This is a genomic window from Sphingopyxis sp. GW821-FHT10B01, from assembly GCF_059415685.1.
Genome location: NZ_JBWKNS010000002.1, coordinates 450,911 through 673,760, shown reverse-complemented (window position 1 = coordinate 673,760; position 222,850 = coordinate 450,911). Strand labels below are relative to the sequence as shown.

General features: G+C 65.0%; 221 protein-coding genes and 1 tRNA gene (2 of these 222 cut by a window edge). 103 read left to right on the top strand and 119 right to left on the bottom strand.

Going from position 1 to position 222,850, the window contains the following annotated elements; all coding sequences use genetic code 11:
• Window positions 1–1,204, bottom strand: partial view of a thiamine pyrophosphate-dependent enzyme gene (locus AC07NV_RS07725; protein ID WP_495165738.1) — the 5' portion only. Its footprint begins 998 nt before the window's first position; only the first 1,204 of its 2,202 coding nucleotides appear in the window; its start codon is at window positions 1,202–1,204; the stop codon falls past the left edge of the window.
• Between the two features lie 166 nt (window positions 1,205–1,370).
• Between AC07NV_RS07725 and AC07NV_RS07720 the strand changes: the two genes are divergently transcribed.
• From AC07NV_RS07720 to AC07NV_RS07685, 8 genes are read left to right on the top strand one after another with little or no spacing between them, the layout of a single operon-like run.
• Window positions 1,371–2,069 (top strand): DUF4129 domain-containing protein, encoded by a 699-nt coding sequence (locus tag AC07NV_RS07720; protein ID WP_495165737.1) that lies wholly within the window; start codon window positions 1,371–1,373, stop codon window positions 2,067–2,069.
• Complete coding sequence (locus AC07NV_RS07715; RefSeq protein ID WP_495165736.1) at window positions 2,066–3,301, top strand: DUF4350 domain-containing protein; 1,236 nt, start codon at window positions 2,066–2,068, stop codon at window positions 3,299–3,301. Before AC07NV_RS07720 ends, AC07NV_RS07715 begins: the two co-directional genes overlap by 4 nt.
• Window positions 3,291–4,256, top strand: a complete 966-nt coding sequence (locus AC07NV_RS07710) for an AAA family ATPase (protein WP_495165735.1) — start codon at window positions 3,291–3,293, stop codon at window positions 4,254–4,256. Before AC07NV_RS07715 ends, AC07NV_RS07710 begins: the two co-directional genes overlap by 11 nt.
• Window positions 4,253–5,569 (top strand): DUF58 domain-containing protein, encoded by a 1,317-nt coding sequence (locus AC07NV_RS07705; RefSeq protein ID WP_495165734.1) that lies wholly within the window; start codon window positions 4,253–4,255, stop codon window positions 5,567–5,569. Before AC07NV_RS07710 ends, AC07NV_RS07705 begins: the two co-directional genes overlap by 4 nt.
• A complete protein-coding gene (locus AC07NV_RS07700) occupies window positions 5,566–6,606 on the top strand; it encodes a stage II sporulation protein M (RefSeq protein WP_495165733.1) in 1,041 nt (346 codons plus the stop codon). The genes AC07NV_RS07705 and AC07NV_RS07700 overlap by 4 nt, the downstream gene beginning before the upstream one ends.
• The gene (locus AC07NV_RS07695) at window positions 6,603–7,472 is read left to right on the top strand and encodes an RDD family protein (RefSeq protein ID WP_495165732.1); all 870 of its coding nucleotides are present in this window, start codon (window positions 6,603–6,605) and stop codon (window positions 7,470–7,472) included. Before AC07NV_RS07700 ends, AC07NV_RS07695 begins: the two co-directional genes overlap by 4 nt.
• On the top strand, window positions 7,459–8,160 hold the full coding sequence (locus tag AC07NV_RS07690; RefSeq protein WP_495165731.1) for a nitroreductase: 702 nt from the start codon (window positions 7,459–7,461) through the stop codon (window positions 8,158–8,160). Before AC07NV_RS07695 ends, AC07NV_RS07690 begins: the two co-directional genes overlap by 14 nt.
• Window positions 8,161–8,670 carry a hypothetical protein gene (locus AC07NV_RS07685; RefSeq protein ID WP_495165730.1) on the top strand — a complete coding sequence of 170 codons (510 nt, stop codon included), beginning with the start codon at window positions 8,161–8,163 and terminating at the stop codon, window positions 8,668–8,670.
• 10 nt (window positions 8,671–8,680) lie between these two features.
• Here AC07NV_RS07685 and AC07NV_RS07680 read toward each other — a convergent pair whose 3' ends face one another.
• On the bottom strand, window positions 8,681–9,115 hold the full coding sequence (locus AC07NV_RS07680) for a hypothetical protein (RefSeq protein ID WP_495165729.1): 435 nt from the start codon (window positions 9,113–9,115) through the stop codon (window positions 8,681–8,683).
• Window positions 9,116–9,221: 106 nt separating this feature from the next.
• Here AC07NV_RS07680 and gyrB point away from each other — a divergent pair, with 106 nt between their 5' ends.
• A complete protein-coding gene (gene gyrB / locus AC07NV_RS07675; RefSeq protein ID WP_495165728.1) occupies window positions 9,222–11,798 on the top strand; it encodes a DNA topoisomerase (ATP-hydrolyzing) subunit B in 2,577 nt (858 codons plus the stop codon).
• A 152-nt stretch (window positions 11,799–11,950) separates the two neighbouring features.
• Complete coding sequence (locus AC07NV_RS07670) at window positions 11,951–12,337, top strand: septal ring lytic transglycosylase RlpA family protein (protein ID WP_495165727.1); 387 nt, start codon at window positions 11,951–11,953, stop codon at window positions 12,335–12,337.
• A gap of 27 nt (window positions 12,338–12,364) precedes the next feature.
• Here AC07NV_RS07670 and AC07NV_RS07665 read toward each other — a convergent pair whose 3' ends face one another.
• Window positions 12,365–13,294, bottom strand: coding sequence for a glutaminase (locus tag AC07NV_RS07665; RefSeq protein ID WP_495165726.1), 930 nt, complete (start codon window positions 13,292–13,294; stop codon window positions 12,365–12,367).
• A gap of 102 nt (window positions 13,295–13,396) precedes the next feature.
• Here AC07NV_RS07665 and AC07NV_RS07660 point away from each other — a divergent pair, with 102 nt between their 5' ends.
• From AC07NV_RS07660 to AC07NV_RS07630, 7 genes are all read left to right on the top strand, one after another.
• Window positions 13,397–13,870 carry a VOC family protein gene (locus AC07NV_RS07660; protein ID WP_495165725.1) on the top strand — a complete coding sequence of 158 codons (474 nt, stop codon included), beginning with the start codon at window positions 13,397–13,399 and terminating at the stop codon, window positions 13,868–13,870.
• Window positions 13,867–14,193: an ArsR/SmtB family transcription factor gene (locus AC07NV_RS07655; protein ID WP_495165724.1), complete on the top strand. Its 327-nt coding sequence runs from the start codon at window positions 13,867–13,869 to the stop codon at window positions 14,191–14,193. Before AC07NV_RS07660 ends, AC07NV_RS07655 begins: the two co-directional genes overlap by 4 nt.
• On the top strand, window positions 14,190–14,657 hold the full coding sequence (locus tag AC07NV_RS07650) for an SRPBCC domain-containing protein (RefSeq protein ID WP_495165723.1): 468 nt from the start codon (window positions 14,190–14,192) through the stop codon (window positions 14,655–14,657). The genes AC07NV_RS07655 and AC07NV_RS07650 overlap by 4 nt, the downstream gene beginning before the upstream one ends.
• Before the next feature lie 56 nt (window positions 14,658–14,713).
• Window positions 14,714–17,152, top strand: coding sequence for a ligase-associated DNA damage response DEXH box helicase (locus AC07NV_RS07645; RefSeq protein WP_495165722.1), 2,439 nt, complete (start codon window positions 14,714–14,716; stop codon window positions 17,150–17,152).
• A gap of 85 nt (window positions 17,153–17,237) precedes the next feature.
• A complete protein-coding gene (locus AC07NV_RS07640) occupies window positions 17,238–18,275 on the top strand; it encodes a retroviral-like aspartic protease family protein (protein ID WP_495165721.1) in 1,038 nt (345 codons plus the stop codon).
• Window positions 18,276–18,291: 16 nt separating this feature from the next.
• The gene (gene pdeM, locus AC07NV_RS07635) at window positions 18,292–19,032 is read left to right on the top strand and encodes a ligase-associated DNA damage response endonuclease PdeM (RefSeq protein ID WP_495165720.1); all 741 of its coding nucleotides are present in this window, start codon (window positions 18,292–18,294) and stop codon (window positions 19,030–19,032) included.
• Between the two features lie 159 nt (window positions 19,033–19,191).
• Window positions 19,192–22,017 (top strand): TonB-dependent receptor, encoded by a 2,826-nt coding sequence (locus AC07NV_RS07630; protein WP_495165719.1) that lies wholly within the window; start codon window positions 19,192–19,194, stop codon window positions 22,015–22,017.
• A gap of 108 nt (window positions 22,018–22,125) precedes the next feature.
• Here the strand turns inward: AC07NV_RS07630 and holA are convergent, their stop codons facing one another.
• Genes holA through AC07NV_RS07610 form a run of 4 tightly spaced genes read right to left on the bottom strand, consistent with a single transcriptional unit; the run spans window position 22,126 to window position 26,786 of the window.
• On the bottom strand, window positions 22,126–23,157 hold the full coding sequence (gene holA, locus AC07NV_RS07625; RefSeq protein WP_495165718.1) for a DNA polymerase III subunit delta: 1,032 nt from the start codon (window positions 23,155–23,157) through the stop codon (window positions 22,126–22,128).
• A 5-nt stretch (window positions 23,158–23,162) separates the two neighbouring features.
• Window positions 23,163–23,708 carry an LPS assembly lipoprotein LptE gene (lptE, locus tag AC07NV_RS07620; RefSeq protein ID WP_495165717.1) on the bottom strand — a complete coding sequence of 182 codons (546 nt, stop codon included), beginning with the start codon at window positions 23,706–23,708 and terminating at the stop codon, window positions 23,163–23,165.
• Window positions 23,708–26,272, bottom strand: a complete 2,565-nt coding sequence (leuS, locus tag AC07NV_RS07615; RefSeq protein ID WP_495165716.1) for a leucine--tRNA ligase — start codon at window positions 26,270–26,272, stop codon at window positions 23,708–23,710. The genes lptE and leuS overlap by 1 nt, the downstream gene beginning before the upstream one ends.
• Before the next feature lie 52 nt (window positions 26,273–26,324).
• Window positions 26,325–26,786: a DUF3576 domain-containing protein gene (locus AC07NV_RS07610; RefSeq protein ID WP_495165715.1), complete on the bottom strand. Its 462-nt coding sequence runs from the start codon at window positions 26,784–26,786 to the stop codon at window positions 26,325–26,327.
• Between the two features lie 291 nt (window positions 26,787–27,077).
• Between AC07NV_RS07610 and AC07NV_RS07605 the strand changes: the two genes are divergently transcribed.
• A complete protein-coding gene (locus AC07NV_RS07605) occupies window positions 27,078–27,791 on the top strand; it encodes a hypothetical protein (protein WP_495165714.1) in 714 nt (237 codons plus the stop codon).
• Here AC07NV_RS07605 and AC07NV_RS07600 read toward each other — a convergent pair.
• Window positions 27,764–28,390, bottom strand: coding sequence for a thiamine phosphate synthase (locus AC07NV_RS07600; RefSeq protein WP_495165713.1), 627 nt, complete (start codon window positions 28,388–28,390; stop codon window positions 27,764–27,766). The genes AC07NV_RS07605 and AC07NV_RS07600 overlap by 28 nt on opposite strands.
• A gap of 56 nt (window positions 28,391–28,446) precedes the next feature.
• Between AC07NV_RS07600 and AC07NV_RS07595 the strand changes: the two genes are divergently transcribed.
• The 3 genes from AC07NV_RS07595 to AC07NV_RS07585 all read left to right on the top strand — a co-directional run bounded on the left by AC07NV_RS07595 (window position 28,447) and on the right by AC07NV_RS07585 (window position 30,650).
• The gene (locus AC07NV_RS07595) at window positions 28,447–29,106 is read left to right on the top strand and encodes a YggS family pyridoxal phosphate-dependent enzyme (RefSeq protein ID WP_495166006.1); all 660 of its coding nucleotides are present in this window, start codon (window positions 28,447–28,449) and stop codon (window positions 29,104–29,106) included.
• Window positions 29,107–29,443: 337 nt separating this feature from the next.
• On the top strand, window positions 29,444–29,929 hold the full coding sequence (locus AC07NV_RS07590; protein WP_495165712.1) for an Lrp/AsnC family transcriptional regulator: 486 nt from the start codon (window positions 29,444–29,446) through the stop codon (window positions 29,927–29,929).
• A gap of 70 nt (window positions 29,930–29,999) precedes the next feature.
• Window positions 30,000–30,650 carry a glutathione S-transferase family protein gene (locus AC07NV_RS07585; RefSeq protein WP_495165711.1) on the top strand — a complete coding sequence of 217 codons (651 nt, stop codon included), beginning with the start codon at window positions 30,000–30,002 and terminating at the stop codon, window positions 30,648–30,650.
• Window positions 30,651–30,782: 132 nt separating this feature from the next.
• Here the strand turns inward: AC07NV_RS07585 and rpmG are convergent, their stop codons facing one another.
• The 6 genes from rpmG to AC07NV_RS07555 all read right to left on the bottom strand — a co-directional run bounded on the left by rpmG (window position 30,783) and on the right by AC07NV_RS07555 (window position 35,954).
• Entirely contained in the window at window positions 30,783–30,950 is a 168-nt protein-coding gene (gene rpmG, locus AC07NV_RS07580; protein ID WP_037515700.1) for a 50S ribosomal protein L33, read from the bottom strand.
• A 218-nt stretch (window positions 30,951–31,168) separates the two neighbouring features.
• Complete coding sequence (locus tag AC07NV_RS07575; protein ID WP_495165710.1) at window positions 31,169–31,897, bottom strand: energy transducer TonB; 729 nt, start codon at window positions 31,895–31,897, stop codon at window positions 31,169–31,171.
• Window positions 31,898–32,042: 145 nt separating this feature from the next.
• Window positions 32,043–33,353 (bottom strand): glutamate--tRNA ligase, encoded by a 1,311-nt coding sequence (gene gltX / locus AC07NV_RS07570; protein WP_495165709.1) that lies wholly within the window; start codon window positions 33,351–33,353, stop codon window positions 32,043–32,045.
• Window positions 33,350–33,766, bottom strand: coding sequence for a hypothetical protein (locus tag AC07NV_RS07565; RefSeq protein WP_495165708.1), 417 nt, complete (start codon window positions 33,764–33,766; stop codon window positions 33,350–33,352). The genes gltX and AC07NV_RS07565 overlap by 4 nt, the downstream gene beginning before the upstream one ends.
• Window positions 33,763–35,421 (bottom strand): NAD+ synthase, encoded by a 1,659-nt coding sequence (locus AC07NV_RS07560; protein ID WP_495165707.1) that lies wholly within the window; start codon window positions 35,419–35,421, stop codon window positions 33,763–33,765. Before AC07NV_RS07560 ends, AC07NV_RS07565 begins: the two co-directional genes overlap by 4 nt.
• Window positions 35,422–35,453: 32 nt before the next feature.
• A complete protein-coding gene (locus tag AC07NV_RS07555; protein ID WP_495165706.1) occupies window positions 35,454–35,954 on the bottom strand; it encodes a DUF2306 domain-containing protein in 501 nt (166 codons plus the stop codon).
• A 151-nt stretch (window positions 35,955–36,105) separates the two neighbouring features.
• Here AC07NV_RS07555 and AC07NV_RS07550 point away from each other — a divergent pair, with 151 nt between their 5' ends.
• Window positions 36,106–36,867 carry a LytTR family DNA-binding domain-containing protein gene (locus AC07NV_RS07550; RefSeq protein ID WP_495165705.1) on the top strand — a complete coding sequence of 254 codons (762 nt, stop codon included), beginning with the start codon at window positions 36,106–36,108 and terminating at the stop codon, window positions 36,865–36,867.
• 73 nt (window positions 36,868–36,940) lie between these two features.
• Window positions 36,941–37,876, top strand: coding sequence for a ribose-phosphate pyrophosphokinase (locus AC07NV_RS07545; protein WP_495165704.1), 936 nt, complete (start codon window positions 36,941–36,943; stop codon window positions 37,874–37,876).
• Window positions 37,877–37,882: 6 nt separating this feature from the next.
• On the opposite strand, the gene AC07NV_RS07540 is transcribed toward AC07NV_RS07545, so the two are convergent.
• Window positions 37,883–38,425 (bottom strand): TetR/AcrR family transcriptional regulator, encoded by a 543-nt coding sequence (locus tag AC07NV_RS07540; RefSeq protein ID WP_495165703.1) that lies wholly within the window; start codon window positions 38,423–38,425, stop codon window positions 37,883–37,885.
• A gap of 115 nt (window positions 38,426–38,540) precedes the next feature.
• Here AC07NV_RS07540 and AC07NV_RS07535 point away from each other — a divergent pair, with 115 nt between their 5' ends.
• From AC07NV_RS07535 to rplT, 4 genes are all read left to right on the top strand, one after another.
• On the top strand, window positions 38,541–39,332 hold the full coding sequence (locus AC07NV_RS07535) for an inositol monophosphatase family protein (protein WP_495165702.1): 792 nt from the start codon (window positions 38,541–38,543) through the stop codon (window positions 39,330–39,332).
• A gap of 4 nt (window positions 39,333–39,336) precedes the next feature.
• Window positions 39,337–39,762 (top strand): ribosomal maturation YjgA family protein, encoded by a 426-nt coding sequence (locus AC07NV_RS07530; RefSeq protein ID WP_495165701.1) that lies wholly within the window; start codon window positions 39,337–39,339, stop codon window positions 39,760–39,762.
• Between the two features lie 118 nt (window positions 39,763–39,880).
• Complete coding sequence (gene rpmI, locus AC07NV_RS07525; protein ID WP_088439780.1) at window positions 39,881–40,084, top strand: 50S ribosomal protein L35; 204 nt, start codon at window positions 39,881–39,883, stop codon at window positions 40,082–40,084.
• A gap of 13 nt (window positions 40,085–40,097) precedes the next feature.
• Window positions 40,098–40,463, top strand: a complete 366-nt coding sequence (gene rplT / locus AC07NV_RS07520) for a 50S ribosomal protein L20 (RefSeq protein WP_495165700.1) — start codon at window positions 40,098–40,100, stop codon at window positions 40,461–40,463.
• Between the two features lie 117 nt (window positions 40,464–40,580).
• Here rplT and AC07NV_RS07515 read toward each other — a convergent pair whose 3' ends face one another.
• Entirely contained in the window at window positions 40,581–41,093 is a 513-nt protein-coding gene (locus tag AC07NV_RS07515) for a DUF4402 domain-containing protein (protein WP_495165699.1), read from the bottom strand.
• 86 nt (window positions 41,094–41,179) lie between these two features.
• Between AC07NV_RS07515 and AC07NV_RS07510 the strand changes: the two genes are divergently transcribed.
• From AC07NV_RS07510 to AC07NV_RS07490, 5 genes are all read left to right on the top strand, one after another.
• Complete coding sequence (locus AC07NV_RS07510; protein ID WP_495165698.1) at window positions 41,180–42,262, top strand: type III polyketide synthase; 1,083 nt, start codon at window positions 41,180–41,182, stop codon at window positions 42,260–42,262.
• Window positions 42,259–42,972: a methyltransferase domain-containing protein gene (locus AC07NV_RS07505; RefSeq protein ID WP_495165697.1), complete on the top strand. Its 714-nt coding sequence runs from the start codon at window positions 42,259–42,261 to the stop codon at window positions 42,970–42,972. Before AC07NV_RS07510 ends, AC07NV_RS07505 begins: the two co-directional genes overlap by 4 nt.
• Window positions 42,969–44,072: an NAD(P)/FAD-dependent oxidoreductase gene (locus AC07NV_RS07500; RefSeq protein WP_495165696.1), complete on the top strand. Its 1,104-nt coding sequence runs from the start codon at window positions 42,969–42,971 to the stop codon at window positions 44,070–44,072. The genes AC07NV_RS07505 and AC07NV_RS07500 overlap by 4 nt, the downstream gene beginning before the upstream one ends.
• Window positions 44,073–44,167: 95 nt before the next feature.
• Window positions 44,168–44,575 carry a peptide-methionine (R)-S-oxide reductase MsrB gene (gene msrB, locus AC07NV_RS07495; RefSeq protein ID WP_495165695.1) on the top strand — a complete coding sequence of 136 codons (408 nt, stop codon included), beginning with the start codon at window positions 44,168–44,170 and terminating at the stop codon, window positions 44,573–44,575.
• A gap of 55 nt (window positions 44,576–44,630) precedes the next feature.
• Window positions 44,631–46,808 carry a transglycosylase domain-containing protein gene (locus tag AC07NV_RS07490; protein WP_495165694.1) on the top strand — a complete coding sequence of 726 codons (2,178 nt, stop codon included), beginning with the start codon at window positions 44,631–44,633 and terminating at the stop codon, window positions 46,806–46,808.
• 7 nt (window positions 46,809–46,815) lie between these two features.
• Here AC07NV_RS07490 and AC07NV_RS07485 read toward each other — a convergent pair whose 3' ends face one another.
• From AC07NV_RS07485 to AC07NV_RS07475, 3 genes are read right to left on the bottom strand one after another with little or no spacing between them, the layout of a single operon-like run.
• Entirely contained in the window at window positions 46,816–47,547 is a 732-nt protein-coding gene (locus AC07NV_RS07485) for a M48 family metallopeptidase (protein ID WP_495165693.1), read from the bottom strand.
• Window positions 47,528–47,971, bottom strand: a complete 444-nt coding sequence (locus tag AC07NV_RS07480; protein WP_495165692.1) for a YcgN family cysteine cluster protein — start codon at window positions 47,969–47,971, stop codon at window positions 47,528–47,530. Before AC07NV_RS07480 ends, AC07NV_RS07485 begins: the two co-directional genes overlap by 20 nt.
• Window positions 47,968–48,612: an SCO family protein gene (locus AC07NV_RS07475; RefSeq protein WP_495165691.1), complete on the bottom strand. Its 645-nt coding sequence runs from the start codon at window positions 48,610–48,612 to the stop codon at window positions 47,968–47,970. Before AC07NV_RS07475 ends, AC07NV_RS07480 begins: the two co-directional genes overlap by 4 nt.
• A gap of 86 nt (window positions 48,613–48,698) precedes the next feature.
• On the opposite strand from AC07NV_RS07475, the gene AC07NV_RS07470 reads away from it, so the two are divergent.
• Genes AC07NV_RS07470 through AC07NV_RS07455 form a run of 4 tightly spaced genes read left to right on the top strand, consistent with a single transcriptional unit; the run spans window position 48,699 to window position 51,743 of the window.
• The gene (locus AC07NV_RS07470; RefSeq protein WP_495165690.1) at window positions 48,699–49,319 is read left to right on the top strand and encodes an ankyrin repeat domain-containing protein; all 621 of its coding nucleotides are present in this window, start codon (window positions 48,699–48,701) and stop codon (window positions 49,317–49,319) included.
• Window positions 49,320–49,376: 57 nt separating this feature from the next.
• Window positions 49,377–50,654, top strand: a complete 1,278-nt coding sequence (gene ribB / locus AC07NV_RS07465; protein WP_495165689.1) for a 3,4-dihydroxy-2-butanone-4-phosphate synthase — start codon at window positions 49,377–49,379, stop codon at window positions 50,652–50,654.
• Window positions 50,654–51,079, top strand: a complete 426-nt coding sequence (gene ribH, locus AC07NV_RS07460; RefSeq protein WP_495165688.1) for a 6,7-dimethyl-8-ribityllumazine synthase — start codon at window positions 50,654–50,656, stop codon at window positions 51,077–51,079. The genes ribB and ribH overlap by 1 nt, the downstream gene beginning before the upstream one ends.
• Complete coding sequence (locus tag AC07NV_RS07455; protein ID WP_495165687.1) at window positions 51,072–51,743, top strand: hypothetical protein; 672 nt, start codon at window positions 51,072–51,074, stop codon at window positions 51,741–51,743. The genes ribH and AC07NV_RS07455 overlap by 8 nt, the downstream gene beginning before the upstream one ends.
• A 33-nt stretch (window positions 51,744–51,776) precedes the next feature.
• On the opposite strand, the gene AC07NV_RS07450 is transcribed toward AC07NV_RS07455, so the two are convergent.
• Window positions 51,777–52,862, bottom strand: a complete 1,086-nt coding sequence (locus AC07NV_RS07450; RefSeq protein ID WP_495165686.1) for an alkene reductase — start codon at window positions 52,860–52,862, stop codon at window positions 51,777–51,779.
• Between the two features lie 113 nt (window positions 52,863–52,975).
• Between AC07NV_RS07450 and AC07NV_RS07445 the strand changes: the two genes are divergently transcribed.
• Genes AC07NV_RS07445 through AC07NV_RS07420 form a run of 6 tightly spaced genes read left to right on the top strand, consistent with a single transcriptional unit; the run spans window position 52,976 to window position 57,807 of the window.
• On the top strand, window positions 52,976–53,887 hold the full coding sequence (locus AC07NV_RS07445) for a DMT family transporter (protein WP_495165685.1): 912 nt from the start codon (window positions 52,976–52,978) through the stop codon (window positions 53,885–53,887).
• A gap of 5 nt (window positions 53,888–53,892) precedes the next feature.
• Window positions 53,893–54,558, top strand: a complete 666-nt coding sequence (locus AC07NV_RS07440) for a COQ9 family protein (RefSeq protein WP_495165684.1) — start codon at window positions 53,893–53,895, stop codon at window positions 54,556–54,558.
• Between the two features lie 57 nt (window positions 54,559–54,615).
• Window positions 54,616–54,876 carry a FeoA family protein gene (locus AC07NV_RS07435; RefSeq protein WP_495165683.1) on the top strand — a complete coding sequence of 87 codons (261 nt, stop codon included), beginning with the start codon at window positions 54,616–54,618 and terminating at the stop codon, window positions 54,874–54,876.
• Window positions 54,873–56,735 (top strand): ferrous iron transporter B, encoded by a 1,863-nt coding sequence (gene feoB / locus AC07NV_RS07430; protein ID WP_495165682.1) that lies wholly within the window; start codon window positions 54,873–54,875, stop codon window positions 56,733–56,735. The genes AC07NV_RS07435 and feoB overlap by 4 nt, the downstream gene beginning before the upstream one ends.
• A 31-nt stretch (window positions 56,736–56,766) precedes the next feature.
• Complete coding sequence (gene ssb, locus AC07NV_RS07425) at window positions 56,767–57,321, top strand: single-stranded DNA-binding protein (protein ID WP_495165681.1); 555 nt, start codon at window positions 56,767–56,769, stop codon at window positions 57,319–57,321.
• 15 nt (window positions 57,322–57,336) lie between these two features.
• Window positions 57,337–57,807: an MmcB family DNA repair protein gene (locus tag AC07NV_RS07420; protein ID WP_495165680.1), complete on the top strand. Its 471-nt coding sequence runs from the start codon at window positions 57,337–57,339 to the stop codon at window positions 57,805–57,807.
• Window positions 57,808–57,813: 6 nt separating this feature from the next.
• Here the strand turns inward: AC07NV_RS07420 and AC07NV_RS07415 are convergent, their stop codons facing one another.
• The 6 genes from AC07NV_RS07415 to AC07NV_RS07390 form a co-directional block, all read right to left on the bottom strand.
• The gene (locus AC07NV_RS07415; protein WP_495165679.1) at window positions 57,814–58,173 is read right to left on the bottom strand and encodes a hypothetical protein; all 360 of its coding nucleotides are present in this window, start codon (window positions 58,171–58,173) and stop codon (window positions 57,814–57,816) included.
• A complete protein-coding gene (locus AC07NV_RS07410) occupies window positions 58,170–58,796 on the bottom strand; it encodes a riboflavin synthase (protein ID WP_495165678.1) in 627 nt (208 codons plus the stop codon). Before AC07NV_RS07410 ends, AC07NV_RS07415 begins: the two co-directional genes overlap by 4 nt.
• A gap of 8 nt (window positions 58,797–58,804) precedes the next feature.
• A complete protein-coding gene (ribD, locus tag AC07NV_RS07405) occupies window positions 58,805–59,749 on the bottom strand; it encodes a bifunctional diaminohydroxyphosphoribosylaminopyrimidine deaminase/5-amino-6-(5-phosphoribosylamino)uracil reductase RibD (RefSeq protein ID WP_495166005.1) in 945 nt (314 codons plus the stop codon).
• A 36-nt stretch (window positions 59,750–59,785) separates the two neighbouring features.
• Complete coding sequence (locus tag AC07NV_RS07400) at window positions 59,786–60,259, bottom strand: hypothetical protein (RefSeq protein WP_495165677.1); 474 nt, start codon at window positions 60,257–60,259, stop codon at window positions 59,786–59,788.
• A 275-nt stretch (window positions 60,260–60,534) separates the two neighbouring features.
• The gene (locus AC07NV_RS07395; protein ID WP_495165676.1) at window positions 60,535–60,996 is read right to left on the bottom strand and encodes an acyl-CoA thioesterase; all 462 of its coding nucleotides are present in this window, start codon (window positions 60,994–60,996) and stop codon (window positions 60,535–60,537) included.
• 6 nt (window positions 60,997–61,002) lie between these two features.
• Window positions 61,003–62,829 carry an aminopeptidase P family protein gene (locus AC07NV_RS07390; protein ID WP_495165675.1) on the bottom strand — a complete coding sequence of 609 codons (1,827 nt, stop codon included), beginning with the start codon at window positions 62,827–62,829 and terminating at the stop codon, window positions 61,003–61,005.
• Window positions 62,830–62,911: 82 nt separating this feature from the next.
• Here AC07NV_RS07390 and AC07NV_RS07385 point away from each other — a divergent pair, with 82 nt between their 5' ends.
• Entirely contained in the window at window positions 62,912–65,062 is a 2,151-nt protein-coding gene (locus tag AC07NV_RS07385) for a S9 family peptidase (protein WP_495166004.1), read from the top strand.
• Window positions 65,063–65,088: 26 nt separating this feature from the next.
• On the opposite strand, the gene AC07NV_RS07380 is transcribed toward AC07NV_RS07385, so the two are convergent.
• The 7 genes from AC07NV_RS07380 to AC07NV_RS07350 all read right to left on the bottom strand — a co-directional run bounded on the left by AC07NV_RS07380 (window position 65,089) and on the right by AC07NV_RS07350 (window position 71,116).
• A complete protein-coding gene (locus tag AC07NV_RS07380) occupies window positions 65,089–65,427 on the bottom strand; it encodes a hypothetical protein (protein ID WP_495165674.1) in 339 nt (112 codons plus the stop codon).
• Window positions 65,424–66,038: an HAD family hydrolase gene (locus tag AC07NV_RS07375; protein ID WP_495165673.1), complete on the bottom strand. Its 615-nt coding sequence runs from the start codon at window positions 66,036–66,038 to the stop codon at window positions 65,424–65,426. The genes AC07NV_RS07380 and AC07NV_RS07375 overlap by 4 nt, the downstream gene beginning before the upstream one ends.
• 97 nt (window positions 66,039–66,135) lie before the next feature.
• Window positions 66,136–66,261: a type B 50S ribosomal protein L36 gene (gene ykgO / locus AC07NV_RS07370; RefSeq protein ID WP_003046794.1), complete on the bottom strand. Its 126-nt coding sequence runs from the start codon at window positions 66,259–66,261 to the stop codon at window positions 66,136–66,138.
• Window positions 66,262–66,350: 89 nt separating this feature from the next.
• Window positions 66,351–67,820 (bottom strand): RNA polymerase factor sigma-54, encoded by a 1,470-nt coding sequence (gene rpoN / locus AC07NV_RS07365; protein ID WP_495165672.1) that lies wholly within the window; start codon window positions 67,818–67,820, stop codon window positions 66,351–66,353.
• Window positions 67,821–67,959: 139 nt separating this feature from the next.
• A complete protein-coding gene (gene lptB, locus AC07NV_RS07360; RefSeq protein WP_495165671.1) occupies window positions 67,960–68,778 on the bottom strand; it encodes an LPS export ABC transporter ATP-binding protein in 819 nt (272 codons plus the stop codon).
• A gap of 108 nt (window positions 68,779–68,886) precedes the next feature.
• Window positions 68,887–70,281: a phosphoglucomutase/phosphomannomutase PgmG gene (gene pgmG, locus AC07NV_RS07355; RefSeq protein ID WP_495165670.1), complete on the bottom strand. Its 1,395-nt coding sequence runs from the start codon at window positions 70,279–70,281 to the stop codon at window positions 68,887–68,889.
• A 25-nt stretch (window positions 70,282–70,306) separates the two neighbouring features.
• Window positions 70,307–71,116: a division plane positioning ATPase MipZ gene (locus AC07NV_RS07350; protein ID WP_495165669.1), complete on the bottom strand. Its 810-nt coding sequence runs from the start codon at window positions 71,114–71,116 to the stop codon at window positions 70,307–70,309.
• A gap of 86 nt (window positions 71,117–71,202) precedes the next feature.
• Here AC07NV_RS07350 and panC point away from each other — a divergent pair, with 86 nt between their 5' ends.
• Entirely contained in the window at window positions 71,203–72,042 is an 840-nt protein-coding gene (gene panC, locus AC07NV_RS07345) for a pantoate--beta-alanine ligase (protein ID WP_495165668.1), read from the top strand.
• A 140-nt stretch (window positions 72,043–72,182) separates the two neighbouring features.
• Complete coding sequence (locus tag AC07NV_RS07340; protein ID WP_495165667.1) at window positions 72,183–72,497, top strand: hypothetical protein; 315 nt, start codon at window positions 72,183–72,185, stop codon at window positions 72,495–72,497.
• On the opposite strand, the gene AC07NV_RS07335 is transcribed toward AC07NV_RS07340, so the two are convergent.
• From AC07NV_RS07335 to AC07NV_RS07320, 4 genes are read right to left on the bottom strand one after another with little or no spacing between them, the layout of a single operon-like run.
• The gene (locus tag AC07NV_RS07335) at window positions 72,494–73,645 is read right to left on the bottom strand and encodes a GNAT family N-acetyltransferase (RefSeq protein ID WP_495165666.1); all 1,152 of its coding nucleotides are present in this window, start codon (window positions 73,643–73,645) and stop codon (window positions 72,494–72,496) included. The two genes, AC07NV_RS07340 and AC07NV_RS07335, sit on opposite strands and share 4 nt — an antisense overlap.
• Window positions 73,646–73,648: 3 nt before the next feature.
• Entirely contained in the window at window positions 73,649–74,113 is a 465-nt protein-coding gene (locus AC07NV_RS07330) for a RidA family protein (protein WP_495165665.1), read from the bottom strand.
• A 14-nt stretch (window positions 74,114–74,127) separates the two neighbouring features.
• Window positions 74,128–74,769, bottom strand: coding sequence for an HAD family hydrolase (locus AC07NV_RS07325; RefSeq protein WP_495165664.1), 642 nt, complete (start codon window positions 74,767–74,769; stop codon window positions 74,128–74,130).
• Complete coding sequence (locus AC07NV_RS07320) at window positions 74,766–75,029, bottom strand: DUF3572 family protein (RefSeq protein ID WP_495165663.1); 264 nt, start codon at window positions 75,027–75,029, stop codon at window positions 74,766–74,768. Before AC07NV_RS07320 ends, AC07NV_RS07325 begins: the two co-directional genes overlap by 4 nt.
• 89 nt (window positions 75,030–75,118) lie before the next feature.
• Here AC07NV_RS07320 and AC07NV_RS07315 point away from each other — a divergent pair, with 89 nt between their 5' ends.
• From AC07NV_RS07315 to AC07NV_RS07295, 5 genes are all read left to right on the top strand, one after another.
• Window positions 75,119–75,481 (top strand): response regulator, encoded by a 363-nt coding sequence (locus AC07NV_RS07315; protein ID WP_495165662.1) that lies wholly within the window; start codon window positions 75,119–75,121, stop codon window positions 75,479–75,481.
• A gap of 542 nt (window positions 75,482–76,023) precedes the next feature.
• On the top strand, window positions 76,024–76,926 hold the full coding sequence (locus AC07NV_RS07310) for a helix-turn-helix domain-containing protein (RefSeq protein WP_495165661.1): 903 nt from the start codon (window positions 76,024–76,026) through the stop codon (window positions 76,924–76,926).
• Between the two features lie 144 nt (window positions 76,927–77,070).
• Window positions 77,071–78,168: a phenylalanine--tRNA ligase subunit alpha gene (gene pheS, locus AC07NV_RS07305; RefSeq protein ID WP_495165660.1), complete on the top strand. Its 1,098-nt coding sequence runs from the start codon at window positions 77,071–77,073 to the stop codon at window positions 78,166–78,168.
• Window positions 78,165–80,564 carry a phenylalanine--tRNA ligase subunit beta gene (gene pheT, locus AC07NV_RS07300; protein WP_495165659.1) on the top strand — a complete coding sequence of 800 codons (2,400 nt, stop codon included), beginning with the start codon at window positions 78,165–78,167 and terminating at the stop codon, window positions 80,562–80,564. The genes pheS and pheT overlap by 4 nt, the downstream gene beginning before the upstream one ends.
• Before the next feature lie 40 nt (window positions 80,565–80,604).
• Window positions 80,605–81,564 (top strand): alpha/beta hydrolase, encoded by a 960-nt coding sequence (locus AC07NV_RS07295; protein WP_495165658.1) that lies wholly within the window; start codon window positions 80,605–80,607, stop codon window positions 81,562–81,564.
• Window positions 81,565–81,764: 200 nt separating this feature from the next.
• Here AC07NV_RS07295 and AC07NV_RS07290 read toward each other — a convergent pair whose 3' ends face one another.
• The 3 genes from AC07NV_RS07290 to mutS all read right to left on the bottom strand — a co-directional run bounded on the left by AC07NV_RS07290 (window position 81,765) and on the right by mutS (window position 88,140).
• Window positions 81,765–82,388 carry a hypothetical protein gene (locus tag AC07NV_RS07290; RefSeq protein ID WP_495165657.1) on the bottom strand — a complete coding sequence of 208 codons (624 nt, stop codon included), beginning with the start codon at window positions 82,386–82,388 and terminating at the stop codon, window positions 81,765–81,767.
• Between the two features lie 304 nt (window positions 82,389–82,692).
• The gene (locus AC07NV_RS07285; protein WP_495165656.1) at window positions 82,693–85,452 is read right to left on the bottom strand and encodes a [protein-PII] uridylyltransferase; all 2,760 of its coding nucleotides are present in this window, start codon (window positions 85,450–85,452) and stop codon (window positions 82,693–82,695) included.
• 15 nt (window positions 85,453–85,467) lie between these two features.
• On the bottom strand, window positions 85,468–88,140 hold the full coding sequence (gene mutS / locus AC07NV_RS07280) for a DNA mismatch repair protein MutS (RefSeq protein WP_495165655.1): 2,673 nt from the start codon (window positions 88,138–88,140) through the stop codon (window positions 85,468–85,470).
• 736 nt (window positions 88,141–88,876) lie between these two features.
• Between mutS and AC07NV_RS07275 the strand changes: the two genes are divergently transcribed.
• Entirely contained in the window at window positions 88,877–91,141 is a 2,265-nt protein-coding gene (locus AC07NV_RS07275) for an NADP-dependent malic enzyme (protein ID WP_495166003.1), read from the top strand.
• A gap of 60 nt (window positions 91,142–91,201) precedes the next feature.
• On the opposite strand, the gene AC07NV_RS07270 is transcribed toward AC07NV_RS07275, so the two are convergent.
• Complete coding sequence (locus tag AC07NV_RS07270; RefSeq protein ID WP_495165654.1) at window positions 91,202–91,687, bottom strand: outer membrane protein assembly factor BamE; 486 nt, start codon at window positions 91,685–91,687, stop codon at window positions 91,202–91,204.
• A 181-nt stretch (window positions 91,688–91,868) separates the two neighbouring features.
• Between AC07NV_RS07270 and AC07NV_RS07265 the strand changes: the two genes are divergently transcribed.
• Together AC07NV_RS07265 and AC07NV_RS07260 are read left to right on the top strand one after the other, a co-directional pair.
• The gene (locus AC07NV_RS07265; RefSeq protein WP_495165653.1) at window positions 91,869–92,399 is read left to right on the top strand and encodes a ubiquinol-cytochrome C chaperone family protein; all 531 of its coding nucleotides are present in this window, start codon (window positions 91,869–91,871) and stop codon (window positions 92,397–92,399) included.
• Window positions 92,396–92,929 (top strand): YceD family protein, encoded by a 534-nt coding sequence (locus AC07NV_RS07260; protein WP_495165652.1) that lies wholly within the window; start codon window positions 92,396–92,398, stop codon window positions 92,927–92,929. Before AC07NV_RS07265 ends, AC07NV_RS07260 begins: the two co-directional genes overlap by 4 nt.
• Here the strand turns inward: AC07NV_RS07260 and AC07NV_RS07255 are convergent.
• The 28 genes from AC07NV_RS07255 to rpsL all read right to left on the bottom strand — a co-directional run bounded on the left by AC07NV_RS07255 (window position 92,926) and on the right by rpsL (window position 110,566).
• Entirely contained in the window at window positions 92,926–93,576 is a 651-nt protein-coding gene (locus AC07NV_RS07255; RefSeq protein ID WP_495165651.1) for a hypothetical protein, read from the bottom strand. The genes AC07NV_RS07260 and AC07NV_RS07255 overlap by 4 nt on opposite strands.
• Window positions 93,577–93,656: 80 nt before the next feature.
• A complete protein-coding gene (locus AC07NV_RS07250; RefSeq protein ID WP_495166002.1) occupies window positions 93,657–94,310 on the bottom strand; it encodes an adenylate kinase in 654 nt (217 codons plus the stop codon).
• Between the two features lie 68 nt (window positions 94,311–94,378).
• A complete protein-coding gene (gene secY / locus AC07NV_RS07245) occupies window positions 94,379–95,752 on the bottom strand; it encodes a preprotein translocase subunit SecY (RefSeq protein ID WP_495165650.1) in 1,374 nt (457 codons plus the stop codon).
• A 267-nt stretch (window positions 95,753–96,019) separates the two neighbouring features.
• Window positions 96,020–96,547 carry a 50S ribosomal protein L15 gene (gene rplO / locus AC07NV_RS07240; protein WP_495165649.1) on the bottom strand — a complete coding sequence of 176 codons (528 nt, stop codon included), beginning with the start codon at window positions 96,545–96,547 and terminating at the stop codon, window positions 96,020–96,022.
• Between the two features lie 61 nt (window positions 96,548–96,608).
• Window positions 96,609–96,794, bottom strand: coding sequence for a 50S ribosomal protein L30 (gene rpmD / locus AC07NV_RS07235; protein ID WP_054589700.1), 186 nt, complete (start codon window positions 96,792–96,794; stop codon window positions 96,609–96,611).
• Between the two features lie 4 nt (window positions 96,795–96,798).
• A complete protein-coding gene (gene rpsE / locus AC07NV_RS07230; protein WP_495165648.1) occupies window positions 96,799–97,506 on the bottom strand; it encodes a 30S ribosomal protein S5 in 708 nt (235 codons plus the stop codon).
• Window positions 97,507–97,508: 2 nt separating this feature from the next.
• Window positions 97,509–97,862: a 50S ribosomal protein L18 gene (rplR, locus tag AC07NV_RS07225; RefSeq protein ID WP_037515664.1), complete on the bottom strand. Its 354-nt coding sequence runs from the start codon at window positions 97,860–97,862 to the stop codon at window positions 97,509–97,511.
• Between the two features lie 3 nt (window positions 97,863–97,865).
• On the bottom strand, window positions 97,866–98,399 hold the full coding sequence (rplF, locus tag AC07NV_RS07220; RefSeq protein ID WP_037515662.1) for a 50S ribosomal protein L6: 534 nt from the start codon (window positions 98,397–98,399) through the stop codon (window positions 97,866–97,868).
• Entirely contained in the window at window positions 98,399–98,803 is a 405-nt protein-coding gene (rpsH, locus tag AC07NV_RS07215; protein ID WP_039578294.1) for a 30S ribosomal protein S8, read from the bottom strand. Before rpsH ends, rplF begins: the two co-directional genes overlap by 1 nt.
• A gap of 12 nt (window positions 98,804–98,815) precedes the next feature.
• Entirely contained in the window at window positions 98,816–99,121 is a 306-nt protein-coding gene (gene rpsN, locus AC07NV_RS07210) for a 30S ribosomal protein S14 (RefSeq protein ID WP_039578292.1), read from the bottom strand.
• Window positions 99,122–99,172: 51 nt separating this feature from the next.
• The gene (gene rplE, locus AC07NV_RS07205; protein ID WP_495165647.1) at window positions 99,173–99,751 is read right to left on the bottom strand and encodes a 50S ribosomal protein L5; all 579 of its coding nucleotides are present in this window, start codon (window positions 99,749–99,751) and stop codon (window positions 99,173–99,175) included.
• Window positions 99,744–100,064, bottom strand: coding sequence for a 50S ribosomal protein L24 (gene rplX, locus AC07NV_RS07200; RefSeq protein ID WP_495165646.1), 321 nt, complete (start codon window positions 100,062–100,064; stop codon window positions 99,744–99,746). The genes rplE and rplX overlap by 8 nt, the downstream gene beginning before the upstream one ends.
• Before the next feature lie 2 nt (window positions 100,065–100,066).
• Window positions 100,067–100,435 carry a 50S ribosomal protein L14 gene (gene rplN, locus AC07NV_RS07195; RefSeq protein ID WP_431561318.1) on the bottom strand — a complete coding sequence of 123 codons (369 nt, stop codon included), beginning with the start codon at window positions 100,433–100,435 and terminating at the stop codon, window positions 100,067–100,069.
• 58 nt (window positions 100,436–100,493) lie between these two features.
• Window positions 100,494–100,784, bottom strand: a complete 291-nt coding sequence (gene rpsQ, locus AC07NV_RS07190; RefSeq protein WP_495165645.1) for a 30S ribosomal protein S17 — start codon at window positions 100,782–100,784, stop codon at window positions 100,494–100,496.
• An 11-nt stretch (window positions 100,785–100,795) separates the two neighbouring features.
• Window positions 100,796–100,999 carry a 50S ribosomal protein L29 gene (gene rpmC / locus AC07NV_RS07185; RefSeq protein WP_088439832.1) on the bottom strand — a complete coding sequence of 68 codons (204 nt, stop codon included), beginning with the start codon at window positions 100,997–100,999 and terminating at the stop codon, window positions 100,796–100,798.
• Between the two features lie 5 nt (window positions 101,000–101,004).
• Window positions 101,005–101,436, bottom strand: coding sequence for a 50S ribosomal protein L16 (rplP, locus tag AC07NV_RS07180; protein ID WP_495165644.1), 432 nt, complete (start codon window positions 101,434–101,436; stop codon window positions 101,005–101,007).
• Window positions 101,437–101,447: 11 nt separating this feature from the next.
• Window positions 101,448–102,155, bottom strand: coding sequence for a 30S ribosomal protein S3 (gene rpsC, locus AC07NV_RS07175; protein ID WP_037515652.1), 708 nt, complete (start codon window positions 102,153–102,155; stop codon window positions 101,448–101,450).
• Window position 102,156: 1 nt separating this feature from the next.
• Window positions 102,157–102,537: a 50S ribosomal protein L22 gene (gene rplV, locus AC07NV_RS07170; protein ID WP_428631620.1), complete on the bottom strand. Its 381-nt coding sequence runs from the start codon at window positions 102,535–102,537 to the stop codon at window positions 102,157–102,159.
• Window positions 102,537–102,812 carry a 30S ribosomal protein S19 gene (rpsS, locus tag AC07NV_RS07165; protein ID WP_037556370.1) on the bottom strand — a complete coding sequence of 92 codons (276 nt, stop codon included), beginning with the start codon at window positions 102,810–102,812 and terminating at the stop codon, window positions 102,537–102,539. The genes rplV and rpsS overlap by 1 nt, the downstream gene beginning before the upstream one ends.
• A 3-nt stretch (window positions 102,813–102,815) precedes the next feature.
• The gene (gene rplB, locus AC07NV_RS07160; protein WP_487792117.1) at window positions 102,816–103,667 is read right to left on the bottom strand and encodes a 50S ribosomal protein L2; all 852 of its coding nucleotides are present in this window, start codon (window positions 103,665–103,667) and stop codon (window positions 102,816–102,818) included.
• A 21-nt stretch (window positions 103,668–103,688) separates the two neighbouring features.
• Window positions 103,689–103,997, bottom strand: coding sequence for a 50S ribosomal protein L23 (locus AC07NV_RS07155; protein WP_037515644.1), 309 nt, complete (start codon window positions 103,995–103,997; stop codon window positions 103,689–103,691).
• Entirely contained in the window at window positions 103,990–104,616 is a 627-nt protein-coding gene (rplD, locus tag AC07NV_RS07150) for a 50S ribosomal protein L4 (RefSeq protein ID WP_447932679.1), read from the bottom strand. The genes AC07NV_RS07155 and rplD overlap by 8 nt, the downstream gene beginning before the upstream one ends.
• 2 nt (window positions 104,617–104,618) lie before the next feature.
• The gene (rplC, locus tag AC07NV_RS07145; protein ID WP_056373713.1) at window positions 104,619–105,395 is read right to left on the bottom strand and encodes a 50S ribosomal protein L3; all 777 of its coding nucleotides are present in this window, start codon (window positions 105,393–105,395) and stop codon (window positions 104,619–104,621) included.
• 301 nt (window positions 105,396–105,696) lie between these two features.
• On the bottom strand, window positions 105,697–106,008 hold the full coding sequence (gene rpsJ, locus AC07NV_RS07140) for a 30S ribosomal protein S10 (RefSeq protein ID WP_003042199.1): 312 nt from the start codon (window positions 106,006–106,008) through the stop codon (window positions 105,697–105,699).
• Window positions 106,009–106,156: 148 nt separating this feature from the next.
• Window positions 106,157–107,347 (bottom strand): elongation factor Tu, encoded by a 1,191-nt coding sequence (gene tuf, locus AC07NV_RS07135; protein ID WP_495165643.1) that lies wholly within the window; start codon window positions 107,345–107,347, stop codon window positions 106,157–106,159.
• Window positions 107,348–107,463: 116 nt separating this feature from the next.
• The gene (fusA, locus tag AC07NV_RS07130; RefSeq protein ID WP_495165642.1) at window positions 107,464–109,557 is read right to left on the bottom strand and encodes an elongation factor G; all 2,094 of its coding nucleotides are present in this window, start codon (window positions 109,555–109,557) and stop codon (window positions 107,464–107,466) included.
• 93 nt (window positions 109,558–109,650) lie between these two features.
• Window positions 109,651–110,121 carry a 30S ribosomal protein S7 gene (rpsG, locus tag AC07NV_RS07125; RefSeq protein WP_495165641.1) on the bottom strand — a complete coding sequence of 157 codons (471 nt, stop codon included), beginning with the start codon at window positions 110,119–110,121 and terminating at the stop codon, window positions 109,651–109,653.
• A 73-nt stretch (window positions 110,122–110,194) separates the two neighbouring features.
• Window positions 110,195–110,566 carry a 30S ribosomal protein S12 gene (gene rpsL / locus AC07NV_RS07120; RefSeq protein ID WP_037515637.1) on the bottom strand — a complete coding sequence of 124 codons (372 nt, stop codon included), beginning with the start codon at window positions 110,564–110,566 and terminating at the stop codon, window positions 110,195–110,197.
• A gap of 305 nt (window positions 110,567–110,871) precedes the next feature.
• On the opposite strand from rpsL, the gene AC07NV_RS07115 reads away from it, so the two are divergent.
• Window positions 110,872–111,366 (top strand): DNA-deoxyinosine glycosylase, encoded by a 495-nt coding sequence (locus AC07NV_RS07115; RefSeq protein ID WP_495165640.1) that lies wholly within the window; start codon window positions 110,872–110,874, stop codon window positions 111,364–111,366.
• A 1-nt stretch (window position 111,367) separates the two neighbouring features.
• Here AC07NV_RS07115 and AC07NV_RS07110 read toward each other — a convergent pair whose 3' ends face one another.
• Both AC07NV_RS07110 and AC07NV_RS07105 read right to left on the bottom strand, forming a co-directional pair.
• The gene (locus tag AC07NV_RS07110; RefSeq protein WP_495165639.1) at window positions 111,368–112,669 is read right to left on the bottom strand and encodes a metal-dependent hydrolase family protein; all 1,302 of its coding nucleotides are present in this window, start codon (window positions 112,667–112,669) and stop codon (window positions 111,368–111,370) included.
• A 43-nt stretch (window positions 112,670–112,712) separates the two neighbouring features.
• Window positions 112,713–114,866, bottom strand: a complete 2,154-nt coding sequence (locus AC07NV_RS07105; protein ID WP_495165638.1) for a S8 family peptidase — start codon at window positions 114,864–114,866, stop codon at window positions 112,713–112,715.
• A gap of 503 nt (window positions 114,867–115,369) precedes the next feature.
• Here AC07NV_RS07105 and AC07NV_RS07100 point away from each other — a divergent pair.
• Window positions 115,370–116,047: a pyrimidine 5'-nucleotidase gene (locus AC07NV_RS07100; protein ID WP_495165637.1), complete on the top strand. Its 678-nt coding sequence runs from the start codon at window positions 115,370–115,372 to the stop codon at window positions 116,045–116,047.
• A complete protein-coding gene (gene dapD, locus AC07NV_RS07095; RefSeq protein WP_495165636.1) occupies window positions 116,044–116,886 on the top strand; it encodes a 2,3,4,5-tetrahydropyridine-2,6-dicarboxylate N-succinyltransferase in 843 nt (280 codons plus the stop codon). Before AC07NV_RS07100 ends, dapD begins: the two co-directional genes overlap by 4 nt.
• 21 nt (window positions 116,887–116,907) lie before the next feature.
• Here the strand turns inward: dapD and AC07NV_RS07090 are convergent, their stop codons facing one another.
• Complete coding sequence (locus AC07NV_RS07090) at window positions 116,908–118,944, bottom strand: DUF3857 domain-containing protein (protein WP_495165635.1); 2,037 nt, start codon at window positions 118,942–118,944, stop codon at window positions 116,908–116,910.
• Between the two features lie 177 nt (window positions 118,945–119,121).
• On the opposite strand from AC07NV_RS07090, the gene AC07NV_RS07085 reads away from it, so the two are divergent.
• Entirely contained in the window at window positions 119,122–121,209 is a 2,088-nt protein-coding gene (locus tag AC07NV_RS07085; RefSeq protein WP_495165634.1) for a TonB-dependent receptor, read from the top strand.
• A gap of 83 nt (window positions 121,210–121,292) precedes the next feature.
• On the opposite strand, the gene gpmA is transcribed toward AC07NV_RS07085, so the two are convergent.
• On the bottom strand, window positions 121,293–121,979 hold the full coding sequence (gene gpmA, locus AC07NV_RS07080; RefSeq protein WP_495165633.1) for a 2,3-diphosphoglycerate-dependent phosphoglycerate mutase: 687 nt from the start codon (window positions 121,977–121,979) through the stop codon (window positions 121,293–121,295).
• Window positions 121,980–122,168: 189 nt separating this feature from the next.
• On the opposite strand from gpmA, the gene AC07NV_RS07075 reads away from it, so the two are divergent.
• A complete protein-coding gene (locus AC07NV_RS07075; protein WP_495165632.1) occupies window positions 122,169–122,624 on the top strand; it encodes an Hsp20 family protein in 456 nt (151 codons plus the stop codon).
• 73 nt (window positions 122,625–122,697) lie between these two features.
• Here the strand turns inward: AC07NV_RS07075 and AC07NV_RS07070 are convergent, their stop codons facing one another.
• The 12 genes from AC07NV_RS07070 to AC07NV_RS07015 all read right to left on the bottom strand — a co-directional run bounded on the left by AC07NV_RS07070 (window position 122,698) and on the right by AC07NV_RS07015 (window position 131,080).
• The gene (locus AC07NV_RS07070; RefSeq protein ID WP_495165631.1) at window positions 122,698–123,177 is read right to left on the bottom strand and encodes a GNAT family N-acetyltransferase; all 480 of its coding nucleotides are present in this window, start codon (window positions 123,175–123,177) and stop codon (window positions 122,698–122,700) included.
• Entirely contained in the window at window positions 123,174–124,283 is a 1,110-nt protein-coding gene (locus tag AC07NV_RS07065; RefSeq protein ID WP_495165630.1) for a M14 family metallopeptidase, read from the bottom strand. Before AC07NV_RS07065 ends, AC07NV_RS07070 begins: the two co-directional genes overlap by 4 nt.
• Window positions 124,280–124,900 carry a DUF4136 domain-containing protein gene (locus tag AC07NV_RS07060; RefSeq protein WP_495165629.1) on the bottom strand — a complete coding sequence of 207 codons (621 nt, stop codon included), beginning with the start codon at window positions 124,898–124,900 and terminating at the stop codon, window positions 124,280–124,282. Before AC07NV_RS07060 ends, AC07NV_RS07065 begins: the two co-directional genes overlap by 4 nt.
• A 165-nt stretch (window positions 124,901–125,065) precedes the next feature.
• Complete coding sequence (locus AC07NV_RS07055) at window positions 125,066–125,731, bottom strand: cell wall hydrolase (RefSeq protein WP_495165628.1); 666 nt, start codon at window positions 125,729–125,731, stop codon at window positions 125,066–125,068.
• 194 nt (window positions 125,732–125,925) lie between these two features.
• Entirely contained in the window at window positions 125,926–126,261 is a 336-nt protein-coding gene (locus AC07NV_RS07050) for a DUF1491 family protein (protein WP_495165627.1), read from the bottom strand.
• A gap of 24 nt (window positions 126,262–126,285) precedes the next feature.
• A complete protein-coding gene (locus AC07NV_RS07045) occupies window positions 126,286–126,750 on the bottom strand; it encodes a PTS sugar transporter subunit IIA (protein WP_495165626.1) in 465 nt (154 codons plus the stop codon).
• Window positions 126,751–126,901: 151 nt separating this feature from the next.
• On the bottom strand, window positions 126,902–127,474 hold the full coding sequence (gene hpf, locus AC07NV_RS07040; protein WP_325541605.1) for a ribosome hibernation-promoting factor, HPF/YfiA family: 573 nt from the start codon (window positions 127,472–127,474) through the stop codon (window positions 126,902–126,904).
• 47 nt (window positions 127,475–127,521) lie between these two features.
• On the bottom strand, window positions 127,522–128,223 hold the full coding sequence (gene dnaQ / locus AC07NV_RS07035; RefSeq protein WP_495165625.1) for a DNA polymerase III subunit epsilon: 702 nt from the start codon (window positions 128,221–128,223) through the stop codon (window positions 127,522–127,524).
• A 19-nt stretch (window positions 128,224–128,242) separates the two neighbouring features.
• A complete protein-coding gene (coaE, locus tag AC07NV_RS07030) occupies window positions 128,243–128,866 on the bottom strand; it encodes a dephospho-CoA kinase (RefSeq protein WP_495165624.1) in 624 nt (207 codons plus the stop codon).
• The gene (aroE, locus tag AC07NV_RS07025) at window positions 128,863–129,678 is read right to left on the bottom strand and encodes a shikimate dehydrogenase (RefSeq protein ID WP_495165623.1); all 816 of its coding nucleotides are present in this window, start codon (window positions 129,676–129,678) and stop codon (window positions 128,863–128,865) included. The genes coaE and aroE overlap by 4 nt, the downstream gene beginning before the upstream one ends.
• Window positions 129,675–130,271 carry a Maf family protein gene (locus AC07NV_RS07020; protein ID WP_495165622.1) on the bottom strand — a complete coding sequence of 199 codons (597 nt, stop codon included), beginning with the start codon at window positions 130,269–130,271 and terminating at the stop codon, window positions 129,675–129,677. The genes aroE and AC07NV_RS07020 overlap by 4 nt, the downstream gene beginning before the upstream one ends.
• A complete protein-coding gene (locus AC07NV_RS07015) occupies window positions 130,268–131,080 on the bottom strand; it encodes a pyruvate, water dikinase regulatory protein (protein WP_495165621.1) in 813 nt (270 codons plus the stop codon). Before AC07NV_RS07015 ends, AC07NV_RS07020 begins: the two co-directional genes overlap by 4 nt.
• A gap of 347 nt (window positions 131,081–131,427) precedes the next feature.
• Between AC07NV_RS07015 and hemE the strand changes: the two genes are divergently transcribed.
• The 6 genes from hemE to AC07NV_RS06985 all read left to right on the top strand — a co-directional run bounded on the left by hemE (window position 131,428) and on the right by AC07NV_RS06985 (window position 135,932).
• Window positions 131,428–132,456 (top strand): uroporphyrinogen decarboxylase, encoded by a 1,029-nt coding sequence (gene hemE, locus AC07NV_RS07010; RefSeq protein WP_495165620.1) that lies wholly within the window; start codon window positions 131,428–131,430, stop codon window positions 132,454–132,456.
• A 36-nt stretch (window positions 132,457–132,492) separates the two neighbouring features.
• Complete coding sequence (locus tag AC07NV_RS07005; RefSeq protein WP_495165619.1) at window positions 132,493–132,909, top strand: CopD family protein; 417 nt, start codon at window positions 132,493–132,495, stop codon at window positions 132,907–132,909.
• A gap of 196 nt (window positions 132,910–133,105) precedes the next feature.
• Window positions 133,106–134,362, top strand: a complete 1,257-nt coding sequence (rho, locus tag AC07NV_RS07000; protein ID WP_058539276.1) for a transcription termination factor Rho — start codon at window positions 133,106–133,108, stop codon at window positions 134,360–134,362.
• A gap of 12 nt (window positions 134,363–134,374) precedes the next feature.
• On the top strand, window positions 134,375–134,668 hold the full coding sequence (locus AC07NV_RS06995; protein ID WP_495165618.1) for an antibiotic biosynthesis monooxygenase family protein: 294 nt from the start codon (window positions 134,375–134,377) through the stop codon (window positions 134,666–134,668).
• On the top strand, window positions 134,665–135,390 hold the full coding sequence (locus tag AC07NV_RS06990) for a TerC family protein (protein ID WP_495165617.1): 726 nt from the start codon (window positions 134,665–134,667) through the stop codon (window positions 135,388–135,390). Before AC07NV_RS06995 ends, AC07NV_RS06990 begins: the two co-directional genes overlap by 4 nt.
• Window positions 135,391–135,530: 140 nt before the next feature.
• A complete protein-coding gene (locus tag AC07NV_RS06985; protein WP_495165616.1) occupies window positions 135,531–135,932 on the top strand; it encodes a DUF1489 family protein in 402 nt (133 codons plus the stop codon).
• Here the strand turns inward: AC07NV_RS06985 and AC07NV_RS06980 are convergent.
• From AC07NV_RS06980 to AC07NV_RS06970, 3 genes are read right to left on the bottom strand one after another with little or no spacing between them, the layout of a single operon-like run.
• Entirely contained in the window at window positions 135,929–137,506 is a 1,578-nt protein-coding gene (locus AC07NV_RS06980; RefSeq protein ID WP_495165615.1) for an FMN-binding glutamate synthase family protein, read from the bottom strand. The genes AC07NV_RS06985 and AC07NV_RS06980 overlap by 4 nt on opposite strands.
• 3 nt (window positions 137,507–137,509) lie before the next feature.
• Window positions 137,510–137,908 carry a nuclear transport factor 2 family protein gene (locus tag AC07NV_RS06975; RefSeq protein WP_495165614.1) on the bottom strand — a complete coding sequence of 133 codons (399 nt, stop codon included), beginning with the start codon at window positions 137,906–137,908 and terminating at the stop codon, window positions 137,510–137,512.
• Window positions 137,905–138,603, bottom strand: coding sequence for a dienelactone hydrolase family protein (locus AC07NV_RS06970; RefSeq protein WP_495165613.1), 699 nt, complete (start codon window positions 138,601–138,603; stop codon window positions 137,905–137,907). Before AC07NV_RS06970 ends, AC07NV_RS06975 begins: the two co-directional genes overlap by 4 nt.
• Window positions 138,604–138,709: 106 nt before the next feature.
• Between AC07NV_RS06970 and AC07NV_RS06965 the strand changes: the two genes are divergently transcribed.
• From AC07NV_RS06965 to AC07NV_RS06925, 9 genes are all read left to right on the top strand, one after another.
• Window positions 138,710–139,018, top strand: coding sequence for a DUF6489 family protein (locus AC07NV_RS06965; RefSeq protein WP_495166001.1), 309 nt, complete (start codon window positions 138,710–138,712; stop codon window positions 139,016–139,018).
• A gap of 23 nt (window positions 139,019–139,041) precedes the next feature.
• Window positions 139,042–140,346 (top strand): tRNA uridine-5-carboxymethylaminomethyl(34) synthesis GTPase MnmE, encoded by a 1,305-nt coding sequence (mnmE, locus tag AC07NV_RS06960; protein ID WP_495166000.1) that lies wholly within the window; start codon window positions 139,042–139,044, stop codon window positions 140,344–140,346.
• 75 nt (window positions 140,347–140,421) lie between these two features.
• Window positions 140,422–142,284: a tRNA uridine-5-carboxymethylaminomethyl(34) synthesis enzyme MnmG gene (mnmG, locus tag AC07NV_RS06955; protein WP_495165612.1), complete on the top strand. Its 1,863-nt coding sequence runs from the start codon at window positions 140,422–140,424 to the stop codon at window positions 142,282–142,284.
• Window positions 142,285–142,418: 134 nt separating this feature from the next.
• Window positions 142,419–143,078 (top strand): 16S rRNA (guanine(527)-N(7))-methyltransferase RsmG, encoded by a 660-nt coding sequence (rsmG, locus tag AC07NV_RS06950; RefSeq protein WP_495165999.1) that lies wholly within the window; start codon window positions 142,419–142,421, stop codon window positions 143,076–143,078.
• A complete protein-coding gene (locus tag AC07NV_RS06945; RefSeq protein ID WP_062186227.1) occupies window positions 143,075–143,857 on the top strand; it encodes a ParA family protein in 783 nt (260 codons plus the stop codon). Before rsmG ends, AC07NV_RS06945 begins: the two co-directional genes overlap by 4 nt.
• Entirely contained in the window at window positions 143,858–144,823 is a 966-nt protein-coding gene (locus AC07NV_RS06940) for a ParB/RepB/Spo0J family partition protein (RefSeq protein ID WP_495165611.1), read from the top strand.
• A 301-nt stretch (window positions 144,824–145,124) separates the two neighbouring features.
• Complete coding sequence (locus tag AC07NV_RS06935; RefSeq protein WP_495165610.1) at window positions 145,125–145,607, top strand: DUF4402 domain-containing protein; 483 nt, start codon at window positions 145,125–145,127, stop codon at window positions 145,605–145,607.
• Window positions 145,608–145,791: 184 nt separating this feature from the next.
• Window positions 145,792–146,622, top strand: coding sequence for a fimbrial biogenesis chaperone (locus AC07NV_RS06930; RefSeq protein ID WP_495165609.1), 831 nt, complete (start codon window positions 145,792–145,794; stop codon window positions 146,620–146,622).
• Between the two features lie 31 nt (window positions 146,623–146,653).
• On the top strand, window positions 146,654–149,425 hold the full coding sequence (locus tag AC07NV_RS06925; RefSeq protein ID WP_495165608.1) for an MSCRAMM family protein: 2,772 nt from the start codon (window positions 146,654–146,656) through the stop codon (window positions 149,423–149,425).
• 266 nt (window positions 149,426–149,691) lie between these two features.
• Here the strand turns inward: AC07NV_RS06925 and AC07NV_RS06920 are convergent, their stop codons facing one another.
• Window positions 149,692–150,654: a patatin-like phospholipase family protein gene (locus AC07NV_RS06920; protein ID WP_495165607.1), complete on the bottom strand. Its 963-nt coding sequence runs from the start codon at window positions 150,652–150,654 to the stop codon at window positions 149,692–149,694.
• Between the two features lie 161 nt (window positions 150,655–150,815).
• Between AC07NV_RS06920 and AC07NV_RS06915 the strand changes: the two genes are divergently transcribed.
• From AC07NV_RS06915 to AC07NV_RS06905, 3 genes are read left to right on the top strand one after another with little or no spacing between them, the layout of a single operon-like run.
• Window positions 150,816–152,351 (top strand): NAD(P)/FAD-dependent oxidoreductase, encoded by a 1,536-nt coding sequence (locus tag AC07NV_RS06915; protein WP_495165606.1) that lies wholly within the window; start codon window positions 150,816–150,818, stop codon window positions 152,349–152,351.
• Between the two features lie 25 nt (window positions 152,352–152,376).
• The gene (locus tag AC07NV_RS06910) at window positions 152,377–152,808 is read left to right on the top strand and encodes a GtrA family protein (RefSeq protein ID WP_495165605.1); all 432 of its coding nucleotides are present in this window, start codon (window positions 152,377–152,379) and stop codon (window positions 152,806–152,808) included.
• Window positions 152,805–154,673, top strand: a complete 1,869-nt coding sequence (locus AC07NV_RS06905) for a hypothetical protein (RefSeq protein WP_495165604.1) — start codon at window positions 152,805–152,807, stop codon at window positions 154,671–154,673. Before AC07NV_RS06910 ends, AC07NV_RS06905 begins: the two co-directional genes overlap by 4 nt.
• Before the next feature lie 10 nt (window positions 154,674–154,683).
• Here the strand turns inward: AC07NV_RS06905 and msrB (AC07NV_RS06900) are convergent, their stop codons facing one another.
• The 4 genes from msrB (AC07NV_RS06900) to AC07NV_RS06885 form a co-directional block, all read right to left on the bottom strand.
• A complete protein-coding gene (gene msrB, locus AC07NV_RS06900) occupies window positions 154,684–155,169 on the bottom strand; it encodes a peptide-methionine (R)-S-oxide reductase MsrB (protein WP_495165603.1) in 486 nt (161 codons plus the stop codon).
• 55 nt (window positions 155,170–155,224) lie between these two features.
• A complete protein-coding gene (locus AC07NV_RS06895; RefSeq protein WP_495165602.1) occupies window positions 155,225–156,481 on the bottom strand; it encodes a cytochrome P450 in 1,257 nt (418 codons plus the stop codon).
• A gap of 69 nt (window positions 156,482–156,550) precedes the next feature.
• The gene (locus tag AC07NV_RS06890) at window positions 156,551–157,846 is read right to left on the bottom strand and encodes an ABC transporter permease (protein ID WP_495165601.1); all 1,296 of its coding nucleotides are present in this window, start codon (window positions 157,844–157,846) and stop codon (window positions 156,551–156,553) included.
• A complete protein-coding gene (locus tag AC07NV_RS06885; RefSeq protein WP_495165600.1) occupies window positions 157,843–158,799 on the bottom strand; it encodes an ABC transporter ATP-binding protein in 957 nt (318 codons plus the stop codon). The genes AC07NV_RS06890 and AC07NV_RS06885 overlap by 4 nt, the downstream gene beginning before the upstream one ends.
• Before the next feature lie 67 nt (window positions 158,800–158,866).
• Here AC07NV_RS06885 and queG point away from each other — a divergent pair, with 67 nt between their 5' ends.
• Complete coding sequence (gene queG / locus AC07NV_RS06880; protein ID WP_495165599.1) at window positions 158,867–159,931, top strand: tRNA epoxyqueuosine(34) reductase QueG; 1,065 nt, start codon at window positions 158,867–158,869, stop codon at window positions 159,929–159,931.
• A 20-nt stretch (window positions 159,932–159,951) separates the two neighbouring features.
• Here queG and AC07NV_RS06875 read toward each other — a convergent pair whose 3' ends face one another.
• Together AC07NV_RS06875 and AC07NV_RS06870 are read right to left on the bottom strand one after the other, a co-directional pair.
• Window positions 159,952–160,329 (bottom strand): hypothetical protein, encoded by a 378-nt coding sequence (locus AC07NV_RS06875; RefSeq protein ID WP_495165598.1) that lies wholly within the window; start codon window positions 160,327–160,329, stop codon window positions 159,952–159,954.
• On the bottom strand, window positions 160,326–161,009 hold the full coding sequence (locus tag AC07NV_RS06870) for an EI24 domain-containing protein (protein ID WP_495165597.1): 684 nt from the start codon (window positions 161,007–161,009) through the stop codon (window positions 160,326–160,328). Before AC07NV_RS06870 ends, AC07NV_RS06875 begins: the two co-directional genes overlap by 4 nt.
• Window positions 161,010–161,233: 224 nt before the next feature.
• Between AC07NV_RS06870 and AC07NV_RS06865 the strand changes: the two genes are divergently transcribed.
• Window positions 161,234–162,232, top strand: coding sequence for an adenosine kinase (locus AC07NV_RS06865; RefSeq protein WP_495165596.1), 999 nt, complete (start codon window positions 161,234–161,236; stop codon window positions 162,230–162,232).
• On the opposite strand, the gene AC07NV_RS06860 is transcribed toward AC07NV_RS06865, so the two are convergent.
• The 3 genes from AC07NV_RS06860 to tsaD form a co-directional block, all read right to left on the bottom strand.
• Window positions 162,229–163,761, bottom strand: a complete 1,533-nt coding sequence (locus tag AC07NV_RS06860; protein ID WP_495165595.1) for a lipopolysaccharide biosynthesis protein — start codon at window positions 163,759–163,761, stop codon at window positions 162,229–162,231. The genes AC07NV_RS06865 and AC07NV_RS06860 overlap by 4 nt on opposite strands.
• 76 nt (window positions 163,762–163,837) lie before the next feature.
• Entirely contained in the window at window positions 163,838–164,833 is a 996-nt protein-coding gene (locus AC07NV_RS06855; RefSeq protein WP_495165998.1) for an NAD(P)H-dependent glycerol-3-phosphate dehydrogenase, read from the bottom strand.
• 11 nt (window positions 164,834–164,844) lie between these two features.
• Window positions 164,845–165,879, bottom strand: coding sequence for a tRNA (adenosine(37)-N6)-threonylcarbamoyltransferase complex transferase subunit TsaD (gene tsaD, locus AC07NV_RS06850; RefSeq protein WP_495165594.1), 1,035 nt, complete (start codon window positions 165,877–165,879; stop codon window positions 164,845–164,847).
• Between the two features lie 64 nt (window positions 165,880–165,943).
• Here tsaD and hemC point away from each other — a divergent pair, with 64 nt between their 5' ends.
• From hemC to AC07NV_RS06825, 5 genes are read left to right on the top strand one after another with little or no spacing between them, the layout of a single operon-like run.
• Window positions 165,944–166,888: a hydroxymethylbilane synthase gene (gene hemC, locus AC07NV_RS06845; RefSeq protein ID WP_495165593.1), complete on the top strand. Its 945-nt coding sequence runs from the start codon at window positions 165,944–165,946 to the stop codon at window positions 166,886–166,888.
• Window positions 166,888–167,571 carry a uroporphyrinogen-III synthase gene (locus tag AC07NV_RS06840; protein ID WP_495165592.1) on the top strand — a complete coding sequence of 228 codons (684 nt, stop codon included), beginning with the start codon at window positions 166,888–166,890 and terminating at the stop codon, window positions 167,569–167,571. Before hemC ends, AC07NV_RS06840 begins: the two co-directional genes overlap by 1 nt.
• 19 nt (window positions 167,572–167,590) lie before the next feature.
• Window positions 167,591–168,499, top strand: coding sequence for a mitofilin family membrane protein (locus tag AC07NV_RS06835; protein WP_495165591.1), 909 nt, complete (start codon window positions 167,591–167,593; stop codon window positions 168,497–168,499).
• Between the two features lie 45 nt (window positions 168,500–168,544).
• Complete coding sequence (locus AC07NV_RS06830; RefSeq protein WP_495165590.1) at window positions 168,545–169,747, top strand: acyl-CoA dehydrogenase; 1,203 nt, start codon at window positions 168,545–168,547, stop codon at window positions 169,745–169,747.
• A complete protein-coding gene (locus AC07NV_RS06825) occupies window positions 169,740–170,861 on the top strand; it encodes a CaiB/BaiF CoA transferase family protein (protein ID WP_495165589.1) in 1,122 nt (373 codons plus the stop codon). The genes AC07NV_RS06830 and AC07NV_RS06825 overlap by 8 nt, the downstream gene beginning before the upstream one ends.
• A gap of 48 nt (window positions 170,862–170,909) precedes the next feature.
• Here the strand turns inward: AC07NV_RS06825 and AC07NV_RS06820 are convergent, their stop codons facing one another.
• Window positions 170,910–173,198, bottom strand: a complete 2,289-nt coding sequence (locus tag AC07NV_RS06820) for a TonB-dependent receptor (protein ID WP_495165997.1) — start codon at window positions 173,196–173,198, stop codon at window positions 170,910–170,912.
• A gap of 250 nt (window positions 173,199–173,448) precedes the next feature.
• Between AC07NV_RS06820 and AC07NV_RS06815 the strand changes: the two genes are divergently transcribed.
• The gene (locus AC07NV_RS06815; RefSeq protein ID WP_495165588.1) at window positions 173,449–174,084 is read left to right on the top strand and encodes a TetR/AcrR family transcriptional regulator; all 636 of its coding nucleotides are present in this window, start codon (window positions 173,449–173,451) and stop codon (window positions 174,082–174,084) included.
• 36 nt (window positions 174,085–174,120) lie between these two features.
• On the opposite strand, the gene metW is transcribed toward AC07NV_RS06815, so the two are convergent.
• Both metW and metX read right to left on the bottom strand, forming a co-directional pair.
• Entirely contained in the window at window positions 174,121–174,717 is a 597-nt protein-coding gene (gene metW / locus AC07NV_RS06810; protein ID WP_495165587.1) for a methionine biosynthesis protein MetW, read from the bottom strand.
• Entirely contained in the window at window positions 174,714–175,832 is a 1,119-nt protein-coding gene (metX, locus tag AC07NV_RS06805) for a homoserine O-acetyltransferase MetX (protein ID WP_495165586.1), read from the bottom strand. Before metX ends, metW begins: the two co-directional genes overlap by 4 nt.
• A gap of 90 nt (window positions 175,833–175,922) precedes the next feature.
• On the opposite strand from metX, the gene hisC reads away from it, so the two are divergent.
• Complete coding sequence (gene hisC, locus AC07NV_RS06800; RefSeq protein ID WP_495165585.1) at window positions 175,923–177,029, top strand: histidinol-phosphate transaminase; 1,107 nt, start codon at window positions 175,923–175,925, stop codon at window positions 177,027–177,029.
• A gap of 4 nt (window positions 177,030–177,033) precedes the next feature.
• Window positions 177,034–177,942 (top strand): prephenate/arogenate dehydrogenase family protein, encoded by a 909-nt coding sequence (locus AC07NV_RS06795; protein WP_495165584.1) that lies wholly within the window; start codon window positions 177,034–177,036, stop codon window positions 177,940–177,942.
• Window positions 177,943–178,038: 96 nt separating this feature from the next.
• Here the strand turns inward: AC07NV_RS06795 and AC07NV_RS06790 are convergent, their stop codons facing one another.
• Genes AC07NV_RS06790 through ftsE form a run of 4 tightly spaced genes read right to left on the bottom strand, consistent with a single transcriptional unit; the run spans window position 178,039 to window position 180,899 of the window.
• Complete coding sequence (locus tag AC07NV_RS06790) at window positions 178,039–178,767, bottom strand: lysophospholipid acyltransferase family protein (RefSeq protein WP_495165583.1); 729 nt, start codon at window positions 178,765–178,767, stop codon at window positions 178,039–178,041.
• The gene (locus AC07NV_RS06785) at window positions 178,764–179,294 is read right to left on the bottom strand and encodes a YdcF family protein (RefSeq protein WP_495165582.1); all 531 of its coding nucleotides are present in this window, start codon (window positions 179,292–179,294) and stop codon (window positions 178,764–178,766) included. Before AC07NV_RS06785 ends, AC07NV_RS06790 begins: the two co-directional genes overlap by 4 nt.
• Window positions 179,291–180,196 (bottom strand): cell division protein FtsX, encoded by a 906-nt coding sequence (locus tag AC07NV_RS06780; RefSeq protein WP_495165581.1) that lies wholly within the window; start codon window positions 180,194–180,196, stop codon window positions 179,291–179,293. The genes AC07NV_RS06785 and AC07NV_RS06780 overlap by 4 nt, the downstream gene beginning before the upstream one ends.
• Window positions 180,197–180,203: 7 nt before the next feature.
• Window positions 180,204–180,899 (bottom strand): cell division ATP-binding protein FtsE, encoded by a 696-nt coding sequence (ftsE, locus tag AC07NV_RS06775; protein ID WP_495165580.1) that lies wholly within the window; start codon window positions 180,897–180,899, stop codon window positions 180,204–180,206.
• A gap of 207 nt (window positions 180,900–181,106) precedes the next feature.
• Here ftsE and AC07NV_RS06770 point away from each other — a divergent pair, with 207 nt between their 5' ends.
• Window positions 181,107–181,880 (top strand): zinc-ribbon domain-containing protein, encoded by a 774-nt coding sequence (locus tag AC07NV_RS06770; protein ID WP_495165579.1) that lies wholly within the window; start codon window positions 181,107–181,109, stop codon window positions 181,878–181,880.
• 140 nt (window positions 181,881–182,020) lie between these two features.
• Here the strand turns inward: AC07NV_RS06770 and AC07NV_RS06765 are convergent, their stop codons facing one another.
• Window positions 182,021–183,082 carry a YeiH family protein gene (locus tag AC07NV_RS06765; protein ID WP_495165578.1) on the bottom strand — a complete coding sequence of 354 codons (1,062 nt, stop codon included), beginning with the start codon at window positions 183,080–183,082 and terminating at the stop codon, window positions 182,021–182,023.
• A gap of 119 nt (window positions 183,083–183,201) precedes the next feature.
• Between AC07NV_RS06765 and AC07NV_RS06760 the strand changes: the two genes are divergently transcribed.
• Window positions 183,202–183,278: transfer RNA gene (locus tag AC07NV_RS06760), tRNA-Arg, on the top strand.
• 171 nt (window positions 183,279–183,449) lie between these two features.
• Here AC07NV_RS06760 and rhaT read toward each other — a convergent pair.
• The 3 genes from rhaT to AC07NV_RS06745 are packed head-to-tail and all read right to left on the bottom strand — an operon-like array spanning window position 183,450 to window position 187,102.
• Window positions 183,450–184,511 carry an L-rhamnose/proton symporter RhaT gene (rhaT, locus tag AC07NV_RS06755; RefSeq protein ID WP_495165577.1) on the bottom strand — a complete coding sequence of 354 codons (1,062 nt, stop codon included), beginning with the start codon at window positions 184,509–184,511 and terminating at the stop codon, window positions 183,450–183,452.
• Between the two features lie 33 nt (window positions 184,512–184,544).
• Entirely contained in the window at window positions 184,545–185,687 is a 1,143-nt protein-coding gene (gene lldD / locus AC07NV_RS06750; protein ID WP_495165576.1) for an FMN-dependent L-lactate dehydrogenase LldD, read from the bottom strand.
• Window positions 185,684–187,102, bottom strand: coding sequence for an FGGY-family carbohydrate kinase (locus AC07NV_RS06745; RefSeq protein ID WP_495165575.1), 1,419 nt, complete (start codon window positions 187,100–187,102; stop codon window positions 185,684–185,686). Before AC07NV_RS06745 ends, lldD begins: the two co-directional genes overlap by 4 nt.
• 116 nt (window positions 187,103–187,218) lie before the next feature.
• On the opposite strand from AC07NV_RS06745, the gene AC07NV_RS06740 reads away from it, so the two are divergent.
• From AC07NV_RS06740 to AC07NV_RS06675, 14 genes are all read left to right on the top strand, one after another.
• Complete coding sequence (locus AC07NV_RS06740) at window positions 187,219–189,333, top strand: bifunctional rhamnulose-1-phosphate aldolase/short-chain dehydrogenase (protein WP_495165574.1); 2,115 nt, start codon at window positions 187,219–187,221, stop codon at window positions 189,331–189,333.
• A gap of 22 nt (window positions 189,334–189,355) precedes the next feature.
• Window positions 189,356–190,651, top strand: coding sequence for an L-rhamnose catabolism isomerase (rhaI, locus tag AC07NV_RS06735; protein WP_495165573.1), 1,296 nt, complete (start codon window positions 189,356–189,358; stop codon window positions 190,649–190,651).
• An 84-nt stretch (window positions 190,652–190,735) separates the two neighbouring features.
• A complete protein-coding gene (locus tag AC07NV_RS06730) occupies window positions 190,736–191,497 on the top strand; it encodes a DeoR/GlpR family DNA-binding transcription regulator (RefSeq protein ID WP_495165572.1) in 762 nt (253 codons plus the stop codon).
• Window positions 191,498–191,705: 208 nt separating this feature from the next.
• Window positions 191,706–194,390: a TonB-dependent receptor domain-containing protein gene (locus AC07NV_RS06725; RefSeq protein ID WP_495165571.1), complete on the top strand. Its 2,685-nt coding sequence runs from the start codon at window positions 191,706–191,708 to the stop codon at window positions 194,388–194,390.
• Between the two features lie 73 nt (window positions 194,391–194,463).
• On the top strand, window positions 194,464–197,685 hold the full coding sequence (locus AC07NV_RS06720) for a family 78 glycoside hydrolase catalytic domain (protein WP_495165570.1): 3,222 nt from the start codon (window positions 194,464–194,466) through the stop codon (window positions 197,683–197,685).
• Window positions 197,682–199,154, top strand: coding sequence for a carboxylesterase/lipase family protein (locus AC07NV_RS06715; protein ID WP_495165569.1), 1,473 nt, complete (start codon window positions 197,682–197,684; stop codon window positions 199,152–199,154). Before AC07NV_RS06720 ends, AC07NV_RS06715 begins: the two co-directional genes overlap by 4 nt.
• A gap of 11 nt (window positions 199,155–199,165) precedes the next feature.
• Window positions 199,166–200,020, top strand: a complete 855-nt coding sequence (locus AC07NV_RS06710) for an alpha/beta hydrolase (RefSeq protein WP_495165568.1) — start codon at window positions 199,166–199,168, stop codon at window positions 200,018–200,020.
• Window positions 200,017–201,615, top strand: coding sequence for a tannase/feruloyl esterase family alpha/beta hydrolase (locus AC07NV_RS06705; protein ID WP_495165567.1), 1,599 nt, complete (start codon window positions 200,017–200,019; stop codon window positions 201,613–201,615). Before AC07NV_RS06710 ends, AC07NV_RS06705 begins: the two co-directional genes overlap by 4 nt.
• On the top strand, window positions 201,612–203,297 hold the full coding sequence (locus AC07NV_RS06700; RefSeq protein WP_495165566.1) for an AMP-binding protein: 1,686 nt from the start codon (window positions 201,612–201,614) through the stop codon (window positions 203,295–203,297). Before AC07NV_RS06705 ends, AC07NV_RS06700 begins: the two co-directional genes overlap by 4 nt.
• The gene (locus AC07NV_RS06695; RefSeq protein ID WP_495165565.1) at window positions 203,294–203,620 is read left to right on the top strand and encodes a hypothetical protein; all 327 of its coding nucleotides are present in this window, start codon (window positions 203,294–203,296) and stop codon (window positions 203,618–203,620) included. The genes AC07NV_RS06700 and AC07NV_RS06695 overlap by 4 nt, the downstream gene beginning before the upstream one ends.
• The gene (locus AC07NV_RS06690; RefSeq protein ID WP_495165564.1) at window positions 203,620–206,148 is read left to right on the top strand and encodes a beta-glucosidase; all 2,529 of its coding nucleotides are present in this window, start codon (window positions 203,620–203,622) and stop codon (window positions 206,146–206,148) included. The genes AC07NV_RS06695 and AC07NV_RS06690 overlap by 1 nt, the downstream gene beginning before the upstream one ends.
• Window positions 206,149–206,320: 172 nt before the next feature.
• Window positions 206,321–207,094 (top strand): DeoR/GlpR family DNA-binding transcription regulator, encoded by a 774-nt coding sequence (locus tag AC07NV_RS06685; protein ID WP_495165563.1) that lies wholly within the window; start codon window positions 206,321–206,323, stop codon window positions 207,092–207,094.
• Between the two features lie 20 nt (window positions 207,095–207,114).
• Entirely contained in the window at window positions 207,115–208,251 is a 1,137-nt protein-coding gene (locus AC07NV_RS06680; protein ID WP_495165562.1) for an MFS transporter, read from the top strand.
• 71 nt (window positions 208,252–208,322) lie between these two features.
• On the top strand, window positions 208,323–208,772 hold the full coding sequence (locus tag AC07NV_RS06675) for a hypothetical protein (RefSeq protein ID WP_495165561.1): 450 nt from the start codon (window positions 208,323–208,325) through the stop codon (window positions 208,770–208,772).
• Here AC07NV_RS06675 and AC07NV_RS06670 read toward each other — a convergent pair.
• The 5 genes from AC07NV_RS06670 to AC07NV_RS06650 are packed head-to-tail and all read right to left on the bottom strand — an operon-like array spanning window position 208,769 to window position 214,645.
• On the bottom strand, window positions 208,769–210,154 hold the full coding sequence (locus AC07NV_RS06670) for a sensor histidine kinase (RefSeq protein ID WP_495165560.1): 1,386 nt from the start codon (window positions 210,152–210,154) through the stop codon (window positions 208,769–208,771). The genes AC07NV_RS06675 and AC07NV_RS06670 overlap by 4 nt on opposite strands.
• A 6-nt stretch (window positions 210,155–210,160) precedes the next feature.
• Window positions 210,161–210,847: a winged helix-turn-helix domain-containing protein gene (locus tag AC07NV_RS06665; protein WP_495165559.1), complete on the bottom strand. Its 687-nt coding sequence runs from the start codon at window positions 210,845–210,847 to the stop codon at window positions 210,161–210,163.
• Window positions 210,848–210,906: 59 nt separating this feature from the next.
• On the bottom strand, window positions 210,907–213,537 hold the full coding sequence (gene mprF, locus AC07NV_RS06660) for a bifunctional lysylphosphatidylglycerol flippase/synthetase MprF (RefSeq protein WP_495165558.1): 2,631 nt from the start codon (window positions 213,535–213,537) through the stop codon (window positions 210,907–210,909).
• Window positions 213,534–213,929 carry a DUF2147 domain-containing protein gene (locus tag AC07NV_RS06655; protein ID WP_495165557.1) on the bottom strand — a complete coding sequence of 132 codons (396 nt, stop codon included), beginning with the start codon at window positions 213,927–213,929 and terminating at the stop codon, window positions 213,534–213,536. Before AC07NV_RS06655 ends, mprF begins: the two co-directional genes overlap by 4 nt.
• Entirely contained in the window at window positions 213,926–214,645 is a 720-nt protein-coding gene (locus tag AC07NV_RS06650) for an AcvB/VirJ family lysyl-phosphatidylglycerol hydrolase (protein WP_495165556.1), read from the bottom strand. Before AC07NV_RS06650 ends, AC07NV_RS06655 begins: the two co-directional genes overlap by 4 nt.
• Before the next feature lie 257 nt (window positions 214,646–214,902).
• Here AC07NV_RS06650 and AC07NV_RS06645 point away from each other — a divergent pair, with 257 nt between their 5' ends.
• Entirely contained in the window at window positions 214,903–215,196 is a 294-nt protein-coding gene (locus AC07NV_RS06645; RefSeq protein ID WP_495165555.1) for a hypothetical protein, read from the top strand.
• A gap of 227 nt (window positions 215,197–215,423) precedes the next feature.
• Here AC07NV_RS06645 and AC07NV_RS06640 read toward each other — a convergent pair whose 3' ends face one another.
• The 5 genes from AC07NV_RS06640 to AC07NV_RS06620 form a co-directional block, all read right to left on the bottom strand.
• Window positions 215,424–216,590, bottom strand: coding sequence for an alginate lyase family protein (locus AC07NV_RS06640; protein WP_495165554.1), 1,167 nt, complete (start codon window positions 216,588–216,590; stop codon window positions 215,424–215,426).
• A gap of 9 nt (window positions 216,591–216,599) precedes the next feature.
• Entirely contained in the window at window positions 216,600–217,832 is a 1,233-nt protein-coding gene (locus tag AC07NV_RS06635; protein WP_495165553.1) for an alginate lyase family protein, read from the bottom strand.
• Window positions 217,832–220,705: a TonB-dependent receptor gene (locus AC07NV_RS06630; RefSeq protein WP_495165552.1), complete on the bottom strand. Its 2,874-nt coding sequence runs from the start codon at window positions 220,703–220,705 to the stop codon at window positions 217,832–217,834. Before AC07NV_RS06630 ends, AC07NV_RS06635 begins: the two co-directional genes overlap by 1 nt.
• Window positions 220,706–220,885: 180 nt before the next feature.
• Entirely contained in the window at window positions 220,886–222,040 is a 1,155-nt protein-coding gene (locus AC07NV_RS06625) for a glycoside hydrolase family 88/105 protein (RefSeq protein WP_495165551.1), read from the bottom strand.
• Window positions 222,031–222,850, bottom strand: the final stretch of a protein-coding gene (locus AC07NV_RS06620; RefSeq protein ID WP_495165550.1) for a glycoside hydrolase family 3 protein. 1,643 nt of this gene lie beyond the right edge of the window; the window shows 820 of its 2,463 coding nt (coding positions 1,644–2,463); the start codon falls outside the window, past its right edge; its stop codon occupies window positions 222,031–222,033. The genes AC07NV_RS06625 and AC07NV_RS06620 overlap by 10 nt, the downstream gene beginning before the upstream one ends.

The following is a 222,850-nucleotide window of genomic DNA, read 5'->3' as shown; positions in this document are numbered from 1 at the left end:
GCGCCATATGCTGCGGCTTGTCCATCGCGCCCGCGTCGCTGCCGAACATCGCCTTGCGATCCTCTGTCGACGGCGTGTTGGGTCGTGTGACTTCGCGCTTCGGCGGAACGACGCTTTGCATCACATGGGCGGGCGTCGTGATCTTGGGCCGCAGGATCGCCGCCTCGGCCTGCCGCGCCAGCGTCGTGCCGATCTCTTCATAGGCATCGGCGATCTCGGCGGGCGACATCCAGCCCTGCCCCGCCATCAGCGCCGCGCCGGCGAGCAACGGGTCGCGCGCCTCGTCGGCCTCGATCAGCGCCTTCGGCAGATAGGCGCCCTGCACGTCGGAGCCAGCGTGGCCATAGAGCCGCACGGTCGCCATATGGAGGAACACCGGCTTTCTGTATCGGCGCGCGTAATCGGCAGCCTCGGCCGCACCGGCATAGGCCGAGACGAGGTCGGTCCCGTCGCATTGAATATAGTGTAGCCCGGCGCGGTGGCGGAACTGCGCCTCGATCCATCCCGTCGGGGTGCGCGTCGAAATGCCGATGCCATTATCCTCGCACAGGAAGATCAGCGGCATTGGCGACCCCTGGAACGCCGCCCAGCCCGCGGTGTTGAAGGCGCCCTGCGCGGTCGAATGATTCGCCGAAGCGTCGCCGAAGCTTGTCAGCACCACCGCATCGTCGGGAAGCGGCAACCCGGTCATGCCGAGGCGGCGCGCGATGCCGATCGAAAAGGCCGCGCCGACCGCCTTGGGCAGGTGCGAGGCGATCGTCGAGGTTTGCGGCGGGATATTGAGTGGCTTCGACCCGATCACCTTGTGCCGCCCACCCGAAATCGGGTCGTCCGACGAGGCCGCGAAGCTCAGCAACATGTCCCATGTCGGCGTCAGACCGGGCACCGACCGCGCACGATGCAGCTGGAAGGCGTTCGAGCGATAATGGAGGAACGCCATATCGGTGACACGCAGCGCTGCGGCGACCGCGGCGTTGCCTTCGTGCCCCGACGATCCGATCGTGTAAAAACCCTCGCCGCGCGCCTGCAAATGACGCGAAAGGCGGTCCATCTGGCGGCTGGTCAGCTGCGACAGGAAAATGTCGGTCGCCTCCGCCCGCGACAGGCCGACCAAAGCGGGGTCGGGGGCGTCGGCGCGATCGGGCAATTTCCCCTCCGCCAGCGCCGCGAGGAATTTTTCATGTACCGCTTGCGCCGCGTCCACCTGTCTCTCCTGTCGCGCGGCCCCTGGTTACGAGCGTAACAAACCGGCCGATTTTGCCGCGCGCTAGAACGGGGCCGTCCGGCGCGCAAGCATCTCTTGCCTTGCCTCACTCGCTCGCGCTACCACCATATACGATGAACGACCGGGGCGAGGCCACAATTTCAACATGATATCCCTGTGGATCGCCCAGTCCTCGGCTGCCGTCGACTCATCCAGCCAAGGGTGGCTGATCGATCCCGAGCTTGTCGATCCGGGCTATAGCCAGACGATTGCAGGCGGCGAGATCCAGACCGCCTTTCCGCCTCCGCCACCCCCGCCACCGCCAACACCCGAATGGCTGAAATCGCTGTTCGATGCGATCGGCAGCTTTTTCCAGTGGAGCGCCCCCGCCGCAAAACCGTTGCTGTGGATTGCGATCGCGGTGATCGTGCTCTTCCTCCTCTATCATTTTGTTCCCGCCTTTGCGCGCTGGGTCGACAATCTGCCGTTCCGGCGCAAGCCCGGCGGCGGCGATGAGGCCGACAGCATCGGCCTCGCCGAAGCCGGCGCCGCGCGCGCGCTGCTCGCCGAAGCCGACGCGCTTGCGGCCGAGGGGCGCTACGCCGAGGCCGTACATCTGCTCCTCTATCGCAGCGTCGAGGATATCGAGGGCCGCCGCCCGGGGCTGGTCAAACCCGCGATGACGTCGCGCGACCTCGCCGAAGCGCGCGACCTGCCCATGATCGCGCGCGATGCGTTCAGCCGCATTGCGCGCGCCGTCGAGATCAGCCTGTTCGGCGGGCGATCGATCGACGCCGGCGCGTGGCAAACGTGTCGCAGCGCCTATGCCGAGCTGACAGTGCCGAAGAATTGGGCGCGCGGATGAGCGGCGCGGCGGCAACGAACGACGGCTTCAACCCGCGCCTGATCGCCGGCGTGATCGTGATCGGGGTGATCGCCTTCATCGCGCTCTGGGCACTGATCGCGCTCGGCCCACAGATCAGCAGCGGCAACGACGGCGGCGGCCATGCACTGTCAAAGGCGGTGCCGGGCTACGCCGGCATCGTCGACCTCGTCGAGCGCGCCGGCGCCGATGTCGAATTGCGACGGAAGGTCGATACGACACGTTATGACGACCACAAGCCCTTGCTGGTGCTGACGCCGACCCATCGCACCCGCCCGGAAGAGATGACCGAGTTGCTCGACGCGCAGGGTGGGCACCCTATATTGATCGTCCTGCCCAAATGGCAGGCGGGTGCGATACCCGGGCAAGCTCCGAAGCCGGGCTGGGTCAGCGCGGGATTTGCCGATACGCCGCCCGCGAGGCTGCTCCCCGAAGCGAAGTTCGGCAAAGTGAAGATCGAGGCCCGCGCCAGCAAGGCGCAATCCGTTCCCGTCAACATCGCCGGAAGGACATTTACGGCCTACCTCCCCGACAATGCGCAGACGGTCGAAAGCGACGAACTCGACGTGCTGATTGCCGGCCCCGGCGGCGGGTCGGTCCTCGCGCAGCTGCGCGGCCGCGACGTCTATGTCCTCGCCGACCCCGATCTCATCAACAATTTCGCCTTTGCCTCGCGCGACCGGGCGCGCGCCGGCGCGATGCTGATCGACGCGCTGGCCGAATATGCCGACGCCGATGCGCTCGCCTTCGACGTGACGCTCAACGGTTTCGGCGGTCAGCGCTCGTTGCTGCGCTTTGCCTTTGTCCCGCCGTTCATCGGTATCACACTGTGCCTGATCGCCGCCGGACTGCTCGCATTGTGGCAGGCGTGGATGCGCTTTGGTCCGGCGCTGAGACCCGGGCGCGCGATTCCGGTATCGAAGTCGGCGCTGATCGCGAACAGCGCCGACCTGATCCGGCAGGCGCGCCGCGAACTCGACGGCGCCGACGCCTATGTCCGCAGCCAGCGCAGCGCGATCGCGCGGCGCCTCCACGCGCCCGGCGGGCTCGACGATGCGGAGACCGACCGCTGGATCGACCGGCATCTGCGTGCAGGCAGCGACCTGTTTTCTTCGCTCGCGCGGCGCCTGCCGCTCGCGCGTAACACCCACGAGTTTCTCAGCGACGCGCAAGCGCTGCACGACATCAGGAAGGATTTACTCCGTGACAGCTAACCCCGTCGAAAGCGTCCAGGCGCTCGGTGCAGCGATCGAAAGCGAAGTCGCCAAGGTCGTGTTCGGGCAGGGGCCGCTCACCCGCATGGTAACGATCGCGCTGCTCGCGGGCGGCCATGTGCTGCTCGAAGGTCCGCCGGGGACCGCCAAGACCTTGCTCGCGCAGGCGTTCGCGCGCGCGACGGGCCTCGCGTTCGGGCGCATCCAGTTCACCCCCGACCTGATGCCCGGCGACATATTGGGGTCGAACCTGTTCAACTTCCAGACGTCGAGCTTCACCCTCACCAAGGGACCGATCTTTACCGAACTGCTGCTCGCCGACGAAATCAACCGCACCCCGCCCAAGACGCAGGCCGCGCTGCTCGAAGCGATGCAGGAACGGCGGGTGACGATCAACGGCGAGGCGCATGTGATGAGCCCGCGCTTCACCGTGCTGGCGACGCAAAACCCGATCGAGCAGCAGGGCGTCTATCCGCTGCCCGAGGCGCAGCTCGACCGCTTCCTGTTCAAGCTGGTCGTCGATTATCCCGCCGCCGACGAGGAACGACGCATCGTCGCCGATCATGGCGGGCGGTTCAAAAGCCCTGCGGTCGCCGATTTCGGGGTGACCGAAGTCGCCAACGCCAAGACGATCGAAGCCGCGATCGACACGATCGCGACCGTGCGGCTTGCCGACGAAATCGTCGACTATATCGTCCGGCTCGTCCGCGCGACGCGCGAAAGCGCCGACCTCGAATGCGGCGCCAGCCCGCGCGCCGCGACCCTGCTCGCACGCGCCGCCTGTGCCGCCGCGGCGCTCGACGGGCGCGATTATGTGATCCCCGACGATATCCAGCGCCTCGCCGCCGGGGTGCTGCGCCACCGCGTGATCCTGTCGGCGGCCGCCGAGATCGAAGGGCGCAATGTCGAACAGGTCGTCGCCGCGCTGCTCGACCGCGAGGAAGTCCCGCGGTGATCTATCCGACGCGGCGAGCGATCTACTTGCTGCTACTGGGCGCCCCGATGGCGCTCGCGCTCGGGCTTGTCCGGCCCGAGCTATGGCTCGTCGCGCCCGGATGGATCGGTGTCATCCTTGCCTGCCTGATCCTCGATTGCGTTGCCGGCGCCAATCCGCGTCACCTGCGCCTCGATGCCCGCTTTCCGCATCAGGTCGGCGTTGGCGACCCATTCGACCTTTCGCTCGCTGCGAGCGGTCCTGCGGTGCCGCCGCGCGCCGAACTCGCGCTCGCGCTCGACGAACGGCTCGCCGAGGGCGGGCGCCTCGCGGGCGACATGCGCCGGGCGAGCACGGGCGAAACCCTTGTCCGCACGCTCTCGCTCACCGCCTCGCGGCGCGGGCAGGCGCTGGTCGAGGCGCTATGGGTCCGCTGGGCGGGGCCATTGGGGCTCGTCTGGAAACAGCGCAAATTTCCGATCGACGGCGCGATCAACATCGTCCCCAGCCTGCGCGCCGTGACCGACGAGGGCAGCCGGCTGTTCCAGCGCAACAGCTGGTTCGGCCTCCGCCAGCAACGCTTCCGCGGCGAAGGCACCGAATTTGAGGCGCTCGCCGAATATCAGCCGGGGATGGACCGCCGCGCGATCGACTGGAATGCGTCGGCGCGCCACGTCAAACTGCTCGCCAAGGAATATCGCGTCGAACGCGACAATCGCGTTGTCCTCGCAATCGACAGCGGGCGGACGATGGCCGAGCCCGTCGGCGGCATGCCGCGCGTCGACCGCGCCGTGTCGGCGGCGCTGCTGCTCGCCTATGTCGGCCTCAAACTCAACGACCGGATCAGCTTCTTCTCCTTCGCCGCCAAGCCGCATACGCTGACCCCCGCCTATATGCACACGCAGGATTTCCCGGCACTGCAGCGCGCCGCAAGCCTGATCGACTATGCCCATGTCGAAAGCAATTTTACCCTCGCGCTGACGACGCTGAGCGCGCAGCTCAATCGCCGCTCGCTGATCATATTGTTCACCGAATTCACCGACGCGACGAGCGCCGACCTGATGATCCGCGCCGCGGGGCGGCTGTTGAAGAAACATCGGCTGCTGTTCGTCGTGATCAAAGACGAGGAGGTCGAAAGCGAAGAGCGCCGCCGACCCGAAAGCGCCGCCGACGTCACGCGCTCGAACGTCGCCGCGGCGATGCTGCGCGACCGGCAACTGGTGATCGCGCGGCTCCAGCGCCTCGGTGCCGATGTCATTGAAGTGCCCGCCGACGCGATGGGCGCGAGCGCAGTCGAGGCCTATCTCGGCATCAAAAGGGCGGGCAGCCTGTGATCCCGCCCCCTGCGCCCGCCCGCGCGCTCGACGCGCCGAGCTTTTCGACCGGCCGTTTTCGCGCCGAACGCGAGGCCGACTGGATCGCCTTCGATTTGCTGCTGACCCGGCTCGAAAAGAAGGGCGCGGCGGCGCTGACCAGCGACGAGTTGCTGCAACTGCCGCTGCTCTATCGCGCGACGCTGTCGTCGCTGTCGATCGCGCGCGCGACCAGCCTCGACAAGGCCTTGCTCGATCATCTCGAGGCGCTGTCGATCCGTGGCTATTTTCTCATCTATGGCGTGCGCGAGAGCCGGCTCAATCGCCTGCGCCGCTTCTTTCTCTACGACTGGCCCGCCGCGGTGCGGTCTGTGTGGAAGGAGACGGTGATCATCGCGCTGATCATCCTGCTCGGCGCGCTGACGAGCTATTCGCTCGTCGCGAGCAACCCCGAATGGTATTTCAATTTCGTCGATGAAGAGATGTCGGGCGGGCGCGACCCGCGCGCAACGGTCGAATTCCTCCAATCGACGCTGGGTCATGGCAAAGCGGCGGCGGGCGAGGCCGAAAGCGGGCTCCACATCTTCGCGACCTATTTGTTCACCCACAACAGCCAGGTCTCGATCCTGTCCTTTGCACTCGGCTTCGCGTTCGGTGTGCCGACGATGATGCTCGAATATTATCAGGGCATCGGCCTCGGCGCGATGATGGCAGTCTTTACCGGCAAGGGCCTCGGCTATGATTTCGGCGGCTGGCTGTTCATTCACGGCACCACCGAATTGTTCGCCGCCGCGCTATCCGGTGCGGCGGGGCTCCGGATCGGTACCGCGGTCGTCTTTCCCGGCGCGCGCGGGCGACTGCAGGCCGCGTCGGAAGCCGGGCGCACTGCGGGCAAGGTGATGGTCGGCGTGATCATCATGCTTTTTGCCGCAGGATTGCTCGAAGGCTTCGGGCGTCAGCTGATCACCGACACGATGCTGCGCTATGCCATCGGTTCGCTGATGCTGCTGTTCTGGATCGCCTATTATTACATCCCGCGCCGCGAGGATGTCACATGACCGCTGCTGCCGCCAACGCCAGATCGCGCGACGCACGGGCGAAGAAGATTCGCCAGTTCATCACCCCCGAGGGCGTCGATCTGGAACTGAAGATCGCGAGTTCGGGGCTGCGGTTTGGCGCATTGCTGGTCGACCTGATCCTGATTCAACTCGCGCTGCTCCTCTTTTTCCTGCTGATAGTCTGGGCCGGGCTCGCGTCGAAATCCGATGTCGTGGTCGCCATCTGGCTGCTCGGCGCCTTCCTGCTGCGGACCTTCTGGTTCATCGGCTTCGAGCTCGGTTCGCGCGCGGCAACGCCGGGCAAAAGACTGATGGGTATCCGCGTCGTCGCACGCGACGGCGGACGGCTGACCGCCGATGCGGTGGTCGCGCGCAACCTGATCCGCGAGCTCGAGCTGTTCCTGCCGTTGATGATGCTCGGCGTCGGCGCGGCAGAGGACATGGTGTCGGGATGGATCGTGCTCGCGGGCGTTGCCTGGTCGCTGACCCTCAGCCTGTTCCTGCTGTTCAACCGCGACCGGATGCGGATGGGCGATCTGATCGCGGGCACATGGGTGGTGATGGCGCAGCGCGCAAAGCTCGACGCCGATATCGCAACCGACACGGCGGGCGACGCGATGGCCTTCAGCGAGGCGGAACTCGCCGTCTACGGCATTTTCGAGTTGCAGGAGCTCGAACGCGTTCTACGCGGCCGCGATCCGCGCGCGATGCGCGACGTCGCCGACGCGATCCGCGCCAAGATCGGGCGTCCTGTCGCCGAAGAGGATGACGTCTTCCTGCTCAGCTATTATCGCCATTTGAAAGCCCGGCTCGAGCGCAAACTGCTGTTCGGCAAGCGGCGAGAGGATAAATATGCCAGTGACTGACACCCCTGCTACTGAGAATGGCGTGACCCAGGCGCTGCACCAGCGTCGTTCGGTACGCGCCTTTACCGACCGCGCGGTCGATCCCGCGCTGCTGAAGGATATTTTCGCCGCGGCGCAGCGCGCGCCATCGGGCGGCAACCTCCAGCCTTGGCAGGCGACCGTGCTGACCGGCGCGCCCTGGCAAGCGGTGAAGGACGCCGTCGCGGCCCGCGTCGCGATGGGACGCGCGGGATATGAGCCCGAATATGACATCTATCCCAAGGGGCTGACCGAGCCGTGGGAAGCGCGCCGCTTCGGCGTCGGCGAGGGGCTGTATGCCGCACTGGGCATCCCGCGCGACGACAAGGCGGGGCGGCTCGCTCAGTTCGTGGAGAATTACCGGGGTTTCGGCGCACCGGTGATGCTTTTCCTACATTGTTCGCGCATCATGGGACCGCCGCAATGGTCGGACATGGGCATGTGGCTGCAATCGGTGATGCTGCTGCTCGTCGAGGCCGGTCTCGCCAGTTGTCCGCAGGAATGCTGGGCGATGTACGGCGCGACGATCCGGCGCGTGCTGCCGCTAGACGAGGGACAGATTTTGTTCACCGGGCTTGCGATCGGCTATGCCGACACCGATGCGGCGGTGAACCAGTGGACGGTGCCGCGTGCACCGCTCGAAGATGTGATCGATTGGCAGGGATTTTAGATGATGATCAGCAAACACCCAGGTTTTCGCTATGGCGCCCTGGGCGCGCTGATGCTGGTCGTCGCGGGCTGTACTGCGATCCCCAAACCCGAAGCGCCGCCACCGGCGCCGCGTCCGGTCGCCCCCGCGCCGACCCCGGCCCCGCTGCCGACGCCCTCGAAATCATGGGAAGACCGCGCGGTCGACGCCGGTGCATGGCGCTATGACGCGAGCAGCCGGATCGCATCGTTCGTGCCCACGGGCAGCGCAAACCCGCTGCTCACGATGGCGTGCAGCGGCAGCGCCATTCGCCTGACCTCGGCGCTCGCGGGCAATGTCAGCCTGCGCACCAGCGCCGGGACCGACCAGATCCGCTTCGACGGCGGCAGCGCGAGCCTCGCGAACCGCGACCCGCGGCTCGACCGCATCGCCTTCAGCCGGGGCCGCTTCGCGCTCGAAACCCCCGGCGGCGGCGCGCTGACGCTGCCGGTCCAGTCCGAAATCGGCCGCGTGATCGAGGATTGCCGATAACTGGTGGGGACTATCCCCCCAATTGGACCGTTCCGCCCTTGATCCAGCCCCAGCGGCACGGCCCCTGATATTCGCGCGCATTGGCCACCGACTTGCCGACCCCGCACATATCGGGATCGGTGCCGGGCGCGGCGAAGATGACGCCGAACCAGGCATCATTGTCAGCCGCTTCGCACAGCGACACATTCGCGCCGCCGGCGAGTTTCGCCTTGATCGCGCGCGTTTCGCCGGGCGCCCAATAGACGTCGGTGCCGCCCGGCTTGACTCGGCTGACGCTCGAACAGGCAGGCAAGCTCGGCCCTTCGGTGCCGATCATCACCGCGCGCGTCGCCAGCGGCTCGCCTGCAACCGCGGGCGCATTGTCGGCGGGCGGCGCAGGCTGGCTGCACGCGGCGAGCGAGAGGATGAAGGCGGCGGCGAGCGGATGCGCGAGACGGTGTTTCATGCTTTGAAACTAGCCGCCGCGAGGCGCGCGCGCAACGCTCGTCGCCACAGCAGCGAGAGCCGCATTTTCGCTTGGGTTTTCGGCCCCGCGACCCTATATAATCGATATGACGGACACCCCTGAAAATGCGGCGCAGAGCGCCAATGCCAACCTGCCCAATTCCAACGCCTATGGCGCCGATTCGATCAAGGTTCTCAAAGGCCTCGACGCGGTGCGCAAACGGCCGGGCATGTATATCGGCGACACCGACGACGGGTCGGGCCTGCATCACATGGTGTTCGAGGTTTCGGACAACGCGATCGACGAAGCGCTCGCGGGGCATTGCGACCTTGTCCTGATTACACTGAACAGCGACGGATCGGTCAGCGTCGAGGACAATGGTCGCGGCATTCCGACCGGCATTCACGCCGAGGAGGGCATTTCGGCGGCCGAGGTCATCATGACCCAGCTCCACGCCGGCGGTAAGTTCGAAAACACCAGCGACGACAATGCGTACAAGGTGTCGGGCGGCCTGCACGGCGTCGGCGTCAGCGTCGTCAACGCGCTCAGCGAGTGGCTCGAACTCACCATCTGGCGCGACGGCCAGGAGCATTGGATGCGCTTCGAACATGGCGATTCGGTGGGCCCGCTCAAGGTCAACGGCCCCGCCCCCGCCGGCAAGAAGGGGACGCGCGTCACTTTCTCGGCCTCGACCGACACGTTCAAGAATGTCCTCGAATTCGATTTCGAAAAGCTCGAGCATCGCTACCGCGAACTCGCCTTCCTGAACTCGGGCGTCCGCATCAAGCTGGTCGACGCGCGCCATGCCGAGCATGTCAGCCACGACCTGTTCTACGAAGGCGGCATCGGCGCGTTCGTCCGCTATCTCGATCGCAACAAGACCGCGCTGCTGCCCGATCCGATCGCGATCAGCAGCGAGCGCGACGGCATCGGCATCGATGTCGCGCTCGAATGGAACGACAGCTATTATGAAAATGTGCTGTGCTTCACGAACAATATCCCGCAGCGCGACGGCGGCACCCACCTTGCGGCGTTCCGCGCCGCGCTGACGCGCACGCTCAACGGCTATGGCGACAAATCGGGCATCCTGAAGAAGGAAAAGGTCTCGCTGACCGGCGAGGATATGCGCGAAGGCCTGACCGCGATCGTCTCGGTCAAGCTGCCCGATCCCAAATTCTCGTCGCAGACCAAGGACAAGCTCGTTTCGTCCGAAGTCCGCCAGCCGCTCGAAAGCCTGATGGCCGACCGGATGACCGAATGGCTCGAGGAAAATCCTGCTTATGCCAAGGCGGTGATCCAGAAAGTCATCGACGCCGCCGCGGCGCGCGAAGCCGCGAAGAAGGCCCGCGAACTGACGCGGCGCAAGGGCGCGATGGATATCGCCTCGCTGCCCGGCAAGCTCGCCGACTGTCAGGAACGCGATCCCAGCAAATGCGAACTCTTCCTCGTCGAGGGTGACTCGGCAGGCGGATCGGCCAAGCAGGGCCGCGACCGCAAGGTGCAGGCGATCCTGCCCTTGAAGGGAAAGATTTTGAACGTCGAGCGCGCGCGCTTCGACCGGATCATTTCGTCGAAGGAAGTCGGTACGCTGATCCAGGCGCTCGGCACCGGGATCCGCGACGAGTTCAACCTCGAGAAGCTGCGCTATCACAAGATCGTGATCATGACCGACGCCGACGTCGACGGCGCGCATATCCGTACGCTTTTGCTCACCTTCTTCTATCGCCAGATGCCCGAGATCATCGAGGGCGGCCATCTCTACATCGCCCAGCCGCCGCTCTACAAAGTGGCGAAGGGGCGGAGCGAGGTCTATCTCAAGGACGATAGCGCGCTCGAAAACTACCTCGTCGACGGCGGGATCGATGCGCTGATGCTGGAAACGAGCGGCGGTGCGCGCTCGGGCAACGACCTCCGCGACCTGATCGAGCATGGCCGCCGCCTGCGCGCGCTGATGCGTTATGTGCCGCGCGGCCATAATTACGAGCTGGTCGAGGCCCTGGCGCTGAATGGCGCGCTCGATCCCGAACTCGACGATGCGGGACGTACCGCAGCGGGAATCCGCGCCGCGGAATGGCTCAACATGGCCGAAAGCGCGCTCACCGGCGGTATCGAAGCCAAATGGACGATCGTTGTGGTCGACGGCGGCTACACGCTCGAAAAAAGGTGGCGTGGGGTCAGCGACCATCACGCCATCGACGCAGCCTTCCTCGCCAGTCAGGAAGCGCGCCGGCTGCACAAGCTCGCTGCCGAACAAGCCGACACCTATGCCCGCCCGGCGCGTCTGGTGAAGGGCAGCAGTGCCGCCGCGCAAGCCGCCGATGCCGCTGCTCTTGCGGCGGCCACCGAAGCCGAGAATGACGCCGACGCCAATGACGGCGACCTGCCTGCTGCAAGCACCGGCAAGGTCACCCCGATCACCCGGCCGTCCGAACTGCTCGAGGCAATTTTCGCCCACAGCCGCAAGGGACTGGCAATCAGCCGCTACAAGGGGCTGGGCGAAATGAATGCCGAGCAATTGTGGGAAACAACGCTCGATCCCGCCAATCGTTCGCTGCTGCGCGTCGAGGCCGATCAGGCCGATGTCGCGCACGAAATCTTCGAACGGTTGATGGGCGACGAGGTCGAACCGCGGCGCGATTTTATTCAGACAAACGCGCTGTCGGTGGCGAATCTCGACGTATAGTTTTCAGTTACTTCCGTTAAAAAACGGTCCAGATCGAACACCCGACCGCAAATAGGGTTCAGTTTAACGCGCGGCGGCTTGCCTTGGCAGGCCGCCGCTGCTTTTGGCGCAGCCTCTGACAAGGGGATGATGCCATGCGGGTCTTTTCAGCCATGCTGATACCGCTTCTGCTTACGGTTTCGGCCGCAGCGCAGGATGCCGAAATCACCAACGACACGGCCGTCGCGATCGATGACGAAACCGAAATCGGCGGTGGAATGGCAAGCTATTACGGCGACGAACTTGCCGGCAACCGCACCGCGAGCGGCGAGCGATTCGATCCCGACGAGCTCACCGCTGCGCATCGGTCGCTTCCCTTCGGCAGCATGGTGCGCGTCACCAACACCTCCAACGGCGACAGCGTGATCGTCCGTATCAACGATCGCGGTCCCTTTTCGCATGGTCGGGTGATCGATGTCAGCCACGCTGCAGCGCGCGAAATCGGTATGCACCGCAGCGGTACGGCACGCGTGAAGCTGGCGCTTCTCGACAACGACTGAGCGTGCGCCCTGGGGGCGCCCCCATACCTAATCGAAGACCGACCAGCCCGCCGCATAAGCAAAATGTTCAAGCGCCACGGCGCCCGCAAGCGACGTCCCCGCCTCGTTCAATCCCGGTGACCAGACCGCGATCGAGCCTTGCCCGGGCGCAATGCACAATATCCCGCCGCCGACCCCGCTCTTGCCCGGCAAGCCGACGCGGAACGCGAACTCGCCGCTATTGTCGTAATGGCCGCAGAGCATCATGATCGCGTTGATCCGCCGCGCGCGGTGCGGGTCGAGGAGCTGCTCGCCGGTCAGCGGGTCGCGCCCCTCCATCGCAAGGAACAGCCCGGCGCGCGCCAGCTGGCGGCAAGACATGGCAATTGCGCATTGGCGAAAATAGACCCCGACCACGGTTTCAACGGGATGCTTCAGATTGCCGAACGAGTCCATGAAGTGCGACAGGCTGCGGTTGCGCGCGCCGGTCTCGGATTCGGAGAAGGCAACCTCGAAATCGATTCCAACGCTGTCGTCGCCCGCGCGGGCACGCATGAAATCGACGATCTCGTCAGCGACCGCATCGCCGCTGCGGCCGTCGATCAGCCGGTCGGTGGTCGCGATCGCGCCCGCATTGATGAGCGGGTTGCGCGGGATGCCATGTTCGCTTTCGAGCTGGACGATCGAGTTGAAGGCCGATCCCGACGGTTCGCGTCCGACGCTGTCCCACAGCGAGCTGCCGACACGGCGCAAGGCAAGCGCCAGCGTGAATATTTTCGACACCGACTGGATCGAGAAGGGTTCGTCGGCGTCGCCCGAGGCGTGGACGGTCCCATCGGGCAGCGCGAGCGCGAAACCCAGCTTGTGCGGATCGACCTTTGCCAGCGCCGGAATATAATCGGCGACCCGGCCTTGGCCCAGATGCCCCGCGGCCAGCGTCATCGCCTCGTCGATATGGTTACGAAGATCGTCGGTCATCCCGTCCGCCTACCATAATCGTCGCGCAAAGCATGTATTTTCATTTTTGAAGAAATATTCTATACATCCGAAATCAAGTGCAGCGAATCGGGAGAATGGGACATGGTCGATCATCCACGAGGCAAGGGCCTTTCCAGCGCCGTCAGCTATCAGGACAGCAAGGCGGCATTCCGCTGGCTCGAAGATGCCTTCGGGTTCGAGCCGCTGTTCGTGCTGCTCGACGCCGACGGCAATCTTGCCCATTCGGAAATGGGCTATGGCGATTCGGCGGTGATGATCGGCAATGAATGGTCCGACGATCACAAGAGCCCGAAGTCGATCGGCGGCAAGAATAGCCAATCGGTGCACGTTCAACTTGGCGTCGGTGAGGATATCGACGCGCATTGCGAACGCGCCCGCGCCGCAGGGGCCGACATCATCGCCGAACCCGAAACGCAATTCTACGGCGACCGCAGCTACCGCGCCAAGGATCTGGAGGGCCATATCTGGACCTTTGGCGTAACCGTCGAGGAAAAGACGGCCGAGCAATGGGACGCCGAGGGCGGTTTCACGACGAAGACGCGGCTCGACGATTGAGCACCGCGATCGACCGCACGCTCGCCGCGCTCGCCGATCCGCATCGGCGGCGCGCGGTCGAACTGCTCGGCCAGCGTCCGCGCAGTGCGGGCGAACTCGCAGGCGAACTCGGCCTCGCAGCGCCCGCGATGAGCCGCCATCTGCGCGCGCTCAAAGCTGGCGGACTCGTCGAGGACAGTCACCCCGCCTTCGACGCGCGCGTGCGCATCTATTCGCTGAAGGACGGGGCAACGGCGGACTTGAAGCAGTGGCTCGCCGAGACCGAGGCACTGTGGACGCACCAGCTCGCGGCGTTCAAGGCGCATGTCGAGACCGGCGCATGAACGCTGCGGTGATCGTAGCGCTCCGCGTCGGCGTGTCGCCGGACATCGCCTTCACCGCTTTCACACGCGACATCGGCCGCTGGTGGAAGAGCCATCCCTTGTTCCAGCTTTCGCGCGCAGGCGACGGCGCGCTACGCTTCGATCCCGAGGGGCCGGACGGCCGCCTCATGACCCGCTTCGATGATGGCCGGGAGTGGGAGATCGGGGCGGTGCATCACTGGCTTCCGGGCGAACGTCTCGCCTTCGGATGGCGGCTGCCGAACTTTACGGCCGATCAGGCGACCGAGGTCGATGTACGCTTCGAGGCCGTGGGCGACGAGACTCGCGTGACGGTCGAGCATCGCGGGTGGGACAGCATCCCGCAGAAACATGCCGCGCGCCACGGGTTCGAACTCATGCTGTTCCAGCGGCGGTTGGGAGAGCATTGGCGCGGGTTGTTGGAGCATTTCGGAGAGCGGCTTTAGTCACTGGACGGCAGAAAAGCTTGCCCCGCACGATGCGCCGCCCCACCTTCCCACCGATGGACCTCCCCGCCCCTTTCACCGACTGGTTCGCCGCGCGCGGGTGGCGGCTGCGGCGGCATCAGGCCGATATGCTCGCGGCGGGAACGCGTGGCGAGAGCGCGCTCCTCGTCGCTGCAACCGGCGCGGGCAAGACGTTGTCGGGGTTCCTCCCAACCCTCGTCGACCTCACGCAGCACCCGACCGACCGGCTGCATACGCTCTACGTCTCGCCGCTGAAGGCGCTTGCCGCCGATGTCGAGCGCAATTTGCTCGGCCCGATTGCCGACATGGGTCTCGACATCAGCGTCGAAAGCCGCAGCGGCGATACCTCGTCGGACAAGAAAGCGCGCCAGCGCAGCCGGCCACCGAACATTCTGCTGACGACCCCCGAGTCGCTATCGTTGCTGTTGTCCTACCCCGACAGTTTCACCATGTTCGCCGATCTGAAGACGGTGGTGATCGACGAGATCCACGCCTTTGCCCCCGGCAAGCGCGGCGATCTGCTGAGCCTTGCACTCGCACGGCTCCAGCAGATCGCGCCCGGCCTGCGCCGCGTCGGGCTGTCGGCGACGATCGCCGACACCACCGCCTATCGCGGCTGGCTGGCGCCGAATGGCGAGGCCGAAACGGTCACGCTGGTCGAGGGCGAAGCAGGCGCCGACCCCGATATCCAGATATTGCTGCCCGAAGGCGCGGTGCCTTGGGCGGGGCATTCGGGCCGCTGGGCGGTGCATCAGGTAATGGAAGAGGTCGCGAAGAACCGCACGACGATCATTTTCTGCAACACCCGCGGGCTCGCCGAGCTGACCTTTCAGGAACTGTGGAAGGTCAACGACCTCAGCCTGCCGATCGCGATCCACCACGGCAGCCTCGATCGCGAAGCGCGGCTGCGCGCGGAGGCGGCGATGGCCGAGGGGCGATTGCGCGCGCTCGTCGCGACCTCCAGCCTCGACCTCGGGCTCGACTGGGGCAATGTCGACTGCGTGATCCAGATGGGCGCCCCCAAGGGATCTTCGCGCCTGCTCCAGCGCATCGGACGCGCCAACCACCGGCTCGACGAGCCGAGCCGCGCGTTGATCGTGCCCGGTAACCGCTTCGAATATCTCGAAGCGCGCGCCGCGCTCGACGCCGTCGAGGCGGGCGAGCGCGATGCCGACCGCTTCCGCCCCGGCACGCTCGACGTGCTCGCGCAGCATGTGATGGCGCTCGCGTGCGCCGCGCCCTTCAAGGAGGCCGATCTGCTCGCGGAAATCCGGTCCGCGACGCCCTACCATTGGATCGACGCCGGGATATTTACCCGCCTCCTCGGCTTCGTGTGCGACGGCGGCTATGCGCTCAAAAGCTACGACCGCTTTCGCCGGCTCGCCCCCGACGGGCAGGGCGGCTGGCGCATCGCCCACCCAAGGCTCGCGGCGCAGCACCGGCTCAACGCCGGGATCATCGTCGATGCCCCGACGCTCGACGTGCGGTTCAAAAACGGGCGCCGCCTCGGCAGCGTCGAGGAATATTTCGCGAGCACGCTGACAGCGGGCGACACCTTTGCCTTCGCCGGGCTCAGCCTCGAGGTCGAATCGATCCGCGACACCGATCTCTATGTCCGCGCGACGACGCGGCCCGCACGAATCCCGAGCTATATGGGCGCGCGTATGGCGCTGTCGACGCGGCTCGCCGACCGGGTTCGTGGCTTCCTCGCCGATCCGTCGAGCTGGCAGCGCTTCCCCGAGGATGTGCGTTTCTGGCTCGAAATGCAGGCGTTGCGCTCGGTTCTCCCGCGCCCCGGCGAACTGCTCGTCGAGACATTTCCCCACGAGGGGGTGCACTATATGGTGATTTACCCCTTCGAGGGCTGGAACGCCCACCAGTCGCTCGGCATGTTGATCACCAAACGGATGGACCGCGCGGGGCTGCAGCCGCTCGGCTTCGTCGCGTCGGATTATGCACTCGCCATCTGGTCGCTGCGGCCGGTCACCGACCCCGCCGCATTGTTCGATCCCGCGATCCTCGAAGACGAATTCGTCGAATGGGTGGAAAGTTCGCACCTACTGAAACGCGCGTTTCGCGAGGTTGCCGTGATCGGCGGGCTGATCGAACGGCAACATCCGGGCAAGCGCAAGACGGGCAAGCAGGTGACGTTTTCGACCGACCTGATCTTCGATGTCCTGCGCAAATATGAACCCGACCATCTGCTGCTCGAAGCCGCTTGGGCCGACGCGCGCGAGCGGCTGACCGATGTGGCGCGTCTGGGCGATCTGCTCGACCGTGCGGCAGGGACGATGCTCCACCAGCCGCTGCCGCGCGTGAGCCCGCTCGCAATCCCGATTCTGGTGCTGATCGGGCGCGAGAATGTCCCGGCGGCCGATATCGACGATGCCCTGCTCGGCGAGCTGGCGGACAGCCTCGCGGAGAAGGCGATGGGATCCATTTCGGCTGCAAATCAGCCAATATCATCGTCATAGCCGCCGCGACCTGTATCCGGCGTTTTGCTTGCTGCCGGGCCCGATGAGGCGTAGATTGCATCAAAATATACAGAGGATGCCAGCGATGACCCAAGCTTTCCAGCGGTCCGTCCTATTGGCGCTGCTGCTCGCCACCCCCGCGCTGCTCGGTGCAACCCCGGCGCCCGCCGTTCCGTCACCCCTTCCGGTCGCTGCGCCCTCGCCAACCGGCGAAGCCGTTACGCCGCCAGTGGTCGTCGTCCCCTTCATCGAGCCCTTCGACCTCGATGCCTCGCGGCGCATGTCGGTGCAGGTCATGGTCGGAGGCAAAGGCCCCTTCGCCTTCCTTGTCGACACCGGCGCCGAGCGGACAGTCATCGCGCGCGAACTCGCCGAGCGGCTGGGGCTGGCCGAGGGCGCCAAGTTGCGGCTCGCGACGATCGGCGGGTCGACCACGGTGCCGAGCTATCGCGTCGCGGCGCTCCAGATGGCGAAACTGCATCTCGCCTCGGTCGAGGCCCCCGCCTTTTTCGGCCGGCATCTCGGCGCCGCGGGGTTGATCGGCGTCGACATGCTCGAAGAGCGGCGCATTCTGATCGATTTCCGTAAGGAAACCATGCAGATCCTCGAAACGCGCCGGCGAGCTCAACCGATCATACGCGACGACGACGCGATCGTCGTCACCGCGCGCAATTCGGCGGGACGCCTGATTCTCTCCGACGCGCGGCTGAACGGAAAACGCATCGACGTGATTGTCGACACCGGCGCCCAGACGAGCGTCGGCAATATGGCGCTGCAAAAGCTGGTCGCGAGCACGCGCGCCAACCGCTATCCCTTTACCTCGACGATCCTCGATGCGGTGACCGGCGAAGCGGTGCCCGCGACGCAGACCGCGATCAAACGGATCGTGATCAACGGAATGGACGTCAACAATCTCCCCATCAGCTTTGCCGACGGCCAGGCGTTTCGCGCGCTGGGATTGAACGACCGGCCCGCGCTGCTGCTCGGGATGGACAGCCTGTCGCTGTTCGACCGTGTCGAGATCGATTTCCCGAACAAGCGCGTCGTCTTCGATCTGCCCGACGGGGCGAGCCGCGAGGCGGGCCAACGCTTTGCCGCAAACACGGCCCAGCGCGGCACCTAGAACGCTTGCAGGCCGCATGCGGCGCCTGCATAGCGGCGCCATGTCCGCCGCGCCGACCTTTGCCTTCGCCGGCCAGCTGTTCCAGATGCTGGCCGACCGGGCGCTGTTCTGGCCGCGCCATCGTGCACTGATCGTCGCCGACCTGCACCTCGAAAAGGCAAGCTGGTACGCCGCGCTCGGCCAGCATTTGCCGCCCTATGACAGCCATGACACGCTCGACCGGCTCGCCGCGCTTGCGGCCGAAACGCGAGCGCGTGCAATCTGGTGCCTCGGCGACAGCTTCCACGATCGAGACGCCGTCGATCGCATCGCTCCCGCCGTTGCCGATCGGCTGCTCGCGCAGTCGGCGTCGGCAAAACTGCTGTGGATCGCGGGCAATCATGACGGACTCACCGGCGGCGCATGGGGCGGCGAGGTCGCCGACGAACTGGTCGTCGACGGCATCGTCTTTCGTCACCAAAGCCAAAGCCGTGAAACACGGCCGGAGATCTCGGGCCATTTTCACCCGAAACTACGCTTCAACATTCGCGGCCGCCATGTGGCGCGGCCCTGTTTTGCGGGCGATGAGCGGCGTTTGATTCTACCTGCTTTTGGTAGCCTGACCGGCGGGCTTGCGGCCGAAGATCCCGTGATCGCAGAAAATTTTGACGGTCCTTACGAGGCCATGCTTGTCGCGCGGGGCCGCAGGCTCTGCTTCCCCTGTCCCGGCCGCACGCCCGATGACGCTACGGCAAGCCGCGCAGTCGCTGCGGACTAGCGCCCAACCCGCACCGAACAGGCGCTTTTCTGCCTGTGACCCAAAAGCATCACCGCGCCAAAAACGACGCAAATACGTGGCCCACGCTAGATTGGTCGCGCAATTGAGTTATGTTCCGCGGGCAACAAAAATAATGAAATATTGAGAGGAGTGCCCGATATGAAATCATCTTCCCTTCGTGCTGCCCGTTTTCTTCGAACGAGCGCGCTTGGCGTCTCGATCGCCATGGCGGCGGTCTCCGCTCCCGCCTTTGCACAGGATGCCCCGGCCGACACCGCGACCGATGACAGCGGCAACACGCCCATCATCGTGACCGCGCAGGGCCGCGCCCAGGTCCTGTCCGACGTGCCGGTCGCTATCTCGGCCGTCAGCGCCGAAACGCTGCAGAACAGCGGCGCGAACGACATTCGCCAGCTGAACCAGCTCGCCCCGTCGCTGCTTGTCTCGTCGACCGGATCGGAAGCCAATGGCTCGGCGCGTATCCGCGGTATCGGCACCGTCGGCGACAATCCCGGCCTCGAAAGCTCGGTCCCCGTGTTCATCGACGGCGTCTATCGCTCGCGGTCGGGTATCGGCCTCAACGAACTGGGCGAAATCGATCGCATCGAAGTGCAGCGCGGCCCGCAAGGGACGCTCGGCGGCCGCAACTCGTCGGCCGGCCTGATCAGCATCTATTCGAAAAAGCCCGATTTCCAGTTCGGCGCCACGGGTGAGCTCACCTATGGCAATTACGACTATTGGCGCCTCGGCGGCAGCGTCACCGGACCGATTAGCGACACGCTCGCCGCGCGCATCGACGGCGTCTGGGTAAAGCGCGACGGCTTCCTGCGCGATACGAACAACAAGCGCGACATCAACAATCGCGACCGCTATTTCGTGCGCGGCCAGTTGCTGTTCGAGCCGACCGACGCCCTGTCGGTGCGCCTGATCGCGGACTATACGTCGCGCGACGAGGAGTGCTGCGGCGCGACCTATGTCAGCCCGACGGTCAATCCCACGATCGGCAATCTCAACACGCCGAGCAGCCCGGGCGCGGGGGCGACCGCGACGAGCAACAACATCATCAATGTGCTGCGCGACCTCGGCCAGCCGCTCGCGGCATTCAACCAGGGCTATAGCCGTGACATTTCGGTGACTCCCGGCCGCAGCTTTGCCGGCAAGACCAAGGATTACGGCTTCTCGGGCCAGATCGACTATGATCTGGGCAGCGCCAAGCTGACTTCGATCACCGGCTACCGCGAATATCGGTCGAGCCAGGCCGGCGACGTGGACTATGGCACGGTCGATATCCTCTATCGCGCCGACAGCAAGGATGCCTATCGCCAGTTCCACACCTTTACGCAGGAACTGCGACTGCAGGGCGAGGCCTTTGACGGCAAGCTCGACTGGCTGGTCGGCGGTTTCTACGCTAACGAAAAGCTGACCGTCCGCGACAATCTGCGCTTCGGCAAGCAATATGGCCGCTTCGCGGCGTGTCGCCTGATTACCGGCACGGCGCTCGCGGGCCTCTATTCGCCGACCAACCCGTCGTGTGTCATTCCCGGCGTGGGTCAGGCGACGCTCGCGGGCGCGACCGGCGCGTCGGGCCCGGACATCGTCGCAGCCCTAACCGCGCTCGACGGTATCAGCGACAAGGGCAGCATCAACGACCGCTATTTCCAGAAAGATACCAACTGGGCGCTGTTCACCCACAATATCTTCCACATCACCGACAAGCTCGATTTCACCTTTGGCGTCCGTTACACCAACGACAAGAAGAAGTTCTCGGCCACCTTCACCAACGACAACACGGCCTGCACGACCGTTCAGGGCCTTGTTCTCAACGACCTGACGACCACGACTGCCGGTACGCCGACCCAGAACGCCACCGCGCGCGCGCTGGCCGGTGCCCTCATCGGGCTTGCCTGTCAGGGCAATTCGACCGCCGAGTTGAACAATGTGTCGATCAAAGACAAGCGCAGCGAGGATGAATTTACCGGCACCGCGATTCTGTCGTACAAGCCGCTCGACGACCTGATGGTCTATGCGAGCTATTCGCGCGGGTACAAGGCGGGCGGCTTCAACCTCGACCGCTCGGCGCTGAAATCGCCGATCCTGCCGTTTGCGGCAACCGCGGGCGGCGCGCAGGGGCTGGTCGGCAACCTGCAGTTTGATCCCGAAACCGTGCAGAGTTATGAACTGGGTGCCAAATATTCGAATGGTCCGTTCAGCGCCGGCCTGACCTTCTTCCGGTCGGATTTTTCGAGCTTCCAGCTGAACACGTTCAACGGCACCGTCTTCCTGGTGCAGAATGTCAACGGGTGCGACAGCAGCCTGAGTGGCGGCGACCGCGACCAGAGCAAGTTTACCGGCGTGCCCAATTACAACGCGGCGGCGGCAACCACGGGAGCGTGCGCAAAGGACGATGTCAGCTATGGCGTACGGACCGAAGGTTTCGAACTCGAAGCCTCGCTGGTTCCGGCGCGCAGCTTCCGCATGACCGCGGGGCTGACCTATGCGAAAACGAAATATCGTAACAATCTGGTCGGCAATGATTCGGGCGCCCCGCTCGATCAGGCGCTTCGTCTGCTGCCGGGCAACAATCTGTCGAACGCGCCCGAACTGGTCGCAACCGGCAGCGTCGCCTGGACCCCCGACATCGGCAGCAGCGGACTGACCGGCCTCGTCTATATCGATGGCCGCATGACCAGCGATTACAACACCGGTTCGGACCTGTTCCCGCAAAAGGCGCAGGACGGTTATGCGCTGTTCAACGCCCGCATCGGCATTCGCGGTCCCGACGAGAAATGGGGTATCGAATTCTGGGGCCAGAATATCTTCAACAAGCAATATGCCCAGGTTGCCTTCAACTCGCCGTTCCAGGAAGGCGCGACGTCGACGACCACCGCCTTTGCCGACCCGCAATATCCGGGCGGCCGCCAGATCTTCTCGCAGTTCCTTGCCGAACCGCGGACCTATGGCGTGACCCTGCGCGGCAAGTTCTGATCGCGTAAGAAATGATGGGAACCGCCCGCTCGCTTCGGTGAGCGGGCGGTTTCTTTTTGTCTCTGACGACGGAGCCGGCTGGTGCCGCGCCCACGTCAGTGAACCGGGTTAACGCGCCCGCGCTGCCTGATGCGCAATGTCGGTGATGAGCTTGCGGAACAGCACGCCGCCCGCCGTGCCCGACGATTTGAGCGCGCGCTCGCAATCGAGCAGACGGCTCATCAGCCGCGCGATCCGCACCGAATCCCAGATATGGAGCTGCGCCGTCACCGCATCGCGCTCCTTCCAGAAAATGCCGCTGGTGCGCGCCGACACCACGGTTGCGGGGTGGGCGCCGCCGTCGACCTCGGCGCGCAGACGCGCGAGCGCCATCGCGCGGATCGCGAGCGCACGGATGATCCGGATTTCGGCGACACCGACCGCCGCCGCCTTGGCCAGCATCGCGGGAAGATCGCGCACTTTGCCGCCGAGCGCGACATTGATGCACTCGCTGACATCTTCCTCATGCGTCGCGGCGCCAAGCGCGGCGATATCAGCGGCGGTCACTTGCCGCTGGCGATCCGGACCGGCGTCGAGATAGAGCGCCATCTTCTCGATCTCGCGCCGCATCAGCGCCTGATCGCCCGACACAAGGTCGACAAGCAACTGGGCATCGGCGTTGGCGAACCGCAGCCCTTGCTCCTCGGCTGCCGACATCGCGATGCCGACCAGTGCGCGCCGGTCGGGCTGGTAGCAAATTGCAGCGACGGCATGATCGGAGCCTTCGACCAGCTTGACGAGTTTCGATTTGGCGGTGACCGACGCGCCGGTCGCGACCACCGGATTGATCGCGGTTTCGGCGGCGAGCAAGGCCTCTACCGCGGCGAGGCTGTCATCGCCGCTGCCGGCAAGTTCGAGCCGGATCACCCGCGCGGACGAAAAGAGCGACATCGATGCGGCTTCGGCCGCGAGCAGCGACGGGTCTTGCGAAAGCTGGGACCCCGTCAGGTCGAGCCGTTCGGCATCCTTGCCGGCGAGGCGGGTCAGATGGCTCGCAACGGCCTCCATCGTCGCCTCGTCGGGGCCGGTGAGGAGCGTGAAACGAACCGCAGGGTCGAGGCGCGAGAGGCGTTCGAGGTCGGCGGGCTTGACCGTTTTCATCGCCGCTATGGTGTTGGGGCGGGTGTCGCCGGCGCAGGCAGCTGACCGCCGCCACGGTCGGCATAGACCGCGAGCCGCGAGACGATCTGGTCGGCGACCGCAGAGGCGAGCCGTTCGAGCGCCGAGCTTTCGGCGGCGATCGTCGCATATTCGCTGCCCACAACGTCGATCCCGGCGTCCGAAAAGGCCGTCGCATCGAGCACCACTTCGCCGCTCGCGGCATCGACAAGCTGGTAGCGCGCGCGCAAGGTGCGCCGCTCGCGCGTCACCGCATCATCGGCGCGGACGCCAAAACCGGTGATCGAATCCTCGAGCCGGACGTCGAGGCGAAGCCGCTTGCCTGCGCCATGTCCGCCCTGTGTCGCCTGAAGCCGGTCGCGCAGCGCATTGCGGACGAGCCAGCCCGAATGCCCCTCGATCGGCGCGACATCGACGTCGGCGAGTATCTGCGCCACCGCCCCCTTGCTGCCATTTGCGTACAAGGGACGCAGTCCGCAGCCGCCGAGCATCAGCGAAGCGGCGACAAGCGAGGAGGTCAGGACAATACGCATCAGGGAACGATATTCACCAAACGGTCGGGGACCACAATCACCTTCTTTGGCGCGGCGCCGCCGAGCAGCTCGACGATCCGCGGGCGCGCGAGCGCCGCGGCTTCCACTGTTTCCTTGTCGAGGCCTTTGGCGAGCGTCATCGTATCGCGCAGCTTACCCGCCATCTGGATGGCGATTGTCACTTCGTCATCGACGAGCAGTGCCGGATCGGCGGCGGGCCACGCCGCATCGGCGATCATCGCGGTGGTACGCTGGCTCGCCGGAAGTGCAGTCCAGGCTTCCTCGGCGAGATGCGGCATCATCGGCGCGACGAGGAGGATGAGCGTGCGACACGCCTCGGCACGCGTGGCCGAGGCTTTCGCTTTCTCGATCTCGTTCGCGAGGGCGTGAATCTTCGCAACCGCTTTGTTGAAACCCAGCGCCTCGACATCGATCGCCACGCCGACGATCGTCTGGTGCAGCTTGCGCGCGAGTGCTTTGTCTTCGGCCCCGTCACCGACATTTTCGGTGTCGCCGAACAGGCGCCACAGGCGCTGGACGAAGCGCCACGCGCCCTCGATGCCCGCCTCGCTCCACGGCAGATCGCGCTCGGGAGGACTGTCGGACAGCATGAACCAGCGCACCGCGTCGGCGCCATATTGGTCGAGGATGGCGTCGGGATCGACGACATTCTTCTTCGACTTCGACATCTTGATCACGCGGCCGACATCGACCGGCGCCCCGTCGGACGTCAGCGTCGCCCCGTCGGCCGTCCGCACAATTTCGTCGGGGGTGAAGAAAAGCGATGCATGGCCTTCACCCTGCGAGCGGCTGTAGGTTTCGTGCGTCACCATCCCCTGCGTGAACAGGCTCGCAAAGGGCTCGGCGATGTCGATCATGCCCATATGCTTGAGCGCGCGCGTCCAGAAGCGCGCGTAGAGCAGATGGAGAATCGCATGCTCGATGCCGCCGATATATTGATCGACGGGCAGCCAGCGGCGGATCACTTCGGGATCGAAGGGCTTGTCCGACGGCGAACTCGCGAAACGCAGGAAATACCACGACGAATCGACGAAGGTATCGAGCGTGTCGGTCTCGCGCACCGCTTCGCCACCGCACGACGGACAACGCACATGTTTCCACGTCGGATGGCGATCGAGCGGATTGCCGGGAACCGAGAAGTCGACATCCTCGGGCAGGACGACCGGGAGCTGGCTCTTGGGAACCGGCACCGTGCCGCACGCGTCGCAATGGATGAAGGGGATCGGCGTGCCCCAATAGCGCTGGCGCGAGACGCCCCAGTCGCGCAGGCGCCACACGGTGGTGCCCTTGCCCCAGCCTTCATGCTCGGCGCGCGTGATCACCGCAGCCTTCGCTTCGTCGATTGTCATACCATCGAGGAAATGGCTGTTCACCAGCTTGCCGGCGCCGGTATAGGCCTCGTCGCCGGTGAAATGCTGTGCGATGTGGTCGCCGTCGGCGATCACGCGGTGGACGGGCAGTTCGTATTTGCGCGCGAAATCAAGGTCGCGCTGATCGTGCGCAGGACAGCCGAAAATCGCGCCGGTACCATAGTCCATCAGCACATAATTCACGACCCAGACGGGCATATGCCAGTCGGGATCGAGCGGATGCTCGACCGACAGACCGGTATCGAAGCCCAGCTTTTCGGCCGTTTCGAGCTGCTCTGCCGACGTCCCCTGCCGACGGCATTCGGCGATGAACGCGGTCAGCTCGGGGGAATCCTTCGCCAGCCGCTCGGCGAGCGGATGGTCGGGCGAGATCGCCGCAAAGCTTGCGCCGAACAAGGTGTCGGGGCGCGTCGTGAACACGTCGAAACCGACCGCGCCGCCCGCGAGCTTGAATGAAAATTCCAGCCCCTGCGACTTGCCGATCCAGTTTTCCTGCATCAACCGGACCTTGTCGGGCCAGCTCTCGAGGCTGCCGAGTCCTTCGAGCAGTTCCTCGGCGAAGTCGGTGATCTTGAGGAACCACTGCGACAGCTTTTTCTTCTCGACGAGCGCGCCCGAGCGCCAGCCGCGGCCGTCGATCACCTGCTCGTTGGCGAGCACGGTCATGTCGACGGGGTCCCAATTGACGTAGCTGTGCTTGCGCGTGACAAGCCCTGCAGCAAACAGGTCGAGGAACAGTGCCTGTTCCTGCCCGTAATAATCGGGTTCGCAGGTCGCGAGTTCGCGGCTCCAGTCGATCGCAAGGCCGAGCCGCTTCAGCTGGCCGCGCATCGACGCAATATTGTCGCGCGTCCAACCGCCCGGGTGGACGCCCTTTTCCATCGCGGCATTTTCGGCAGGCATACCGAACGCATCCCAACCCATGGGGTGGAGAACGTCGTGCCCCGTCATCCGCTTGAAGCGCGCGAGCACGTCGCCCATCGCATAGTTGCGGACATGTCCCATATGGATGCGCCCCGAGGGATAGGGGAACATCTCGAGGATATAGGCCTTGGGCCGGTCAGGTTCGTCAGCGCCGCCCGTCTCGTTGGTGGCAAAGCTGTTCGCCGCCTCCCACGCCGCTTGCCAGCGGGCGTCGGCGGCGAGGGCGCCAAAGCGCGGTTCGCGGGTCATTCTTGGTTACCCCGTTTGTCTGTCGGCCGGCGCGAACCCGCGCCGCCCTATATTAGTCCTTGAAGGCGCTGCGGCGCAGGTCGCGGGCGCGGGTGAGGATGATTTCCTCCAGCTTCTGCACCGTCGCCGCCTGAACCGGCGCATCGACCCAGGCGCCGCCCTGCGAAACCTGGCGCGAAGCCGCCACACGAAGCGCATCGGCGCGCAGATCCTGATCGAGGATCGACACGGTTACCTTCATCCGCTCGCCCGGATTACCCGGGTTGGCATACCAGTCGGTGATGACGACACCGCCCGCCGAATCGGCCTGCAACAGCGGCATGAACGACAAGGCGTCGAGCGAGGCGCGCCACAAATAGCTGTTCACGCCGATCGTCGTCACCTGGCTTGCGGCGAGGTCGGCGCGCGGACGCTCCTTGCTGGCGCACGCCGAAAGGCCGAGCGCCGTAAGTCCGAGCAGCGCGAGCGTGGCCGGACGACGGCCGAGCGTGGCAAGGACGGAAAGCTGGGACATGCCGATAACACCTTATCTTTTGGGCGCCACCGGAAGCAGAAACCGGGCCGCGCATAACAGAATTGTCAGCGTCTCTATCGCCCTTGCCGCCGTCGGGCAAGCGCGGCAATTGCGGCCTCGGCGCGGTTCAGATTCTGGTCAGACTCAAAGTCGCGGACAAAGCCGACTGTGCTGATCGTGCAACAATTTCGAGGAAAAGCCCGACGGGTGCGATAATTTGACGGGATTCACTGGCAATGCCCCGCCAAGAGTCCTATTTAGCGAGTCGATTGGGGTTGGAGTCGTAAAGCCATGCCGCGGAAACCGCGACATTTTTGGAAATTCGGTCTCACCGCTTTGGCGGTGGTTTCGGTTGCGTTGCCGCCGGCGCTTGCCGCGATGTCGCGCACCGACCGCATTCGCGACACCGTGCTTTCGGAAACCCTGCTTGGCCAATTCACCCCGGCATCGGGCGATACGCGGTTGATCGCGCGCTACAACAAGATGTCGGACGAGGCGCGCCGCAGTTTCAGTTTCACCCCTGCCCTGACCGACGAGAGCCGCAAGAACCGTGCGATCACCGTTGTGATTCGCGCCCGCGACGACGCATCGAGCGCGACGCGGACGTCGGCCCTCGCTGCCGGCCGCACCGCACCGATCGCCATTGCCCCGGTCAAATATAATCTGGGCGCATCGGTCGGCTTCGAGAAATTCGTCACCCCCTCGCTGCCGCGCGGCACCGACCTTCGCAACCTGCCGGTCGCGAAGGCTCCCGAGCAGGACGAGAAAAAGTCGCGCTTCGCCACGCGTATGGTCAACCGCAGCAGCGACCCCAGCGGCGCGACCGACCGCGTCACGGCTCCCGGCGAAGTGCCCGCGCTCGATGTGGTCAGCAGCTATCGCCTGACCAAGAATCTCGATGTGACCGCGGGCGTCCGCTATCGCGTCGACGACCGCGTCGAGCCGCTGACCGATTCGCGGCGCGACAGCCAGGCTGTCTATGTCGGGACGGCCTTCCGCTTCTGACGCGCTCGGCGCTTCGTCGCCTTTTCTTCCCACGCATCGATCGCCGCCCAGCCGGATTGCTTTCCGTGCGCGCGGCTTAGCGCGCGCGCGCGCGCTGCGGTCATCCCGCCCAGTGCGACCGCTTGTACGCCCGACAACCGGGAGAGTCGCAGCCACGCCGCCAAACCGAGTGCAGGAGCGCCTGCGTGCGAGCGCGTCGTGTGAAGCGGCGAAATGAAGACGCCATCGGGACCGGCCCGGCGCGCGCGGCGCGCCTCGCGCGTGCCATGGACGGGGATCGTCACCCGCAGGCCCAGCCGACGCGCTTGCGCGGCGCGGCCGGCATCATGCTGGCGAAGATGGACACCGTCGGCGCCCCAGCGCCGCGCGATGTCCGGCCGCCCTGCAAGCAGCACGGTTAACCCCCGCGCCCGCGCGATGTGCATCAGCCGTCGCAGAAGGCGCCACCGCGCGCCCTGCGCAAGCCTGTCGTGGCGCAGGACAATGCCGCTGCCCGGCGGCAGCAGCGCCGCCAGCCTTGCCATCCCGATCGTCAGCCGCTCGTCGCTGAAAAGCCATCGGTGGGGCAATTGGGGTGGCAGGGGGTGGCGTCGGACCATCGCCCTTCCTATAGGCGCGTCGCGGGCGCACGCAACGCGCCGAAGAGGACAAGATGATGACCGAAGCAGCAGAGCGACTGGCTGGAGTACAGGCAAATATCGCGGCCGCAGCGCAGCGCGCGCAGCGGCGCGCGGGCGATATAAGCCTGATAGCGGTGTCGAAGACCCACGAGGCGCAAGCCATCCGCCCGCTGATCGCCGCGGGGCAGCGCCATTTCGGCGAGAATCGCGTGCAGGAAGCGGCCGCGAAATGGCCCGGCCTGCGCGCCGAAACGCCCGACGTCGTGCTCCACCTGATCGGCCAGCTGCAATCGAACAAGGCGGAGGAAGCCGTCGCGCTGTTCGACGCGATCCATTCGCTCGACCGCAGCTCGCTGGTGACCGCGCTCGCGCGCGCCTGCGAGAAGGCGGGCCAGCAACCGCAGTTGTTCGTCCAGGTCAATATCGGCGACGAAGAGCAAAAGGGCGGCTGCGCCGTGGCCGACCTCCCCGCACTGCTCGCCGAAGCAAAGGACGCGGGGCTGACCGTCGGAGGGCTGATGGCGATCCCACCCGCCGATGTCGAACCCGCGCCCTATTTTGCGCTACTTGACGAGCTCGCCGAACGCCACGCGCTGCCGTTCCGTTCGATGGGGATGAGCGCCGATTACGAGACTGCGGTGACGCTGGGCGCGACGCACGTCCGCGTCGGGACCGCATTATTCGGTTCGAGATGACGTTGTAATCGCACGAGCGCCTTCTCCCTGTTGCATCGCGGCAGGGGAGAACCCCCTCGTTCGATGCAATTGTCAGGCCGGCGGGCGCTTCCACGGCGCAGCATAATGGATCGCCACCGCAGTGGCGGAGGCTTCAATCACCGCACGCCACCAACGGCTGATCAGTTTCGTTTCGCTGGACTGAACCATTGTTCTTCTCCTTCAAGTGGGCCGCCGCAGGGAGGGGAGCGGGCCTGACGGCCCCGGCGGCTACCGGCTCCTTTTACTTCCGGCCTGGTGGTGATTGGCGCCCAAATTGACCGTAGCATCGACCAATTTTCGCACTATATCGGTCATCATGCGAAAAATGGCCGATCTCGACGATTTTGACCGGCGGCTGCTCGACCTCGTTCGCCAGAACAACCTCGAACCCGCGCGGATATTGGCCGAGAAGGTCGGCCTCTCCCTGTCGGCGGTGCTCCGCCGCTTGCGGCGGCTACGCGACGAAAAGATCATCGTCGCCGATATCGCCGTGGTGAACCCGGCGCTGACCGGGTCGGCGCTCACCATGCATGTCCTTGTGCGGATGGAGCAGGCGGGGCCACAGACCATGGACAATTTCGCGCGCCAGATTGTCCACCATCCCGAAATCACCGGTGCCTGGGATGTGACCGGCGACGATGATTTCCTGTTGAAGGTTCAGGTCGGCTCGATGGAGGATTATGACGTCTTCACCCGTCGCGCGCTCGGCGAGGACAAGGGCGTCCATTCGTTCAAGACGCTGATCACGATCCGTAACGTCATCGAAAATGATATCGCACGGCGTCCACTGCGCGAGCGATGAGGCTCGCGCCGGTTGTGCCCCGATTTGCCATCATCACCAACCTCGCCCAGAAGGGCGCGCGGAGGTGTGTATGGCGACCGCGGTTCATCTTCATGGGTACCGATACAGTGTCTATAACCGGATCGCCCGGTTGGCCCTGCTATCGAAAAGGGTCGCGCACGAGACGGTTGAGGTCAATCCGTTCGCCGAACTCGCGGAAGCCCATTGGATGTTGCACCCGTTCGGCCGGGTTCCCGTACTGGTCCACGGGGCGTTCGAGCTGTTCGAAACGGGTGCGATCACACGCTATGTCGATCGGGCATTCCATGGCCCGCCGCTGCAGCCGGAGCGTGACGCCGCCCTGGCCCGAATGGACCAGGTCATCGCGGTCATCGACGCCTATGCGTATTGGCCCATGGTCAGGCAAGTGTCGTCACACGCCTTTTTCCGCCCGTATTTTGGCGAGCCGTCCAGTCGAGCGGAAGTCGATCTGGGCCTTGAGGCCTCCCGTAAAATCCTGTCGTTTCTGGACCGCGTCGCCAGAGAAGGCGACGTCCTGACCGGGCGCGACATCACCCTTGCCGACTGCCATCTTGCGCCGGTGATCGACTATTTTGTGCGCGCGCAGGAAGGAAGCGATGCCCTGTCCTTGCAAGAATGGTGGGAGCAGATGTCCGTTCTGGACGTTCTGAAGGCCACCGATCCATTTGCGGCCGACAATTCTGCTCGTGAACAAGCGTAATGTTCAACGATGCGACCCACTCCCGGGGACAGCCGGCATCCAGGCACGAAAAAGGGCGGCGCAAATGGCCGCCCTCTGGATCTGTGCTGATGCAGCGCCATTCCGTTCAGCGTTGCCGAACGGATCGATGCATCACTTGATCTTGGCTTCCTTGAACTCGACATGCTTGCGCACGCGCGGGTCATATTTCCGCACCGACATCTTTTCGGTCATCGTGCGCGGGTTCTTTTTCGTGACATAGAAAAAGCCCGTGTCAGCGGTGCTCACCAGCTTGATCTTGACGGTCGTCGGCTTGGCCATGGCCCTGTTCCTCGAAAAATCTGCACATCCGCCGGAGGTCCGACCGATGCGGCGGGACTAGGGGCCCCGACGTTGGTGTGAAAAAACATGGAGGGCCGCGCACAAGGCGCCGCTTCCAATATCCGCGCGCCTCTGACCGGATTCGGCGCTTCTGTCAAGCAAAAGGAGCGGGCGGGCGGCACAGGGCCGCCCGCCCGGGAGGGGTCCGGTTCCCGATATCAGGCGTTCTTGATCTCGAAGCGAACGCGCATTTCCTTCCAGCTTTCCTCGGGCACGCCGCCGCGCGTCGCAGCCTTGAAGCGCCACTTGGTGAGCGCACGCCGTTTCGTCGCCTCGAAAAACGCCGGATCGTCGGTGCTGACCAGCTCGACTGCCTTAACCCGTCCGTCGGTGCCGATCAGCACGCGGACCACCGCAACGCCCTCGATCCCTTCGCGCTGCGCGCGCGCCGGATAGTCGGGCTGAAAAAGACCCGCATAGCGCTGATCGAGCTGTGCGAGCACCAGCTTTGGTGGAGATGGCAGGTCGATGATTTCGGGCACCACGGGCCCGGTTCCGGTTCCCGCCGGCAATTCATAGCCCTTTTCGGGCCCGGCGAAGGGCGGATCCTGCGCCAGCGGTTTGAACGGCGTTTCGACCGTCGTGGGGGTGCTTTTCACCGCTTTCTCTTGTGCCCGGGCCTCGGGCTGCGGTTCGGGCGGCTTCGACAAGATGACCGACTTCCACCGCGACGGAGAGGTTTCCGGCTCGTGCACGATGATCATCGGCGACAGCGCGACCGCCACGACAAGCGCGGCGGGCAATCCCACCGCAAGCAGCGCCGCGACCGGGTGGCGGCCGTTATCGCTGCCATAGCTGTTGCGCGGTAAGGTCGCCGACGCTCCGGCAGGCGCGGTGGTGGCCTCGGGCACCGCCAATATGGCTGAAATCAAGGGTATCAGGGTCATGGCATCTCTCCTTGCCTCAATGACCCGGCCTCGCGGCGTTTTGACCATCCCCGTCGGCCAAGTCAGATTGAAGTGATATTATAACATCACTTATCTTGTCAAGCAGATCGGTAAGCAAGCATTACGGCAACGCGACGAGGGCCTGTCAGGCGGCCGAAAGCCGCGCCACCGCCTGGTCCTTGTCGATCAGCGGCAGCAGTTCAGCCATGTCGGGGCCGTGATCGCGCCCGGTCAGCGCGCGGCGCAGCGGCAGGAAAAGCGCGCGGCCCTTGGTCCCCGTCGCCTCCTTCACGGCGGCGGTCAGCGCATGCCAGGGGTCGGCGCTCCAATCGATCGCCGGGGCCGCGGTTGCTGCCACGGCGAGCACCGCCCGATCGGCCTCGTCTGCCGCCACAGGAACAAACGGCCCGTCGAATATCGGCACCCAGTCGGCCGCCTCGGCGACCGTCATCAGGTTCGGACGAATCGCATTCCAACGCGCCTCGGTGATCGCGACGGGCAGCCGCGCTGCGACGGCCGCATGGTCAGTATGGTGAAGGATCTTCTGGTTGAGCAACGCCAGTTCGGCCTCGTCGAAGCGCGCCGGAGCCCGGCCGAAGCGCGCAAAATCGATTCCCTCGATCAGCGGCGCAAGACTCGTCACCGGCTCGACCGGGTCGCTCGTCCCCAACCGCGCGAGCAGCGCGGCGAGTGCGATCGGCTCGATCCCGTCCTCGCGCAGGCTCGCCATGCCGAGCGAGCCCAGCCGTTTCGACAGCTTCCCCTCGGTCCCGACGAGCAGCGCCTCATGCGCAAAGGCGGGCGGTGCAGCGCCGAGCGCCGCGAACATCTGGATCTGCGTCGCGGTGTTCGACACATGATCCTCGCCGCGCACGACATGGGTAACGCCCATCGCAATGTCGTCGATCACGCTCGGCAACAGGTAAAGCCAGCTGCCATCGGCGCGGCGCACCACGGGATCGGACATGGTTTTAGGTTCAAAATGCTGCGGTCCGCGAACCATATCGGCCCACTCGATCGCGGCGTCATGATCGAGCCGGAAGCGCCAGTGCGGCGCGACGCCTGCAGGCACCGGCGCATCGGCAGGCTTGCGTTCGTAAACCGGGGGAAGCCCGCGCGAGAGCAATATCTTGCGCCTTATGTCGAGTTCTTCGGGCGTCTCGTAACAGGCATAGACGCGGCCCGCCGCCGCCAGCTTGGCAAATTCAGCCTCATAAAGCGCAAAGCGCGCCGACTGCCGCTCCTCGCCGTCGATATCGAAACCGAGCCAGGCAAGGTCGGCGCGAATCGCATCGACATACTCCTCTTTCGAACGTTCGAGGTCGGTGTCGTCGATCCGCAGCAGGAAGCGCCCGCCATGTTTGCGTGCCCACAGCCAGTTGTGAAGCGCGGTGCGGACATTGCCGACATGCAGGGTGCCGGTCGGTGAAGGAGCGAAGCGGGTAACGACGGTCATGCAGCTGATTCTATTCTCTGGCATTTCATGGATGTGCGGGAATGTCCCACGCGGCGCGGCGGCGAATGTTCGACGCCCCACCCCTCGTCAAGCTGCTTCAGCTTGGCGGTGCACTGCAGGCGTTCAGGCAAGGACGGATCGGTTGTCGCGATTCCGTTCCGCGTCAGCATCCGGCGGAGCGTGAAACTGCATTTTCGGCGCGCACGCCCGTCATTGCAGCTGATCTCCTCGATCTTGATCGAAACATTGTCCCCGTCGCGGCCCGCAGCCCATTCGTTGCTCACTTCGACGTTGCCGTTTCCGATCATCGCGTTGAGGCGAACATCGTCGAAAATCGCCGAACAATATTCGCACGGCGCCTCAGGCTCCGCCATGGCAGCGGCGGCGAGCATGAGGAGAAGCGATGCGATCATGCCGTCCGGAACCCGTGGGTGATCGGATAGCGGCGGTCGCGGCCGAAATTGCGCGTCGACAGCTTGACCCCCGGCGGCGCCTGACGGCGTTTATATTCGGCGAGCATCAGGAGCCGCTCGATCCGCACCACGGCGTCGCGATCGAAGCCATAGCGCGCGACAACATCGTCGACGCTCGCTTCCTCCTCGACCAGCATGTGAAGCATGCGATCGAGATCGGCGTAAGGCGGCAGGCTGTCCTCGTCCTTCTGGTCGGGGCGCAGCTCGGCGCTTGGCGGCTTGGTGATGATCGTGTCCGGCATCACCGGAGTGACAGGATTGCGCGACAGGCGCGGCACATTCTCGTTGCGCCACTTGGCCACCGCGAACACCGTCATCTTATACGCGTCCTTCAGCGGGTTATAGCCGCCCGCCATGTCTCCATAGATCGTCGCATAGCCGACGCTCATCTCGCTCTTGTTGCCCGTCGTCAGCAGCATCGGACCGAACTTGTTGCTGAGCGCCATCAGCGTCACGCCGCGGATGCGCGACTGGACATTTTCTTCGGTGATATCGACGTCCTTGTCGGCGAAGGTCCCGCTGAGCATCGCATCGAACGCCTCGACCGCGGGGACGATCGAAATCGTGTCGAGCTTGCACCCGATCATGTCGGCGCAGCCCGCGGCATCGTCGAGGCTCGTCTGGCTGGTAAAGCGGCTCGGCATCATCACGCACCACACCTTGTCGGGGCCGAGCGCGTCGGCGGCGATCGCGGCGCAGATCGCCGAATCGATCCCGCCCGACAGGCCGAGCACGACCCCGGGGAAGCGGTTGCGTTCGACATAGTCGCGCAGGCTCAGAATCATCGCGCTGTAGATGTCGGCGGGATGCGCTTCCCACTCGGCAATCGCCCCGCTGTCGCAGATCCAGCCCGCCGCGCCTTTTGTCCAGCGCGTGACGCGCTCCTCGGGCTCCCAATCGGTCAGCCGGTGCGCCGTGCTGCCATCGGCATTCAGCACGAACGAGCAGCCGTCGAACACCAGCTCGTCCTGTCCGCCGATGCGGTTGAGGAAAATCAGCGGCAGACCGGTTTCGGCGACACGGCCCGCAAAAACCTGGCTCAGGCGGCGATCGTCCTTGTCGATCTCGTAAGGACTGCCATTGACCGAAATCAGCAGCTCGGCGCCCTGCCCGGCGAGATGCTGGCAAACCTTGGGCAGCCAGCCATCCTCGCAGATCGGCAAGCCGAGCCTGATCCCGCGCCACGCGACCACATCGGGAAGCGGGCCCGGGGCAAACACGCGTTTTTCATCGAACGTGCCGTAATTGGGAAGCTCATGCTTCCGCCGCGTCGCAACGATCTGGCCGCCGTCGAGCAGCGCGACGATATTGTAGAGCGCATCGCCTTCCCGCTCGACCGAACCCACCAGCATGGCCGGGCCGCCATCGGCGGTATCGGCCGCCAGCTCGGCGAGCAGTTTCGCGGCGCGCTCCGCCAGTGCGGGCTTCAGCACCAGATCTTCGGGCGGATAGCCGATCAGTTGCAACTCGGGGTAGAGGATCAGATCGGCATCCGGGTGTCGCGCCCGCACTTCGCGCATCGCTGCGGCGTTGGCGGCGAGGTCGCCGACGACTTGGGTCATTTGCGAAAGGACGATAGAGAGCTGCTGGGTCATGCCCCGGCTTTACGACCAACCACCTGTCCCGTTCAACCGAAGAGAAGCGTCCAGAGAGTCCGCCCCGGCGCCATGGCAACCACGCCCGCTGCGATCAGCCCGAAATAGGTCCCGCGCATGGTCCGCAAATGCCGGTCGATCTGTCCGGTTTTTGCGAACCAGATCGCGCGCGGCACCTGCACCAGGACGAGCACCGAAAAGAGGTGGATCGGCCCGATACCGCCGGTGATCGTGCGGATCCAGAAACTGTCGATCGCCGTTACGACGATCATCAGCGCCCAGACGCGCCCGGCGATACGATGCAAGGCGTCGCCCTTGCGCTGACGCCCGAGCAGCCATGCGCCGAGCGGAACCGCGGGAACGACCGTCGCGAGATGGACCCAGATCGCAAGCGGCGGGGTCTGATAAGCCGGTCCGCCGCCACTCGAACGGAGGAGCGCGGCCCCGGCGATCGCACCGACGACCAGCACCATGAAAAAGCCGATGCGACGAAGATGCGCGGCGCGGGAGGGGTTGGGAGCGGGAGCGGTCATCGGTAAAATCCTGTTGCCTGGCGTCGATGCCTCCTCCCTGCCCTTGCGCCGTTCGCGGGCAATCGCATCTTCGCCGAGCCGGCGGATTTCTTCGCAAAACGGGGCGTTTGGCCAATTGACGCTTCGTGAAATGGCACGCACAAGGCGCGACATGTTGAAGCGGCTGACGATCGAACTGCTGGTGATGATCGCGCTCGGGCTGCTCATCGGGCTACTCGGCCCGTTCGGCACCTTTGACGCGCCGCCCGCGCAGCGGATGGTCAGCTGGGTGGTCTGGCTGCTCGCGGGCTATATGCTCTTTCGCCCCACCGGCGTCGTCGCGAACTGGCTGTGCGAGGCGACCGGACTGCCACGCTTCGCCGGCAAGCTGCTCGCGATCGCCGTCGCCGGCGTCCCGCTGACCCTGATCATCACGATGATGGCGACGCGCATGGATTTCGCCGAAACCCTCGGCTGGTCCGGCTTCTGGACGATGTACCTCTATATCTGCGTCATCTCGGCGGTCGCCTTCACCACGATGGCCGCACTGTTCGAGCGCGCCGATACGGCGGCCGACCTCCCGACGGCCCCGCCAGTCGCACAGCCCAAGCAGGAGGCGCCACCCCTTGCCATAGCGGCGCTACCGCTCCCGCCCGGCTTCGGTCCCGTTCGTGCGCTGAAGGGTGAAGACCATTATGTCCGCGTCATCGGCGACGGCCGCGAGGAGCTTGTCCTGATGCGGATGCGCGATGCCATCGACCGGCTCGGCAACGTCCAAGGCCTGCGTGTTCATCGCAGCTGGTGGGTAGCCCGCGACGCCGTCGCGTCGGTGCGCCGTGACGGGCGGACGGCCGTCATTATCCTGACCGGCGGGCATGAAGTGCCCGTCGCGCGCGACATGATGCCGCAATTGCGCACGGCCGGATGGCTTTAACCCCTTCCCCTTCCCGTCCCGGCTGGGTAAGGGGGCGCGCAATCCCATCCGCTGCGAAAGGGCCTTGCGCGCCATGAAACTCATCTCCGGCAACAGCAACCTGCCGCTCGCCCGTGCGATCGCGGACTATCTGGAACTGCCGCTGACCGACACCAGCGTCCGCCGCTTCGCCGATGAAGAGGTCTTTGTCGAAATTCACGAAAATGTCCGCGGCCAGGACGTCTTCATTGTCCAGCCGACCAATTTCCCGGCGAACGACAATCTGATGGAATTGCTCATCATCACCGACGCGCTGCGCCGCGCCTCGGCAAAGCGCATCACCGCAGTCGTCCCCTATTTCGGCTATGCCCGCCAGGACCGCAAACCCGGCCCGCGCACCCCGATTTCGGCCAAGCTGGTCGCCAATCTCATCACCACCTCGGGCGCCGACCGCGTCCTCGCGATCGACCTGCACGCGGGGCAGATTCAGGGCTTCTTCGATATCCCGACCGACAATCTCTATGCCGCACCCGTGATGAGCGCCGATATCCAGGCGCGTTTTGCGGGCAAGAATCTGATGGTCGTGTCGCCCGACGTCGGCGGCGTGGTGCGCGCGCGCGCGCTGGCCAAGCGGCTCGACAACGCCCCGCTCGCGATCGTCGACAAGCGCCGTGAGCGCGCCGGCGAGTCGGAGGTCATGAACATCATCGGCGACGTGAAGGGCCGCTTCTGCATCCTGATCGACGATATCGTCGATTCGGCCGGTACGCTCTGCAACGCTGCCGCCGCGCTGAAGGCCGCGGGCGCCGAGGGTGTCGTTGCCTATTGCACCCACGGCGTGTTGTCGGGCGGCGCGGTCGCCCGCGTCGACGCGAGCGAACTCACCGAACTGGTCATCACCGATTCGATCCAGCCGACCGACGCCGTCAACGACAGCAGCAAGGTCCGCGCGCTGACCGTCGCGCCTTTGCTCGGCGAAGCGATCAAGCGCATCGCCGACGAATCGAGCGTCTCCTCGCTCTTCGACTGATCGGTCTCAGCGCGCGAGCAGCGCGCCGGCGATCAATTCCAGTTCGCGGCGAAAGCTTGCATGATCGGGCGCCGCATGGACGAGGCCCTTGGCGGTCCAGCACAGCGCCTGCGCCATGCTGCCGGCGCGCGACACCGCCGCGCCGGGTCCGCCGAGCCGGATCGCGTTCGCCATCGCAGCGACAAGCTTGCGTTCGGCGGCGCGCACCATCTCACCCGGTTCGGGGGCCACCATCACCGCCACTTCGATCCCGTGCGGCGACGCGCGCAGCATCGCCATATGCTGTCCTGCCCACGCATCGAGCGCAGCAAACAGGCGTACGACCAGCGTAGCGCCGGGATTTTCCAGACTGCGGAGCGCATCGGCGAGCGACCGCTCGATCAGCGACGTCGCTGCCCATTCCGCCAGCACAGCCTTCGATCCGAAGCGATTGTAGAGCGCCTGACGCGACACGCCGGTGGCGCGCGCCAGATCCTCCATCGACGCTTTGCGAAAACCGGTGCGCGCGAAAACGGCGAGCAGAAGGTCGGCAGAGATTCGGTCGGACATGAGCCCATTTTTACAAATTATATCATTTTTGTACATTTGATATATCGGGTGATTGGACCCTGCTTCCGCCGCTCGGGGGTGGCGGGCGCGGCGCGGCTGCGCTAGCGGTGACCGCATGTCGCTCACCTCCGATCTCATTCTCGCCAATCGCCTCGCCGACGCCGCCGGCGAAGCGATCCGTCCCCTCTTCCGCACCGCCTTCGCCCATGAAGCGAAGGCCGATGCGTCGCCCGTAACCGAGGCCGACCGCGGCGCCGAGGCGGCGATGCGCCGCCTGCTCGATGCCGAAGCGCCGCGCGACGGCATCATCGGCGAAGAATATGGCGCCGAGCGCACCGACGCGTCGCGCCAATGGGTGCTCGACCCGATCGACGGCACCGTCAGCTTCATGGCCGGTCGCCCGATCTTCGGCACGCTGATCGCGCTCTTGCAGGATGGCTGGCCTGTGCTCGGCATCATCGATCAGCCGATCAACGGCGAACGCTGGGTCGGCGCGCTCGGGCAACCGACCCTGTTCAACGGCAAGCCCGCGCGCACGCGTACCTGCCGCGACCTTGGCGACGCCGTGCTCGCGACGACCGGCCCGCAATATTTCAGCGACCATGATGCCGGACATTTCATGGCGCTCGCGGCAAAGACCGCGCACAAACGCCTGATCTTCGGCGGCGACTGTTATAATTATGGCCTGCTCGCGAGCGGCCATGTCGATCTGGTGGTCGAGGCGGGGCTGAAGCTCCACGATTATGCGGCGCTGGTCCCCGTCGTCGAAGGCGCCGGCGGAACGATGTGCGACTGGAACGGCGACCCGCTAAACGCCGACAGCGCGGGACATGTCATCGCGCTCGGCGATCCGGCGCGGCTCGAGGATGTGATCGAAGGGCTCGCCTGCCACCACGATCACGGCTGAGGCGATGCCGCGCCCGGCCCCTGTCGCGCCATCGTGGCAGCCCGGCTATGCCGTCGCTGCCATCCTTGTTTTTCTGGTGGAAACCGCGATCGCCCTGTGGGTCCGCGACGGCTTCGTGCGCCCCTATCTCGGCGACGTTCTCGCGGTGATTCTCGTTTATCTGGCGCTACGCGCCATAACGACGCTGCGCATAATCCCCGCTGCCCTCGCCGCTCTGGCTGTCGGCCTCGCGGTGGAAATCGGGCAGGCGATGAACCTGCTGGACCTTTTCGGCCTGTCGGATCACGCGGTCGCGAGAGTCGTATTGGGAACGGCCTTCAGCGTCGGAGACATTTTCTGCTATACCGCCGGCGCCGCCATCGCTGTCCTCGCCGAATATGCACGCGAACGGGTCGCGGAACACGGCAAGGTGGGTCGCGCACGCGTTTAAATGGCCTCGTTGCTTGCATTTCGGTGCGAATCTCCCTAAGCGCCCCGCTTCCGATTGTGTCGACTGGCTGAAAGGGCTGCCAGGTCGATACGCAAACGGACTTCAAAAGGAGACCAAAATGCCCAAAATGAAGACCAAGAGCGGTGTGAAGAAACGCTTCAAATTCACCGCCTCGGGCAAAGTGAAGCACGGCGTTGCCGGCAAGCGTCACCGCCTGATTTCGCACAATTCGAAATATATCCGCACCAACCGCGGCACCAGTGTGCTGAGCGATTCGGATGTGGCCCATGTGCGCCTCTGGGCGCCCTACGGCCTGAAGTAAGGAGCGCTAAGGCATGTCACGCATCAAACGCGGCGTCACCACGCGCGCCAAGCACAAACGCGTATTGGAACAGGCGAAGGGCTATTACGGCCGTCGCAAGAACACCATTCGTATCGCCAAGCAGGCGGTCGAAAAGGCCGGCCAATACGCCTATCGCGACCGCAAGGTTAAGAAGCGCAATTTCCGCGGTCTGTGGATCCAGCGCATCAACGCTGCGGTTCGCGCCGAAGGCCTGACCTATTCGCAGTTCATGCACGGCGTGAAGCTGGCCGGGATCGAGCTCGACCGGAAGGTCATGGCCGACCTCGCGATGAACGAAGGCAATGTCTTCGGGACGATCATCGCCCAGGCGAAAGCGGCGCTGCCCAAGGCAGCCTGACGCTTTCAAGCCAAGGTACAGAAACAAGGGCGGTCCCGACGGGGCCGCCCTTTTTCTTTGGAGTGAGCCGAGCAGCGGAAGACGAAGCAGTTGCGGGCCACAACCCGACAGCTCGCCTTATTGATACTCCACCGTCACCGGAATCCGCCCGCGATAATCGCCGTCGTCGAGGCCGGCGATCTGAAGCCGGCCGCCGAAGCGGAACTGCAGCCGCCCATCGGCGCCCAGTCGCGGCGCGGCGGACAGGTCGGTGACAAGCCCGGTGACACGCGCGGTGCGGCCATGCCCGCCCTCAAGGTCGACGGTCGCGGGCAGGATGACGCGCACCTCGGCGCCCGGCTCGCCGCGCACGGTGACGACGCCGGTCAGGGCGAAACCGCCAAGGTCGACGACATCGCCGCGGACGCGGCGCACGCCCGACACCGGATCGACTTCGACCTCGCCACCCATCGCACCGACCGCGACCCGGCCCATGTCGAGCTGGGTTTCGACGTTGACGCGCAGCGGCGTCTCCGCTTTGCGCGCGGCGGCACTTTCGGGCTTGTCCTGCGCACAGAGCATGCACTGCGCCGCCGCGATCGACGGGCTGGCAAACGCCAGCACAGCCCCAAGAAAAAGACGCAGTTTCACGGCTGTGGCCATAGCGCGCCCATGGTTAATCCGCGGTAAAGCGGGCGCGGCGCTAATCGCTGGCCTGTTTCCTGCTTTTCGGCCACATGTGCGCGATGACCAACCCTCCGCCGTCCCCCCGGCTGAACGCCCTCGCCACTGCGGTGCCGGGGCACGATATCCATACTGCGTTCATCGACTGGGCGACGCCGCGACTGGCCGACGAGCGCGTCCGCGCGATCTTTGCGCGCATGACGGCGCGGTCGGGAATCGACCATCGCTGGTCGGTCCTGCCACCGACAGCCAACGGTGGGTCGCCGGTTGCCGCGGGCGGCTTCTACGACGTCCCCGGCCTGCCGCCGACCTCGGCGCGCATGGCCGCCTATGCCGACCACGCCCCCGATCTTGCGATGCAGGCGATTGCGGCGCTCGGCGACGCGCTCGTCCCCGCCCGCGTCACCCATATCGTCGTCGCAAGCTGCACCGGCTTTGTCGCGCCCGGAATCGACCAGATCATCGCGCGCCGGCTCGGCCTCTCGCCGTCGGTCGAGCGCGTGCTGATCGGCTTCATGGGATGTTATGCGGGGGTCACTGCGCTGCGCACCGCGCGGCATATCGTGCGCTCCGAACCCGGCGCGGTGGTGCTGGTCGTCAGTGTCGAACTGTCGACGCTACACCTCAGCCTTGCCGACAAACCCGAACCCTTGCTGGCGATGCTCCAGTTCAGCGACGGCGCGGCGGCGGGCATCGTATCGGCCGCGCCGCACGGACTCGAACTGGGCGAAGGCCGTAGCCTCGCGCTCGAAGACAGCGCCGACCTGATCCGCTGGGACATTGGTGACAAGGGTTTCGAAATGCATTTGTCGGGCGAGGTTCCGGGGCGATTGCGCGAGGCGCTGTCGGCCCCTGCCGTGCGCGATCAGCTCTTCGGGACCGGCGATCCGCCACCGCTGCTTGCGGTTCATGCCGGGGGGCGCTCGGTGCTCGATGCCGTCGAACATGCGTTGGGCGTTCCTCCGGATGCTCTTGCCGACAGCCGCGCGGTGCTCGCACGGTTCGGCAATATGTCGTCGGCAACCATCCTGTTCGTGCTCGCCGACATGATGGCGCGCGGCGCGACGGGGGAGGGGATCGCGATCGCCTTTGGTCCCGGCCTCGCCGCCGAAGCGATCCGCTTCACCGCATCATGAACCCCTTCACCCGCCTTCGTGTCCCGATCGAGCGCGAAGAGGAAATGGACGCGGCCGAGCTTCCGCCCGAACGCTATGCCCGCGTGCTCGCCGACCTGTCGCGGATCAACGGGCTGACGATGGCGCCGCGGCCGACACTGGGCTTTCTCGATCGCGTCCGCGCGCGCGGCGTTGGCGACCGCCCATGGCGTATCCTCGATGTCGGGTTCGGCGCGGGCGACATGCTCGCACGGATCGCAAATTGGGGCGAAAAGCGTGGGATCGCGCTCGACCTTGTCGGCGTCGACCTCAATCGCAAGAGCGAGGCGGTGGCGGCGGTGCGTCTGGGTGAGCGGGCACGGTTGATCACCGGCGATTATCGGGCTCTTGCAGGGCAGGGATGGGACATCATCCTCTCCAGCCTCGTCACCCATCATATGACGGCGGGTCAGCGCGCCGAATTCCTGCGCTTCATGGACGGGGAGGCGGCGCGCGGCTGGCTGGTCAACGACCTTCACCGCCAACGCCTGCCCTTTGCCGGCTATCCGCTGCTCGCCACATTGGCGCGCGTCGACCCGATCGTCCGCCGCGATGGGCAATTATCGGTCGGACGCAGCTTCCGCCGCGCCGAGTGGCGGGCGATGCTGACCGAGGCGCTGCCCGAAACCGCCGAGGCCTGCCGCATCTTCCGCAGTTTTCCTTATCGGCTGTGCGTCGAGCGCATCCGGTGACAAACCCGCAGGTGATCGTCATCGGTGCAGGCCCCGCAGGGTCGGCAGCAGCGATCGGCCTGGCCCGCTCCGGCGCAAAAACCTTGCTGCTCGAACGCGCCCGCGAAACCGGCGACGCGCTGTGCGGCGGCTTCCTGAGCTGGAAGTCGCTCGCGCGGCTCGACGCGCTCGGTATCGACCGGGCGACGCTCGGCGGCCAGCAGGTCGGGCGCGTGCGACTGTTCGCCGGCCGGAGAATCAGCGAAACCGCGCTGCCCGATGTCGCGATGGGCATATCGCGCCGCCGTCTCGACAGCGCCTTGCAGGCCGCCGCCGAGGACACCGGAGCCGCGCTGGAACGCGGTGTCCATGCCACCCTGATCGAGGGCAGTGGCGTGCAGACGCGCGACGGCGTCCTCCTGTCCGCCCCGGCGCTTTTCCTCGCGGCGGGCAAGCATGGATTTCGCGGCTTTCCGCGCGAGCCGGCAGCATGGCAGCGCGCAGATCCGGTGATGGGCCTGCGGCTGAGGCTTCCGCAAAATGCCGCGCTCGACCGGCTGATCGGCGATGCGGTCGAGCTTCACCTGTTCGATCGCGGCTATGCCGGGCTGGTGCGGCAGGAGGATGGCAGCGCCAACCTGTGCCTCGCGGCGCACAAGTCGCGCCTCGATGAAACGGGGGGCGAGCCTGCCGCGCTGCTCCGCGCGCTCGGCGACGCGCATCCGCGGCTCGGCGAGCGATTGGCGTTTGCCGACTGGTCGCAGGGCGTCGATGCGATCGGGCACGTCCCCTATGGCTGGCGGACCGGCGAGACCGCGGCCGGGCTGTTCCGGCTCGGCGACCAGGCCGGGGTGATCCCGAGTCTGGCGGGCGAAGGCATGGGGCTGGCCTTCGCCAGCGCCGAAGCGGCAGTAGCGGCTTGGCGTCGCGGCAATGCGGGCGCCGCCCCCCTGTTTCAGCGCGAACTCGCGGCGCGCATGACGCGGCCCTTCGCCATCGCGAACCTCGTCTGGCGCGCAGGCGAAAATCCGCGGACGGCGGGTCGTTTGACGTCGTTGGCGGCAAGCTTTCCCCCGCTCGTCCGCTGGGCGATGCGCGCGACGCGAATCCGGGGCGGCTGAGCGGTGCGCCCTTGCAGCAAGGCGCGTTCGGACCGATATAGGATCTAACGCGGGGATGCCCGAAACAGGGCGGCCCCCTCAGGAGCTCAGCCACCATGACCAACGTGAAATCCGACACCGACCTCGACCCGATGGCCCGCCACGTGCTGCGCGAGGGCGGCACCGAGCGCGCCTTTACCGGCAAATATACCGATCACAAGGGCGACGGCCTGTATCGCTGCGCCGGATGCGGCGAGCCTCTGTTCGACAGCCGCACCAAATATGACAGCGGGTCGGGCTGGCCCAGCTATACTGCGCCCGCCGAGAATGCCGCCGTCAAGGAGCTGACCGACTCCAGCCACGGCATGGTACGTACCGAGGTACGCTGCGCAAAATGCGAAGGCCACCTCGGCCACGTCTTCCCCGATGGCCCCGGACCGACGGGCCTGCGCTATTGCATCAACAGCGCGGCGCTTGACTTCGAGGGTCGCGGGCAGGATGAGGCGACAACCGGCAGCGACTGAACCGTCCGCGCCGGTCTGATGCATCAGGGGCGACGCGAGGGAAGGAACACGGGCTTTGCGCCGCGAAAGACAGCAGGCTTCGTCGAATAAATCGTCATCGTCCAGCAAACGGAACGGCACGCCCGACGGCACGCCGTCCCGCGTCCGCGTCTGGGTGCGGCGGATCTTCCGTTGGGGCCTTGGTCTCGCGGTTGTCGGGCTTGTCGCGCTTGCCGTCGCCGTCGGTATCGCGGTGCAGCGGATGCCGAGCTTCGAGGAGCTCAAGAAATCTCCTGCCGGCCAGACGATTCGCGTCCGCGCCGCCGACGGGACCGTCTTCCTGTCGCTCGGGCCGAATTATGGCCGCTGGCTGACCCTGCGCGAAACCCCGCAGGTGATGCAGGATGCGATGGTTGCGGTCGAGGATCGGCGCTTTCGCTATCATCCCGGGCTCGACCCCGTCGGCATGGTACGCGCGGCGGCCGTCGCGGTGCAGAACCGCGGCAGCGGTCGCCGTCTGCAGGGCGCATCGACGATCACGCAGCAGCTTGCGCGCAACATCTTCCTGTCGAACAGCTATGATTTCCGCCGCAAGGCACGCGAGATGATCCTTGCGCTCGCGCTCGAATGGAAATTCTCGAAGGACGAGATCCTCGAGCTCTACCTGAACAAGGTCTATTTCGGCGGCGGCAGCTATGGCATCGACGCCGCATCGAACAGCTTCTTTGGTCATAGCGCGACCGAAATGTCGCTGTCCGAAGCCGCGGTGGTGGCCGGGCTGGTCAAGGCGCCGTCGCGCTATTCGCCGACCGCCGACGCAAGCGCTGCGCTGGGCCGCGCCGGAGTTGTGCTTGATGTCATGGTCGACGCCGGCGTCATTACGCAGGCGCAAGCCGACAGCGCCGAGCCCGCCAATGTCCAGCTCGCCAAGGAAACCGGACAGAATAGCGCGCGCTATTTCAGCGACTGGGCGCTGCCACAGCTCGACATGCTGATCGACGAGGGCAGCGAGGCACTCGACGTCTATACGACGATCGACCTTGGCATGCAGCGTGCGGCGACTGCATCGATCCAGGCAAACACGCCAAACGGCGTGCAGGGTGCGCTCGTCTCACTCGACCGTGACGGCGCGGTGCGCGCAATGGTCGGCGGCAAGGATTATGTGTCGTCGAACTATAATCGCGCGACACAGGCGCTGCGCCAGCCGGGATCGGCGTGGAAGCTGTTCGTCTATATGGCTGCGCTCGAGGCGGGCTATAAGGTCGGCGATCAGGTCGTCGACGAACCGGTGACGATTAACGGCTGGTCGCCCCGCAACTCGTCGGGCCGTTTTTCGGGCACGATGGATCTGCGCAGCGCCTTTGCCTATTCGGTGAACACCGTCGCCGCGAAGCTGGGCGATGAAGTCGGTTTTTCGGCGGTCGCCAATATGGCGCGCCGTTTCGGCATTACGACGCCGGTCAATACGCACCCGTCGATGGTGCTCGGGAGCGCCGAAGTTCGCGTGATCGACATGACCGCCGCCTTTGCCGCTGTATCGCGAGGCGGGATATCGGTGCAGCCCTATGGCATCACCAAGGTGACGACCGCCAGCGGCAACCTCCTTTATCAGCGCCCCGCCGAGCGCGGGCAGACATTGGTCGACCATTGGGTCGCCGCCGGAATTACCGACCTGCTTCAGACCGCAGTGAACACCGGCACCGGCAAGGCGGCACAGATCGGCCGCCCCGTCGCGGGCAAGACGGGGACGACGTCGAGCAACAAGGACGGCTGGTTCCTCGGTTTTTCGAGCGGAATCACCACCGGCGTGTGGATGGGCCGCGATGATGCGAAACCCGTCGGCGGGCTGCAGGGCGGCCGCGCACCCGCCAAGGCTTTTGCCGACTATATGCGCGTCGCGGTCGCAAGGCGCCCGGTCGAGCAGTTCGACACCGAAGTCGTACTGCCCGAATGGCAGCTCGAGGACGAGGGCGAAGCCTATATGGGCGAGCCGGGCGAAGGCGGGCTGGTCGACGATAATGGCATGCCGATTGAGCTGCCCTATGACAGCCGCACGCCCGAAGGCGCCGAGCCGGCGGCGCCGTCCGAAGACGGACCAGTGCTCGATCAACAGTGGATCGAGGAACAAACCGGACGGCGAGGCCCCGGCGACAACAGCGCGGCGCCGAAAAACGGCGCCCAACCCAAGACGGTTGCCACGCCGCCGGTCATCAAGGCGCCGTCGCAGCGAGCCCAGCCGGACGCTTCCAACTAGTCTCCGATTAGGTCGCGAAACGATAGCGGTGGAGCGAGCGCCCTTCGCGGCGAAGCCAGCTACGCGCCACCGCGACATCGCCATCGTGCAATGTGTCGACCAGCGCATGAAACGCCGCGCCATGGTCCATGTGCCGTAAATGCGCGACCTCGTGCGCCACCGTCGCGCGCCGGACATGATCGGGCGCCATCACCAGCCGCCAGCTGTAGCGCAGGTCGCCGTCATGCGTGCAACTGCCCCACCGGCTGCGCGGATCGCCGACCCCGACGCGGCCGACCGTGAGGCCCGCCGTTGCCGCGAGCTCGCGGCTTTCGCGCTCCATCAGATCGAGCGCCTGCCCCTTTAGCCAGCGCTCGACGCGGCGCCCGACGCTTTCGGCGGGGCCGCCGACGCGCAGCGCTTCGCCATCGAGCCAGATCGCCCGCGGCGCCGTCGGCAGCCAGTCGACATAGCGGTCGACGCCGAGGAAGGGTAGCGACACGCCCGGTCCGACAGCCACCGGCAGCGCCGCCTTGCCGACCTGTTCGGCAAGCCATTGCTGCTGTTCGCCTGCCCATTTAAGCGCTGCACGCTCGTTGGTTCGCCGCGGCACTGTCAGTCGCAATTCTCCGCGCGCGCCGTCGAAGACGAGGCGGTAGCGGCGCGACTGGGCATGACGGACGACGCGCACCGGCCACGCGTCGTCACCCACCCAGATATGCGGCCCTTCGGGCGCGAAGTCAGACGACGCGTTCGACAAGATGATTCTCGAGCGGCCCGGCCATATCTTCACCCACCGTCCAACCGACGATCGACTCGCCTGCACGGTGCACCGCATCGCGATCGCCGCAGACCAGATAGTGCCAGTCGGGCAGGGGCTCGCCTTCGGCGCGCAAGCGATAGGCGCAGCTTTGCGGCAACCATTCGATGTCGGCGACCTTGGCTTTGGTCAGCGTCAGGCAGTCGGGAACATGGCGGCGACGATGCTTGTAATCGCCGCAGCGCGCGGTGGAGAGGTCGAGCAGCCGGCACGCGACATTGGTCGGATAGATGCGGCCGGTGTCCTCATCCTCCAGCTTGTGCAGGCAACATTTGCCACAGCCGTCGCACAAAGCCTCCCACTGGCCGGCGTCGAGGCTAGCGAGCGGCGCTTCCCAGAAAGGAGGCGCCTCGCCGCGCGTCACTTGACCCACTTCGCCAGTTCAGCAGCGACCTTGTCGGGCGCGCCCTCGTCGGGATCCGTCGACGGATCGTCGAGCGGTAACAGCGCGAGCGGCTTGCCCGTGGGATCCATCAGGAACGCGAGTTGGCTGTGCGCCATCAGATAGCGGTCGGGCGCCGAGCCCTCGACCTTGTTATAGGTCACGACATAGGCCTTCGCGACCGCAGCGATCTGTTCAGGCGTTCCGGTGAGACCCAGCAGGCGCGGATGATAGCGCGCAACAAAAGGTTTCAGCGCCTCGGGGGTATCGCGCGCCGGATCAACCGTGATGAAAAGCGGCGCGACCTTGGCACCCCGCGCCGCATCGGCCTTTTCGAACTGCGACAGTCCGCGCATCAGCTTTTGCAGATCGACGGGGCAGATGTCGGGGCAGAAGCTGTACCCGAAATAGACAAGCCGGTATTTCCCAGCGAAATCGCTATCGCGAACGGCTTTGCCATTCTGGTCCATGAGGGTGAAGGGGCCACCGATACGCGCCCCTTCGAGCGGCGGTTTGGCGGACGGCGCATCGGCGGCACCATTGCATCCTGCGAGCGCCGCACCAAAAACGAGGATCAGGCTTGCACGGACAAGCTTTTGTCCCATATCTGCGATATTCATCATGCGGCCAGCCTTGGTCGGCTAGCCGCCGAAAATCAACCATTCTCGTCGCGCTGTCGCGGCGATTCCTGCCGGGGGTCACCCAGATCATGTTTCGACGCGCGGAGTTTCGCCTCGCCTCTTTTGTTCTTGCATTGCTAGCGGCTGCGGGCTTGTTTCACGGCCCCGCGCAGGCGCAGTACCGCGGCGGCTATGCCTTTTTGCAAGCGGTCGACAGCCGCGACGGCACCAAGGCGACCGATGCGTTGAAGGACGATCCATCGCTGATCAACGCACGAAATCCGGACACTGGCGAAACCGCCCTCATCATCGTCACCAAGCGGCGCGACATCACCTGGGTACGCTTCCTGCTGGGGAAGGAGGCCGACCCGTCGATCTCCGACCGCCAGGGGACGACCCCGCTGATGCACGCCGCGCTGCTCAACTTCACCGACGGCGCCGAGGAACTTCTCAATGACAAGGCCCCCGTCGATCAGGCCAATCGGCGCGGCGAAACGGCGCTTATCCTGGCGGTGCAGTCAAAGAATGTCGCGATGGTCCGCTTGCTGATCAAACGTGGCGCCAATCCCGACAAGGCCGACCATGTCGCCGGTATGTCGGCCCGCGCTTATGCCACGCGCGATGACCGTACCGGACAAATTGTCGCGCTGCTTAACGCCAAGGCAGATACGCCGATTCGCGACCTCGGACCAACCTTTGGCCCCAATTGATCAACTCAATGTGATATCTTAATTGACAATCACATTTCCATGTGAGACATGAAAACCATGTCTACACAGCTCATCGAGCGCATCCGCGCCATCGTCGACGACGGGTCCATGTCCCGTTCGGGTCTTGCACGTGCCGCAGGCCTTCACGCCAACAGCCTGCGCGACCTCGATTCACCTGGCTGGAACCCGACCGCCGAAACGCTGCGCAAGCTGGAAAACTGGCTCGCAAACGGCAGCGATCTGTCGCCGATGGCGACCCCGGAAGAGATTATCGCCGAGGCACGCAATGGCCGCATGTTCATTCTGGTCGACGACGAAGATCGCGAGAATGAGGGCGACCTTGTCATCCCGGCACAGATGGCGACCCCCGACGCGATCAATTTCATGGTCACTCACGGCCGCGGCCTCGTCTGCCTGACGCTGACCCGGCACCGCGTTGAGGAGCTTGGGCTCGAGCTGATGAGCCGCAACAACGGAACGCGGCACGAAACCGCCTTCACCACCTCGATCGAGGCTCGCGAAGGCGTCACCACTGGCATTTCGGCGGGCGACCGCGCGCGCACCGTGTCCGTCGCGATCGACGGGGGAAAGACCCGCGACGATATCGTCACCCCCGGCCATATTTTCCCGCTGATCGCACGCGACGGCGGTGTCCTCGTCCGCGCCGGCCACACCGAAGCGGCGGTCGACATCAGTCGGCTCGCCGGACTCAACCCGTCGGGCGTGATCTGTGAGATCATGAACGATGACGGGACGATGGCGCGGCTCGACGACCTCGTCCCCTTTGCGCGGCGCCACGGGCTCAAGATCGGCACCATCGCCGACCTGATCGCCTATCGCCACCGCAACGACCGACTGGTCGAATGCGTATCCGACGAGCCATTCGAATCGGATTATGGCGGCGAATGGCGGCTGAAATCCTATCGCAACAAGATCGACGGCACCGTCAATCTGGTGCTGCAAAAGGGCGCGGTCGATCCCGAAGGCGTGACCCTGGTGCGCATGCATCCGGTGTCGATCTTTGACGATATCATGGGCCAGCCCGGACCGAAGAAGCGCCGCTTGCAGCGCTCGATGGAAGCCGTCGGCGAAGCCGGCGCGGGCGTCATCGTGATGCTGATGCGGCCGCTCCCCGGTTCCGCCGCGGCCGAAGCCGTGCCCCCGCCGTCGGGCGGCATGGACCTTCGCACCTATGGCATTGGCGCGCAGATCCTCGCCGACCTCGGCGTCCACGCGATGGAGCTTCTCACCCCGTCGCACACCAATATCGTCGGACTGGAGGGCTATGGCCTGTCGGTCGTCGGCGAACGCTCGATCCCCGGAGAGGCCGAATAATGGCGCATGTACTGATCGCAGAAGCCCGCTTCTATTCGCACCTCAACGACATGCTGCTCGACGGCGTGCGCAGCGCGCTCGAGGCCGAGGGGCATAGCCACGAGACGGTAACCGTCCCCGGCGCGCTCGAGTTGCCCGCCGCCATCTCGCTCGCCGCCGACAGCGGACGTTACGACGCCTATGTCGCATTGGGCGTCGTCATCCGCGGCGAAACCTATCATTTCGAGGTCGTCTCGAACGAAAGCGCGCGCGGCATCATGGCGCTGACTCTCGACGGGCTTGCTATCGGCAACGGCATCCTCACCGTCGAGGATGAAGAACAGGCGCTTGCGCGCGCCGACAGGACGCGCAAGGATAAGGGCGGCGAAGCGGCGAAAGCCGCCCTCGCCATGCTGGCCCTGAAGGAACAATTCGGCATTGGTTGATCGCCCGCCCCCCAGCCGTTTTTCTGTCGTCGAACGCGGCGGCCGGCTGGTGGTCATCGACAAGGAAACCGGCCAAACGCCGCCAACGGCGGCCGAGCGGATGGACATGCACGACCGCAACATGGGGGTCGAGCCGATTCGTCCCGCCAAACCCAGCGCCGCGCCCGACATGTCCGCCGCGGCCCGCGCCGAATCGGGGCTGAGCGCCCGGCCCGCGCCAACACAGAAAACGCCCGCGCCCATTGCGGCGCGAGCTGCGGCCCAGAGCGGTAAGGACCGTGTCGCTGCCGCGATCACCGAGCGCAACAAGCGGCCGTGGAACCACGCCCCCAACGACAGACCTGCTCCGATAGCCAGCTCCGCGCCCGCACAAATCGCCAGTTCCCGGCCCCTGCAAGCCGGAGCGCGAAAAACGATCGTCACGGGCAAATGGTGGGATGCCAAAGGCCCCCGCACGATCGAACTGGGCCCGAAAGGTCAGCAGGTGCTGAGCGGCGGCTTCGTCACCCTCTTTTTCGCGGTTGTCATCGCGGCAATCGTCGCCCTGTTCTTCGAGCCGCTGCTGCTCTTTGTCGGCGCCTTCCTGTTGTTCCGCTTCGGCGGCAACATCCTGGGGCCGATCGGGGCCGGCCTTGTCGACAAGGCGCTCGCCGAAAAGGGCTGATCCGGGCAGCACCGCCACCCGGATCCCGTAACCTTATGCCGTCACCAGCGCCGGATAATCGGTGTAGCCTGCCGCGCCTGGCGAATACCAGGTCTGCGGATTGTCCGCGGCCCATTCGGCACCGCTCTCGATCCGTTCGACAAGGTCGGGGTTGCCGATGAACGGGCGGCCAAAGGCGATCGCATCGGCAACGCCGCTGGCGAGCGCGGCTTCGGCGCTTGCCACGTCATAGTCGCTGTTGAGGATCAGCGGCCCCTTGAACGCTGCACGGATCGCCGGCGACTGCTTCGGCACATCGGTCCGGCCGAACGTACCCTCGGGGCCGGGTTCGCGCAGTTCGAGGAATGCGATGCCGAGCGCGTCGAGCGCGGCGGCAGCAACGGGAAACAGTGTTTCGGGTGCGCTGTCGTCGACGCCCTGCGTCGCCCCGTTTGGCGAAAGGCGGACCGAGACACGGTCTTTGCCCCATACGCCGATCAGCGCCTCGGTGACTTCGCGGAGCAGGCGGATGCGATTTTCGACCGAACCACCATAATCATCGTCGCGCAGATTGCTGCCGTTACGCAAAAACTGGTCGATCAGATAGCCGTTGGCGCCGTGAAGCTGGACACCGTCGAAACCGGCGCGCTTCGCATTTTCGGCCGCCTTCACATAGTCGGCGATCACGCGCGGGATTTCGTCGAGGCGCAGCGGGCGGGCTTCCTCGAGGTCCATCCGGCCCACCGGTGTATGCGCCCGGCCCTCGCCGACCGTCGCCGACGCCGAGACGGGCTGCTTTCCGTCGTTGAACACCGAATGGACAAGCCGGCCCATATGCCAGAGCTGCGCAATGATGCGCCCGCCTGCCGCATGCACTGCGTCGGTCACCGGCTTCCAGCCTTCGACCTGCGCGTCGGTCCACAGACCGGGTGCGTTGGGCCAGCCGAGCCCTTCCTGCGAAATGCCGGTGGCTTCCGAAATGATCAGCCCCGCCGACGCTCGCTGGCTATAATAGTCGCGCGCCAGCTCGTTCGGGACAAAACCCGGGCCCGCGCGGCCGCGGGTCAGCGGCGCCATGATGATGCGGTTTGGCGCCTTGATCGCGCCCAGTTCAATCGGATCGAATAGCGAAACGGCCATAATTCCTCCACGGCTCACTTTTGCATGGGCGCCCCGAACGGTCGCCGCTATGGGCACCGAAGCTATGGACGTCGCGGCGCCGGCACAATGGTGCGTAGCAAAAGAAAATCTAAATGACAGCGAAGATGGATAGTATCGACGAAACAGAGGCCGCGGGCACCGGTGCGAGCCGCTGGGCCTTTGCGGCGCTGATCGGCGGCAACATCGCGCTGTCGCTGGGGGCGATGCTCGTGCGGATGGCCGATACCGGCCCGACGGCCTCGGCCTTCTGGCGGATGACCCTCGCGCTGCCGCTGTTACTGATCTTTGCCTGGCGCGAGACGGGCGGGCGGATGCCGCCGCGGCCAGCCATATTCATCGCGGGCGCCGCGGGCCTTTTCTTCGCACTCGATCTGGTCGCATGGCATCTCGGTATCCTCCAGACGAAGGTCGCCAACGCCACCCTGTTCGGCAATTGCGCCAGCCTGCTGCTCGTCATCTGGGGCATCTTCCTGACGCGCGCGATGCCGCGCGGCTGGCAGGCAGCCGCCATCCTGCTCGCCTTTGCGGGGTCCGCGCTCGTGATGGGGCAAAGCTATGAATTGTCTTCCGATTATCTCGTCGGAGACCTTCTGAGCCTGCTCGCGGGCGTGCTCTACACCGGCTATGTTATCCTGATGCAACGCGTGCGCGGCGAACTGGCCCCCTGGACCGCGCTGGCGATCGCGTCGGCAGTGTGCGTGCCCATCCTCCTCGGCACCGCGCTCGCCCTCGGTGAAACGGTGATGCCGCAGAACTGGACCCCGCTGGTCCTGCTCGCATTGGCAAGCCAGGTGATCGGTCAAGGGCTGATGATCTGGTCGCTGCCGCGCTTTTCGCCGCTCGTCATCGGCCTCACGCTGTTGATTCAACCCGCCTTCGCCGCACTGACCGGCTGGATCGGTTTTGGCGAGACGCTCTCGGCGATCGAGATTTTCGGTGGCGTGATGGTCGGCGCCGCGCTTGTCTTGATTAGGTTGCCGAGCCGCCGCGCGGAGCCTATCTGACTCCTATGGCTTCTATCCTGCCCGCCGACCCCACGCTCGACGAGATTCGCGCTGCGCTCGCGCCGCTGATTGCCGCATCGGCGGCATTCGACGGCTTCAGCCCCGCTGCGCTCGACGATGCGGCACGCCGCGCCGCGGTCGATCCTGATGTCGCGCGGCTCGCCTTTCCGGGCGGCGGGCGCGACATGGTCGATGCGTGGTTTGCCGACATCGACGCGCGCATGGCGGCGAAATGGCCGGCCGAAAAGCTTGCGGCAATCAAGATTCGCGAACGGATCACAACTTTGGTCGAAACGCGCATCGATCTGCTCGCGCCGGATCGCGAGTCGCTCCGCCGCGCATTGGCTTTACTCGCCCTGCCGACCAACATCCCCTTCGCTGCCAAGCTGGGCTGGCGCAGCGCCGACATGATGTGGCGGCTCGCGGGCGATACCGCAACCGACTATAATCACTACAGCAAGCGCGCGATCCTCGGCACGGTGTATGCCTCGACGATGGCGGTGTTTCTGAACGACGAGAGCGAAAGTTTCGCGGACACGCGCGCTTTCCTTGCGCGCCGGATCGACCAGGTCATGCGTTTCGAAAGCTGGAAATATCGCCGCGCGTCGCGCAGCATCGAGCGGCCAAGCCTCGCGCGCTTCGTCGGGCGCCTCCGCTATCCGGGGCGGTAATCATAAATTGCAAAGCAGGACTGGCGCTCGGCGATCGATATTGATAATCGCTCGCAAATGACTGCTTTGCTCGAAAACATACTGGATCGGGCGCCGCTGGGCGTCGCGGTGCGGATCGCCCGCATCGACTGGAACGCGATGACCGAGGACGAAGGACGGCGCCTGCGCGAATTCGGGCTGATGGAAGGGTGCGAAGTCACCCCGCTCCACCGCGGCAGCATCTTTTCGCGCGACCCGCTCGCGCTCACCATCGGACGCATGAAAGTGATCATCCGCGCCAAGCAGGCCGCGGCGATCGAAATCGAGTCCATCGCATGACCGGCGCTATTCCCTCGATCGCGCTCGTCGGCAATCCCAACGCCGGCAAATCGAGCCTGTTCAACGTACTGACCGGGGCGCGGCAGAAAATTGCCAATTACCCGGGCGTCACGGTCGAGCGGAAAGCTGGACATGCGAGCTTTGCCGACGGCCGGCCGATCTCGCTGATCGACTTGCCCGGCACCTACAGCTTGACGCCAGCGAGTCTCGACGAGGCGGTGACGCGCGACGTCGTGCTCGGCAAGCAGGATGGCGAGAAGCGCCCCGATGCGCTGATTGTCGTGCTCGACGCCGCGAACCTCGACAATCATCTCTGCTTCGCGCTCGAACTGCTGCAACTCGGCCTGCCGACGGTTGTCGCGCTCAACATGCTCGACCTCGCCGAACGCGACGGGCTGACGCTCGACGCCAAGCGCTTGTCGAAAGAACTCGGCGTGCCCGTCGTACCGACCGTCGCGGTCCGCAAACGTGGAATAGCCGAACTGCTCGTTGCGGTTGATGGCGCGATCCAGTCGCACGCCTCGAGCGGCGTCACGGCGCCTGCCGAAGCGAACGATGCATCGCTGCACCAGCGCGCCCGTAAAATCGCGCGCGCGGCGATCCTGAACGAAACGCCGGTGCGCCGCTGGACCCAGCGCATCGACAATATCGTTCTCCACCCTGTCGCCGGCCTCGTCATCCTGCTCGCGCTGATGTTCGTGATGTTCCAGGCGGTCTATGCCGCCGCCGAGGCACCCGCGGACTTTCTCGAGGGTGGGATCGGCGTGGTTCAGCAATGGGTCGTCGCCACCTTCCCCGACAATTTCCTGCGCGGACTGGTCGTCGAGGGGCTGCTCGCCGGCGTTGGCGCAGTCGTCGTCTTCCTGCCGCAAATTTTGATCCTCTTCCTCTTCATCCTGCTGCTCGAGGCGTCGGGCTATATGACCCGCGCCGCCTTCCTGATGGACGGATTGATGGGCAAAGTCGGCCTGTCGGGGCGCGGCTTCATCCCACTGCTGTCGAGCTTCGCCTGTGCGGTTCCGGGAATCATGGCGACGCGCGCAATCCCCGACGAAAAGGACCGGCTGACGACGATTTTGATCGCGCCGCTGATGACCTGTTCGGCGCGGCTTCCCGTCTATGCGCTGATCATCGCCGCCTTCATCCCCAATCAGACCGTCGGCGGATCGCCCGTTGGACTGCAGGGACTGGTGCTCTTCGGCCTCTATCTATCGGGGATCGTCGGTGCGCTTGTCGTCGCCTATGTCCTGCGCCGCACCGTGGCGAAAGGCAGCGCGGCGGGCTTCATGATGGAAATGCCACGCTACCAGATGCCGCGGATGCGCGACATCGCGATCGGCTTGTGGCAGCGCGCGTGGATCTTTCTGCGCCGTGCCGGGACGATCATCGCGATGACCACCGTCGTCCTCTGGCTGCTGCTGACCTTCCCCCAGGCGCCCGAGGGCGAAAGCCAGGTCGAATACAGCATCGCGGGCCGCATCGCGAGCGGGCTGGAAGTCGTCGTCAAACCGATCGGCTTCAACCACGACATCGCGCTCGCACTGATCCCTGCGATGGCGGCACGCGAGGTTGCGGTCTCGGCAATGGCGACGGCGAATGCGATCGACGCGGGCGACGACGAAGACGCGATGGCGCAGTCGCTCGGCGAACGGCTGCAGGGCAAATGGAGCATCGCGACCGCGCTCGCTTTCCTCGCCTGGTTCGTCTTTGCACCGCAGTGTATTTCGACGATCGCAATTACCCGCCGCGAGACCAACGGGTGGAAATGGCCGCTGTTCATGGTTGGCTATTTGTTCCTTCTCGCCTATGCCGCTGCTGGAATCACATATTGGACCGCCGTCGCCTTTGGGCTCGGCTGATCCTCCAACTTTTGAGCGGAGCGGAGCGGCAATGGCTGGCAGCGTCAACAAGGTAATTTTGATCGGCAATCTCGGTGCCGACCCCGAAATCAAGTCGTTCCAGAACGGCGGAAAGGTTGCGAATCTCCGCATCGCGACCTCCGAGCAGTGGAAGGACCGGATGACCGGCGAGCGCAAGGAGCGCACCGAGTGGCATCAGGTCGTGATCAACGGCGAAGGGCTGATCGGCGTGGTCGAGCGCTATCTGAAAAAGGGCTCGAAGGTTTATATCGAAGGTAGCTTGCGCACCCGCAAATGGCAGGACCGCGACGGCAACGACAAATATACGACCGAGATCGTGATCGCAGGCATGGGCGGCACGCTGACCATGCTCGACGGCGCCCCCGGAGGCGGCGGTCGTGGATCGCGCGGCGGCAGTGGCGGCGGTGACGATTGGGGTGCCTCGTCCGGCGGCGGCGACAGCTGGAAACAGGGCAGCGGTTCGGGCGGATCGTCCGGCGGCGGCTTCGGTGGCGGCGGCAGTGGTGGCAGCGGCGGTGGCCGCCCGCCCTTCGACGACGATCTGGACGACGACGTTCCCTTCTGAAAATAGCATGAGGCGATGGCAAGCGACCTGATAACCGCCGCGGATGTCGCGCGCGGCGTATGCCGCCTGTTTGCGCAGGCGGGGCTGGTCGCCATTCCGGAGGTGCCGCTGCCCAACGGGCGGCGCACCGACCTCACCGCGATCGACGCCAAGGGCAATATCACGATCGTCGAGATCAAGGTCAGCCGCGCCGACCTGCACGGCGATGGCAAATGGCCCGACTATTGCGACTGGTGCGACCGTTTTTACTGGGCGCTCGCGTCGGGGCTCGACCCCGCGATCCTCGAAACGCCCGATTACCGTCCCGAAACCTCGGGGCTGATCATCGCCGACCGTTATGGCGCGGCGGTGGTGCGCGAAGCCGCGAGCTGCAACCTCGCCCCGGCGCGGCGCAAGGCTGAGCTGCTCAGGATCGGGCGGCTCGCGATGCGGCGCTCGATGGTCGCGGCGGATCCCGAGCTGGCGGCGGGCTGGATGGAAATCTAGGCGCCGTCAGAGCGGCTCGCTACGCTCGAAATAGACGCACCAGATCAGCGCGGCGCCCGACAACGCCGTCCACAGGATCAGGCCGATCCACAGCCCCGCCCCCATCATCACCGGCATGACGATCAGGACGAGGGCAAGCGCGAACGACGCCAGTGCAACCCGCAGGAAGTTCCGCAACGGACGCCGGCTGTGCTGTTCGACATGATCGATAGCGAAACCAAGCGCGACGACGATCGCGGTCAGCGCGATGCTGAAAAGATCGATGCCTTGACGCAGGAAATTCAGCAGGAACAGGACAGCGGCGGCGAGCCATATCGCATAGCGCCAGCGCATTCGACGCGGACCCGGCGCGCCGCCTGCGGTCATCTGCGCGCCTGCATCCGGGCAAGATAGCGCGCGAGGATATCGATCTCGAGATTGACCGGCCGTCCCGCGGCGGCTTCGTCGAGTGTCGTCATTTCCTGCGTGTGCGGGATGATGTTGAGCGTGAAATAGGCTTCGCCGTCCGGCTGATCGGTCACGTCGTTGACGGTCAGCGACACGCCGTCGACCGTAACCGAGCCTTTGGCGGCGATATGCGGCGCGAGCGCGGCGGGCGCGGCCACCGTGACGGTCACGCTGTCGCCGACAGGGACCACCGACACGATACGGCCGATGTCGTCGACATGGCCGGTGACGATATGGCCGCCCAACTCGTCGCCGATCTTCAGCGCGCGCTCGAGATTGAGGCGGCGACCCTGATCCCACATCCCCGGCGCAGTGCGCGCGAGCGTCTCGGCGCTCGCGTCGATCGCGAACCAGCCGCCGGGCCCGTTGCTGTCATCGTCGACGCCCTTGTCGACCACGGTCAGGCACGCACCCGAACAGGCGATCGAGGCGCCAAGATCGATCGTGCCGACATCGTAAGCGGTCGCGATGACGAGCCGCGTGTCGCCGCGATCCTCACGGCTGCGAACGGTGCCGATGTCGGTGATAATGCCGGTGAACATGGGTCGCTTTATCCTTCTCTGGCCCGCTCGTAGACGTCGAGCCGGTCGCTGCCAAGCAGGCGGCTGTCGGTGAGGCGCCAGCGACCGTGCGCGCCGGCCAGATCGGTGAGGCCGATGTCGCCGAGCGCTGGCTTGCCGCCGCCGATCAGAATCGGCGCGCGATAGAGCAGCAGCCGGTCGACCCGGTCGGCGGCGAGGAAAGCCGACGCCGCGCCGGCGCCGCCCTCGACCAGCACCGAATCGACATCGTCGATCGCTTCGGGCGAAGATACGGCCGTCCAGCCTTCGGGCGCTTCGCCGCGGGTGAACAGAAATTTCTTCGGACTGCGATTTTCGAGCCCCGGCAATCGCACGTCAAGCTTTGGCGAATCGGCGTCGAGCGTACCGCGCCCGACGAGGATCGCCTGATGGCTGGCGCGTTCAACATGCCCGTGCGCACGGGCACGTTCACCGGTGATCCAGCGACTCGCGCCGTCGGCGCGCGCGATGCAGCCGTCGAGCGACGTGGCGAGCTTGAGCGTCACGAACGGCCGTCCCTGCGTGGCCCGTGTCCACCATGGCGCCATCGCAGTGCGCGCCTCGGCCGCCAGCCGGTTGAAGACCACCTCGATCCCCGCCGCCTGCAGCCGCGCGATACCCTGGCCGTCGGTGCGCGGGTCGGGATCCTGCGCGGCGATGACGACGCGTGCGATGCCCGCCGCGATCAACGTATCGCTGCAGGCCGGTCCGCGCGGGCTGGCATGTGCACAGGGTTCGAGAGTGACATAAGCGGTCGCACCGCGCGCTGCCTCGTTCGCCGCCGCCAGCGCCATCGCCTCGGCATGCGGACGCCCGCCGGGCTGGGTCCAGCCGCGCGCGACGAGCTTGCCATCCTTGACGATCAGACAGCCGACATTGGGATTCGGCGCCGACGCCGGCCGGCCGCGTCGCGACAGCGCGACAGCGGCGGCCATCCAGTCAGTATCGGCAGGGCCAGTTCGCACCGCCGGTCAGCGATCGGTCGCCGCGCCGCCCGCTTGCCCGCGCGCAGCGCGCTCGGCGAGCGTCGACCGTTGCTGCGGGGGCAAGGCGGGAGCCTTTTTCAGGTCCGCGGCTTCGTCGCCCAGCGTTTCGCGGGTCACCTTGTCGGCTTCGGACGAATCATATTCGACTCCAAGACCATCGGCGAGCCGCTGAAACTCCGCGCGGCGCTGGGCATTGGCGCGCGTCGTTTCCTTCGCGCGCGCAATCCAGTCAGCCCGAATCTCTGCCGCGCTGCGATTGGCAGTCCAGTTTTCGAAATAGATGATCTTGGTCTTTTCCTTCTCATAAGGAATAAGATGCTCGGAAAACCCATAGAAAATGACGAGGGGCAGCACGATCGCGAGCCCCCAGCTCGTCCAGCGGTGCGGGCGCGGTTCGCGCACATAGGCCCAGAAATCGGACAGGCCGCCGCCGACATCCACATTATTGAACATTCCCATGCCCTCAATTTAGGCGATGTCGCGGCGATTTGCGAGAGGAAGCGAAACAGCCGGGGATTGCAGAAAATGATCGCTGCTAACGTTCTCGATTGCAAAAAATGCAATAGCGGATGCTCATTTCGCAGTTGCAACATTCATTGTGCACTGCAATATCACACTTGCCTTTTAGGCATCCTCTCCCAAAACTTTCACGGGCCACCTTCGGGTGGCCCTTTTTTTCGACCTTTTTGGTTGAGAGATGAGGATTTCCGCGCCGAACGGCGAAAAACCGCGAATCAATCCTGCAAGGGAATCCGTTTTTCGAATCGGCGCACCTCGGCAATGAAGCTGCCGGGCAGCGGTGTTGCGCCGCCGCCATCCAGATCGATATGCGCATAGCTGATCTCGATATCGGTCAAACGCTCGCCATCGCGGAAGATCCCGCAATGGACGGTGAAGCTCGTCCGGCCGAACCGGCTGATCCGCGCCGCAATCGTGATCTGCTCATCGAGCCGGGCGGAGCCGTGATAATCGATCTCGCTATGCACTTCGCGGATGTCAGTACCATATTGGTGAAAATAGGGTCCCGGTTGCCCCTCGCCCAGCGCACGAAAATATTCGGTGACGCCGATGTCGGCGTAGACCAGATAATTGCCGTTGAAGACAATATTCTGTCCGTCGATCTCGTTGAAGCGCACGCGCACCGTTTCGTGAACGCGAAAATCGTCCTGCGGAACATCCCAGTTGCTGCGGTCCATGGCCGGTCAGGCCGCAAGCGCAGCGGGGGAACGATCGAGCGGGGCGCACGCCGCTTCGAGCCAGGCGCGGTCGTCGCCCCGCATTCCCGGAGCAAGTTTTTCGAATACCGCGGCATGATAGGCATCGAGCCAGTCGGCTTCGGCAGGTGATAGAAGCGACACTTCCACCAGATTTTGGGCAATGGGCGCAAAAGTGATCGTCTCGAACCCCAGCATATCCTCCTCGGCGCCGTCGATGCGGAGCGCCGTGACGATGACGAGATTCTCGATCCGGATACCGAAGGCGCCCGCCTTGTAATAGCCGGGCTCGTTCGAGAGGATCATCCCGGCGTGGAGCGCCTCCTCGGTCCCCGCCTGTCCGCCGGCGGGCTTGGCGATGCGCTGCGGGCCTTCATGAACCGCCAGATAGGTTCCGACCCCGTGACCGGTGCCGTGCGCATAATCGACCCCGTCGGCCCACAAATATTGGCGCGCGAGGATATCGAGTTGGCTGCCGCGTGTCCCCTTGGGAAAACGCGCGGTCGCGAGCGCGATATGCCCCTTGAGCACCTGCGTGAAGCGGCGGCGCATTTCGGCGGTCGGCGTTCCGATCGCGATCGTGCGTGTGATGTCGGTGGTGCCGTCGGCGTACTGCCCGCCCGAATCGACCAGATAGAGCGTGCCGGTCTCGATGGCACGATTGGTCGTCTCGTCGACCTTATAATGCGGCAATGCGCCATTCGGCCCTGCAGCAGAGATGGTGTCGAAGCTCAGATCGACGAGCCCGCCGCCCTCCTCACGAAACTCGCGGAGTTTCGCGGCGGCCCCGAGTTCGTCGAGTCCCCCCTGCGGCGCGACATCTTCCATCCATTGCAGGAAGCGCGCCACCGCCACCCCGTCGCGCACATGCGCGGCGCGGGTGCCGCCCAGTTCGACCTCATTCTTGATCGCCTTGGGCAGCACCGCCGGGTCGCGATAGCGCGCAATCTTTGCGCCCGCCGCTTCGAGCGCGGTGAAGATCGCGGCAACCGCGCGGTCGGGATCGACCGCAACCTTCTTGCCCGAGAGATTGGCGAGCGCAGCCTCGAACGCATCGCGGTCGTGGATGCGCACGCTGTTGCCGAGGTGGGCGCGCACCGCGTCGGTGATCTTTTCGGGGGCGATGAACAGATCGGCGGTCGCATCGGCGTGCAGCAAGGCAAAGGCGAGCCCGACCGGCGTGTGGCTGACGTCGGATCCGCGGATGTTGAAGGTCCACGCGACCGAGTCGAGTGCGGTCATCACCGTCGTTTCGAGGTCGTGCGCCTTCAGCCAGTCGGCGATGACTTCGCGCTTCTCGACCGCGCTTTGTCCAGCCAGCGAAACGTCGTGGACCGAGACGGCCGCGGCGCTCGGCGCCGGCTGATCGTCCCACGCAGCATCGAGCGGGTTCACATCCACCGCAACCAGCTGCGCGCCCTTATCCGCGAGCGCCCTTCCCAGGCCGCGCGCCCAGTCGATGCCGTGAAGCCACGGGTCGAAGCCGATCTTCTGCCCGGCGCTGACGTTATTGCCGAGCCATTCGGCGACGCTCGACTGCGGCACGCCGACATAGTCGAACAGCGACCCGTCGACCTGATCGCGCACCTGCACCGTATAGCGGCCATCGATGAACACCGCCGCCTTGGCGGGCAGCACCGCCGCAGTCCCGGCCGACCCGCCGAAGCCCGTCAGCCACGCCATGCGCTGGGCATAGGCACCGACATATTCGCTCATATGCTCGTCGCTGATCGGCACGACAAAGCCGTCGAGGCCGCGCGCGGCAAGTTCGGCGCGGACGCGGGCGAGGCGTTCTGCATGGACGGGGCTGGACATGACGCGTTCCTTATTCCTACATCGCGGCAATCCCGCCCAATCGGGCGACACCGCGGGGGATTTTATGATGCGCGCTATTTGGATGTTTCTGGCAGCAATTGCCACCCCGCTTGTCGCGTCCCCTGCCCTGTTCGCCAAAGAGAAAGAGCCTGCATTGACCAGCCCCACCCCCGTCCTGCCCGCCGCCCCGGTCGCGGAAAAGCGCCCGCACGAGACGGTATTGCACGGCAAGAGGTTGTCGGATCCGTATCACTGGCTGAAGGATGAAAGCTATCCGACCGTCGATGACAAGGATGTGCTCGATTATGTGAAGGCCGAGAACGCCTATTTCGACGCCGCGATGAAGCCGCATGCCGCCCTCGTCGAAACGCTGTTCCAGGAAATGAAGGGCCGCATCAAGGAAGCCGATTCGAGCGTGCCGCAGAAGGACGGCGACTGGATTTACTGGGTCGAATATGAAGAAGGCGCCGAATATAAGAAATGGTACCGCAAACCGGCGTCAGGCTCCGGCGAGGCGATCCTCATCCTCGACGAGGTCGCGATGGCGGCGGGCAAGGAATATTTCCGCCTGTCCGACGTGTCGGTCAGCCCCGACGGCAAGCTGATGGCCTATGCCGTCGACGACAATGGGTCCGAACGCTTCGAAGTGCGCTTCAAGAATCTGGTGACCGGCGCGGCGCTGCCCGACGTCATCCCCGGAACCCTGTCATCGCTCGTCTGGACGGCAAAGAACGACGCGCTTCTCTATGGGCTCGCGAACGAGAATTGGCGCACCGACAATGTCCGGCTGCACAAGCTGGGCACCCCGGTCGCCGAGGACAAACTGCTTTACAAGGAAGCCGACATCGGTTTCGGCGTCGGCATCGGCAAGACCGCGGCGGACAATTATATCGTCATCGCGACGGGCGACAATGAAACGAGCGAAGTCTATCTGCTCCCCGCCGACAATCCCGAAGCGAAGATGCAACTCGTCTCGGCGCGCAAGAAGGGCCGCGAATATAGCGTCGATGAGCGCGACGGGACGCTCTATGTCTATACCAACGACGCGCACGCCAATTTCCGTGTTGCGACAGCAAGCGTCAAAAAGCCCGATGAATGGAAGACGTTGATCCCCGGATCGGACACGAGCTATATTACCGGGCTTGCGATCTTCCGCGACTATTTCGTGCTCGAAACCCGCGAAAAGGGCGTCGACCAGATCGATGTCCGCAAATATGATGCGCCGTTGACCCCGGGGCGGATCAAATTTCCCGAAGCCACCTATGTGGCGGGGCTGGGCGACAATCCCGAATATCATCAGGACAAGCTGCGCCTCGATTATGAATCGATGGTCACCCCCGACACCGTGTACGATTACGATCTCGCGAGCGGAAAGCTCGAGACGCTGAAGGTGCAGGAAATCCCATCCGGTTATAACAAGAGTGAATATACAACCGAATTGGTAAGCATGCCGGCGCGCGACGGAACCCCGGTGCCGGTGTCGCTGGTGTATAAAAAGGGCACCCCGCGCGACGGCAGCGCGCCGATGCACCTATATGTCTATGGTAGCTATGGCTACCGCGTCCCGCCGGGCTTTTCGACCACGCGGCTCAGCCTTGTCGATCGCGGCATGATCTATGCGATCGCGCATGTCCGCGGCGGCGACGATCTTGGCCGCGCCTGGTATCTCGCGGGTAAGACGACCGAGCGCAAAAATACGTTCAACGATTTTGTCGATGTCGCGAAAGGCCTGATCGCGCAGAAATATACGAGCGCGGGCAAGATTTCGATCGAGGGCCGTTCGGCGGGCGGACAGGTGATGGGCGTCGTCTATAACGAAGCGCCCGAGCTGTGGGGTGCGGTGCTCGCGGGCGTGCCCTTCGTCGATGTCATCAACACGATGGTCGACGAAACGCTGCCGCTGACCCCGGGCGAATGGCCCGAATGGGGCAACCCGATCACCGACAAGGCGGCGTTCGACTATATGCTGAGCTACAGCCCGTACGACAATGTGACCGCCAAGGCCTATCCCCCGATGCTGGTGTCGGCGGGCCTCAACGATCCGCGCGTGACCTATTGGGAGCCGGCGAAATGGGTCGCCAAGCTCCGCGCGACGCGCACCAACGGCGCTCTGCTGCTGCTGCGCACCAACATGGGCGCGGGGCATGCGGGCAAATCGGGCCGCTGGGGCGCGCTGCGCGAGGATGCCGAAGAGTTTGCGTTCGTACTGACGCAGCTGGGGGTCGAAAAGTAACGGCGACGCTCAGGCGACTGGGCTCGCTATTCCTTGCCCAGTCGGTCCAGCCACGCCTTGGCCTGTTTCGGCTCGCCCGGTGCGGTTGAGGCTACCGGACCGCGCGACGCCTCGAATTCTTCGTGCAGCGCGAAGGACTCTAATCCCAGTGACTTGCGTATCTGGTCTATTTCTTCGCCCCGGTCGCACAGGTCGGTAACGACCGGTTCCCATTTGGCGCGGGCCGCGCGATCTTTTGTGTGGCCAAACAAGCCCCAGGAGCCGGCAGCGACCCTGCGAAGGGCATCGAGAAGAACATCCGCATACTCGGCTTCGAGCTCGAGGCGACGGCCATCAAGGCGCTCAAGACGATCCGCCCGGCTCATCGCGGCGGCAAATATCCACGCGCCGCCAATTCGGCTTCCAGCGTTGCCGCGTCCTTGAACTGGTGCCCCGCGATCCCGAGCGATTCGGCGCCCGCGACATTGGCGGCCACGTCGTCGATGAACAGCGCCCCCGCGGGGTCGATGTCGAATCGCTCGATCGCGAGGCGGTAGATCGCGGGATCGGGCTTCACCAGTTTTTCGGTGCCCGAGACGATGATATCGCGAAAGCGGTCGAACACCGGCTGGGTCGGGCGGAAGCTCTCCCAGAATTCATGGCCGAAATTGGTGATCGCGAACAAAGGCACGCCTGCAGCGTCGAGCCGCTCGACCAGTTCGAGGCTGCCGGGCATCGGCGCCGGGATCGTCTCGTTAAAGCGCGTGGCATAGGCGTCGATCAGCGGTGCATGATCGGGGAATTCGGCCTTCAGTTCGGGCAGCATGTCGGCGAGCGGGCGTCCGGCGTCATGCTGAAAATGCCACTCCGGCGTGACGACGTGGGTCACGAACCATTCGAGCTCGTCGCTGTCGACGATCAGCTTCGCGAACAGATAGCGCAGATCCCAGTCGAAGAGGACACGGCCAACGTCAAAGATCACGCTATGGCGAATCATAGGGACTCCAGACACGCGAAAGCGCCGCCGGAAGCATCCGACGGCGTAACGCTGGTCATCAAAAGCAAACGGGGCAAAAGCACCCCGCGCAGGGGCATTAGCCCTGGCGCGCCTTGAAGCGGCGGTTGGTCTTGTTGATCACATAGGTGCGGCCACGACGGCGGATAACGCGGTTATCCCGATGGCGGTCCTTCAGCGACTTCAGGCTGTTGCGAATCTTCATGATCTCTGTCCGTAAATCTTGGCGTTGTTACGCGAAGCGGCGCAACTATGGGGAAGCGGTCCGAAAGTCAACCGCCTTTCCGGGCGTTTTCAGCCCGCCAGCGCCTTTTGCCGGCGTCGCTGAACCGACGAGCCATAGCCCATCGCCTCGCGATATTTGACGACTGTGCGCCGCGCAATGTCGTGACCCTCGGCCGACAGTTTTTGCGCGATCGTTTCGTCGGAGAGAATCGCCTTGCCATCCTCGGCCTCGATCATCGCCTTGATCCGGCTCTTGATCGATTCGGACGACACCGCGCCGTCGCCCTCGGTCGCCGAAATGCCGCTCGAGAAGAAATATTTGAGCTCGAACAGCCCGCGCGGGCAGCTGAGATATTTGTTGCTCGTGACGCGGCTGACGGTCGATTCGTGCATACCGATTTCCTCGGCAACCTGCCGCAGCGTGAGCGGACGCATATGCGCGACGCCGTGGAGGAAAAACCCTTCCTGCTGCTTCACAATCTCGCTCGCGACCTTGACGATCGTACGCTGACGCTGATCGAGCGCGCGCACCAGCCAGTTGGCGCCGGCGAGCTGTTCGGACAACCAGGCCTTGCTCTTCGCTGCGGCGCCCTTCGCGAGCTCGGTATAGTAGCGGCGGTTGACGAGTAGCCGAGGCAGGGTGCCGCTGTTGATCTCGACCGCCCAGCCCTTCGCGGTCCGGCGGATATAGAGGTCGGGAACGACAGCCTGCGCCGCGCTACCGCCGAATCGCAGACCGGGTTTCGGATCATAGCTGCGCAGTTCGCGAATCATGTCGGCGAGATCCTCGTCGTCGACCCCGCAGATGCGCTTCAATTGCGGGAAGGCGCCCTTCGCAACAAGGTCGAGATGCGCGATCATGCATGCCATCGCAGGGTCGTAACGGTCGGCCTCGCGCGCCTGAATCGCGATGCATTCGGCAAGGTCGCGGCCGCCGACCCCGGAAGGATCGAAACATTGCACCCCCACAAGCACCGCCTCGACAAGCGCGAGCGGAACGCCGAGCCGCTGCGCAAGCTCGGCCAGATCGGCGCGCAGATAGCCCGTCTCGTCGATCATCGCGACAATCTGTTCGGCGATCATCGCCTCAAGGCCACTGAAGCGCTCGCCGACCTGCGCGAGCAGATGGGCATGGAGCGTTTCATCTTCGCCTGCGAAGCTGTCGAAGTCGATTCCCTCGCTGTCCGCGCCCGACAGGCCAACACTGTCGCTGGCGCTGTCGTGGTGGAAGCTTTCGGCGGCGAGGTCGACGTCGAGGTCGTTCTCGGTGCCGCTGTCGGAGGAAAGCGCCTGATCGGCATCGAGCGACGCCGCTTCGGTCGCGGGCGCGTCCTCGCCGCGCTCATCGCCCGGATCGCTGCTGCTGCCATCGCTGTCGGCCGCGGAGGCATCGAGCAGCGGATTGCCCTCGAGCGCCTCGGCGAGATAGGCTTCGAGTTCGAGATTCGACAGCGCCAGCAGCTTGATCGCTTGCTGAAGCTGCGGCGTCATCACCAGCGATTGCGACTGGCGGAGATCGAGGCGCGGACCCAACGCCATGGCTGGCTATATTATTGCCCAGCGCGCTCCCGCGAAGGCGGGAGCCCATCTCCGGTCGGCGCCATTTTGAACCCACCGGAGATGGGTCCCCGCCTTCGCGGGGACACACGGAAATTTTTCTGGCGGCAGTCCGCAAAGATCACAGGGAGAAGCCCTCGCCGAGATAGAGGCGGCGCACCTCGGGGTCGGCAACAAGCTCTTCCGGCGACCCGGCAAGCAGGACCTTGCCGTCATAGATAATGCAGGCGCGATCGACGAGGTCGAGCGTCTCGCGGACATTGTGATCGGTGATCAGCACGCCGATGCCGCGCGTCTTCAGATCGACGACGAGGTCGCGGATGTCGCTGATCGACAGCGGATCGATGCCCGCGAAGGGTTCATCGAGCAGCATGATCGACGGATTGGCGGCCAGCGCGCGTGCGATTTCAGCGCGGCGCCGTTCGCCGCCCGACAGCGCCATCGCCGCCGAATCGCGCAGCCGCGTCAGCCCGAATTCGTCGAGCAGTTCCTCGAGCCGGCGTTCGCGCGACACCTTGTCGGGCTCGCTGAGTTCGAGCACTGCACCGATGTTCTGCGCAACCGTCATCCCGCGAAAGATCGAGGTTTCCTGCGGCAGATAACCCAGGCCGAGGATCGCGCGGCGGTACATCGGCAGCGCGGTGATGTCGGCTCCATCGAGCATGATGCGTCCGGCGTCGGGCTTTACCAGGCCCATGATCGAATAGAAGCAGGTCGTCTTGCCCGCGCCGTTCGGACCGAGCAGGCCGACAACCTCGCCCTTGCCCACCGACAGCGACACGTCGGACAGGACCGTGCGCTTGTCATAGCTTTTCGCGATCGAAATGACCGCGAGGCCGTTGCCGGCCGCGGCCTCGTCGCGGACATGCGCCTTGTGCTCGGTGACGCCATGGTCACCGTCTGCGGTCAAAATTGCCGGGGTCGCTTCGTCGTCGGTCATTCTACATCGCTTCCTGATGACATGTGCGGGCGTTACCCGAGGAGCGCCGCCAACGTCAATCTGGCAAGATTTTTGCAGGGTAACGTCAGACGCACCCGGAAGCCGCCTTTAATGCGCCGCCTGCGGCCCACGCTCGATCCCCGACAGGGCGAGTTGTTCGTCGATCGCGGCGAGCAGCCGCGCCAGCGCCGCTTCGTCCTTCGCTTCGGCACGCGCGACGAGTACGTCCTGCGTGTTCGAAGCGCGGAGCAGCCACCAGCCGTCGTCGGTCAGCACGCGGGCACCATCGGTACGGTCGACCTGCGCTCCCGATGCGGCTAGCCGGTCGAGGACTTCATCCACAATGGCGAATTTGCGAACCTCGTCGACCTGGAAACGCATCTCGGGCGTATTGATCATCGGCGCCATGTTGCCGCGCAGCTCGGTGACGCTCTGCCCCAGCTTTGTCGCCGCCTCGATCAGCCGCACCGCAGCGTAGGGCGCATCGTCATAACCATAATAACGGTCGGCAAAGAAGATATGCCCGCTCATCTCGCCTGCCAGCGGACTGCCGGTTTCCTTCATCTTGGCCTTGATCAGGCTGTGCCCGGTCTTCCACATCAGCGGCTTGCCACCGAGTGCGGCGACGCAGTCGAACAGCGCCTGGCTCGCCTTCACATCGGCGATGACCGTCGCACCGGGCAGGTCCCTGAGCACCGCGGCGGCATAGATTTGCAGCAGTTGATCGCCCCATATCACGCGGCCCTCGCCGTCGATCGCACCGATACGGTCGCCGTCTCCATCGAAAGCGACGCCGAAATCGAGGCTCTTCTCCGCGACCAGCTTGCGCAGGTCGGCCAGATTCTTCTCTTCGGTGGGATCGGGATGGTGGTTCGGAAAATGGCCGTCGATATCGGTAAACAGCAGATGATGCTCACCGGGCAGGCGCGCCGTCAATTTCTCGATGACGGTCCCGGCGGCGCCGTTGCCGGCGTCCCAGCCGACACGGAAAGCCTTGCCGGCGAACCCCTCGACCAGCCGGTCGACATAAGCGTCGATGATATCGATGCTATCCGCCTTGCCCTCGCCCCCGGAATCGACGGACTCCCAGTCGCCCGCGGCGGCCATTTCGCCGATGCCCAAGATATCGGCGCCATAGAAGGGACGCCCCTGCATCACAAATTTGAAACCATTATAGTCGGGGGGATTGTGGCTGCCGGTTATCTGTATGCCGCCGTCCACATCCTCGGTTGAGGCCGCATAATAGAGCATCGGCGTCGGCCCCAGTCCGACGTTGAGCGCATCGATCCCCGCCCCGTTGATTCCCTTGATCAGCGCGTCGGCGAGCATCGGCGACGACAGGCGCCCGTCATAACCGACCGCAACCCGCTTGCCCCCCGCGCGGCGAACCAGCGTCGCGAAGCTGCGCCCGATGGCGTAGGCGTCGGCATCCGACAGCGTATCGCCGACGATGCCGCGGATGTCATATTCGCGCAGCATCGTAGGGTGGAAGATATGAGTCATGGTTGGTCCTTTGGGAGAGGAAACGTCAGGCAGCGGCGAACAGGTCGCCGTCGGGATGGAACCGCTCGCGCGCGGGAAGGTTCAATCCGCCCATCGCCTCGCGCAATTCCTGCCGCGCGACGACATGGCCGATACCCATGCCGCCCAGATGCGCCTTGTCGAGCAACGTGAGACCCGCCGGGAAAAGCTCGCGATAGATGACGCGCTCGCCGAGCCCCGGAATGACACGGAAGCCGACGCGGCGCGACAGCTGGGTCAGCGCCTCGCCGACGCGGCGCATATTGTGTGCGTCGACGTGCTGAAGGCGGTTGCGCAGGATAATCCAGTCGATCGTCCGCCCATCGGTCTTGGCGCGCGTCTTGCGCGTGTCCCAGATGAGTTCGGAATAGAAGCTCGGCCGGACGACCTGAAAGGTCTCGGGATCGACCTGACCGATCAGGTCGAAATCGATGAAGCTGTCGTTGATGGGCGTGACGAGCGTGTCGGCGCTCGTAGCCAGATGCCGCGCGAAAATATCGTCGCGGCCCGGCGTGTCGGCGATGATATAATCGGCATCTTCGCTCAACCGCGCGACCTGTTCGTCGAGTTGCTCGATCGTCGAACCTTCGAACACTTCGAAGCGGGGGGTCGGCAGCGCGATGTCGCGGCGCTTCGCGGTCTGTTCGCGATTTTCGAGATAGCGGTGAAAGGTGCGCTGGCGCGGGTCGAGATCGATCCCCGCGACGCGCCAGCCCTGACTTGCCAGCGCGACCGCGAAATGCACGGCGCAGGTTGATTTTCCCGTCCCGCCCTTTTCATTGGCAAAGATGATGCGGTGCGGTGCGGGCTTCGTCATGAGCGTTGCGATTTTCCTGTTTGCGCGGCATGGGCGGCCGACGCGCGAAATGATATAGTCGCGCCAATATCGGAGGGCGACCGGGCGTGCAAATCATCCGTGACATCGCAATGCTGCACCGTGCCGTTACGGCACTGAAGCAGGGCGGCAAGAGCGTCGCACTCGTACCCACGATGGGCGCGCTACACGACGGCCATATCTCGCTCGTCCGCATGGCAAAACGCGTGGCCGACCATGCCGTCGTGTCGATCTTCGTCAACCCGACCCAGTTCGGCCCGAACGAGGATTTCGCCGCCTATCCGCGCGACGAGGCGCGCGACGCCGCGCTGCTCGCGCAGGAAGGCACCAGCCTGCTCTGGGCACCCGACGTCGCGACCGTCTATCCGCCGGGGCATAGCACGCATATCGAAGTCGCCGAGCTTGGCGCCGATTATTGCGGCGCCGCGCGTCCCGGCCATTTCGACGGGGTCGCGACCGTCGTCGCCAAATTGTTCAATCAGGTGCAGCCCGATGTGGCGATCTTTGGCGAGAAGGATTGGCAACAGCTTGCGATCATCCGCCGCATGGCGCGCGACCTCGATTTCACGGTCGACATTTTGGGGGCGCCGATCGCGCGCGACGCCGACGGCCTCGCGCTGTCGTCGCGCAACGCCTATCTTTCCACCGGACAGCGCGCTGCCGCGACCGCCTTTCCCGATGCGTTGAGGGTCGCGGCGAAGGCGATTGCCGGCGGCGGCGATGTGATCGAAGCGCTCGCCAAAGCCGAGGCCGCGATCCTCAAAGGTGGCTTCGACAGCGTGGATTATGTCGCGCTCGCCGATGCCGACAGCCTTGAACGACTGGGCGCCTTTCGAAAGCCGGCGCGCCTTCTGGCGGCGGCGCGGATCGGCAAAACGCGGCTGATCGACAATTTATCGGTCGACTGATTGGCGCGGACATCCGCGGATTTTGGCCATTCCCGGCAAATATCCACAAGAAAATCGAATCGCCGTTAACCTTTTGTTGACCATAAACCGCAAGGTTGGGACCCGAAGCTTCCTGTGGGGGGAAGCGACAGGGGGTTTTTATGGCCAACAGTCTGAAGTCTGCCCAATATCTGATCGAGAGCCGCTTGCTCGACGCCGCCCGCGGCGACGCCGGCGCCTATTTCGATCTGGGCATTGCCTTTTCCACCGGCACCGGCGGGGTCGATGTCGACCTGATCCAGGCGCATAAATGGTTCAACCTTGCCGCACTCGGCGGCAATATCGAAGGCCAGCAGTGCCGCGCCGATCTGTCCGACGAAATGTCGCGCGACGAAATCGCCGAAGCACAGCGTCAGGCGCGCGCCTGGCTCGACGAGACGGCCCGCCGTCCCGCCGCCCGGCGCTTCGCGGCCTAATCCTTCCGCTTGAAGGGCGTGTGCCCTTCCAGCCATTCCATTTCGGATTCTTCCGCGCGCCGCTCCTGTTCGAGATATTCGGCAACGGCGCGGCGAAATCCCGGATCGGCGATGAAATGCGCCGACCAGGTCGCAACGGGGCCATAGCCGCGTGCAAGCTTGTGCCCGCCCTGCGCACCCGCCTCGACCCGCTTGAGGCCGCGCGCGATCGCAATATCGATCGCGCGGTAATAGCATAGCTCGAAATGCAGATAGGGGATGTCGATCTGGCAGCCCCAATACCGGCCATAGAGCGTGTCGGCACCAAGAAAATGCAGCGCCCCGGCAACCGGGCGTTCGTCGCCATCATAAGCGATCAACAGGATGATCTGCTCCGCCATCCGCTCGCCCATCAGGTCGAACGCTTCGCGCGTGAGGTACGGATGGCCCCATTTGCGCGCGCCGGTGTCCTGATAGAAGATCCACATCGCATCCCAATGTCCGGGACGGATCGCATCGCCGGTCAGCGCCTCGATGCGCAAGCCTTCGACCGCCCGCGCGCGTTCCTTGCGAAGCTGCTTGCGCTTTGCCGACGTCAGCGTGGCGAGGAAATCGTCGAAGCTGCCGTAACCGGCGTTGGCGAAATGGAACTGGATGTCGCGGCGGACAAGCCAGCCTGCGTCCTCGAACAGCGGCATCTGGCCGGGCGCCACGAACGTGGCATGCGCGGACGACAGCCCGTTCTGCCGCACCACCGCCTCGGCGGCGCGGAGCAACAGCGACGCGTCGCTGCTATCGCGTGCCAGCAGGCGCGGTCCCGGCACGGGGGTAAAGGGCGCCGCGATCTGCAACTTGGGATAATAATCGCCGCCCGCCCGCGTCCAGGCATCGGCCCAACCCTGATCGAAGACATATTCGCCCTGGCTGTGCGATTTCAGATAGGCGGGCGCAGCGGCGAGCAGCGCCCCCCGCTCGTCTTCCACCAGCAACGGCGCCGCCTGCCAGCCGGTGCCCGCCCCGACGCTGCCCGATTCTTCGAGCAGCGCGAGGAAGGCATGGCCGACAAAGGGATTGCCGCCATCGTGCAGCGCGTCCCACGCTGCGGCGTCGATCGCGGCGACGCCGGTGCCCAGCGATATCGTTCGTGCCGGCGGGTCGGCTTCGGCCATGATTTATGCCGGGCGCACCGCGACGATCGCGTCAGCTTCGACCGCGGCGCCGAGCGGCAACACCGCTACACCGACTGCGGCGCGCGCGTGGCGGCCCGCTTCGCCGAACAGCGTTTCGAACAGGTCCGAGGCGCCATTGGCGACCTTCGCCTGATCGGTGAAATCGGGCGAGCTGTTGACGAACACGCCCAGCTTCACGATCCGCTCGACACGCGACCAGTCGCCGTTCAGCGCCTGCCCGATCTGGGCAACGAGCATCAGCGCAACGCGCTGTGCGGCATCCTGACCGCCCGCCACATCCACGTCGTCGCCGAGACGGCCGGTGACGACCTGCCCGTCTCGGAAGGGAAGCTGGCCGCTGACATAGAGCATGCCGCCCTGCTCGACGACGGGCACATAGGCCGCGACCGGCGCAGCGGGCTTGGGGAGTTCAAGACCGAGTTCGGCGAGTTTGGCGGTGATATCCATGAGTTAAGTCCTTGTTACGCCGTTTGAGGGGCAGGGGCGGGAATATTTTCGGCAAGGCGCGCCAATATCCATTCGCGCGCCGCCGTCCAGTCGTCGATTCGCGCATGGGCATAGGGCGAGGGCGCGATCTTGCCGGCAATTGCCGGCTCGCCGACAAGATGGAGCCGCCACACGTCGGGCGCTTCCTGCGCGACCGAATGATGATGGCCGGCCAGATCGTCGATAAACACCGCGACCGAGGGCTGATATTGCTCGATCAGGCGGCGTACCGGTTCGCCCTTGCCGCCGCGGCTGCCGATAACCGGCGCATGAAAGTCGTGCAGCGCGAGCTGGTCGATGCGCGCCTGCTGATGTTCGGGGCCGACATTGGTGAGGACGACGATATCGGCCTCGGCGCCGATCGCCGCCATCGCCGCGAGGGCACCCGCGATCGGATATTGCCGCGTCATTTCGTGCCGGAAAAATCCGTCGAGCAGCGGCCAGACCTCGGCCGCCTCAAGCGGCGTACCGCATTCCTTGCGCTTCAGCGCGTTGGCGAAGCTCGCATCCTCGATGCGAAAGATCACGCCATGTTCGGCGTCGACCCATTCGGCGAACGGCACGACCATGTGCATCAGCACCTCGTCGCAATCGGTGATGACGAGCGGGCGGTTCATGCGATGGTTCCTTCGAGTCGCTGCGCCGCGGCAGCAAGGGTGGCGGGCGGCACCTGCAATGCATCGGCGCAGGCGACAAGATCATTCTCATGCGCAGTCAGGAACGACAGGATTGCGGCAAGCGTCGCCTGTTCGCCCAGCGATGCGCGCAGTTCATCGGGCGCAAGCCCGGTCAGGCCGAGCAGGCGTTCGGCTCGCGGTTCGTCGCTCAATATCCAGCCGAGCGCCTGAAGCGCCAGCGCAGCATCGCCATCGTGCAAGTCATGTGTCCCTTCGTCGCGATGCAATTGTGTCGTGCGGCCGATTCGCCTAAACGGGCCGCAGACGCAAGGTGGGGAACATAAGTAACATGGGCAAGACCATCCTGGTCGTCGAAGATAATGAGCTGAACCTGCGCCTGTTCTGCGACCTGCTCAACGCCCATGGCTATAGCGCGCATCCGGTCCGCGACGGGCGCGATGCGCTGTCGAAGGCACGCGAAGTGGCGCCCGACCTGATCATCATGGACATCCAGCTGCCGCACGTCAGCGGGCTCGAGCTGATCGGCCAGATGAAGGCCGACCTGACGCTGCGCGCCGTGCCGATCATGGCCGTCACCGCCTATGCCGGAAAAGGCGACGAGGAACAGATCCGCGCCGCCGGGGCCGAAGCCTATGTGTCGAAGCCGATTTCGGTGATCAAATTCATCGAGAGCGTGGGCGCGTTCGCATAGCAGCGCGAACGACGGCTTACGACCGATAGTTGCCCTTCCTTTCCTCGTCATCCCGGACTTGATCCGGGATCCACGACGACGGCGCAGCTATGGATCCCGGATCAAGTCCGGGACGACGAAAGCGTGGAACATCTGCTTTCCACCCCATAGCGGTCGCCGCACCGCCCCCACATGAAGAGGCGGCGCGAAGCTTTCGCTCCGCACCGCCTCGACAATGGTTCCAGTGGAAACCATCGCCCCCCCGCCCGATCCGAAAAGCCGTGGGTCGCAGAAAGCTGCCGGCCGGGACGAAGCTCGGAAAACCAGTCGTCTCTTTCAGGTCCCCGCCAAATCCCCATCCTTTGACGCGACGCTGTCGGCGCTTGCCGATACCGGGGGCAGCGGCATCGCTGCCACGCCCGATATTCCCCTCGCACGCCCACTCCCCACAAGCAGACAACGCAACTATGGCGTAGCCCGCGCGGATAAAATTGTAAGAACCCGACACCAAATGGCGGCGCGCCATTGTTTTTCATGCATATTGCCGCTTAGAACGGGACAGCATGCCGCAACGCGACGCATTTCCTCACCCCCCGACCGGCGCGCGCATCTCCACGCGCTTTTTCCCCCTGTCGGACGCACTGCGTCCCTACATCAGCACCATCTATCTGAGCGAAGTCGCGGTACCCGACGGCAGCCGGGTCGAGGATTATCTGCACCCCGAATGGGCGAACCTGCGATTTGTCGAGGGCGATCTGCCGCTCGCGGCGATCGGTGGCGGCCCGGTCGTTGAAACACCGCGTTTCGTCGCCACCGGCCCGACGAGCCGGGCGAGCTACTTCGCGGCCGGGAACATGCGCACATGGGGGATCGGCGTCCTCCCGATGGGGTGGGCCAAATTCATTCCCCTGCCCGCCGAAGAGCTCGCCGACCGCTTTACCGACGGCAACGCCCATCCCGCATTCGCCGCCTTCGCGCCGCTTGCGGGGGCGTTGCGGCACGTGAATGACGTCGATGCCGCGGCGGCCCTGATCGACAGCCATTTCTGCGCCCTGCTCGCCGGCGCGCCGCCCGACGATCCGGCGATACTCGCCGCCCATGTCGCGCTGGTCGACGACGATCTGTCGAGCGTTGCCGATCTTTCGGCCAAGCTCGGCCTCTCCGAGCGTTCGATCGAGCGATTGAGCCATCGCGCCTTCGGCTTTTCGCCCAAGCTGCTTCTACTCCGCCAGCGCTTTCTGCGCTCGCTCGCGCGCTTCATGCTCGATCCGTCGATGGCGTGGATCGATACGATGGATCATCAATATTATGATCAGGCGCAGTTCACGCGCGATTTCCAGCGTTTCATGGGGATGAGCCCGCGCGATTATGCCGCGCGGCCCAAACCGATATTGGGCGCCGCGGCCTTCGCGCGCGCAGCGGCGGCCGGCGCCGCGGTTCAGGGGCTTCACAAGCCGGCCGGATAGACCCGGCTTCCGCCAAGTGACTTGACCCACGCCCGGCGTTCGGTGCAAGCGGCAGGCAACGGACGCGCGGTCAGCCGCCGTATCCATGGAATAGAGAAGCATGAGGCCGGCAGCGCCAGCGCCGCCGGAACAGGACGAATGACGATGAGCGATATCGAGGCCATCCAGACCCAGCTTTTGGGCGACATCGAAGCGGCCGCCGACGCCGGCGCGCTCGAGGCGCTGCGCGTCGCCGCGCTCGGCAAGGCGGGCACCATCACCGCGCTGCTCAAGACGCTGGGCGGCATGACCCCCGACGAACGGCAGGCGAAGGGGCCGGAAATCCACAGCCTGCGCGAAACGGTGACCGCCGCGCTGGGCACGCGCAAAGCGGCGCTCGACGGTGCGGCGCTCGACGTGAAACTCGCCGCCGAAGCGATCGACATGTCGTTGCCCGCCGACGCCACGCCGCGCGGCAGCATCCACCCGGTCAGTCAGGTCATGGACGAGCTTGCCGAAATCTTCGCCGACATGGGCTTCGCCGTCGCGACGGGTCCCGAGATCGAGGACGACTGGCGCAATTTCACCGCGCTCAACATCCCCGAAACGCACCCTGCGCGCGCGATGCACGACACTTTCTATTTCCCGGAAGTTGGCGAAGGTGCCGCGCAGCGGATGTTGTTGCGGACACATACATCGCCGGTGCAGATCCGGACGATGATGGAAAAATCGCCTCCTATCAGGATCATAGCGCCCGGCCGGGTGTATCGCAGCGACAGCGATGCGACGCACACGCCGATGTTCCATCAGGTCGAAGGTCTCGTCATCGATCGCGGCATCCATATGGGTCATCTCAAATGGACGCTCGAAACCTTTCTCAAGGCCTATTTCGAGCGCGACGATATCGTGTTGCGCCTCCGCCCGTCCTATTTCCCCTTCACCGAGCCCTCGGCCGAAGTCGATGTCGGCTATAAACAGGAAAAGGGCCGCCGCATCGTCGGCGGCAATGGCGACGACGACGGCCATGCGTGGATGGAGCTGCTCGGCAGCGGCATGGTCAACCGCCGCGTCATCGCCAATTGCGGACTCGATCCCGACGAGTGGCAAGGCTTTGCTTTCGGCGTCGGCGTCGACCGGCTCGCGATGCTCAAATATGGCATGGACGATCTGCGCGCCTTCTTCGACGGCGACCAGAGGTGGTTGTCGCATTACGGGTTCAACGCGCTGTCGGTCCCGACGCTGAGCGGGGGGATTTCGGCATGAAGATCACCCTCGACTGGCTGAAAGAGCATCTCGACACGCAGGCGACCGTCGACGACGTCGTCGCGACCCTCAACCGCATCGGCCATGAGGTCGAAGGCGTCGAGAAGCCCGCCGAAAAGCTCGCGGGCTTTCGCGTCGCCAAGGTGCTGACCGCCGAACGCCATCCGCAGGCCGACAAGCTGCAGGTGCTCACCGTCGACACCGGCGACGGAGCGACACCGCTCACCGTCGTCTGCGGCGCGCCCAATGCGCGCGCCGGCCTGATCGGCGTGCTCGGCCTGCCCGGCGCGGTCGTCCCCGCGAACGGCATGGAGCTGAAGGTCGCCGCGGTCCGCGGGATCGAATCGAACGGCATGATGTGCTCGACGCGCGAGCTCGAGCTGGGCGACGATCATGACGGGATCATCGAGCTGCCCGCCGACGCGCCGATCGGCACGCCCTTCGCCGACTATAGCGGCGCGGGCGATCCGGTAATCGACATTTCGATCACCCCGAACCGGCAGGATTGCATGGGCGTGCGCGGGATCGCGCGCGACCTCGCCGCCGCCGGGCTCGGCACGCTGAAACCGCTCGACGTCCCGACGATCGTCGGCGAAGGCGCGCCCGCGACCGAAATCCGGACCGACGATATCGAAGGCTGCCCCGCCTTTTACGGCCGCACGATCCGCGGCGTCACCAACGGCACCGCCCCCGAGTGGATGCGCCGCCGCCTCGAAGCGGTCGGCCAGCGCTCGATCTCGGCGCTCGTCGACATCAGCAATTATGTGATGTTCGACCTCGGCCGCCCGAGCCATATCTATGACCGCGCCAAGCTGACCGGCGCGCTCGTCGCGCGGCGCGCCAAGGCGGGCGAAACGGCGACCGCGCTCAACGGCAAGGACTACACGCTCACCGACACAATGACGGTGATCGCCGACGACAGCGGCGTTCACGATATCGCGGGCATCATGGGCGGCGAGCATAGCGGGTGCAGCGAGACGACGACCGACGTGCTGCTCGAAATCGCTTACTTCACCCCCGAGCGCATCGCGCTGACCGGACAGGCGCTCGCGCTGACCAGCGACGCGCGCAGCCGGTTCGAGCGCGGCGTCGACCCGGCATTCCTCGACGATGCGACCGCGATCGTCACGGCGCATGTGCTCGCGATCTGCGGCGGCACGCCGTCGGCGGTGACGCGCGCGGGCACCCCGCCCGCCGAGGTGAAGACGGTCGATTACGACCCGGCGCTGTCGGCAACGCTCGGCGGCATCGCGATCGCCCCCGAACGGCAGAAAGAGATTCTCGCCGCGCTCGGTTTCTCGGTGATCGACGCCGAAGTCGGGGGGGGCGGCCGCTGGCAGGTCGCGGTGCCAAGCTGGCGCCGCGACGTCGATGGCGCGCCCGACCTGGTCGAAGAAGTCACGCGCATCACCGGCTTCGACGCGATCGCGTCGGTCGCGCTGCCGCGTACCGACGGCGTCGCGAAACCGACCGCCACCGCCGAACAGCTGCTCGAACGCCGCATGCGCCGCGCTGCGGCCGCCGCAGGCTTCGACGAAGCGGTCACCTGGTCGTTCATCAGCGAAAGCGATGCCGCGCCGTTTGGCGGCGGCACATGGTCGCTCGCCAACCCGATCAGCGAAGACCTCAAGGTCATGCGCCCGTCGTTGCTCCCCGGCCTGCTCGCCGCGGCGCAGCGCAACCAGAACCGCGGCGCCGACAGCATCCGCCTGTTCGAAATCGGCCGCCGTTACCTGTCAGACGCCGAGCATCCGACGCTTGCCATCCTGATGGCAGGCGACAAGCGCACACGCGGTTGGCAGGCGGGCAAAGCCGCCCCGTTCGACGCCTTCGACGCCAAGGCCGCGGCGCTGGCGCTGCTCGAAGCCGCGGGCGCCCCCGCCGACAGGCTGCAGGTGATGGAAGCCGTCACGACCGGTAGCATCTGGCACCCCGGCCAGTCGGCGACGCTGCGGCTCGGGCCCAAGGCGGTGCTCGCCGAATTCGGCGCGCTCCACCCGCTGCTCACCCGCGCTTTCGACGTCGACGGGCCGGTGATGGCGGTGCAGATCTTCCTCGACGCGATCCCCGCGAAACGCGCGAGCGGTCCTGCGCGAGCGGCCTTCACCCCGCCCGCGCTGCAATCGGTGCGCCGCGATTTCGCCTTTTTGGCCCCCACGGCTTTGAGCGCCGCCGAACTGGTCCGCGCGATCCGCGGCGCCGACAAGGCGAGCATCGTCGATGCGCGCCTGTTCGACCGCTTCATCGGCCAGGGCGTGCCCGAAGGTCAGGTGAGCCTGGCGGTCGAGGTCGAACTGCAGCCGCTGGAGAAGAGCTTCACCGACGCCGAGCTGAAAGCAATCGCCGACAAGGTGGTCGCCGCGGCGGCGAAGGCCGGGGCGATTTTGCGGGGGTGACCTCGACTCGCGCCGACGAGACAAAAGGGAGAGTTTGACCATGGACACCCGCCACCTCGTCGACCGCGAGATCGCGCCGATCATCGACCTGTTTCCGCGGGTCGAACTCGATTCGGCGCCGATTGCCGACATCCGCGCCAGGGCGGCACAGAGCTATTCGATCTTGCCGCCACCGGTGATTGCGCCCGAAGAGATTATGGTGCCGTCGATCCACGGCGGTCCAGAGATTCCGGTTTTCCTTTACCGCCCGGCGGCGAACCGGCCGGGCAGCGGCGCTATCCTTCACATCCATGGCGGCGGCATGGTGATGGGGTCGGTGAAGCAGATGCAGGCGGGGCCGGCCGCCATGGCTGCGGCGGCAGGCGTGCCGGTCGCATCGGTCGAATATCGCCTCGCGCCCGAGCATCCCTTCCCCGCGCCGCAGGAAGATTGCCATTCGGCGCTGGCCTGGCTCGCGGGCCAAGCCGAGGCGCTTGGTTTTGACGCGAGCCGGATCGTCGTTGCGGGCGAAAGCGCGGGCGGCGGGCTTGCCGCCGCGCTCGCGATCATGGCACGCGATCTCGGCGGACCGGCGATCGCGGGACAGCTGCTCACCTATCCGATGCTCGATCACCGGACCGGCGGCGACGCCTGCCCGTACAGCAATCCGACAACCGGCGAATTCATCTGGACGCGCGCGAGCAATCGTTTCGGCTGGCGCGCGCTTCAGGGCGATTACAAGACCGACGACGAACGCCGCGGCTGGTTCTCGCCCAGCCTTGCCGCGGACCTTTCGGGCCTGCCCCCCGCCTATATCGCGACCGGCAGCCTCGACCTCTTCTTCGACGAAAATCTCGACTATGCGCGGCGGCTCGTCGCGGCGGGCGTTCCGGTCGACCTGCACAGCTATGCCGGCGCGATCCATGCATTCAACGCGATTCCCGACGCGGCGCTGTCGCAGCGCTTCAACGGCGGGTTGTTGGCGGCCGCTGCCGCGATGACGGCGTCGGCGGGCGACTGAACGGCGGCGGCGGCTTTCGACCGATTGCAGTCAACCGCTTTTGGACGTCGAGGTCAAAATAGCGGACGGCCGACCCGCCCACCTTACGGAAAGCGGAGCGAGGCTCGGGCCCAAGAAGCAAATCATAGCTTCAGGTGCTCGGTTGTTATTGACCCATCGCAGTCATCGCCAGCTGCAGGCGGGCGGATAGATTAATCCGGCTATTCTGAAGCAGCAACATTCTGGCCTGCGACCCTTTTCTCCGATGGCGGCAACAGGGCCATCAGCGCGTCCTTTTCAGGGCGCCAAGCGAAACGCAGCGGCTCCATAATATACGCCGTCACGGGTGTTTCCGCCGGAATGTTTGCGCTGGTGCCGTGGATCAAAAATCCTCCAAGCGCCGAAACAAAGAGCATCGTCCCGACCGACAGGGCGGTGTGGCTTTTACCTTCATCATAGACGGTGCCGCTCAGCCGCACGGGGCCATCAGGCATGTCGACGCTGACCAACCGGATTTCGAGCTTGCCCTTCTTGCCCACATGGCCGTTCCGCTGCGCCCGCGACACTTCTCCGAAAACCGAGGTGCCAACCGGGACCACAACCTTGCCACGAAAACTCACGTTTTCAACAACCTCGAGGCGCACGCGGTCGCCAGGCTTGCTGTCTTTCGTCGAAAGCGCGGTCGTCGTTTGCAGCCTGAGCGGCGTCCCCATAGGAAGATAATAGCGCTTCGCCAGCGCAAATGGCGGGCCATCGGCTGCCGATGCCTGATAGGCTGCCTGAGCGTGCGCGCTCCCGGCTGCCAGTAGCGCCATTGCACCGCAGATTGCTTCCCAACGTCTCATAGCCCACCCCCCGCTTCGAATCGCTTCGAAGAAAATAAGCCGTGAGGGTTAAGAAATAGCGATCAGTAATCTATCGATGCCTGCTATGCAGTCATGACACCAAAGGCCACATATAACGCCGAGTTTCTTCCGGTACTTCGATTGAAATTGACGTTGCTCTCGGCAATGTCGCGGCGGCACGAATGGACCGGCAATTGCTGTTTCCTCGCCCTGACCCAAGACCTGCCTTTTCTTTTCAATATTGAGCGAGCGGAAGGCGGGTCCCGGGTCAAGCCCGGGATGACGAACAAAGGAGGTTTGGTTTCTAAGCCGCCACGGCGTCTTCGCTCTGGCTCGTCGCCGCCTCCAGCAAGCGCTTCTCCAGCGATTTCACGCGCGACGGGCTGTCGATCTTGTCGCCGATCAGGTCGGTCACGTAAAATGTGTCGACCGCGCGCTCGCCATAGGTCGCGACATGCGCCGAGTGCACCGTGACCTTCGACTGGAACAGCGCATAGGCAAGCTGGTTGAGCAGCGCCGGGCGGTCCTGCGCATTGATCTCGATCACCGTGAAGCGGTTCGACGCCTTGTTGTCGACAAACACATTGGGCGCGACGCGAAAGGCTTCGGCGCGGGTGCGGGGTAGCGCGCGCGCTTCGAGTTTCGGCAGCAGCTTGTGCCGATTGGCGAGCGCATCCTCGATCGCGCGGGTCAGCCGGTCGATCTGACCGGCCTCGGCAAAAGGCCGGCCGAGCGGGTCCTGGACGAGGAAATTGTCGAGCGCGAGCCCGTCGCGCGTCGTGTGGATGCGCGCATCGATGATATTTCCGCCAGCCAGATGGATGCCGCCAGCGATGCGATAGAAGAGCCCCGGATGGTCGGCGGCGAGCACCATCACCAGGGTCGCGCCACGATCCTCGTCGGGAACCGCGGCGATATGCAGCGCGGCGTCGCCCGCCCGCTGCATATGCGTCAGGTTCGCCGCGATGACCTCGACCGGTTCGGCGATCCAGTAGCTTTCGGGAAGGCGTTTCGCGAATTTGGCGAAATCGGTTTCGTCGAGGCCGAGCGCCGCGATCACCGCCTCTTTCTTGCTTTCGATGCGTGCCTCGCGGCCGCGTTGTTTGTGGCCGAGGCGCAGCACTTCCTCGGCGGCATCGTAGAGCTCGGTGAGCAACTGGCGTTTCCAGCCGTTCCACACCCCGGGTCCGACGGCGCGAATGTCGACCACCGTCAGCACGAGGAGCAGGCGCAAGCGCTCGGGGCTTTGCACGACCTGCGCGAAATCGAGGATCGTCTTGAAATCGGCGAGGTCGCGCTTGAACGCGGTCGCCGACATCAGCAGATGATAGCGCACGAGCCACGACACCGTCTCGGTCTCGGCTTCGTTCAGCCCCAGCCGCGGACAGACGCGCAACGCGAGTTCGGCGCCGAGCACGCTATGGTCGCCGCCGCGCCCCTTGGCGATATCGTGGAGCAGCACGGCGACATAGATCACGCGCCGCGAATGGATCTGGTCCATGATTGCGGTCGACAGCGGATGATCGCCCTGCAGCCGGTTCTGCTCGATGTCCGCCAGCAGGCCGATCGCGCGGATCGTATGCTCGTCGACGGTATAATGATGATACATGTCGAATTGCATCTGCGCGACGACGCGGCCGAAATCGGGAACGAAGCGGCCGAACACGCCGGCTTCGTTCATCCAGCGCAACACCGTTTCGGGGTCGCGCGGACTGGTCAACACGTCGAGGAACAGCGCGTTCGCGCGCGCGATGCGGCGCACGCCCTGGGTCTCGATCAGCTTCGCGTCGTGCCGCGCCTGCCGCATCGCCTGCGGATGAATTTCGAGGCCATGTTTGTCGGCGAGCGCAAAAATCTCGACCAGCCGCACCGGATCCTGCTGGAAGAAGGCGTCGGACGGCAGCGCGAGCCGGCCGCGGTCGAGCACGAAACCGTTGAGCTTGCCCGGTCGCCGCCGGATCGTCGGCAGGAAGCGCCGCCCACGCGCCGCCATCTGGTCGTCGAGATGCGCGAGGAAGGTGCCGGTGACGTCCCCCACCGCCTTGGCGTGGATGAAATAGAGCTGCATGAAACGCTCGACCGCGCTTTTCCCCGGCCGCTCGGCAAAATGCATTCGATGCGCGATCTCGCGCTGGAAATCGAAGGTCAGCCGGTCTTCGGCGCGGCCGGCGAGAATATGGAGATGGCAGCGCACCGCGAGCAGGAAATTCTCCGCGCGCTCGAACTGGCGCAGCTCGTGCGCCGACATCAACCCCGCAGCGACCAGTTCGGGCACGGTGCGCACCCGGTGGATGAACTTGCCGATCCAGAAGAGCGTGTGGAGATCGCGTAAGCCCCCCTTCCCTTCCTTCACATTGGGTTCGACAACATAGCGCGAATCACCCATGCGCTTGTGGCGCTCGTCGCGTTCGGCGAGCTTGTCCGCGACGAAGGCGCGCGCATTGCCCGCGACCACTTCGGCATCGAAACGCGCCGACGCCTGATCGTAGAGATCGCGGTCGCCCCAGATGAACCGCCCCTCGAGCAGCGCGGTGCGGATCGTCAGATCCTCTTTCGCCGCGCGCACCATCTCGTCGAGCGAGCGCGACGAATGGCCGACCTTCAGCCCGAGGTCCCACAGCGTATAAAGCTGCGCCTCGATCACCTGCTCGGTCCAGCTCGTCTGTTTGAACGGGGTGAGGAAGCCGATATCGATATCGCTGTGCGGCGCCATTTCGCCGCGTCCATAGCCCCCGACCGCGATCAGCGTGATCCGCTCGCCCGATGAACGGTTTGCCGACGGGTAGAGATGGCTGGTGGTGAAATCATGGCTCAGCCGGACGATCTGATCGATCAGGAATGCCATCGCGCTCGCCGCAATACGGCCCGCCGAAGGATGATCGAGCAGCCGGCGGTCGATCTCGGCCCGGCCATCGTCGAGCGCCCCCTTGAGCAGCGCGACCATCGCGCGGCGGCGCGCGCCGGTGTCCGACGTATCGGCGGCGATCGCTTCGAGGCGATCGGAGAGGAGGCGGCGGTCGATGATCGCGCGGCGGTCGGGCAAGGCGTCGAAAATGTCGCTCATCGCCAAATCCTCATTCTATTCCGCCGCGAGAAGCTGCTTGAGGCGGTAGAGCGCTTCCAAAGCCTCGCGCGGCGCGAGCGCGTCGGGATCGATCTGACCAAGCGCTTCGCGAAGCGCATCTTTCACCGCCGCGGGCGCTTCGGCAAGCGTCGCGGCGAACAGCGGCAGATCGTCGAGCCCCGCGGCAAGCCCGCCGGTCTTCTCGCGCCCCGCCTCGAGCTTGGCGAGCACCGCCTCGGCGCGCTTGACGACGCCGGCGGGAACGCCCGCGAGCCGCGCGACCGCAAGGCCATAGCTGCGATCGGCCGGCCCCTCGGCGAGTTCGTGGAGCAGCACCAGATCGCCCTGCCATTCGCGCGCGCGGACATGGTGGAGCGAGAGCGCGTTCAGCGTTTCGGCGAGTCGCGTCAGTTCGTGATAATGGGTGGCGAAAAGGCAGCGGCACTTGTTGATCTCATGCACCGCCTCGACCACCGACCAGGCGAGCGCGAGCCCGTCATAGGTCGAGGTGCCGCGCCCGACCTCGTCGAGGATGACGAAGCTTTGCGGGGTTGCCTGTGCCAGAATCGCGGCGGTTTCGACCATCTCGACCATGAAGGTCGAACGCCCGCGCGCGAGATTGTCGCTCGCCCCGACCCGGCTGAACAATCGGTCGACGAGCCCGAGTTTCGCCGACGCCGCGGGAACGAAACCGCCCGCCTGCGCGAGCACGACGATCAGCGCGTTCTGGCGCAGGAAGGTCGATTTACCGCCCATGTTCGGGCCGGTGACGAGCCAGAGCCGGTCGCTTGTCGAGAGCGAGACGTCGTTGGGCACGAACCGTTCGCCCGATTTCGCGAGCGCAGCTTCGACAACCGGATGGCGACCGCCGGTGACGTCGAGGCACGGCGTATCGGCGAGGTCGGGACGGCACCAATTGTGGCTCATCGCATGGTCGGCCAACGCCGCGGCAACGTCGATTCGCGCGAGCACGTCGCAACTCGCAGCGATCGCCTCGCGCCGCGCCACGGCGGCATCGGTGAGCGCTTCGAGATGCGCGGCCTCGGCAGCGACGGCGTGCACTCCCGCCTGCGTCACCCGGTTTGCCGCCTCGTGGAGGTCCGACGAGTTGAAGCGGACGACCCCCGCGAGCGTCTGGCGATGGGTGAAGCCCGATTCGGGCGCCATCAACGCATCGGCGTGCTTTGCGGGCACTTCGACATGATAGCCGAGCACGCCATTGTGGCGGATCTTGAGCGAGGCAATGCCGGTGCGGTCGCGATAGCCCGCCTCGAGCAACGCAATCGCCTTGCGCCCGTCGCGTGCGGTTTCGCGCAAGGCGTCGAGTGCATGGTCGTAACCTTCGGCGACATAGCCGCCCTGCGCCGCGTCGACCGGCGGCGTCTCGATCAGCGCGCGGCCGAGTTCGTCAACGAGCGTGCCGTGACCGTCGAGCCCCGGAAGCAGGCGCGCGAGCAACGGCGGCAGGTCGGCGCGGCGCGCGAGCCGTTCGCGCAGCAACCGCGCGCCGCCGAGCGCATCGCGCAGCTGCGCCAGGTCGCGCGGCCCCCCGCGTCCGGCAACGAGGCGGCCGAGCGCGCGTCCGGCATCGGGCAGCGCCCGCAGCGCCGCGCGCAGCTCGCCGCGCCACAACGCATCGCGCGCAAGCCCGTCGACCAGGTCGAGCCGGTCGAGAATCGCGTCCTTGTCGGTCAGCGGACTGGCTAGATCATCGGCGAGCAGCCGCGCGCCCGACGCCGTAACAGTACGGTCGATGGTGCCAAGCAGGCTGCCCTCGCGCGCACCGGCCCCCGCCCCTGTCATCGTGCGGACAAGTTCGAGGCTTTCGCGCGTCGCGGCATCGATGGCCATGCGGCCCGAGGCGAGGTGGCGCACCGGCGACTGGAGGAAAGTGGGCCCGCCAGTGCCGACATGGTCGAGATAGGCGACGAGCGCGCCCATCGCCGCAATCTCGCCGCGGCCGAATTGCCCAAAGCCGTCGAGCGTCTGGACACCGAAGAAGGTTTCGAGCCGCTTCTGCGCGGCGGTACTCGAAAAATCCCCCGGCGGACGGCGCACGATCTGACGCGCCGACGAGATCGGTAGTTCGCCCGCCGTCTCGCTGAGCAGCAGCTCCGACGGCGCGAGCCGCGCGAGCTCGGCATCGACCGCCAGCGCCGGCACCGCGACCACTTCGAAACGCCCGGTCGAAATATCGGCGGCGGCAATCGCCACCTCGCCATCGCTGCCGATCTGCGCGAGCGCGGCGAGGCGGTTGGCGCTGCGTCCTTCGAGCAAGCTCTCTTCGGTCAGCGTCCCCGCCGTCACGAAGCGCACGATCGCGCGTGCGACAAGCGCCTTCGATCCGCCGCGCGCCTTTGCCTCGGCGGGGCTTTCGACCTGTTCGGCGATCGCGACGCGGTGGCCGGCACGGATCAGGCGGGCGAGATAGGATTCGGCGGCATGCACGGGCACGCCGCACATCGCCACCGGCTGCCCGTCATATTCGCCGCGCGAGGTCAGCGCGATGTCGAGCGTCGCCGCTGCGGCTTTGGCATCGTCGAAGAACAGCTCGAAAAAATCGCCCATGCGATAAAAGAGCAGGCAGTCGCCCGCATTGGCCTTCAAGGACCAATATTGCGCCATCATCGGCGTCGCGGACGGGGCGGACGTGTTGCTGTTCGCGGGTTTGGGTGCGGTTGCGGGCATCCGCCTCTGCTTAGTGATTGGCGGCGGCATGGCAAGGTGGGGTTATGCGATGGCGGCTTTGGGGTGGTGAACTGCCACTTGTGCACCCCGGCGAAAGCCGGGGCCCATGCGGAAACACGCGAGGTCCGCGTCAGGCTTCTGGACCCCGGCTTTCGCCGGGGCACACATCTCTATCGGCAGCAATCGGTCGTGAGCCGCCATATTGTTCCCCGGCGCAGGCTGCGGCCCAGAGCGTTGGAAAGCTGGCGTTGCGCGATGGCGCTCTGGGCGCCGGGGAACGGCTTCTTTCGGTCGATTCCGGTCATTGGGTCTAGATCGGCGACGGATGGCCGGAATGGGGTGGGAAGCTGCCACTTGTGCACCCCGGCGAAAGCCGGGGCCCATGCGGAAACACGCGAGGTCCGCGTCAGGCTTCTGGACCCCGGCTTTCGCCGGGGCACACATCTCTATCGGCAACTATCGGTCGAAACCGGCCTCTCATTCTTCGTCATGCTGAACTTGTTTCAGCATCCATGGCCTGCGCGCTCCTCCCGGCCCGGCGCGGTTTGAAAGGTCCGGCCATGGACCCTGAAACAAGTTCAGGGTGACGAGAGAGAGATCGCGCCCCATTTTATAGAGTGACGCTCCCTTCGCGCGGGCCACGGCTTTGCAACATTGGCGGGGTTACAATCGGCGCGCGCGACGTTAGGGAATGGGCTCGGGCGCGCATCTTGTAGATCAGTTGAGAGGATAAATGATGGACAGCGGCAGCAAGGTGCAATTTTCGGACCGCGAGGCCCTGCTTTACCACGAATACGGCCGGCCCGGGAAAATCGAGATCGTCGCGTCGAAACCGATGGCGACGCAGCGCGACCTGAGCCTAGCCTATTCGCCCGGCGTTGCGGTTCCGGTGCTTGCGATCGCCGAGGATCCGGCGAAGGCCTATGACTATACGATCAAGGGCAATCTGGTCGCGGTCATTTCGAACGGCACCGCGATCCTCGGGCTCGGCAACCTCGGCGCGCTCGCCTCGAAGCCGGTGATGGAAGGCAAGGCGGTGCTGTTCAAGCGCTTCGCCGACGTCGATTCGATCGACCTCGAGGTCGACACCGAAGATCCCCAGCGTTTCATCGAGGCGGTCGAGCTGCTCGCGCCAACCTTTGGCGGCATCAACCTCGAGGATATCGCCGCACCCAACTGCTTCATTATCGAAGCGGCGCTGAAGGAACGCATGAACATCCCGGTGTTCCACGACGACCAGCACGGCACCGCGATCATCACCGCCGCAGGCCTGATCAACGCCTGTTACCTGACCGGCCGCGACCTTGCGACGGTGAAGGTCGTCGTCAATGGCGCCGGCGCGGCCGCGATTGCCTGTACCTCATTGATCAAATCGATGGGCGTGCGGCACGAAAATGTCATCATGTGCGACCGCAAGGGCACGATCTATCAGGGCCGCACCGACGGCATGGACCAGTGGAAATCGGCGCATGCGGTGCCGACCGAAGCGCGCGACCTGACCGAAGCGCTTGTCGGCGCCGACGTGTTCCTCGGCCTCTCCGCCGCGGGCGCGCTGAAGCCCGAGATGGTGAAGGACATGGCGCCCGCGCCGATCATCTTTGCGATGGCGAACCCCGACCCCGAAATCTCGCCGCCCGATGCGCGCGCGGCGCGGCCCGACGCGATCATCGCCACGGGCCGCTCGGACTATCCGAACCAGGTCAACAATGTGCTGTGTTTCCCCTTCATCTTCCGCGGCGCGCTCGATGTTCATGCGACCGCGATCAACGAAGAAATGAAGATTGCGGCCGCCTATGCCATCGCCGATCTTGCGCGCCAGCAGGTGCCCGAGGAAGTCGCCGCCGCTTACGGCGGCCGCGCGTCGAGCTTCGGGCCCGAATATATCATCCCCTCGCCCTTCGACCCCCGCCTGATGGAAATCGTGCCCGCGGCGGTTGCCGAAGCGGCGATGAAGACGGGCGTCGCGCAGCGACCGATCGACAATCTAGACGATTATCGCACGTCGCTGCGCGCCCGGCTCAACCCGACAACCTCGGTGCTGACCCTCGCTTACGAAGCCGCGCGCGCGAATCCGAAGCGCGTCGTCTTTGCCGAAGGCGAAGAGGAAGTGGTGCTGCGTGCCGCGATCCAGTTCCGCGACGGCGGGTACGGCATTCCTGTGCTCGTCGGGCGCGAGGGACTGCACGACAAGCTGCGCGCGATGGGCGTTGCCGACGCCGAAAGCTTCGAAGTCCACAACAGCGTCAATTCGCCGCATGTGCCCCAGATGGTCGAGATGCTGTACGAGCGGCTCCAGCGTCGCGGCTATCTGCGCCGCGATATCGAGCGCATGGTCAATCGCGACCGCAACATCTTCGGCTCGCTGCTGCTCAAGCTCGGTCTTGCCGATGCGATGATCACCGGCACCACCCGCACTTATTCGCAATCGATGCGCGAAGTGCGGCGGGTGATCGATCATGCCGAGGGCAAGACGCCGTTCGGCATCCACGTCCTTGTCGACCAGCATCACACGATCTTCATGGCCGACACCACGGTCAACGAGCGGCCGACGGCCGAGATGCTGGCCGATATCGCCGAGCGCACTGCGCAGGTCGCCCGGCGCATGGGCCACGAACCCCGCGTCGCTTTCCTGTCCTACTCGACTTTCGGCAATCCGCCGGGAAGCTGGCTCGACAATATCCGCGAGGCGGTGTCGATCCTCGATACACGCAATCCCGGCTTTGAATATGAAGGCGAAATGGCGCCCGATGTCGCGCTGAACGAGAAGGTGATGAAAAACTATCCCTTCTGCCGCCTGTCGGGACCCGCGAACGTGCTGGTCATGCCGGGCCTGCAATCGGCGAACCTGTCGGCGAAACTGCTGCGCGAACTTGGCGGCGGCGCAGTGATCGGTCCGATGCTGATCGGCATGGAAAAGCCGGTGCAGGTCGCAACGATGGCCTCGACCGCGTCGGACCTCGTCACCCTCGCGGTGCTCGCGGCGGGCGGGATCGCCCAATAAGAAAAAGCGGCGGCGCCAAAGGCGCCGCCGCTTCATTATCCCGTCGATCTGAAGTCGTGCCTACGGCCCGCCGGGCGCACCGGCACCCGGGGCCCCGACCGCCCCGATGTTGCCGAAAATATCTTCGAAGAAACTGCGATGCCGGCCCAGCGTGGGCGTCTTGTCGCCCGACGGACTGATCCGGCTCACCAGTTCGAGGCCGGTGCGGTCAACCGCAGCAACATTCCCCGCGGGGTCGAAACGGACGCGGAGCACTTGCTGATCGACCGGACGCGGCTTGGCAAAGGCGAGCTGGCGCGTTTCGCGCGATACATAATAATATTCATTGTTGCTGAACTGGCCGACGAACGTCGGACGGCCGAGCGTCTTTTCCACCGATTCCCGGTTGTCGACGCCCGGGGTGATCGCTTCGGTCAGCAGTGGGTCGACGACATAGCCCTGCCGCCCCTTCAGCTGCGCACAGCCACTGGTGGCAAGCGCGACGGCGAGGCCGAGCACGACGAGGCGCGCGCGCGCGGCAGGAAGCGAAAGGATCGAATTCGGCATCAAATATCTCCGTTGCGCCTGTCCGCCGCTTGTCCCGGCGGTCGGCGCTGGCTATCGCGCCTCTTAACCGCAAGCAGACAGCGCACACAAGCCGCTTGTGCCGCGGCAAAGCTTGCCACAAGCTGACCGGGTTCTGACCCCACCCCTTTTCGGGCGGCGCGAATGCGCCTAAGCGGAGGGCATGATCTCGCTCAGCAAATTTTTTCGCTCGCAACCCGACCCGCGCGAGGTGCGTCGCCCGCTGTGGGATGCCGTCGTCGCCACCGCGCGGGCGCCGCACTGGTACGCACAGGGCACCGTGCCCGACACCCTCGACGGGCGGTTCGACATGATCAGCCTGGTGATGGCGCTGGTCCTGCACCGGATCGACGAGGATCCGGCGCACGGGCTCGCGGGCGTCCAGCTCACCGAATTGTTCGTGAACGACATGGACGGACAGATGCGCCAGATCGGTTTCGGCGACATGGTCGTGGGCAAACAGGTCGGCCGGATGATGAGCGCGCTCGGCGGCCGGCTGGGTGTCTATCGCGCCGCCGACGGATCGGACGAATTGCGCGCCGCGCTGGTGCGCAACCTGTGGCGCGGCAACGAGCCCGCCGAAGCGGGGCTGGCGCATGTGATGGCCGAAGTGGCAGCGCTCCGCACCTCGCTCGCGGCGATGCCGGTGCCCGATCTGGTTGTCGCCGGTCGCCTTGACGGAGCGCAAGCGTGAACGCCCCCGAATTTTCGCTGATCGTGACGCTGGACGATGCGGCGCATGGTCGCACTATTTCGCTCGAAGCGGATGCCGAAACGCGCGAACGGATCGCCGCTCGGCTCGACTTGATCGCGCTCGACCGCTTTACCATCACTGCAGAAGTTCGGGCAATCGCCGGCGGCATTGGCGCACGGGGAGAGGTTCAGGCCGATCTGGTCCAGGCCTGCGCCGCGACCGCCCTCCCCGTCCCCACGACGATTGCCGAACCGTTCGACCTGCGCTTCCTGCGCGATCTCGACGCCCCCGTGAGCGAGGATGACGAGATCGAGATCGAGCTGAACAGCGACGATTGCGACCTGCTACCGCTCGATGGCGACAGGATGGATCTGGGGGACGCGGCGGTGCAGTCGCTCTCGCTGGCGCTCGATCCGTTCCCGCGTCACCCCGACGCGACACGCATCCTCGCCGAGAAAGGCGTGCTCAGCGAAGAGGCGGCCGGGCCGTTCGCGGCGCTCGCGAAGCTGCGCGGAAAGCCCGGCGCCTAGCGACCTCCGTCGGGCGCAGGCTTCGCTTCTTCCTCGACCAGATCGGCAACCGCGGCGTCGAGCCCGGGCTCGTCCTTTGCGGGCGGCGTTTCGGCCTTCGGCTTGTCGGCCCCCTTCTCGTCACGCGTCGGTGGCAGCGCGCCGCCGAGCGCATTGGCAAGGCTGAGCAGTTGCTCACCGATCACCTTGTCGACCGCGGGCGCGATCTCGCCGACCTTGAAGCGCATATAACCGCCAACGACATAGTCGAAACGCAGCGCGCTGCCCGTCGGTGTTTCCTTGATCTGGATCGTCAGCGTGCCGGTCAGCGCCTCGCCCTGAAGCGGGCCGAAGGCACCCGACAGGCGGAGCATCTGATTGGGTTTCGAAAAGAGGATGCGCGCGTGCTGGACGCTGCCGACGCCCGAACCGGTATCAGGCAATTTCTCGCAGAAACAGCCGCCCGCTTGGGAATCGAGCCAGAAGTTTGCCGCATCGCCCGACCAGCTATGATCCTTCGACCACCAGCTTTGCGGCATGCGGAGCATTTTCCACACGTCGGCGGGGGTCGCAGAGACCTGCGCCGTATGCGCTACGCTGAAGCCAGCTTCGCTCTGGTCCACCACTTTGGCGTTCGCCGCGGGCACGAAAGCAAGCGCTCCGATCATGGTAGCGCCTGCCAATAGTCTGGAAATCACCATCCGCCTGTCCCCCTCGACGCCTCAATAACCGGCGCCGGGGAAACTGACTAGCGGGCAGTCGCGAGGATGGTTTCGATCGCGTCGTTGACCTGGTCGATCGGCGCCATGCCGTCGACATGCGTCACAATCCCGCGCGCTTCGTAGATTGGCAGGATCGGCGCGGTCTTGGCGCGATATTCGGCCATGCGCGTCCGAACCGTTTCCTCATTGTCGTCAGGACGGCGCTTGAACTCGTCGCTGCCGCAAACATCGCAAACATCGTCCACTTTGGGCAGCTTGTAGCGGTCGTGATAGCCCGCGCCGCATTTGGCACAGCTGAAGCGGCCGGTAATGCGATCGACAAGCGCGTCTTCCTCGACCTGCAGCTCGATCACATGGTCGAGCTTGCGGCCGCGGTCGCTGAGGATCGTGTCGAGTGCCTCGGCTTGCGCGGCGGTGCGCGGATAACCGTCGAAGATTACCGAAACATCGCTGCCGAGTTCGTCGAGCCGCTCGCCGATCAGGCCCGAGACGATTTCGTCCGAAACCAGCTCGCCGGCGTCCATCACGGCTTTCGCCTGCACCCCGATCGGCGTGCCCGCCTTGACCGCGGCGCGAAGCATGTCGCCGGTCGAGAGCTGGATCATGCCATGCTCGTCTTCCAGGCGCGCCGCCTGCGTTCCCTTGCCCGCCCCCGGCGGACCCAGCAAAATAATATTCAGCGTCATGGAGGCCCCTGTTTCCTGCCCGTTGCCCTATTCTTCTGGCGCGGATGGACGTAGCGGGCGCTTTAGCGCCGCGCAACGCCCCCCTTCAATTTGGCCTTCTTGATGAGGTCGCCATATTGATGCGCGAGCATGTGGCTCTGGATCTGGCTGATCGTATCGATCGTCACGTTGACGATGATCAGCAGGCTGGTGCCGCCGAGCTGGAACGGAAGGCCCGACCCGGCGATGAAATATTCGGGGATCAGACAGATCGCCGCCAGATAGGCTGCACCGATCACGGTGATGCGCGTCAGCACATGGTCGAGATAGGCGGCGGTGTTCTTGCCCGGGCGGATACCGGGGATGAAACCGTTCTGGCGCTTCAGATTGTCGGCCGTTTCCTCAGGATTGAAGACGACGGCGACGTAGAAGAAGCAGAAGAAGACAATCCCTGCGGCGTAAAGCGCCATGTAAAGCGGCTGGCCATGCGCGAGATACTGGTTGAGCGTGATCAGGAAATCACCGGTTGCGGTGTCGCCCTGGACGTTCTGGCCCATCATCTGCGTGACGGTCAGCGGCATCAGCAGCAACGACGAGGCAAAGATCGGCGGGATCACGCCCGCGGTATTGACCTTGAGCGGCAAATGGCTGCGATCGGCCTGCATCCCGCCGCGCTGGGTCGCGCGCTTCGGATATTGGACAAGCACGCGGCGCTGGGCGCGTTCCATGAAGCTGATGAAGGCAATGATGACAATCGCACCGCCAACGACCGCGAGGATCGTACCGCCACCCATCGACCCTTCGCGCACCTGCGTGAACATCTGGGCAAAGCTGCGCGGCAACTGGGCGAGAATGCCCGCCATGATGATCAGCGAAACGCCGTTGCCGATACCGCGGCTGGTAATCTGTTCGCCGAGCCACATCAGAAACAGCGTACCGCCGACGATGCTGATCACCGCACCGATACGGAACATCATGCCGGGGTCTACGACTGCGGCGATGCCCTGCGTCGCGCCAAGCGATTCAAGCCCGACCGCGATGAAATAGCCTTGAATTGCGGTCAGTGCGACCGTGCCATAACGTGTGTACTGGTTGAGCTTCTTGCGCCCGCTTTCGCCCTCTTTCTTGAGTGCGGCGAGGCTGGGCGACAGCGCCGACGCCAGCTGCACGACGATCGACGCCGTAATATAGGGCATGACGCCGAGCGCGATGATGCTCATCCGCTCGAGACTGCCGCCCGAGAAGGTGTTGAAGATGTCGAGGACGCCGCCCGAAGCCGCCTGGCTGTAGAGCGACGCCAGCGCAACGGGGTCGACACCCGGCAACGGCACGAACGACAGGAAGCGGAAAACGATCAGCGCACCGATCGTGAACCAGATACGGTTTTTGAGTTCGGTTGCCTGACCGAATTTCGAAAAATTCAGGTTGGAAGCAAGCTGGTCGGCGCGAGAGGCCATGGTGATCTTTCCTCAGTGGCGGACCGCGCCCCCCGCGACCCGGCGCCTATGTGCGTTCGACGGTCGCGAAGCGCAAGGGGAAAGGCCCGAATTCAGATGCGGTCAGAAGGGCCGGTCCATCTATCCGTTCGCATCGAGCGAAGTCGAGATGCCCCTCAACCTTGTGTTACTCCGATGGGTGTCTCGACTTCGCTCGACACGAACGGGAAATGTTGGTCGTCAAAATAGCAAAGGGCGGTTCGTGTCCCGAACCACCCTTTGGAATAATCAGGCGTTCTTGGCGACCGCTTCTGCGCGGCGCTTGGCCTTTTTGCCTTCGCCTTCGGCCTTGGGTTCGGGCAGTTCGACCTTGCCACCAGCCTTTTCGACCGCTTCGATGGCGCCTTTCGACGCACCGGCAACGACGAAATTCAGCTTCGCGGTGAGTTCGCCCTTGGCGAGGAGGCGGACGCCGTCCTTACCGCCGCGTGCCAGGCCAACCGCCTTGAGCGCAGCATGATCGATCACGGCCTTCGCATCGAGCTTCTTCGCGTCGACCAGCTTCTGGACCATGCCGAGGTTCACGATCGCGAAATCCTTGGCGAAGATGTTGTTGAAGCCACGCTTCGGGATGCGCATGTGGAGCGGCATCTGGCCGCCTTCGAAGCCGTTGATCGCGACGCCGCTACGGGCCTTCTGGCCCTTTTGGCCGCGGCCGGCGGTCTTGCCCTTGCCCGAACCGATGCCGCGTCCGACGCGCATACGGCCCTTGCGGGCGCCATTGTTGTCACGAAGTTCGTTAAGCTTGATCGTCATGTTTGCACTCGCTTTCGCTTTTGTCGCGCTGATAGTTTTTGAAGGTCGGGTCGCGAGGGGCTTAGCCCTCGACGACTTCGACCATGTGCGGCAGCTTGCGGATCATGCCACGCACTTCAGGGGTGTCGACCAGTTCGACCTCGCGGCGCATCTTGCCCAGGCCGAGGCCCGTCAGGATAGCACGCTGGCTCTTGGGACGACGGATCGGCGAGCCGATCTGGCGGATCTTGATCTTCTTGTCAGCCATCGTCTTACTCCGTCACCGCCGCGGCTTCGGCCTCGGCTGCGCGGTCGGACGCACCGCCACGCTTGATCAGGTCCGAAACCTTCTTGCCGCGGCGCTGCGCGACCGACTTCGGGCTGGTCTGTTCGCCGAGCGCTTCGAAGGTAGCGCGGATCATGTTGTAGGGGTTCGAGGTCCCGTTCGACTTGGTCACCACATCGGCAACGCCGAGCGATTCGAACACGGCACGCATCGGGCCACCGGCGATGATGCCGGTACCGGCGGGTGCCGAGCGGAGCGTGACCATGCCGGCACCGAAATGGCCGAGGCCATCATGGTGCAGGGTACGGCCGTCGCGCAGCGGAACGCGAATCATCGACTTCTTCGCAGCAGCGGTCGCCTTCGAAATGGCTTCCGGCACTTCGCGCGCCTTGCCATGTCCGAAGCCGGCGCGGCCCTTGCCGTCGCCAACGACGACGAGCGCAGCAAAACCAAAGCGCTTGCCGCCCTTGACCGTCTTCGAAACGCGGTTGATGTGGACGAGCTTTTCGATCAGCTCTTCGCCACCATCGTCGTCGCGCGGACGACGATCGTCGCGGCGGCCACGGCCACCGTCACGACCGCCACGGCCGCCATCGCGTCCACCGCCGCCGCCACGGCCGCGGCGCGGGGCCTGACCATCGGTGGTGGGGGCTGCTTCGGGAGCGCCTTCGACGTTCTGTACTTCGTCTGCCATGATTAGAACTCCAATCCGCCTTCGCGAGCCGCGTCGGCCAGCGCTTTGATGCGCCCGTGGAACAGGAAACCGCCGCGGTCGAACACGACCTGCGTCACACCCGCCTTTTTCGCAGCAGCGGCGAGGCGCTTGCCAACGTCGGCAGCCGCAGCTGTGGTCGCGCCGGTCTTGCCGCGGACATCCTTGTCCAGCGTCGAGGCCGAAGCGAGCGTCTGCCCGGCAGCGTCATCGATGAGCTGTGCATAGATGTGACGGCCCGAACGGTGAACCGACAGGCGAGCGCGGCCACCCGCGCGCTGACGGAGGGCGGTACGAACGCGCTGACGGCGTTTTTGGAAAGGGGTAAGATGTGCCATGGCTTACTTCTTCTTGCCTTCTTTGCGGAAGATGTACTCGCCGCGATATTTGATGCCCTTGCCCTTATAGGGTTCGGGCTTACGCCAACGGCGGATTTCCGCCGCGACCTGGCCGACTTGCTGCTTGTCGATGCCGCTGATCTCGATCGTCGTGTTGTCCGGCGTCTTGATCTCGATGCCTTCGGGCACCGCGAAATCGACATCGTGGCTGTAGCCAAGCTGCAGCTTCAGCGTCTTGCCCTGCGAGTTGGCACGATAGCCGACACCGGTGATTTCGAGCACCTTGGTGAAGCCTTCGGTCACACCCGTGATCAGGTTCTGAACCAGCGTCCGCTGCATGCCCCAGAAAGCGCGTGCTTCGCGGGTTGCGTTCGCGGGCTGAACCGAGATGCTGCCTTCAGCGACTTCATAGTTGATGAGGTCGGAAAGCGGCATCGCGAGCGTGCCCTTCGGTCCCTTGACCGACAGCTGACCGCCGTCGATCGCGGCGGTGACGCCGCCGGGGATCGCTACTGCCTTTTTACCAATGCGTGACATCAGAACACCTCCGCCAGCACTTCGCCGCCGACATTATGTTCGCGTGCTTCGGCATCCGAAAGGACGCCGCGCGGGGTCGACACGATGGTGATACCAAGGCCGTTGCGCACGATCGGCAGTTCTTTCGAACCCGAATAGACGCGGCGGCCCGGCTTCGAAACGCGCGCCACATGGCGAATCGCCGGCTGGCCTTCGAAATATTTCAGCTCGATGCGGATGCCTTTGTGCTGGCCCTTGGCACCCAGCGCTTCTTCGCTGTAGCCGCGGATATAGCCTTCGCGCTGAAGAACATCGAGAACGCGGACGCGCAGCGTCGAAGCCGGCGTCAGGACACTGTCCTTCTTCGCCGTCTGGCCGTTGCGGATGCGGGTGAGCATATCACCCAGGGGATCGGTCATTGCCATCTTGTCAGTCCCTTACCAGCTCGACTTCACAACACCGGGGATCAGGCCCTTGTTGGCCAGATCGCGGAGCTGGATACGGCACAGCCGGAATTTGCGATAATAAGCGCGCGGGCGCCCGGTCAGCTCGCACCGGTTACGGATGCGGGTCGGGTTACCATTGCGCGGGATTTCCGCCATCTTGAGGCGTGCGATCAGACGCTCGCCATCGTCGAGCGAGGTGTCTGCTGCAATCGCCTTCAGCTTCGCGTAACGGCCGGCATATTTCTTCACCAGCTGCTTGCGACGCTCGTTCTTGTTCATCGAACTCAGTTTCGCCATGACTTAAGTTCTCTTTCCTTTTGAGAGAGAGCCTGCCTGATCCCTAGAGGATCAAGCGGCTTCTTTTTCCTGGGCTTCGATCGGGAAGGGGAAGCCGAACAGCTTGAGCAGTTCGCGGGCTTCGTCGTCCGTACGGGCCGTGGTGGTCACGATCACATCCATGCCGCGCACCTGATCGATGCGGTCATAGTTGATCTCGGGGAAGATGATCTGCTCTTTCAGGCCCATGGCATAGTTGCCACGGCCGTCGAAGCTCGTCGCCGACACGCCGCGAAAATCGCGGATGCGCGGCATTGCGACGGTGATCAGGCGGTCGAGGAATTCATACATCCGCTCGCGGCGCAGGGTCACCTTGCAACCGATCGGCATGCCTTCGCGCAGCTTGAACTGGGCGATCGACTTCTTTGCCTTGGTCACGACAGGCTTCTGGCCGGCGATCAGCTCCATTTCAGCAGCTGCCGATTCGACCTTCTTCTTGTCCTGCGTTGCTTCGCCGACGCCCATGTTGAGCACGATCTTTTCGATCTTCGGCACTTCCATCGCATTCTTGTAACCGAATTTCTCGGTCATCGCCTTGACGATCACCTCGTCATAGCGCTTGCGCATGCGGGGGGTATAAGTGTCACCCATTGATCGTCTCCCCGGACTTCACGGCGACACGCACCTTCTTGCCGTCCTTGGTTTCAAAGCGCACGCGTGTCGGCTTGCCGCTCTTCGGATCGGCAATCGCGACCTTGCTCGCGTGCAGCGGCGCTTCCTTGCGTTCCAGGCCACCCTGCGGGTTGGTCTGGCTCGGCTTGCGGTGCCGCGTGATGATGTTGACGCCCGCGACCACAACCTTGCCGTCTTTCGGCAGGCTCTGCGTCACTTCGCCGGTCTTGCCCTTGTCCTTGCCGGACAGGATGACAACCGTGTCGCCCTTCTTGATCTTCGCCATACCCATGGTCAGAGAACCTCCGGTGCCAGGCTGATGATCTTCATATAGCCACGGCCGCGCAGCTCGCGGACGACGGGGCCGAAGATACGGGTGCCGATCGGCTCCTCGTTCTTGTTGACGAGCACGGCGGCGTTGCTGTCGAAACGGATCACCGAGCCATCGGCGCGGCGCACATCCTTGCGGGTGCGGACGATGACGGCGCGATGCACGTCGCCCTTCTTCACCTTGCCGCGCGGCTGGGCTTCCTTGATCGACACGACGATCACGTCGCCGACGCCGGCAACGCGACGCTTCGACCCGCCCAGCACCTTGATGCACTGGACGCGCTTGGCACCGCTGTTGTCAGCGACTTCCAATTGTGACTGCATCTGAATCATCGATGCATTTCCTTCTAATTTGGCCTACCGGGAAACCCCGGCGGTTCCGTGAACTGTGTCAGCCTTCGGCTGCGGCGGGAGCAGCCGGAGCGGCGCCCTTGGGCTTGCTGTGGGTGTCGACCTTGTCGAGCACCTTCCAGGTCTTCAGCTTCGAAATCGGCTTCGTCTCTTCGATACGGACGGTTTCGCCAGCCTTGATGCTGTTGTCTTCATCATGGGCGTGGTATTTTTTCGAACGCCGGATGATCTTGCCATAGAGCGGGTGCTTCACCTTCCGCTCGACTTTCACCACAACGGTCTTGTCGCCCTTGTCGGACACCACCGTACCGGTCAGAATGCGCTTCGGCATCGATAGTCTCCTTACTTCGCGGCCGAGCGCGTGCGCTCGGTCTGCTGCGTCTTGATGCGCGCGATCGAACGACGCACTTCCTTGACGCGTGAGGCTTTTTCAAGCTGGCCGGTGGCCGCCTGGAAACGGAGGTTGAACGCCTCGCGCTTCAGTTCGCCAAGCTGTTCCGAGAGCTGATCGTCGGTCTTGGCCTTGAAATCTTCGGTCTTGGACATGGCCCTTAACCCTCCAGATGCGAGGTGTCGCCGAGACGGGCAACCACCTTCGTCTTGATCGGCAGCTTCATCGCGGCGCGTTCGAATGCCAGCGCGGCCACAGGGCCCGGAACGCCGTCGAGTTCGAACAGGATACGACCCGGCTTGACGCGAGCGGCCCAATATTCAGGCGCGCCCTTGCCCTTACCCATGCGGACTTCGGCAGGCTTCGACGACACGGGAAGGTCGGGGAAGATGCGGATCCACAAACGGCCCTGACGCTTGATCGCACGGCTGATCGCACGGCGAGCCGCTTCGATCTGGCGCGCGGTGATGCGCTCGGGTTCCATCGCCTTCAGCCCGTAGGAGCCGAAGTTCAGGCTGGTACCGCCCTTGGCATTGCCATGGATGCGGCCTTTGAAGGCCTTGCGGAACTTGGTTTTTTTCGGTTGCAGCATGTCAGCAGTCCTTAGCGGCGATCTTCACGAGCCGGACGGACACCGGTCGTCTGTGCATCGAGCATCAGACGGTCGGTTGCCATCGGGTCGTGGCCGAGAATCTCGCCCTTGAAGATCCACACCTTGATCCCGCACACGCCATAGGCGGTGTGAGCGGTCGATTCGGCATAGTCGACGTTGGCGCGCAGCGTGTGCAGCGGCACCCGGCCTTCGCGGTACCATTCGGTCCGTGCGATTTCCGCGCCGCCGAGACGGCCGGCGCAGTTGATGCGGATGCCTTCGGCGCCCAGACGCATCGCCGACTGAACCGCGCGCTTCATGGCACGACGGAACGCGACGCGGCGTTCGAGCTGGTCGGCAATGCCCTGGCCGACGAGCTTGGCGTCGACTTCGGGCTTGCGGATTTCGACGATGTTCAGCGACACGTCGCTGCCCGTCAGTTCGCCGAGCTTCTTGCGAAGCTTTTCGATGTCGGCGCCCTTCTTGCCGATGATGACGCCCGGACGGGCGGCATAGATCGACACGCGGCACAGCTTGGCGGGACGCTCGATCACGACCTTCGAGATCGCGGCCTGCGGCAGGTTCTTGAACACATATTGGCGGATCTTCAGATCCTCGACCAGCATGCGGCCATAGTCCTGGCCTTCGGCGAACCAGCGGCTGTCCCAGGTGCGGTTGACCTGCAGGCGCAGGCCGATCGGATTGCTCTTCTGGCCCATGTTACGCCTCTTCTTCCTGTTCGCGCACGACGATCCGGATGCGGCTGAACGGCTTGACGATCCGGGTCGACTTGCCGCGGCCACGTGCGTGCCAGCGCTTCATCGAGATCGACTTGCCGACGCTGGCTTCCTGGATAACCAGGGCATCAACATCGAGGTTGTGGTTGTTTTCCGCGTTGGCGATGGCGCTGGCGAGAACCTTGCGCACGTCGACAGCCATCGCCTTCTTCGAGAAGGTGAGGATGTTCAGCGCGTCCTCGACCTTGCGGCCGCGGATAAGCGCGGCAACGAGGTTGAGCTTCTGCGCCGAACCGCGAATCTGCGTGCCGACCGAGAGAGCCTCGTTATCGGCGACGCGGCGGGGGGACTTTTCCTTGCCCATTAGCGTTTGCCCTTCTTGTCGGCAGCGTGACCGGGGAAGAAGCGCGTCGGCGCAAATTCACCCAGCTTCATGCCGACCATGTCTTCATTGACCGACACCGGCACGAACTTGCGGCCGTTGTAGACGTTGAAGGTCAGCCCCACGAACTGCGGCAGGATGGTGGACCGGCGCGACCAGGTTTTGATCGGGGCAGAGCTGCCGCCGTCCTGGGCCGTTTCGGCTTTCTTGAGCAGATGGAGGTCCACGAAAGGACCCTTCCAGACCGAGCGAGCCATGGCTTACCTCTTCTTCTTCGCGTGACGCGACCGGATGATCATCTTGTCGGTCGACTTGTTGTGGCGCGTACGCGCACCCTTCGTCGGCTTGCCCCACGGGGTAACCGGGTGACGGCCGCCCGAGGTGCGGCCTTCGCCGCCGCCATGCGGGTGATCGACCGGGTTCTTCGCGACACCGCGGGTCAGCGGACGCTTGCCCGCCCAGCGGTTACGGCCAGCCTTGGCGAGCGTCTGGTTGGTGTTGTCGGGGTTCGAAACCGCGCCCACCGTGCCCATGCAATCGCCGCGGATATACCGCTGCTCGCCCGAACCGAGACGCACGATGACGAGACCGCGGTCACGACCGACGACCTGTGCATAGGTGCCAGCCGAACGGGCGATCTGGCCACCCTTGCCCGGCTTCATCTCGATGTTGTGGACGATCGTGCCGACCGGCATCTGCGACAATTCCATCGCATTGCCCGGCTTCACGTCGGTCTTCTTGCCCGCGATGACCTTGTCGCCAACCGCCAGGCGCTGCGGCGCCAGGATGTAAGCGACGCGATCCTTGCCGGCATCGTCCTTGCCATAGTTGACCAGCGCGATGAAGGCGGTGCGGTTGGGGTCATATTCCAGACGCTCGACGGTGCCTTCGACGTCCCACAGGCGACGCTTGAAATCGACGATGCGATAGCGCTGCTTGTGTCCGCCGCCGATGCCGCGCGAGGTCACATGACCCTTGTTGTTACGGCCGCCGGTCTTGCTCTTGCCTTCGGTCAGCGCCTTGACGGGCTTGCCCTTCCACAGGCTCGACCGATCGATCAGGATCAGGCCGCGCTGTGCGGGGCTGGTCGGATTATAGGATTTAAGTGCCATTTTCTCTGCCTCTTCCTACAATCAGACGCCGGTGGTGACGTCGATCGTCTGGCCTTCGGCCAGGCGAACGATCGCCTTCTTCACGTCGCTGCGGGTGTAGGGCTTGCCCTTCCAGCGCTTGGTCTTGCCCTTGGTGATCAGCGTGTTGACGCTGAGAACCTTGACATCGAACAGCGCCTCGACGGCGGCCTTGATGGCGGGCTTGGTTGCGTCGTTCGCAACCTTGAACACCACTGCGTCATTTTCGCTGAGCAGCGTCGACTTTTCCGTGATCACCGGAGCGAGGATCACGTCATAGTGACGCGCGTCGACTGTTTTTGCCTTAGCCATTGAAGCGTGCCTCCAGCTTTTCGAGGCCGGCGCGGGTCAGGACCAGCGTATCGGCGCGCAAAATGTCATAGACGTTGGCACCCATCGCCGGCATCGAATCGACACCGATGAGGTTGGCCGACGCCATGGCGAAGCTTTCGTGCACTGCATCACCATCGATGAAGAGTGCGCGATTGCCGAGTTCGAGCTTGCCGAGCTGGCCGGCGAGCGCCTTGGTCTTGGCATCCTTGAGCTCAAGCGTGTCGAGAACGAGGATCTTGCCGCCCTTGGCCTTGTCGCTCAGCGCCATTTTCAGACCCAGCGTGCGGATCTTCTTGTTCAGCGAGTGACCGAAGGTGCGGGCCCGGGGACCGTGCGCCTTGCCGCCGCCGATGAAGATCGGGGCTGCGCGATCGCCGTGACGCGCGGTACCGCCGCCCTTCTGGCGACCGAACTTCTTGCCGGTGCGCGACACATCGCTGCGTTCGCGGGCGGCACGAGCCGGACCACGGCGCTTTTCGAGCTGCCAGCTGACGACGCGGTGGAGGATGTCGGCACGCGGGTCGACGCCGAACACATCGTCGTTAAGATCGATGTCTGCGCCGGCCTTGCCGTCGATGGTGTGAACCTTGACCTTCATGATCAGGACTCCTGTGCGCCGTCGGTGGTGGCAGTGTCGACCACGGTTTCTTCAACCGGGGTTTCCACAGGCGCATCAGCCGGGGCTTCTTGATTGGCGTTCGCTGCGCTCTTGATGCCCGCCGGATAGGGGGCTTCGGGGTGGCGCGGCAGCTTGACCGCATCGCGGACCATCAGCCAGCCGCCCTTCGAGCCAGGGACCGAGCCCTTGACGAAGAGAAGGCCGCGCTCGACGTCGGTGCGGACGATTTCGAGATTCTGCTGGGTGCGGTTGCGCGCGCCCATATGGCCGGCCATCTTCTTGTTCTTGAAGACGCGGCCCGGATCCTGACGGTTACCGGTCGAACCATGCGCACGGTGGCTGATCGAAACACCGTGGGTTGCGCGCATACCGCCGAAACCCCAGCGCTTCATCGCACCGGCAAAGCCCTTACCCTGGGTAACACCCTGGATGTCGACAATCTGGCCGGCGACGAAATGGTCGGCCGACAGTTCGGCGCCGACGTCGAGCGTCGCGTCGTCAGCGACGCGGAATTCGACGATCTTTGCCTTGGGCTCGACTTCGGCCTTGCCGAAAGCGCCACGCTGCGGCTTCGCAACATTCTTCGCCTTCGCCGAGCCGGCACCGAGTTGAACGGCCACATAGCCGTCACGTTCTTGTTCGCGCACAGAAATGACCTGACAGCCTTCGAGGCTCAGGACGGTGACGGGCACGTGGCGGCCGTCGTCCTGAAACAGGCGGGTCATCCCCATTTTCTTCGCGATCACGCCAGTCCGCATGATCATACTCCTCAACAGAGGCCGTACGGACCATTCCGCACGGCTTGCGGGAAGCCATCAAGCAAAGCCCGACGACTACCCTCCCAGCCCATAATTTCGATGCTTCGCCCCGTCCGGGCTGAGGTGCCGCTTTCCCGAGGGAAGAACGGCGAGACGGGGGACGCAGCCCGGACCATATTTCTTCGCAAGGAAGAGGTCCGGCGGTATCCACCCTATCGTCGGTCCGGATCGCGCCGGACAATGCAGTCACCGAAGTGTCCTGCCGATAGAGACCCCGGATCAGATCCGGGGCTGCGTTGGCTTAGGCCAACTTGATCTCAACATTCACGCCCGCGGCGAGGTCGAGCTTCATCAGCGCATCGACCGTCTGCGGGGTGGGCTGCACGATGTCGAGCAGCCGCTTGTGGGTACGCACCTCGAACTGCTCGCGCGACTTTTTGTCGACATGCGGGCCGCGGTTCACGGTGAATTTTTCAATACGCGTCGGAAGCGGGATCGGGCCGCGAATAAGCGCTCCGGTACGACGTGCCGTATCGGCAATGTCGGTGGTGGCCTGATCGAGCACGCGGTGATCAAAGGCCTTGAGGCGAATGCGAATATTCTGCGTTTCCATGACTATTCCAGTCGAATCCCGTCTAACGATGCGAAAGAGCCGAAATGGCCTGTTCCGGCCCCCTGATGGAAGCCGGCCCGGCCATCAAAATTCTTAAAGCTGCGAGCCGCCCGAATCGCTTCCGAATCAGGCGGCTCGCGGCCCTATATTACTTTGTGATCGTCGCGACAACCCCTGCGCCGACCGTACGTCCACCTTCGCGAATTGCGAAGCGCAGACCCTGGTCCATGGCGATCGGGGCAATCAGCTTGACCGACAGCTGGACGTTGTCGCCCGGCATCACCATTTCGGTGCCCTCGGGGAGAATGACCTCGCCGGTGACGTCCGTGGTGCGGAAGTAGAACTGCGGACGATAGTTGGCGAAGAACGGCGTGTGACGGCCGCCTTCATCCTTCGACAGCACATAGACTTCCGAGGTGAATTCGGTGTGCGGCTTGATCGAGCCGGGCTTGCAGAGAACCTGGCCACGCTCGACGTCTTCGCGTGCAACACCGCGGATCAGCGCGCCGACGTTGTCGCCAGCCTGGCCCTGGTCGAGCAGCTTGCGGAACATTTCGACGCCGGTCACGACAGTCTTCTTGGTGTCCTTGATGCCGACGATTTCGACTTCTTCACCAACCTTGACGACGCCGGTTTCGATACGGCCGGTGACGACGGTACCGCGACCCGAGATCGAGAACACGTCTTCGATCGGCATCAGGAAGGGCTTGTCGAGCGGACGGTCGGGCTGCGGAATCCAGTCGTCGACGGCCTGCATCAGCTTCAGAATCGCTTCCTTGCCGATGTTGTCGTCGCGGCTTTCGAGAGCAGCAAGCGCCGAACCGGCGACGATCGGAATATTGTCGCCGTCGAAGCCACGCTTCGAAAGTTCTTCGCGGATTTCCATTTCGACGAGCTCGAGCAGCTCGGGATCGTCGAGCTGGTCAACCTTGTTGAGGAAGACGACCATGGTCGGAACGCCAACCTGCTTCGCGAGCAGGATGTGCTCCTTGGTCTGCGGCATCGGGCCGTCAGCGGCCGACACAACGAGGATCGCGCCGTCCATCTGGGCGGCACCGGTGATCATGTTCTTCACATAGTCGGCGTGGCCCGGGCAATCGACGTGCGCATAGTGGCGGCCACCGGTTTCATATTCGACGTGTGCGGTCGAAATGGTGATGCCGCGCTCGCGCTCTTCGGGAGCCTTGTCGATGTTTGCGAAGTCGACGGCGACGCCGCCCGACGTTTCGGCGAGCACCTTGGTGATCGCTGCGGTCAGCGAGGTCTTGCCATGGTCGACGTGACCGATGGTGCCGATGTTGCAGTGCGGCTTCGTCCGCTCAAATTTAGCCTTGGCCATGATGTAACAACCTTCTTGTTCAATGTTTGCGTTGATCAGTCCTGGACGAGCCCGCTGAATCAGGCGCCGCCCTTAGAGGGTCTTGCCGCGCGGTGCAAGCCCGCGCGGCTTTACCGTCAGGCCATCTTGGCCTTCACTTCTTCTGCGACGTTGGTCGGCACTTCCTCGTAATGCGAGAATTGCATCGAGTAGCTGGCGCGCCCCTGGCTGAAGCTGCGCAGCTGATTGACGTAGCCGAACATGTTCGCCAGCGGAACGATTGCCTCGACGACCTGGGCGATGCCCCGGCTGTCGGTGCCCTGAATCTGCCCGCGACGGCTGTTCAGATCGCCGATCACATCACCCATGAATTCCTCAGGGGTAACGACTTCGACCTTCATCACCGGCTCGAGCAGCTTGATGCCGGCCTTTGCCGCGACTTCGCGCATCGCTGCACGGCCCGCGATTTCGAACGCCAGCGCCGACGAGTCGACGTCGTGGTAGGCGCCGTCCGTGAGCTTGATTTCGAAGTCGATGATCGGGAAGCCGATCATGTGACCATTTTCGGCCGACTCGCGCATGCCCTTTTCGACCGACGGGATATATTCGCGCGGAATGTTACCGCCCTTGATCTCGTCGATGAAGGTGATGCCCGCGCCGCGTTCGCCGGGAGCGACGCTGACCTTGACGCGGCCGAACTGGCCCGAGCCGCCCGACTGCTTCTTGTGGGTGTAGTCGACATCGACGGCCTTCGCGAGCGATTCGCGGTACGCCACCTGCGGCGCACCGACATTCGCTTCGACCTTGAACTCGCGCTTCATGCGATCGACGAGAATGTCGAGGTGAAGCTCGCCCATGCCCTTGATGATCGTCTGGCCCGATTCATGGTCGGTCGACACGCGGAACGAGGGATCCTCGGCGGCCAGGCGGTTGAGCGCGATGCCCATACGTTCCTGGTCGGCCTTGGTCTTGGGTTCCACCGACAGTTCGATGACCGGCTCGGGGAATTCCATCCGTTCGAGGATGATCGGCGCGCTGGTGGCGCAGAGCGTATCCCCGGTGGTGGTTTCCTTGAGACCGGCGAGCGCAACGATGTCGCCTGCATAGGCTTCGTCGATGTCCTCACGGCTGTTCGCATGCATCAGCAGCATACGACCGACCTTTTCCTTCTTGTCCTTCACCGAGTTCAGGTACGTGCCCTTGTTCAGGGTCCCCGAATAGATTCGGGCGAAGGTGAGCGAGCCGACGAACGGGTCGTTCATGATCTTGAACGCCAGCAGCGACAGCGGCGCATCGTCGGCCGGCGGACGCGAATCGGGGGTCTCGCCGTCGAGCTTCAGGCCCTGAACGTCGGGAATGTCGAGCGGGCTCGGCAGATAGTCGACGACCGCGTCGAGCAGCGTCTGAACACCCTTGTTCTTGAACGCCGAACCGCAGAGGACCGGAACGAACGCCTGCGCCAGCGTACCCTTGCGGATCAGCTTCTTGAGCGTGGCGACGTCGGGAACGGTGCCTTCGAGATAGGCTTCCATCGCATCGTCGTCCTGTTCGACGGCGAGTTCGAGGAGCTTTTCGCGATATTCGGCCGCCTTGTCGGCGAGATCGGCGGGGATTTCTTCATAGAAGAATTCGGCGCCGAGGCTTTCGTCCTTCCAGATGATCGCGCGCTCGTTGACGAGGTCGACGAGACCCTTGAAATCGCCTTCCGCGCCGATGGGCAGATACAGCACAGCCGGGGTCGCACCGAGGCGATCGATGATCGTCTGGACGCAATAATAGAAGTCGGCACCGGTGCGGTCGAGCTTGTTGACGAAGCACATGCGCGGAACTTTATACTTGTCAGCCTGGCGCCACACCGTTTCCGACTGCGGCTCGACGCCGGCAACGCCGTCGAACGCGGTGATCGCGCCGTCGAGCACGCGCAGCGAACGTTCGACTTCGATCGTGAAGTCGACGTGTCCGGGGGTGTCGATGATGTTCAGGCGATGCTCGGGGCCCTGACCTTCGTCAGCCTTCCACAAGCAGGTGGTCGCAGCCGACGTGATCGTGATGCCGCGTTCCTGTTCCTGCTCCATCCAGTCCATCGTTGCGGCGCCGTCATGGACTTCGCCGATCTTGTAGGACTTGCCGGTGTAGTAAAGGATACGCTCGGTCGTCGTGGTCTTGCCGGCGTCGATGTGCGCCATAATACCAAAATTGCGATAATTTTCGAGCGGATGGCTGCGTGCCATGGTCTTTTCCTTGGATTTGGGGGGCGGCCAATGCGGCCACCCCCGATATAGGAAGATTTGTTGCGATTGCGAGACGCCGGGGCGTCCCGGCAATTACCAGCGGTAGTGGCTGAAAGCGCGGTTGGCTTCGGCCATGCGATGCGTGTCTTCGCGCTTCTTCACGGCATTGCCACGGTTGTTCGACGCGTCGAGCAATTCGCCCGACAGACGTGCGGCCATCGTGGTTTCGCTGCGGTTGCGGGCAGCGGTGATCAGCCAGCGGATCGCAAGCGCCTGCGCACGGTCCGGCCGGACTTCGACGGGAACCTGATAGGTCGCACCGCCGACGCGGCGGCTGCGGACTTCGATGTTCGGGCGGATGTTCGCCAGCGCTTCGTGGAACACGCCGATGGGTTCCTTCTTGGCGCGGGCTTCGACCGACTCAAGGGCACCGTAAACGATGCCTTCGGCGACCGACTTTTTCCCGTCCAGCATGACGCTGTTCATGAATTTCGACAGCACCGTATCACCGAAACGGGGATCGGGCAGGATTTCGCGGCGTTCAGGACGACGACGACGAGCCATAGGTAATTCCTTTTACAACAGCATCCCGGCGCCTCGGCGTCCCGGGATGATCAAATAGCCGAAAAAGCGGTCCTTACTTCGGACGCTTCGCACCGTATTTCGAACGGCTCTGCTTGCGGTCCTTCACACCCTGCGTATCGAGCACGCCGCGCAGGACGTGGTAACGCACACCGGGAAGATCGCGGACACGACCGCCGCGGATCAGCACAACGCTGTGTTCCTGGAGGTTGTGGCCTTCGCCGGGAATGTAGGTGATGACTTCGCGCTGGTTGGTCAGGCGGACCTTCGCAACCTTACGGAGCGCCGAGTTCGGCTTTTTCGGGGTCGTCGTGTAGACACGGGTGCAAACGCCGCGCTTTTGCGGGTTTGCGTCCATCGCCGGGACCTTGGACTTCACCTTCTGGGGAGTCCGGCCCTTGCGGACCAGCTGGTTGATCGTGGGCATGAATGCTTCACCTTTAAATGTCCGCCCATCAAAGCGAACGGTTACTGTACTGCGGTGGATGAAGCTCCGGCCGATAACCCGCCAAAACTGGCGAAAAACGGCCGACCTGATAACAGCAAAAGACCCCGGCGGATCAGTGCGATCTTCCGGAGGCTCCATCCGCGCCAGCAATGTTCAAGCGCTGTTGCAACTGAAAGAGGCAGCAATCCGCCCTTTTCGGTCGAGCGCGCCCCTAGCGGTGATTCCCTTCGCGGTCAAGGGCCAGGCAATATTGTTGCGCCGGTCGGGGCGGGCTATCGGGAGTGATGCCCGCCATTCGCCACGCCAGCTTTGCCCCGCATGTCGCATCCGACACGCGATTGTTGATTCTCGGCAGTCTGCCGGGCGTTCGCTCGCTCGCCGAACAGCAATATTATGCGCATCCGACCAACCATTTCTGGAGGCTGCTGGGCGAGGTGATCGGCCAACCACTCGCCGATATGCCCTATGACGACAGGCTGGTCACGCTGCGCGAAGCCAAGGTCGGGCTGTGGGACGTGATCCGCAGCGCCGAACGGCATTTGAGCAGCGACTCGCTGATCCGCGAAGCCGAGGCGCACGACCTCGCGGCGCTGATCGCCGATCTGCCCGACCTCTGCATGATCGCCTTCAACGGCGGCAAGGCCGCGGCGATCGGACGGAAGCAACTGCCGCCGCTCGACGGAGTCGCACTCGTCGACCTGCCGTCGAGCAGCGCCGCGCATACCATCGGCTTCGCGGCGAAGCGCGATCGCTGGCTGGCGCTGCGCAGCGCGCTCTGATTCAGTCGACGACCAACCCGCGCGCCATCACGAAATCGACCGTCTTGAGCACGCGCACATCGGCGACGGGGTCGCTCGCCACCGCGATGATGTCGGCGCTCTTGCCCGGGGCGATCGTGCCGATCTGATCGGACAGGCCGAGTAGGTCGGCAGCGTTGACGGTCGCCGCCTTGAGCGCCTCGACCGGGGTCATGCCGTTCTGGACCATCAGTTCGAACTCGTCGCCGTTGCGGCCATGTTTCGACACGCCTGCGTCGGTGCCAAAGGCAATGCGCACGCCGCGCGGGACGAGCTGCTGCAGGCTCTTGCCGGTGATCGATATCCGCCACTGGATCTTGGCGAGCACGTCGGGTTCATAGGCGTTCGCGTTCGCCGCGATGCGTTCCTTATAGCCGTTCACGGTCGACAGCGTCGGGACATAATAGGCCTTCGACTTCGCCCAGGCGGCGATCGTCGCCTCGTCGAGGATCGTGCCATGCTCGATCGAGTCGGCGCCGGCATCGAGCGCGAGGCGGATGCCGTCGGCGCCGTGCGCGTGGACCGCGACCTTCTTGCCAAACAGATGCGCGGTGTCGACGATCGCCTTGGCCTCGTCGTCGAACATCTGTTTGCCGAGGCCGGCGCCGATCCGGCTGTTGACCCCGCCGGTCGAGGCGAATTTGATCACATCGGCGCCGCGCCCGATCTGAAGCCGCACCGCGCGGCGGCAGTCGTCGGCGCCGTTGCAGGTGTTGCCCGCACCCGCGAAGAAGGGGCGAAGCTCGTCGCGATAGCCGAGCGATCCGTCCATATGCCCCGCGCTGCCCGAAATGCTGTTGCCCGCATCGACGATGCGCGGGCCCTGTACCTTGCCAGCCGCGATCGCATCGCGCAGCGCCAGGGTCGCGCCATCGCCATCGCCAAGGTTGCGCACCGTGGTAAAGCCCGCGCGCAGCGTCTTCATTCCGTTCGCCTCGGCATTGAAGGCCTGCGCGGCGGGGCTGAGCGTCACCTCTTCGAGCTGTCCGGCGATGCCGCCCGCATCGCTGGTCAGATGGACGTGGCTGTCGATCAGGCCGGGGAGGACATATTTGTCCTTGAGGTCGATCAGTGTCGCGCCGGGTTCGGCAGGTCGATAGCCGTCGGCGATGCTTAGTATCTTGCCGCCCTCGACGATGATCGTCGACGCGCCGCGCGCGGGTTTGCCGGGTTCGGCGAGCAATTGACCGGCGTGGATGACGGTACGCGTCGGGCCTTGTGCGGCGAGTGGCGAGGCGAGCGCCGCAACGATCAGCGCGAGCGGAAGAGTTTGAATCGGCTTCATTCTGGCATCCCCTGTTTTTTGAATTGCAGAGCGTTAGAGCCGATCAGAAGCCCATCGTAAAGCGGACCGCGGCGCCTTTGTCGTCGGGCATCGCGGCGATATGGCCTGGCTCTTGCCGCCACCATGTGTTGGCAATGAGTTCGCCGCCGAAGAGCGACAGCGCATAGCTCGCCTCGACGACCAGCTCGCGGCCGGTGGGGGCCAGATTATAAGTGCGGCGGCCGAAGTCGGTGCGGCCGGTCGCATAGTCGTGGGCGACGGGGAGCATCAAGTCGATGCCCCCGCGCGCGACGCGCAGCGGCTGCGCAAAGCGGAGCGCCGCGCGGTCGCCGGGGCGCACCAGATTCGCCTTGGCGATGTCGAAAGAGAAGGCGGTCGACCAGAGCGCGCCCCCCGCGATCAGGCCGCGCTGGTCGGCGCGTGTCCACATCTGCCGCCAGGCAGCCGCAACTTTCCAGTCGCCCTGCACATCGAGGAGGAAGCTGGCGTCGCCGACGAGGCTGGTCGCGCCGCCGGCGCCGAAGACGGGGCCGAGGCGGGCGCCGAGGAGGCTGTCCGATTCGCGCAGCCAGCTGGCGCCGAGCGCGGTGCGGACGGGGCCGAAGCGCGCGTCCCATGCAGCGCCGATGCGCTGGTAACGGCTGTCATGACCCGAACGATAGCGGAGCAGCGGATCGTCCTGCCAGCGCGAGCCCGAGACCCAGCCATTTTCCAATATGATATTAACATACTGATTATTAATGATATTATGGCGAATTATCGTGCCGATCCCGGGGCTGGCGGCAAAGCCGAGGCCCTCGTGCGCCGCGTCGCCGATCAGCATCGCATGGCTGCTTTCGCCGCGCTCGCCCGCGAGCAGGCCACCGGTGCCACGCCCCGCAGCGAAACCGATAAGCGTGCGCGCGTCGAGGCGCGTCATCACCGAGGCGGCGAGGGTGCGCGCGCGCTGCGCGTCGTGGAAGGAAAGGCCCGCGAGCGCGTCGGTGCCGCCCATGCCCGGCGCAGTGACGAGCGAGAGCGCAAGCGACTGGCTGGCGGCGTTCTGCTGGCGAACGAGCCCACCGATCGCGCCCGACAATTTGAAGTCGGGGCGGCGCGGACCGAGCGCGCCACCGAAATCGACGTTGAAGGCGCGGCCGAAGCCGTCGGTGACGAGGCCCGTCGTTCCGGCCCCCCCGGCATCGCCCATCGGACCACCGAGCACGCCCAGCGGCGCATCGAGCGCAACCGCGGTCGCGGTTCCCGCAAGCGATGTCGCGCCCATCGGCTGAAAGGCGCGCGCAATGTCGAGGATGCCCTGTCCGTACACGGCATCGTCGCCCGCCACGCCGGCATCGCGCGCCGATTGATAGAGAAGCGAGACGATCTGCTGGCTCGACAGGTTGGGGAAGGCCTGCGCGATCAGCGCGACCGCGCCCGCGACCTGCGGCGCCGCGAAGCTGGTGCCGTTGAGCACGAAGACGAAATTGCCCTCGGTCTTCAGCGCGCCATTTTCATAGGCGCAGCACACCCCCTCGCCGAGCGCCGACAGATAGGAGCCGGCATAGCCGCCCGCGCGGTTGCTGAACCCCGAGATCGCGCCATTTTCATTGACCGAGCCAGCGATGACAACGAGTCCGCCGCCGGCATCGCGCAGCCCGCGCGCGAAGAAATCGGGGTTGTTGGGGTCGTTGCCGTTCGCGGTCGTATCCCCCTCGTTGCCCGCCGAGACGATGACGATGATCCCCGCCGCGGTCGCGCGCGCGACCGCGGCGCGCAGCGTCGCACCCGGCAAATCTTCGCCGCCGAGCGAGATGTTGACGACGCGTGCGCCCGCGCTCACCGCGCGGTCGAGCCCCGCCGCGATCGCGGTTTCGGGAAAGCGGCAGCCGCTTTCGTCGTTCGACGGATCCTCGGTCGCGCAGCTTCCCGGCCGGTCGGCGCGCAGCACGAGCAGGCTCGCGTTGAAGGCGATGCCGAAGGTGCCGGCGTCATTCTTTCCGCCGAGCAGCACCTGTGCAACGTTGGTACCGTGCGTCCCTTCGCCGTCGATGCCGCGCGATCCGGCAAGATCGATCGACTGCGACGAGATGCGGCCGGCGAATTCGGAGCTATCCTGATCGATCCCGTCGTCGATGACGCCGGCAAGGACGCTCTGTCCCGTCGCCCCCGCCTGATAGGCGGTAATCGCGCCGTGGAAATTGACCCCATCGGACATGCGCGTTTCGGCGGTGTTGAAATTGCCCGTCGGTGGCGGCGTGGGCGTGGGCGTGGGCGTGGGCGTGGGGGTTGGCGTTGGCGTTGGCGTCGGTGCGGGGGCAGGTGGCGGAGCAGGAGTCGGCGAGGGGCGCGCGCCACCGCCACCGCCGCATGCCGCCAGCGAGAGCGCCGCGAGACCGAGCAATAGAGGCAAAGGCCGCCCAGCCGCCCGTCGGATGCTGTTGCGTCGGTCCGCATCGGCCATCGCCGTTCCCCTTTGCCCTGATCTCCGCCTTTTAGCGTAGCGGAGGGCGTAGGGGTAGCATCATGCGGTTAATTGAGGGTTCGCCGACCTCCTCATACTTGAACCGTCGCCCCCGCGAAGGCGGGGGCCGTTGTCGGTTTGTCACGACGGGGACAGGCCCGGTCCCCAGCGGCCCCCGCCTTCGCGGGGGCGACAATGTGGTGCGACATCTTCGCCCCAGCTTGCCGCCGGGCCTCCCAGCCATTATGCGCCGCCCCATGACCGCCCCGCTCGACCATATCGACAGCTGGATCTTCGATCTCGACAACACGCTCTATGCGCCGTCGGCGAAGCTGTTCGACCTGATCGACGAACGCATGGGTGCCTTCATCATGCGCCTGCTGAACGTCGATGCCGTCGAGGCGCGGCGGGTGCAGAAGCAATATTTCCACGACCATGGCACGACGATGGCGGGGCTGATGCGCCATCACGGCGTCGATCCCGAAACCTTCCTCGTCGACGTCCACGACATCGCGCTCGACCGGCTGACGGTCGATGCGCGGCTGCGCGCCGGGCTGGAGCGCCTGCCGGGGCGCAAGCTGATCTTCACCAACGCCGACGCCGATTATGCGGCGCGCGTGCTGGGCGCGCGCGGGATCGCCGATCTGTTCGACGGCATCTGCGACATCCGCATCACCCGCTACACACCCAAGCCCGATCCCGAAGCTTATGCGACGATGATTACGTATCTGGGAGTCGACCCGGCGAAGAGCGTCTTCGTCGAGGATATGGCGCGCAATCTGACACCCGCAAAAGCGCTCGGCATGACGACCGTCTGGCTGGACAATGGCAGCGAAAGCGGCCATCGCGACCACCTGCCGGACCAGGTCGATTTCCACGTCAACGACATCGCCGACTGGCTCGACAACCTGCCTTTTCCATGGGGAATTTCATGAGCACCGACCTGCAAGCCACGATCGAAGCCGCGTGGGACGCGCGCGACACGCTGGGCCTGACGACGCAGGGCGCAGTGCGCGATGCGGTCGAGACCGCACTCGCCGGGCTCGACGACGGCAGCTATCGCGTGGCGACACGCGATGCGGGGGGCACGTGGCAGGTCAACCAGTGGCTGAAGAAAGCGGTGCTGCTGTCGTTCCGCCTCAACGACATGGAGCTGATCGAAGGCGGCCCCGGCGGCGCGCGCTGGTGGGACAAGGTCCCGTCGAAATTCGCCGGCTGGGGCGAAAATCGTTTCCGCGACGCGGGTTTCCGCGCCGTCCCCGGTTCGATCGTCCGCCACGGCGCGTTCATTGCCAAGGGTGCCGTGCTGTTGCCGAGCTTCGTCAACATCGGCGCGCGCGTCGGTGAGGGGTCGATGGTCGACGCGTGGGCCACCGTCGGCAGTTGCGCGCAGATCGGCGCGAACGTCCACCTGTCGGGCGGCGCCGGGATCGGCGGCGTGCTCGAACCGCTGCAGGCCGGACCCGTGGTGATCGAGGACGGTGCCTTCATCGGCGCGCGCGCCGAGGTCGCCGAGGGGGTGATCGTGCGCGAGGGCGCGGTGCTGTCGATGGGCGTCTATCTGGGCGCATCGACCAAGATTGTCGACCGCGCGACGGGCGAAATCTTCGTCGGCGAGGTCCCGGCCTATTCGGTGGTCGTGCCCGGCGCGCTACCCGGCAAGCCGCTGCCCGACGGCAGTCCCGGCCCGTCGCTCTATTGCGCGGTGATCGTCAAGCGCGTCGACGCGCAGACGCGCGCCAAGACCGGAATCAACGAGCTGCTGCGCGATTGATCGCTGCCGGTCCGCAAGCGATCAGCGCGTCGTCGCGGGCGAAAGGCAAGGAACAGTGTCGGCGGTCCAATCGATATCGTAGGTGGCCGGAACGATTTTTCTGACCGGGTCGGGCACGTCACCACCATCGGCGCTGTAGAAGACCCACCCCTTGCTGTTGTCGAAGCCTGCGATCCGGCCATTGTCCTGCCCCGCGCTGATCGCGTCGATTTCCTGCTTCTCGACGCGAAAGCCGCGGATCATCCGGATCGAGCCGTCGCGAACGTCGAAAGCGCGGTAATAGTTCTTGCCAAAAATGCGCGTGTCATACCCCGATTTGAACGTCCAGTTCGCCGCATTCGTCGCCGACGGCAGCCTGAGCGTCGTCACATGACAGCTAAATTCGGGCGCGTTGTAAAAAGGCAGGCCCTGATCCTGGCCCGCCGGCCGCATCCGCTTTTCAGGCGGATTGAACCCGCCACCGGGAAGCGCCAAAGACTTGCCGCCGTCGCTGTCGTCGTCCCAGTCGACCTCCCAGGTTCCGCGGATCGTCAGGATGCTGGCTTCGGCCTTTTGGTCGTAGCGCCATTTGACGTCGTCGACCGTCTGCCAGGTGGCCCCGACCAGCTGCTGCCGCATGCTATTGAGCAGCTGGTCGGGCGCGATTCCCGAAAACTGCATTTGCTGCTGCAATCCCTCGATGCCGCGGACGATGACGGTATTCGTCACCTGCGCGGGCCGGTCGAACCCCGCACGCGCGTCGATCTCGAACAAGGTGATTTCGCCGGGCCGTTTCGCCGGCCGCCATTCGAGATTCTGCAGCGGGCTGCCCTTGGCGGTGAGCGGAAGGACCCAGCGGTACGCAATCGCGGGCTCGGCGCTGGGGGCAGCGACCGCCGGGAGCGTACCGTCGAGCCAGTAGACCGCGCCATCGATCCGCGCCCGCAGCAGAACATGATCGAACATCCCGGGATTCGGCAACCGCTGGTCGAGACCATCGTCGGCGCCGCTGTTGTTGGCGAGCACCGCTTCCGCCTCGATTCCCAGCCTGGCGAGCAGTCCCAGCAGCAGCGCGGTCTTGCCCTTGCAGTCGCCATATCGCCGCTGCCATGTTTCCTCCGCCGTGGCAGGGGTCAGATTTCCGTTGCCCAGGCCGACATAGATGTACCGCACATCCTGCTGCACCAGCTTGAGCGCGGCAGCGGCGCGGTCTAGCGGCCGCGCATGCGCCGCGGCGATCCGGTCGGCCTCGGCCGCGAGCGGCGAACCATCCGGGATCGGCGCCGCCTTGGCGAACAGCGGAGCGAAATGCCGCGATATCGTCGCCCAGTCGGCGAAGTCGGTAAATTCGACGATCCGTTGCCATTGATAGCGCGCGGGCGCGTCTTTCGGCGGCGTCAGCATCGCGGGATTGTCGAACAGGAAGTCGACACCGCCATCGCGCGGCCGGGCGATGGCGGCCATATCGGGGGTCATCTTGACGTTCGGCTTCAGACCCTTGTCCCAGCTCAGACCCAAGCGATAGCGGCCGGGCGCCGGGCCGGGGCCAAGGAAAAGCATACCCGCGGCGTGTTTCCCAAGGGTCGGATCGCTGAGCCGCGTCGTCAGACCGACCTCCAGTTCGTCGCCGACGCGCAGATCGGGAACGCGGAGCACCGCAGTCAGGATACCGTCGAGTTTCGCGGCTTCGAGTTGATCCTCGCGGCGCAATATCTCGAACGATGTCGTCTCGAGAACATCAAAGGTCTCGCTGCCGCGATGGACCTTGAGCAGATGCACGACCGGCGGGCCCGAGGCAGGATCCCAGGCGGTCGATATATTGCCGATCTGCAGCGCGTTGGGATGGAGTATCCGGATGCGATACCCCTGATATTGCGCCTGCCCCCGTTCGTCGATATGCGCCAGCGCGTCCTGACGCCGCACGAAAACCAGCCCGCTGGCATCGTCCGGAACGGGCATCAGTTCGGACGGGACGACCCAGTCCGGAACCGGTCCCCGCTGAATTTGACCATCCTGTGCATGGGCCGGCGCGTGCGCAAACACGGCCGCCACGAAAATCGAAACAAGACTGCGCACCATAACCCCCGCTATTTGACGCGATCATGTCGTGAATCGGGCGCGATGCAAGAAAAGACGAAAGCACAACACTCGTCGAACCGCGACGGGCGTTGGTAGACAATATCAACCAGAGCAATATTTGCGAATTATTCGCATGATGCGCCACTGGGGAGGTGGCGCGGGTGGGGAGTCAGACGCGTGTCGTTCGGAAAAATTTCGCTGGTGGCGTGTGCCGCCCTGACCGCCGTGTTGCCCGCGGCGGCGCAGGAAACGACGGGCGATGCGCCCGCCGCCGTGCCGACGCCCGCAAATGGCGCGCAGCGTTATGCGCCCGCCGACTTCACGCGCTTCGCACCACGCACCGCGCTCGACATGGTCGAGAAAGTTCCGGGCTTCCTGATCGTCACCGGCACCAATGGCGGCGAGCGCGGGCTGGGCGCGGCGACCGAGAATGTGCTGATCGACGGCGAGCGCATCGCGAACAAGTCGACCGACGCGCGCACCGCGCTGGCGCGCATCACCGCCGCCGAGGTCGCCTATATCGATATCGTCGATGGCGCCGGGCTGAACGTCCCGGGACTGACCGGCCAAGTGGCCAATGTCGTGCTGGTCGCAGACGCGGGGAATGGCGGGTTCAAGACGACGATCCGCTGGCAACCCGAAGGGCGCCCGCGGCTGGAGAAAAACTGGCTGAACGGCGAGATCTCGACGACGGGGAAGGTCGGCGGGACGAACCTGACGCTGAGCCTGAAGAATGAGGCGAGCCGCAAGGGCCATTGGGGGCCCGAACGCGTTTATGACGGCAATGGCGTGCTGCTGTTCACGCGCGACGAGTTCGGCGCCTATGACGGCGAGCGGCCGCGGCTGGCGGCGGCGCTGGCGCGCACGACGACGAACGGCAACAAATGGAATTTCAACCTTGGCGGGCAATTGCAACTGCTCGACGAGCGCGTCGACAGCGTGTCGCAGCGGCCGGTGAACGGCATTGTGCGCGAGGCGTTCCGGTTCAAGGAAGACGAAGTCAATTTCGACGTCGGCGGCGATTATGAGCTGGGGCTGGGCAAGGGTCGGCTGAAGCTGATCGGGCTCTACCGGTTCGAGCACAGCCCGATCGTCGACAGCTTTATCGTCGACCGCGAAATCGGCGGGCGCAGCGGCGAGCGCTTCAAGCAGACCGCCGACGAAAGCGAGTCGATCCTGCGTAGCGAATATAGCTGGCGCACCAGCGGCGGCACCGACTGGCAGGTCGCGCTCGAGGGCGCGTACAACACGCTCGACGTCGATTCCGAGTTCGCGACCTTGCGGCCCGACGGCAGTTTCCTTCCCGTCCTCTTCGGTGGTGAGAAGACGAAGGTCGAGGAAAAACGCGGCGAAGCGTCGCTGACCTGGGGCCGTGCGCTCGCGTCGAACCTGACCGCGCAGCTCAACTTCGGCGCCGAATATAGCGAGCTGACGTCGTCAGGCCCCGGCGGGCTGACGCGGCGCTTCATCCGGCCGAAGGGGAAACTGGCATTGGCGTGGAAGGTCGGCGCGAAGACGACGATCAACTGGTTCCTGCAGCGCCGCGTCGATCAGCTCGACTTCTTTGATTTCGCCAGCTCGGTCGATGTCGCGAACGGGCAGGGCAATGGCGGCAACGGCCGGCTCGTGCCGCCGGTCCTCAATCGCACCGAGCTGGAGTTCGTGCAGGACATGGGGCGGTGGGGCAATGCGTCGGTCGCCTTCGCTTATGCCTATGCGCAGGATCTGGTCGATCAGGTGCCGCTGTCGCCGACGACCGAAGGGCGTGGCAATCTGCCGCCCGCGCATCTCTATCGCATCAGTTCGAAGGCGACGCTGCTGCTCGACCGGCTGGGATGGAAAGGCGCGCGGATCAACAGCGACATCACTTTTCGGCGCAACCGCGTGCGCGACCCGCTGACCGATCTGTGGCGCGACCAGAGCGAGGGGCAGGAATATGTCGTCGACCTCAGCCTGCGCCACGATATCCCCGGCTCGGACATCGCGTGGGGCGCCGGCTATTTCGACGAGCGTTTCAGCCCCAATCTCCGGCTCGGCGCGATCGAGCATGAATATACCGACGGGCCGTTCGTCACCGCCTTCGTCGAACATAAGGATGTTGCGGGCTTCACGGTGAAGCTGTCGTACCGCAATCTTGCGGGCATGAAGGACGGCTTTAACCGGACGGTGTTCGTCGATCGCCGCGACGGGCCGGTCGCGTTCAGCGAGCAGCGGCTGCGCAAGTTCGGGCAATATTTCCAGCTGACGGTGACGGGAACGCTTTAGGCGTCACAAACTGTTCCCCGGCGAAAGCCGGGGCCCATCATTGCCGTCGTCACGGGCCCCGGCTTTCGCCGGGACCACAGGCTTCAGCGCTCGCTGAGGTAATAGCGCTCGCGCGCGCCCAGATCGTCGTTCAGTTCATAGACGATGGGCTGGCCGGTCGGGATTTCGAGCCCGGTAATGTCTGCGTCCGAAATGCCCGACAGATGCTTGACGAGCGCGCGCAGGCTGTTGCCATGCGCCGAGATCAGCACCGTCTTGCCCGCAGCGAGCTGCGGCACGATCGCGCTTTCATAATAGGGCAACACGCGTTCGATCGTGTCCTTGAGGCTCTCGGCCGAAGGGATGTCGATGCCGGCGTAGCGCGGGTCGCTGGCGAGATCCCACGGCGAGCCGGCTTCGAGCGGCGGCGGCGGGATGTCGAAGCTGCGGCGCCAGATCTTCACCTGATCGTCGCCATGCTTCGCCGCGGTCTCGGCCTTGTCGAGCCCGGTCAGGCCGCCATAGTGACGCTCGTTCAAACGCCAATCCTTGGTCACCGGCAACCACAGGCGCCCCATGGCTTCGAGCGCCAGATTGAGCGTCTTGATTGCGCGCGACTGGACCGAGGTGAAGCAGGTGTCGGGCGCGATGCCCTTGGCCTTCATCAGTTCGCCCGCCGCCCAGGCCTCTGCCGCGCCCTTTTCGGTGACATCGACATCCCACCAGCCGGTGAAGCGGTTTTCGAGATTCCACTGTGACTGGCCGTGACGAATGAGGATGAGCTGGGGCATGGTCTGTCCTTTGGTTGGCGACAATTCGCCGCCCCATAGCGCGGCTTTTGAAGGAACGCCAACGCCCCTCTTGAAATGGTTTCGGCCGCACCCAGATTCGGGTCATCCGGCCGCCACAACGGGGCCGGGTGGCGATCGCGGCACGCGCGCTGCGGTCCCTGACTTCGCTTTGAAAGGAAGACATGAACCATGCGTAACAGTTTCGACTGGACCCCCTATCGCCGTTCGACCGTCGGTTTCGACCGCTTGTTCGATTTCCTCGAAACGGGCGGTTCGGGCGCCGAAAATTATCCGCCGTTCGACATCGAGAAGATCGCCGACGACCATTTCCGCATCACCGTTGCGGTTGCAGGATTCAAGAGCGACGAGATCGACATCACCGCGCAGCAGAATATGCTGACCGTCAGCGGCCGCAAGGCGCCCGCAGCGGACGGCGAAGCCCGCCAGCTCCTCTATAGCGGCATCGCAACCCGCGCGTTCGAGCGTCGTTTCCAGCTCGCCGATTTCGTCCGGGTCAGCGAAGCCGACCTTGCCGACGGTCTGCTGACAATCGATCTGGTGCGCGAAGTGCCCGAGGCGATGAAGCCGCACAAGATCGCGATTGGCAGCGCGACGCCGGTGATCGAGGAAAAGCAGGCCGCGTAAACGCCCTCGGTCGCTATACCCCGCGGGGCATTCGAACGGGGTCCGGAATCCCTTCCGGGCCCCGTTTCCGTATCTAGAGCGTGCGAGTCATAAAGCGGCTGAACGGGTCGGGTTCATAGTCGTCAAAGGGCGGGCATTCTTCGAAGCCATAGCGCCGGTAAAGCGCGAGCGCGGGTTCGAATGCACCGCTGGACCCGGTTTCGAGGCTGAGGCGCGCGAGGCCGCGGCGACGCGCTTCGCCCAGGATATGATCGAGCATGCGCGCCGCGACGCCTTGGCGAAGGAAGGCCTCTGCCGTGCGCATCGATTTGATTTCGCCATGCGCGGCGCCCAGCATCTTCAACGCGCCGCATCCCGCGAGTTCGTCCTCGCGGTGGATCGACCAGAAGGTCACGCCAGGCGCATTGAGCCCGTCGAAATCGAGGAAGTGACAGCTGTCAGGCGGCGAGTTTGCGAGCATGCCCGCGAAATGCACCTCGAGCAGCGCGCGGATATCGGTACCCGAAAGATCGTCTTCGACGATCCGCCAGGCCCCGTCCGCGCTTACGCTCACAGCATCTGGTCCAGCGTCTCGAGACAGGCGTGGGCGAACAGTTTCGACCGCTCGGGCGACCAGCCGGCCACCGGGTCGGGCAGATCGCGATTGTCCTTGAACGGCATTTCGATCGTCATCGACACCGCCCCGAACCGTTCGGCAAGCTGCGTCGTCGACATCGAGAGATTCGCCTGACCCGGCGCGGTTTCGGCATAACCCAGATCGACCTGGAAATCGGGGGTGTTCGCCGCGAGCGCGGTCTCGAACGCCTTATATTTTTCCGACTGTTCGGGCTTCAGCGACGGAATGCCTTCGAAACCCGCAAGGAACACCGCGGGAATCGCCTCGTCGCCATGGACGTCCATCGCCCAGTCGACGCCGCTTTCGTCCATCGCATTGCGGACGGCGAGCACTTCGGGGCTGCGTTCGAGGCTGGGCGTATCCCATTCGCGATTGAGGTTCACGCCGGCGAAGTTGGTGCGCAGATGGCCACGACGCGAGCCGTCGGGATTCATGTTCGGCACGATATGGAAGCGGCATTTCTGACGCAGCGAACGCGCGTGTGGATCGGCGGGATCGGTCAGCTTTTCGAGCGCGCCTTCCATCCACCATTCGGCCATGCTCTCGCCCGGATGCTGGCGTGCATAGAGCCAGACCTGCGTGTCGCCGGTCCCCACTTCGAGGCAGTCGATCGGCTGGCCTTCGATGCTGGTGCCGAGGCAGCGATAGGTCACGCCTTCGCATTCGGCGACCGCAGCAACCATGTCGTGGTGACGCTCCATCGAGAAGGGCGCGAAATAGGCAAGGTAAAGGATCGCGCTTTCGGCGGTGTGGCGAATCGTCAGCGTGCCGGCATCATAGCTGGTGTCGAGGCGGAACCAGGTTTCGCGGTCGGTGCTCGCGCAAGCCGCATAACCGGGCCAGCCGTCGGGGTAGGCCGAGTCGGCAAGGCCCGTGATCGCGAGTTCGAGCGCATCGCCGACCGCGCACGAAACGCGGAAGTGAAACCACTGGAAAAAGTCCGATTCGCGATCCTTGCGGATCGACAAGCGGGCGGAGGTGCCGTCGATGGCATCCACGACGATATTGCCGCTGTCGAAAGCGGCGTTGATGGTGATGGTCATGGGACGCTGATAGTGCGTCCCGATTCACCGGGGAAGTCCTTGAATAAGGCTTCGGCCAATTTCGCGGCGGCGAGGCTGGGCTGGTTGGCCGGTGCCTTCACCGGGACCGCTGTCAACGCGCGGCCTTCCCAAAGGGCCTGACCGCTAGCGGCATCGTCGATACGCACCGCAAGCTGCAGATCGGCCATCCGCTTGGGACCACCGCCGAGATTGAGTCCGATGCCGAGACCGACCCCCGACCCATAGCTGCCCGTCGAACCGCCGACTCCGACCGAGACGGGCGAACGCCTGCCAACGCCTTCGCGGTTCATGCGGTCGAATCCGATGCGGACCCTGAGCGGCGCGCGCGCGCCGTCGGGTGCCGCGACGAGCCCCTGCCGTTGCAGCTGTTGTTCGACCGCGGTGCGATAGGTGCTCCATTCGAGCGACGGCGCGTCGACCATCGCCCCGGCGTTGCCGAGCGGCGCGGCGTCGACGGTGTAACGTGTGCCCGGCGCCCATCCGGCGGGCGCGCTCGCATGGAAACGGGTGACTTCGACCGGCGGCACCGCGGTGGCACAGCCGCCGAACGAAAGCGCCGCTGCACAAAGCAGGGCGACAGAAATTTGACGCGTCATCACCGCATCATGCGCCACGAAATATGGCTTGGCAATGAACGGGATGCCATCGCGTCGCCATGCCGGGCTCGACCCGGCATCCAGCGGCGGTGGCGTAGATGGACCCCGGATCAAGTCCGGGGTGACTGAGAGAGGAGGGCCCGGTTTGCCGCCGCGCCCGTCCGATCAACGATAGAAGATGTGGTTGTCGATCTGCGCGATGCGCGTCTTGCGCCAGCCGGGCGAGACATAGCGCGCGTGGAAGAAGAGCGCGCCCGGGGCGTGATTCTTCCAGCTGCCGTCGCGCGCGATCTGCGCGATCGCGACGGCGTTGTTCCACTGCGATCCGTTGCGGATGGCGGGCATCTTGCCGCCGCGCACGAAGCTGAACTGGCTTTTCTGATGGACGACGCCGCAGAGGCTCTTGGGGAAGCGGCCCGACCCGGCGCGGTTGAGGACGACATGCGCGACCGCGAGCTGGCCGACGAGCGATTCGCCGCGCGATTCGAAATAGACCGCACCGGCGAGGCAGCGCAATTCGGGGTCGAGATCGACCGGACGCTGAGTCTCGGCGACGAGTTCGGCGAGCGAATCGGCGGTCAGCGGAGCCTGCCCGGGCTCGGCGACGGCGTCTTCGTCTTTTTGATCGGTGCTTTCGACCGGCGCCTGGGCCTCGATCGACAGATCCGCCTTGTCATCGACCACCGGCGCATCGGCGCCCGGCAGGATGATGGCGGGAAGATTGGCGTCGGCAGCAAGATCGCTTGCAAAGCCCGGCTCCGCCAAAAGCAGCATGGTGGCGGCAGTCATGCCGACGGCAGCCACGCTGGCTACGTTCAGAATGCGACTCATATTGTCCGTCAAAAGTGCGGCCGATGAACCGAACCTCTCAAAACAGGCGGGGGGCTATGGCCCAATAACGCCTGCGGTCATCGTCCGACTGCGTGTCCAAACCGTTTTAGCGGGATATCACCCAAGGCGATGCAACCCACGGAACGACCTACGCGTTATCGAATAGGCGCCACTTATTGTGCAGCGCAACAGAGTCAAGTTAACGCAGCCCACTCCGCGACGAGCTGTGGCGCATCTGCGATATCCAGTTCGATCAACCACATATCCGGATCGGCCTTGCGCCGCCGATCCTGATAGTTTGCGCGCGATTCACTATCACTGGGGTCAGCAGGGCCAACATCCTCCCAGATATAGTTGCCGTCGATCGAAAAGCGGCGTTCGAGCAAGGGGCCTGGCTGCCCGCGATCGCTGCACAGGACAAGAATGACGCCCGACATCTCATCGCCTTTTGCAACTATGGTTGCGAAGCCGCCGGCGGCTTCGGTGCGTCGAAGCAGCAGGTCGACGAGGAACCGGCTTTTCAGCCGCATCGCGAAAAGTCTCGGCGCGCGGCGTTACGCCGCGTCACGCGTTTCGGTGTCGGCGAGCATCGCATAAAGTGCTTCGTCGTTCTTCGCACCGCGCAGCCGTTCGGCAATTGCCTCGTTGCGGAGCATGCGCGAGACACCCGCCAGCGCCTTCAGATGATCGGCGCCGGCATCAAGCGGCGATAGCAGGATGAAGAGCAGATCGACGGGCAAACCGTCGACCGCGTTGAAATCGATCGGGCGCGCGAGTTGCAGGAACAGGCCGCGGACGCCGGTCAGGTCGGCCATCTTGGCGTGCGGCAGCGCGATACCACGGCCAAATCCGGTCGAACCGAGGCGTTCGCGCTCGAGCAACGCTTCGCTGACTTCGCCGGCATCGAGACCGAGCGAACGGCTGGCGAGATCGCCCACGAAGGGAAACAGCGCCTTTTTCGAATCGAGCTGAACATGCGCACGCACGGTCGCCGGATAAAGAAGAGAAGAAAGATTCATCGGTCTGGTCAAATCTTGTAAAACGCCGGCCGCCGCCAGAAACATCATGCTGGCAGGCGATCGCGGATCTATCATGGCAGGCCCCCCGCCATCCCGGCTTCGGGCATCGTTGGGCGCGGCCCTTAAGCCGGATGGCGGAGAAAATCCAGTCCTATCGTGGTTCGACCCAACCGATCGTCCCGTCGTCGCGGCGATAGACCATATTGTGCGTGCCGGTCTTGCTGTTCACGAAGAGCAGGGCGTTGGTGTTGCGCAGGTCGAGCATCATCACCGCGTCGGACACGCTGCTGCTCGGAATATCGACACGCGTTTCGGCGATAATCGCAGGTGCGTCGCCCGCATCCTCTTCGTTGCCGCCGTCGAAGACGATATAGCTGGCGTTGTCTTCGATCTCGTCGACCGTCGGCGAGGGTTCTGCCGGGCCGTTGTTGCGATCCTTCAATCGCCGCATATACCGTCGAAGCTGCTTTTCGATACGTTCGGCCGCGCCTTCGAACGCGACATGCGCGTCCTGCGCCTGACCATGGCCTTTGAGCACGAGCCCTTGCATCACATGCGCGACGATGTCGCACTGGAAACTGTCGTGCGGCCCTTTTCCGAAGGTGGCGTGCGCGCCGATCGCTCGCGAGAAATATTTGTCGGCAATCGCGTTCATCCGGTCCGACACATGCGCCTGGAGCGCTTCGCCGGTTTCGATCTGGTGGCCAGAGACGCGAATTTCCATTTTTCTTCTCCTTCTATGTCCGGTGCGATGACATCAAGGGAGAGTCATCACACCGTGTCGAGCCACAGCGGCTGGTTGAGCCCTGTGACAAATTCGGCATGGCGCGCGAGTTCGGCGGCCGATGCCATATGGGGGCGAGGTTTGCGAAAGGGGCGCTCGGCGCCGCGCGGGGCGGCGGCGGTTGCGGTCGGCAAAGGTGCGGCGCCAACGGCCGCCGAAGCGAGGCCGAGGCCAATCTGCCGGCCCCCGGTCATTTCGATGTAAAGATGCGCGAGCAATTCGGCGTCGAGCAGCGCGCCGTGCTTCACGCGGTGGCTGCGGTCGATCCCGTAACGGGTGCACAACGCGTCGAGGCTGTGCTTCGCGCCGGGATGAAGCTTGCGCGCCATCTGCACGGTGCAGCACATGCGCGCCATGTCGAGCGCGGGGCGGCCGGCGCGCGCGAGTTCGGCGTTGACGAAGCCGAAGTCGAAGACTGCATTATGTGCAATCAGCGGCGCGTCGCCGAGAAACTCCATCAGTTCGTCGACGCGAGTCGCGAACAGCGGTTTATCCGACAGGAACTGGATCGACAGGCCGTGGACCGCTTCGGCGGCGGCGGGCATATCGCGCTCGGGATTGAAATAGGCGTGAAAGGTGACGCCGGTCTCGCGGCGGTCGACCAGCTCGACACACCCGATTTCGACCAGCCTGTCCCCGGTCCTGGGATCGAAACCCGTGGTTTCGGTATCGAAAATAATCTCGCGCATCGAAGCCATAACGTGGACCCTATCGGGCGTGGAAACAAGAGGCGATGAAGCTTATCTGACGGTGCGTCTCGCTTTTGGGGCGGCCCGTTTCGATGACAAAATCGGCGCGCGCGCGCTTGACGCGGTCGGGAACCTGCAGCCGGCGGATCGCCTTCAGTTTCGCCGCCGTCATACCGGGACGGCGCATGACGCGCTTACGCTGCATCCACGCGGGCGCCGAAACGACGGCGATCGCGCCGACCTTGCGCCAGCCGCCCTTTTCGAAGAGTAAGGGGATATCGAGCACAACGACATCGCGTGCACGATTTTGAGCGAGGAAACGTTTCTGCGCCTTGCCGACCGCCGGGTGGACGATCGCTTCGAGCGCGGCAAGTTCGTGGGTGTTGCCGAGCACCAGCGCCCCGAGTTTCTGGCGATCGACACCCTTCGGACCGGTGGTGCCGGGAAAGCGCGCTTCGATCGCGGCGACGAGCGCGCCGCCGGGACCCTGCAAGCGGTGCACCTCGGCGTCGGCGTCGAACACCGGCACGCCTTCGCGGACAAACATCGCCGCCGCGGTCGACTTGCCCATGCCGATCGACCCGGTGAGGCCGATGATGAAGGGACGGCGGAGCCGCGAGCCGGGGCGCGGGCGGTGGGTCATGCCGTGAGGAGCGCGCGCAGTTCCTCGTCGCGGCCTTCGGGCGGCGCGGCGCCGAAGAACAGCTCGAACGCCAGCGCGGCCTGACCGATCAACATGTCGAGCCCGTCGACCGTGTCGAGCCCGCGCGCCTCTGCGGCCTTGAGAAGTCCGGTCTGGAGCGGCGAATAGACGAGATCGTAGACGATCGCATCTTCGGCCAGCGGCGACAGGTCGAGGTCGAGCGGCGGCTGGCCCTTCATGCCGAGGCTGCTCGAATTGACGAGTAGGGACACGGGGGGAAGCTGTGCGTCGAATGCGACGACATCGCCCTTGAGGCCGAAGGTCGCGAGCAGGCCCATGGCTTTCAATGGGCTGCGGTTGAGAATCGTGACGGAACCGACGTTGGCACGCGCCAGCGCGAACAGCACGGCACGCGCCGCGCCGCCCGCGCCGACAACCGCGACAGATGCGCCTTCCAGGTCAAGTTCGGCGAGCGGCGAATAAAAGCCCGCGGCATCGGTGTTGGTGCCGATCAGCGATCCGTCCTTTTGCCGGACGATCGTGTTCATCGCGCCGATGGTGCCGCGGATATTGCCGGGATCGTCGACGAGATCCATCACCGCAGCCTTGTGCGGCATGGTGACGTTGCAGCCGCGCCAGCCGGAATCGGTCCGGCGCTCGGCGATATAGGCGGCGAGCTCGTCAGGCTTCACATGCGCGCGGCGATAGTCGCCCGCGATCCCGAGCGCCTCGAGCCAGAAATTGTGGATCAGCGGCGATTTCGACTGGGCGATCGGGTCGCCGATCACCTCGGCATAAGGGGTGCCGCTCATGATGGAGCCAATCCGGTGGCGCGAAGCCACGCCAGCAGTGGAAGCATCGGCATGCCGATGATCGTCCACGGATCGCCCTCGACCTTTTCGAACAATTGCACGCCCGCTCCTTCGATCTCGTAACAGCCGACGGTCCAGCGGATGCTGTCCCAGTGTCCGGCGACATAGTCGGCGATGAAGGCGTCCGACAAGGGCCGCATCCAGAGCTTCGCCTCGCCGATCGCGCGCCAGACGGGGGCGCCGTCGCGCGCGGCGACCGCGGCGCTGAACAGGCGGTGGCGCGTACCCGCCATGCGGCGGAGGTGGTCGGCTGCCTCTTCGGGGCTTTCGGGCTTCGACAGCATCGTTCCGTCATCGAGCGCAAGCGTCGAGTCTGCACCAATCACCGTTACACCGGGAAGCCGCGACGAGATTTTGATCGCCTTGGCTTCGGCGAGCGCGTCGGCGATGTTGCGCGGTGTCTGGCCGGCCGCGAGCAGCGAGGCGGTAAGTGCTTCTTCATCGACATGTGCAGCGGTCGTCTCGAATGCAAGCCCGGCGGCGCGCAGCATCGCGGCGCGGCCGCTGCTTTGCGAGGCGAGGAGCAGGGTCATGCGGCGCTGCGATCTTCGACGAGCTTGATCACCGCGGCGGCGGTTTCCTCGATCGAGCGGCGGGTGACATCAATGACGGGCCAGCCATTGTCGGCGAACATGCGCCGCGCATAGGCGAGCTCGGCCTTCACCCGCTCATCGTCGACATAGGATGTTTCGGGTGCCTGATTCAGCGAGAGCAGCCGGTTGCGGCGCACCTGCACCAGCCGGTCGAGCCCGGTGGTGAGCCCGACGATCATCGGGCGTTTGAGCGTGAACAATGCGTTCGGCGGCGGCGATTCGGGGACGATCGGGATGTTCGCGGTCTTGAAACCGCGATTGGCGAGATAGATGCTCGTCGGGGTTTTCGACGTGCGCGAGACGCCGGCGAGGACGATATCGGCCTGTTCCCAATTTTCCCAGCCGATGCCGTCGTCGTGCGCGACGGTAAATTGAATGGCCTCGACGCGCGCGAAATAGGCGGCGTCGAGTTGATGCTGGCGCCCCGGCCGTGCTTTCGCTTCCTGTCCCAGCATCCGCGACAACGCGTCGGTCACCGCATCGAGCGCCGCGACGGTCGGAAGATTGAGGGCATTCGCGCGGCGCTCGAGGCTGACGCGCAGCTCGCCGTTGACCAGCGTGAACAGGATCATCCCGGGGCTCGCCTGCACTTCGGCCATGATCCGGTCGAGATGCGATTCCGAGCGCACCATCGGCCAGAAATGGCGCACCACCTCGACATCGTCGAACTGCGCGATCGCCGCCTTGGCGATATTTTCGAGTGTCTCGCCCGTGGAGTCGGATATGAGATGAAGATGAAGCCGGCCCATCGCGGCACCATGGCGGGAAACCGCCGAAAAAGGCAATGCCGGATCAGGCCCGGACAATGAAAAAGCCCCTGTGGATAAGTTTTGGAGAAGCCCGGGGAGGAAATGGGGAGAGTCGATTCATCCCCCGACGTGCCGATTCCGCTCCACCACTTGTCCACAAGGGATGAATCTTATCCACAGGCTGTGAATAGCGGGGGAAGCGGGTCGCGACTCTGCAGCCAGCGGCGGCCGCGATAGAGTCAAGCTGTTGGCAAAAAGGACGCCCCCGCCTAAAGCGCGCTTATCCGCCGACCAACAAACCACCACAATTATATTTAAATATATATGAAGAGAGAAAGAGGGGCCGCGTGAAAGCGTCACCGAAGAGCTTGCTGGCAACGCTGCGCGGGGTGCGGCAAGAGCGTCCATCGCTGTGGCTTATGCGCCAGGCCGGACGCTATCTTCCCGAATATCGCGCGCTGCGGGAAACCAAGGGCGGCTTCCTCGAGCTTTGTTATGATCCCGAAGCCGCCGCCGAAGTGACGTTGCAGCCGATCCGGCGCTTCGGTTTCGACGGTTCGATCCTCTTTTCCGATATCCTCGTCATCCCGCATGCGCTCGGCCAGCATCTGTGGTTCGAGGCCGGCGAGGGGCCGCGGCTCGCCCCGCCGCTGGTCGATAGCGCCCTGGCTTCGCTCGAAGCCGCGCCGCAGCGGCTCGAGCCGATCTATAAGACCGTTGCGCGGGTCGCGGCCTCGCTCCCCGCCGAAACGACCTTTCTCGGCTTTGCAGGGAGCCCGTGGACGGTCGCCACCTATATGGTGGCAGGGCAGGGGTCGAAGGACCAGGCGGCTGCCCGGCGCCTCGCATTCGGCGATCCAGCGGCGTTCCGGACGATCATCGACGCAATCGTCGATCTCACCGTCACCTATCTGTCGGGACAGATCGAACATGGCGTCGAGGCCGTGCAGCTGTTCGACAGCTGGGCGGGCAGCCTGTCGCCGGCACAATATGAGCAATGGGTGATCGCGCCCAATGCCGAAATCGTCCGCCGGTTGAGGGCATTGCATCCCGATACGCCGATTATCGGCTTTCCAAAGGGTGCCGGCGGCAAGCTTCGCGCCTATGCCGATGAAACCGGGGTCGATGCGATCGGGCTCGACGAGACGGTCGACCCAGCCTGGGCCGATGCCATCTTGCCGTCGCAGCTGCCCGTGCAGGGCAATCTCGATCCGCTCGCGCTCGTCGCGGGCGGTGCAGCGCTCGACGCCGCGATCGACCGCATCCTTGCGGCTTTCCCGGCGCGTCCCCATATCTTCAATCTTGGCCATGGAATCGTGCCGGACACGCCCATCGCCCATGTCGAGCATCTGATCAGGCGCGTTCGCGGCGGATAAATAGATATGGAACTGACAGGTTTTCTGGGGGCGACGATGCTTTGGATCAAAGCGGCGCATATCATTTTCGTGATTTTCCTGATGGCCGGCCTGTTCATGATGCCGCGCTTTTTTGTCTATCATCATCAATGTCCGGTCGGGTCCGACGAGGACAAGAAATGGATCGAGCGCGAGGACCGGCTGCGGCGGATCATTTTGAATCCCGCGCTGATCATCGTCTGGGTCTTTGGGCTGATGCTCGCCTTTAACGGCGATTATTGGCACGAGGGCTGGTTCATCGCCAAATTCCTGCTCGTGATTGCGCTGTCGGGCTATCATGGCTGGATGATCGGCTATTCGAAGAAGCTCGCGCGCGGGCTGCGGCCGCTGACCGAAAAGCAGCTTCGTTTGCTCAACGAGGTGCCGGGGATTGCCGCGGCGATCATCGTCATCCTCGTCGTGGTTCGCCCCTGAATCCCTGTCTTGTCGGCGCTGCCCGATTGACTTGAACCCGGCCCGGTTATAGGGGCCGATCAACCCCGCTCCGTGCGGGCGGCGCTTCCCTGCGCCGAAGCTATCTGTAACGGTCGTCCCACGGCCGGATAGGCACCCCAGCGGTGCATCGAAATCGACTGTAATTTTCTCCCAAAACCTATCCTGGAATCCATCCATGCATCTTAAAGAACTCAAAACCAAAGCCCCCGCCCAGCTTGTCGAAATGGCTGAGGAACTGGGGGTCGAGGGCGCCTCGACGCTGCGCAAGCAGGACCTGATGTTCTCGATCCTGAAAGAACTCGCCGAAGAGGGCGAGGAAATCATCGGATCGGGCACGATCGAGGTTCTCCCCGACTCGTTCGGTTTCCTGCGCTCGTCCGAAGCCAATTATCTCGCCGGACCCGACGACATTTATGTCTCGCCGAACCAGGTCCGCAAATACGGCCTGCGCACCGGCGACACCGTCGAAGGCGAAATCCGCGCGCCGCGCGACGGCGAACGTTATTTTGCGCTGACCAAGCTGATCAGCGTCAATTTCGACGATCCCGACGTTGTCCGCCACCGCGTCAATTTCGACAACCTCACCCCGCTTTATCCGAACCAGAAACTGTCGCTCGACACCGTCGACCCGACCGTCAAGGACAAGTCGGCGCGCGTGATCGATCTCGTCAGCCCGCAGGGCAAGGGCCAGCGCGCGCTGATCGTCGCGCCGCCGCGCACCGGTAAGACGGTGCTGCTGCAGAATATCGCCAAGGCGATCACCGACAACCACCCCGAGGTCTATCTCATCGTCCTCTTGGTCGACGAACGTCCCGAGGAAGTCACCGACATGCAGCGCAGCGTGAAGGGCGAGGTCGTCTCCTCGACCTTCGACGAACCCGCAACGCGCCACGTCCAGGTCGCCGAAATGGTGATCGAAAAGGCCAAGCGCCTCGTCGAGCACAAGAAGGATGTCGTCATCCTGCTCGACTCGATCACGCGCCTTGGCCGCGCCTACAACACCGTTGTCCCGTCGTCGGGCAAGGTGCTGACCGGCGGTGTCGACGCGAACGCGCTGCAGCGTCCGAAGCGCTTCTTCGGCGCCGCGCGTAACATCGAGGAAGGCGGTTCGCTGTCGATCATCGCCACCGCGCTGATCGATACCGGCAGCCGCATGGACGAAGTCATCTTCGAAGAATTCAAGGGTACGGGTAACTCCGAAATCGTCCTCGACCGCAAGGTCGCCGACAAGCGCATCTTCCCGTCGCTCGACGTCGGCAAGTCGGGCACCCGCAAGGAAGAACTCCTCGTCGAGAAGGACAAGCTCAGCAAAATGTGGGTGCTGCGCCGCATCCTCATGCAGATGGGCACCATCGACGCGATGGAATTCCTGCTCGACAAGATCAAGGATTCGAAGACCAACGAGGATTTCTTCGATTCCATGAACCAGTAGGCTCGTGCCGCGATGGCCGTAATCGAACATGCCTTGCTTCCGGTTCGTGCGGGAAGCGAGGCAGCGTTCGAAGCGGCCGCGCGCAAGGCGCGGCCGCTGATCGAAGCCTCGCCCGGCTTTATTTCGATGGAAATTCGGCGCCCGACAGGAAGCGGGCAGCCTTATCTGCTTTTGGTTGCGTGGCAGTCGGTCGAAGATCATCGCGATGGCTTTCGGCAATCGGATCGTTATCGGCAGTGGCGCGCGTTGCTGCATCCGTTTTATAGCCCTGTGCCGGAGGTCAGCTACTTCGGAGAGGCGCTGTGATACTGGAATTTTTGACACAGGCCGGGGCTCATGCCGCCGGATTCGGTGGACCCGCCGAAATCTGGGGCCACATCGTCAACGATTTTTCGAACATCACCGAGCCGGCGGCTCTAGCTGCATTCCTGCAGGTGCTGATGATCGACCTGGTTCTTGCGGGCGACAATGCGATCGTCGTCGGCGCGCTGGCCGCGGGGCTTCCCGCCGATCAGCGCAAGAAGGTCATCCTGATCGGCGTGCTCGCTGCGTTGGTGCTGCGGATCGCCTTTGCGCTCGTCGTGCAGCAATTGATGGGCATTGTCGGGTTGATCTTCATCGGCGGCCTGCTGCTCGCGTGGGTGGCGTGGAAGATGTGGCGCGAGCTGCGTCACACAGGCCAATCACGCGGTTCGCCCGAAGTCGAAGGCGACGAGCATTCAGGGCTGAAGCCTGCAAAAAGCTTTGCCGGCGCGGCTTGGGCGGTCGCCGTCGCCGACGTGTCGATGAGTCTCGACAATGTGCTCGCGGTTGCCGGCGCGGCGCGCGAGCATCCGGGCATCATGATTGTCGGGCTGATCTTTGCCGTCGCCCTGATGGGCCTCGCGGCAAACATCATCGCCAAATATATCGAGCGTTACCGCTGGATCGCCTACGTCGGCCTTGCCGTGATCGTCTATGTCGCGGTCAAGATGATCTACGAAGGCTGGGTCGACCCGGGCGTCGGGATCGGAACGCTGTTCGGCTAGACAAACCCGAAGATTTCTGGCCATTTTTACCCCGTAGCTGCTCGCACAGGTCCCGGTGAAGGCCCAGGGCTGCGGCGAATATTATCTCGCGACCCCGCCGGGCGATTGAACCCCGCTCACACCTTCCCATGTTCAGCTTCATGCTCCCGCTCCACATGACCCGCGTTGCCGTCGGCTGCGCCGACTATCCCGCGCTGGAGGCGCGGATCGCCAACTATGCCCAAGACGGCGAGATTCGCTTTGCAACGCGGTTCCGGCCCAAGCGCGCAGAGGAACTGATCGGCGGCAAGCTCCACTTCATTGTGCGTCACACGCTGGTTGGGCGCGTCGAAATCCTCGGTTTCGAGGATCGGAGCGACGGGCGGGTCGACATCGTGTGCGTGGCGACGCTCGAGCGGCTTCATCCGCAGCCGAAACGTGCGCACCAAGGGTGGCGCTATCTGGCCGATTCCGACGCGCCGAAAGGGGTGGGCGAGAGTGATGGGCTCGCCGATCTGCCGCCCGAACTCTATCGTGAACTCGCCGAACTGATGCTGATTTAAAGCGCCGCGCGGAAGCTGTCGGCGCGCGCCATCGCCCAATAGCGGGCACCCGCGACCGAACCCGGATCCTCGAGCAGCACGCCGCGTTCGTAGAATTTGTAGATGCGGTCGATCGAATCCGATCGCGCCGAATTCAGCCGCTCGTGGAGATGATGCGGCTGGATCTGCCAGGGCGATTCGAGCCCCATTGCACAGCTGATGTCCCACAAGGCGTTGACTGTGGCGGCCTGGAAGCGGCGCACACGCTCGGCCTTGTCCTCGACCACCAGCCCGCGCTGGCGGCCGGGATACTGCGTTGCGACCCCGGTCGGACATTGGTCGGTATGGCATTTGAGCGATTGGACGCAGCCCAAGGTGAACATGAAGGCGCGCGCGGCGTTCGACCAGTCGGCACCGAGTGCGCAATTGACCGCGAGCCCCGCGCCCGAATGGACCTTGCCCGACGCGGCGACCTTGATGTCCTCCTTGAGCCCGCAGCCGACGAGCGCATTGCGTACGAAGATGAGGCCCTCGCGCAGCGGCATACCGATGCTGTTGGAAAATTCGAGCGGCGCCGCGCCCGTGCCGCCTTCGGCGCCGTCGACGACGATGAAGTCGAGCCGAATGCCGGTTTCGATCATGGCCTTCATCACGGCATAGATTTCATGCGGCTGGCCGACGCACAATTTAATCCCAACGGGCTTGCCGCCGGACAGTTCGCGCAGTTTTGCGGCCCATAAGATCATCTCGATCGGGGTCGCGAAGGCCGAATGCGATGCTGGCGAAATACAGTCATGGCCTTCGCGAACGCCGCGCGTCGCGGCGATTTCGGCGCTGACTTTGGGTCCGGGGAGCACGCCGCCATGGCCGGGCTTGGCCCCCTGGCTGAGCTTGATTTCGATCATCTTGATCTGGTCGTTTTGCGCGGTATCGCGAAAGCGTTCGGGGTCGAAATGTCCGCTATCGTCGCGGCAGCCGAAATAGCCGCTGCCCAGTTCCCACACGATGTCGCCGCCATGGATGCGGTGATAGGGGCTGAAACCGCCTTCGCCGGTGTCATGATAGAAATTGCCCATCTGCGCGCCAAGGTTGAGCGCCTGAATCGCGTTCGCGCCCAGCGAGCCGAAGCTCATCGCCGAAATGTTCAGCGGTGCCGCGGCATAGGGCCGCGCGCATTGCGGGCCGCCGACGGTCACGCGCTGCGTCCGGTCGGGGTCGGCCGCCGGCGCGATACTGTGGCTCATCCACTCATATTCGTCCGAATAGACGTCGAGTTCGGTACCGAAGGGATGGCTGTCGAGCTCGCCCTTCGCGCGGGCATAGACGAGATCGCGTTCGGTGCGCGCAAAGGGCCGTCCGTCGAGCGGGCTTTCGACGATATAGGCATGGAGAAAGGGGCGCAGCGCCTCGAACAGCCAGCGGATGCGCGCGATCAGCGGGAAGTTGCGGCGGAGGCTATGATGGCTCTGGAGCGCATCGTAGAGCCCGAGCAGCAGCAGTGGAACCCACAGCAGCAAGGTCCAGCGCGCGGGTACCCACCAAGCCGCGAACGCCGCCGCGGCGAGGAGGATGGGGAAGGCGATCCAACGCAGCACCGGTCAGCTCGCTTGCGTCGCGAGCATTTCGCCCATCTTCTCCCAGACTTTGTTGATGGCCTTGAGCGGGCGAATCATCACCTTGAAATCGCTAATCTTTCCTTGGTCGTTCCAGGTAATGATATCGACGCCGTTGATCTGGATGCCGTCGAGGGTGGTAGCAAATTCGAGCATCGCCTGATCGCCGTCGACGATCTCGCGCAGATAGCGGAAATCGTCGCCGCCAAGGACATGGCTCGCCGCGTGGAGATAGGCGAAGACCTTGTCGCGTCCGGCCTGCGGCGTGTGGACGACGGGCGAGTGGAACACGGCATCCTCGGCGAGCAGGTCGCGCAAGGCCTGCGGGTCGCCGCCCTCTGCCATATAGGCGTGCCAGGCGGCGAGGCCGGGATGGCCGCTCATGCGAGATGCTCGGCGAAGAAGGCGCGGGTGCGGCCGTCGGCGAGCTGTGCGCCCGCTTCATTGCGGCGATTGCCCATCGTTGCGGCGAAACCATGGTCGAGGCCGTCATAATCGTGGAGCGTCACCTTGGGATGCGGATCGAGCCCTTCGTGGATCTTTTTCTGCGCGTCATGATCGACGAGATGGTCTTCGGTGGGGATGTGAAGCATCAACGGATGGGCGATCGCATGGCTCTCGTTCAGCATCTGGTCGATCATGACGCCATAATAGCCGACCGACGCATTGATGTCGGTGCGCGCTGCGGTCATGTAGGCGAGGCGGCCGCCGAGGCAGAAGCCGACGCAGCCGACTTTGCTCGCGCCCTGGGCATGGAGCCAGCGGATCGCGGCCTCGATATCCTTGACCCCGTTGTCGGCATCATATTGGCCGAAATAGCCAAAGGCTTCCTGCAGTTCGGACTCGATATCGGGGTTGAGCTCGACACCCGGCGCGAAACGCCAGAAGATGTCGGGCGCGATTGCGAGATAGCCCTCGGCGGCCCAGTCGTCGCATTTCTGGCGAATACCCGCATTCACGCCGAAAATTTCGGGGATGACGATGATCGCGCGCGAACTGTCGGCGTCGGGGCGCGCGACATAGGCGGGAATTTCGCCTTCGCTATCGAGCGCGGGGATGGTGATGTTCGTCGCGGACATTGGGGAGCTCTCCTGACTCTTGCTTCTTTGCAGTGAAAGCGCGAAGCTAGCGGGGCTGCGAGCATGGCTCAAGCGGCTTACCGGCATTTCGGGGCGGAGACAGGCGATGAAGTTCAATATCGAGATCGATTGTACGCCCGAAGAGGCGCGGCGCCTGGTCGGCCTTCCCGACCTCGAGCCCTTGCACGATATTTATCTCGATCGCGTCAAGGAGTTGATGGCGAAGGGGATCACCCCCGACATGGTCCAGCAGATGGTCAAAACCTGGGTGCCGATGGGCGAGAGCGGGCTGGGGCTGGTTCAGTCGCTGCTGGGACAGTTCGGCGGCGGGCTGATGGGCGGCGCAACCAAATCGGCCGGGAAGTCGGCCGATGGGGACGAAGACGACAAGCCGGTGCGGGGACGCAAGAGCTGAACCAAGACGTTGTAAGCGATACGATTTTTGCGCTGTCGAGCGGGATGCCGCCGGCGGCGATTGGCGTCGTGCGCGTGAGCGGGCCGCAGGCGGGCGCTGCGCTGCGCTCGATCGCTGGGCGGTTGCCGGCGCCGCGGCACGCATCGCTGGCCGAACTCCGCGATGCGGACGGCGCGCCGCTCGATCGCGCGCTGGTGCTGTGGTTTCCTGGACCGGCTACCGCGACCGGTGAGGATCTGGCCGAACTGCATCTCCACGGCGGCCGCGCGGTGGTTGCGGCGGTCGAGACCGCGCTTGGCGTAATGCCGGGTCTGCGCCGCGCAGAGCCGGGCGAGTTTACCCGTCGTGCTTTCCTCAACGGGCGGATCGATCTTGCCGAGGCCGAGGGGCTTGCCGATCTGCTTGCCGCGGAGACCGAGAGTCAGCGGGTGCAGGCGCTCGGCATGGCGAGCGGGCATGTGTCGCGCGCCGTCGAAGCCTGGCAGGATAGCTTGCTGACGTTGATGGCGGGGGCCGAGGCCGAGCTGAATTTTGCCGATGAGGATGATGTCGAAGTTGGCGAAAGTGTCGCGCAGCGAATGATTTCGGGGATGGGGGAACTTGCGGTCGAGCTGGAAGGCTGGCTGGCGCGGCCCGCGGCGGAGGTGATCGCCGACGGATTGTCGGTCGTTATCGCCGGGCCGCCAAACGCCGGAAAATCGACTTTGATCAATGCGTTGGCACAGCGTGAGCTGGCGATTGTGTCGCCGGTGGCGGGGACGACGCGCGATGTGATCGAGACCCCGCTGGCGCTCGACGGGATTGCGATGCGCTTTTCGGACACGGCAGGACTGCGCGCGGAAAGTGCCGATGATATTGAAATGATCGGCATCGATCGGGCGAAGGCCGCCGTCGAGGCGGCGGATATACTGCTGTGGCTCGGCCCGCCGAAAGACGCGCCCGATCATCCGCGCGCGATCCTGATCGCGGCGCAGGCTGACCGCTGGCGCGGCGATGCGGGGGCCGAGGCCGAGGCCGCGCATTGCGACCTGACGCTGTCGGCGGCGACCGGCGCGGGAATGGACAAGCTCCATAAATATATCGTCGACATGGCGCGGACCTTGCTGCCGCGCGAAGGCGAGGCGGCGCTGCGCCAACGTCAGCGCGGCGCGCTGGCCGAGGCGCGCGACTGGCTGACGATCGTGCCGCGGTCGCACGAGGCCCGCGACCTGATCCTGCTGGCCGAGCGCCTGCGCCTTGCCGGTGGCGCACTCGACCGGATCACCGGACGGGCAGGAGTCGAAGACATGCTCGACACATTGTTCGGACGATTCTGCATCGGGAAATGATGTTCCACGTGAAACATCGCATTGCCCCGCGGCGGTAGATTCGACGCCCGGTTTCGGCTAAAGGCCGCTTCAATCATGCATAGCAACGATCGTTTTGATGTCATCGTCGTCGGCGGTGGCCATGCCGGAACCGAGGCCGCAGCGGCTGCGGCACGGCTTGGCGCGCGCGTCGCGCTCGTCAGTTTCGACCCCGCGCTGATCGGGACGATGTCGTGCAACCCGGCGATCGGCGGGCTCGGCAAGGGCCATTTGATGCGCGAGGTCGATGCGCTCGACGGCTGGATGGCGCGCGCTGCCGACAGCGCCGCAATCCATTACCGCATGCTCAACGCGTCGAAGGGGGCGGCGGTGCAGGGGCCGCGTATCCAGGCCGACCGCAAGCTCTATCGTGACGCGATCCAGACGATGCTCGCGGCCGAGGAGGGCATCACCATTGTTGCGGGCGAAGCGGCGGCGTTGACGATGTCGGCGGACGGGTCGCGCGTCGCGGGACTCGAACTGGGCGACGGGTCGATCTTGACGGCGTCCGCCGTGGTGCTCGCGACGGGGACCTTCCTTGGCGGACGCATGTTCCGCGGCGAAGAGCGCATGGAGGGCGGACGCATCGGCGAGGCGGGGGCACACCGGCTCGCCGGACAATTGCGCGCGGCCGACCTGCCGATGGCGCGGCTCAAGACCGGGACGCCGCCGCGGCTCGACGGGCGCACGATCGACTGGGCGCGGCTCGAGGAACAGCCGTCGGACGGCGAGGGCTGGACCTGTTCCACGTGGAACAGCACGCGCTCGGTGCCGCAGATTTTTTGCGCGATCACGCGCACCAATCCCGAATCGCACGCGATCATTGCCGCCAATCTCGATCGTTCGCCGCTCTTCACCGGTGCGATCGGAGCGGCGGGGCCACGCTATTGCCCGTCGATCGAGGACAAGATCCACCGCTTTGCCGACCGCGATGGGCATCAGGTCTTTCTCGAGCCCGAGGGGCTTGATTCGCACCTCGTCTATCCGAACGGCATTTCGACCTCGCTGCCCGCCGATGTCCAGCTCGCGATGCTGCGGACGATGGACGGGCTGGAAACGGTCGAGATGGTCGTGCCCGGCTATGCGGTCGAATATGATCATATCGATCCGCGCGCGCTCGACCGGACGTTGCAGGTTCGAGGCATGCGCGGGCTCTGGTGTGCGGGTCAGATCAACGGCACCACCGGTTATGAAGAAGCGGCGGCGCAGGGGCTGATCGCGGGGGCCAATGCCGCGCTTGCCGTGCAGGGCCGCGCGCCGTTCATCCTCGATCGGTCCGAATCCTATATCGGGGTGATGGTCGACGATCTTGTGCTGCAGGGGGTGAGCGAACCCTATCGCATGTTGACCGCGCGCGCCGAATATCGGCTGCGGCTGCGTGCGGATAATGCCGTGACGCGCCTGACGCCGAAGGGGATCGAACTGGGGCTGGTGCGTCCGCAAACGGCGGCGTTGTTTGCCCGTCGGCAGGGCGAGCGGGCGCGGGCGATGGCGCTGCTCGACGCGCCTGTCGCGACCGCCGACTATGCCGCAATCGGGCTGGCGCTGCCGGGCGACGGAATCGCGCGCAAGCGGATCGATCTGCTACGCTATCCCGACGTGTCGATGGCGACCCTCGCGCAACTCGCGCCCGAGCTCGATTCGATCGATCGCGCGATCCTGTCCGAAGTCGCCGAGGATGCGCATTATGCGCCCTATATCGCGCGGCAGGACGCCGAGTTGCGCGCGCTTGCGGCGAACGAAGCGATCGGCCTCGACATCGCGCTCGACTATGCGGCGATCGGCGGCCTGTCGCGCGAGATGGTCGAACGACTGTCGAGGGCGCGCCCCGAGACATTGGGGCAGGCGGCGCGCATCGATGGGGTGACGCCGGCGGCCCTGACCGCGATCATGGTGCATAGCCGGCGGCGGGCAGCGTGAGCCGTCGCTATTGATAATACACAAGCCGTTCGCCCTGAGCTTGTCGAAGGGCTGTTCTTTCTCCTAACCGGCAGAAAAGAAGGACGGTGCTTCGACAAGCTCAGCACGAGCGGGCAAAAAAGGACGGCTTCAGTTTGAATACGGAGATTCTGGATAGCGAAGACGCCGCACGCGCCTGGATCGGCGGGGCTTTTGCGCCGACCCCCGATCAGTGGGACCAGCTCGACCGCTTTGCCGATCTGCTGATCGCCGAAAGCACGCAGCAGAATCTGATCGCGGCCTCGACGATCCCGACGATGTGGGTTCGGCATATTGCCGACAGCGCGCAGCTTCTGGCGTTGGATACGCGCGACGGCGACGGTCTGTGGATCGATCTGGGGAGCGGGGCGGGGCTTCCGGGGCTGGTGGTGGCGATCCTGAGTCCACGGCCGATACTGCTCGTCGAATCGCGGAAGCGGCGCTGCGACTTCCTGCGCAGCGTGGCGGCGGACCTCGGCCTTGTCCATGTCGAGGTCGTTGAAGGGCCTTTGGAGCGGATCGAGACGCGACCCGCGGCGACGATCAGCGCGCGCGCCTTCGCTCCGCTCGACAAGTTGCTGGACTTATCCTCTCGTTTTTCCACCGAATCGACGCGCTGGTTGCTGCCAAAGGGCCGAAACGCAGTTAAGGAACTGGCTTTGCTGTCCCAGCCATGGCAGAGAATGTTCCACGTGGAACAGAGCCGCACCGACGCCGAGAGCCAGATTTTGGTCGGCTCGGGGAAAATTGCGGCACAACAGCGAGGAAAGCGATGATCCGCATTGCCGTGGCGAACCAGAAGGGCGGGGTCGGCAAAACGACGACCGCGATCAATCTGGCAACCGCGCTTGCGGCGACGGGTTGGCGCACGCTGATTATCGACCTCGATCCGCAGGGTAATGCCTCGACCGGCCTCGGAATCAAGCAGTCGCAGCGCGAATGTTCGAGCTACGAGCTGCTTCGCGGCGACGCGACGCTGGCCGAATGCGCGATCCCGACCGCCGTGCCGCGGCTCGATATCGTGACCGCGACGGTCGACCTGTCGGGCGCCGAGATCGAGCTGATCGAATTTCAGGACCGGTTGCACCGGTTGCAGCAGGCGTTGTCGAGCGCCGAGGCCGGGCAATGGGACATTTGCCTGATCGACTGTCCGCCGTCGCTCGGCATGCTGACGCTCAACGCGCTGATCGCCGCCGAATCGCTGATCGTTCCGCTGCAATGCGAATTTTTCGCGCTCGAAGGGCTGAGCCAGCTCCTCACCACGGTCGAACGGGTGCGCGAGCGGTTCAACCAGAAATTGTCGATTCTCGGCGTCGCGCTGACCATGTTCGATCGCCGCAACCGGCTGACCGATCAGGTATCGGACGATGTGCGCGAAGTGCTTGGCCCCGTGGTGTTCGAGACGGTGATTCCGCGCAACGTCCGCCTGTCGGAGGCGCCGAGCCACGGCCTGCCGGCGCTGATCTACGATCATCGTTGCGCCGGATCGGCCGCCTATATTGCGCTCGCCCGCGAGCTGATCGATCGGCTGCCCAACGTCCGTAAGGCTGCATAAATGGCTGATAATAAAGACGAAGCAGCGAGTGAATCGACGCCGGCGCGCAAGCGGCCCTCGGGCCTTGGGCGCGGGCTGAACGCGCTTTTCGGCGATGTTGCGGTCGAGGCACCGGTGCTCGCAACGCCCGGGGGCGCGGCGAAAGCCGAGCCGGTTTCGGGCGATTCGGTGCAGCATGTCGGGGTCGGATCGATTCGCCCGCTACCGGGGCAGCCGCGGCGTCATTTCGACGAGGATGCGATCGCCGAACTCGCCGATTCGATCGGGCTGCGCGGATTGCTCCAGCCGATCATCGTCCGCCGCTCGCCCGACGGCGACGGCTATCAGCTCGTCGCCGGCGAACGCCGCTGGCGCGCAGCGCAGCGCGCGGGGCTGCACCAGATTCCTGCGCTCGTCCGCGACCTCGACGACGCTGCGACCTATGAGATAGCGCTGGTCGAGAATATCCAGCGGCAAGATCTCAACGCGATCGAAGAAGCGGGCGCCTATCGCCGGCTGATCGAGGATTTCGGTCATAATCAGGAAGCGCTCGCCAAGCTGGTCGGCAAATCGCGCAGCCATGTCGCGAATCTGATGCGCCTGCTCGACCTGCCCGCCGGGGTGCAGGCGATGGTCGGCGACGGATCGCTCGCCATGGGACATGCGCGCGCCTTGATCGGCGCCGACAATGCCGAGGCGATCGCGCGGCGGGTGGCGAAGGAGGGCCTGTCGGTCCGCACGGTCGAGGCGCTGGTGCGCGCGGGCAAGGACGGCGGTTCGCCGCGCAAGGCGCCGCTCGAATATAAGAGCATGGACGGTGGGCGCGATCCCGATATCGTCGCGGTCGAGCGTCATTTGTCCGAACTGCTCGGCATCGGTGTCGCGATCCAATATGCGGGCGGCGGCAAGGGCGCGCTGACGCTGAAATTCGCGTCGCTCGACCAGCTCGACATGATCTGCCAGCGACTGAGCGGCGAATCGATCTGATCAGCGGGATTGGCGCCGTCCCGCGATTCCTTGTCCAACCCCGCCTAAATTGTGCCAGTCCGGGCCGTTAACGAAGGATAGGCGGTCCCCACGACCCCCGCTATCTAGCGCTAAAGCCATGATTTCGCTCGGTTACCATGCGTAACGCGGGGCAATCCTTATCGCGCTGTTAACCAAGCTTGCTGGCAAAACCTGAACAGGTCGTTCCCTAAAGAGGTCGGCGAATGGGGTGGGATATCCATTCGAAATTCGACTGATCGTCATAGAATTCAAGGGACCAAAACTTATGCGCAACTTTGGAATGAAGCGCGCCCTTATGGGTGCCGCAATTGCTGCCCTCGCCATGAACGCTTCGGCGGCCCAGGCAGCGTCGGCCACGGGGACGGCGAAAGCCAAGATCCTGCGCCAGATCACGCTCAGCAACACCAGCGACCTGCAATATGCGACGATCATCAGCGGCGCGACCGCTTCGACCGTCGCCGTGTCGACCGCCGGCGCTGCAACCTGCGGCGCGGGCCTGACCTGCACCGGCACGACGACGGCCGCCAACTTCAACGTTCAGGGCACCAGCGGCGCCGTGGTCTTGGTCGGCGGCGATTCGAGCGTCACGCTCAACGGTTCGCTCGGCGGCACGATGGCATCGACGCTGACCTATTCGTCGGCGAACATCACGCTGAACGCAACCGGTGGCAGCTTTCAGGTCGGCGGCACGCTGAGCGTCGGCGCCAACCAGGCGTCGGGCGACTATACGGGGACGTTCAACGTCACCGCCAATTATCAATAAGGTGGGGGGCCTGGCGGGCTGAGGCTCGCCAGCGGAAAAAGGGGGTCGCCGGACGCAGGTCCGGCGGCCTCCTTTTTATGCTGCTCTTATGATTAGCAAAATATCAACCATGTTGGCGCAGGCAGGATGCGACCATCGGGGCGGTGTGGGGCCGTTTCCCGAAACGATTGTGGGGATCGTATCCATGCTACGCTTTTTGAAAGGCTTCGGCCTGTTTACCGTGGCTGCGCTCGGCGCCGCGGCTTTGCCCGTTCACGCAGCGGGTGACCTGCTTGTTGCGCCGACGCGCGTCATCCTCGACGGATCGCGCGGGACCGAGGTGGTGCTGAACAATATCGGCGCCGAACCGGCGACCTACCGCATCAGCCTCGAGATCAAGCGGATGACCGCCGAGGGCGGGCTCGACGAAATCGCCGAGGACAATGTCAATACGACCGAACGGACCGCGCTCGACATGATCGCGTTCAGCCCGCGCCGCGTCACCTTGCCGCCCAACCAGCCGCAGGTGGTCCGCGTCGGGGTGCGCGTTCCCGAAGGAACGCCGCCGGGCGAATATCGTGCGCATATGCTGTTCCGTGCGGTTCCCGACGCGGTGGCTGCGGTGCCCGCAGACGGGACGAAACCTGCCCGCGAGGGCGTGTCGATCGCGCTGACGCCGATTTATGGCATCACGATCCCGGTCATCGTCCGGGTCGGCGACCTCGGCGCCGAAGCAACGATCGGCGACGCGTGGGTGAGCGAAACGCAGGACGGGCCTGCGTTCAATTTCGACCTCGCACGCGCCGGAAGCCGGTCGGTCTATGGCGATATCGAGGTGACGCGCCCCGGCGTGCCCGAACCGTTGCTCGTCGCGCGCGGAATCGCCGTCTATCCCGAGGTTGGCGCGCGCAAGGTGTCGCTGCGCGTTCCGGGCGAACTCGCGGCGAAGCTCAAGGGGCCGGTGCGCATCCGCTATACCGAAGACCGCGAAATCGGCGGCGGCACGATCGACGAGGCCGACCGGGTGGTGAAGTGAGGGGATAGACCGGAGCGAAGCGGGCGGGGCGATGATCCGCGCGGCGCTTGCACGATGGAAGCCGGCGATCCTCGCCGGACTGGCGCTGGCGGGGCTTGTTCCCGCCGGCGCGCAGGCGGTTGAGAAAAAGCCGGTTTCTATTGCTTCGGAGAATTGGGCGCCGAACGAGGATGACAGCTGGCTGTTCGACGTCCGGTCGGGGCAATATCGGCTCGGCGACGGGGTGCGCGGCTATCAGACGCCGCAGGGGATTTGCGTCGATCTGGGCGATGTGGTGCTCGCGCTCGACCTTGCCGTGCGCGTCGACAAGAAGTTGCGCCGCGCAACCGGCTGGGTATTCGACGAGCGGCGCAGCCTGACGATCGACCGCGACGCGGGCGACGTGCGCGCGGGGAGCCAGCGCTTCCGCCTGACCCCGACGATGATCCGCGACACGCCGGCGGGCTGGTGCGTCGACCTCGAGAGCCTCAACGCCTGGCTTGGCGTTCCGCTCGCCGCCGATCTGTCGAACGCGGTGCTGCGCATCGACTCCAAGGACAAGCTGCCGTTCCAGCTCGCCGCCGAGCGGCGCGCGCGCGCCGCGGCGATCCGTCCGCAGGCGCAGTTCGACCTCGCCAGCCTGCCGCAGGCGGCGCGGCCGTATCAGGCGTGGGCGACCCCGTCGGTCGATGTCGTCGCCTCGACGGGGTTCGTGTCGGACAAGCGCGGCGGATCCCATGTTCAGGGGCGCTACGAGATTTTCGCAGCCGGGGAAGCGCTGGGGCAGAGTTTCGACGCGCGCGTGTCGTCCAATAACGAAGGCGTGCCCGACAGCCTGCGCATGCGGCTCTATCGCACCGATCCGCAGGGGCAATTGCTGGGTCCGCTGAAGGCGACGCATTATGCGGTCGGCGATGTCAGCCTGCTGTCGACCGGGATCGTCGCCTCCTCGGCGCCGGGGCGCGGCGCGGTGTTCACCAACCGCCCGATCGAGCACCCCGACGCTTTCGACAAGACGACCTTCCGCGGTGACCTTCCCGCGGGCTGGGATGCCGAGCTGTATCGCAACGGGCAATTGCTCGCCTTCACCAGCCCCAATGGCGACGGGCGCTACGAATTTATCGACGTGCCGCTGCAATATGGCGCGAACCGCTTCGAGATCGTGCTGTACGGGCCGCAGGGACAGATAAGGCGCGAAATCCGGCAGGTGCAGGTGGGCATGGATTCGATTCCGCCGCAGCAGACCTGGTATTGGGCGGGGTTCGCGCAGGAAAATGCCGATCTGATCGAATTCGGGAGTTCGCGGCGCGGGGCGTTTCGGCGTGGCTGGCGCGGGACGCTCGGGATCGAGCGTGGGCTCGATACGCGCACGTCCGCCGCGGCCTATGTCCACAGCCTGCTGATCGAGAATGTCCGGTATCATTATGGCGAAGTCGCGCTGCGGCGCTCGATCGGGCCGACCTTGCTCGAGGTCGGCGGCAGTTATGCCGATAATGGCGGCGGCGCGGCGCGCGCGAGCTGGCTCGCGGCGTTCGGCGAGACCTATGTGCGCGCCGATGCGATGCGCGGCTGGGGCGGCTTTGTTTCCGACCGTTTCATCAATAATATCAAGGGCCTTTACGCGGTCTCGGTCGATCAGTCGGTGAAGCTGGGGCAGACGGTGCTGCCGCTCCATTTCGACGTGCGGCACGTCGATCGGCGGTCGGGGATCACGAGCCTCGAGGCAAGCGCGCGCGCGTCGGCGAGCTTCCGCGCGCTGACCTTTACCGGCCAGCTCGACTGGAGCCGTACCAAGGTGCCGATCGGTCCCGATCCGCCCGACAATCTGACCGCCAGCCTGCTCGCCAATGCCCGGATCGGGCGCGTCCGCCTGCGCGGAGAGGCGCGCTTTGCGCTGTCGGGCGACACCAGCGATACGCGCATGGCGCTGGTTGGCGAATGGGCGGGGAAGGGCGATGCCGAATGGCGCGCCGAGATCGGCTATGATCGCGGGCTCGACCGCGCGCGGGCGGGGATCGGATATACACGCCGGTTTCACAAGGTGCAGTTGACGGGATTCGGCGAAGTCGCGAGCGACGGCTCGGTCGCGGCGTCGCTGGCGCTCGCGTTCAGTTTCGGACCGAAGCCGGATGGCGGCTGGCGCGTGTCGAGCGAAAAGCTCGCAAGCCGCGGTCAGGTAATCGCCGATGTATGGATGGACGATAATGGCGATGGCATCCGGCAAGCGGGCGAGGCTGCGTTGCCGGGCGTACCATTGACCGCAGGCAATGCCACTATCGAGGCCGCGACCGACAAGGCGGGCCGCGCGGCGATCGACGGACTCGAACCCTTTCGCCCCGTGCTGATCGGTATCGACGCGGGCAGCCTGCCCGACCCCTATGTCCAGCCGGCCTTGCCCGGCATCGTCGTGTCGCCGCGCCCCGGAGTCGTCACGCGCATCGCGCTGCCGATGACCGCGGCGGGCGAGATCGAAGGCGTCGCCCGCCGCGACGGCGGCAATGCGATCGAGGGGCTGAGCGTCGAACTCGTCGACGCCGAGGGCCGGGTGCGCGCGACAACGCTCACCGAGTTCGACGGCTATTTCCTGTTCGAGGGCGTCGCTTATGGGCGATATACGGTGCGGTTGGGCAAGGCGTCGGCGGCCGCGCTGCGGCTGGACGGTGCGTTTGCGGTGAGCGCGGTGCCGGGCAAGGGGACTCCGCGCGTGCGGCTGGGGACGGTCACGCTGAAGGCGTTGCGCGGCAATATGGTGCTGCAGGACGGCAAGGCTCCGGATGACAACAGGGCGCGAGGTCTTCCGGACGGGGAGGGGGGCAGCATATAGAAATGTCGGCTTTGGGGTGGAAAGCGGGCGTTGCTGCATCGCCTACCGTCATCCCGGGCTTGACCCGGGATCCATAGCTGCGCCGTCGTTGTGGATCCCCGATCAAGTCCGGGATGACGAGGAAAGGAAGGGCAACTATCGGTCGAAAGCTGCCATATTGCTCCCCGGCGCAGGCCGGGGCCCAGGGCGTTGGAGGGCCGACGTTGTGCGGCGCACTCTGGACCCCGGCTTGCGCCGGGGAACAGCTTTTCGGCCGAAATTGGCTACTAACTCAGCAGCGGTTCCAGCGCGTCCCATTCGCGGTCGACGGCGCGGCGCCCGGCGTCGATGGCGGCGCGGATCCTGGCCGGGTTGAATTCGAGCGTTTCGGCGACTTCTTCCTCGGGTTCGATGATGCGGATCGGCGCGAAGCGGTAGCGCGAGATCTGGACGTCGAGCGGGCGGAGGATGCGTGCGGCCTGCGCGGCGCCGATGCCTTCGTTCTGGAGCGCACGAAGCTGGCCTTCGCGCGCGGCGATCAGGTCGTTGATCAGCGCGGCGCCGGCAAGGTCGTTTGCCGAGACTTCGGACTGGAGGATGTCGACCGCGCGCAGCCCGATCTTGATGAGGTTGGGAAAGGTGCGCACCGGGCCGGGGCGCGGGGCGGGGGAGGCACGCACCGCGATCGCCCCGCGCGGGTTCATTTCGAGCGCAGCGCTGAGCGGGGTCACGTCGCGCACGCCGCCGTCGACCCATTGCTCCTCGGTCCCGTCGCTCGCGCGCGTTTTGAGCGGATCGAAAAAGAGCGGCATCGCGCAGCTGGCATAAACCCAATTGTGGATGCCGGGCACGCTCTCGTCGATGCTGCGATAGGTGCCGGTGCCGAGATTGACGACGCCGAGCAGCAGTTTGCGCCCGCTGGCGCGCAGTTTTGCGTCGTCGGCAAAGCCCTTGAGCAGCCGTTTGAGCGGTGCGGTGTCGTAAAGGGCATCTTCTCCGAGCAGACCGCCGACGACGCCGAGCGGGCGCGATTTGTAGATCGAACTGTTGCCCTTGATGCCGAGCCAGGCGTCGAGCAGCCCCGGCACATCGTCCTGCGCGACGCCGAGCGCCTGGATCGCGCCGGTCGACACGCCGGCCACGATGTCGAGGCGGACGCCGCGATTGACGACGAGTTCGTGCACGACGCCGACCTGAAAGGCGCCCTTCGCACCGCCGCCGCTCAATATGATTGCCAGACCGCCAGCCATGCCCTGCGCCTCCTTGGCTGGCGGCAGTTTACAGTAATCCGGCCACTTTCCCAAGCCGCGAAGCCCCGGTCCGCCCAGAATCACCGCCGTCCGTTAACCATTCCTTATCCATGATTGGCCACAGCGGGCGGGAGCATGAATTTGCCTGTGGGGAATAATCAATGTCCGACGCTTTTGGTTCGAAGAACCGTCCGACCAGCGCCGACGTCGCCATCATTGGCGCCGGGCCGGCCGGACTGACCGCTGCCTATCAGCTGACCCGGCAGGGTTACAGCGTGACGGTGATCGAAAAGGACCCGGTCTATGTCGGCGGGATCAGCCGCACGGTCGAGCATGAGGGGTTTCGCTTCGATATCGGCGGGCATCGCTTTTTTTCGAAAAGCCGCGAAGTCGTCGATCTGTGGAACGAGATTCTGCCCGACGATTTCATCGAGCGCCCACGGATGAGCCGCATCTATTATGAGGGCAAATTCTATTCCTATCCCTTGCGGGCGTTCGAGGCGCTGTGGAACCTCGGCGTGATCCGTTCGACCCTGTGCATGGTGAGCTATGCGCAGGCGAAGCTGTTTCCGAACAAGGCGGTCCGCAGCTTCGAGGACTGGACGATCAACCAGTTCGGGCGGAAGCTCTATTCGATCTTTTTCAAGACCTATACCGAGAAGGTGTGGGGGATGCCGTGTGACGAAATGTCGGCCGACTGGGCGGCGCAGCGCATCAAGGGCTTGAGCCTCGGCGCTGCGGTGATCGACGGGCTGAAACGCAGCCTCGGGCTCAACAAGCGTCCGAACGATGGCATGGCGACCAAGACCCTGCTCGAAACCTTTCGTTATCCGCGGCTTGGCCCCGGCATGATGTGGGATGCGGCGCGCGACAAGGTCGTCGCAGGCGGCAACCATGTGCTGATGGGCCACAGCTTCAAGCAGCTGACGCAGGACCAGAAGACCGGCCGCTGGCGGATGACCGCGACTGGCCCCGACGGCGACATTGTGATCGATGCGGGCCATGTCATCAGTTCGGCGCCGATGCGCGAACTGGCGGCGCGTATCCACCCGTTGCCCGCCTGCGCGCTCAGCGCGGCACCCAATCTTAAATATCGTGACTTCCTGACCGTTGCGCTCAAGATTCGCTCCGAAGACCTGTTCCCCGACAACTGGATCTATATCCACGACAGCAAGGTGCGGGTCGGCCGGGTGCAGAATTTCCGCAGCTGGTCGCCCGAAATGGTGCCCGATCCCGAACTGGCATGCGTCGGCCTCGAATATTTCTGTTTCGAGGGCGATGGGCTCTGGTCGTCGAGCGACGAGAAACTGGTCGCGCTGGCGACGAAGGAAATGGAAATCCTCGGCCTCTGCGATCCGGAAGATGTCGTCGGCGGCGCCGTGGTGCGGCAGGAAAAGGCCTATCCGGTCTATGACGACGACTATGCCACGCACGTCGAGACGATGCGTAGCGAACTCGAGGCGCGCTATCCGACGCTGCACATGGTCGGGCGCAACGGCATGCACCGTTACAACAACCAGGATCATGCGATGATGACCGCGATGCTGACGGTGCGCAACATCGTCGCGGGCGAAAAACTATATGATATCTGGGGCGTCAACGAGGATGCCGAATATCATGAGAGCGGCACCGAGGGCGAACAGGCCGCGCTGGCGTCGGTCCGCGAGGTTCCGGCGCGCGTGTCGAAGGCCGCATAAGGCCTTGGCCGGAGGCGCTCTGACCATGCAACCTGCCATCAAGCTGATCGCGTCGATCCGCCGCGGCGAAATTCGCTGGCTGAACTATCTGCTCGCCAGCGGACTCGCGCTCGGCAGCGACGCAGGGCTGTTCCTGCTGCTGCTCGATGCGGGGCTGTTGCCGGTTTCGGCGTCGGCGGTCGGCTATTGTGCCGGGATCCTCGTGCATTGGCTGGTGTCGAGCCGGCTTGTCTTTGCCGATGGCGCCGCGGCGCGCGGCACCGGTGAGCGGCACCGGCAAAAGCTGCTTTTCGTCGGATCGGCGCTCGTGGGGCTTGCCGTCACGACGGCAATCGTCGGGGGCGGCAGCGCGCTCGGCCTCGATCCGCGGCTCGCAAAACTGGCGGCGATCGTCGTCAGTTTTCAGACGACCTATCTGCTGCGGCGCCATATCGTTTTCCGGGCGGCCGTCATATGAGTGACGCGTCCGCGCCTCCCGTAGGCGTTGCAGTGCCGCCGGCTTCGAACGGCATCGCGCTCGGGCCGTGGTTCACGCCGGTGCGGATCGCACTGATCATCTGGATGGCGATGAGTCTGATCGCGATCATCGCGAGCTGGCCGGCCATCGTCGCGCTCAACCTTTCCGACACCGACGACGCGATGCGTATGGCGCAGGTACGCGACCTGCTCGCCGGGCAAAGCTGGTGGGACCTTTCGCAATATCGGGTCAATCCGGCGGGTGGCGGGGTGCTGATGCACTGGTCGCGTATCGTCGATGCACCGCTCGCGGCCGGGATATGGCTGCTGGAACCGCCGTTCGGGCAGGCGATGGCCGAACGGATCGTCATGGTGCTCTGGCCGCTGATGCTCGGCGCGGTGCTCGGCGTTGCGTGCGTGCGGGGATATCGGGGGCTGTCAGACCGGCGGATCGCCTATGCCGTGCCGCTGTTCCTGATGATGTCAGGCCATATATTGGTGCAGTTCCGTCCGCTGCGGGTCGACCATCATGGTTGGCAGATTCTCCTCGCGATGTTGATCATGGGGCAGGCGCTGCGGCCTGCGGCCTGGCGTGCGGGCCTGCTCGGCGGACTGTTCGCGGCCGCGCTGCTGGCGATATCGATCGAAGGATTGCCGATCGTCGCGCTGTTCGCCGGTCTGGCCGCACTGCGTTGGGCGCTGCACGGGCGCGCGGACGATCGCGACCGGTTGTGCGGCTATATGGGCGCACTTGCCGGCGGCGCCATCCTGCTTCAGTTTTTGACGCGCGGCCCGTCGGGGCTCGCCGGGACCTGGTGCGATTCGCTTTCGGCGCCCTATATGGCGGCGTTTGTCACGGCCGCGGCGGTGATCTTTGCGGCCGCCCGCACCAATCCGGGCGCGGCATGGCTGCGATTCCTGTTGCTCGGCGCGGCCGGTTTGGCGGCGGCGGGCGCGCTGGTATGGACCGAACCGCAATGCGCGAACGGGCCCTTTGCGACGCTCGACCCGATCGTCGTCAAATATTGGTACACGCAGGTGCTCGAGGGGCAGCCGCTGTGGGCATCGAGGCCGCGCGATGCGATCTATGTGCTTGTACCGTCGTTTATCGGTCTCGCCGGATCGGTGCTGGCGTGGCGCGGCTGTGCCGTGGCGACGGATCGCAGGAATTGGGTGACTGTCATTGTTGCCCTGCTCGGAGCGGCGGCTTTGTCGCTGCTGGTCCTGCGCAGCGTCTCGACTGCACATCTCTTCGCGCTGCCTGGCTGTACGTGGCTCGGGCTCCATGTCTGGGCGCGGGCGCGGGCGATATCCTCAACCTTGCTACGCGTCCTCGCCTCGGCCGCTGCCGCGCTGTCGCTGCCTCTGCTTGGCAGCATGGCGGTCGCGGTCGTGCTCACCGCGTTTTTTCCATCGCTGAAGGCCGATGAAGACGCGGCTAAAGCAGAGGTGGAGACGGCAAATCCCTACAAGTCGAACTGCCTCGATCCCGCCGCGGTCGACGCGCTCGGCCGCCTGCCGGCCGCAACGATCCTGACCCCGATCGACCTCGGCGCGCCGGTGATATTCTGGACGCATCACAGCCTGGTTGCTACCCCGCACCACCGCAACAAGGAAGCGATGGCCGACACGATCCGCATCTTCGTCGGCGATCCCGGACAAGCCGAGGCGCTTGTCCGCAGGCAGAAAGCAACGTTGATCGTCTTTTGCCGGACCGCCAACGACTTTTCCCTGTATCGCAAGGCGCGGAAGGATGCGCTTGCGGCGCAGCTTTACGCGGGGAAAGCACCGGCATGGCTCGAAGCGGTGCCGCTCGGGACGCGGGCGGGCCTCTCGGTGTGGCGGGTGAAGCCCCCCGCATCGTGATGCCGTGCCGTCAGGCCGGGCGGAAGGTCAGCGCGGCGCCGTTCATGCAATAGCGTTTGCCCGTCGGTTTCGGCCCGTCATCGAAGACATGGCCGAGATGCCCGCCGCAGCGTTTGCAATGCACTTCGACGCGCGCATAGCCAAGCTCGCGGTCGGTCGATGTGGCAATGCCGCCCTTCAATGGTGCCCAGAAGCTGGGCCAGCCGGTGCCGCTGTCGAACTTGGTCCTGCTCGAATAGAGCGGGAGCGCGCAGCCCGCACAGAGGAAGGTGCCGGTGCGCTTTTCCTTGTCGAGCGGGCTGGTGAAGGGGCGCTCGGTCGCGGCTTCGCGCAGGACGCGATATTGCAGCGGCGACAGCCGGGCCTTCCATAGCGCGTCGGACAATTGCCATCCGGCCTCGGCCTGCGGGCGCGCCGATCTGGCGAACAGCATCGGCGCGCCGATCACCGCGCCGCCGAGCGCAAGACCGCCGAGAAGGTAACGGCGTTCGATCATGTCCAACTCCTCTGGCTAGATAGGTTGGTCAGGAACGGCCGGTTTCAACCGCGCGTCAATATTTTTCGAGTTGGACCGGCATGTGACGATAGCCGTGGACGAAGCTGGCGTGCACGCGTTCGGGCTCGGCGAGGACGTTTACCCGAAGTCGGCGCCGCTGCATTTCGGAGATCAGCGTCGTGAGCTGAAGCTCGGCGACGCGGGCGCCGACGCAGCGGTGGATGCCATAACCGAAGGCCAGGTGGCGCCGTGCATTCTCGCGGTCGACGATGATACGGTCGCCGTCGGGAAATACGCTCTCGTCCCGGTTCGCCGAGGCGTACCAGAGCGCGAGCTTGTCGCGCTTCTTGATTTCGTGGCCGAACAGCTCGGTATCCTCGGTCGCGGTGCGGCGCATATGCGCGAGCGGCGTCTGCCAGCGCAGGATTTCGTGCATCGCGTTGATCGCGAGTTCGGGATCGTGATTCGCCTCGAGCTTCGCGCGTTCTTCGGGAAAGGAGTGGAGGCCATAAGCATAGGCCGACATCGAGTTGCGCGTCGTGTCATTGCCGCCGACGATGAGAAGGATGAGGTTCCCCATGAACTCATTCTCGCTCATATGCTTCATCGCATCGGACTGGAGCATGATCGAAATCAGGTCGTGCTTGCCCGGGTTCTGCGCCTTTGCATCCCATAATTGTTTGAAGGCGGCGCCCATTTCGAACGCCCTGCCGAGCCGCATCTGGCGTTTTTCGAGCGTGTCGAAGCTTTCGATGTCGCCGAGCGCATCGGACCAGCCGGTGAGCCGGTGGCGCTCTTCCCACGGAAAATCGAACAGGATCGCAAGCATGTCGGTGGTGAGTTCGATCGACAGGCGTTCGACCCAGTCGAAGGTCTCGCCGATCGGCAGCGTGTCGATCAACGCCGCGGTGCGCGCCTGTGTGTCGGCGCGCATGCGCTCGATTTCGGAGGGGCCAAAGGCGGGGGCGACGGTCCGGCGCTGCGCGGTGTGCTGCGGCGGGTCCATCGCGATGAACATCGGCATCGGGATTTCGCCCTCTTTCAGATGTTCAATGCCGTCACCGGCGACGGTGATCCCGCCATATTCCCACGACGAGGAAAAGATTTTGGGCAGCGCCTCGATATGCTGGATCGGCTTGTAGGTCGTCACCGACCAATAGGGACCGAATTTCGAATCTTCGCAGCGATAGATGGGCGCCTCGGCGCGCAGCTGGCGCATCGGTTCCTGCCAGCGGTCTTCGCTCCACAGTTCGGCGCGGCTGACGTCGAGCGGGTTGGAGAGTTCGGGGGCGATATCGATCTGGGTGGCCATGGGCTGCTCCTCTGTGAGACCGTCTGACGCGGCCGATTAGGTTGCAGGATGCCACTGTTTACAGCTTTGTCAATGAGACTGGGACGAATCGACTCCCGTGGCGGTTGTTGTCGCGGCAATGACGACCGTCTTGCGGCGCCAGAATTTCCAGTCGCTGCGCCCGCTCAGGACGCCGGCGCGGAAGAGTCGTACCGACAGGAAGATGACAAGCGCGACCCAGATCGCCTGCCAGCCGAGCGCGAGCAGGTGGATCGCTTTGGCATCGTCGGACGCGGCCCGCGCCGCCATCGCGAGCGGTGACGAGAAGGGAAATATCTGCGCGAAATGGGCAAGGCTGCTGCCGGGTGCGCTCGCGGCGGCGGCCGAAAGGCTGAACATGCCGACCTGGAAGATGGTGATCGGCAGGCTGAGCATCTGGATTTCGCGCACTGAACTCGCCTGCGCGCCGACCCCGAGGAACACGGCACCCAGCAGAAGGAAGGACATGATGAAATAGGCCAGACCGATGCCGACAAAGAAGGGCCATCCGGTGGCGGGGGTCGCGGCAAAAGCGGCGGCGGACTTGCTCGCTGCGCTGGCGGCGGCGATGGCCGCTGGATCGAGCTGCGTTGCGGCGATCAACCCGCCCCCGATTGCAAGGACCATCCAGAAGGCGATGAACAGCACGGCAACGCCGAGCATGCCGAGAAGCTTGCCGAGAAAGACGCTTTCGAGCGGCACGGCTGCGGCGAGGATCTCGATGACCTTGTTGCCCTTTTCCTCGGCAAGCGAGCTCACCGTCTGGCCGGCGAGAAGCAAGGTCAGAAGGAAGATGAGGAAAACTGCGCCGAAACCGAGCGACTGCTGCACCGCGATGCTGGTGCCGCCGGACGACAGTGCCTCGAAGCGCGCCGTGACGGGCGGCAGCGGCCCGGCGGCGCGTGCGCGCAGCACGTCGCCGGCGAGCAGCGCAAGATAGCGGCCCGCGCTGCTGCCTTTTTCGCGCTCGACGATATGCGGCGCGGCAAGCGGGCCGCTCATGACCGCATAGGTGTCGCTGCCCTTTTCGCGTGCGATGGCGACGGGATCGGCGTTCGCCGGACCCGTTATGCGGATATCGAGCGGGGCGGGTTCGCGGGCCATTGCCGAACGGAGCCGGGTGTCGGCGGCCCGCAGCGACTCGATGTCGGCGGGGTCGGCGACGACGACGATGCGGCCCGCGCCGCGCGCGCTGTCGGCAAGCTGCGACGCGCCCATGCCGCCGGCCAGGCCCATGCCGACCATGAACAGGGGGGCGAGAAGGAAGAGGAGAAAGGTGGGTGTCGCGACGATCGCGAGAAAGTCGCGCCGCGCAACAACGAACATGCTGCGGATGAAAGGTGTCATGCGCTGGCTTCCTCTACCGCATCGTCGGTGGCGTTGGCGTCGAATCCGGCGTCGACCTGGCGAACGATATGGACGAACGCATCGTGCAGCGCCGGTCGGCTGATCGACAGGCCGGTGACGCCAAGACCGCTCGCGGTGATGCGTGCGAGCAAAGGTTCGACGTCGGCGTCCTCAATCGCGAAATGCCAGGCATCGCCAAACAATTGGGCATCGGCGGGCAGGTTTGCTGCAACCGCAACGGGGTCGCCCGCGGTGCGCGGCGTATAGCGCACCTGCATCGGCAGCATTGCACGTGCCGCGTCGACTGTGCCCTCGAACCGGCGCGCCGAGCGCGCGATGATCGCGATGCGGTCGCAGAGCCGTTCGGCATGCGCCATGACATGCGTCGAGAAGAGGATCGTCGCGCCGCGATCGCGTTCGCGACGCACCAGCATTTCGAGCCGTTCCTGATTGACCGGGTCGAGCCCGGAGAAAGGCTCGTCGAGGACGATCAGGTCGGGGGCGTGGACGATCGAGCCGATCAACTGGATCATCTGCGCCATGCCCTTCGACATCTTGCGGATCTTTTCGTCGATCACGCGCTCGAGCCCGAGTTCGGTCATGAAGCCCGCAGCCCGGCGGCGGCCCTCGGACCAGTCGAGCCCGCGCAGCGCGCCCATGAAAGCGATCGCCTCGCGCGCTTTCATGCCCGGGTAAAGCCCGCGTTCTTCGGGAAGGTAGCCGATGCGATGCCGCACCGACTGCGGCCTGTGCCCGCCCAGAAGGCGGCTTGTGCCTTCGTCGGGGTCGATGATCCCCAGCGTCATGCGCAGGCTGGTCGTCTTGCCGGCACCGTTCGGCCCCAGGACGCCGTAGATGCTGCCTGCCGGTACCGTGAGGCTGACATCGTCGACAGCCTTGTAATTGCCGAAATATTTGGTGAGGCCATTTGCCTCGACGCTGAAATCGTTCAAACTTCGGTCCCCGATCCTCGCATCCGCAAACTATGGCACGGACAAGCGGTTGCCGTATAGAGCGCCAATGGTTGCAGAAGCCTTGTCTCTAGATCCGCCTTCGCTGGAACAACGCCTTGAAACGGTTGCGCGCGCGCATGGTTTCGTGGCGTTCGGCATCGCCGATGCCGGCGCCGCGCCGCAAACCGCCGCGCGCCTCGATCAATGGCTGGCCGAGGGGCGGCACGGCGACATGATCTGGATGGAAAGCCGCGCCGCGCAGCGGGGATCACCCAAGGGGCTGTGGCCCGAAGTCCGGTCGGTGATCGCGCTCGGTATGAGCTACGCCCCCGCGCACGACCCGATGGCGCTCGCCGACCATTCCGACCGTGGCCGGATTTCGGTTTATGCGCAGGGCGGCGACTATCATGACGTCGTCAAAAGGGCGCTGAAGGCGGTCGCGCGCTGGCTCGTCGCGGAAGTGAAGGACGCCGAGGTCAAGGTGTTCGTCGATACGGCGCCGGTGATGGAAAAGCCGCTGTCCGCGGCGGCGGGGCTCGGCTGGCAGGGCAAGCACACCAACCTCGTCAGCCGCGATCATGGCAGCTGGCTGTTCCTTGGCGCCATCTATACGACGCTCGACCTCGTGCCAGCGACCCCGGGGCGCGATACCTGCGGAAGCTGTTCGGCCTGCCAGGACGTCTGCCCGACGCAGGCGTTTCCTGCCCCGTACCGGCTCGATGCGCGGCGCTGTATCTCGTATCTCACGATCGAACATAATGGGCCGATCCCGGTCGATCTGCGGCGTGGGATCGGGAATCATGTCTATGGCTGCGACGATTGCCTTGCGGCGTGTCCGTGGAACAAGTTCGCCGACACCGCGCACGCGCATCGTGCCTTTCTGCCCCGCGCCGAACTGGCTGCGCCGTCGCTCGCCGATTTGCTGGCGCTCGACGATGCCGGTTTTCGTCAGGTGTTCGCGGGGTCGCCGATCAAACGGATCGGGCGCGGGCGCATGGTCCGCAACGCCGCAATTGCGGCAGGAAACAGCGGTGACGCGCTCTTTATACCGGTGTTGACGCGGCTCGCCGGCGATGAATCGCCGATGGTCGCCGACGCCGCCTTGTGGGCGCTCGCCGAACTGGCGTCATGACGCCCGGCAAGGGGCGGCGATCAGCGCTGAAACGACTGGGCGCAGCTGTTCACTTCGGCATTGCGGCCATCGGGGGTGCGTGCATCGACATGCGTGGCGACGGGGCTGGCACCCGCGCGCGGCGCATAAAAATAGATATCGAGAATGCAGTTCGACCCCGCAAACTGCAGCTTGCGGCCGGCGCCTTCGGTTACGTCGAGCTGCGGTTTGCCGAACATCCGCCCGATCGCGTCGGCGCTGCTGCCGATCAGCGCGTTATTCTGTACCGGCCGGACAACGGTCGGGGCGGGCGGAGGGCCGCCCGACGGCGTCGCCGGGCGCGGAATCGCGGGACCGGCACAGGCGCCGAGCGTCAGGGCGAGACCCGCGATGGCGGCCAGACGTGGCTTTTTGATCATATATTCCGGTCCCCATTGCGCAGGTGCAGCATGTGCACGGCCATAGCGGCGCCGAGAATCGGCGCCAACAGATTGGCGATGGGCACCACGAAGCTTGCGGCGGACAGCAGGCCGAGCGACCAGCGGGCCGGTCGATCGAGTCGTGGATGGTCCGGATGCCGCGCGAGGACCATCGCCTCGAGATCGCGGCCAAGCAGCAGCGCATTGACGAGCAAGGCGAAGATCGGTGTGCCGATGCCGGTGACGAGCAGCAGGATGTAGACCGGTAGCGCGAGCAGATTGCCGCCGATCAGCCGCACCAGCGAGGCAAGCGCGAGGTGGATATTCTGACGCCAGCCGACATCGACCGCCCGGGCGGCGGCGGCGGGATAGTGGCGTCCCTCGACATCGGCGACGATGCCGTCGGCAAACAGGCCGATGACGACAATGGCGACAGCGCGAAACAGCAACCAGCTGCCCGCGATAATCGCAATCACGATCAAAATGCCCGCCATGTCGAGCTGGGCGCCGTCGAGCCATTTCCAGTGCGCGAGCGCCCAGCGCGCGGCGAAGAAGATCGCCGCGCCGACGATGACGAGGAGCAGGAGAGTCAGCGCGAGACTCTGCGCCAGCACGCGCATCACGCGCGGATGGGGCAAGTCCTTGAGGGCGAGCAGGAAGGCGTGAACGGCGCGGGCCATGGTGGAGGAATGATGGCCCCCGGCGTGCGGGTCAAGCTTCATGCCAAGACCATATTGGCTCGTCCCCCGGATTCGATCCGCGGTCCATGCTGCCGGCGTTGTTATGGATGCCGGACCAGGTCCGGCATGACGAGCAAGGAAGAGGGCATAAAGCGTTATACTTGCCTTGCCCTGTCGCCATCTCTAAAGCGCGGCAGCTTTTTCCCGCACATACAGGATATTTCATGGCCTCCACCGCCCGTTTTGACGTCGTTGCCATTGGCAACGCCATTGTCGACGTTATCGCCCGCGCCGACGACGCGCTGATCACCGCCGAAGGCCTGACCAAGGGATCGATGCGGCTGATCGACGCCGAAGAGGCCGAGCGTCTTTACGCGGCGATGGGACCGGCGATCGAAATGTCGGGCGGTTCGGCCGCGAATACGCTCGCCGGAATGGCCGTGCTCGGCCAGCGCTGCAGCTTCATCGGCCAGGTCGCCGACGATCAGCTCGGCCATGTCTTCTCGCACGATCTGCGCGCGCTTGGCGTCGCTTATGAAACCCCGCCGCTTTCGGAAGGCGCGCCGACCGCGCGCTGCCTGATCCTCGTCACCCCCGACGGGCAGCGGACGATGAACACCTTCCTTGGCGCGAGCCACTTGCTCGAACAGTCGATGATCGACGAGGCGTGGATTGCCGATTCGGAGATCCTCTATCTCGAAGGCTATCTGTGGGATCCTGAGCTGTCGCGCGCGGCGATGCGGCGCGCGATCGACGTCTCGCGCGCCGCGGGGCGCAAGGTCGCCTTCACGCTCTCGGACGCGTTCATCATCGATCGCCATGGCGCCGATTTCCGTAACCTGATCGCCGAGGGGCTGTTCGACATTCTGTTCGCGAACGAAGTCGAGATTTGTGCCCTCGCGCAAACCGACGATTTCGAGGCTGCGGTCGCCAGCGTTGCGGCGCAGGTTCCTTTGCTTGTCGTGACGCGCGGGTCGCACGGTGCGATCGCACTGACCGGCGGCACGCGCACCGAAGTCGGCGCCGAACCGATCGACACGGTTGTCGACACCACCGGCGCTGGCGACCTCTTCGCCGCCGGCTTCCTGTCGGGTCAGGCGCAGGGCCGGCCGATCGCCGACTGCCTGACGATGGGCGCGGTGTGCGCGCGCGAAATCATCGCACAGGTCGGTCCGCGTGCGCAGACCGACCTCAAGGCCAAGATCGCAGCGCGCCTCGGCTAGGTTGCCGGCGCCGGTTCTGCCGGTTCGGGATGCTTTTTGAACAGCGCCCGGTCGGCGGGCCCAAAGCCGCGCGTCCAGATCAGCCAGGCATAAATGCCGAGGATGAAGGGCACGCCGATCAGCAACTCGGCCCATTCGGGAAGCTGCGTCGCGCCCCAGCCGAGCGCCGCTGCGCCCGCGGTCGCCCAGACGAGCGCCCAGCGCAGGCTGTTTACCGGCGCGCCGAGGACGCGGGCGAGCAGCCGCGCTTTGACCACCGAGGCGAAACCGAGCGCGAGCATCAGCGCGAGCGCCACCGCGCCGGCATAGGTGATCGGCGGCAGTCCCATCGACTTGGCGATCAGGATGAGGACGACGCTGAGCCCCGCCTGCAGCGCGAGCGTCGCGATGCTGATCAACAGGTTGCGGTGGCGCGCGACATAGACGAGCGCCGCCTCGCTGACGACGGCGGTGGCGGCGACGACTTCGGCGGCGAGCAGGAAAGCGAGCGCCGCGGTGCCGCTGACGAATTCGGGGCCGACGAGACCCATCACCGCTTCGCCCGGAATGCCCAGCGCGAGCGCGACTCCCGCTTGGGCAGCGATGATCCAGAAACCGACCTGGCTGACCTGGGCCGCCACGGCGGCAAGCCGGTTTTCGGCGAGGTTGCGCGTGATGACGGGGCCGAGGATCGGCTCGAAGCTGGTCTTGAGCTTTTGCGGCAGCGAGGCGACCTGCTGCGCCATATAATAGATGCCGTAGATCGTCGGCGACGTGAACTGGCCGAGGATGAAGAGATCGAGGCGGCGCGTGCCCCATTCGATCGCGTCGGCCGCCGCGAGCGGCGCATTGCGCCGCGCAACGGCGATCAGATGCGCCGGATGCGGCTGCCACCCATGCGGCCCGCCATAATGGCGGAGCATCGGGATCAGCGCGGTGAGAAAGGCGCCGAGCATCGCGGCGGCATAGGAAAGCATGAGCCCGTCGCGCGCCGAAACGAACCAGAATCCTGCCGCGGCGGCGCTGATGACCCACGGCTCGACGATCGCGCGGGCGCGGACGGTGGCGCCGATATCGAATTTATAGGCGCAGGCGGCGAGCGCGATATCGGTCCCCGCGATCGCGAAGACGAGCAGCGCCATCCAGCGGTCGGTGCTGTCGATGCCGCCCGCGGGATACATGAGCTGCGGAAAGAGGAGGAGAAGCGCCGAGCCCGCCGCCGAGGCGAGGAGGGCGACGAACATGCCGTCCCACACGACGGTGCGATGGTCTGCGCCGGGCGCGCTCAGTTGCTCGGCGAGGCCGCGTTTGAGGCCGAGCGTTGCAAGCTGTGCGACGAGTTCGATGACGAGCACCGCAAAGGCGAAGCGCCCGACCGCTTCCGGCCCGTACCAGCGGCCCGCCACATAGAGGAAGGGCAGGCGGGCGACGAGGCGCATGATGAAACCGAGGAAATTTGTGCGTCCGCCCTTGGCAAGCGCCGCGGTGTCCGCATCCTGGGGGGGGATGCCGGATGATGAGGGCGCGGCTGCGCTGTCCGTCTGGCTCAAGCCTGGCGCCCCTTCTGCTGCTCCCCGGGGCGCAGTCTAGCGCGGCGGGCGAGTGCAGGCAATTGCAGGAAAAAAATCATCGGCCTTCGGATCGCAGCGGCCGGCTGAGCAGCGCCTGAATGGCTTCGGCGACGCGCGTTTCACCCGCGACAAGGCGGGCCACCGTGTCGGTGATCGGCATGTCGATGCCGTCGGCACGCGCGGCGGCGGCAACGACCGGCGCACTGAACGCGCCTTCGGCGACCGTGCGCCGGTCGGCCATCAGCATGTCTGCCGCTTCGCCCCGGCCGAGTCCTTGCCCGAGCGCGAAGTTGCGCGAGTTCGACGAAGTGCAGGTAAGGACAAGGTCGCCGAGGCCGGCCAGCCCCGCGAGGGTTTCGGCCTGCGCGCCGCGCGACAGACCGAAGCGCGTCATTTCGGCGAAGCCGCGGCTGATCAGCGCGGCGCGGGCGTTGAGCCCGAGCCCGGCGCCGTCGACGATACCGCACGCGATTGCGAGGATATTCTTGACCGCGCCGCCGATCTCGGCGCCGATGACGTCGGTCGACACATAGGGACGGAAATGCGGCCGCGCGAGCGCCTGCGCAATCTCTGCGGCGAGGTCGGCGTCGGCGGCGGCGAGGGTGATGGCCGTGGGCAGGCCCGCCGCAACTTCGTGCGCAAATGTCGGGCCCGAGAGTATTGCGTGCGGACGCTGCGGGGTCAGGTCGCGCGCCATGTCGATCGGGAAGGCGAAGCTGCCCGCTTCCATCCCCTTGCTGCAAAAGATCAGCGGCGCATCACCCGCAGGCAGGTCGGCGAGCACGGCGCGCAGGAACGGCACGGGGACAACGACGAGCAGCGCGTCGAGGTCGGTCATGTCGGCAAGATTGCCGGTCGCGGTCAGCGAGGATGACAGCGTGGCACCGGGAAGGAAGGCGGGATTGCGATGGTCGCTGTTGATCGCCGCGACGACATCCTCTTCGCGCGCCCAGAGCCGCACGGGCGCGCCGTCGGCGGCAAGCAGCTGCGCGAGCGCGGTGCCCCACGCGCCGCCGCCGATAATTCCAAACCGCGTGAATCGCGACGTCATGCCTTCGCGAATCATGCTTTTACTCCCGCGCCGCGCACGGCTTCGGCATTGGGATCGAGCGGCCAGCGCGGGCGCGCCGCGACGCCGAGGTCGTCGGTGAGGCCGGCGGCGAAGCGTTCGGTGCCGGCCCAGGCGATCATCGCGCCATTGTCGGTGCACAGCCACAGCGGCGGCGCGACGAAAGGGCGGTCGAATCGGGCCGCGAGGTCGGTGAGTGCGCTGCGAATCGCGCCATTCGCGGCGACCCCGCCCGCGACGACGAAAGCGGTGGCATCGGGGCACGCGGCGAGCGCGATGCGGCTGCGGTCGACGAGGCAGTCGACGACCGCCTGCTGGAACGAGGCGGCAAGGTCGGCTATGCTGTGTGCACCGCTGGCGGCGGCGCGCGCGACCGCGCTCTTGAGTCCGGCGAAGGAGAAATGCGGCTCGGCGCTGCCGACGAGCGGGCGCGGCAGCGGCACCGCATGGGGGTTGCCGTCCTGCGCCATGCGTTCGACCGCAGGCCCGCCGGGATAGCCGAGCCCGAGCAGTTTCGCCGTCTTGTCGAATGCTTCGCCTGCGGCGTCGTCGATTGTCGTTGCAAGCCGGCGGTAGTCGCCGACGCCCTTCACCAGCAGCAACTGGCAATGGCCGCCCGACACGAGCAGCAACAGATAGGGAAAGGCGAGGCCGGGATCGACGAGGCGCGGCGAGAGCGCGTGACCTTCGAGATGATTGACCGCGATCAGCGGTTTGTTCGCGGCATGCGCCAGCGCCTTGCCGGTGACGAGTCCGACCATCACGCCGCCGATCAGCCCGGGGCCAGCGGTCGCGGCGATCGCGTCGACCCCGGCGAGCGAAATCCCGGCGTCGGCGAGCACGTCCTCGACGATCGGCGCGAGCCGGTCGACGTGCGCGCGTGCGGCGATTTCGGGAACGACCCCGCCAAAGGGGCTGTGCTCGGCCTCCTGCCCCGCGACACGATGCGCCAAAATGCGCCGGTCGCTGTCGACAAGGGCTGCTGCGGTTTCGTCGCAGCTCGATTCAAGGCCGAGGATCAGAGTCATATTATTGCGCGTTCCTTTACCCGCCCCTTTATCGACAGGGCAAGCCGCGCTAGCAGCGGGGGCGATGAATGATCTTCCGACCCCCGAAAACCCGCTTCGTATCGGCACGCGCGCTTCGCCGCTCGCAATGGCTCAGGCGCATATGGCGGCTGCGGCGCTGATTGCCAGCCATGGCATCGACATGGCGGCGCTCGAAATCGTCCCGATGACCGCGACCGGTGACCGGATCCAGGATCGCGCGCTCGCCGAGGTGGGCGGCAAGGCGCTGTGGACCCGCGAACTCGATGCCGCGCTCGACGCGGGCGCGATCGACATCGCAGTCCATTCGCTGAAGGATGTCGAAACGCTGCGCGATCCGCGCTTTGCGCTCGGCGCGATGCTCGAGCGCGCCGACCCGCGCGACCGGCTGGTGGTGCGCGAAGAGATTGAGGCCACGACGATCGCCGATTTGCCGCAGCGCGCGCGGCTGGGCACCAGCAGCCCGCGGCGCGCGGCGCAGGTGAAACATATCCGCGCCGATCTCGAAACGGTGCTGCTGCGCGGCAATGTCGCGACACGGCTCGCGAAACTGGCTGCGGGCGAGGCCGATGCCACCTTGCTCGCGGCGGCCGGGCTCGACCGGCTGGGAATGCACGATGTGGGTATGGTTCAGGTGACGGGGCTGCTTCCCGCCGCGTCGCAAGGCGCCATCGGGATCGAATGCCGCGCCGACGATGCCGCGGTGCTCGCGCTGCTCGCGGCGGTCGATCATATACCGACGCACCGCGCCGTGGCGGCCGAGCGCGCGTTTCTGGCGGCGCTTGGCGGCGACTGTCGCTCGCCCGTCGCGGCGCATGCGCATTGGCAGGACGACGGCACGCTACGCCTCGATGCCGAAATTTTCTCCGACGACGGCGCAGATCGTGCCGCCGGGCATATTCTTGTCGATCATACGGGAGCAGCAGCGGATCTGGCGCACCGTCTGCTGGGCGAAGCGCCCGAAACGGTGCGGCGCCTGTTCGCGGTCTGATGGCGATGCCGCTGATCGTTACGCGGCCGGAGCCGGGCAACGCAGCGACGGTCGAGCGGGCAAAAGCGCTTGGGCTCGATGTTCGCGCGATCCCGCTTTTTGCCGCGCACGCGATCGATTGGCGGGTGCCGGCGACCGAAAATTTCGAGGCGCTGCTGCTGACCAGCGCCTCGGCGGCGCGGCTTGCCGGGCCGGGTCTTGCCCGGCTCGCATCGCTGCCCGTTCATGCCGTCGGTGCGGCGACCGCGAATGCGGCGGACGCCGCCGGTTTGATGGTGGCAAAGACTGGATCGACCAACGCGCAGCACCTTCTTGACGACATGACGTCAGACAATATCCGAAATATATTATGGCTTTGCGGGCGCGACCGGTCCGAATTCGATGCGCATGGCGCGGCGATCACGCCGGTGCCTTGCTACGCTGTCGACCCCGTACCACCGCCGTCTGAATGGTCGGACCTAATCGCCGCGCCCGCAATATTGCTGGCACATTCGGTGCGTGCTGCGGGGCGCATTTCCGACCTTGTTGGCCGGGCGCGGGGGCATCTGGCGCTCGTCGCGATCAGCCCGGCCGTCGCTGCAGCGGCCGGGGAGGGCTGGCGCGATCTGGCCATCGCGGGACAGCCCGATGATGTCGCAATATTGGCACAGGCGCATGCTTTGTGGCACAAGGGTGCAAAATAGGGTCGTTCGAAAGAGAATTATGGCAATCGACAGCATCGACACCTCCTCGCCCGCGGACGAGGTGGTCCCGGCGAGGGGGCTATCGTTTCGTGCCATCGCCCTTGGTGCCTTCCTGCTGTTGCTGATCGGCATCGCCGGGGGCGGATGGGCGGTGAATCGCTGGCTGACGGGCAATGACACCCCGCCCGTGAAAGTGAACGCCGCGCCTGCGGGCACCATGAATCCGATTCTGCTCGCAGAAGGGGCCGTCAAGGGCGGCGCCGATGGTCAGCCGTTGGTGGTGGCACCGGTCGACGGCGCCAACGCGCTCGGCGCGCGCGTTGCCGAACTCGAACAGCGTCTGTCGCGCATCACCCTCGAGGCCGAATCGGCGTCGGGCAATGCCTCGCGCGCCGAGGGGCTGCTCGTCGCCTTTGCCGTACGCCGCGCACTCGATCGCGGCCTGTCGCTCGGCTATCTCGACGCGCAGCTTCGTCTGCGTTTCGGCGACGACCAGCCCAATGCGGTCAAGACGATCATCGATACCTCGCGCGAACCGGTGACGCTCGAACAGCTTCGTGCCGAACTCGACACATTGGCGCCGCAGCTTGTCGGGCGTGGCGGCGACGGAAACGGCAGCCTGTGGACCGGGTTGCGCCGCGAACTGGGCGAGCTGTTCGTTGTGCGTGCTGCGGGAACGCAGTCGCCGCGGGCGTCCGAACGACTCGATCGCGCGCGCCGCTACCTGGGCGCGGGCCAGGCCGATCTGGCGATTGCCGAGGTCGAGGCCATGCCTGGCGCCGCCGCCGCGAGCGACTGGCTGATCGAGGCGCGCCGTTATCATGAAGCGCGGCGTGCGCTTGACCTGATCGAGACCGCGGCGATATTGGAGCCGCGCGACAGCCCTGCTGCCGCGGCCGCCCGCACGGTGGCCGATCCGACCCCATAGCGCGCATTCCGCAAGGGCTGCCCGCCTTTAGAGAAAGCCCGTTCCATGGCCCTCGCCGACCCGCAGCGCATCGAAGCGCTCGACCCGCTCGATCCCCTTCAGCTCGATGCCGAGTTGAGCGAAGAGGAACGGATGGTCCGCGACACCGCGCGGGCCTATGCGGAAGGCGAACTGCTGCCGCGCGTGACGTCGGCCTTTCTCGACGAACGGTTCGATCGCGAGATCATGTCGGAAATGGGCGCCCTGGGCCTGCTCGGCGCGACGATCGATCCCGAATATGGCGGCGCGGGCCTGAACTATGTCAGCTACGGGCTGATCGCGCGCGAAGTCGAGCGGATCGATTCGGGCTATCGCTCGGCCTGTTCGGTACAGAGCTCGCTCGTGATCCATCCGATCAACGCCTATGGCAGCGAGGAGCAGAAGCGCAAATATCTGCCCGGGCTGACCTCGGGCGAACTCGTCGGCTGTTTCGGCCTGACCGAACCCGATGCCGGCAGCGACCCCGGCGGGATGCGCACCCGCGCCGAGAAGATCGAGGGCGGATACCGCCTCAAGGGCGCGAAAATGTGGATCACCAATTCGCCGATCGCCGACGTCTTTGTCGTGTGGGCGAAGTCGGAAGCGCATGACGGCGCGATTCGCGGTTTCGTGCTCGAAAAGGGCATGAAGGGGCTTTCCGCACCGAAGATCGAGGGCAAGGTCAGCCTGCGCGCCTCGGTCACCGGCGAAATCGTCATGGATTCGGTCGAGGTCGGCGAGGATGCGCTGTTGCCGCATGTTTCGGGACTCAAAGGACCGTTCGGCTGCCTCAACCGCGCGCGATACGGCATCGGCTGGGGCGCGATGGGCGCGGCCGAATTCTGCTATGAGGCGGCGCGCAATTATACCGGCGAACGCAAGCAGTTCGGGCGGCCGCTCGCGGCGAACCAGATCGTCCAGTTGAAGCTTGCCAATATGCTCACCGAAATCGCGCTGGGCTTGCAGACGGCGCTGCGCGTCGGCCGGTTGATCGACGAGGGCCGGCTCATTCCCGACGCGATCAGCCTGCTCAAGCGCAACAATTGCGGCAAGGCGCTCGATATCGCCCGCGTCGCGCGCGATATGCACGGCGGCAATGGCATTTCGGCCGACTATCATGTGATCCGGCACGCTGTGAACCTCGAGACGGTGAACACCTATGAGGGCACGCACGACGTCCATGCGCTGATCCTCGGCCGCGCGATCACCGGCATTTCGGCCTTTGCCTAAGCCGCTAGAGGGCATCCGCGTCGTCGAACTGGCGCGGGTGCTCGCGGGGCCGTGGTGCGGGCAGTTGCTCGCCGATCTGGGCGCCGAGGTGGTCAAGGTCGAGCGGCCGGGCGCAGGCGACGACACGCGCGAATGGGGCCCACCTTTCGTCACCGGGGCGGACGGTGCGGCGCTTGGCGCGGCCTATTATCACAGCTGCAACCGCGGCAAGCGCAGCGTTGCGATCGATATCGCGAGCGCTGCGGGGCAAAGCGAGGTGCGCGCGCTGCTTGCCGATGCCGACGTCGTCATCGAAAATTACAAGGTCGGCGGGCTCGTCAAATATGGGCTCGATCCGGCGCGGCTGCGCGCCGATTTTCCGCAGCTGGTCGTCTGTTCGATCACGGGGTTCGGGCAGACCGGGCCGTATGCGCACCGCGCGGGCTATGACTATATCGTTCAAGCCATGAGCGGTTTCATGTCGCTGACCGGCGAGCCCGACGGGCCGCCGCAAAAGGCCGGGATCGCCTATGCCGACATCTTCACCGGCATGTATTCGGCGGTCGCGATCCTCGCCGCGCTGCGACGCCGTGACGTCACGGGGGAAGGCGCGCATGTGGACATGGCGCTGCTCGACAGCCAGGTCGCGGTGCTCGCCAATCAGGCGGCCAATTATCTGGCGAGCGGCGTGGTGCCGAAGCGAATGGGCAACGCGCATGTCAATGTCGTGCCCTATCAAGTGTTTGCGACCGCGGACGGCCAGCTGGTCATCGCGGTCGGCAACGATGGGCAATATCGCAAGCTTTGCGCGATCCTTGGCGTATCCGAATGGGCCGACGACCCTCGCTTCGCGAACAATGCTGCGCGGCTGGCGAACCGGGCCGAGCTGATCCCGCTGCTCGCGGCGAAGATCGCCGCATGGGATGCGCAGCCCTTGTCGCTCGCGCTCGAGGCCGAGGGCGTGCCCGCGGGGCCGATCAACGATCTTGCCGGGGTCTTCGCCGACCCGCAGGTGATCGCGCGCGGGATGCGCTTTCGTCCCGACGGCGCGTCGATCGACGGCGTGGCCAGCCCGATCGTCATCGACGGCGAGCGCATGGTCGCCGCGACCGGCGCGCCGCCGCTCGCCCCATAGAAAAAGGGGCGCCGCAGCGGGCGCCCCTTTCCCCCTTTTTTCCGAAGATCAGAACTTCACGGTACCGGTGACGAAAACCTGCCGCGGATTGCCGTAGAAGGCGGTCAGCGTCCCCTCCGTGCCCAGCGCCGAGGTCGGCAGGCCATTGCCGCCGAGGATGGGGACGCCGGTGGTCGGGTTGACGTTGATGAAGGTATAGCCCGAGGTCTTATATTCCTTGTCGGTCAGATTCTTGCCGAACACGCCGATGCTCCAGCGGTCGTCGGGCGCGGTATAGACGATGCTCGCATCCCACAGCGCGAAGCCCTTCTGGTCGATATAGGGGTTGGGGATTTCGAACTGATAGGTTTTGCTGCGGTACGACAGGGTGGTGCCAAAGCTCAGATCGCCGTCACCGACCGGGGTTGCGTAAGCGAGCGTGCCGCTGGCGGTCCATTTGGGGGTGTTCTGCACCTCGCGGAAGGCTGCAACGTCGGTCGGCACACCGCCGATGTTGGAAACGAACCGCTTGTACTGGGCATCGATGTAGCCAAGCGCCGTCGACAGCGTCAGCCGGTCGCCGGTCGCCGCCAGATCTTCGCCTAGCCGCACGCGGCCCTCAAATTCGACGCCTTTGAAGGTTGCCTTACCCGCGTTCGACACGACGCCGCAGAAGCTGGGCAGGTTGCCGACACGGCAGGCGACCGAACCCGGAATCTGGACGTCGGTGTAGTCGGCATAGAAGCCAGCGAGCGCGACATTGACCGCGCCGTCCATCAGGCTGCCCTTGTAACCCAGCTCATAGCTTTCAACCTTTTCGGGACGAAAGCTCAGGAAGGATGCGATTTCAGCGTCGGTCGGGGCACCCGGAATGGCGCCCGGCGCATTGACCCCGACGCCGCGCGGATCGAAGCCGCCGCCCTTGAAGCCCTGCGAATAGCTGGCGTAGACATTATGGTCGGGGGTCGGCTTGAACGACAGCGAGGCGCGTGGGGTGAATTTTTTGAAGCTGCGCTTGCCGTCGAAATTGGTGCCGGGCGCACCGAAAGCGACGCCCGCGCCGCCGAACACCGGCGACCCGCCACCGAGATAATTTTGCCGCAGGATCGACGCTTCGCGCTCGTCCCATGTATAGCGTCCGCCGACCGACAGACTGAGCTTATCATTGAAATCATAGGTGAAATCGCCGAACACCGCAAAGGTCTGCGTGTCGACATCGGCCTCGGTGAACGCGGTCAGGCCGGCGAGATTGTTGAAGATGCGGACGTCGAACAGCGTGTCGGCGCTCGCGTCGAGATAATAGAAACCGAGCAGGCCCTTCAGCCTGTCGCCTTCGTACAGCAGCTGGAATTCCTGGCTGATCTGCTCGTTGAAATAGAAGCCCGGGACGTCGACATCGACCGCGGGCAGCGCGTCGAAATCGATCGGGGTCGCCGACTTGTCCTTGCGCCACGCACTGATCGAGCGGAGCGTGAGGGTGTCGGAGAGCTCGGCCGACACATTCATCGCGAGGCCGTACGCCTCGATTTCCTGCTTCGGATCGTTCAGGCCGCCGCGGCTGTCGAAGACATTGTCCAGAACAGGCGCCTTGGTAACGAGCGAGGGGATCAGGCGGTGGCCGCCGCGCGGATCGCTCTTGTCCTTGCTGTAATCGCCCGAAATTCGGATCAGAACCGGCGCGCCATAGCCCCCGAACTCGATGGTGCCGCGCCCCGCCCACATGTCCTTGTTGTAATTTTCGAGCCCGGTGGTGAGATTGTCGCCGAAGCCCCCGCGCGACAGGCGGGCAACCGAGCCGCCGACACGGAGCAGATCGCCGATCGGTGCGCTTGCGGTGACGACAAGATCGGCCTGCTTGTACGTGCCGAGCGTGCCCTTGATCTTGAGCGAAAAGTCTTGCGGGAGTTGCTTGGTCACATATTTGACCGCGCCGCCGATCGTGTTGCGGCCATAGAGCGTGCCCTGCGGCCCACGCAGGATTTCAATGCGTTCGACGTCATAGATGTCGAGCACCGCAGCCTGCGGCCGGTTGAGATAGACATCGTCGAGATAGATGCCGACGCCCTGTTCGAAGCCCGACACCGGGTCCTGCTGGCCCACGCCGCGGATGAAGGCGCTGAGCGTCGAGTTCGAACCGCGCGAGACTTCGAGCGTCGTGTTCGGCGTGGTCTGGCCGATGTCGGTGATGTCGAGCGCGCCGGCCTTGGCGAGTGCCTCGCCCGAGTAAGCCGTGATCGCGACGGGCACGTCGATCAGCCGCTCGTCGCGGCGGCGGGCCGTGACGATGATCTCGTTATCGCCGCTGTCGGCGCTCGCGCCTTCGTCCTGTGCGAAGACCGGTGGTGCGAAGGCGATCATGGAAAGCGCGCTGGTGGCAAGGATGGCACGGCGCAGCCGGGGGGCGAAAGGACGCATGATAGTCTCCCATGTGGCGGGTGACCCCTCGTCACCCTTTATCGGTTTTCTTGGGCTGGTGCTTGCCAAGCCGCGGCGCATCCAATAGTGAAACATGAACCAAGTTTCAACTTTGAATGTGCAATCGTCGTTTTTTGCTTGCCAGTGGTGCGGAAAAGCCACGATGCATCGACGGAGGGAGATAGGGGCCGTTATGGATCAGCCGCCAGTCGCGACAGGGAGTGCCGGGAGTGAGGCGCGCGACAAGACGCCGCGCACCGAGCGTGGGCGCCGCACATTACGCAAGCTGCTCGATGCGGCGGCGGTCGAATTCGGCGAGCGCGGGTTCCATGAAGCGTCGATCAGCGCGATCACGCGCCGCGCCGGGACCGCGCTCGGCAGTTTTTATACCTATTTCGATTCGAAGGATGAAATCTTTCAGGCGCTGGTCCGCTATATGAGCGAGCAGCTTCGCGACCATGTCACGCCGCTGGTCCAGGCGGCGCCCGACGAAATCAGCGCCGAACGCATCGGGCTCGAATCCTATCTGGGCTTCGTGCGCGAGCATAAGGAGATTTACCGCATCATCGATGAAGCCGAATTTGTCGATTATGCGAGCTATCGCCTCCATTATGAAACGACGGTCGCGCGCGTCCGCCAGCGGCTCGAGGGCGGCGCCGAGCGCGGCGAGATCCGCCCCGATGTCAGCGAAATCCACGCGTGGGCGATCGGCGGCATGAACGTGTTTCTGGGGATGCGCTACGGCCTGTGGGACGACGAGGCCGACATCGCGGAAATCGCGCGCGTCGCGAATGATTTTCTGGCGAACGGGTTGAAAAAGCGGGATTAGCTGTGATCGTCGCCCCCGCCTTCGCGGGGTGACGAATTATCTCGAAATCAGGAAAATCGCATGTTCGGCGCGCCAGCTTGCTGCGGCGTCGCTCGTCGGCCGGTCACCCGACAGATACCGCACCGCCTCGACGCGGATTCCCTTGTCGCGCACGAGATCGCGAAAATCGCTGACGGTGACATGGTGGATGTTCGGCGTTTCGTACCAGGCGACGGGCAGTAGCCGCGTCACCGGCATCCGTCCGCCCCACAGGAGCGCGAGGCGGATGCGCCAATGCGCGAAATTGGGAAAGCTGACGAAGGCGCGCGGCGCGATGCGCAGCAATTGGTCGATAACGCGATCGGGCCGGTGCGACGTTTGCAGCGTCTGCGACAAGATGGCGATGTCGAAACTGTCGTCGGGATAGTCGGCGAGGTCGCGGTCGGCGTCGCCCTGAACCACTGCGAGGCCCAGCTCCATCGCGGCCGAGACATTGGCGGGATCGATCTCCAGTCCCCGCACATCGGTTGCCTTGGTGTCGCGCAGCGCCGCCATCAACGTGCCGTCGCCGCAGCCGACGTCGAGGACGCGCGCTCCCGTGGGGACCTGCGCCGCAATCAGCGCGAGGTCGGGGCGAAGGATCGGGGCGCTCACAGCCCCGCCTCGATAAAGCCCGCCATCAGGCGCCACATCTCGGGCGAATCGAGCAGGAAAGCGTCGTGGCCGAACGGGCTCGACAGTTCGACGAAGCTCGCCTGCGCGCCCGCGCCGTGCAGCGCCTGAACGATGCGCCGTGATTCGGAGGTCGGATAGAGCCAGTCCGAATCGAAGCTGACGAGGCCGAAGCGCACCGGCGAATGGCGGAACGCGTCGGCAAGCCGGCCGCCGTGCGGATCGGCAAGATCGAAATAGTCCATCGCGCGGGTGATATAGAGATAGGAGTTGGCGTCGAAGCGATCGACGAAACTGATCCCCTGATGGCGCAGATAGGATTCGATCTGGAAATCGGCGTCGAAACCGAAGGTCTTGACCTCGCGGTCCTGAAGCTGGCGGCCGAATTTCTCGGTCAGCCCGGCTTCGGACAAATAGGTGATATGGGCCGCCATGCGCGCGACCGACAGGCCCTTTACCGGCACCCGTCCGCTCGCATAATAATCGCCGCCCTGCCACTCGGGGTCGGCCATGATCGCCTGACGCCCGACTTCGTGGAATGCAATATTCTGCGCCGAATGTCGCGCGGCCGAGGCGATGATGAGCGCGCGTTCGACGCGGTTCGGATAATGGGCCGCCCAGGCGAGCGCCTGCATTCCGCCCATCGATCCGCCGATGACGGCATGAAGCCGTTCGATGCCGAGCTGGTCGAGCAGCATCGCCTGCGCACGCACCATGTCGCCGATCGTCACGACGGGGAACGACATGGCAAAGGGTTTGCCGGTTGCCGGATCGACGCTGGCGGGGCCGCTCGATCCCAAGCAGCTGCCGATCACATTGGCGCAAATGACGTGATAGCGATCGGTGTCGATCACGCCGCCGGGGCGCACGACCTTGCTCCACCAGCCGGGCTTGCCGGTGACCGGATGGGTCGAGGCGACATATTGATCCATCGTCAGCGCGTGGCAGATGAGGATGACATTGCTGCGCGCCGCATTGAGCGGGCCATAGGCCTCGAACGCGATCGTCGGCCGTGCGAGGGCCGCGCCGCTGTCGAGCGCAAGCGGCCGGTTCAGTTCGATCTGGTTGTGCTGGACGGGTTGCAAGCGGGTTGCCATGATGCGGCGGGGCTAAGCGGGCGCGCGACGGCTGTCAACGTGCTGGACGAGACGCTGGACTTGGGCCGCGCAGCCGTTAAACGGCGCGGCATGACCGACGCGACCCCGACCCTTAGCCCGAAGCCGTGGATCAGCGGCATTGCCCCCTATGTTCCCGGCAAGTCGGCGGGGGCCGACGGCCGTCCGCTCGTCAAATTGTCGGCGAACGAGAATCCGCTGGGAACGGGCAATAAGGCGCGCGAAGCGTTTATCGCCGCCGCGGGTGACCTCGCACGCTATCCCGACCCTGGCGCTGCGGCGCTGCGCCACGCGATCGCCGACAAATACGGCCTCGATCCGGCGCGCGTCATCTATGGCACCGGTTCGGACGAACTGCTCCACCTTGCGACGAGTGCCTATGCCGGGCCGGGCGATGAAGTCCTGTATGTGCGTTACGGTTTCGCGGTCTATGAAATCGCCGCGCGGCGGGTCGGCGCGACCCCGGTCGAAGCCTCCGATCGGGACTATGCGACCGATGTCGATGCGCTGCTCGCGGCGGTGACCGACAAGACCCGCGTCGTCTTCGTTGCCAATCCGAACAATCCGACCGGCACGCTGTCGTCGCGCGCCGATATTGCCCGGCTCCACGCCGGATTGCCGGCAGACGTGCTCTTCGTGCTCGATCAGGCCTATGCCGAATATCTCGAGCCGGACGAGGATGACGACGGGCTCGCGCTCGCCGAAAGTGCGGCCAATGTCTTTATCACGCGCACCTTTTCGAAGATTCACGGCCTTGCCGCCGAACGCATCGGCTGGGGCTATGCATCGAGCGACGTGATTTCGGCGCTGCACAAGATCCGCGCGCCGTTCAACGTCACGCGCTGCGGGCAGGAAGCCGCAATCGCGGCGATCGGCGACGATGAATTCGTCAATTATAGCCGCGCGCAAAATGCCGAATGGCGCGCCTGGCTGACGGGCGAGCTCGAGAGTCTGGGCAACCACGGCGTCCGCGTCGTGCCGTCGGCGACCAATTTTCTGCTCGTGCTGTTCGAGGGCAAGGTCACCGCCGAGGCGATGAACGCGGCGCTGATGGACGCGGGCTATATCGTGCGCTGGCTGCCGTCGCAGGGCCTGCCGCACGCGCTGCGCATGACGATCGGCACCGAAGACGAGACGCGCGGACTCGCGGCGGCGATCCGCGCCGCGCTGGAAGGCTGATCCGATGGCGCGCAGCGTCGGGAGGGTCGCGATTATCGGGCTGGGCCTGATCGGCTCGTCGATTGCGCGCGCTATCAAGGACCGGCTGCCGCAGGTGGCGGTCACCGGCCATGACGCCAGCGCCGGCGTGCGCGGTGTTGCAAGCGGTTTGGGCCTGTGCGACCGGATCTCCGACGATGCCGTCGACGCGGTCGCCGATGCCGACCTCGTCATCCTCGCGGTTCCGGTTGGCGGCATGGCCGATGCCGCCGCGGCGATCGCGCCAGGTTTGTCCGCGCATGCCATCATTTCGGATGTCGGCTCGTCGAAAGCCGGGGTTGCCGCGGCGCTGGCGAAAGCGCTTCCCGCGCATGTCGTCATCCCCGCGCATCCTGTGGCAGGCACCGAAAATAGCGGGCCGGCGGCGGGTTTTGCGAGCCTGTTCGACGGGCGCTGGTGCATATTGACCCCCGGCGCCGATGCCCCCGCCGATGCGGTCGCGGCGGTTGCCGGATTCTGGGAGGCACTGGGCGCCAAGGTCGACGTCATGGACGCCGCGCATCACGACATGGTGCTCGCGGTGACGAGCCATTTGCCGCACCTCATCGCCTATACGATCGTCGGTACCGCGAGCGAGCTCGAAGAGGTCACCGAGAGCGAGGTGATCAAATATTCGGCGGGCGGCTTCCGCGATTTCACGCGCATCGCGGCGAGCGACCCGGTGATGTGGCGCGACGTGTTCCTCGCCAACAAGGACGCCGTGCTCGCGACGCTCCAGCGGTTCAACGAGGATCTGACGGTCCTGCAGCAGGCGATCCGCCGCGGCGACGCCGACAAACTCGAAGACTGGTTTACGCGCACCCGCGCCATCCGCCGGTCGATCATTGCCGAGGGTCAGGACGATCCGGCGCCCGATTTCGGGCGCAAGCATTAACCGAACCCGCGTATCCGTTCGTGTCGAGCGAAGTCGAGACACCCATCGTGCGTGCACGTCTTCGGGGCATCTCGACTTCGCTCGATGCGAACGGATTTAAGAGTTTGTAACGGCCAGCAACGCTTCCGCCGGATTCAACGCATTGATGGCCACGCGAACCCGTTCTTCGGCTTCTTCGCGCGGCAGGCCGGCGGGGATCGTTTCGCCGACCTTGTAGGTGATCGTACCCGGCCATTTGACCCAGCGGCGCGGCGGAAAGGCAAGGCCGCTGTTCACCGCGACGGGAATCACCGGCACGCCCAGCAAGCGGTACATGCCGGCAAAGCCCGGACGCAATCCTGGCGCCTGTCCGTGCGGAACGCGCGTTCCCTCGGCGAACAGGACCAGCGGCCGTCCCGCGGCGAGTGCGGCTTTTGCCGCGCCGAGCATCGCGCGCATCGCCTTGCCGCCGCCGTCGCGGTCGACGGGGATCAGGCCATAGAAGCGCGCCGCCTGACCCCAGACGGGAATCGAGAACAGCTCTTCCTTGGCGAACACCGCGGGGTGCTTGAACAGCATCGGCTGTTCGACCGTTTCGAACGCCGATTCATGCTTGAAGACATAGAGCACCGGGATGTCGGGCATCTCGCCCTCGACGACGATCGTCTGACCGAGCAGAAAGCGGCAGAAGAGCCGATGCATCTGCGCCCAGATGCGCACGAAGAAGATCGTGCCGCGGTGCGAAATCGGCAGCGCGATCACGCCGCCGATCGACGAGATGCTGCTCATCACGAAGAAGGCGATCCAGAACAGGATCGAGCGAAAGAGGGCGATGCCGTATCTCACAGACCGAGCAGCCCGCCCGCCAGTCCGGCCAGATATTTGTGATATTCGCGAAACAAGGTCGCGAAATTGGGCTGGCTGCGCACCGCGTCGGGCAGGATCGTCACCTTGTCGCCGATCGCGCGGCCGATTTCATATTCGGCGCGGCGCATGTGCCAGTCGGTGGTGATCAGCCGGATGCTCTTATAGTTGCGCCGCGCAACCCAGGTCGCAACTTCGGTGGCGTTCGAGCGCGTATCCTCGGCCTCGAACCCCAGCGCGATGCAGCAATCGAACAGATGCTGCGGGCGCTTGTAGGTGGCGGCGAGTTCATGGGGTTTCACCTCGCGCGCAACGCCGCTGATCAACAGGCGTTTGGCATCGCCCGCCTCGAGCCGTTCGAGCGCGCGGTCGATGCGCCCCGGCCCGCCAGTCAGCACGACGATCGCGTCGGTCTTCTGCGCTTCTGCGGGCAAGGGCAGGAGCAGCGCAAACCACGCAAAGCCGAGTACCCAGGCCAGGAAAATCAGGGAAATCAATCGCTTGATCATAGAATCTTCTTGAGCGCGGCAAGCAAGGTTTGGCGCGCGGTAAGGGCTGCAAGCGCGATAGCCAATAGCGGGAGCGCCAGCAAGAGCGCCCAGCCAGCGGGGCCGAACGACGCGGTGGCGGCGAGTCCCGACGTGACGCCCGCCCATTGCCAGCCGATCAGCAGCAGGATCGCCGCCGCGACGACGCTGCCGAGGATGATTCCGTACGCGGTGTCGATCGCAATGCGGCGTTGGAACAGCCGCGTGATCTGGCGGTCGGTCGCGCCGATCAGGTGGAGCATCTCGATCGTCGGAAAATGGGTGGCGAGCGCGGCGCGCGCGGTCATGATCACCACCGCTGCGCTCGCCAATGTCATCAGCAGGACGAGCCCGCCCGCGACCCAAGCCAGCGAACGGATCAGCCGCGCGACCGGGCCAAGCCATTCGGCGTGGGGGATGATGCGCGCGCCGGGCGCCTCGCGCGCGACGAGCGTCTGTAGCGCGCGCATATGGCCCGTACGGTCCTCGCCGACGAAATCGATGTCGACCAAGGCCGGCAGCGGGAGCGACTTCAACACCGGATCGTCGCCTTCGGCGCTGCCGAACCATTGGCCGAGCGTCGCCTGCAATTCTTCCTGCTCGACCGAGCGCGCCGAAAGGACGAAGGGCTGCGCGGCGGCAGCGCGGCGAAGCGCGACGGCCTGTTCGGCGCGCAGCACCGGGTTCGCGGTGACGATCTGCACGGTCACGCGGCCGGCGATCGCGTCGCCGATCGCATTTGCCGAGCGCGCGAGCCCGACCCCGGCGGCGGCGGCGAGCAAAGTCAGCATCATCAGAATCGCAATGACCCACGGGGTCGGCCCCGACAGGCGGCGGTCGGGAAGCAGGCGGCGGTGCTGGACGGGAACGCGCGGAATGATCATGCCCCGGTCATGCCCTGTTCGCCGGCGGATAGCGCAGCGCGCCGGTGGGATCGGAGAGGCGCCCTCTTTCAAGCCGCATCATCTGCGCATTTTCGATGCGGCTGATCAGGTGGATGTCGTGGGTCGCGACGACGACCGTGGTGCCAAGGCGGTTCAATGCCTCGAACAACCCGAGCAGGCGCATTGCCATCTCGGGGTCGACGTTACCCGTCGGTTCGTCGGCGATGAGCAATTGCGGGCGGGCGATCACCGCGCGTGCAATCGCAACGCGTTGCTGCTCGCCGCCCGACAGCGTCGCGGGGTGCGCTTCGGCGCGTTCGTCGAGACCGATCCAGCTGAGCATTTCGCCGACAGGGCCCGACAGATCCTCTTCGCTGACCCCGGCGATGCGTAGCGGCAAGGCGATGTTGTCGCGCGCCGACAGATGCGGAATCAACCGGAAATCCTGAAACACGACGCCGATACGGCGGCGAAATCCGGGCAGGCGCTGGCGCGGCATCGCGACCAGATCCTCGCCGAACAGGCGGACGATGCCGCGGCTCGGCCGCTGCGCGAGATAGAGCATCTTGAGCAGCGAGGTCTTGCCCGCCCCCGATGCGCCGGTCAGGAAATAGAAGCTGCCCGGCTGCAGGTTGAAGCTGATGTCGCTCAAAACCTCGGCGTCGGGGCCATAGCGGAGGCCGACCCCATCGAATTCGACCATCGCGCCGCCGGGGCGAGGCGGGGAGCCATCCGTCATGGCGTCACCCGCGCGTGGTTTCGCGCCTTCGCCGGTTCGCGGAACAGGGGAGCCTCAGCGCTCATGCCGACGCCTGTTACACGGCTGTTCACCGACGTAAAGCGGCGAGTAGGGGCAAGCGCGGCACGCAGCGCTTGCAACGCTGCGAATCAGCGTGTTTAGAGAAACCCCATGATCCTCGCCTGCCCGTCCTGCCACACGCGCTATGTCGTGCCCGATACGGCAATCGGACCGACGGGCCGTACCGTGCGCTGCGCCAATTGCCGCCATAGCTGGTTCCAGGAGCCTGGGGCTGTGCCGGTTGCGGAGACGGCCCCGGCTCCGGCCCCGATTGTCGCACCGCCCGCCGAGCCGGCCCCGGCCCCGGCCCCGGTGCCGGCCGCAACCTATTCCAATTTCCCCGAACCCGCGCGGGCCGCCGAACCGGCTCCGCCCCCCGCCTTTGCGGCTGCCGAGCCGGCAGCGCGTGTGGCGCCCGCGGTCGACGAGGCGCCGCTTCCCTTTCGCCGTCCGCGGCGCAATCCGGCGAAGCGTTGGACCCTGATCGCCGCGAGTGCAGCGGTGCTGATGCTCGCCGCGACTGCGGGTCTCGCATATTTCGGCCTGCCGGGTTGGGCGCAGGGGCTGGGTCTGCCGGGCATGGCGGCCGAACCCGATCTGGTGATCGAGCTGCCGCCGAACCAGGATCATCGCGAACTCGCCGACGGGACGATCTATTTTGCGGCGTCGGGGGTGATCATCAACCCCACCGATCGCGAACAGCGCGTGCCGCCCATCCTCGCCGAACTGCGCGATGCGCAGGGAACGATCGTCTATAGCTGGACGATCAAGCCGCCGGTGCGGATGTTGCCGCCCAACGAAAAGGTCAATTTCAGCGAAGCGAAGCTCGATATCCCGCGCCGCGCGACACAGCTGACCGTCAGCTGGGCGCTGCCGAAATCCTAAGCCTTCAAGCTATTTTCTAAACCGTTCGCCCTGAGCTTGTCGAAGGGCCGCTCTTCCTTTGGGCGTCAAAAGAAAGAACGGTGCTTCGACAAGCTCAGCACGAAGGGTTCAGGATGCGCGTCTCATATGGCGTCACGGCGTCAGAGACTCAGCGCGGCCGCCAGTGAGAGCAGAAAGCTGGTCAGCGTCGCGACGATGATCGGTGCAAAACTCCGCCACCCCTGATCGAGCAACAGGTGCAGCCGGGCCTTCATTGCCGTTGCGACGACTGCGAGCAGCAGCAGTGCCTGCGCGCCCGTCGCTGCCGCATCCTGCGCGGGTTTCGGGATCGCGATCAGCGAATTGACCGCGGCGATCGCCAGGAAGCCGACAATGAACCAGGGCAGACGCAGCGGAATCCGCGTCTTGCCGCTGCCTTCGCCGCTGCGGCCGAGCCATAGTGCGACGAGCATCAGCATCGGCGCGAGCAGCGCAACACGCGTCAGCTTGACGATCGTCGCCACCTCGCCGGCCTCGGGCGAAAAGGAAAAGCCGCCGCCGATCGCCTGCGCGACGTCATGGATCGACGCGCCGATGAGGAACCCCGCTTGCGCATCGGTCAGGCCGAGCTCTCCGGCGAGCACGGGGTAGAGCGTCATCGCCAGCGCGCTTGCGACGGTGATGCCGACGAGGGTCAGCGTGAAGCGCGCCTGATCGACGCGCTTGTCACCAATCAGCGAATAGAGCGCGAGCGCGGCCGAGGCCCCGCAGATCGCGGTCGCGCCGCCCGCGAGCAGTGCGGCGTGGCGATCCTGCGCAAACAGCCGCGCGCTCGCGACGGTGACAAGGATGACCGCGAGCATGATCAGCACCAGCAAGGCGAAGGGCAACGGCCCCAGTTCGACAAGCTGCTGGGCTGTTATCCGCGCCCCGACAAGCACGATCCCGATGCGCAGCGCGGTCTGCGACATCAGGTCGAGCCCGGCATGGGTGCGCCGGTCTTGCGATACGAAGCTCATCGCCAGACCGATCAGCAGCCCCATCAGGACCAGCGGCGCGGCATAATGGTCGGCAAGCCAGGCGGCGGCGAGCGCCGCGATGCCGGTGACCAGAATGCCGGGCAGATAGTCGCGCCAGCGCCGCCGGGCAGGCGGATTCGCCTCGAGCTGCATCTCGCCATAAAGATCGGCGGCCATCGGCCAGCTCTGTTCGGATGGTTTCACGCGCGCTCCCTAGGGCGTTGCTTCGCACGCCGCCACCGCCGCGTGCAAGGACTTGTCGGTAATCGGCAACAACCCCATTGCTGGCGCGGCGCGAGCTTGCTAGAGGCCGCGCTCTATTGGCACCCGTAGCTCAGCTGGATAGAGCGCTGCCCTCCGAAGGCAGAGGCCAGGGGTTCGAATCCCTTCGGGTGCGCCATACTGCTCCTCCACGGCAACAGCAGCGGCCATTTGAGCCGATCCGCATATTTTTCCGAAAGCGACCGCTTGTCCGCCTTTGCTGAGGTCGGTCGGTCCTTCGAAAGGCCGCGCGCGGTTCGCTCTCTCGGGGCCTTGGCTCGCAAGCCCGCGCGCGACGCATGACGGCGTTTCACGCCAGACTGTTGCCATAGCCTATGACAATCGTCGACAGCATCAGCACTGCGATCCCCAGCCAGACGAACGCCCGCGTGCGTTTGCCTGCGGGCGCCCATTCCTTGAGCGCAAAGCCCCAGAGCGTCGAGAAGAGGATGATGCTCGCCATGTGCAGCGTCCAGCTCGAAAAGCCGAAGCGCCCCATCTGGCTTTCGCCCATCGTGTAGAAGAAGAACTGGAAATACCAGAGCGTGCCGCCGAGCGCGGCGAGGCCATAGTTGAGCGCGAGCGGTGGTTTTTCGGTCGCCCCGGGCGCGGCCTCGCCCACGAACTGCCGGACGCTGCGGTTGCGGGTGATCAGGATGGCGCACCAGATCAGGTTGGTGGTGAGCCCGCCGAGCAGGACGATGCACAGCACCGGCAATCCCTGCCACAGCGGGTCGGTCCCGGCGGCGAGGGTCAGCTCGCGGATCGGGGCTCCGGCGTCGAGGCCCCATGCGAAACAGCCGGACATGATTCCGGAGAAGACCGCGATCGCGAGCCCCTTGCGCAGGTTGAACTCGGACTTGTCGGCCTCGGCGATTGCGCCGGCCATCTCGCGCTCCTTGCGGCGGCCGGCTTGCGCGACGAGGACGATCCCGATCAAGGTGATGGCGATGCCGAGGAACACCATCTGCCCGCTCGTCGTTGCGAACAGGTCGCCCAATGTGCCGCGAAAGATCGGTGGCCCCATCGTGCCGATGACGGTCGTCAGCCCGAGCGCGACCGCCATGCCGAGCGACAGGCCGAGGTAGCGCATCGTGAGCCCGAAGGTCAGTCCGCCAAGCCCCCACATCGCGCCCCAGAACCAGCACCAGAACCAGATATCGCCGGGCGTCCGGCCGAGCACGCCGATCAGGTCGTGCGTCTGGATCGACGCGAACAGCCACGGCGCGATCAACCATGAGAAAATGCCGCCGGTGATCCAGAAAATCTCCCACGACCAGGCACGGATGCGTTTGTACGGCACATAGAAGCTCGCCGACGACAGCCCGCCCAGCCAGTGAAAAAACACGCCAAGCAGCGGGTTCGCATCCATATTATTCTCCCCTCGTCCCCATGTTCGTCATCGTCAGGCGGCCAGCGTTTCCGGGCCGATTTTATCCACTTGAGTTATGCCGGTAAGCGCCATCGCGACGCGCATTTCGGCATCGATCAGGTCCAGCACGTGCCGCACGCCCGCTTCGCCCGCCGCCGCGAGCGCAAAGGCCCAGGCGCGGCCGAGCAGCACGCCTTGCGCGCCGAGCGCGAGCATCCGCACGACATCGAGCCCCGACCGTACCCCGCCGTCGGCGAGAATGGTCAGCCGGTCGCCGACCGCGTCGGTGATCCGGGGCAAGGCGCGTGCCACCGATGGCACGCCGTCGAGTTGCCGCCCGCCATGGTTCGACACGATGATCCCGTCGACCCCGGCTTCGGCGGCGCGGCGCGCGTCGTCGGCGTCCAATATGCCCTTTATGACGATCGGCCCCTTCCAGTGCGTGCGCACGAAATCGAGGTCGGACCAGGTCACGCGCGGGTCGAAATTATCCTTCATCCAGCCGAGGAAATCTTCGAGTCCCGATTTGGGGCCGAGCAGCGGCGCGACATTGCCGAGCTGATGCGGGCGGCCGCGGACGCCGACGTCCCATGCCCAGCCGGGGCGCTTCATCGCCTGACCGACGCGCCGTGCCTGACCGCGTAAGCCGGGCGCGCCAGAAAGACCCGACCGGACGTCGCGATAGCGTGCGCCGGGGAGCGGCATGTCGACCGTGAACACAAGCACAGGACAGTGCGCCGCGCCTGCCTCGTCGAGCAATGTGCGCATGAAGCCGCGGTCGCGCACCATATAGAGCTGGAACCAGAAAGGCGTGGGGCAGCTTTGTGCGACCTCGGCAAGCGAACAGGCCGAAACGGTCGACAGCGTGAACGGGACCCCCTTTGCGGCGGCCGCCCGCGCGGCTTGAACCTCGCCGCGGCGCGCTGCCATGCCCGCAAGCCCGATGGGGCCCAGCGCGACCGGCATCGACATTTGCTGCCCGAACAAGCTGGCCGACAGATCGATTGCCGACACGTCGTTCAGCACCCGCTGGCGCAGCGAAATATCCTGCAGATCCGCGATATTGGCGCGCAGCGTGTGTTCGGCATAGGAGCCGCCATCGAAATATTCGAAGAGGAAATGGGGCAGGCGCCGCCGCGCGGCTTCGCGATAGTCCCCGATCGAGGCAGGCTTCACGCGGCTTCCTCCACTCGTTCGATTTCCTGCCGCCACCGGTTGCGATAGGATGAAAGATCGATGTCGAGCGGCGCGACGAGTTCGAGCGGCTCGGCTGGTGGCAGGGTGGCGTCGAGCAGGCGTAGGGCGCCATAGGAGACATCGTTGTGCGCCTTGCCGATGTAAACGCGAAGATCGGGGCGCAGCGCCGCGAGCGCACGGACGAAGACCTGCCCTTCTGCAAAGCGTCCCTCGATCAATAGCCGTTCCTTCGTCCCGATCAGGCTCAACGCGGTGTCGGCGACGAGCGCGGCATAGAGCGACACAGCGGCGCGGCGCGCAGCGGGATCGTCGGGCCTTGCGATCCAGCGGCCGCGGGCGTGGGGGAAGGGGCCGAAACCTGGCGCGAAGCTCGGCAGCACCATCGCACCGTTTTCCAGCACGTGCGGAAGCGCCGCGAGTAGCGCGGGCTGGTCGGGTGCAATGTCGATCTGCCGCGTGTCGAGGCCGATCAGCGTCTCGATTTCGCGTCCACCCATGAAGCGGGCCGAGGGGATTGGTTTGCCATAGGCGTCGACATTGATCAGGCAGTCGCGCGTTTCGTCGAGGCCGCCGGTGTCGAGCGAGGCGACATCCTTGGGCGAGCGCATCGCGACGAACCAGGTGCCGGTCGACAGGACGGTCGATTCCGTGTCTGCGATCTCGGCAAAGCCGCGCGCCGCTAGCAAGGCCGCATTTGAATCGTGCAGTCCGCAATGGACTTCGGTGTCTGCCGGAAGGCCGGTGCGCGTTACCCAGGCGGGCGTCAGCGTCCCCAAGACTTCGCCGGCACCGTGCAGCGGCGCCAATCGCGTGGCCCAGCCGCGCCGCTCGGCGAGGTTCGATGCGCGGCCCGTCAGCGGATGCCAAAGGTCGGTATGACAGCCGAGGCTCGTCACTTCCGACGCAGCGACGCCGCTCAGCAGCCAGCTCCAATATTGTGCCCATGGCAGGATCCGGGTGCCAGACGCCAGATCGGGGTCGAGCGTTTCGAGCCAAAATATCTGTGCACCGAGATTAAGGCCGTCCGGAAGGCACGGCGAACCGGTATCGGAAAAGGCGTCACGCTCTGCTTCATAGCGGGCGCGCTGGTCGGCAGGTATCGCCTCTTCATAATCGAGCGGCGGGCAAGCGAGGCGGTCGCCGCGGATGATCGCCGCAGCGGCGCCATGGCCGACCGGCAGGATCGCGCCGACATCGGCCAGTTTCGCAAAGTCGCGGAGCGTTTCGGCAACCCACGCCTCGATCCCCGCGACGTCGAGCGCAGCATAGGTGCCCGTCTTGATGCGCGCATTGGCGCGCACCTGCCGCTCGATCATCACCCCGTCGGGCGACCACAGGCTCAGCTTTGCCAAGGTCTTTCCGACATCGAGGACTATGGTTGCACGGCCCTTCATCCTACTCCCTTTTGCTTCGTTCCGACCGAATTTGATCGAACTTTATCGAAACTGATTGCAGGATGCCAGCGATTTCGATACATGTCCCGTCATAGTTGAAACAACGAGTTTCCTTCATGCCCGATCTTCTGGATACCACACCTGAATCAAGCGCTACGGCGTTGCTTTTTGCCATTCCGGCGAATCGCTGGTCGGACGAAGAGGCGGTCGGCAAGTCGCCCGAAGATCTGCTCCTCTATCGCTCGAACCGGCTTGGTTCCGACCTGACCGTCACCAATTTCGGCGGCGGCAACACATCGGCAAAGCTCGAAGCGCGCGACCCGCTCACGGGCGAAACCGTTTCCGTCCTGTGGGTGAAGGGATCGGGCGGCGACATCGGCTCGATGAAGCTCGACGGGTTTTCGACGCTGTATCAGGACAGGCTGCTCGGGCTCGAAAAACTCTATCGCGGGCTCGCGCATGAGGATGAGATGGTCGGTTATCTGCCGCACTGCACCTTCGCGCTCAATCCGCGTGCGGCGTCGATCGACACGCCGCTCCATAGCTATCTGCCCTTTGCGCATGTCGACCATGTTCACCCCGACGCGATCATCGCGCTTGCGGCGTCGAGCGAAGGCGAGGCCGCGACGAAGACGATCTGGGGCGGGGCCGTCGGCTGGTTGCCCTGGCAGCGTCCGGGCTTCGACCTCGGGCTGAAACTGCGCGATTATGTTGCCGCCCATCCGGGGCTGCGCGGCGTGATGCTGGCGGGGCACGGCATCATCTGCTGGAGCGACAGCGCGAAGGGCTGCTATGACAATACGATCGCGCTGATCACCGACGCGGCCGACTATCTGAACGCGAAGCTGGCTGCGGCGCCGGCTTTTGGCGGAGAAGCGGCGTCGCCGCGACCTGCCGCCGAACGTGCGTCGGCCGCTGCCAGGCTGATGCCGCTGTTGCGCGGCCTGATGGGCGGCAGTCGCGTCGGTCATTTCGCCGACGACGCCGAAACGCTGGAATTCACCGGCAGCCGCGATTTCGCGAAGCTCGCCGCGATCGGCACGTCATGCCCCGATCATTTCCTGCGCACCAAGATTGCGCCGCTTGTCCTTGACCCCGCGCGGATCGACGACAGCATTTATCTGGCCGAGCGTATCGAGGCGTATCGCGCCGCTTATGCCGCTTATTATCAGCGCTGCGCGCGGCCCAATTCGCCAGCGATGCGCGATCCCAATCCGGTCGTCGTGCTTGTTCCGGGCGTCGGCCGCATGACCTTTGCCGGTGACAAGACGACCGCGCGGCTTGCGGGCGAATTCTACGCCAATGCGATCAATGTGATGCGCGGGGCCGAGGCGATCGGCGCCTATGTCGGGCTCGACGAACAGGAAGCGTTCGACATCGAATATTGGCTGCTCGAGGAAGCGAAGCTTCAGCGCATGCCGAAACCCAGGCCGCTCGCGGGGCGAATCGCGCTCGTCACCGGCGGCGCGGGCGGGATCGGCGCGGCCACGGCCGAGCGGCTCGCCGCCGACGATGCATGCGTGATGCTCGTCGATCGCGATGCCGAGGCGCTGACCAAGGCCGCGCAGGAACTGGAAGGCCGCTTCGGCCGCGACCGGATCCGCTCGGCGGTCTGCGATGTCACCGACGAGATGCAGGTCAGCGCCGCCTTCGCTGCTTGTGCGCGTGAATTCGGCGGGCTCGACATCCTCGTCGCCAACGCCGGCATTGCCTCGTCGGCGCCGATCGAGGAGACGACGCTCGACCTGTGGCAGCGCAATTACGATGTGCTCGCGCAGGGCTATTTCCTCACCGCGCGCGCGGCCTTCCCGCTGATGAAGGCGCAAGGTAGCGGATCGATCGTCTTTATAGGGTCGAAAAACGGGATTGCCGCCGCGACCAACGCATCGGCCTATGCGTCGGCCAAGGCCGCGGCGCTGCACCTTGCGCGCTGCCTTGCGCTCGAAGGTGCGCCGTTCGGCATTCGCGTGAACACGGTCAATCCCGACGCCGTGATCAAGGGATCGCGCATCTGGGACGGCGACTGGCGCCGCGAACGCGCGGGCGCACACGGCATCGATTCGGGCAGCGAGCTCGAAGAACATTATCGCAACCGTTCGATGCTGAAACGCGACGTATTGCCCGAGGATGTCGCCGAAGCGGTCTATTTCCTCAGCTGCGATATGTCGGCAAAGTCGACCGGCAACATGATCAATGTCGACGCGGGCAACGCGCAGGCCTTTACACGATAAGAAACAGGTTCAGGAGAGAGTTATGGCCGGCGACTTGCCGCTCGCACAGAACGACATCGAGCGGCTAAACGCCGGTCTCCGCGATGCGCTTGACGATGATTACGGCAGCCTGGGCCGCCAGCTTGGCCGGCGTGGGATCGATATCGGCGCGATCAAGTCGAAGGTCGCCGGATTTTCGGTTGCGGTGCCGAGCTGGGGTGCGGGGCGTGGCGGCACGCGCTTCGCCAAATTCCCGATCGCCGGCGAGCCGACGAATATCCACGAAAAGCTCGAGGATTGCGCGGTTATCCAGCAGCTCGGCCGCGCGACACCGCGCGTCAGCCCGCATTTTCCGTGGGACAAGGTCAGCGACTATCGCGCGCTGCGCGAGGAAGCGGCCTTGCTCGGGCTCGGCTTTGACGCGATCAATTCGAACACGTTTCAGGATCAGCCCGGGCAGGCGGAAAGCTACGCCACCGGATCGCTGTCCTCGACCCGCGCCGCGGTGCGCGAGCAGGCGGTCGCACACAACATCGAATGTATCGAGATCGGAAAGCAACTCGGAGCCACCGATCTGACGGTATGGGTTGGCGACGGTACCAATTTTCCGGGTCAGCAGGATCTCGGCCGCTCGCTCGATCGCTATATGGATGCAGCATCGGAGGTCTATGCCGCGCTTCCGGGCGACTGGCGGATGCTGATCGAGCACAAGATGTTCGAACCCGCCTTTTACTCGACCGTCATTTCGGACTGGGGTAGTTCGATCCTCGTCGCGCAGGAACTGGGCGACAAGGCGAAATGCCTCGTCGATCTGGGGCATCACGCGCCGAATGTGAATATCGAACAGATTGTCGCGCGGCTGCATCGTTTCGACAAGCTGGGCGGCTTCCACTTCAATGACAGCAAGTACGGCGACGACGATCTCGACTCGGGCTCGATCAACCCGCACCAGCTGTTCCTCGTTTTCAACGAGCTGATCGAGGCCGAGATGAACCCGCGCGGTGATTTTCGCCCCGCCTATATGATCGACCAGTCGCACAATGTGACCGACCCGATTGAAAGCATGCTCTCGTCGGCCGAGGCGATCGTCGCCGCCTATGCCAAGGCGTTGCTCGTCGACCGCGAAGCGCTGCTGGCGGCGCAGGAGGCGAACGACACGATGATGGCGTTCCAGGCGTTGCGCGCTGCCTATCGCACCGATGTGACGCCGATTCTCGCCGCGGCGCGTTTGGAATCGGGCGGGGCAATCGACACGATTGCCGCCTATCGCGCGAGCGGCTGGCGGGATCGCAAGGCGCAGGAACGCCGGGCTGCCGGGACGACGGCGGGGATCGTCTAATCATTCGATTGCAACTCGGCGCAGCTCCCGTCAAATAGACGCAACCAGACAGGGACCGAAATGCACGCAGCCGAACGCGAAAGAATGATCCTCGACAGCCTGGGCGAAAGCGGCTTCGTCTCGTTCCGCGATCTTGAGAGCCGCGTCGCGGCGTCCCCAGCAACGATCCGCCGCGACCTCGACCGGCTGGAAGAATCGGGAGTCATCACGCGCGTGCGCGGCGGTGCGAAGCGTGCGGGTGCGGCGAGCGGCACCGTCGGGACGTCCGAAGACGGACTGTCGGGCATTCCCTTCCACGAAAATATCGGCCGCAACCGCAGCGCCAAGGAAGCCATCGGGCGCGCAGCGGCGCAGTTCTGCATCCCGGGCGAAGGCGTGATGATCGACGGCGGTTCGACGACGCTCCAGATGTGTCCGCACCTCGACGGTCTCGCGCTGCAGGTTTTGACCAACTCGCTCCATATCGTCAGTGCGCTGTTGCCGCAGTCGACGACGCGCATCCTCGTGCCGTCGGGCCAGGTGTTCCGCGAACAGAATATTGTCCTGTCGGCCGCGGGCGACGATGGCATGCCGCGCTTTCATGCGCCGAAACTGTTCATGGGCGCTGCGTCGATGGGCCCTGCGGGATTGATGCAGGCCGACGTCATTCTCGTCGCCGCCGAACGCCGGCTGATCGAGCGCGCCGACGAAATCATCGTGCTCGTCGACAGTTCCAAATTTTCGGGACCTTCGGGCAATGTCGTTTGTTCGCTCGACGAGATCGATGTCGTTGTCACCGACTCCGCGATCGAGCCACGCCATATCGCGATGATGGAAGCCGCCGGCATCCGCGTCATCATCGCCTGAATTTTCCAGAGCCCTCACAGCAAAACCGCGGCGCGCCGCGCTATTCAGGTTCTAATGATTGAATTTGATCGTTGACGTGATTGTTAAAGACAAATAATGACCGGTGATGCAAAAATGCTCTGACGAAGCGTTGCATCGGAGGAAGAGTGAGCCGCACGCGGCGCCTCCGCCAAAAGGATAGCCCGTCAAGCGGGCATGGGAGGATGCGATGAAGGCGATGACGACTGCAGGTCTGGATTTTGCTGCGCGGCGGGACGCGTGGCGGCGCGGCATTTCTGTTCTGGCATGCGCGGGCGCGCTGCTCGGCGCGACGAATGCCTATGCACAGGAAGCCGATTCCGACGCGCCGAGCGATGCGGACATCGTCGTCACTGGTACGTTGCTGCGCGGCGTTGCGCCGACGGGCACCAATCTTGTCGGGGTTACCCGCGAGGATGTGCTGGTGTCCGGCGCGGCCAATGCCAACGACTTGCTCGCCTCGATTCCGCAAGTCGGCAATTTCATGACGCAGCCTGTCGGCACCGGCCAGTTCGGCGCCCCGACGGTCCGCCCCAATATCCGCAATCTGGGGTCGTCGGGCGGCGCCACGACGCTGGTGCTGATGAATGGCCACCGCCTCGTCGGGGCAGGCATTCTTCAGACCACCGTCGATCCGTCGATCATTCCGCCCGACGTGATCGAACGGGTCGAGGTCGTGCCCGATGGCGGCTCGGCAATCTATGGTTCGGATGCGATCGGCGGCGTGATCAATTTCATCACGCGCAAGAGCTTTAACGGCATTGGTGTCAACGCCCGCTATGGCTTCGCCGACGATTACAAAAGCTTCGACGGCAATGTGACCGCGGGCAAGGATTGGGGCAGCGGATCGCTGTTCATTTCCTATGCCTATGCCTGGCACGACAATATCCAGGGCATCGATCGCGACTATTCGACCGCCGACAATAGGGCGCGTGGCGGCACCGATTTCCGCCAGACGACTTGTGCGCCGGGCAATGTCACCGATCTCCGTTCGTTGATCTCGCCTTTGCTTCCCAACATCAGCTATGCGCTGCCGAACTTTACGCCCGGCGTGGTCAACAAATGCGATCAGACCGATTTCGCCGACATCTATCCGCGCGAAACGCGGCATTCGGTGTTCGCCGGCCTCAATCAGGAACTGAGCGACAATGTCGCGTTCAACGTAACCGCCTACTGGTCGCGGCGTGACACCGAGATTCGTCAGGCACAGGCGGGCTTCACCGGTACGATCACTGCGCTCAATCCCTATTTCCGGCCGCTCAGCTTTGCGCCGGCGCAGAACATCGCGATCTCGTTCGCCGACGTGTTCGGCGACAGTCTGGTCAGCAATCAGCGCTTCGATTCGTGGGGCGTAACCCCGAGCTTTGACTTCAAGCTGGGCGGCGGCTGGAATTTGCGCGCCGAGGGCAATTACGGCCGCAGCTATAACCTTGTCCGCGAGGGCGCGATCAATGCCAGCGCCGCGACGGCCGCGCTGGCGGGCACGACCCTCGCGACCGCGCTCAATCCGTATAACCCGTCGGCGACCAATCCCGCGGTCCTTGCGCTGATCAAGGATTTCGAGAATTTCGGCGAAGCCAAGCAGCAACTGGCCGAGGCACGGCTGGTGCTCGACGGAACGCTCGTCACGATCCCCGGTGGCGATATCCGCCTCGCTGTCGGTGCCGAATATCATTACGAAGATCTCGTCTCGCGCATCTCGCTCGACCGCCGCAACGTCTTCACCAATGCGGTGAATTCGAACGTCTCGCGTAAGGTGAAGTCGATCTATGGCGAATTGCTGGTGCCGATCGTCGGCGCCGATAACGGCTCGCCGGGCCTGCGCGGGTTGCAGCTGTCGGGCTCGATCCGTCACGACGACTATAATGACGTCGGCGGCACGACGAACCCGAAGATCGGCCTCAACTACAAGCCGTTCGACGATTTGACGATCCGTGGCAACTGGGGCACGTCCTTCCATGCGCCGAGCCTGGCCGACACGACGAGCACCGCGGATTCGCGGGCGCAGATCCTGCTCAACAGCCCGTTTATCCGGCCCGGCGACAGCCTGCTGAATTTCCTGCGGCCGACGATCGTGCTCGCGGGCGGCAACCCGAACCTGAAGCCTGAAAAGGCCGACACATGGTCGCTCGGTTTCGACTGGAAACCCCAGTTTGCGCCGGGCCTTCGTGCCAGCGCGACTTACTGGAACGTCGAGTTCAAGGATGCGATCGGCCTCGCGCCGTTCCTGTCGCCGACGCTGTATACCGACCAGAATTATGCCCGGTTCTTCATCCTGAATCCGACGCTCGCCCAGTCGCAGGCGGCGGTGGGGAGCCTGCTGCTCAACGGCGCGCCGAGCTTGGCGAGCCTCTATCCCGGTATCCCCGGCACCGGACCTTATGTCCTGATCGACGCGCGGCGTAACAATCTGGGCCGGGTGAAGACCGACGGGATCGATTTCGACCTGTCCTATGTGCGCCAGACCGGTTTCGGGTCGATCAATGCCAGCTTTGCCGGCACCTATACGCTTAATCGCGATACGCAGGCGGTCGCGGGCGGGGCGACAACCGACAATCTGAAGAACGGCACCGGCCGCTTCTTCTTCGTTGCGGGACTGGGCGGCAGCGTCGGCGATTTCACCGCCCATGCCTCGCTCAACCATCGCGGGGGTTTCCCGATCGTCGCGACGACGCAGGACCGCATTTCGTCGTTCAACACCGTCGACCTGTTCTTCAGCTATGACCTGAAGGCGCTGTTGCCGAACACGTCGCTGACGATGAATGTCGACAATCTGTTCGACGAAGATCCGCCCTATTTTGATGGCCAGACCGGCTATACGAATGGCGGTACGCTGGGGCGGTTCATTTCCTTTGGTGTCCGCACCAAATTCTGAGGACGAGCGTGTGTTGAAGCAGTGGCGGAACTTTGCCGGATTGAGGCGCGCTTCCGCCGCTGGCTTCCTTCTTGTGCTGGCGCTGTCATTCGGCCCGGGGATTGCCCGGGCCGCCGACGATGCTGTGCCGGACGAGCTTCGCGTCGAATACACCAAGGAACCGCTGGGTCTCGACACGCCCGCGCCGCGGCTTGCCTGGCGGGTGCCGGTTGCGAAGCAGGCGGCCTACCGGTTGAAAGTTGCTACGTCGTACAGGGCGCTGACGGGGGGGGAGTTGTTCTGGGACAGCGGCAAGGTTTCATCCAGCGCCAATGTCCAGATCGCCTATTCCGGGCCAGCCCTCGCGTCGCGCCAGCGTTACTGGTGGCAGGTGCAGGTGTGGGATGCCGCTGGCAATGCCACGGGCTGGAGCAGGCCTACCTTTTGGGAAATGGGGCTTCTCGGCGCATCCGACTGGCAGGCGCAATGGATTTCGGGACCGCAGCGTCGCGATCATGACTGGGGTGATCTGGCGCTCGACACCGAACTGACGTTGACGGGCAAAAGCGTCGATATCCTGTTCCGCGCGCTGCCCAACGGCAAGACCTATGGCGACGCCTATGTCTGGACGCTGGCCGACGACAAGAATGGCCCCGAATTGATCCAGACGGTTCGCCGTTATCCCGGCGGGACCAGTTCGGCGATCAAGATGGAGCGGCTGGGGCAGGTCAAGCTGGCCGGGCCGGTCAAGGGGCGCCGCATCAAACTGTCCATTCGTGCAGAGGGCAGCCATATCGTCACGCGCATCGATGGTGCAATCGTCGCGACGGTCGACAATGATGCGCACAAGCACGGCACGATCGGTTTTTCGGGTAAGGAAGCCGCTGCGGCGATCATTCACAAAGTCCGCGTTTCGGGAAGCCAAAGCCCGAAGGTGGCGATTGATTTTGCGGGCGGCGACAATCCCTTCACCGGCGGCAGCGTCGGGAACGACGGGCTGGTCGTTGCAAGCGGGGTTGGCGGGGTCGACATGGTCCTGCCGATCGAGGCGCCGGCACCCTTGCTCCGCCGGGCCTTTCATCTCGCGAAACAGCCCGGCAGCGCGCGTCTTTTTTTCGCGGGTGCGGGTATGCCGCGCCTGCTGATCAACGGCACGGTCGTCGGATCGTCGCTGGGAACGGGCTTTACCGCCTATGACAAACGCGTGCTCAGTCATGCCTATGACGTGACCAGTCTGCTTCGCCGCGGCGACAATGTCATCGGTGCCGAACTGGGGCGCGGCTGGTACGGCCTGACCGATCCCAATGAATGGTATTTTCACGCTGCGCCATGGCATGGCGAGCCTGCGCTGAAGGCGCAGCTCGAGGTTGTCTATGTCGATGGAACGCGCGAGACAATCGCAACCGACGGCAGCTGGCGGACCATATCGGGGCCGACCCTGAATGACTCGGTGCATCGCGGCGAGCGATTCGACGCACGGCGTGTGCCAACCGGATGGGACCGCACGGGTTTTCGCGACGGGAAATGGATGGCGGCACCATTGGTCACCGGGCCAACGGGCGTTTTGACAGGAGCGAATTCGGAAGAAATCAAGCCGATCGAAGCCATTTCCCCCGTCTCGGTGAAGAAAATCGCTCCGGGGGTCCATGTCTACGACTTCGGCCGGATCATTGCCGGCTGGCCGGTGCTGCGGTTGCGTGGTCCGCGCGGGCTCACCGTGTCGATGGTTGCGAGCGAACGCGTCGCCGACGATGGCAGGGCCGTCCCCGCCGCAGGGTTGATCGACGCACAACTCCAGACCGACCGCTATACGCTGGCGGGCAAGGGCGAAGAGACGTGGGAGCCGCGTTTCGGTTATCGCGGTTTCCGTTATGTGCAGGTTGAGGGTTTTCCCGGCGATCCGGCGCAAGGAGCCCTGATTGCCCGCATCGTTCATTCGGCCATCGCGCGTACCGGCAGCTTCACCAGCGCGAACCCGCTGCTCAACCAGATCGACGATGCGGCGATCGCTACGATTCTCAACAATATGCATGGCTTCGTCACCGACACGCCGACCTATGAGAAAAATGGTTGGACCGGCGATGCGCAGGCGTCGGCGGGCGCCGCCGCGCGCAGCCTCGACGTCGCGCGGGTCTGGACCAAATGGCTCGCCGATTTCCGCGATGCCCAGTCGGACAAGGGCGAGGTGCCCGAAATCGCGCCGACGACGCCTTTCTATGGCTATGAAAATAGCCCCGGCTGGAATGTGATATGGGGTCCGACGACGCCATGGGATGCCGCCGCGATGATCCTGCCGTGGGAGCTTTACGCAACCTATGGCGACACACGCATCCTCGCCGAAAACCACGACATGCAGCGCCGGCTGGTCGACTATACCGCGACCTTCATCAAGGCGCCCGATTATTACCGTTCGGCGGGGCTGTCCGAATGGGCGTCGGCGGGCGGCATGGATTACAGCAATGCGCGCGGCGGCGGCATCGACGCGGTGACGACGGCCTATTTCTTTCATCAGGCCGATCTACTTGCGAAATCTTCCGCGATCATCGGCAAGACCGACGATGCGGCGCGCTACGCGAAGCTCGCTGCGGACATTCGGGCCGCCTATAATGCGCGCTACTGGAATGGCGCCATGGGCTGGTATCGAACCATCGACAGCAAGGGCGCGGTCGGCCGGCCGACGCAGGTGCAGAATATTCTGCCGCTCGCTTTCGGCATGGTGCCCGAAGGACGCGAGAAAGATGTCGCCGCGGCCATCGCAAATAATGTCGACCAAGAGGGACTGCGCACCGGCGTCTATGGCGCGCGCTACCTGCTCGAAATCCTGAGTGACTACGGCCACGCCGACCTTGCATACCGTGTCGCGACGCGCACCGACGAGCCGAGCTGGGGCTGGTGGATCGCCAACGGTCATAAGACGATGTTCGAGACGTGGAGCCTGAACAGCCGCTCGCGCGACCATCATTATTTCGCCTCGATCGCCGACTGGATGCGGCAACGGCTTGCAGGGCTGCGCCCCGGGGCGCCGGGGTACAAGGTCGTGCTGGTCAAGCCAGCGATCCCCGACGGCCTCGCCAGTGCAGAGGCGGCGATGGATACGGTCCATGGCCGCGCCTTTTCGGGCTGGAAGGTCGACGCCGGCAAGTTGACGCTGACTGCCGACGTGCCGCGCAATACGACGGGCGAGATCTGGGTGCCGACGCGTTTCGGTGCCGTGACGCCGCCCGCAGGTGCCGAGCGGCTGCGCGGGGAAAAGAACTATTCTATCTACCGAACCGGCCCCGGCCGTTTCATTTTCACCACCGGAGGCGCCAAATGATCCGCGGCATTATCACCTTGGTCGCCCTCGCAGCAGCGGGAGCTTCTGCCAGCGCGCAGCAGGTGGCGACGGACAGCGGCGCCGTCACGGGCGCGACGGCCGATGGCGTCGCATCCTTCAAGGGCATTCCCTATGCCGCGCCGCCGGTCGGTGCGGGGCGATGGAGCGCGCCGGCGCCGGTGACGCCATGGAGCGCACCGCGCGGTGCGACGAACTATGGCCCCGACTGTATGCAGAATCCGCTGCCGGGTATTCCGGCCGGTAGCCGCCCGACCAGCGAAGATTGCCTGAGCATCAATGTCTGGACGCCGAAGCCCGGCAAGGGCGCGAAGCTGCCGGTGATGGTCTGGATTCACGGCGGCGGTTTCGTCGGCGGATCGGGCACGCTGCCCGAAACCGACGGCGCGGTGCTGGCGCGGCGCGATGTCGTGATCGTCAGCTTCAACTATCGGCTCGGTCGCTTCGGCTTCTTCGCGCATCCCGCACTGGGCGCGGATGGCAATTGGGGGCTGATGGACCAGATTGCGGCGCTCAAATGGGTTCAGCGCAATGTCGCGTCCTTCGGTGGAGATCCGGTGAAGGTCACGATCTTCGGCGAAAGTGCGGGCGGTGAGTCGGTCTCGCGTCTGATGGCTTCGCCCGCGGCGAAAGGCCTGTTCGCTCGTGCCATCGTTGCATCGGGCGGCGGTCGTGACGACTGGCCGACCCTCGCCGAAGCACAGGCGAAGGGGCAGGCGTTCGGCACGCGCGCCAATGCCGCCGATGCGGCGGCGCTGCGCGCACTTCCTGCGGACAAGGTCCTCGGCACCATCGCGCTGATGAGCAAGGAAGAGGATCGCTATTCGGGACCGATCACCGATGGCACGATCGTTCCCGCAGGCGCCGACGCCATATTCGCCGCGGGCAAGCAGGCGCGCATTCCCTATATCATCGGCAGCAATGACGACGAACTCGGCTTCATCCCCGCACCCTTTCGCGCCATGATCAACGGCCCGGTCGAAAAGGGGCTGGGTGCCGCTGCAGCGACGGTGAAAGCGGCCTATGCCAGCGAGGATGAGGCGAACCGGCGGATCGGCGGCGACGTGATCTTCGCCGAACCCGCGCTGGCGTTCGGCCTGTCGCAGGCGCGCGTCGGGGCGCCGGCCTTCCTCTATCGCTTCGGCTATGTCGCCGAGGCCCAGCGGAAGCCCGATGTCGGTGCGGTCCATGCGTCGGATGTGGCGTTCCAGTTCGGCAATCTTGCGCCCGATGCCACTGCCGCCGACCGCGCTGCCGCGAAACAGATCGGCGATTACTGGACCAATTTCGCCAAGACGGGCGATCCGAACGGAAACGGATTGCCCGTCTGGGCGCGGCTCGACCCTGCGGCGCCGAAGCTTTTGTCGATCGGGATCGCAGCGACCGCGATGGCGCCTGCGGGCAGCCCCGCGCTGACCGCCATCGCTGCCGCCCGGGATGCAAAGAAATGAAGGATATGACCATGCGCCTTTCCGCCCTCATTGCCGGCGCGCTTGCGATCGTTGCGATCCCTGCCTGCGCATGGGAAGTGATCCGTCTGTCGACAGACCCCGTGCCCGCCACCTCGAAAGAGGTGCGCGAGACCGGGCCTTTCGGGACGATCGTGCGCAATGTGTCGGATGCGACGCTGACTGCCTATGTTCCCGAGAAGGGCAAGGCCAACGGCACCGCGGTGATCGTCGCGCCCGGCGGCGCCTTTCTGATGCTGTCGATCGAGAATGAGGGCGAGGCGGTTGCCAAATGGCTCAACAGCCTGGGCGTGACGGCATTCGTCCTCAAATATCGGTTGCTCGAAACCGGCGTCGACTTTCCGCTCCAGATGATGCGTTACCTCGGCAACCTCGGGTCCTTGCGCACCGCGGTCGAACCGCTGCGTCCGCTCGCGACCGCCGATGGCGAGAATGCGGTGACGTGGGTGCGCAAAAATGCGGGCCGCTACGGGATCAAATCGAACCGCGTCGGGCTGATGGGTTTTTCGGCTGGCGGCGCGGTGACGGTGTGGACGCTGGCGGCGAACAAGCCTGCCAGCCGCCCCGATTTCGCGATTGCCGTCTACCCCGGCCTGCTGCCCGACGCGATTGTCGTGCCCAAGAAGGCACCGCCACTCTTCGTTACGGTCGCCAAGGACGACAAGCTGGCGCACGACGACAGCGTCCGCCTCGCCGCGGCCTGGAAAAATGCAGGCGCGAGCAGCACGATCGTCACCTATGAAAATGGAGGCCATGGTTTCGGCATGAAGAAAAGCGGCAAAGCGAGCGACGCATGGACCGGCGCGATGGCCGACTGGATGCGCACGCAGGGACTCGTCGGCAAATGAGGGTCGCATCCTTCCTCATGCTCGCCGGCGGATCGCTGCTTGCCGGCTGCACCGCCAATGAGCCCGCACCGACGTCCACGCCCACCGCGCAAAAGGTCGATAGCTGCGAAGCTTTGACCGGTATGGCGTTGAAGGATGGCAAGATCGACGCCGCGATCTCGCTCGCGGGCGGCGCCACGGTCAATCTGGAGGCGGGCAAGCCCGGCCTTCCGGCCCCCGCTGCTTTTTGCCGCGTGCAGGCGACGCTGTCGCCGGTGCCGGGATCGTCGATCAAGGTCGAGGTGTGGCTGCCCGAACGCGCGGGCTGGAACGGCAAGTTGCTCGGTGCGGGCAATGGCGGCTTCGGCGCGAACATGCTGCTGCCGTCGCTGTTGATGCGCGGCGCGGTGAAAAAGGGCTATGCAGCGGTCGGCACCGACATGGGACATGTCGGTGAAAGCGACGTCGATGCAAGCTGGGCGCTGAACGCCCCCGAAAAGATCCGCGACTATGGCTGGCGCGCCAATCACGTCGGCGCGGAGACCGCGAAGCAGGTGATCGCAGCCTTTTATGAAGGCCCGCTCGCGGCAAGCTATTTCCACGGCTGCTCGGATGGCGGACGGCAGGCGCTCACCCTCGCGCAGCGTTATCCCGCCGACTATGACGCGATCATCGCGGGGGCCCCGGCGATGCCTTGGACGCGCATGGCCAGCGCCTTTACCAGCAATGCCATCGCGGCGAACAAGCCGGGCGGCGACCTGTCGATGGCGAAACTCAAGCTGCTCCAAACGGCGTCGCTCGGGCAATGCGACGGGCTCGACGGCGTCAAGGACGGCGTGATCGACGATCCGCGCGCGTGCCGCGTCGATCTCGCCAAGCTCGCATGCAAGGCCGGTGACGGCGCCGATTGCCTGACGGCGGGCGAAGTCGCGACTGCGAAACTTTTCTACGAAGGCCCGAAGACCGCCGACGGTAAATCCTTCTACCCCGGCTTTGCGCCGGGCGCGGAGGCCGAAGCCGGTACCTGGGCGATGTGGCTGACGGGCAGCAGTTCGCAGCATGTGAAATTCGGAACGCAATTCTTCCGCTATTTCGTGCACGGCAATCCCGAATGGCAATTGTCCGAGTTTAATCTCGACCGCGACTATGCGTTGGCGAAGGCTCGCGTCGGCGGCGATCTCGACGCCGACAAGGCCGATCTTGGCGCTTTCTTCAAACGCGGCGGCAAGCTGATCCTCTATCATGGCTGGAACGACGCCGGGATTCCGGCGCAGAACACGCTCGACTATTACGAGCGCGTCGTCGCGGCCAACCCGCGCGCCGCCGCCACCTCGGCCCGTCTGTTCATGGTGCCGGGCATGTCGCATTGCCTCGGCGGTCCGGGACCCAATAGTTTCGATCCGCTGGCGGCGCTGGACAGCTGGCGCCAGGGCGGCCCCGCACCCGAGCGCATTATCGCGACCAAATATGACAACGACCTGTTTGCCTATATCGGTCTTCCCGCAAAAGCGGGGCGGACGCGGCCGCTTTGCCCGTTCCCCAAGGTTGCGAAGTGGGACGGCAAGGGTTCGACCGATGAGGCTGCCAGCTTCGCTTGCGAGGCGCCCGGAAAATGACGAGCCATGTCGCCGGGGCGAGCGAGCCGCCGCTGATCGAGCATAGTATCGGTGATGCGCTTGCGCTCGCCGCCGAGCGCTGGGGCACGCGCGATGCGCTCGTGTCGGTTGCGCAGGGCATACGCTGGACCTTTGCGGAGCTGCTCGAACGGTCGGATGCGCTCGCTGCGGGGTTGCTCGCGCTCGGACTGAACCCCGGCGACCGGATCGGCATCTGGGCGCCCAATTGTGTCGAATGGACGCTGACCCAGTTCGCCGCAGCGCGCGCCGGGTTGATCCTCGTCACGATCAACCCGGCCTATCGCCTGTCCGAGGTCGAATATACGATCAACAAGGTCGGGCTGTCGGCACTGGTTGCGGCGACGCGCTTCAAGACCAGCGACTATCCCGCGATGATCGAAGAGCTCGCGCCCGAGGCTTTTGAAAGCGCACCCGGCCAGCTTTGTGCCGCGCGTCTGCCGACGCTGCGGTCGCTGATCCTGATCGGCGGAGAGGCGCGGCCTGGCTGGCTGGGTTTCGACGCTGCGGCAGCGCAGGGGCGCGATACGGACCGCCAGCGCCTTGCCGCCATCGGTCCGACGCTCGACCCGAACGACGCGATCAATATCCAGTTCACCAGCGGCACCACCGGCCTGCCCAAGGGGGCGACGCTCAGCCATCGCAATATCCTCAACAACGGCTATTTCGTCGGCCGGACGCAGGGGCTGGTTGCAGGCGATCGCATCTGTATCCCGGTGCCGCTTTATCATTGTTTCGGCATGGTGATGGGTAATCTCGCCAGTCTCACCCACGGCGCGGCGATGATCTATCCATCCGAAGGCTTCGATCCCGAAGCGGTGCTGCGCGCGGTCGAGGCCGAACGGTGCACGTCGCTCTATGGCGTGCCGACCATGTTCATCGCGGTGCTCGCGCATCCGCGCTTCGACGATTTCGACGTCTCGTCGCTGCGCACCGGTTGCATGGCGGGCGCAATTTGTCCCGAACCGCTGATGCGGCAGGTGGTCGAGCGGCTCAACATGCGCGATGTCACGATCGCCTATGGCATGACCGAGACCAGCCCGGTGAGTTTCCAGACCGCGCCCGACGATCCGTTCGAACGCCGTGTCGGTTCGATCGGCCGGGTGCAGCCGCACCTCGAATGCAAGATCGTCGATGCCGAGGGCCATGTCGTGCCGTCGGGCGAAGCCGGCGAGCTGTGCACCCGCGGCTATTCGGTGATGATCGGCTATTGGGACGAGCCGCAGCGGACGATGGAGTCGATCGACGAAGACGGCTGGATGCACTCGGGCGACCTCGCGACGATCGACCCGCAAGGCTATGGAAATATCGTCGGGCGCCTCAAGGACATGGTGATCCGCGGCGGCGAGAATATCTATCCGCGCGAAGTCGAGGACTATCTCTATCGCCACCCCGCGGTCGAGGATGTCGCGGTGGTCGGTATTCCCGACGAACGCATGGGTGAGGAGCTCTGCGCATGGGTGCGGCTGAAGCCCGGTGCCAGCGCCGACGCCAGCGCCGACGCCGAGGATATACGCGAATTCTGCCGCGGCCAGATCGCCCACTATAAAGTCCCGCGTTACGTGCGTATCGTCGACGAGTTCCCCACGACGGTGACGGGGAAGGTCCAGAAATATCTGATCAGAGAAGCGATGGTCGCCGATCTCGGAAAGGAAGAAGAATGATGAAAACTGCCATGTTTGTTGCGGCGCTGATGGCCGCCGCCCCCGCTTTTGCCCAGGCGACCCCCGCGCCTGCGCCCGCAGCGCCCGCACCGGCACCGGCTGCAAGCGACGCAAAGTTCAACCTCGACACTCCGTTGCAGGACATCGTCGCCGACGAGAAGGGCAAGGCGGTGATCGAAAAGCATTTCCCCGGTATGATCGCGTTGCCCGAATATGAGATGTTCAAGGCGATCAGCCTGTCGCAGCTCCAGCCCTATTCGAATGGCAAGATCACCGACGAGATGCTGGCCGCGACGGCCAAGGATCTGGCGGAGATCAAGTGATGAAGAGCCGGGCAGCCTATCTGGCGGCAACTCTGCTGTCCTCCACGGTGGCGCTGTCCGGCGCGCAGGCGCAGGATATGATCTACAAGGACAAAGCGGCGCCGGTCGAGGCGCGGGTCGACGATCTGATGGCGCGGCTGACGCTCGACGAGAAGATCCTGCTGCTTGCGGGCGAATCGTCGATGACGCTGAATCCGATCGAGCGGCTCGGCATTCCGTCGATCCGCATGACCGACGGGCCGACGGGCGTGCGCTCGCCCGAGGGCAAGCCGGCGACGGTCTTTCCCGTCGGCGTCGCGATGGCGGCGACGTGGAACCCCGAACTGACCGCAAGGGTTGGTGCGGCGATCGGCAAGGAAACGCTTGCGCACGGCGCCGACGTGCTGCTCGCGCCGACGGTCAATATCGTTCGCACCCCGCGCTGGGGCCGCAATTTCGAAACCTATTCCGAAGACCCGTATCTCGCGGGCCAGATCGGGCTCGGCTATGTGAAGGGTGCGCAGGGCGCAGGCATTGGCGTCTCGCTCAAGCATTTCGCCGCGAACAATCAGGAAACCAACCGCTTCATCGTCGACTCGGTCGTCGATCCGCGGACGCTGCGCGAAATCTATCTGCCGGCGTTCGAGATGGTCATCAAGCAGGGCGATCCCTGGTCGGTAATGGCGTCGTACAACAAGATCAACGGCACCCATGCGGCCGAGAACCGCTGGCTGCTCACCGACCTGCTCAAGACCGAATGGGGTTATAAGGGTTTCGTCGTGTCCGACTGGGGCGCGGTCCATTCGACGGCGACCACCGTCAATGCCGGCATGGACCTCGAAATGCCGGGACCGCCGAACCATTTCGGCCCGAAGCTCAGGAAAGCGGTCGACGAGGGCAAGGTTACGACGGCACAGATCGACGACAATGCCCGCCGCATGGTGCGGCTGATCGTGCGGAGCGGCGCGATCGAACGCGGCACTGCGCGCGCCGTCGCCGAAACGATGCCGCGCAACGCCGCGCTGGCGCAGAGCGCCGCCGAGGAAGCGATCGTCCTGCTCAAGAACAGCGGCGTCCTGCCGCTCCCGTCGTCGATCAAGTCGCTCGCGGTGATCGGCCCCAACGCCGACGTCGTGCGCATCCAGGGCGGTGGCAGCTCGGCCGTTGTGCCGTTCGAGACGAGCACGCCGCTCGCGGCGCTCAAGGCGGCGCTGCCCGGCGTGAAGATCAGCTTCGCCCGCGGCGTCGACAATGAAGAAACACCGCCCGGGGCCAATTCGAAGCTGTTCAGCCCCGGCACCGACCGTAGCGTCACCGGCCTCGCGGCGACCTATTACGCCAACGCCGATATGAGCGGCGAGCCGGTGAAGCGCGAAACTGCGACCAGCTTCCTGAAACGGATCAGCGGCAATATCGCGGGGCCGCAGGTTACGGGCTATGCCGCGTTTCGCTGGGACGGGCTGTTCTGGCCCGACAAGAGCGGCACCTATGAATTCAGCACCCGCGGCACCGGCAATGCGACAATCACGCTCGACGGCAAGACCGTGCTGTCGAAGGAAAGCGCGTCGAAACCTGACATCCGCGATGTGTTGGGCTTCCCGATCCCGCGGCGGACCGTGTCGCTCGCGCTCGAGGCGGGACGCAGCTATCCGATCCGCATCGATTATGTCACCGGTCAGACGCCCTATGAATATCTGAGCTTCGGTATTCGCGAGCCGCTGCCCTCGTTCGACGAGGCGGTCGCGGCGGCGCGCGGCGCCGATGCCGCAATCCTGTTCGTGGGCTCGTCGTCGACGACCGAGGGCGAGGGATATGACCGCACCTCGCTCGATCTGCCTGGCGACCAGAACAAGCTGGTCGAGGCGATCCTTGCCGCCAATCCGAAGACCGTCGTCGTCGTCAATGCGGGCGCGGCGATGACGATGCCCTGGTCCGAGAGGGCACCGGCGATCGTCGACATGTGGCTGCCGGGCGAGGGCGGCGCCGCAGCGCTTGCAAATGTCCTGACCGGCAAGGTCAACCCGTCGGGCAAGCTGCCCGTGACCTTTCCGGCGCGGACCGAGGATGACACGATCAACCTCAAGGGCGCCAAGACGCCCTATTCCGAAGGATTGCTTGTCGGATACCGGGGCTACGCGGCACGCGGGCTCAAGCCGCTGTTCGCGTTCGGCCACGGGCTCAGCTACACCAGCTTTACCTTTTCGGGCCTTTCTGCTCCCGCGCGGATCAAGGGGAGCGAGGCGGTGCCCGTTCGGGTGACGCTGCGCAACGACGGCAAGCGCGCAGGCAAGGAAGTGGTGCAAATCTACGTTGCACCCGTCACGGCGGCGGCGGGCGACCCGCCGATCGCGCTGCGCGGTTTCGCAAAGGTCGACCTCGCGCCGAAAGCGCGCCGGACCATCACCGTCACCCTCGATCCGCGCGCTTTTTCGCAATTCGATCCGACGGCAGGGCAGTGGCGGGTGATCCCGGGCCGCTACCGGATTCTGGCCGGGGTGTCGTCGGAGGATATCCGCGAGGCCCGCGAGGTCGAGGTGGTTCTGGATTGATGGCGTTAGCGGCTTTGGATCGGAGTTTCCCGTAACTCCGGGATGAAGCGCCGAAAGCGCGGCAGCATCGACGCCAGTCAGAACGCCGGCCCTCCGCGAATCCGCTCGCGGTGCATGGTAATGCATGATTCGGCGTGTTGACGTGCACGTTTGTGCACGATATGCGCGTTGCATGATGACGGACCTTCCCACTGCGCGACGCGACATCATCGCTGCGAGGCTCGCCAACGGGCTTGCGGTGACGGCGAATGTGCTTGCTGCCGAATTCGGCGTTTCCGAAGATGCGATCCGCCGCGACCTGCGGGCGCTGGCTGCGGAAGGCCGTTGCCGCCGTGTCTATGGCGGCGCGCTGCCGATCTCCCCCGATGCGATGCCGCTGGCCGCGCGGGTTGGAGAGAGTCGCGAGCAGAAGCAGCTTCTTGCACGGGCTGCGGCGGATCTCGTGTCGCCGGGAGAGTTCCTGTTTCTCGACAGTGGCAGCACCAACCTCGCCATGGTCGAACATCTTCCCGAAGAAGCTGGCCTGACCGTCGCAACGAATTCGGTCGACATTGCTGCCGAGGCGCTTCGCCGGCAAGATCTTCGCCTGCTGGTTGTCGGCGGGATGGCCGATCCGTTGATCGGGGGGTGCGTGGATGCAGTGGCCGTGCAGGCGATCGTCCAGATGCGCTTCGACCGGGCCTTTATGGGCGCCTGCTCGGTCTCGGAGGATGGCCTGGCTGCCGACCATTTCGAAGACGCGACATTCAAGCGCGCCGTTATCGCCTCGGCACGCCGTACGGCCGTTCTCGCGACCCATGACAAGATCGACAGGCGAGCGGTTCATCAGATCGCTTCGCTCCGGCAGGTCGATACACTGATCGTCGGCCCCGATGTCACCGGCGGGCAGTGCGCATCGCTCGACGCGGCCGGAGCGGGCACGATCATCGTCGCCGGGCGCGACTGAATTTTCCGGGGAACAGCGATATGATTTCTGCAGACCGTCCGGCCACCCGGCTGGCGACCCGCCTCTCGTTTCTCGTCGCCGGTTTCGGGATCGCCTGCTGGGCACCGCTTGTTCCATTCGCCAAACAGCGTCTCGGCGTGGACGATGCCATGCTCGGCCTTTTGCTGCTTTGTATCGGTGCGGGTTCGGTTGTCGCGATGATCGCGACCGGGCCCCTCAGCGCACGGTTCGGCAGCAAGCCGGTTATCGTCGTGAGCGGCTTTGCATTGGCGGGCGTTCTCCCGTTCCTCACGATTGCGTCGACGCCCCTCGCTCTCGGCATGGCCCTGTCGCTCTTCGGAGGCGCGCTCGGATCTTTGGACGTCGCGATGAATGTGCACGCCGTGGAAGTCGAACGCGCTGCGGGCAAGCCGCTCATGTCGGGTTTCCACGCGCTGTTCAGCATCGGCGGATTTGCCGGATCCGCCCTGATGACGTTGTTCCTGACGATGCGGTTCGATCTGCTGACCAGCAGTCTCGTCTGCGCGGGCCTGATGCTCGCGGCGATGCTCGCCGCCACGCCGCGCCTTTTCGCCATGGTTGCGGTAGAAGAGGGACCATTGTTTGTGCGTCCGAAAGGGATCGTCCTTCTCTTGTCGATCCTCGCGATGGTCACTTTTCTGGCCGAAGGCGCTATGCTCGATTGGAGTGCGCTTCTGATAACGCAAGCGGGCCTCGTGGGCGTGGAGCAAGGCGGTGTCGGCTATATCCTGTTCGCGGTTGCCATGACGATCGGTCGCCTCTTGGGCGACAATCTGGTCACCCGGCTCGGCGACTATCGCACCTTGCTCGTCGGCGGGGTGGTGGCTGTGGCAGGATTTATAGTCATGCTTGCGGTTCCGGTTGCTTCGGTTGCGCTGGCGGGTTTTCTGCTCATAGGCTTGGGGGCATCCAATATCGTGCCCGTGTTGTTCCGGCGTGCCGGAGCCCAGACCAGCATGCCGCCGGCGCTCGCAATCGGCGCCCTGACGACATTGGGATATGCCGGCATTCTCGTGGGACCGGCGGGAATCGGTTTTCTGGCCAAGGCCGTCGGCCTGCCAATTGCATTCTGGATCATTGCGGGTCTGCTGATCCTCGTGCCGCTGACCGCGCGCCGGGCGACACGGGGAGAGTAAGCGCGGAGCAGGCGTGCAATCCGCTTCGGCCAAATTGCGGATCCGTAACCGTCCGTCCATGCTGCGGTCGCATGGCCACGGATACCATCCTTTCCGGACGCAGGTGGCCGGAGCGCACCCTATCCATCGCCGTCATGGCGCTGCGCCGCAACCTTGCGGGCGAGGAGCCTCCGGTTCACCGTCCTACGGAGGATTCTATGCCTTCCAGTGCCGAGCTTGACGAGCGCACTTGCCGGCTCATCTGCCCGATCGCGGCTGCGATGGTCGGCGTCTGCCTGACCGGGATCGGCATCTTGCAGGTCACGATCAGTGTCGCCCGGCGCACGACGCTCGCCGATGACTTGTTGTCGATCGACGCGCTGCTGTTCCTCACCGCGATGCTGTCATCCTATTTCGCCTTGCGGCTGGATTCATCGCGGCGGTTGCACCGGCTCGAGCAGCTGGCGGATGCCAGCTTTATTGCCGGCATGTTGTTGATGACGCTCGCATGCTTCGTCATCACCTACGCTGTCCATATCTAGGAGCGGTGACGGTCGGAGGCGACCGGCAAGCTCAGCCGCACGCGCAGTCCGTGCGGCGGATTGGGCTCGATATGCATCGTGCCGCTGTGCAGATGGGCGATCGTTTCGACGAGCGACAGGCCAAGCCCCGCACCGGTGCCGCCGCGCGCCGGGTCGAGGCGGACAAAGCGGCGCGCCGCGTCGACCATTTGGCCTTCGGTCAGCCCCGGGCCGTCGTCGCCCACTATCAGGTCGATGATGTGGCCGTCAGTTTGCCGCGCAGCGATCCGGATAGCCGATCCACCGGCGGCATATTTGAGCGCATTGTCGACAAGGTTGGAAAGCGCACGCACCAGCAATTCGCGGTGCGCAAATATGTCGAGATTCGTCGGGGCATCGACGGAAATCGCAAAGCCGCGATCCTCGGCCAGGGGACCATAAACTTCCGCCATGTCTTCGAGCATCGGGCGGATGGCAAAGCGCGTGAACTGGTCGCGGCCGATCCCGGCCTCGGTCCGGCTGATTTCGAGCGCGGTGTCGAGCAGGCGGTGGAGGCTGTCAGCTTCCTCGATCGCGCCAGCGATGGCCACCTGCGCATCTGCGTCATTTGTCCGCCCGAGCGCCTGTTCGAGGCGGGCCTTCATCCGCGACACCGGCGAGCGCAAATCATGCGCCATCGAATCGGTCACCATGCGCAGTTCGCGCACCAGCCCCGCGATACGGCCGAACATCGCGTTGATCGAAAGCGCCAGCCGGTCGAAGGCATCGCCGGTTTCGTCGCGCTCGACGCGGGTGTCGAATTTGCCGCCGACGAATGCATTCGCCGCGCGCGAGAATACGTCGATGCGGCGCGCCAATATCCACGCGACGAGCGCCGCCATAAGCACGGCGATCAAGACACCGACGGCGAGCGCGTACAGGAAGGCGGTCTCGCTGGCTTGGGCCAGTTGGCGCTGCGCTTCCAGCACCTCTCCGGTCAGCAAGGCATAGCCGCCGGGCAGGCGCGCCGTGACCACGCCCATCGGTTCGGCCACCGTAGAGCCTTCGCGGGAGAGCGATCTTTGTCGCCAGTGCGCGGTGTCGGCGACGGTTGCCGGCCATTCGCGCAGGTTTCCTGCCAGCCGTCTGCCGTCGGGCGCTTTGAGCAGAACGATGAAATTGCGATCGTCGCGCGCCTTCAACCGGTAATCGATCGCCTCTATCAGCCCGGACAGGCCCAACTGTCGATAATCGTCGATCAGATCGTCGCGGGCGACCTCGGCGGCGGTGCGGGCGTCGGACAGGATCGTCGCCGAGGTGAAGCGATGGATAACGGTCAGGCCAAGTATGAGCGCGGCGACCTGTGCGAACACGAGCATCAGCGTCAGGCGGACGATCGTGCTTCCGAAAAGTGCCCGCCGCATCGCGCGTCAGTCCGGGTTGCCGAGCATATAGCCGGCGCCGCGAATGGTATGGACAAGGGGTTTGTCGAAACCGTCGTCGACCTTGCGGCGCAGACGGCTGACGTGAACGTCGACAACGTTGGTGCCGGGATCGAAATGATATTCCCACACACCTTCCAGCATCATCGTCCGGGTTACGACCTGATCCTTGTGGCGCAGCAGATATTCGAGCAGCCGGAACTCGCGCGGTTGCAGATCGACCCGCTTGCCGGCGCGGGTCACGCGGCGACTGAGCAGGTTCATTTCCAGATCGTCGCACATCAGCATCGTTTCGGCCGCCACACCGCCCGATGGCTTTGCCATCAACAGGTTCAACCGCGCGAGAAGCTCCGAAAAGGCGAAGGGTTTCGCGAGATAATCATTGGCGCCCGAGGTCAGCCCTTCGACCCGCGCGTCGACTGCGCCAAGCGACGAAAGGATGATGACGGGGGTGGCGATCTGCGCGGCGCGCATCGCGGCCAGCACCGCCATACCGTCCATGCCGGGCAGCATACGGTCGAGGACGATCGCATCATAGCTGCCGTCGGTCGCATGGAACAAACCATCGCGCCCGTCGGCGGCATGATCGACCAGAAACCCCTCGCCGGTCAGGCCCTTGCAGATGAAGTCCGCTGTCGTCCGGTCGTCCTCGATCACCAGTATCTTTTGCGACATAGCGAAACTTTCCAGCCCGAAGATGTGTGCCTCGCGGCTGTCTATAGCGGTTTGCGCGGTCATGGCGAAGGCGAAGCCGCCGGCTTTCGATCACGCAGCGCTTGGGCGACGATCGCGCCATCGTCCTTCGCCGCGGCGGGGCGCGAGACGATGTGATGCACGGCGGTCATGCCGCGGGCAAAGGCCATGCCGCGCGACCCTGCGATATAGCGCGGTTCCCAATGCGTCGCGAACTTGGCCTTGTAGTTTCGAAGCCCCTCGAAGCCATAGAGCGCTTCACCGTGGCGGAACAGGAAAGCGGCGCCGCGCGCCCAAGCCGGCGCGAGCTTGCGCCCGTCGATCCCCGAAAGCGGCGCAATTCCCAGCGTGAACCATCGATACGTCTCCGCCTGCGCATGCTGGATCAGACGCAAGAAGAGAAAATCCATCACGCCATAGGGGACATCGCGTGCATGGCGCATCAGGTCGACCGACATCTCCTCGTGGTTCGGGGTCGCAAGGATGTTGGCAAAAGCGACGATGCGCCCGTCAACGCGCACAACAGCGCAGGGGAAATGCGTCAGATAGGCGGGATCGAAGCTGCCGAGACTGAACGCCTTTTCGCGCTGCTTTTTCGCGTCGAGCCAATCGTCCGATACGGCTTTGAGTTCGGTCAGATGGTGCGCCACATCGGCCGCGGGGATGATAGCGAAGGTTGCGCCGTCCTGAATCGCGCGACGCTCGGAATGGCGCAACGACTTGGCCTGCGGACCCGCGAGCGAGAAGGTGGCGAGTTCGACCAGCGCCTCTTCGCCATATTTGACGATCGACAGGCCCAGATCGATCGCGGGCGGCAGGCAGGCGCCGCTGATCTGATAGAGGAGAACGCGGCCTTGCGCCGCATCGGCGCGTTCGCGCAATTTCCACAGCAGGTCCGCCCAGCGCTCTTCGCTTCCAACGGGATCGCCCATCACGATCCAGTTTGCGCCCTGCACCCGGTACATCAGAAAGGCATCGCCTTCGTCGGCAAGCAGGAAATGCTTGTCGCCGGTGAAAGCGAGGAATGCATCGCTATGGTCGGCGACGGCCAGCGCCGGTCCGAGCTGATCGAAGGTGATTTTTTTGTCGTCGCCCGCGCGCGTCGATGGCGCAAGCAGCCGCCAGAGCGCGAGGCCGGCCACCAGTACGGCGATACCGAAGAGCGTGCGCAAAAAACGGGGTGCATCGCCGTTCAGGCTGAACTGCCACCACAGGCTGCTCGTGTAGGCGACATGCTTGTACGCAAAGAAGCCGGCGAAAGCCGACGCCATGACGGCGGTCATCGCGGCGACGATCCAGCCGCTCGACAGCGGTGCATCGAGCAGCGATGTGGTGCGGTAGAAGGCCGGCCGGCTCCATTGGAGCGCGGCGCATATCGCCGACAGGATCAGCGCCTCTTCATAGTCGAAGCCCTTGGCGAGCGAAAAAAGGGTCGCGGCGAGCAGCAGCGCGCGCGTCGCGACAAAAGCACCGTCGAGGCGGCGGAACAGTCCGGGCGCGAGAAAGAGCAGCAGCGTCCCCGACAGGCTGGCGGCGATATGCGAGGCCTCGACAAACGGGAGCGGCAGGACGTGCTTGAGGTCGTGCATGCGGCTGACATCGGCCGGGGTCGCGCCCGACAGCAGCAGGATCAGTCCACCCGCGAACACCAGCGCGGCGAGCAGGGGCGGCGCCAGCTCGCGGAGGAGCGATTGGCCCGCCTGCGCAATATCCCTTGCCGGTGCCCGCCAGGCCTTGCTTTCGTGCCAGGCGAGCAGCAGTGCCGCCACCAGCAGGGGCAGCAGATAATATATGGCGCGATACGCCAGCAACGCGGCGAGCAGTTGCGCCTTGTCGCCGGGTACGGTCGCGATCACCACCGCCTCGAATACGCCGAGGCCGCCGGGCACATGGCTGATGAGCGCCGCGATGATCGCGAGCGCATAGCCCAGGAAAAAGGCGGGGTAGGCGGCGGGATCGGGGGCGGGGAGCAGGACATAAAGCGCGGCACTCGCGGCGGCGAGATCGAGCGCGGCAACCACGGTCATCCCGGCGCTGCGCTTGAGATCCGGCAGCGGCGTGCGCCAGCCGCCGATCTCGACCGCCTCCAGTCCGAAATGACGGAGCAGCAATGGGATGAGGCACAGGGTCAGCACGCCCAGCCCGGCGAGATGCAGCCAGTGAAGCGACAGCCCCCAATCGAAGAAGGGCAATATATGTGTGCTCGTCAGCGCGGCGAGGCCCGCGAGAAGGATGACGCCGTTCCAGAAGCTCAGGCTCGCCAGCGCAATCACGCTGCCGATCTCGCCGCCGCTCAGCCCCGCCGCGCGATAGACGCGGTAGCGCGCCGACCCGCCGGTGAGCAGCGCCAACCCCAGATTGTGGCTGAGCGTATAGCTGGTGAAGGATGCAAGCGCATAGGTCCGCCAGGGCAATCGCCGGCCGATGACCTGCAACGCGAAGCGGTCGTACAACGTCAGCAGTATATAGCTTGCGGTCGTCAACAGCAGCGCCGCGCCGACCTGACCCGCCGACAGCGCGTCGAAGGCATGACGTATCTCGTGCGGACGAACCGAATGGAGCAGCCTGAACAGCGCGGTCAGGCCGAGAGCAGCGACAAGCAGCGCGGCGCCGATCGACGCGCGCCGCTTGTTGTGCTGGATCCACGCCATGCTATCCCGGAAGGCTGTCATCGCCGGGTCCACTCCTGATGCTTGCAGATCAACCCGCCCAGGATACAGCCCGATATACGCAAGCTGTTCGGGTTCTTCAGTTCGATCGTCGAGTAAAAGCGACGTCCCTGATCGGGGACATAGACCTGCCCGGTCCAGCGGCCGACGCCGCTTGCGCGATAGTCGCTGAGCAATTCGGTGCCCACCAGCGAAGCCACCCCGGCGTCGCGCGCATCGGCGATCGCCTTGGGGCCAGCCCAGACGATATCGCCGCAGAGCAGCTGGCCACAGCTATGCGTGCGTACAAGGATCGTTCCCTTGGGGTTTTGCCATAGCCCGATCGGCGTCGCTGCCGTTGCGGCCTGCGCACCGCTGGATAGCGCCATAAGCAGCGCCAGGACCCAAAACCTCATCTCATTGCCTCCTTTGCGGCTGGCGGATTAACGATCGCGGGCCTGATCGCATCTTCAATGGCGCGATAATCGGAATGCAGCCCGTGTCCGCCGGGCAGGGTGATCCGGCGGACATTGGGCATCTGAAGCTCGGGGCACAGGCTGTCCGGCTCCTCGGCGCCGTGAATGCAGGTTACGGGCACCCAGCGGAGCCGCGATGCGGTCGGATAGGCGCGCTGATCGGCGGTCTCGAGCCCGGCGAGTTCGATGGGCGAGGCGCGAAAGATGATGTCTTCGCCAGGTACGATCAGCACTACCGAGCGGATCGGCTTGCGGGCGGCGGCCGGAAATTGTGCGAGGCCTGCATGGAGCATGTCCGCGCCAAAGGACTGGCCGATCAGCACGACATGATCGGTTTTTCCCAGCTTCATCGCCCGGATCATCGCCGTTTCGATCAATCCGGCGGCTTGCCGGGGCGTTCGGCGCGCGGAGAAATAGGTCAGCGAATTGACGGTGACGACGGCATAGCCGCGCGCGTGCAGCCGCGCAGCAATCCTGGGCGTCTTGCCGACCCGGTTGCCCATATCGCCCGACAGCATGACGATCGCGGGTTTGGCGGGGCTAGCATCGGCGGTCGGCATGTCGTGGAACAGCGGCCCGTTGTAATAGCCAGCGTGCAGATAGGCTGCCGCGGCGACAGCGAGCATGAGCAGCAGAGCGAAAAGCCATTTCTTCATGGAACGTCCTTCGCAATCCGGGCGGCCATCGCGCGTGGTTCCCGTTGGTCGATGAGACAAAGATAGGCGGGCGTGTCCGTCCGGAAGCTGACGCGAGGATTACGATATTGTCATGTGGCGGCCATGCCCCGGTTGGATCGGAGGCGTTAGAAGGGGGACGTCCAAGGCGGGGCCATCCCCCTGACTCTCCGCCCCGGTTCCCGCCTGGACATCCTGGTTCATCTCGTCCGCTTTCGTGGATTTATGGAGTGAAGAATATGGCACGCTTTCGTACTCTTGTCGGGCTCGGTCTTGCCTCGACGATGATGATCACCGCCCCGGTCTTTGCCTCGACGCCGGCCGCCTCGTCGAGCGCCGCCGCCAAGCCGGTCGCGCATATCGCGGCGAAACAGACTGCCGCCCCCAAGGCCGCGACGACTGCGGCACCCAAGCGGGTCGCCTCGACGCGGCAGAATACGCATCTCGCCAAGGCGACGCTGAGCAACGGCAAGAAGGTCACCTATGACTGCCGTCTCGCGGGCAACAAGAACAAGCAGGCCTGCAAGGGCTGAACCCCGGCACCCGCCAGCCTTTGTCGGACCGCTGTCCGGCCAGTTCCTGGGCCTCTCCGGAACTGGCCGGTTCGGCGTGCCCGGCAGCGATTGTGAGACATGACGTGCTATCGGTAACAAAATCGCCCGAGACGATATGGCGTCTCTCGCAGACCTAAGGGTCGTGAATGACGATATGGGATGAGGTGGACAAGCCTGCGCACGGATCGGGAGGAGGCAACTGGCGGCTAGGCGGGCACCCAGAGCAATGGCTGGCGGACCGGGAAGTTGCGCACAACCTCACCGATCGCCGGGTCAGGGTTCAGGCGCTGCCACAACGTTAGCCAGTCGTCACGCTGCTGTGCGAGGCCGCCGAAGAGCAGGCTGGGCTGACGCACCGGGAAGCCGTCCCAATATTCGATATCGGGCGCGAGCGGCCATTGGCTTTTGTCGGCGATGAAGCGCGCCATCCACGCGATCGCGCCGCCGATCGAACGGTCATCAGGGGTCTTCCAGTCGATCAGTTCGCCGCCGCCTAGCAGCCACGCCGAAGCGGCGAGCGCGTCGAGGTTGAAGAGCGCATAGGCGTAGGGCTTGGTGCGCGCGAGTTCGAGCGGTTGGCGCCCGTCGGGTTCGATCTGGGTCGGGACGATGATCGTCTGGAGCCGTTTACGCGCGTCATCGAGGATGTCGGTGCGGCCGAGCAAGGCGGCGAAGGATGCCGCCTGCAACAGCCAACAGGTGCCGTGGTTGTTCTTCTCGTCGCGTTCGGCTGTGCCGAAGGGTGAGGTCGTGAGCCAGCCCAGATATTCGGCGAACCAGCCCTCGACGCCCGCACGGATCGCGGCATAGCCAGGCGCTTGCTTGCGCGCGAAAAGCGCTGCGGCGCGCGCGACTTCGACGATCTGCAGCGTGTCGATCACGCCGATCGCGCGGCCGCTGTTGACGCCGATGATCGCTTGCGCGTGATTGAGGTTGGGGTTCATCCGCGTCTTCGGGTCGACGAACCATGCGGTCAGGTGACGCATTGCGGCTTCGGCAAAGCGCGCCTCGCCGGTGAGGTCCCACAGGGCGGCGAGTGTCGGAACGGTGCGGCCGAAGGCGATCAATGCGTCGCGGTGCCCGTCGAACTTGTCGGGGTTCGAGCGGCCGTCGCGGCGAATATAGGCGCCGCCGGGGTTGGCTGGGTCAGGCCACCAATAGTCACCTTCGGAATAATAGTCCCGCGGTCCCGCCGGGCTGCGCGGCGCGGGGATTGCGGCGATGGTGCGCGGCCCGACTGCAAGTACGGTCTTGGCTTGAGGGAGAAGCCGGCGGCGCTCGATCGCGCGAATGTCGAACGCCTTCGGCGGCTTCGCCCAAGCGGCCGGAGCGGCCAGCAAGGCGGTGATCAGCAGGGAGCGGCGCGCGATCATCGTCTGTCCTTAGGGCACGCGATAGCGCAGCAACAGGTCGCCGCTTGCGCTGCGCGGATAGGCGCCGGGTCCCCAGGCACTATCGGCGCGCACGAGCAATTCGTCGAGCGTGCCGGCGGGCCAGCCCTGCTCCTTATACGGCCAGTCGGCGGCGCGGCCGCGATAGGCGGCGACATAATCGGTCGCCCTGCGGAGCGAGCGGCCGTCTTCCTCGGCGCGATAGAGGTCTGTGTCGAGACAGGCCGCGCTGTCGGCGACGGTGTAGGCCGCACCCAACGCATAAAGCGAGTAGTGGAAGCTGCGCGTGCGGCCGAGTTCGGCAGGGAGCGCGCCCGCGGCGTCGATCTGCCGCGCGATCCGCGCCTTGGGGAACGCTGCGACGATCTTGCGCGCGATTTCCGGCTTGCGCGCAAATAGTGCGAAGCGCGCGACCTGCGCGTCGTACCACAGCCCGTGATTGTTCGACGCCTTGCCCTCGTCCTTGCCATTGGGGCTTTTCAGCATCCAGTCGACATAGCGCGCAAACCAGCCTTCGAGAGCCGCAGTTTCGGCGGGCGTCAGCGCACCCGACGGCGCGATCAGCCCGGCTGCGTCGATGACCGCGATGAAGCTCGCGCCGTCGAGCACGCCTTCGGGCCGGCCGTTCGAGACGCCCGGCACGGCCTGTGCGTAATTCATGTTCGGGTTCATCGCCGTTGCGGGATCGAGGAACCAGGTGCGGATTACATGTGCCGCGCCTTCGGCATATTTTCGCTCGTCGCTATAATAAAAGGCGAGCGCAAGCGTATCGGCCTCGCGCGTCATGCGGCTGAGCGCGGTGCGGTCGAAGCGATTGCTTTCGATATCCGGATTGGTGTCGCCGTCACGGCGAACATAGGGGCCCTTCGTATCGGCAGGATTCGGCCACCAATAGCGCGCGAGGCTCACATAGTCGTGGCGGTCGCCCGATACGGGGATGCTGCGCTTGTCCATTACCGACGCGGGCTTGGCAGCGAGCGCCTTGTCGGCACGCGCAATCAGATCGCGGTAGGCCGCACCGATCGCTGCATCCTTCTGCAGCGCCGCCTTGATCGCATTGAGGTCGGCCGGGCGCAGCGTGAAGGTACGGCGCCCGTCGAACATGTCGGCATAGCCTTCGCTCGCCTGGCAGGTCGCCGAGGGCGATGCATCCGCCGCCGCGGCCGGGAAGGTCGCGACGGCGGTGGCGAGGGCAAGCTGGAGGAACGCTCTCCCGATCCGCATCAGAGGCGGACCCGGAAGCCGAAGAAATATTGCGGGCCGCTGCGCGAGACCTCTGCGATGCTGTCGTATCCGCCCTTGTACATGATGTCCTGCGTGTTCGTGACGTTGAGCGCTTGCAGCTTGACCTGTACATTTTTGGTGAGGTCGTATTGCGCCGACAGGTTGAGATAGGTGCCGCCGCGAATCGCGCGGTTGGTGCCGCCGTTGGGCTTGTAATAGCCCGAGCGGTAGCGGAGGTTGGCGCGCAGCGAGAGGCCCCATTTTTCGAACCACACCGATCCGCTTGCGGTCCATTTCGACAGCCCGACGAGGTTTGCCGGGTCGACATAATCGGCGATCGGCGAGGTGTCGGGATATTCGAAATTGGCGAAGGCGCGATTGACCGATCCCTGGACGCCGAACCCGTCGAGCGGATCGGGAAGCCAGGTGAAGGCATGGCTTGCGGTCGCCTCGACACCATAGAGGTGGCGGGTTTCGAGGTCATTGGTCGGCGCGACCGGGCTGATGGTGACCGTTTCCGTCACCGGTGCACCATTGTCGCGGATCGTGGTGACAGAGATGTCGGTGGGGATCGGCTCGGAGCGGCCGATCACGGTGCCTTTTGCCCATTTATAATAGCCCGCGACCGAGATCAGCGTATCCTTCGACGCATAAAGCTCAAGGCTGGCGTCGAGGTTCCACGCGCGCAGCGGCTTGAGGTTCGGGTTGCCGGTGGTCGCGTTGAAGATGATGTTGCCGACGCCGGTCCCGGGTCCCGGGGTCAGGTTGATTCCCGCGCCGAAGCTTTCGATCCCCGACCGCGCGATGGCGCGGTAGGCCGCGAGGCGCAATTTGACCTCTTGCGACAGGTCGAAGGCGATGTTCGCGCTCGGCAGGAAATAATTATAGCTGCCCTTGCCCGTGTTGGTCGCAAGCTGTCCTGCCGGATCGACCGCGATGACATAGCTGTCGTTACCGCTGTCGATGGTCAGCCGGTACGGCTGGCGGAATCCGACCGACGTGATGTCGGTCTTGACCCAGCGCAGCCCGACATTGCCGCTGAACGGCACGCTGCCCGCGTCGGACGCGAAATTCGCCATCGCATAGGCGGCGTAGATGCGTTCGGTGACATCGATGTCGCTCGGGTCGCGGCCGTCGGCGGGATAGGGCAGCGCATCGTCGTTGCCGGCAAAGGTGCGGAACAGGCAGTCATTGTCGAAGCTCGCCCAGCGTGTGACGTTGGTCCCCATATCCTTCATATACGAAGTGGTGGTGAAGGGGGTGCGGCACTGCTGGTTCGCCTGCGTGATCAGCGCGGTGACCGTCGCAGCGTTGCCCGGGATCGTGTTGAGGTCGTTGTTGCGCGCATTGTCGTTGGTGCGCTGGTGATCCGAGACGCGGCCGCCGAATTTGATGCCGGTGATGAAACCGTCGAGTTCGCGGTCGATGTCCAGCCGCGCCGCCCAGATGCGGTCGGTGCGGTCGGTGACGAAACGATTGCGCGCATAAACTGCTGTGTTTGCGGTCGCGAGGAACAGGTTGGGGTCGGTGATGTCGAAATTGTCGAACGCGACGACCGGCACGACATCGTCGTCCACATAGGTCAGTGTATAGCCGACGCGGCGCGTCGAGCGCATACGCGTCTGCTTCTGCGTTTCGGTACGATGGCTGTTCGAATAAGAGGCGTCGAAGGCGACGTTCCAGCGGTCGGGTGACCAGATGAGGCTGAGGCCGCCGCCCAGATATTCTTCGTTGCGCTGGCGTGTTTCGAGCTGGTTTTCGAGGTTTGAATTGCCGCGATAGCTCATCAGCGCGCCGGACGAATAGCCGTTGCTGCCGTTGCCGATAATCAGCGGCTGGACCCCGCGCAGCCCTTCGGTGATCCCCAGGACGTTGCGGTCCTCGAGGCTGTTGCGTTTCGAATATTGGCCGTCGATCGAAATCTCGAAATCGGGTGAGGGGCGCCACTGGATCGCGCCGATCAGGCCATCGCGCACTTCGGAGGTCTTCTGCGTACGGAAGCTGCGCGACGAATTGGCGAAATAGGGGGCGACGATCGTTTCGGTCGCATTGCGCGGAGCGGTCGCGAATGTGCAGTTCGCGGTGTTCGTCGCGCCGTTGGTCGCTGCCGTGTTGCAGAGCTGGAAGGTCGCGTTGGCGTTGTAATAATCTTCCGGAGTCGACGTGTCCTGCCGCTGGTAACCGATCGAAATGCCGATATCGCCAATGCCGGTCGAGAATTGGTCGGTGTAGGAGAAATTGGCACGATAGCCGAGCCCGTCGTGCTGATAGACGTCATTGTCCTGCGGCTGGAAATCGCCGCGCACCTCGAACTGGATGCGGCGCTTGCCATAATCGAGGGGTTTCATCGATTTGAGTTCGATGACCCCGCCGACACCGCCCTCGAGGAAGTCGGCGCGCTGGGTCTTGTAGACGAGAACGCCGTTGACGAGTTCGGACGGAAATTGCTGGAAGGCGACCGAACGATCGGGCCCCGCGGTCGATACCTCGCGCCCGTTGAAGGTCGAGAAGCTCAAGGTCGGTCCCAGACCGCGCACCGACAGCTCGTTGGCGTTGCCCTTGAAGCGGTCTGCCGACACGCCGACGATGCGCTCGAGCGTGTCGCCGACCGAATTGTCGGGGGTCGCGCCAATCTCGTCGCTGACGAGCCCGTCGACGACGACGTCGGCGTCGCGCTTGAAGGCGATCGAGCTGCGCTGGGTTGCGCGCGTGCCGGTGACGAGGATTTCGTCCCCCGAACCGGCGTCGCCGGATGCCGCCTGCGTGTCGCCGGCTTCGGGGTCGGCCGTGTCCTGGCCCCAGACGGGGGTAGCGGCGACAAGCGCGGCCGACGCGAGCAGCGCTCCGCGCGCCATCATGACCGATCGTGACATATATTCTCTCCCTGTGCCGCCGGTCGACGTGCCGGCGATTTACCCGATTGATACCGGTGTCATTTCGCAACATGACAATGACACCGGTATCAATTTTAGATGTAATACAACTTGGTCCGCGCAAGTCAATTGCCCCATGCCGAAGACGGATCGGCGACTGGTACGGAGTGGCGCTGCGGATCAGCGGCCCGCGCGCTTTTGCGCTAGGTCGTACATTGCGGTTCCGGCGAGCAGAAAGGCGCCGGACCCGTAGAATTGCGTTTCCTGCGCGGACACGCTGTCGGGCCGGTCGCCGACCTGCTGGACCCAGCCGAGCATGCCGTCGGGCTGCACCGCGCGGCCGAGCGCGTGCCAGCCGCGGACGGCAGCGGGTTCATAGACTTTGCGGTCGAGCAGACCCTTGTCGACGCCCCATGCGAAGGCATAGGTGAAGAAAGCGGTGCCGCTCGTTTCGGGCGGCGTGCCGGGGTCGTTGTCGAGCAGCGACGCCGGCCAATAGCCGTCGGCCTTTTGCAGCGTGACGAGCTTCGCCGCCATCTGCTTGAACAGTTTCTCATAATAGGGTCGCTGCGGATCGTCCTTGTCCAGGACCTGCAGCACACGGACGAGGCCGCCCATCACCCAGCCGTTGCCGCGGCTCCAGAACAGCTTGCGTCCCTTGGCATCGCGCTGGTCGAAAAAGCGGCTGTCGCGGAAATAGAGATTTTCACCCGGGTCGTAGAGATAGTCTGTGGTCGTCTTCCACTCGGCATGGACGAACTCCGCATAGCGTTTGTCGCCGACGGCTTTGCCGATCCGCAGCATTGTCGGCGGCGCCATGAATAAGGCGTCGCACCAGCACCAGCGTTCGGTGCACAGTGAATAGCCGCCGCCGGGCTGGGTGGGAATGAATTCGAGGCTGTTCGTGCGGCGATTCGCGAAGACATTGTCGAAATAGGCGCGCGCCGGGACGAGCGCCTCGGCGCCGGCACCGTTGCGCGCCGCCCATTCCCACGCCTGCGCGATCAGCTGGTCGTCGGCGTGAAAGGCGAGCTTGCCGAGCTGCCATTTCTGCGCGCGGCCAAGTTCGACGACCGGGTCGCGGTAGCGGGCGTCACGTTCCGCAAGGTCGGTGAGCGCGACCCAGAAGGTCGCCTGCTGCCAGTCGCGCGGTTCGCGCACACTCGGCCGCGCCGCGGGCATCTTGTCCCATGCTTCGCGATGCGTCAGCTGCCAGTCGGCGACCCCGCGCATTGCTGCGAGGATCGCTGCGGGCTGCGGCATCACAGGCTCTGCGGGGGCCTCGGCGGCGGGCGCGCTCACCATCATGAGCGGGGCAAGGAGGCTCAGCGACATGTCATATCCTTTGCAGGGGTAAGGGTGATCGAAGACAGGGTGAGGCGCATCGGGGTGCTCGACGACAGCGCGAAGGGTACGATAACGCTATCGAGCCGTGCACCCGGCAGGCAGGCGAGCGGGATCGACACGCTCTGCCAGCCGCGACCGGCGATGGCGGCGAGGCGACCGGCGATGTCGAGACGCGCCGTGCAACCGGGACTGCAGCGGACCTCCAGCGTGGCGGGTGCCGTCGGCGCCCGATCGACACGCAGGTCGAGCGTCAGCGCGAGCGGCCCGGCGCCCGACAGGTCGGCAGCGCGCGGGTTGGCGACGATCAGTGTCCCGCGCGCACGTCCCGACCAGAGTATCTCGCGGGCGTCCTCCTGCGCATCGCGGTCGACCGGACGGACGGCGATGGCGCCATTGTCGGCGGCGCCGCTGATCGCCTGCGGGCTGTCGTTCGCGCCGTCGATCTGGAGCCGGCGCGTGCCGGTCGCGCGGCCGCGCGTGAAGATCGGGCCGGTGAGGCGCTGTTCGACGATGATGCCAGGGTCTTCGGAGAGGGCGGCGGACGGGCTGCGATCGGCGAGCTTGAGGCCATAGCCAAAAGCAAAGAGCGGCCTGTAACCGGCGTCGCCTATATTGAGCGGCGCCCCCTTCGCATCGGCGGGCCACGAGAAGGGCAGCTTGCCCTTGAAGTCGGCTTTGCCAAACAGGACATCGGCAATACCGCCGCCTTCCGAGCCCGGAAGCCAGGCGGCGACGAAGGCATCGGCGGCGTTGATGTGGTGATTGACCCACAGCGGGCGGCCCGAGAGGAAGACGGCG

Excerpts from the sequence above, each read along its gene's own strand:
- msrB (WP_495165695.1), top strand. The coding sequence starts at position 44,168 with ATGACCAACGTGAAATCCGACACCGACCTCGACCCGATGGCCCGCCAC.
- AC07NV_RS07690 (WP_495165731.1), top strand. The coding sequence starts at position 7,459 with ATGCCAGTGACTGACACCCCTGCTACTGAGAATGGCGTGACCCAGGCG.
- AC07NV_RS07115 (WP_495165640.1), top strand. The coding sequence starts at position 110,872 with ATGCCCGCCATTCGCCACGCCAGCTTTGCCCCGCATGTCGCATCCGAC.
- AC07NV_RS06650 (WP_495165556.1), bottom strand. The coding sequence starts at position 214,645 with ATGAAGAAATGGCTTTTCGCTCTGCTGCTCATGCTCGCTGTCGCCGCG.
- AC07NV_RS06840 (WP_495165592.1), top strand. The coding sequence starts at position 166,888 with ATGGCGATGCCGCTGATCGTTACGCGGCCGGAGCCGGGCAACGCAGCG.
- AC07NV_RS07055 (WP_495165628.1), bottom strand. The coding sequence starts at position 125,731 with ATGAGTCGCATTCTGAACGTAGCCAGCGTGGCTGCCGTCGGCATGACT.
- AC07NV_RS06670 (WP_495165560.1), bottom strand. The coding sequence starts at position 210,154 with ATGCGGCGGGCACTTTTCGGAAGCACGATCGTCCGCCTGACGCTGATG.
- AC07NV_RS06895 (WP_495165602.1), bottom strand. The coding sequence starts at position 156,481 with ATGGCCACCCAGATCGATATCGCCCCCGAACTCTCCAACCCGCTCGAC.
- AC07NV_RS07435 (WP_495165683.1), top strand. The coding sequence starts at position 54,616 with ATGACTGCTTTGCTCGAAAACATACTGGATCGGGCGCCGCTGGGCGTC.
- AC07NV_RS07375 (WP_495165673.1), bottom strand. The coding sequence starts at position 66,038 with ATGATTCGCCATAGCGTGATCTTTGACGTTGGCCGTGTCCTCTTCGAC.
- AC07NV_RS07315 (WP_495165662.1), top strand. The coding sequence starts at position 75,119 with ATGGGCAAGACCATCCTGGTCGTCGAAGATAATGAGCTGAACCTGCGC.
- AC07NV_RS07505 (WP_495165697.1), top strand. The coding sequence starts at position 42,259 with ATGAACCCCTTCACCCGCCTTCGTGTCCCGATCGAGCGCGAAGAGGAA.
- rpsG (WP_495165641.1), bottom strand. The coding sequence starts at position 110,121 with ATGGCTCGTCGTCGTCGTCCTGAACGCCGCGAAATCCTGCCCGATCCC.
- AC07NV_RS06695 (WP_495165565.1), top strand. The coding sequence starts at position 203,294 with ATGATGAAAACTGCCATGTTTGTTGCGGCGCTGATGGCCGCCGCCCCC.
- AC07NV_RS06875 (WP_495165598.1), bottom strand. The coding sequence starts at position 160,329 with ATGATCAAAAAGCCACGTCTGGCCGCCATCGCGGGTCTCGCCCTGACG.
- rplO (WP_495165649.1), bottom strand. The coding sequence starts at position 96,547 with ATGACGATCAAGCTTAACGAACTTCGTGACAACAATGGCGCCCGCAAG.
- AC07NV_RS07285 (WP_495165656.1), bottom strand. The coding sequence starts at position 85,452 with ATGAGCGACATTTTCGACGCCTTGCCCGACCGCCGCGCGATCATCGAC.
- AC07NV_RS06705 (WP_495165567.1), top strand. The coding sequence starts at position 200,017 with ATGAGGGTCGCATCCTTCCTCATGCTCGCCGGCGGATCGCTGCTTGCC.
- leuS (WP_495165716.1), bottom strand. The coding sequence starts at position 26,272 with ATGACCCGCGAACCGCGCTTTGGCGCCCTCGCCGCCGACGCCCGCTGG.
- AC07NV_RS07600 (WP_495165713.1), bottom strand. The coding sequence starts at position 28,390 with ATGGTCCGACGCCACCCCCTGCCACCCCAATTGCCCCACCGATGGCTT.
- rplB (WP_487792117.1), bottom strand. The coding sequence starts at position 103,667 with ATGGCACTTAAATCCTATAATCCGACCAGCCCCGCACAGCGCGGCCTG.
- gpmA (WP_495165633.1), bottom strand. The coding sequence starts at position 121,979 with ATGCCCCAGCTCATCCTCATTCGTCACGGCCAGTCACAGTGGAATCTC.
- rplV (WP_428631620.1), bottom strand. The coding sequence starts at position 102,537 with ATGGGCAAGGAAAAGTCCCCCCGCCGCGTCGCCGATAACGAGGCTCTC.
- AC07NV_RS06925 (WP_495165608.1), top strand. The coding sequence starts at position 146,654 with ATGATCCGCGCGGCGCTTGCACGATGGAAGCCGGCGATCCTCGCCGGA.
- ribH (WP_495165688.1), top strand. The coding sequence starts at position 50,654 with ATGGCGCATGTACTGATCGCAGAAGCCCGCTTCTATTCGCACCTCAAC.
- AC07NV_RS07595 (WP_495166006.1), top strand. The coding sequence starts at position 28,447 with ATGACCGAAGCAGCAGAGCGACTGGCTGGAGTACAGGCAAATATCGCG.
- gyrB (WP_495165728.1), top strand. The coding sequence starts at position 9,222 with ATGACGGACACCCCTGAAAATGCGGCGCAGAGCGCCAATGCCAACCTG.
- AC07NV_RS06890 (WP_495165601.1), bottom strand. The coding sequence starts at position 157,846 with ATGACACCTTTCATCCGCAGCATGTTCGTTGTTGCGCGGCGCGACTTT.
- AC07NV_RS06740 (WP_495165574.1), top strand. The coding sequence starts at position 187,219 with ATGCCCGATCTTCTGGATACCACACCTGAATCAAGCGCTACGGCGTTG.
- AC07NV_RS07330 (WP_495165665.1), bottom strand. The coding sequence starts at position 74,113 with ATGGATATCACCGCCAAACTCGCCGAACTCGGTCTTGAACTCCCCAAG.
- rplE (WP_495165647.1), bottom strand. The coding sequence starts at position 99,751 with ATGGGTGACACTTATACCCCCCGCATGCGCAAGCGCTATGACGAGGTG.
- AC07NV_RS06920 (WP_495165607.1), bottom strand. The coding sequence starts at position 150,654 with ATGGCTGGCGGTCTGGCAATCATATTGAGCGGCGGCGGTGCGAAGGGC.
- AC07NV_RS06640 (WP_495165554.1), bottom strand. The coding sequence starts at position 216,590 with ATGATCGCGCGCCGCTCCCTGCTGATCACCGCCTTGCTGGCCGCTCCG.
- AC07NV_RS07545 (WP_495165704.1), top strand. The coding sequence starts at position 36,941 with ATGAAACTCATCTCCGGCAACAGCAACCTGCCGCTCGCCCGTGCGATC.
- AC07NV_RS06835 (WP_495165591.1), top strand. The coding sequence starts at position 167,591 with ATGGCAATCGACAGCATCGACACCTCCTCGCCCGCGGACGAGGTGGTC.
- rpsE (WP_495165648.1), bottom strand. The coding sequence starts at position 97,506 with ATGGCAGACGAAGTACAGAACGTCGAAGGCGCTCCCGAAGCAGCCCCC.
- AC07NV_RS07665 (WP_495165726.1), bottom strand. The coding sequence starts at position 13,294 with ATGACCGACGATCTTCGTAACCATATCGACGAGGCGATGACGCTGGCC.
- AC07NV_RS06830 (WP_495165590.1), top strand. The coding sequence starts at position 168,545 with ATGGCCCTCGCCGACCCGCAGCGCATCGAAGCGCTCGACCCGCTCGAT.
- AC07NV_RS07275 (WP_495166003.1), top strand. The coding sequence starts at position 88,877 with ATGGACAGCGGCAGCAAGGTGCAATTTTCGGACCGCGAGGCCCTGCTT.
- AC07NV_RS07340 (WP_495165667.1), top strand. The coding sequence starts at position 72,183 with ATGGCCAACAGTCTGAAGTCTGCCCAATATCTGATCGAGAGCCGCTTG.
- AC07NV_RS06675 (WP_495165561.1), top strand. The coding sequence starts at position 208,323 with ATGGCCACGGATACCATCCTTTCCGGACGCAGGTGGCCGGAGCGCACC.
- AC07NV_RS06855 (WP_495165998.1), bottom strand. The coding sequence starts at position 164,833 with ATGACGTCGCGATTCACGCGGTTTGGAATTATCGGCGGCGGCGCGTGG.
- rpmI (WP_088439780.1), top strand. The coding sequence starts at position 39,881 with ATGCCCAAAATGAAGACCAAGAGCGGTGTGAAGAAACGCTTCAAATTC.
- ribD (WP_495166005.1), bottom strand. The coding sequence starts at position 59,749 with ATGGCCGCCGCTGTCGCGCTGTCGCGACGCGGCCGGCCGGCGTCGGCG.
- AC07NV_RS07540 (WP_495165703.1), bottom strand. The coding sequence starts at position 38,425 with ATGTCCGACCGAATCTCTGCCGACCTTCTGCTCGCCGTTTTCGCGCGC.
- AC07NV_RS06905 (WP_495165604.1), top strand. The coding sequence starts at position 152,805 with ATGAGTGACGCGTCCGCGCCTCCCGTAGGCGTTGCAGTGCCGCCGGCT.
- rpmG (WP_037515700.1), bottom strand. The coding sequence starts at position 30,950 with ATGGCCAAGCCGACGACCGTCAAGATCAAGCTGGTGAGCACCGCTGAC.
- rpmC (WP_088439832.1), bottom strand. The coding sequence starts at position 100,999 with ATGTCCAAGACCGAAGATTTCAAGGCCAAGACCGACGATCAGCTCTCG.
- rpsC (WP_037515652.1), bottom strand. The coding sequence starts at position 102,155 with ATGGGCCAGAAGAGCAATCCGATCGGCCTGCGCCTGCAGGTCAACCGC.
- AC07NV_RS06665 (WP_495165559.1), bottom strand. The coding sequence starts at position 210,847 with ATGTCGCAAAAGATACTGGTGATCGAGGACGACCGGACGACAGCGGAC.
- AC07NV_RS07045 (WP_495165626.1), bottom strand. The coding sequence starts at position 126,750 with ATGAATCTTTCTTCTCTTCTTTATCCGGCGACCGTGCGTGCGCATGTT.
- mprF (WP_495165558.1), bottom strand. The coding sequence starts at position 213,537 with ATGACAGCCTTCCGGGATAGCATGGCGTGGATCCAGCACAACAAGCGG.
- AC07NV_RS06685 (WP_495165563.1), top strand. The coding sequence starts at position 206,321 with ATGATGACGGACCTTCCCACTGCGCGACGCGACATCATCGCTGCGAGG.
- AC07NV_RS06970 (WP_495165613.1), bottom strand. The coding sequence starts at position 138,603 with ATGTCCGCGACGAACATCACCATCCCCGCGCTCGATAGCGAAGGCGAA.
- pheS (WP_495165660.1), top strand. The coding sequence starts at position 77,071 with ATGAGCGATATCGAGGCCATCCAGACCCAGCTTTTGGGCGACATCGAA.
- rplR (WP_037515664.1), bottom strand. The coding sequence starts at position 97,862 with ATGGCACATCTTACCCCTTTCCAAAAACGCCGTCAGCGCGTTCGTACC.
- AC07NV_RS07530 (WP_495165701.1), top strand. The coding sequence starts at position 39,337 with ATGCCGCGCCCGGCCCCTGTCGCGCCATCGTGGCAGCCCGGCTATGCC.
- AC07NV_RS07715 (WP_495165736.1), top strand. The coding sequence starts at position 2,066 with ATGAGCGGCGCGGCGGCAACGAACGACGGCTTCAACCCGCGCCTGATC.
- AC07NV_RS06910 (WP_495165605.1), top strand. The coding sequence starts at position 152,377 with ATGCAACCTGCCATCAAGCTGATCGCGTCGATCCGCCGCGGCGAAATT.
- AC07NV_RS07640 (WP_495165721.1), top strand. The coding sequence starts at position 17,238 with ATGACCCAAGCTTTCCAGCGGTCCGTCCTATTGGCGCTGCTGCTCGCC.
- tuf (WP_495165643.1), bottom strand. The coding sequence starts at position 107,347 with ATGGCCAAGGCTAAATTTGAGCGGACGAAGCCGCACTGCAACATCGGC.
- AC07NV_RS06780 (WP_495165581.1), bottom strand. The coding sequence starts at position 180,196 with ATGATCATTCCGCGCGTTCCCGTCCAGCACCGCCGCCTGCTTCCCGAC.
- AC07NV_RS06870 (WP_495165597.1), bottom strand. The coding sequence starts at position 161,009 with ATGGCCCGCGCCGTTCACGCCTTCCTGCTCGCCCTCAAGGACTTGCCC.
- AC07NV_RS07255 (WP_495165651.1), bottom strand. The coding sequence starts at position 93,576 with ATGATCGGAGCGCTTGCTTTCGTGCCCGCGGCGAACGCCAAAGTGGTG.
- rplC (WP_056373713.1), bottom strand. The coding sequence starts at position 105,395 with ATGCGGACTGGCGTGATCGCGAAGAAAATGGGGATGACCCGCCTGTTT.
- AC07NV_RS07605 (WP_495165714.1), top strand. The coding sequence starts at position 27,078 with ATGCCGCGGAAACCGCGACATTTTTGGAAATTCGGTCTCACCGCTTTG.
- AC07NV_RS07395 (WP_495165676.1), bottom strand. The coding sequence starts at position 60,996 with ATGGACCGCAGCAACTGGGATGTTCCGCAGGACGATTTTCGCGTTCAC.
- AC07NV_RS06820 (WP_495165997.1), bottom strand. The coding sequence starts at position 173,198 with ATGATCGCCTTCGCACCACCGGTCTTCGCACAGGACGAAGGCGCGAGC.
- coaE (WP_495165624.1), bottom strand. The coding sequence starts at position 128,866 with ATGACCCACCGCCCGCGCCCCGGCTCGCGGCTCCGCCGTCCCTTCATC.
- hisC (WP_495165585.1), top strand. The coding sequence starts at position 175,923 with ATGACCGACGCGACCCCGACCCTTAGCCCGAAGCCGTGGATCAGCGGC.
- AC07NV_RS06715 (WP_495165569.1), top strand. The coding sequence starts at position 197,682 with ATGATCCGCGGCATTATCACCTTGGTCGCCCTCGCAGCAGCGGGAGCT.
- AC07NV_RS07555 (WP_495165706.1), bottom strand. The coding sequence starts at position 35,954 with ATGACCGCTCCCGCTCCCAACCCCTCCCGCGCCGCGCATCTTCGTCGC.
- AC07NV_RS07385 (WP_495166004.1), top strand. The coding sequence starts at position 62,912 with ATGTTTCTGGCAGCAATTGCCACCCCGCTTGTCGCGTCCCCTGCCCTG.
- AC07NV_RS07325 (WP_495165664.1), bottom strand. The coding sequence starts at position 74,769 with ATGAACCGCCCGCTCGTCATCACCGATTGCGACGAGGTGCTGATGCAC.
- pgmG (WP_495165670.1), bottom strand. The coding sequence starts at position 70,281 with ATGACTCATATCTTCCACCCTACGATGCTGCGCGAATATGACATCCGC.
- AC07NV_RS06745 (WP_495165575.1), bottom strand. The coding sequence starts at position 187,102 with ATGAAGGGCCGTGCAACCATAGTCCTCGATGTCGGAAAGACCTTGGCA.
- AC07NV_RS06680 (WP_495165562.1), top strand. The coding sequence starts at position 207,115 with ATGATTTCTGCAGACCGTCCGGCCACCCGGCTGGCGACCCGCCTCTCG.
- rplN (WP_431561318.1), bottom strand. The coding sequence starts at position 100,435 with ATGATTCAGATGCAGTCACAATTGGAAGTCGCTGACAACAGCGGTGCC.
- AC07NV_RS07660 (WP_495165725.1), top strand. The coding sequence starts at position 13,397 with ATGGTCGATCATCCACGAGGCAAGGGCCTTTCCAGCGCCGTCAGCTAT.
- pdeM (WP_495165720.1), top strand. The coding sequence starts at position 18,292 with ATGCGGCGCCTGCATAGCGGCGCCATGTCCGCCGCGCCGACCTTTGCC.
- AC07NV_RS06625 (WP_495165551.1), bottom strand. The coding sequence starts at position 222,040 with ATGTCGCTGAGCCTCCTTGCCCCGCTCATGATGGTGAGCGCGCCCGCC.
- AC07NV_RS06965 (WP_495166001.1), top strand. The coding sequence starts at position 138,710 with ATGAAGTTCAATATCGAGATCGATTGTACGCCCGAAGAGGCGCGGCGC.
- AC07NV_RS06945 (WP_062186227.1), top strand. The coding sequence starts at position 143,075 with ATGATCCGCATTGCCGTGGCGAACCAGAAGGGCGGGGTCGGCAAAACG.
- AC07NV_RS07440 (WP_495165684.1), top strand. The coding sequence starts at position 53,893 with ATGGCTTCTATCCTGCCCGCCGACCCCACGCTCGACGAGATTCGCGCT.
- ykgO (WP_003046794.1), bottom strand. The coding sequence starts at position 66,261 with ATGAAGATTCGCAACAGCCTGAAGTCGCTGAAGGACCGCCATCGGGAT.
- AC07NV_RS07060 (WP_495165629.1), bottom strand. The coding sequence starts at position 124,900 with ATGACGCGTCAAATTTCTGTCGCCCTGCTTTGTGCAGCGGCGCTTTCG.
- AC07NV_RS06635 (WP_495165553.1), bottom strand. The coding sequence starts at position 217,832 with ATGCGGATCGGGAGAGCGTTCCTCCAGCTTGCCCTCGCCACCGCCGTC.
- rpsS (WP_037556370.1), bottom strand. The coding sequence starts at position 102,812 with ATGGCTCGCTCGGTCTGGAAGGGTCCTTTCGTGGACCTCCATCTGCTC.
- AC07NV_RS07105 (WP_495165638.1), bottom strand. The coding sequence starts at position 114,866 with ATGTCCGATGGGGTCAATTTCCACGGCGCGATTACCGCCTATCAGGCG.
- dapD (WP_495165636.1), top strand. The coding sequence starts at position 116,044 with ATGAGCACCGACCTGCAAGCCACGATCGAAGCCGCGTGGGACGCGCGC.
- rpsJ (WP_003042199.1), bottom strand. The coding sequence starts at position 106,008 with ATGGAAACGCAGAATATTCGCATTCGCCTCAAGGCCTTTGATCACCGC.
- AC07NV_RS06985 (WP_495165616.1), top strand. The coding sequence starts at position 135,531 with ATGCTCCCGCTCCACATGACCCGCGTTGCCGTCGGCTGCGCCGACTAT.
- AC07NV_RS07650 (WP_495165723.1), top strand. The coding sequence starts at position 14,190 with ATGAACGCTGCGGTGATCGTAGCGCTCCGCGTCGGCGTGTCGCCGGAC.
- AC07NV_RS07550 (WP_495165705.1), top strand. The coding sequence starts at position 36,106 with ATGTTGAAGCGGCTGACGATCGAACTGCTGGTGATGATCGCGCTCGGG.
- queG (WP_495165599.1), top strand. The coding sequence starts at position 158,867 with ATGGTTGCAGAAGCCTTGTCTCTAGATCCGCCTTCGCTGGAACAACGC.
- AC07NV_RS07090 (WP_495165635.1), bottom strand. The coding sequence starts at position 118,944 with ATGGTGCGCAGTCTTGTTTCGATTTTCGTGGCGGCCGTGTTTGCGCAC.
- AC07NV_RS07585 (WP_495165711.1), top strand. The coding sequence starts at position 30,000 with ATGGCGACCGCGGTTCATCTTCATGGGTACCGATACAGTGTCTATAAC.
- rplD (WP_447932679.1), bottom strand. The coding sequence starts at position 104,616 with ATGAAGGTCAAGGTTCACACCATCGACGGCAAGGCCGGCGCAGACATC.
- rpsH (WP_039578294.1), bottom strand. The coding sequence starts at position 98,803 with ATGGCAATGACCGATCCCCTGGGTGATATGCTCACCCGCATCCGCAAC.
- AC07NV_RS06655 (WP_495165557.1), bottom strand. The coding sequence starts at position 213,929 with ATGAGGTTTTGGGTCCTGGCGCTGCTTATGGCGCTATCCAGCGGTGCG.
- secY (WP_495165650.1), bottom strand. The coding sequence starts at position 95,752 with ATGGCCTCTCGCGCCGACCAGCTTGCTTCCAACCTGAATTTTTCGAAA.
- AC07NV_RS07270 (WP_495165654.1), bottom strand. The coding sequence starts at position 91,687 with ATGCCGAATTCGATCCTTTCGCTTCCTGCCGCGCGCGCGCGCCTCGTC.
- ssb (WP_495165681.1), top strand. The coding sequence starts at position 56,767 with ATGGCTGGCAGCGTCAACAAGGTAATTTTGATCGGCAATCTCGGTGCC.
- ribB (WP_495165689.1), top strand. The coding sequence starts at position 49,377 with ATGTCTACACAGCTCATCGAGCGCATCCGCGCCATCGTCGACGACGGG.
- AC07NV_RS07575 (WP_495165710.1), bottom strand. The coding sequence starts at position 31,897 with ATGACCCTGATACCCTTGATTTCAGCCATATTGGCGGTGCCCGAGGCC.
- rplX (WP_495165646.1), bottom strand. The coding sequence starts at position 100,064 with ATGGGTATGGCGAAGATCAAGAAGGGCGACACGGTTGTCATCCTGTCC.
- AC07NV_RS06915 (WP_495165606.1), top strand. The coding sequence starts at position 150,816 with ATGTCCGACGCTTTTGGTTCGAAGAACCGTCCGACCAGCGCCGACGTC.
- AC07NV_RS07335 (WP_495165666.1), bottom strand. The coding sequence starts at position 73,645 with ATGGCCGAAGCCGACCCGCCGGCACGAACGATATCGCTGGGCACCGGC.
- AC07NV_RS07310 (WP_495165661.1), top strand. The coding sequence starts at position 76,024 with ATGCCGCAACGCGACGCATTTCCTCACCCCCCGACCGGCGCGCGCATC.
- AC07NV_RS06690 (WP_495165564.1), top strand. The coding sequence starts at position 203,620 with ATGAAGAGCCGGGCAGCCTATCTGGCGGCAACTCTGCTGTCCTCCACG.
- AC07NV_RS07110 (WP_495165639.1), bottom strand. The coding sequence starts at position 112,669 with ATGAAGCCGATTCAAACTCTTCCGCTCGCGCTGATCGTTGCGGCGCTC.
- AC07NV_RS06865 (WP_495165596.1), top strand. The coding sequence starts at position 161,234 with ATGGCCTCCACCGCCCGTTTTGACGTCGTTGCCATTGGCAACGCCATT.
- rplF (WP_037515662.1), bottom strand. The coding sequence starts at position 98,399 with ATGTCACGCATTGGTAAAAAGGCAGTAGCGATCCCCGGCGGCGTCACC.
- AC07NV_RS07380 (WP_495165674.1), bottom strand. The coding sequence starts at position 65,427 with ATGAGCCGGGCGGATCGTCTTGAGCGCCTTGATGGCCGTCGCCTCGAG.
- holA (WP_495165718.1), bottom strand. The coding sequence starts at position 23,157 with ATGAAAACGGTCAAGCCCGCCGACCTCGAACGCCTCTCGCGCCTCGAC.
- AC07NV_RS07295 (WP_495165658.1), top strand. The coding sequence starts at position 80,605 with ATGGACACCCGCCACCTCGTCGACCGCGAGATCGCGCCGATCATCGAC.
- AC07NV_RS06940 (WP_495165611.1), top strand. The coding sequence starts at position 143,858 with ATGGCTGATAATAAAGACGAAGCAGCGAGTGAATCGACGCCGGCGCGC.
- AC07NV_RS06770 (WP_495165579.1), top strand. The coding sequence starts at position 181,107 with ATGATCCTCGCCTGCCCGTCCTGCCACACGCGCTATGTCGTGCCCGAT.
- AC07NV_RS07630 (WP_495165719.1), top strand. The coding sequence starts at position 19,192 with ATGAAATCATCTTCCCTTCGTGCTGCCCGTTTTCTTCGAACGAGCGCG.
- AC07NV_RS06935 (WP_495165610.1), top strand. The coding sequence starts at position 145,125 with ATGAAGCGCGCCCTTATGGGTGCCGCAATTGCTGCCCTCGCCATGAAC.
- AC07NV_RS07560 (WP_495165707.1), bottom strand. The coding sequence starts at position 35,421 with ATGACCCAGCAGCTCTCTATCGTCCTTTCGCAAATGACCCAAGTCGTC.
- AC07NV_RS07645 (WP_495165722.1), top strand. The coding sequence starts at position 14,714 with ATGGACCTCCCCGCCCCTTTCACCGACTGGTTCGCCGCGCGCGGGTGG.
- gltX (WP_495165709.1), bottom strand. The coding sequence starts at position 33,353 with ATGACCGTCGTTACCCGCTTCGCTCCTTCACCGACCGGCACCCTGCAT.
- lptB (WP_495165671.1), bottom strand. The coding sequence starts at position 68,778 with ATGACCGACGACGAAGCGACCCCGGCAATTTTGACCGCAGACGGTGAC.
- AC07NV_RS07445 (WP_495165685.1), top strand. The coding sequence starts at position 52,976 with ATGACAGCGAAGATGGATAGTATCGACGAAACAGAGGCCGCGGGCACC.
- hemC (WP_495165593.1), top strand. The coding sequence starts at position 165,944 with ATGAATGATCTTCCGACCCCCGAAAACCCGCTTCGTATCGGCACGCGC.
- AC07NV_RS06700 (WP_495165566.1), top strand. The coding sequence starts at position 201,612 with ATGACGAGCCATGTCGCCGGGGCGAGCGAGCCGCCGCTGATCGAGCAT.
- rplT (WP_495165700.1), top strand. The coding sequence starts at position 40,098 with ATGTCACGCATCAAACGCGGCGTCACCACGCGCGCCAAGCACAAACGC.
- AC07NV_RS07590 (WP_495165712.1), top strand. The coding sequence starts at position 29,444 with ATGCGAAAAATGGCCGATCTCGACGATTTTGACCGGCGGCTGCTCGAC.
- rhaT (WP_495165577.1), bottom strand. The coding sequence starts at position 184,511 with ATGGATGCGAACCCGCTGCTTGGCGTGTTTTTTCACTGGCTGGGCGGG.
- rhaI (WP_495165573.1), top strand. The coding sequence starts at position 189,356 with ATGGCCGGCGACTTGCCGCTCGCACAGAACGACATCGAGCGGCTAAAC.
- fusA (WP_495165642.1), bottom strand. The coding sequence starts at position 109,557 with ATGGCACGCAGCCATCCGCTCGAAAATTATCGCAATTTTGGTATTATG.
- aroE (WP_495165623.1), bottom strand. The coding sequence starts at position 129,678 with ATGAGCGGCACCCCTTATGCCGAGGTGATCGGCGACCCGATCGCCCAG.
- mutS (WP_495165655.1), bottom strand. The coding sequence starts at position 88,140 with ATGCCCGCAACCGCACCCAAACCCGCGAACAGCAACACGTCCGCCCCG.
- AC07NV_RS07535 (WP_495165702.1), top strand. The coding sequence starts at position 38,541 with ATGTCGCTCACCTCCGATCTCATTCTCGCCAATCGCCTCGCCGACGCC.
- hpf (WP_325541605.1), bottom strand. The coding sequence starts at position 127,474 with ATGGAAATTCGCGTCTCTGGCCACCAGATCGAAACCGGCGAAGCGCTC.
- rplP (WP_495165644.1), bottom strand. The coding sequence starts at position 101,436 with ATGCTGCAACCGAAAAAAACCAAGTTCCGCAAGGCCTTCAAAGGCCGC.
- rpsQ (WP_495165645.1), bottom strand. The coding sequence starts at position 100,784 with ATGCCGAAGCGCATTCTGACCGGTACGGTGGTGTCCGACAAGGGCGAC.
- AC07NV_RS07695 (WP_495165732.1), top strand. The coding sequence starts at position 6,603 with ATGACCGCTGCTGCCGCCAACGCCAGATCGCGCGACGCACGGGCGAAG.
- AC07NV_RS07470 (WP_495165690.1), top strand. The coding sequence starts at position 48,699 with ATGTTTCGACGCGCGGAGTTTCGCCTCGCCTCTTTTGTTCTTGCATTG.
- AC07NV_RS07065 (WP_495165630.1), bottom strand. The coding sequence starts at position 124,283 with ATGACCATCACCATCAACGCCGCTTTCGACAGCGGCAATATCGTCGTG.
- AC07NV_RS07265 (WP_495165653.1), top strand. The coding sequence starts at position 91,869 with ATGATCTCGCTCAGCAAATTTTTTCGCTCGCAACCCGACCCGCGCGAG.
- dnaQ (WP_495165625.1), bottom strand. The coding sequence starts at position 128,223 with ATGCGCGAGATTATTTTCGATACCGAAACCACGGGTTTCGATCCCAGG.
- metX (WP_495165586.1), bottom strand. The coding sequence starts at position 175,832 with ATGGCAACCCGCTTGCAACCCGTCCAGCACAACCAGATCGAACTGAAC.
- AC07NV_RS07390 (WP_495165675.1), bottom strand. The coding sequence starts at position 62,829 with ATGTCCAGCCCCGTCCATGCAGAACGCCTCGCCCGCGTCCGCGCCGAA.
- AC07NV_RS07155 (WP_037515644.1), bottom strand. The coding sequence starts at position 103,997 with ATGGCTAAGGCAAAAACAGTCGACGCGCGTCACTATGACGTGATCCTC.
- AC07NV_RS07005 (WP_495165619.1), top strand. The coding sequence starts at position 132,493 with ATGCTTTGGATCAAAGCGGCGCATATCATTTTCGTGATTTTCCTGATG.
- AC07NV_RS07475 (WP_495165691.1), bottom strand. The coding sequence starts at position 48,612 with ATGATGAATATCGCAGATATGGGACAAAAGCTTGTCCGTGCAAGCCTG.
- ftsE (WP_495165580.1), bottom strand. The coding sequence starts at position 180,899 with ATGGTCGAATTCGATGGGGTCGGCCTCCGCTATGGCCCCGACGCCGAG.
- AC07NV_RS06645 (WP_495165555.1), top strand. The coding sequence starts at position 214,903 with ATGGCACGCTTTCGTACTCTTGTCGGGCTCGGTCTTGCCTCGACGATG.
- AC07NV_RS07075 (WP_495165632.1), top strand. The coding sequence starts at position 122,169 with ATGCGTAACAGTTTCGACTGGACCCCCTATCGCCGTTCGACCGTCGGT.
- msrB (WP_495165603.1), bottom strand. The coding sequence starts at position 155,169 with ATGATCGAACGCCGTTACCTTCTCGGCGGTCTTGCGCTCGGCGGCGCG.
- AC07NV_RS07720 (WP_495165737.1), top strand. The coding sequence starts at position 1,371 with ATGATATCCCTGTGGATCGCCCAGTCCTCGGCTGCCGTCGACTCATCC.
- rpmD (WP_054589700.1), bottom strand. The coding sequence starts at position 96,794 with ATGGCTGACAAGAAGATCAAGATCCGCCAGATCGGCTCGCCGATCCGT.
- feoB (WP_495165682.1), top strand. The coding sequence starts at position 54,873 with ATGACCGGCGCTATTCCCTCGATCGCGCTCGTCGGCAATCCCAACGCC.
- AC07NV_RS07610 (WP_495165715.1), bottom strand. The coding sequence starts at position 26,786 with ATGTCCCAGCTTTCCGTCCTTGCCACGCTCGGCCGTCGTCCGGCCACG.
- AC07NV_RS06930 (WP_495165609.1), top strand. The coding sequence starts at position 145,792 with ATGCTACGCTTTTTGAAAGGCTTCGGCCTGTTTACCGTGGCTGCGCTC.
- AC07NV_RS06975 (WP_495165614.1), bottom strand. The coding sequence starts at position 137,908 with ATGAGCGGCCATCCCGGCCTCGCCGCCTGGCACGCCTATATGGCAGAG.
- AC07NV_RS07400 (WP_495165677.1), bottom strand. The coding sequence starts at position 60,259 with ATGGGAATGTTCAATAATGTGGATGTCGGCGGCGGCCTGTCCGATTTC.
- tsaD (WP_495165594.1), bottom strand. The coding sequence starts at position 165,879 with ATGACTCTGATCCTCGGCCTTGAATCGAGCTGCGACGAAACCGCAGCA.
- AC07NV_RS07670 (WP_495165727.1), top strand. The coding sequence starts at position 11,951 with ATGCTGATACCGCTTCTGCTTACGGTTTCGGCCGCAGCGCAGGATGCC.
- rho (WP_058539276.1), top strand. The coding sequence starts at position 133,106 with ATGCATCTTAAAGAACTCAAAACCAAAGCCCCCGCCCAGCTTGTCGAA.
- AC07NV_RS07565 (WP_495165708.1), bottom strand. The coding sequence starts at position 33,766 with ATGATCGCATCGCTTCTCCTCATGCTCGCCGCCGCTGCCATGGCGGAG.
- AC07NV_RS06995 (WP_495165618.1), top strand. The coding sequence starts at position 134,375 with ATGGCCGTAATCGAACATGCCTTGCTTCCGGTTCGTGCGGGAAGCGAG.
- AC07NV_RS07685 (WP_495165730.1), top strand. The coding sequence starts at position 8,161 with ATGATGATCAGCAAACACCCAGGTTTTCGCTATGGCGCCCTGGGCGCG.
- rpoN (WP_495165672.1), bottom strand. The coding sequence starts at position 67,820 with ATGGCGTTGGGTCCGCGCCTCGATCTCCGCCAGTCGCAATCGCTGGTG.
- rpsL (WP_037515637.1), bottom strand. The coding sequence starts at position 110,566 with ATGCCCACGATCAACCAGCTGGTCCGCAAGGGCCGGACTCCCCAGAAG.
- AC07NV_RS07410 (WP_495165678.1), bottom strand. The coding sequence starts at position 58,796 with ATGTTCACCGGCATTATCACCGACATCGGCACCGTTCGCAGCCGTGAG.
- AC07NV_RS07015 (WP_495165621.1), bottom strand. The coding sequence starts at position 131,080 with ATGGGCCGGCTTCATCTTCATCTCATATCCGACTCCACGGGCGAGACA.
- AC07NV_RS07290 (WP_495165657.1), bottom strand. The coding sequence starts at position 82,388 with ATGAGACGTTGGGAAGCAATCTGCGGTGCAATGGCGCTACTGGCAGCC.
- AC07NV_RS06630 (WP_495165552.1), bottom strand. The coding sequence starts at position 220,705 with ATGTCACGATCGGTCATGATGGCGCGCGGAGCGCTGCTCGCGTCGGCC.
- AC07NV_RS07680 (WP_495165729.1), bottom strand. The coding sequence starts at position 9,115 with ATGAAACACCGTCTCGCGCATCCGCTCGCCGCCGCCTTCATCCTCTCG.
- rpsN (WP_039578292.1), bottom strand. The coding sequence starts at position 99,121 with ATGGCGAAACTGAGTTCGATGAACAAGAACGAGCGTCGCAAGCAGCTG.
- AC07NV_RS06785 (WP_495165582.1), bottom strand. The coding sequence starts at position 179,294 with ATGATCAAGCGATTGATTTCCCTGATTTTCCTGGCCTGGGTACTCGGC.
- AC07NV_RS07510 (WP_495165698.1), top strand. The coding sequence starts at position 41,180 with ATGTGCGCGATGACCAACCCTCCGCCGTCCCCCCGGCTGAACGCCCTC.
- AC07NV_RS07350 (WP_495165669.1), bottom strand. The coding sequence starts at position 71,116 with ATGACGAAGCCCGCACCGCACCGCATCATCTTTGCCAATGAAAAGGGC.
- AC07NV_RS07420 (WP_495165680.1), top strand. The coding sequence starts at position 57,337 with ATGGCAAGCGACCTGATAACCGCCGCGGATGTCGCGCGCGGCGTATGC.
- AC07NV_RS07020 (WP_495165622.1), bottom strand. The coding sequence starts at position 130,271 with ATGACCCTGCTCCTCGCCTCGCAAAGCAGCGGCCGCGCCGCGATGCTG.
- AC07NV_RS07415 (WP_495165679.1), bottom strand. The coding sequence starts at position 58,173 with ATGACCGCAGGCGGCGCGCCGGGTCCGCGTCGAATGCGCTGGCGCTAT.
- AC07NV_RS06815 (WP_495165588.1), top strand. The coding sequence starts at position 173,449 with ATGGATCAGCCGCCAGTCGCGACAGGGAGTGCCGGGAGTGAGGCGCGC.
- AC07NV_RS06710 (WP_495165568.1), top strand. The coding sequence starts at position 199,166 with ATGCGCCTTTCCGCCCTCATTGCCGGCGCGCTTGCGATCGTTGCGATC.
- pheT (WP_495165659.1), top strand. The coding sequence starts at position 78,165 with ATGAAGATCACCCTCGACTGGCTGAAAGAGCATCTCGACACGCAGGCG.
- AC07NV_RS06725 (WP_495165571.1), top strand. The coding sequence starts at position 191,706 with ATGAAGGCGATGACGACTGCAGGTCTGGATTTTGCTGCGCGGCGGGAC.
- AC07NV_RS07100 (WP_495165637.1), top strand. The coding sequence starts at position 115,370 with ATGACCGCCCCGCTCGACCATATCGACAGCTGGATCTTCGATCTCGAC.
- AC07NV_RS07450 (WP_495165686.1), bottom strand. The coding sequence starts at position 52,862 with ATGGCCGTTTCGCTATTCGATCCGATTGAACTGGGCGCGATCAAGGCG.
- mnmG (WP_495165612.1), top strand. The coding sequence starts at position 140,422 with ATGCATAGCAACGATCGTTTTGATGTCATCGTCGTCGGCGGTGGCCAT.
- AC07NV_RS06730 (WP_495165572.1), top strand. The coding sequence starts at position 190,736 with ATGATCCTCGACAGCCTGGGCGAAAGCGGCTTCGTCTCGTTCCGCGAT.
- lptE (WP_495165717.1), bottom strand. The coding sequence starts at position 23,708 with ATGCGTATTGTCCTGACCTCCTCGCTTGTCGCCGCTTCGCTGATGCTC.
- AC07NV_RS06795 (WP_495165584.1), top strand. The coding sequence starts at position 177,034 with ATGGCGCGCAGCGTCGGGAGGGTCGCGATTATCGGGCTGGGCCTGATC.
- AC07NV_RS07050 (WP_495165627.1), bottom strand. The coding sequence starts at position 126,261 with ATGCGGCTGAAAAGCCGGTTCCTCGTCGACCTGCTGCTTCGACGCACC.